The following is a 230686-nucleotide window of genomic DNA, read 5'->3' as shown; positions in this document are numbered from 1 at the left end:
AAGCAAGTATATATACCGGATGCTGGATCTTAGAAGGAGTTGCGTTTCCAGATTCTAAACAGCAGAAACAGCTTCACGCAAAAATTGATGAGCTGAGAAAACTTATTATAGATACTGACAATGAATCTGTTCATCGATTTTTTTTATAAAAAGACCGTCATTAAATACACGGCCAATATCTATCAGGAAGATTCCCAGACATATCCTTCAAGAAAACAAGATACGTCTGAACTCTTTTTTCTTGGAACAGGAATCTGTACAGGAGAAAGGAACTCAGTTTATATTCAAATATGCATTCTAAAGTGGTAATAGTAATCATAAAACATATAACAAAAATCACAAATACGGAGGTTCGATTTTGGACAATACACTTCAGAAATTGTAAAAGAAACAGGTTGCATCTAACAACTCTTGACTATTTGCCAATTCCAAAAATTTTTCGTATCTTGCAATAGGTTATTTGAAATGCGGTATTTGAGCGCAACAAGTTGAAAATAAACCGTTACTTTTTCGTTACCTATTATCCTATACAAAAATGTAACGACCTGATTTATTAGGTCGTTACATCATTTTAATCCCGCTCCGAATCATCGGTCCGCCGCTTTTTTGCGTCAGCCGGGGGGGGCAAGGTTTCACCGCAGGGCCGCAAGTTTGTCCACGACCTGCGGATCGCGGGCGCCGGGCGAATCGAACGCGCAACCCGAAGAGGCAAAACAGGCGGAACAGAAGCGGCCGCGAGAACAGGCTCCGGCAATAGGGAAAGCCCCGAGCAAAGGAGGGGAAACGGCCCCGCAGCAGACAGCGGGCCGGCAGTCAGGGGAACATCCGGCATCTTCCGCCGGAACGCTGTGTTAAATTAATGTTAACAATCCATGTCATAACCATTTCATCGGAAAAAATGGCGTAAATTTGTTCACAATTTGCACTAAAACCCCAACATGAGCGAAATCTACACCGTCATTGTCGGCATTCTGGGAATCCTCGCTGTTTCAGGTCTTTTCGTCGGCGTCACGAACGACGCAGTCAATTTTCTCAACTCCGCTATCGGCTCCAAAGCCGCCTCGATGAAGATTATCCTCACCGTGGCGTCCGTCGGCATCATCATCGGCGTGGTCACGTCGAGCGGCATGATGGAGGTCGCCCGCAGCGGCATGTTCAACCCCGGACTGTTCACCTTCCACGAAGTGATGATGCTTTACCTGGGCGTCATGTTCGCCAACGTCATCCTGCTGGACCTCTACAATTCGTGGGGACTCCCGACCTCGACCACCGTATCGCTGATCTTCTGCCTGCTGGGCGCAGCAATCGCCGTGTCTATCTACAAAATCTCGAACGACCCGGAACAGAGCGTCTCCTCGCTCGGACACTACATCAACACCTCACGCGCCATGGGTATCGTTTCGGCCATCCTGCTGTCGGTGGTGATCGCCTTCACCTGCGGCACGCTGGTCATGTACGTCTCGCGCATGATCTTTTCGTTCCGCTACACGGCGCTTTTCCGCCGCTACGGATCGCTCTGGTGCGGGGCCTCGCTGACGGCGATCGTCTATTTCGCCGTCTTCAAGGGTCTCAAATCCATACTCGCGGACCATGCCTTCATCCAGCTGATCGACAACCACCTGCCCTCGGCCATCGCCATCTGCTGGGTGGTCTGCTCGCTGCTGCTGTTCTTCATCCAGCGTTTCAAAGTCAACATCCTGCGCATCACGATCCTTTCGGGAACCTTCGCGCTGGCCCTCGCCTTCGCGGGCAACGACCTGGTGAACTTCATCGGCGTGCCCGTGGCCGGGTTCGACGCCTACACCATCGCCCGGGAAGCGGGCGACACGCAGATGCTCATGGGCGCGCTGAACGAGAATGTCCCGGCCAATTTCCTGATCCTGCTGACGGCGGGCATCCTGATGATCCTCACGCTGTGGACTTCGAAGAAGGCCATGCACGTCTCCGAAACCGAGCTTTCGCTCTCGGCGCAGGACGACGCCGGCCAGCAGCAGTACGGCTCGTCGGTCTTCTCGCGGACGATCGTCCGCGCGGCCCTCAACGTCAGCGCAGGCATCGAGCGCGTAGTCCCGAAACACCTCCGGGAGAGCATTTCGCGCCGTTTTGAATACGAGGACGTGGAACACAGCGGCGCGCCCTACGACATGATCCGCGCCACGGTCAACCTGACCACTTCGGCGCTGCTGATCGCCATGGCCACCTCGCTCAAACTCCCGCTGTCGACCACCTACGTCTGCTTCATGGTGGCGATGGGTTCGTCGCTCGCCGACCGCGCGTGGGGACGCGAAAGCGCCGTGTACCGCATTTCGGGCGTTATGACCGTCGTGGCCGGGTGGTTCATCACCGCGCTGGGCGGATTCCTGATCGCCTTCGTGGTGGGACTGGCGCTGATCTACGGCGGAACCCCGGCCTTCATCGTCATCACGCTGTTGTGCGGGTACATGCTCATCCACAGCAACTTCTTGAAAAAGGACAAGGAGAGCGCCATCGTCAAGGAGCATGAAGACACCAACGAGGACATCATCGCCAACCTGCGCGACGAGGTGTGCCGCACGATGGAATGCGCCACGAAGATTTACGACCGCACGCTGATCGCCGTCTTCAAAGAGAACCGCAAGGTGCTGCGCGACATGGTCAAGGAGTCGAACGACCTGTTCTACCAGTCGCGCGAACGGAAATACTCGCTGCTCCCCACGCTCAAGAAGCTCCAGGGCGGCGACGTCAACACTGCCCACTACTACGTGCAGGTGGTCGATTACCTCAACGAAATGACCAAGGCGCTGATGCACATCACCCGCCCGGCGTTCGAACATATCGACAACAACCACGAGGGGCTTTCGAAGGAGCAGGCCCGCGACCTGATGTCGATCAACGACGACGTGGAGTCGATCTACCGCCACATCAACCTGATGCTGCGCGAGGGCGACTTCTCGGAGATCGAAACGGTGCTGACGATGCGCGACCAGCTGTTCGAGTCGATCGCCGAAGCCATCAAATCCGAGCTTACGCGTATCAACGAGGCCCGTTCGAACACCAAGGCGAGCATGCTGTACCTCACGATCCTGACCGAGACCAAGAACATGGTGCTCCAGTCGCGCAACCTCCTCAAATCGCAGCAGTACTTCCTCAAGCACCTCACGGGGCCGAAAACGTGGATTAAATAATGCAAAATTCACAATTCATCATTCACAATTGTTGAGTTTGCGGATGCTGATTATTTCAGCAAAGTAAAATTATGAATGATGAATTGTGAATTATGAATTCTAACTATGGACATCGCAAAAGCAAAACGGCGGGAGAATATCGCCGAATACATTCTCTACCTCTGGCAGCTGGAGGATCTGCTCCGGGCGCTGCAATTCAGCCCCGAGGCCATCTTCTCGACGCTGATCGCCCCGCGCAAGGACATCGGCGAGGAGCAGAAGCACGTCTTCCTGCTCTGGTACATGGATCTGGCGAACCTGCTCCGTCAGGAAGGCAAGGAGGAGAAAGGGCATCTGGAACATACGCTCCACCTGATTCAGGACCTGCACGACCTGCATCTCCAGCTGATGAAACTCCCCGTCGGCGCGCATTACCGCCAGACGTACGCCCGCCTCGAACCCGAGCTGCCGCGCCTGCGGAGCGTTCTGGGCAACCCGGGGATGAACGACACGGAACTCTGCTTCCGCGCGCTCTACGCCGCGATGCTCTACCGCATCAAGGGCGAGGGCGACAAATCGGCCGTGACGGACACGCTGGAATACATATCCCCCGTAATCGCAGAGTTGGCCGACATGCACGGCAAGGTCGAGCGGGGCGAAGTGAACCTGTTCAAGACGGAGGCCGAATAACGCCCCCGAATCGCACCGGAAGATGAAACGCCTGACCCTGCTGTTCGGAGCGCTTCTGGCCGCAGCGCTCTGCACCCTCCCGACGGCGGACGCCGCAGCACAGCCGAAACCGACGAAATACAACCTCTGCCGGAAACACCCGGCCGACGGACCCTATATCGTCTACGACGCGGAAAAGGGCGCCTATGCAGCGACCGCCGACAAGCGGGGGCGCGTCCGCGTGATGCCTTACGGAGGCGGCCCGGTCGAGGTCCGTTCGAGCCGGGGCGCATACCTCTTCAGCGTCACGCCGCACGCCGTCGAGCGAGGTCCCCGGGAACTCCCGCAGGCCCCGAAACTGTTCGTCACGTCCGACCTTCACGGCGATTTCCGAAGTTTTGCGACGCTCCTCCAGGCCCACGGCGTGATCGACGACGACTGCCGGTGGAGCTACGGAAACAACCAGCTGGCGGTGATCGGCGACATTTTCGACCGCGGCTACGACGTGCTGCCGCTGTTGTGGCTGATGTACAAACTCGAACAGGAGGCCGCCGACGCGGGAGGCGCCGCCGTGTTGCTGTTGGGCAATCACGAAGGAATGGTGCTGGCCGGCGACGTGCGCTACACGCGCGGGAAGTACCTCGAAACGGCGCGGCAGCTCGGCATGGAGAATTACCGCCAACTGTTCTCGCCCGACACGGAACTCGGCCGCTGGCTCGCGACCCGCAACACGATGCTGCGCATCGGCCGCAACCTCTTCGTACACGCGGGATTGAGCGCCCGACTGCTCGAACGCGATCTGGAAATGGATACGCTCAACGCCCGGATGAGCGAAGGGCTTTACCGGACCTCGAAGGAGCGCAGGGAGGACCCGACGCTCGAATTCCTGTACCGCTCGGCCGGGCCGGTCTGGTACCGCGGGATGGTCTGCACGGATGAAAAATACGATCCGCTGACGCCGGAACAGACCGACGCGCTGCTGCGCCGTTACGACGCCGACCGGCTCCTGGTCGGACACACGATTTTTCCCGACATTTCGACCTTCCACGACGGCCGCGTGATAGCGGTCAACGTACAGAACGAACTCAACCGGCGGAAAAACCGCGGCCGCGCCGTGCTGATCGAAGGCAGCCGCATATCGGTCGTCGGAAACCGCGGCGTGAAACGGGTGCTGGAGGAATAAGCAGAAAACTGAAAACGGGGTCAGACGATCTCCAACCCCATGATGTAATCATTCATATAATAACCGTCGCCGATCGGGAAATCGCCCTCGCGCAGGCGGCGCATGCCCATCCGTTCGTAGAAATGCAGCGCGCGGTTACGGCGGTTGACGTTGAGTTCCATCATGCAGGGTCCGGAATGCACGCTGCGGATGTATTCCACGGCGCGGCGGAACAGAAACTCCCCGGCGCCGAGACCCTGAAAACGGGGCAGGACGTAGATTTTCTGGAGGAGGAACAGATCCTCGTCCTGCCGCTCGACCGAAACGTAGCCGCACGGCTCGCCGTCGGACGAGGCGATGAACCAGACATGCCCCGCACGGAACTGCCCTTGCAGGCTCTCTTCGGAGTACATCCACTCCATCATGTAATCCAGCTGCGCGGGCGCGAGGATCTCGCGGTAGGTGGCGGGGAAGACCTCCCCGGCCAGACGGCGGATCAGCGCGCAATCGGCTTCGGAAGCCCGGCGGATCGAAAGCATAACGGCACAACAGGCATTAAACGAAAGAAGGCCGGCAAAAAGCCGACCTTAAATCTTTCCTGCAGGAAATTAAGCGTACTTGAACGTCGACTCGTCCGATACGGTCAGTTTCTTGCGGCCCTTTGCGCGGCGCGCAGCCAGCACCTTGCGACCGTTAGCCGTAGCCATACGAGCGCGGAAACCGTGCTTGTTGATACGCTTGCGACGCGAAGGCTGGTATGTTCTCTTCATTGCCATAGCTATATAGTTTTTATTGTTTCAGACATTTTTACGGATTGCAAAAGTACAACAAAAAAGTTATCCGCAAAAGTTTTTCGCGAAAATATTTTCCAAAACCCCGAAAAAAGCCCCGAATCCCACTATCTTTGGCGCCGTTAGGGCACTTTCAGGGGTCGGAAATTTTGTCGGACGGCATGCAATTCAGTTTTGTTTCCGTCCGTTCTTTTTTCTACCTTTGTAAAGTAAAGGAGGCTCCGGAAGCCCGCATGAGCGCCGACCGGTCCGGAGCGGTTTGTTTTTCAGACGGATAACACACGACAGCACATATGGCAGTTTTCAAAGTCGAAGGTGGCCACCGACTGCGGGGCGAAATCACGCCCCAGGGAGCCAAAAACGAAGCGTTGCAGATACTCTGCGCCACGCTGCTGACGCCCCAGCGGGTCGTCGTCAGGAACATCCCCCGGATTCTCGATGTGATGCAGCTCATCGAACTGCTCCGCTGCATGGGCGTGGAGGTGGAGCAGCTCGCGGAGGACGCCTACGCGTTCTGCGCCCGCGACATTGATTTCGAATACCTCAAATCGGACGATTACCGCCAACGCTGCACGCGATTGAGGGGTTCGGTCATGCTGATCGGCCCGATGCTGGCGCGGTTCGGCGTGGGATACATCCCCAAGCCGGGCGGCGACAAGATCGGCCGACGCAGGCTCGACACCCATTTCCTCGGATTCCAGAAACTCGGCGCGAAGTTCAACTTCGACATCGCCGACGAGTTCTTCATGGTCGAAGGCCGGGAGCTGAAGGGGACCTACATGCTGCTGGACGAGGCGTCGGTGACCGGCACGGCCAACATCGTGATGGCCGCCGTGATGGCCAAAGGCCGGACAACGATCTACAACGCGGCCTGCGAACCTTACCTCCAGCAGTTGTGCAAAATGCTCAACAGAATGGGCGCGAAGATTTCGGGCATCGCCTCGAACCTGCTCGAAATCGAAGGCGTCGAAGCGTTGGGCGGCACGGAGCACCGGCTGCTGCCCGACATGATCGAGGTGGGCAGCTTCATCGGCATGGCCGCCATGAACCGTTCGGAGCTGACGATCAAGGATGTGTCGTTCGAGAACCTGGGCATCATCCCCGCGCAGTTCGCCCGCATGGGCATCCGTTTCGAACAGCGGGGCGACGACATCCACATCCCCCAGCAGGACCATTACAGCATCGACACGTTCCTCGACGGCTCGATTATGACCATTGCCGACGCCCCGTGGCCGGGACTGACGCCCGACCTGCTGTCGATCTTTCTGGTGGTGGCCACGCAGGCCAACGGCGCCGTGCTGATCCACCAGAAAATGTTCGAAAGCCGCCTGTTCTTCGTCGACAAACTGATCGACATGGGCGCACAGATCATTCTCTGCGACCCGCACCGCGCCACGGTCATCGGCCACGACCACCGGCTATGCCTGCGCGCGACCCGCATGACCTCGCCCGACATCCGTGCGGGCGTGGCGCTGCTGATCGCGGCCATGTCGGCCGAAGGGGTCTCGACCATCCAGAACATCGACCAGATCGACCGCGGCTACAAGGACATCGACGGCCGTCTGAATGCCCTCGGGGCCAAAATCACCCGCATCGACGACTGCAAGTAAATCCCCGGCTTTCCGGAAAACAACCCCTGCCGCGCAATATTCCATCAGCCGCGCGGCAGGGGTTTTGCGACCATAGGGCAGCAAAACCGCCCGCCGAACCCCGTTTTCCGGGATTTGCGGCCGAAAGGAACAGGGTCAAAAAACGGCCGAAATGTACCATTCGGCCTATTTTTTATATCTTTGTGCGTCGACCCCGCACCCGAACAGGATATCGGCAAAAACAAATCATACGACAAAACGATTTTTTCTTAACATTCTGAAACTTAAACACGTTATATACTTACAAAAATACGTCTATTCACCAATTTTACTTATATGCGTTCACTATCCAAACTCTGCGTCCTGCTCCTGGCGGCAGGCCTACTGATCGCCCCGGCGTCGGGGGCGGCGGCCTCGAAATCCAAAAAGAAAAAATCGAAAACCGAGGAGGTCGCCAAACCCAAAGTCGACAAGTACACCAAAATGTTCGTCAACGACAAATCGTGCCTCACCGCCAAAGGGCCTTTCCTGACGCTCCACAAGCTCAAGGGAAAGCTCTACGTGGAGGTTCCCCTCAAGACGATCGGCCGTGAAATGCTGATCGCCTCCACGATCTCGGAGGCCAGCGACACCAACCTCGGGACCATCGGCTACAAACCCACGGACCCCATCCACGTCAAGTTCACGCGCATCGACACGACGATCTACCTCTCGCAGGCCGTCGTGCCGCCCGTTCACGACACGAACGATCCCCACATGTCCAAGGCCATCGGCCGGAGCACCCTCCCGCCGATCATGCACTCCTACCCGCTGGTCTGCTACAACCGCGACAGCTCGGCAATGGTGATCGAAATGACCAAGTTCTTCTCGGGCGACAACGAACTGCTCGCCCCGATCAAAAGCACCAAGGGCGGCGTGGTGAACATCACGGGCAAGTTCAAGTCCGAAGGTTCGGTGATCGACCAGATCAAGTCCTTCGAGGACAACGTGACCGTCAAATCCTATCTCTCCTACTCGGTGACGGCCGACCTGCTGGGCCTGATGGTCATCAAGAAGGACGAGCCGATGACCGTGAAGGTCACGCGCACGATCCTGCTGCTGCCCGAAGAGGCGATGCGGCCCCGCCTGGCCGATTCGCGCATCGGCATCTTCCTGACCGACATGTCGCGCATCAACGGCAAGAAGGACAAGATCGAGGATTTCTCGGTCATCAACCGCTGGAACATCCAGCCCAAAGACATGGAGGCCTGGAAACGCGGCGAACTCGTGGAGCCGGCCAAGCCGATCGTCTTCTACCTCGACGACGCGTTCCCCGCGCTGTGGCGCGAACCGATCCGCCGCGGCGTGCTGCGCTGGAACAAGGCCTTCGAGAAGATCGGATTCAAAAACGTCATGCACATCGAGGACTTCCCGAAGGACGATCCCGAATTCGATCCCGACAACCTGAAATACTCCTGCATCCGCTACGTCCCGGCCGCCGTGGCCAACGCCATGGGACCCTCGTGGGTCGACCCCCGCTCGGGCGAGATCATCAACGCCTCGGTGCTGATGTACAACGACGTGGTGAAGCTGGCCGCCAACTGGCGTTTCGTGCAGACCGCACAGGTCGACGAGCGCGTGCGCGGCAAGGAGCTGCCCGACGACGTATTCCAGGAGTCGCTGGAGTACATCCTCGCCCACGAGGTGGGACACTGCCTCGGACTGATGCACAACATGGCCGCATCGAGCGCTTTCCCCGTGGATTCGCTCCGCAGCGCATCGTTCACGCAGCAGCACGGCACGACCCCCTCGATCATGGACTACGCGCGTTTCAACTACGTGGCCCAGCCGGGCGACAAGGGCGTGAAACTCACCCCGCCGGACCTCGGACCCTATGACGACTACGTCATCAAATACGCCTACACGCCGCTGCCCGACAAGAAGGACATGTTCGACGAGGAGAAGACCATCCGCGGATGGATCGACGAGAAGGTCGGCGACCCGATCTACCGTTACGGCCGCCAGCAGGTGATCGCCCGCTACGACCCCACCGCCATCGAGGAGGACCTCGGCGACGACCACATCAAGGCCGGCGACTACGGCATCGGCAACCTCAAATACGTCCTCTCGCACATGGAGGAGTGGATCACCGACGAGGAGGACCCCGACCTGAAAATCCGCACGGAGCTTTACGAGGCCGCGGCCGGACAGTTCGCGCGCTACGTGAACGCCGTGATGCTCAACGTGGGCGGCATCTACCTCACGGACGTGAACAGCAACACGGCGGGCGGTCCGCAGGCCGTTTCCGTCCCGAAGGAGTTGCAGCGCGCATCGCTGAAATGGGTGCTTGCGCAGATGAAGGACTCGGCATGGCTCGAACAGCCCGCGCTGACCGAAAAACTGCCGCTGCACGTGGACCTCTCGTTCATCCTGCGCTTCAACTTCTGCCGCGCGTTCTTCACCTATTATAAGAACGTCACGCTCTCGTCGCACATCGCCGACGATCCCTACACGCCGCAGGAGTATATGGACGACCTCTACAACATCGTCTTCGAAAGCACGATCAAGGGACGCCCGGTGTCGCCGTCGGAGCGGCTCATCCAGCGGATGTTCGTCGACGCGGCCGCGGACGTCGCCTCCAGCGAGGCCAAGCGCATGAAGCTGGGCGGCATCGCGGAGGCCTACGCACCCTCGGTGGACGAGATCGCGCTGCTGGGTCTCGACCGGAGCGGCATCGTGGAGCGTTACCTCGGCCCGCTGCGCGAGGCCGAAGAGGAGCATGGCAAGGGATACGTCGCCTCGCAGCTCTGGAACAGCGACGCCCTGTCGTCGGGCTACGGCTGGCAGTACAACGTGCAGCTGCGGTCGATCGACGAGTCGCGCGCGCTGTTCGTCAACGTCAACGACCGAATCCTGAAACTGCTGCGTTCGCGCGTGAAAAGCGCTACGGGAGAGACCCGCGCCCACTACCAGGGCATGATCTACGTACTCGAACGCAGCCTGTTCCCGTCACAGAAGAACTAAAACCCGAGCAGACCGGCCGCCCCGGCCGGTCTGCCTAAAACCCAAACACATGCAAAGAATTCTACAACTTTTCAGCCGTGCGCTGCGGCTGTCGCTGGTCGTGGGCTTGTTATGCTGCACAGCCGCTACGGCCCGGGCGCAGGGGGGGGGTGAGCCGATCAACCTGAACGCGACGCTTACCGTCACGCTGACGGAGAGACCCGCGACGGCGGTGCTCGACGAAATCACCCGGAAGACAGGCATCAAATTCGCCTACGACCCCGAAGACATCCGCCGGCTCCCGGCCGTGAGCGGCGAATTCAAGAAAGTCACCGTACACGAACTGCTCGACAAGTGCATCGCCGGGTCGACGTTCAAATACGCCATCGAGAACAACGTCGTGCTGGTCTACGACTCAACGGTCAAGATGCGCAAGTTCACCGTGAGCGGAACCGTGCGCGACGCCGGCAAGACGGTGCTCCCCGGCGCATCGGTCATTCTGAAAGGCGGCTCGGGACAGGGCATCTCGACCGATGAAAAGGGCCAGTTCACCTTCACCTTCTCGACCAAGACCAGCCCTGCGGTCCTCGAAGTCGGGTTCCTGGGCATGGAGACCCAGCAGGTGATCATCACCGGCTCGGCAAAGGGCCTGAACGTCACCCTCAAGGAGGGCGGCACGCGCATCGACGACGTGGTGGTCAACGGCATGTTCACCCGCAACAAGAGCACCTACACGGGTTCGGTGACCTCGATCAAGGGCGAAGACCTCGTGGCCATCTCGAACACCAACCTGATGTCGGCCCTGAGCGCCGTGACCCCGGGCATGGTGGTCGTACAGAACAACGCCCTCGGCTCGAACCCCAACGCCATTCCCGAAATCCTGATCCGCGGCTCGAACTCCATCGCCACCTCGGCCGAGGAGAAGGCCTACAACAACCCGCTGATCATCCTCGACGGCGCCGAAATCAGCATGGAAGAGCTGTACGACCTCGACATGTACGAAATCGAGCGCATCGACGTCCTGAAGGACGCGCAGGCCTCGATCGTCTACGGCGACCGGGCGGCCAACGGCGTAATCGTCATCGAACGCCAGCAGGTGACCGACAGCAAACCCCGCCTGAGCTACAACTTCGTGCCCGAGCTGAGCATCCCGGACCTGAGTTCGATGAACCTCTGCAACGCGGCGCAGAAACTGGAACTGGAACGCCTGGCCGGGCTTTACGAATCGGACAACGGCGCGATGGACAAGGCTTACGCCTACAAATTGCAGAACGTCCGCCGGGGCGTCAACACCGACTGGATACGCGCCCCGCTGCGCGTACCGTTCAGCCACACCCACTCGCTCTCGTTGAGCGGCCGCGCACAGAAGATCGACTACCGCGCGTCGCTGCGCTTCAGCGACAAGTACGGCGTCATGAAGGGCGACAACCGCCGCAACTACACGCTCAACTTTTCGATAGGCTACCACATGCGCGACAAACTCACGCTCCGTTACACGGCCAACTACACGCTGACCGACGCAACGGATTCGCCCTACGGCAAATTCAGCGCCTACACGAAACTCAACCCCTACGAGTCGCCCTACGACGAGTACGGCGAGCTGGTCAAAGCCTTCTACTTCGACCCCGAGGACACCTCGACGACGAGCGAAGGCTACCAGGCCAACCCGCTCTACAATGCCACGCTGTCGAGTTTCAGCACCTCGCGCAACCAGACCCTCCGCAACACGGTCGACGCCAAATGGTACGTGACCAAGGATTTCTACGTCTCGGGACAGTTCAACATCGACGTCAAGAGCAGCCAGTCGGACAAATACGTTTCGCCCGACGATGCACAGTTCCTCGGCGAGAACGACCCGGCCAAGCGCGGTCTCTACGGACTGGGCACGGGCAAGGCGTTCAACTACGACGGCAAGATCGTGCTCAACTACGGCCGCAACATCGGACAGGAAGGCTCGGGATTCGTGATCAACGCCGGAAGCGACATCCAGCACACCAACGCCACGACCTCCTACATCACGGCGATGGGTTTCCTGAAGGACAACCTCTCGGACATCAAATACGCCCTGGGATACGACTCCTCGAACCTCCCGAGCGGAACCGAGACGCTGCTGGCAAAGGTCGGCTTCTTCGCCAGCGGCAACATCTACTTCCGGAACCGGTACTTCGCCGACGTTTCCTACCGCACGTCGGGATCGTCGGCCTACGGCAAGGAGAACCGGTTCGCCCCGATGTGGTCGTTCGGCCTGGGATGGAACCTCCACAAGGAGAAGTTCCTCGAAAACGTCGAATGGATCGACGTGATCCGCCTCAAATGGTCGTGGGGATACAACGGCCAGACCACCGGCAGCCCCTATCAGGCCATCACGACCTACAAGTACAGCAACAGCAACATCTACTACACCGGCGTGGGAACCGTGCCGATCCGCATGGGCAACCCCGAGCTGAAGTGGCAGCGCGTGCTGAAGAACAACTTCGGCATCAACCTCACGCTCTTCAAGGAACGGCTGGTGATGAGCTTCGACTACTTCCGCAACACCACCAAGGACCAGCTGATGACGATTCCCCTCCCGGCGTCGACCGGTTCAGAGGACATCGTCGTGAACTTCGGCGAGAACCAGAACGTAGGTTACGACTTCTCGGTGGCGGGGCAGGTGATCCGCAACAAGAACTGGGCGTGGACGAGCGTCATCAACGGTTCGCACGTCAAGGACCGCATCAAGCAGATCAGCGACAAGCTGAAGAACACCGCCTATCAGCTCGAAGAGGACAACCCGCTGAAACTGCGCTTCCGGGAAGGCGGCTCGCAGTACGACATCTACGCCGTGCGTTCGGCCGGTATCGACCCCGCCACGGGACAGGAAATCTTCATCAACAAAAACGGCGAATACACCTTCAAGTACGACGCCGAGGACGAGGTGGTCGTGGGCAACACGCAGCCCAAACTGCAAGGCACGTGGCTCAACACGCTGCGTTACAAGGGATGGTCGCTGAACTTCGTCTTCAGCTACACCTTCGGCGGCGACACCTACAACAAGACCCTCTGGGAGAAGGTGGAAGACATCGACCCGCGCTACAACGTCGACGAACGCGCCTTTACGGACCGCTGGAAGAACCCGGGCGACCTGTCGCGCTACCTCGCCATCAAGGAGCGGCGTTCGACGACCCCGCACAACTCGGAGCGTTTCGTGGAGCGGCTCAACGAACTGTGGCTTTCGAGCGCGACGCTCACCTACGAGTTCCAGCCGAAATTCCTCAAACGGCTCGGATTCAAGCGTCTGGCCGTAGGTGTCGGCGTATCGGACATCGTACGCTTCTCGACCGTCAAGTACGAACGCGGTACGAGCTACCCCTACTGCCGCACCATCAACCTGACATTCCGTCCCACGTTCTAATATTGCCGAGACCATGAAACGAATGAAAAAATACAGCTACATCCTGCTGGCCCTGCCGCTGCTGCTGGGCAGCTGCGAGGCGTATCTCGACGTCAATCCCAAATCGGAAGTGACCGACAAGGAGCTTTTCTCGACGGCCGAAGGCTGCGAAGACGCCATCTACGGCATCTATACCGAGATGGGAACCAACAAGAACCTCTTCGCCTACGCGCTTACGTTCGCCTATCCGGAACTGATGACCGGCAACTTCACCATCAGCCAGAGCGACAACCTGGCCTACGTCGTACAGCGCCTGTGGGAGCACGAAAACGCCATCACGGTAGCCGAAAACCTCTGGATCAACGGATACAAGGCCATCGGATACGTCAACAAGGCGCTGATGCACGTCCTGCCCAAATCCGACGACGAATTCCGCCACATCCGGCTCTACAAAGGCGAACTGCTGGCGCTGCGCGCCTACCTCCATTTCGAAATGGCCCGCATCTTCGCCGTGCCGTTCGCATCGGGCGACGCCGCGGCCAAAGCCAAGGCCATTCCCTACGTGACCACGTACGGCATCGAAGTCACCCCGTACAGTTCGCTGGACAAGGTGTTCGAACTGATCGTCGCGGACCTGACCGAGGCGGAGAAATACCTCGCGGCGGACGAGGAACTGGTGACGGCGACCCGCAACAACGCCTCCGACGGCTTCACGAGCTGCCGCATCACGCACCTGAACCTCTACGCGGTACAGGCGCTGCTGGCCCGCGCCTACTGGACGATGGGCAAACTGGACCTGGCCGAGGATTACGCCGAGAAGGTGATCGACAGCGGCAAATTCCCGCTGATGACGACCGCCGAGGCCTGGAACGCCGTGGAGACCGGCACGCTCAACATGCAGGAGACCGTCTTCGGGCTCTACTCGACGCAGTACACCTACAACTTCTACCGGAATCACATCTACCAGGGCGGAACCCTTGCGCTCTCCAGCCAGTATTCCGAAATCTACTCCACCGACCTGGCCGGCACGGACAAGCGTTACTCGACCTGGTTCGACACGGGCAATTCGTGGTGCATCAAGCACTACAACAAGATGTACGCCCAGGGAGAGAGCAACCCCACGTACAGCGGCAAATCAATCCCCGGACCGAGTCTGATCCGAATTCCCGAAATGTACTACATCGTGGCCGAAGCCAACCTCACGAAAGACCCGGACAAGGCGACGGAATACCTCGACTACGTGGTGAAGTCGCGCGACCTGACGCCTTTCGCCGAGCGCGAAACGGGCAAAATCACCGAAAACAACATCATCAACGAACGCCGGAAGGAGTTTTTCGCCGACGGCGAGGATTTCTTCAACATGAAACGATTGCAGCTGGACATCGCGATACCGGGAGGCAATTTCGCGGGAACCGACGACGCGACCTACACGATGCCCATCCCGCAGAGCGTAGAGGACAATTACAGACAATAACGCAAGACTTATGAAAAACCTCATTTTCAAAATAGCCGTCCTGGCCGGAACCGTCGCGGCATTCGCCTCCTGTTCCGACACGTGGCTGATGTACGACACGTCGCAGAAGGACAAACTCTATTTCAAATACGAGAACTATCCGAGTCTGGACCAGTATCTCTCGACCGACTTTTCGTTCGCCCTGCTCGACGAATCGGTGAAAGAGGTCAAGAAGACCGTAACCGTGACCCTGCTGGGAATGCCGGCAGACCGCGACCGGACGTTCGAGGTAAGGGCCATTCACGACACCACCTCGAATTACACCACGGGCGGCGTACAGCGCGAGCTGATCGACGCCGTCGAGAACGAAGACTACACGATCGACAGGCTCATCGTCCCGGCCGGCTCCGTGGAAGGGCAGATCGACGTGACGCTGAAGCGCACGGAGAAGATTATGACGAAAACCGCGTCGCTGGTGCTCCAGATCGCCCAGAACGAAGAGTTCGAAGGCGTGCCCCGGAACGTCTACCGGTTCCTGATCTCGGACGGAACCGCCGCCTGCCCCTACTGGTGGTACTACTCCGCCACCCAGCAGTGGTATCAGTACACGGGCGAATTCCGGCAGGACAAATACCGGAAACTGCTGGAACTCTACCACGGAATCGCGGAGACCAACCCGACGCTCTACGCGTCGATGGTCGAACAGTACGGCGAGAACATCGACAACGATTACTACACGGGACTCAACGGACAGCAGCTGCGCATGAGCATGGGATTCATGGTCAACCGGCAGAACCCCCACAAGATGGCCTGGCTCCGCTACGTGCTCTGCCCGCTGTTCGACTACTATTCGACCAATTACCCCGACCTGGAGTATTATACGACCGGAAGCGTCAACGTAACGACAGGCGGCTGGAGAGACCCGGCAAATAACTATTAACCGAAAGCGCCATGAAACAACTTGCGAAATATCTGTTGCCGCTCTGCTGCGGAATCGCACTGGCCTCCTGCTACGGACTCGACAAAGAGGAGTACCGGGAGCTGGCCCCGATCACGGTGAGCGGTCTGGACCGGACCATCTACGCCAAGGCTACCGAAACGCTCCACCTCGACAAACTCCGCGTGGAGAGCGAAAGCGGGCAGGACCTCGTCTACGAATGGTCCTACGGAAAACCTGCGGGAGACTTCCCCGGCATGGTCGACACGACGTTCATTTCCAGTTCGCCGACGCTCGACTACACCTTCGACAAGGCCGGCAGCTACGTGCTGCGCCTGCGGATCGACAACGGCGAAAGCATAGGATTCCATTACTACGACCTGCGCGTGCAGGCCGGCTTCGACGAAGGTTTCCTGATCCTCTGCAACGACGACGAGGGCGCCGGATCGCTCGCCTTCGTCAAGAAACGCTCTCCGCAGGAGGAGGCCGAAGGCGCCCAGGAGATCTGGGACAATCTGCTGACGATCAACCCGGAATACGACTTCCGAAGCCTGCGCGACGTCTACGTATTCTCCTCGCCGGGATACGCTTCGGGAATTCTGATCTCCTCGGGCGACGACGAAGGCTCGATCTACCGCCTCGACCCCGTGACGCTGAGCGTCACCTATCGCATGAAGGGGATGGACGAATACGGAGTCCGCACCGGAGAGATTCTGGGCGAAAGAACGTCGGGAACCGCTCACTGGGCCTATCTGATCGGCGACGACGAGAGGGCCTACCGCTACGAATTCTCGACCGACATGCTCATCGTGCGGGAAACGCCCTTCCCCGCACGATACGGCCGGCAGGGACTGTTCGCCTCGAAAACCGCCGGAGTGCGCGACATCCTCATGTTCTCCGAGGCCGGAATCACCGGATTCCCCAATTCGAGAATCGCGGGATACGCCGCACCCGACGGGTATGAATTCATCAACATGGCAGCGGGCCGCATCGGGGCGGGACAGTACGACGCTTCCAAATACTACTGCATCGCCCGTACGATCGAAGGGGCGCCGAAAACCGTCAAAATCATCAGCACCAGTTCATCGCTTTCGAGTCCGACCGAAATCAAGACCTACGACGAGGTGCAGCCGATGCTGATGAATGCGAACACCCGGATCGTCACGACGAAGCTCAACGGAAACGCCTACTACGATTACGACAACAAGATCTATCACTGGGCGATGACAGGCGTCGACCCGGTCGTTCCCGCCGAAGGGGCCAAGCCCGACATCACGCTGCCCGACGGCGAACAGATCATGGACATCTGCACGAACGCCGTACCGTCGACCTCTTCCGCGGTGGTCGACGACGACCAGCTGCTGATCGCCACCTACAACCCGACGGCGACCGGCCGCAAGCCCGGCAGCCTCTACGTTTACAGTCTGAAGACGATGGAGAAGGTGAAGGAGTATGTCGGCATCTGCGAAAAACCCGTGGCCGTGGCCTACAAGTTCCCCACATCGAACTGACGATCCGCCCGGCACGGCACGTTCCGCATCCGGCCTTCCCCTCGCGGGAGGGCCGGATCGTTTTTCGGGAACCGCCGGGGCGTCATAGCCCCGGTTTCGCTTTGCAGAAAAGAAAAAACCGGTTATCTTTGTATGCCGGCCCCACAAGACAGCCCTGCGGAGGCTCCCGGACAGGACACCCTCGGGCCAAAGTCACCCCTTTTCAAGGGGAGGAGGGGGAGGCAGGGGAATTATCTGCGCCGAAACATAAGCCGCGGAAACCGACTCCTTCGGAGCTGCGGCGAACCTGATAAACAAAAAAAGAGTTATTTACACTTATGTTTTTAGAAAATGCCAGCCGCAAGGGCTGGATCGAAGTCGTATGCGGTTCGATGTTCTCGGGTAAGACCGAGGAGCTGATCCGCCGCCTGAAACGAGCCAAATTCGCCCACCAGCGGGTCGAGATTTTCAAACCCCGGATCGACGTGCGCTATTCCGAGGAGGAGGTCGTGTCGCACGACGCGAACGCCATCCGCTCCACCCCCGTCGAGTCGCCGCAGAACATCCTGCTGATGACCGCCGACGTCGACGTGGTGGGCATCGACGAGGCGCAGTTCTTCGACGAAAGCATCGTCGACGTGTGCCGCCGGCTGGCCAACAACGGCGTGCGCGTGATCGTCGCGGGTCTGGACATGGACTACACCGGAAAGCCGTTCGGCCCGATGCCCGCGCTGATGGCAACGGCGGAGTACGTCACCAAGGTTCACGCCATCTGCGTCCGCTGCGGCAACCTCGCCCACCATTCGCACCGCCTCACGAGCGACGAAAAGCAGGTGATGCTGGGCGCGCAGGACAGCTACGAACCGATCTGCCGCCATTGCTTCAACAAGCTGATGAACGGAGAGAAAGCGTAGGCCCCCGGCCGCAGGGAGGAGGGTACGACAAAAAACCGCAGTCCGGAAATCCGGGCTGCGGTTCTGTTTTGCGGGACAGGGGCTTCGCCCTCCGGCACGCGGGCGCCCGTCAGCGGGCGGCGCGCAGGGCGTCGATGAAGCCGGGCCAGAGCACCCAGAGATTCTCGGTCTGGAGCCACAGTTCGCGGGCCTGTGCGGCAGGCGAGGGTCGTTCGCTCCCGATGTCGCGCAGATACGCTTCGTCGGCCGGATGCTCGTCGGCGGTAAATTCGGCGAAGAAGGGCGCAAAATGCGTCCGGAATCGCTGCAACTCCCCTTCGGGCAATCGTCCGTCACGGCGGAAAGCCGACCACAGCAGCAGCACCTCACGCCCCGGATGCTTGTCCGACACGTCGTTGATCACCTCGTCGAACAGCTCCTGCTCGTCCAAGGCCAGGTAGTCGAAGGCCAGCAGTTCGCTCCCTTCCAGATGGTCCTCGGGGTCGAGTTCCAGCAGCATTTCCAAGAGCGCCGCCGACATCTCGAAATTGTTGATCAGGAAGTGGTCGATGGCCGAGGCGAAGATCAGTTCGAGCGCCGCGCGCGAATTGCGGTGGCTCCATTCGAGATTGATCTCCTCGTCCTCGGGAATCAGCTCCGCAAGACGCTGGAAGGCCTGAAAACGCTCGTTGCAGGCTCCTTCTATATCGCCGGCGGCCTGCATCTCGCGGGACCGGGCGAGGACTTTCACGAAATTACAGGGTCCTTCGCCGACCACCTCGAAAGTCTGGTCGGGCGTAGGTTCAAGATATGCCTTTTGCATCGTTGTCTTTGAGTTTGAAAATCATGGCGACAAGGACCGCGAGCGTCACGCCCCCGCCCAGCAGGTAAGCCGCCGTACGGTTCTGCATGCCCAGCATCAGCGGCGAAACGAAGATATAGCTGGCGCAGACATACGTCATAACGAGAGCCGGAATCAGCCCCACCCACACGGCGCGCCCCCGGTGGCGGAGGTAGGCGACGATCATCCAGAGCGTCACCGCCGCGAGGGTCTGGTTCATCCACGCGAAATAGCTCCACATGGTCTGAAACGGCAGTCCGAAGATGATCAGAAGTCCCAACGCGAAGAGCGGAATACAGATATAGATGCGTTTGCGCAGCGTGCGCTGCTCGACGCCCATGAAGTCGGCGACGATCAGCCGCGCGGAACGGAAGGCCGTGTCGCCCGAGGTGATGGCGCAGGCCACCACGCCGAAGATCACGAAGACGGCCAGCGCCGGGCCCAGCGTCTTGTTGGCGATCACGTCGATCATCACGGCCGCCTGGCCGCCGTATTCGGCGATGGCGCCGTTCAGCCCCGCGACATCGCCCCAGAAGGCCATGGCAATGGCGGCCCAGACGAGGGCGATGATCGACTCGGAGATCATCGCGCCGTAGAAGACCGAGCGGCTCTCGCGTTCGTTGCGCATGCAGCGGGCCATCAGCGGCGACTGCGTGGCGTGGAAGCCCGAGATGGCGCCGCAGGCAATGGTCGTGAAGAGCATCGGGACGATCGGGAAGGCCTTCGCATCGGCGATGCAGTTTTCGAAGGAGGTGAATTCCGGAATGGTGTATTCGCCGCCGAAAAGCAGCACGACGAGGATGCCGACGGCCATGAACAGCAGCGCGAAGCCGAAGACCGGGTAGATGCGGCCGATGATCTTGTCGACGGGCAGCAGCGTGGCGGCGATGTAGTAGACGAGAATCACGCCCAGCACGATCAGCAGCAGCCACGAGAATCCGCCGAAAGCGATGCCTTCAAGCGACGGGACGTCGAGGCGGGCCGCGACGAGCGATGCGGGCTGCGAGAGGAACACCGCACCGACGAGGATCATCAGCCCGGCGGAAAAGAGCCGCATGACGATCTTCATGCCGCCGCCGAGGTAGACCCCGGCCGTCTCGGGAAGACTCGCGCCGTCGTGGCGCAGCGAGATGACCCCGGCGATGAAGTCATGCGCCGCACCCATGAAGATGCCGCCGAAGGTGATCCACAGAAACGCCACCGGCCCGTAGGCCGCACCGAGCACGGCGCCGAAAATCGGGCCGAGCCCCGCAATGTTGAGCAGTTGGATCAGGAAAATGCGCCACCTCGGCAGGGGCACGTAATCCACGCCGTCGTAAAGGCGGCTGCAGGGCGTCCGGGCCGCCGGGTCGATGCCGACGAGCCGTTCCAGATAGCGTCCATACGTGAAATATGCGGTCACCAGCAACGCCAGGCACACCAGAAAAGTAATCATCGTAAAACAGTTTCGGGTCAGTTTTAGCGCGAATATAGCAAGAAAAGCGAGAATTTTCGCAAAATTGTTGCGAGAAAAAAATATTTTTCAGATATTTGCAGTCCCAAAGGGAACCTCGGTGTTCCCGAAAGGCTGAATTAGCTCAGCGGTAGAGCACTTCACTCGTAATGAAGGGGTCCCGAGTTCAAATCTCGGATTCAGCTCCAGGAGGCGTGAGAGAGAAGGAACGGATTACGTCGTCCACTGCAAAAAGTCTTATGTGTCAACGACATGTAAGACTTTTTCGTTTTCAGGCGTCAGGAGAGAGCAACTGCGCGCAGGCGTCCGCCTCCCGGCCGGCGCAGCTGTTCCGTCCCCGGAAACGACCGGAAATGAACCCCGGGCGGCGGGACCTTCGGCAGGCCGCCGGCATAAAATTCGACCGGCGCGTCTTCTTTTTCATCTTTTTTCCATACCTTTGCTGCGCAACGGTTCGCCGAACGAGGCCCCCGGCCCCGGGCGATTAAAAGGGAATGCCGTGAAAATCGGCAACAGTTCCCTCTGCTGTAAGTTCCTGCCGCCGAAGCGGCACATCAGACCCCGACAATCTCTTGCCACTGGTTTTCACGCGACCGGGAAGGCGTCGGGACCGGAACGAGTCAGAAGACCTGCCGCTGCAATGGTTTTACAATCCAGGGGGAAATGGATCGTGATCGGCAGGAAAAACGGTTTCCGGCATATCCCCGAATGTAAAATCAGGCTACTGCGAAATTCCGGCCGGACGCATGCCGTGCGCACGGCACGAATGCGGATCTCCGGAACATCCGCAAAGATTGGTTGAACGATTTAAACGAAGAGGATATGAGCTGTTTTTTCAGTCATGCCGGACGGACGGCGATACCGGCGCTGCTCTCGGTAGCGCTGGCGGCCGCAGCCTGCAACAAGGACGGAGAGATTACGCTGCCGGACAGCAAACCCCGAATCACCCTCGACAGCGAGACAGGCGTCTACGCGGCCAAGATCGGCCGCGCGGTGACGATCACGCCGACCGTGGAAAACGAGGGAGAGGCCGCTTACAGCTGGACGATCGACGACGAGGTCGTTTCTACGGCGCGCGTGTTCGAATACGTATTCAACGAGGAAGGCCGCGTCTATGTGACCCTGCGGGTCGAAAACCGGGCGGGATACGACGAGAAGGAGGCGCGCATCGACGTGAACCGGCTCGCTCCCCCCGTCATCTCGCTCATCGTGCCGCAGACGGGGCTATACGTGCTCACGGGACGGGAATACACGTTCGCACCGGAGGTGCAGAACGGCGAAAACGCCCGTTACGAATGGTATCTGGACGACTCGTCCGTACCGGTCTCCACCGAAAAGGACTACATCTTCATGCGCACCCAACCGGGAGACTGCTCCCTGCGGCTGACGGTGACCAACGAGGACGGCACGGCCGAGAAAACGGTTGCCGTACACGTCGTGGACGTCATTCCGGTCCGCATCGCGTTCATCCCCTCCTCCTACCTGGCCGACCCGCTGGTGCGGAGCGTATCGCTCGGGCGGACGCTGTTCCTGCGGCCGCAGGTGAGCGACGCCGTCGGGCCGGAATATGCATGGTACGTGAACGGCTCTTTGCAGGAGGACGCAACCCAACGCATGTTCGCCTTCACGCCGGAGAAGGAGGGCGAATACGAAGTCACCTTCCGGGTGACGGACACGGACGAAAGCCCGGCCGCACCCCTCTCGCGCCACATCACGCGCGCATCGTCGAAGCGAATCACCGAAAAAACGCTCCGGGTGACCTGCTACGAACGCGAATCGGAGCGCGTCATCACGACGACGGGACAGCCCGCGTCGAACCGGGTGCTCGAATTCCTGCCCGCGCCCGGACAGTTCGTCAACGAAACGGGCATGGCCGGATACACCGGCCAGAAGAGCTTCGAGGAGGCCCGTCTCTACGCCGAGAACCGGCTGAAAAAGGGTGAGTTCGTCTCGCTCGGCAACTTCGGCGGCTACGTGATCCTCGCCTTCGACCACAGCGTGGAGAACAAGGGCGGATACGACTTTTCGATCCCCGGCAACCAGTTCGAAGGGAGCAACGAACCGGGCGTCGTGTGGGTGATGCAGGATGTCAACGGCAACGGCAAGCCCGACGACGAATGGTACGAACTCCGGGGCAGCGAAACGGGCGGCGAATGGACCGTCCAGGAGTATGCGGTGACCTATTACAGACCCGCCGGGCCTCGCCAGGGGGTGAAATGGACCGACAATCTGGGCCGGAGCGGGCAGGTAGCCTATCTGGGACAGTTCCATGCGCAGGACTACTACTATCCCCTGTGGCTCGAAGAGGAGTCCCATACCTATTACGGCACGGGCCTGCGGCAGAACACCACGCAGACCCCAGGCGGAGACTGGTCGAACAACTCGTTCGAATGGGGGTACGTCGACAACGCGGGCAGCGACAATCTGGAATCTTCGTCCAAAACCGGCAAGACCTGGTTCAAGATCAGCAACGCCATGACGCCCGACGGACAGCCCGCCGGATTGCGCTACATTGATTTCATCAAGGTGCAGAGCGCCATCAACGGCAGCGCCGGAGGACTGGGCGAACTCTCGACCGAAGTCGCCGGAATGGCCGTCGACGAGAACCTCAACCGATAACCCCATTCCCGACCGCAACGCATGAAACGATTCTTACGACAGATTCTGCCCGCGGCTTTATGCCTCTCCGCCCTCGGCGGCTGCATGAAGTGGGACTACGGCCGCACGGAGGATTTCTCGGCGACGGAACGGGGGCTGTTCATCGTCAACGAGGGCATGTTCCAGTACGGAAACGCCACGCTGTCGTATTACGACCCGGAAACGAAAACCGTCGAAAACGAAGTTTTCCACCGGGCCAACGCCTTCAAGCTGGGCGACGTGGCGCAGTCGATGACCCTGCACAACGGCGTGGGATGGATCGCGGTGAACAATTCGCATGTCGTTTTCGCCGTCGACCCCGACACCTTCCGCGAGGTGGGACGCATCACCAACCTCACCTCGCCGCGGTACATCCATTTCGTTTCGGACGAAAAGGCCTACGTCACGCAGATCTGGGACAACCGCATCTTCATCGTCAACCCCAAACGCTACGAAATCACGGGATATATCGAGTGCCCGGACATGACGGCAGAATCCGGCTCCACGGAGCAGATGGTGCAGTACGGCAAATACGTCTTCGTGAACTGCTGGTCCTACCAGAACCGTATCCTCAAAATCGACACCGAGACCGACCGGGTCGTCGGTCAGCTGACCGTCGGCATCCAGCCCGCGTCGCTGGCGATGGACCGGAACAACAAGCTGTGGACCGTCACCGACGGCGGCTACGAGGGCAGCCCCTACGGATATGAAGCCCCGTCGCTGTACCGCATCGACGCCGAAACGTTCTCCGTGGAGAAGCAGTTCCGGTTCCGGAAGGGGGACTCCCCGTCGGAGATGCAGCTCAACGGCACGCGCGACACGCTCTACTGGATCGACCGGGACGTCTGGCGCATGCCCGTCGCCGGGGAGCAGCTTCCGGTGCGCCCGTTCCTCGAATACAGGGAGACCAAATATTACGGACTGACGGTCGATCCGGCCAACGGCGACGTGTACGTTGCCGACGCCGTCGACTACCAGCAGCAGGGAGTCGTCTACCGCTATACGGCCAAGGGCGAGCCTGTCGACGAATTTCACGTGGGCGTCGCGCCCGGAGCGTTTTGCTGGAAATAACCGGAGAGCATGAAAACAACCGCCTTGTTTCTTTGGATGCTGCTGTTTCCGGCGCTGCTGCGGGCGCAGGGCGAGCCGGCGCCGTCCGACGTGCCGGAAACCCCGCAGAACGCCGGCGCGGGGGAGTGGCGCGGGAAAGGCGCCATCGCCATCCGGGAGGTTCCGGTCTGGGGCCGGCGTCCGATGAAAAGCATCGGCGTCGAGGAGACGAAACTCGACTCGGCGATCCTCAAGGAGAACATCGCCCTCTCGATAGCCGACGCGCTGACGTTCAACACACCGGTTTTCGTCAAGCAGTACGGCCGCGCGACCCTCTCCACGGTATCGTTCCGCGGCACGGGTCCGTCGCATACGCAGGTGACGTGGAACGGCATGCGCATCAACAACCCGATGCTGGGCATGACCGACTTTTCGATGATCCCCTCCTATTTCATCGACGACGCCTCGCTGCTCCACGGAACCTCGTCGGTCAGCGAGACGGGCGGCGGACTGGGCGGACTGGTGAAGCTCTCGACTGCGCCGGCGGCGGCCGACGGATTCGGGCTGCAATATATCCAGGGCATCGGCATGTTCCGTACTTTCGACGAATTCCTGCGCCTGACATGGGGCGACGAGCGCTGGCAGGTATCAACCCGCGCCGTCTACCAGTCCTCGGCCAACGACTACAAGTACCGCAACCGCGACAAGAAGGAGAACATCTACGACGACGAGATGAACATCGTCGGGTCGTACTATCCCACCGAACGCAACAAGAGCGGCGCGTTCGACGACGTGCACGTGTTGCAGGAGGTCTACTACAACACCGGGAAAGGCGACCGCTTCGGGCTGAACGCCTGGTACATCAATTCCAACCGGGAACTGCCCCTGCTGACGACCGACTACGCCGACGACACGCAGTTCGAAAACCGCCAGCGCGAACACACCCTGCGCAGCGTCCTCTCGTGGGACCACTACCGCCGGAACTGGAAGGCGGCGGCGAAAGCCGGATACGTGCATTCGTGGACGGCCTACGACTACCGGCGCGACAAGGGCAACGGCATCCTGGAGGCCATGACCCGTTCGCGGAGCAGGATCAACACCCTCTACGGGCAGGCTGACGGAGAGTATTCCGTCGGCGGCAAATGGCTCTTCACGGCCGGGCTGTCGGCACACCAGCACTTCGTCGAAAGCGCCGACAAGAACATCATCCGCCAGCAGGGCGACAAGGCCGTCGTCGGCTATGACAAGGGACGCATCGAACTCGACGGCTCCCTGTCGGCCAAGTGGCGTCCCACGGAGCGGCTGGGCTTGTCGGTCGTCGTGCACGAAGCCATGTACGGAACCTCCTGGTCGCCGGTCATCCCTGCCTTCTTCGCCGACTGCCTGCTTTCCAGGCGCGGCAACGTCGTGGCGAAGGCCTCCGTCTCGCGCAACTACCGCTTCCCGACGCTCAACGACCTCTACTTCCTGCCGGGCGGCAACCCCGGCCTGAACAGCGAAAAGGGCGTCGCTTACGAAGCCGGACTGTCGTTCGCCGTGGGAAAGGAGGGCGCGTACACGCTGTCGGGGTCGGCGTCGTGGTACGACCAGCACATCGACGACTGGATTCTGTGGCTGCCGACGGCAAAGGGATTTTTCTCGCCGGTGAACATCAAAAAGGTCCACGCCTACGGCGTGGAGATCCGGGCCGACCTGGCCGCATCGCTCACCAGGGAACTGAAAATCAACCTGAACGGCACCTTCTCATGGGCGCCGTCGATCAACGAGGGGGGAGCCGATGTCCCCGGCCGACCGGTCGGTCGGCAAACAGCTGCCCTACGAACCGGAATATTCGGCCACGGCGACCGGAAGGCTCTCCTGGCGCAGCTGGGGCCTGCTCTATCAGTTCTGCTATTACAGCGAACGCTACACCATGTCGAGCAACGACATCACGCTCACCGGACGCCTTACGCCCTATCTGATGAGCAACCTCTCGCTCGAAAAGGGTCTCTCGCTCCGGTGGGCGGACCTGACGCTCAAAGGCACGGTCAACAACCTGTTCAACGAGGAGTACCTCTCGGTGCTCTCCCGGCCCATGCCGCGCATGAACGCCGAATTCTTCATCGGCATAAAGCCCAAATGGGGGACGAAAAAGAGGTGATCCGGCGCGAAGGAGCCTTTCTCCGCGTCTTATTTCCCTTCGGGGACCAGCTGGCCGGCATCGTTCACAAAGAGGGACTTGCGCTGTTCAGAGGGTAGAAATCCCCCCCCCCTCGCGGTTCTCTCCACCGGGGTCGATACCGATGGGATGCGCGAAGACGAAACGCGTGCCGCCCGTGTAAGCGGAATCGACCCAGATGCGGCCCCCGACGATCATGGCGATCTGGCGGCAGATGGCAAGGCCCAGCCCCGTGCCCTTCTTCTTGTTGCCGTCGAGCTTCTCGAAGCGGTTGAAAACCAGATCCTGCTTGTCGGGCGGAATGCCCGGTCCGGTGTCGGCCACCGAGAAAAGCACCTCGCCCCGCTCCTCGTCGATCTCCACCCCCAGCGTGATGCTGCCCTCGGAGGTGAACTTGCCGGCGTTGGTCAGCAGGTTGATCAGGATTTGCGAAAGACGGTGGGCGTCGGTGGTGAGCATGAACGATCCGACGGGACACGCGAAACGCCCCTCAACCCCTCTCTGCCGCGTATGGGCCGTGGTCATCATCACGTGCTGACAAATCTGCACGATATCCTCCGAAGCGTAGTTGAACCTGATCTTGCCGCACTCGAGCGACGAAATGTCGAGGATGTCGTTCAGCAGCGTGAGCAGCATCTCGGAGTTGCTGACCACGATGGCGCAGTACTCGGCGCGCTCCTCCTGCGAAAGCTCCTCGCTCTGCATCAGCGAAGAGAAGCCCACGATGGCGTTGAGCGGCGTGCGGATTTCGTGGCTCATGTTGGCCAGGAACGCCGACTTGAGCATGTCCGACTCCTCGGCCTTCTCCCGGGCGACGACCAGCTGGCCCTCGCGCTCCTCAAGCGTGAGCTTGAGCCGCCGCATGCGCAACAGCAGCCACGTCACGAAGAGCAGCAGCACCAGCAGCAGGATGCCCGCCACCAACAGTTCGATGTAGTGGGAGTATTTCGACAGCTTGGCCGCCATCGTATCCTCGATGACGCTGCCCTTGGGCAGGGCGTATTCAGCGATTTTCCACTCCTTGAGCTTGCGCGAATCGAACAGATAGAGACTTTTGCTCGTATGGAAATGAGCGTCTTCGATGTCGTCCGTGTCGTAATATTTCCGGATCTGGTTCGCAATGACCTCCGCGCCGTTCTCGTATTCGGGCACGTAACCGCCGATCGCCGTGTCGCCGATGCCCGTACCGGTCACCGAGAAGACCGGAACGCGGGGGTTGTTCTGCACCAGGTCGTTCAGCGACCGCTGCATGAAGTATTCGCCGTCGCTGCCCACGCGCCACGTGCCGAGCATCACGGCCGAACGGGGCGGCAGCGTCGCATAGGTCCGGAACGCCGTCTCCTCCCCCTCGCGGCTGTCCACCAGCACGAGATTCAGGTCGGGGTAGTTCTCCCACTCCGCGCGCACGAGCGCCTGCAACGAAATGCCGCCGTAGGTATTGTCGGTCACCAGAGCGATGTTCTCCACCTGGGGATAAAGCGAACGGATCAGGTCGATCGCACGGGGTCTCCACGTCTGCAACGAATCGGGCGGCGCGGGCAGCATGACGCCGTTCTCGCTGGCGAAGCAGCTGAAGCACATCACCCCTTCGGGAATGCAGCCCAGCGATACGATCGGCTCCCATCTGTGCGAAAGGCTGCTCGCGGAAGGTAACGACATCATCTGCATCGACAACTATTTCACCGGTCACAAAAGCAACATCCGACACTTGTTGTCGCACCCCAATTTCGAGGTCATCCGCCACGACATCGTCTATCCCTACATGGCCGAGATCGAGGAGATCTACAACCTCGCCTGCCCCGCTTCGCCGATCTACTACCAGCACGACCCGATCAAAACCACCCAGACGTCGGTGATCGGCTCGATCAACATGCTGGGCATGGCCAAATACAACCGGGCGAAAATCCTCCAGGCCTCGACCTCGGAGGTCTACGGCGACCCGCTGATCCACCCCCAGCGCGAGGATTACTGGGGCCACGTCAACCCGCTGGGCATCCGCTCGTGCTACGACGAGGGCAAACGCTGCGCCGAGTCGCTCTTTATGAGCTACTACCGCGAACACGGCATTCCCGTGAAGATCATCCGCATATTCAACACCTACGGTCCGAAAATGGACATCAACGACGGCCGCGTGGTCTCGAATTTCATCGTCCAGGCGCTGCGGGGCGACAATATCACGATCTACGGCGACGGCGGACAGAGCCGTCCGTTCCAGTACATCGACGACCTGATCGAAGTCATGGTGCGCATGATGGACGACACGCCCGACGACTTCACCGGTCCGGTGAACATCGGCAACCCGAACGAATTCACCATCGCCGAACTGGCCCGCGAGGTGATCTCCCTGACGGGTTCGAAATCGAAGATCGTCCACCTGCCCCTGCCCGCCGACGATCCCCAGCAGCGGCAGTCCGACATCTCGCTCGCCCGCAACATGCTCGGCGGCTGGGAGCCGAAAATCCAGCTGCGGGACGGTCTCCTAAAAACCATCGCCTACTTCGAGGAGGTGCTTTCGCGGGGAGGAATCCGGCGGTGAGGCTCGACCGGCACGTGCAAAAACACGGCCACAACCTATAAGGAAAAAGCGGCAGACCGATGATTCGGTGCGGGATTAAAGCAATATAACGACTTGATTTATCGAGTTGTTACATTGCTTTAATGGAGAATAGGTAACGAGAAGGTAACGATTTATTTTCAGTTAATTGCACGAAAATACCACATGTCAAATAACCTCTTGCAAGATATGAAAAATTTTCGGGATGGCAAATTTTATTCGATCGAAGAAAAAATGGCTGAATCAACAAGCTATTGCAATAGTAACTTAGAAATTGAAGGATTTATTTTATTAAGATAAAAGGGTTCCAAACTTTTGCATCCAAAATATAATTAAACATAAATATCCGACAAACAATACAATGAGAAATTTTAGGTAATAATTTGTCAACTCTGAAGGCCATTTTCCTTGTATTTCATTTCAAATTGTCAAAGTTCCCGTTACAAAGACATGAAAGCTACATAATGTAGATAAATATTCTATGGAACAAATATAGCGTTAATTTGTGAATTTCCGCTGCCGGGCCGGGAAAACCCGCCGTTCGGCGGCGGGTTTTCCTGCGGCCTTGTTATTTCGTTTTCGGGGCGGGCAGTTCCTTGATTCGTATGTTTCGGAACTTGATTCCGGCTCCGTGTCCGAGCAGTCCGATGTGTCCCGAGGCGTTGAAGAGTCCGGGATGGTTCTTGTGGTCCACGGTGTAGGGGTTGTTTTTCCCGCCGTCGGGGGCCACGTTGTGGCCTTGGCAGGCCTGCCGGATGTCTCCGTCGAGAATCACCTCGCCGTTTACCGTCACGGTGATGCGGTCTCCCACGGCGCGTATCTCCTCGACGTTCCATGTTCCCAGGGGCGGGAATTTCACGCGTTTGGCCGGGATAATTCCGTAGACCGATCCGTGCTGCTGGTATACGCGCAGGTTCTTGTAGATCGGAGCGTCGTGGTCGAGCACCTGAATCTCCATGCCGTGATAGGCGGCGTCGACGCCCATGGGGGTGCGTATGCCGATGCCGTTGTTGACGCCCTCTCTGTCGAAGGCGAATTCGAATCGCAGGACGAAATCTCCGTACTCCTTCTTGGTGTAGAGGTTGCCCGATCCGCCGTACTGCGCCGTCACGTAGATCGTTCCGTCGACGGGGACGTAGTTGGTGGTGTTCCCGGTCCACTTGTGCATCGACGTACCGTCGAAGAGCACCTCGAAGCCGTCGGCAGCCTCTTCCTCCGAGAGTTCGAAGCGCGGCGTGGCGGGCAGTTCGCGGATGTACATTTCGCGGACGTTGAGGGGCGCATTTCCCGCGATGAGCAGGATCTGTCCCTCTGCGTAGGCGGGAATCTCCCGGTTGCATGCGTTTTCGAGGATTACGTTCTCGGCGGTCGTGACGCCGTTGAGTACGACCGTCACGCGGTCGCTGACCACCTTCACCTGCATCGTGTTCCACTCCTGCGGGCCGTTCGCGGCCGCTTTGGGTGCGGCGTTGTCGTGGAGCATGTTGCCCGTCAAGGCTCCGGAGTTCTTTCCTCCGAGTGCGATCTGCGGGATCGAGCGGATGCCCATCGCGGCCTCGCCTTCGGTCTTCCAGTCGAGGATCAGTTCGAAGTTTTCGTAATTTTTCGCCGATCCGATCGTTCCTCCGTCAGCGGCCCCGGTCAGGACGCCGTTTTCTGCGATCCAGTTCTTCGCCATCGCGGCCCGGGCCTCTGTTTGCGCTTTCGCCAGCGCCTTGGCCTTCATCGCCTTGCGGGTCTCGGGATCGCCGACCACGGCTTCCCATCCGCTCGGTTCGAGCGATACCGGGAGGTATCCCTCTGCGGGGAGTTTGGCCAGGAGTCCCTTGATCTCGTCGACGGCGTAACCTGCGTCGGCGTCGGATTTGGCCAGTCCGGCATATACCTCCTGGGCCTTTTTCAGGGCTGCTGCTACCGTTTCTCCTCCCAGCGCGGGGTTCTTCGCAGCGACGGTCTTCACGACCATTGCGGCGGTTTCGGCCGTCGCGGGTGCGTCCATGTAGTTCATGGCGAGCGTCAGCGCCGGGAATACCGGGGTTTTGGAGAGCGCTTTAAGCAGTTTGTTCTGTACCTTGGGCGAGGGTTTCGCCTCCAGTCCGCGGCGGTATAGCTGGTATTTGCGCATGGGCGTATTGCGCGACTTCGAGACGAAATCCGTGTAGCGCGAAATTGCGGCGTCGGTCCATGCGGGGTTCTGCCGGGCGAGATCATACAACACGTCGACCATCGCGGGGTTTTGAACCGTCAGCAGGGCCGCGAATGCGGCCTGGCGGTCGTCGGCGGCCAGCAGGGCGTCGATCGCCTCTTTGCTGGCGGCCTGCGCCAGCAGGGGATAGTAGCGGGCCTTTTCGGGGGCGGCGGCCATCTGCCCTGCCACCATCTTGTACTGCATGTCGGAGGACTCTTTGGCCAGTGCGTTCTTCAATCCGGCCTGAAGGGCCTTCACGTCGTCCTCCTGCGCCTGGTTCAGCAGGCCGCACAGACGGTTGAAGTCCGCGGGGGTCGTGACGCCTGCCAGCGCGCCGTAGGCTGCCGTGCGCACCTCCCTGTCAGGGGAGTTCAGCAGCGCGAACACCTTGTCGGCTGCGGAGGTGATGCGCCTTTTTGCCACGAGTTTCAGGGCGTTGGCCTGCGTGGCGGGCGTGCCGTCGAGAGCTGCGACGAACGCTGCGTTGGGCTTTCCGTTGAATGCCGCGAGAGCTGCCGAGGCCTCTTTGGCATGTGCGCCTCCGAGCTGTGCGACGAGCGCGTTGAGCGCCTCCTGTCCTCCGATTTTCCCGGCGGCGCGGATGGCGGCCAGGGCCAGTTCCTCGTCGGCCGAGGAAATGGCCGCGATCACGGCGTTGGCCTGCGATGCGGCGTGGCGGGCGCCGAGCCAGCTCACGACGTCGGTTTTCGCGGCGTCGGAGAGCGACGGCATTTTCTTCACGACTGCGGCGTAGAGGGCGTCGTCGGCGAAATCGCCGGCGAAGTCGAGCGCCGCGCAGCGGTATTCGCGGTCGGCGTCTTTCAGCGCGGCGAGCAGTTCCGGCGTCTGTTTTTTGGCGTCCGTGCCGAGGACTATTCCCAGACCTGCGGCCCGGACGTTCTGCGGCATGCCGGTTTTGCGCAGGGCCTTGGCGGCGGCGACGGCCTTGCTGTTTCCTGCTGCCGCGAGCCGTGCGAGCAGGGCGACGTAGGCGCCCGTTGCGTCCGTTTTCGTGAAGGCGTATCCGTCGGCCTTTGCGGCTGCTGCGAGCGGCGCGATCGAGGCGGCTGTGCCGCACTTGGCCAGCGCGTTATAGACAGCCTCTTTCGTCGGCGTGCCGGCCTTGGGGTCTGCGGCCCATTTCAGCAGCGCGGGCTCTGCGGCCGCAAGGCGCTTCTCCGCGGCGGCATAGGCCAGCAGGGCGTCCGGGGCCGGGCTTGCGTCGATCAGTGCGAGGATCTCCCCGTCGGTTCCGGGCGTGGAGATCAGTCCGCGCACGGCGTAGTCGGCGAGGTATTCGTCCGCGGCGTATTTCACGAATACGGGGGCTTCGGCCGCCGTTGCGCATAGTTGCAGCTGCGAGAGCAGGAATGCCTGGTTGGGTTTGTCCGTCGAGGCGGCGACGGCGTCCGTCAGTCCGGCGCGGATCTCCCGCGCCAGCTCTTCGCGGCCTGCGGCGGTCACGTAGCTCACCACCCCGTTGATGGCGTATTCCACGGGGGCGTTCTTGCCTTCCGCTGCGGGCACGAGCATGGCGGCCATCATCCGGATTCCGTCGGCTCCGGTCGCCGCGAGTTCCTGCATCAGGCTGTCGAACGCCTTGGGCGTCTGGGCCGGGAGTTGGGCCAGGGCGTCCGCAACGATCGTCTCGGCGGTGCGCTGGCGCGCGTCCTGCGCACCGGCTGCGAAGGGCATCAGGGCGGCGAGGAGTATGGTGATAAATATCTTTTTCATGTTTTTTTCAGGTTTTGGACGTTATCAGATTTTCCACGGCGTGCGCATCGGCTGGTCGATGAGCCGGTTTGCGGCCTCGTCTCCGACGAAGAGCTGCTTGTCGGGATCGAAATGCAGCGTGCGGTTCAGGCGCAGGGCGCATGCCCCGAGGTTCACGAGCGTGGAGCTGCGGTGTCCCTTGAGCTCGTCGAGGGCGAAAGGCTCGCGGTTGCGCACGCATGCCAGGAAATCGGTGTTCTGCGGTTCGGGGTCGGGCATTTCGGCGATCTTCTCCATGACGTCGGGAATCGTGCACTCGAAACCCTGATACACCTTGCCCAGCGGACCTTCGATGTAGGGGACCTTGCCCTTGCTTTCGTAGCCCTCGCCTTCGAGGACGATCTGACAGCCGTCGTCGTAGGTGTATACGATCTTGCGCCAGATGCCCACGGCGTCGGGATGCTGCTGCGGAGCGTCGACCTCGATCTTCACGGGCGAGGTGTCGTCCTTGCCCAACAGGTACTGCACGGGGTCCATGTAGTGCTGTCCCATATCCGTGAGTCCGCCGCCGTCGTAGTCCCAGTAGCCGCGGAACGTGGCGTGCACGCGGTGTTTGTTGTAGGGTTTGTAGGGCGCCGGGCCGAGCCACATGTCGTAGTCCAGCTCTTCCGGGACGGATTGGGGCTTGAGGTTCTCCTGCCCCACCCAGAAGAATTTCCAGGTGAATCCCGTGGCTCCGGAGATGGTCACCTTGAGGGGCCATCCCAGCAGGCCGCTGTCGACGAGTTTCTTGAGCGGTTCGACCGTCGTGCCCAGTCCGTAGAAGGTGTCCTTGAAGCGGAACCAGGTGTTCAGGCGGAAGATGCGTCCGTTCTGCCGGACGGCCTCCACCACGCGCTTGCCCTCGCCGATGGTGCGCGTCATCGGCTTCTCGCACCAGATGTCCTTGCCGGCCTTGGCCGCCTCGACGGCCATGATGCCGTGCCAGTGGGGCGGGGTGGCGATGTGTACGATGTCGACGTTGGGGTCGGTGATCAGATCCCGGTAGTCGTGATAGCTTTCGAGGGTCTTGTCGAACTTCTTGCGGCCCAGCGCGATGGCGCTTTCGAGGTGTTTGCGGTCGACGTCGCAGACCGCCACCAGGCGGCATGCATCGTTGGAGGTGAAATGATAGCTGCTCTTGCCGATGCCGCCCACGCCGATGATGCCCTTCGTGAGCTGGTCGCTCGGGGCGACGAATTTGGTGCCTCCGAGCACGCTGCGCGGCACGATGGTCAGCAGCGCCAGCCCGCCTGCCTTTTTCAGAAAATCTCTGCGGTTACTCATAGTATTTCAGGTTGTGTTTTTTTTTGGATGCAGTCAATAAAATAGGTAGAGAAAACAGCGGTTCCGTCGGATGGGAACCGCCGTTTGTTTACAGGGTCGTCAGCCGGATGTTGCGCCAGAGGACCTTGATGCCTCCTCCGTCGTGAATCTGCAAGGCGATGCGTCCCTGCGCGGCGCCGATTTTCGCGTCGGTGATGTCCACCATCTCCTCGCCGTTGAGCCACGTCTGCACGCGGTCGCCCTGGACCTTCAGCCGCAGCGTGTTCCAATCCCCCTCCTTGAGAATCGACTCCTTCTCGTCGGGAATCTGCACCAGCCATCCGCGGCCGTAGGACTCGTAGATGCCCGCCGTGTCGTGGTTCTTCGGTGCCACTTCGCACTGCCAGCCGTGGACCTTCACCGGCGGCTCGACGAACGAGCGGAAAAAGACGCCGGAGTTGCCGTTGGCGAGCTGCTTGAACTCCACCGTCAGGTCGAAATCATCGTAGTATTCGCGCGTGGCGAGGTAACCGTATTTTTTGTCGGGACCGCTCTCGCAGACCAGCAGGCCGTCCTTGTCGACATACCATTTCTCGGTTCCGTAGGCTTCCCATCCCGTGAGGTCGCGGCCGTTGAAGAGTTCGACCTCCCGGCCGGCCTTGCGGGGCAGCTCCTTGATTTTCAGGTTGCGGAACGAAGCGGGGTAGCCGTGGTCCTGGAGGCACAGCACGCCGCGGTGCGCCAGTCCGTATTCGGGAGCCGTCTCCCATTTGCCGCTGTTCTTGCGGGCGAACCAGTCGTCGGTCCAGGCTTCGAATTCGAGGATCTTGCGGCCGTTGAGCCAATGCTCCACGTGGCCGTTGTCGCAGACGATGCGCGACGAGTTCCACTCGCCCTGCGGGTTGACCAGCAGCGAATCGGGATTCGGCAGGTGCATGGCGTAGTCCACGCCCAGTTTCTGCCACTCTTCGAGCCGGGTCGGGGCGTTCGTGGCCTCCCAGCCTGCGTTGTCGATCAGCTGGTACTCCGGCCCGGTGACATAGGGAACCTTGAAATAGGGGTTCTCGACCACGTGGTAGAGCATGCCGCTGTTGCCGCCGTAGGAGAGCTTCCAGTCCCAGTCGAGGATGAAGTTCTCATACTGCTTTTTGGTGACGATGTATCCCGACAGGTCGCTGCCGTCGCCCGCGGCCTGGATGCAGCCGTCCACCACGTGCCAGGGCATCGTGAGCGAGTCTCCGTTGAAGTCTTTCCACTGGTCGAGGCTTTTGCCGTCGAAGAGCAGCTGCCAGCCGTCGGCGATTTCGGCCTGGGTGAGGGTGTTGTGTTTGGGGCAGCAGGAGCAGAGGCCGGCTGCGAGGAGGCCTGTCGCGAAGAGCGTGCGGAACAGGGTGCGGCTTGGGTTCGATTTCATTAAGATAGAAATTTAAGTAGTAATTCTTTATCTCGTCTCGCGAAGTAAAAATAGATGAAAAGTTTTCCGCTGTACGATAAAATAGTACATATCGAGGCCAATAATCTGAATGGAAAGGAAAAATCGAATTGTCGCGTCATGAAACGTCGTCTTGCAACACCGAGATGTACGAAATTGGCCTTTTTCTGCATCATATTATCTTTGTAGAAAGTCCTGCATTTATTACATTTGTCAATAATCCAAATTTCTATGAAACGAATTTTCCGCTGTATTGCTGCATTTTTGTTTCTACTCTATATCTTGTTTCTGCCGGGGCGTGCCGAATCGGCGAACGCCTCTGTTTATCATAATCTGCGTAACTATACTGTGGATGACGGCCTGTCATCCAATCACGTCTATGGCATCGTTCAGGACTCGATAGGATTCATCTGGTTCGGAACCGACAACGGATTGTGCCGTTTCGACGGCTGTGAGTTCCGCAGTTACACCCATACCGATGGCGACCGGTCGAGCATTTCGAGCAACAATATCCGCCGGCTGATGCTCGACAGCCACGGGCAGATCTGGCTCGCACTTGATAACGGCGTGGACATTTACACACCCGCGACCGACCGTTTCCGACATTTCGATGTCAGAACTTCCGACGGAGCATGCGTTACGGGACAGACGACCGAAGTCATTGAGGACAGGGAAGGTGAAATTTGGATTGCGACTGTCAATTCGGGGCTTTTTCGCTGGAATCCTGTAACGGAATGCCTTACGGTTTACCGCCATGTTCCCGGTGATGACACCTCCATCGCGCAGGATTATATCTCTACCATTTACGAAAGCAAGGATGGAACCATATGGATTGGAACTTACAGCGAAGGGTTGTGCGCTTTTTCCAAGCAGACAGGATGCTTCACTCATTACCGGAAGGAAACAGACGGACGGAATTGCATTTCGGATAATTCGATCGATGCCATCACAGAAGATTCATACGGCACGTTGTGGCTCGGGACGGTAAGTTCCGGTCTTGATCGCTTCGACCGGAGCACAGGCCGTTTCACCAATTATGACGATAGGAATGGGGAGGGCCGATTGCAACGTATCCACTGCCTGGCAGAGCGGGCGCCGGGCGAATTGCTTGTCTGTGCGAACAGTGGTGCGACACTCTACCGTATTTCTGAATCGGAACTTCGTCCCATAGAGGACACTGAAGTTCCCTTCATGCGTACCAAGTGTTGCAACATCTTCTCTTTTCTATACGACCGCGAAGGAAATTTCTGGTTCGGATCTTGTTATGAGGGTGTAGAATTTCACCCGGCCCGTAACAGCTTCACTTGCTATGCCACACGAAAGAACGATAGTTCCGACCGGGGTAAGGTCGTCAGCGCGGTCTGTGAACTGAAAGACGGGCAGTATCTATTGGGAAACGAAAATGACGGCATCCTGCTCTTCGACAGACATGCCGGCATGGTCGTTCCGTACCGCACGGCTCAAAACGTTGGGACTGCCATTTACAACGTCTTTTCAATGCTTGTCGATGACCAAACGCTCTGGATCGCCGCTTTCCAACGGGGTATCGAAGCCGTGGACTTGAAAAGCCGAACCGTGAAATCCTATCTTGCAGATCCGTCGGATCCCAGTTCTCGTGTCTTCGTCCTATTCCGGAGCAGCAGCGGCCGCATTTGGGCCGGAACTTCCGTGGGGCTTTTTTATTACGACCGGTTTGAAGATCGTTTTGTGACACGCGACCCCAAGGTGCGTATTTCAGACATTACGGAGGATCATGCTGGCCGTCTTTGGATCGCGACGAACGAAGACGGCCTCTACTCCTACGATGCCCGTACCGACCTCCTGCAGCACTACCGGTACGATCCCGACGACCCTGCGACGATCAGCCGCAATGCGGTCAACACGCTTGCCGTCGACCGCACGAACCGGTTGTGGATCGGAACCAACGGTTACGGACTTTGCAGTTATAACGAAAAGGACGGTTTCGTTCGCCATGAAACCTTGCCTCTGCCCAGTAAGATCATTCAGCGGATCATCCCTGAAAACGACAGACTCTGGATCACGACGGACAGGGGGCTGATCGTCTTTTATCCCGCAACTGGACAATTGAAACGTTATTCGCGCGCCGACGGGCTTCACACCGAACAATTTATGTCCAATTCGGGTATCCTCACTTCCGACGGGCGCATCGTGCTGGGTACGACCGATGGTATATGTACGTTCACCCCCCCCCATGACATCATGGGCAACTTGAACCTCTATCCGGTCATAATCACCCGATTTTCGCTTAACGGACTGCCTGTATCCCATGCGGAAGACGGAAGCTCGCCGCTTTCGGTTCCTGTCGAATACACCCGGAAGATCACGCTGTCGCACCGCCAGACCTCGGTGGGATTCCGTTTCGTTTCGCCAACCTACCTCTTTCCGGGAGATTGCCGCTACCGTTACCGACTCGACGGACTCGACGATCATTGGTCCATGACCGATAGCCGGAACGCTTCGGTCAACTACAATAACCTGCGTCCCGGAGAATATTGTTTTCGGGTGCAGGTTGGCAACGGCGACATGCAATGGAATTCTGATGAGACGAAACTCTGGATTCGTATCCAGCCGTCGTTTTTCCGGTCGAAAGGTGCTTTGGCAGGTTACGTGGTACTGACGCTTATCGTAATCGCTGTCGGTCTGTATTACTGGATGCGGCGTACCGAGCAACAGCAGCGAGAGAAGATCGAATCGGTCAAACGCGAGAACGAACGGAATCTCTACGAGCAACGCATCAGTTTCTTTACCAATATCACCCATGAGATCCGAACTCCTTTGAGCCTGATTATTGGGCCGCTGGAACAAGTCATGAAATCGCATCGGATTTCCGAGGAGGACGGAGAGTATCTGGCTGTTATCAAGCAAAATTACCACCGACTTCATTCGCTGGTCAACCAACTGCTCGATTTCCGGAAGATCGATTCGAACAAATACAGACTCCGCTACGATATCTGCGATGTCGGCCAGCTCGTCCGGGAGCAATTGGCTATGTTTGGTCCCACGGCGCAACAGCGGCGCATCCGTTTGATCGAAGAGATCCCTAATCGCCTGATGCAAATCACCGACCGGGAGGCGCTGACCAAAATCATAAGTAACCTGTTGTCCAACGCTCTGCGTTTCGCCGCAGAAGAAATCCACATTTGCATCGATCGCAGAGACGACGGTCTTGTGATGGAAGTGTGGGACGACGGTCCCGGTATCCCGGCTGAAGAGCGGGAAAAGGTTTTCGAAGCTTTTTACCAAACTCGGAACAACGGATTCGCGTCCGGAGTCGGAATTGGCTTGCATCTGTGCCGAATCTTCATCCGCCTGATGGGCGGAACAATTACGGCGACAGAACGTCCGGACGGCAAATCCGGAGCGCTGCTGACGGCATTCATCCCTGAACCTGCGAGCGAAAAGATGGATATTCGTGTGGAGACACGTCTCAATACGGAAACCGTCGGGCAATCGCAGCCGCAGAAAGAACCCGGAACGGACCTGGCGATACAACGGCCCTCCGATATGACGGTCCGCCATACAGTCATGGTTGTAGATGATGACAGCAATATCCTCGATTTTTTGGTCAAGGTGCTCGGAAACGATTATTTTGTTATCTCAACGGATAGCGGGAGCCAGGCGCTCAACCTGCTTCGAAACAACGATCCCGATTTGGTCGTAAGCGACATCATGATGGCCGACATCGATGGAATAGAGCTCTGTCGGCGTATCAAAAACGACATTTCCACAAGCCATATCCCTGTGATCTTACTCACGGCTCGGACTGGCATAAGCTCTAAAATCGAGGGTTTCGAATGCGGCGCTGACGCCTATATCGAGAAACCGTTCTCGCCTGACCAGCTCAAAGCGCAGATTTTCAGCCTGCTTCGTACGCGTGATGAAATCCGGCGCTTCTATGCAGGCAAATTCATGACCGAATTCGATACGGGTTCTCAACAGAACCGGTTGGACGAAGAGTTCATCCTTAAATGCCGCGACGTGATCATCGCCCATATGCGGAATCCGGATTTGTCCGTGGGACTTCTTGCTCGTGAGTTGGCGATGGGCCGCACGCTGATTTTCCGAAAACTGAAAGCCGTTACGGGCTTGACGCCAAACGATTTTATGAAACTCATTCGTTTGAACGAGGCGAAACGGATGATCATTGAAGGCCGATACCGCATTACCGAAATCGGATTTCTTACCGGTTTCAGTTCGTCGTCCTATTTCGCCAAATGTTTTGCCAAGCAGTTCGGGGTTCTTCCGACGGAATTCCTCGAAAAGCAGGACCCCGGAACGCAGTAGCCAGGGGCAGAATGAGCCATTTCTCAACTCCCGGGGCCTCCGAGCCGATTTTATCGTAAAAGTGAACGATATTTTTCAACACGGAATCCCGGATTCAGTAATTTTACATTGAATTCGGCAGGTCGCAGTATCAGCCGGCCAGGATTGACAATGCGGAATCAACCAACCCAAAATTACCCATATGAAACATTACTTACTTTTCTTGCTGGCTTCCTTGGCCTTGTTGACCGGATGCGAGAAGGATGACGATCCTACATCTGTTTCACTCCGAAGTATTACGCGTGAAAAATTCGACTACAAGGGCGGTCTTGCCAGTGCTATTGTAGATGCCGGTGGCCGGGATGTAACGGCGGAGTCGAGCGAATCGTGGTGTCGTACTGCAGTCATCGGCTCGACCGTCAATTTCAACGTTCTTGCGTATACGGGCTCAGAGGAGCGTTCAGCCACGGTCACCGTGAAGGCGGAAGGACTCAAGCCGTTGCTGATCAACGTTGTTCAGGATAAATTCAGGGGGCTTGTCGTTGTACCCTCGACGCTCATCTTCTCCGATACGGACCGCACGCTCTCCGTTGCGGTAACCTGCTCCGGAGTCTACGATGTAAAACTCACAGAGAACCCGAATAACGCGTTCTCGTTCTCGAAGAGCGAAGACGGCGCGAGCGTCAGTTTCACATCGAACAAGGCGTCGAGCCGTGTCGAGGTGAAGGGGCGCGCGGAGTTTACACCTGAAGAAGGCGATCCGGTGATCGTTACGCTTATACAACCTAAAAAGAGCACCTATGATTTCCTGCTCGGCACGTGGAACGTAACCAAAACCGATATTTTTGCCGGGAGCATCCAGAATCTCTCGTCGGTCACATTCTCCGCCAAGGAAAATCAATATTCGTACAAGGTCACCATCAACGATCCCGCACTCAAGGATTATCCCTTTACGGCGGAGTTCGCCGATGGCAAAGTGGTCATTCAGACCGGTCAGGAACTGGGTTTTTCGGGAACAAAGTTCTACACCCTCCATTTCAATGGCCCGAATAACGGGCAAGGCAACTATATCTGGTCACAGGCGGGCGTGGTCGCCTGGGCGGCGGAACCTGTCTTCGATGAAAATGCAGGCACGATCCAGCTCGTGTTCAGCGATAACGGCCAGGGCAATGGCCGGGAGGCCAAGACGCTCTGTTTCTGGGAGAACAACGACCGGTATTGGTCGTTTACCGGGCAGCTCTGTTTAACCAACGCACTGGAACTTTCCAAAAACTACTAACCGACTCCGAATGCAGCGGGCGGGCCGCGACTTTTGCCGACCGCGGCCCTGCCTGCGCCCCGGAACCAAGAATTTCAATGACTGACCAATGAAAAAACTGACCATACTCATTCTGCTCGCCATGGCAGTGGTGTGCCGGGCTTCGGCACAGAACCGCGTGGTAACAGGCACGGTATCCGAAGAGGACGGTACGCCGCTGACGGGCGCCGTCGTCCAGGTCGTCGGCACGAACAATGCCGCCACGGCAGCGATCGACGGGCTTTATACACTCAAAAATGTCCCCTCCGGAGCCGTACTGCGTGTCTCCTTTCTGGGATACGATCCGGTCGAGAAGAAGGTCGATGCCGACCGCATGGATTTCATACTCAAAGCGAGCGCACAAGAAATCGCATCGGTCGTAGTGACCGGTATGCAAAAGATGGACAAGCGTATCTTCACCGGAGCCACGGACCAACTATTGGCCTCGGATGTCAAACTGGACGGCATCAGTGAAATCAGCCGCGGTCTTGAAGGCCGTTCTGCCGGCGTGTCCGTGCAAAACGTTTCCGGAACTTTCGGCGCCGCCCCGAAAATCCGCATTCGCGGCGCTACGTCGATCTTCGGAGACTCCAAGCCGTTGTGGGTGGTGGACGGTGTGATCATGGAGGATGTGATCAACGTCGACGCCAATTCCTTGTCGTCGGGCGACGCCACGACGCTCATCAGTTCGGCCATCGCCGGACTTAACGCCGATGACATCGAGAGTTTCCAGATTCTCAAGGATGGTTCGGCAACCTCGATCTACGGCGCCCGCGCCATGGCCGGAGTCATCGTCATCACCACGAAGAAAGGCACGCCCGGTATTACGAAAGTCAGTTACACCGGCGAATTCACGATGCGTATGGTTCCCAGCTACTCGAACTTCAACATCATGAATTCGCAAGAGCAGATGGCCGTCTACCAGGAGATGTACGACAAGGGATGGCTCAACTATGCCAATACCGTTTACCGCTCGGAAAGCGGCGTCTACGGCAAGTTGTCGCAACTGATCAACACCTACGACCCTGCCACAGGGCAGTTCGCCGTGCTGAACACCCCCGAAGGGCGCAACGCCTACCTGCGACAGGCGGAGTTCCGCAATACCGACTGGTTCAAGGAACTCTTCCGCAACAGCATTCAGCACAGCCACTCGGCCAGCATCTCCTCGGGCAGTGAAAAAGGCTCGTATTACGCTTCCGTCGGTGCGATGGTCGATCCGGGATGGAGCATCCAAAGCAAGGTGAACCGCTACACGCTTCTGGTCAATACCACGCAGCACATTCTCAAGGACAAGCTGACGCTGAACCTCATCGGCAACGCTTCGTACCGCGAACAGCGTGCACCGGGATCGCTCTCGTCGGAGGTAGACCCTGTGTTCGGAACCGTCAAACGCGATTTCGACATCAACCCCTACTCCTATGCATTGCGTTCGTCGCGCACGCTCGACCCTGATGAATTCTACACACGCAATTACACTCCGTTCAACATCAAGGACGAGTTGTCCAAGAACTATATGGACTTGAACGTGAGCGACGTAAAATTCCAGGCTGAACTCAAATGGAAGATTACTCCGAAAGTCGAAGTTTCGGCCCTTGGGGCAATCAAATATCAGGCTTCGAGCACCGAGCATCACATCGAGGACAGTTCGAACCAGGCGCAGGCCTACCGTTCGATGGCCACCTCAATCATTCAGAGCAACAATCCCTACCTTTACGACAATCCCGATGAGCCGAACCGTGACAAATACTCGATCCTTCCCCAGGGTGGTATCTACAAACGGAGCGACTTCCGCGCCAAGAGCCGCGATTTCCGGGCTTCGATCAGCTACAACGACACGTTCAACGACAAGCACATTCTGAATCTGTTCGGCATTGTGGAAGTCAATGCCATCGACCGCCGCGCCACCTCGTTCCAGGGCTGGGGCCTGCAATACGACATGGGCGAAACGCCGTTCTACATCCTGGATCTGTTTAAGAAACAACTGGAGGAAAACACCCAGTATTACAGCCTGTCCAATACACGGGAACGCAACGCCGCCTTCGCCGGCACATTCTCCTATTCCTACGACTACCGCTATACGATCAACGGTACGCTCCGTTACGAGGGTTCCAACCGGTTGGGCCGATCGCGTAAGGCGCGCTGGTTGCCGACCTGGAATATCGCCGGCAAGTGGAGCATCGACCAGGAGTCATTCTTCGAATCGTTGCGTCCGGCCTTCTCCAGCCTTGCGCTGCGACTCTCTTACAGCCTCACTGCCGACCGGGGCCCCACATGGGTCAATAACTCCACGGCTACGATCTATCCGCTGAACCCGTGGCGTGGTGCGACTGAAATCCGGGAACCTGCATTGAGTATTTCAGCTCCTGAGAATTCGGAACTGACCTATGAAAAAAAGCATGAGTTAAATGTCGGCCTCGACATGGGATTCCTCGACGACCGCATCACTCTCTCGATGGACGCCTACCGACGCAATAATTTCGACCTGATCGGCAACGTTGTAACAATGGGTTTGGGCGGTGCCGTGGATAAGCAGGGTAATGTCGCGGAGATGAAATCGCAGGGTGTGGAACTTTCGCTTTTCACCCGCAATATCGAACGTAAAAACTTCAAATGGCAGACCAATTTCATCTTTGCCTGGATGGACAACGAGGTAACCAAACTCAAAACCATGACGCGCATGATCGATTATATCACCGGCACAGGTTACTCGATGGAGGGTACGCCGCGCGGTTCGCTCTTTTCCCTGAAATTCAAGGGACTTAACGAGATGGGCATCCCGACGTTCCTCGCTGCTGACGGCAGCATTACCTCAACGAACATCCAGTTCCAGGAGACTGTGAATATGAGCAACCTCGTCTATGAAGGTCCTGTCGATCCTACCATCACGGGCAGCCTGGGTAATATCTTTAAGTGGAAGGGATTCACGCTCAACCTCTTCATGACCTACTCCTTTGGAAACGTCGTCCGTCTCGATCCGATTTTCTCGAACGGTTATTCCGATCTGACGGCCATGCCTCGGGAATTCGCCAATCGCTACCTCAATCCCGGCGACGAACGACGGACCAATGTCCCGGTTATCGCCAGCACGCGACAGAATAACGATATTTCCAATCTCTACGTCGCGTACAGCGCCTACAATTACTCTGATGTACGGGTCGCCAAAGGCGATTTCATCCGCATGAAAGAGATCTCACTCTCGTACGATTTTCCGCAATCGGTCTCTTCGAAATTGCGCATGAGCGGATTGTCGCTCAAATTCCAGGCAACCAACCCGTTTTTGATCTATTCGGACAAAAAGCTGCAAGGCCAGGATCCCGAGTTTTTCAATACGGGAGGTGTTGCAGTACCGATGCCCAAACAATTCACGCTGACGCTTCGTGTCAGCTTCTAAACCCGCTCCGCCATGAAAATCAAACAACTGATATCACGCATAATGCTTCTCGGCGCCGGTTCGCTCACACTCGCTGCCTGCAACGATTTCCTCGACGAACTGCCCGACAACCGTACTGAGCTCGATACGCCGGACAAAATCAACCGGCTGCTCGTGTCGGCCTATCCTTCACGCAGTTTCACCCGCATGTGCGAAATTGCATCGGACAACTGCGACGACATGGGAGCGAACAATCCTAACACCAGCCTGCTGCTGGAGCACAACAGCTACTGGATGGACATGAACGAGGCCGAGAACGATAGCAACAAAAATACCTGGCAGGCCTACTACTCCGCGATTGCCGCAGCCAACACCGCTCTGGAAGCGATCGAAAAACAGGGTACGCCCAAAGAATTGCTTCCGGCCAAAGCCGAGGCCCTGCTTTGCCGGGCCTATTCGCATTTTTGCCTCACGATGCTCTATTGTCTCCCTTATCATCCTGAAAAAAGTGGCGAATACCTGGGAGTCCCTTACATGGAAGCTCCCGAAACGACGCTCAATCCGGTTTATCACCGGGACAATCTCAAGGAGGTATATGAGAAAATCGACCGGGATATCGAGGAGGCGCTTCCTCTGGTCAGCGATGCCAACTATGCGGTTCCGAAGTACCACTTCAACCGCAGCGCCGCCTATGCCTTTGCCACGCGCTTCAACCTCTATTATCTGAAGTGGGAAAAGGTGGTCGAATACGCCTCCGAGGTCCTCGGCAGTGCCCCTTCGACCGTCATGCGCGACTGGGCGGCAGTCAAGCAGCTGGCCTGGGACGGCTCGGTCCGTACCCTCGACTACATCAGCGTCGGACACTCGTTCAACCTGCTGATGATTCCCATGGTGACCGGTAACGGATCGCTTTTTAACGCCTGGAGCAACTCCGGCGCGCGCTTCACTCACAACTACCGCGTCGCCAAGAGGGAGACCTACCGCGCGAAGCGGCCGATGGGCGGTCCGTGGGACCGGTGGAAGGACAACTGCATCGAAAAGGTCTACCAGCATCCTCCTTTCATTTGGCAGGACAACGATGTCAACAAGATCTACATGCCCAAATGGCCCAACCAGTGGGAGGTAACCGACCCGGTAACCGGCGTAGGAATCGGTCGTTCGACGATGGTGGCGTTCACAACCAATGAAACGGTGTTGAGCCGTGCAGAGGCCTATGTCCATCTCAAGGAGTACGACAAGGCAGTTGCCGACCTCAATGCCTGGATCGGCTCTTTCTATCTGGTCGGACAGAACGGCATCGAATCTCTGACCCGCGAACGCATCGCCGAGGTCTACGGTGATCCGTCATCGGATCGATACATCGCCGAATACACCGCTTTGGAGCCGACATCGCGCAAGCCGCTCCATCCCCACGGCTTTACAGTCGAGGCTGGTGAACAGGAGCACCTTATTCAGACCACGCTCTTTTGCCGCCGCATTGAGACCATCGCCGACGGACTGCGTTGGGGGGACATCAAACGCTACGGCATCGTGATTGATCGTTTCGACGACTCGGCCTACAACGATGACAATACAACCGGATTCACTGTTGCGGCCACGCTCGGCGAGAAAGATCTTCGACGTGCGCTCCAACTGCCTCAAGAGGTTATCACAGCCGGATTGGAGGCGAATCCCCGCAATGAGAATCGTCCTGACCATCCGTTCTGCCAATAACCAATTCGCCAAATATTTATATTGAATTATGCAACCGACAATCATATCCCTGTTCTTGCTTCTGCTTGTCGCAGGCGCAACGACCTCATGCGACAAGGACGAACCGGACGGCAAAAGCATCTTTGTCGATCCCGCCGAGGAAAAGACCGAGTTCGATTTCTGGCTCGACCGGCACTATACGGAACCTTACAACATTCGTTTCGAATACCGCATGCCTGACCGCGAAACCCACTTCAACTACTGGGTCTCGCCGCCGCCCGTGGACAAATCGATCGAGGTGGCCAAACTGATCAAATACTCGACGCTTGACGCCATGGCGGAACTGATGTCCGATCAGAAAGATCCATTGCTCTTCGCAAAGAGTTATTTCCCGCGGGTACTCTATTTGGTGGGCAGTTTTGAGATCAGCAGCACCGGAAACACCGTGCTGGCATCGGCTGAAAATGGCCTTCAAATCAATGTTCTCGGCGTAAAATTTTTCGACCGGGAAAAGGACAGCGAACGAATCGCCGGAACGATGCTTCATGAGTTCATGCATATCCTCGATGGTACATATCCCGTACCGAGCGACTACGATACCATTACGCAAAGCGATTATGTGGGTGACAAGTATGCCCAAAGCGGTAATGACTACATGGAGCTGGGCTTCGTTTCGAAGTATGCACGTTCGAGTCCCGCAGAGGACATCGCCGAAACGGGCGGACGCCTGATCAGCATGAGCGAGGAGGAGTGGGAGGCAATGCTCTCCTCGATCGAAAGCGCGGACGGCCGCGCCAAAATCGAGAAGAAGCGCTCGATTCTCATCGCATGGCTCCGCGACGATTTTGGCGTGGACGTTGCGAAGTGGAGCGACATCTACCTGCGCCGTCTTTCCGAACTCGGAGACATCGACTGGACAAATCTTGAAGATTAAACTGAATGTATGAAAAAGAGAATCAATATATTACTGCTGGCTGGGCTGTTATTCTCAGCCGTTGCATGCGACGATTCGGAAAATAACTTCAGCGAGTCGACCTCGACCCGGATCGAGCAGACGCTTGAACGCTACAAATTCGCATTGCAGGCCGGGAAGACATGGGTGATGGAGTATTTCCCTGACGAGAATCTCGGTTATGGCGGTTGGATTTATATCGTCGAATTCCAGGATGACCGTATGGTTAAGGCCTGGTTCGAGGGGAGCACTTTCGTCGAAGCCGACCCGCTGCGGACGGAATCGGAATATCGGGTCGAATTCTCGACCGGTCCCATGCTGAAATTTGCGACCCATAACGATTACCTGCATTTCTTCTCGTTTCCCGGAGACAACGGCGCCGGCTACCAAGGATGGAAAGGAGATTACGAATTCACGTTCATGTCGCTCTCTCCGGCTTTCGATGAAATCATTCTGCGGGGCATTAAAACCGGCAACCGGATTCGCATGACGCCGCTTTCGGGACAATACACGCCGGAGAGTTACCTCGAAACCATCCGCAGCAGCCAATTGGCGATCACCGAGACCGAATTCAAGGTAATGGCCAATGGCGAACAAATCGGGACACTCACGCGGCCCAACGCGACGCTGACGACCAATTTCCGGCAATATGCCGCCAGCAAAGTTTGGTCGTTCCGCTACAGTTATCGCCAACAAGCCTTCGACGATTATGGACGGCCGAAGGTGGACGAACATGGGAAACCGGTCTACGAAACGGTCGAAGCCAATGATCCCGTCAGCGTCATCTACCTGCCAGACGGCATCATGCAGTTTTATGCCCCCTACACGTTTCGGGGTGAATTGTTCGGACTTCCGAACCAGACGGTGCAAACCTTCAAATGGCAATTGGGACCTACCTCGGCATCGGATTGTTACGTTTGCACCGACTCGTTTCTCGACATCAAATTGGTTCCGTGATCCTTAAGAAATGTTTATTCGGTCCGGATGCCGTCTGCCGGCTCCGGACCTTTTTCCTTTAAAACCGATGAAACACTTCTCTTTCTTTCTGACGCTCCTCCTGCTGACGGCCTGTACCAGAGACCCGGAATCCGGCCCGGCTCCCGGCGTCGGACAAACCCCGATGCAGGAGTTTTACATACCCGGCGTATTCCGTATTAAGCTGCGCGAAACGGCAGCCGAACTCGACACCCGTGCCTTTACCCGCAGCGGTTCCGGCTCGGGAATCGCTGCATTCGATGCCGCCGCCACCCGTGCCGGGGCAACTGCCGTACAGCGTGTCTTTTCCGATGGCGACCGTTTCCGCGAACGCCGCCGCAGGGCCGGACTTCATCTGTGGTACGACGTTCATTTCTCCGGGGCGATTTCTGTCGCCGAGGCCATGGAACGCTTCGGCCGGGTGGATGAAGTCGAGTGCATCGAACCTGTTCCGCGTATGGTTCCCGCCGGGGCGACGGTCTCGCAAGCCGATTTCAGCCGCACCTCAGGTTCGGACAATGTCGCAATCCCCGGATTCGATGATCCGCTGCTGGTCAATCAGTGGATTTACCACCGGGTGGGCGCTGCGGTCGGATCGACGGCCGTGGCCGACCTCAACATTTTTCCGGCATGGAGCGTCAGCACCGGACATAAAGACGTCGTCGTCGCCGTGGTGGACGGCGGCATCGACTATACGCATCCCGATCTGGCAGCGAATATCTGGCGCGACGGACAGGGCGCCTGCGGCTACAACTTCTGCCGCCATAATACGGAGATCACCCCCAGCAGCCACGGCACGCATGTCGCAGGTACGATCGGCGCCGTCAACAACAACGGCATCGGCGTCTGCGGCATCGCGGGGGGCGACGGAACGCCCGGAAGCGGTGTGCGGCTGATGAGTTGCCAGATTTTCGACGAGCCGGGACGCGATGCCGCGACGATCGAGGAGATCATGGTCTGGACGGCCGACCATGGGGCCGTCATCAGCCAGAACAGCTGGACTTATGTCCCCGGTCTTCCGGACTTGTCGCAGTCGGGTAAAGCGGCCATCGACTATTTTATCGAGTATGCCGGGTGCGATGAGAACGGCAATCAGACAGGTCCCATGAAAGGCGGCATCGTCATTTTTGCCGCGGGCAACGACGGCATTTCCGACCCGGTGTTCCCGGGAGCCTACGAGAAAGTGGTGGCCGTAGCGTCGCTGGGCATCGACGGTCGTAAGGTCGCCGGGTCCAACTACGGTCCGTGGATCGACCTCGCGGCTTTGGGCGGCCATGCTACCGGCGACGAACGATTCCGCGTTTTCAGCACCACGACGAACGGCGGTTACGGTTACTCCGCAGGAACCTCGATGGCCGCGCCACAGGTTTCGGGCATTGCGGCCTTGGCTGTCGCCGCATTCGGCGTGCAAGGACCGGGGTTCACCAGCGAGAAATTGCGGGAAATGCTCGTGGGTTCGGGCCGAAAGCAGTTTACGGAAACGATCAATCCCGAGTATGCCGGAATGCTCGGTAACGGACTGGTCGATGCCGAATACGTTCTTTTCTATGATACCCGGCCGGATCCGGTCGACGAACGTACGATTGCGGTTTCGGGATACCGCACCCATGCGGAACTGTCGTGGCGTGTTCCGCGATGCTATCTGGAGCGTCCGGTCTCATCATTCGACGTTTACATCGACACCCGGACATTTTCGGCCGCTACGGTCGACGACATTCCTGCTACGGCCGTCAGACACACTTTTGCTTCCGATGCGGGTCTCGGTGAGACCTTCGCCTGTCGGATCGAGGGGCTGGAGCCGCGGCAAATCTATTGCTTGGCAATCGTCGGCCGAAGTCCGTCGGGCGTTCCGTCCCGCCCGGCCGTCATCTCCGTCCGGACCGGGGAAAATACCCCGCCCGAGGCAACCGTTCCCATTCCGAACCTCTTTCTGCAAAGTGACGACAAAGCGGGCAGGAGCATCGATCTTCAACTTTATTTTACCGATGCCGATGCTCCGGGCGATCGGCTCTCCTACTTTGTTTCGCCTTCCGCGGAAAAGGTCGTGGAGTGCCGCGTACAGGATTCGGAACTGCTCGTACGGCCCTGCGCTGCGGGCCGCACGACGCTGACCGTAACGGCAAGAGACCTCGACGGCGCCGCGGCGACTTCGGAATTCCAGGTGATCGTCGACGGTACGGGCGTTGCGATGGAGCTTTTCCCCAACCCATGCCGTGATGTACTCAACGTACGCATTCCGGACGCCGAGGGCGATTTTCCCATCCGGCTCCACAATGCGGCGGGGCAGCAGGTGCTCGCTACGCAGGTTTCGGTCCGTGCCGGCGACAACGGTAACACGGGGCGCATCGACGTATCCGGGCTTTCTCCCGGGACTTACAGCTGCACGGTCGAGTGCCGCGGCCGCAAACTCAACAGCCATATCATCAAACGATAACCGCAAACATCATGTCTATCTGCCAATCAATCAGATACTTTTCCGCGACATTTCTTTTCGCGACAGGCGGTTATGCGGCGCAAGCCCAGACCACTGATGCCGGGATCATGCCGTTCCTCGGCCTGGAAACCAATGCCCGTACAGCCGGTATGGCAGGGGCCGCGACAGCAGTTACGGACAATCCGTTGGCCGTTTACACCAATGCCGCGTTAAGTCTCATCGGCGAACGACATGCCGGAGGCACTCTGTTCTCCGGACCTTGGAATACGGCTTTCGACAGCGCCAATGTGCTTTACGGCGTGGGGGGATTTTATACTCCCGACTCGCGGAACGCCCTGTTGGCCGGAGTGCGTTATTTCCGCGGACCTTCGGTCGGGTTGACCGACGAACAGGGATTTCCCGCCGGAACGGCCCGTCCGCAAGACCTTTCGGCAGAGGTCGGTTACGGCCGTCGGATCGGCCGGAATCTGGCGTTTTCGCTGACGGCCCGTTACGTCCGTTCCGATCAGGGATTCGGGGAGAAACCGATGCAAGGCGTCTCGTTCGATATCGGTGCGGCCTATCGCGGGACGCTCCGCGCTGTGGAGGGTGCCCGCTGGATCGTCGGGCTGCGGCTGGCCGACATCGGCCCCGATGTGAAAGCCTCCGACGGAGAGCGCTGTGGCCTGCCGATACGTGGGTCGCTCGGAGGTTCGCTCCACCTGCCTTTTCGCTCGAACCACGTGCTCGGCATCGCTCTTGATTTGAGCCACCAGTTCCGGGGAGGGATCACCGGTTTGGCCGCAGGAGCCGAATACACCTTTTTTCGGCACGGTGTCGTGCGCGGCGGATACCACTTCGGTCAGAAGAACAAAGGAACAGGCAATTACGCTTCGTTGGGTTGCGGATTCATTGCAGGCCCCGTGCGGTGCGACGCCGCATGGCGCTTGGGCGGCGATAAATTCAATCCGCTCAACGACACGTTTCTCTTTTCGGTCGGATTTCTGTTGTAAACGGCGGTCGGCATCCATACGAAAGCAGCGGCATCTTCCGATGCCGCTGCTTTTTCCGTTGCAGGTCTGCTACTCGTCAATCCGGATGCAGCGAACCGACGCCCCTCGGTCGGAATAGGTATTCTGAGACTGACAGGTGACACTGTCTCCTTCTTTGTAGTTCGGAGCAGCCTTGAAAGCTCCGACCCGCCCCCAGGGGGAATAATCAGGGCCATCCATGTAATAAGCCGTACAAACTTCCACACCGCAACTTCCGGTATAGCCATTGGATCCCCCATCCGAGTTGCGCACATGCTGCGCACCTCCGGTCAGCGGAAAATACCACTTATTGTCCAGCAGGATTCCGCGCATCGTCGTAGCCACTACGGCATCGGGTGTTTCATTGTCTGTCAGCGCTATCCAGGCCTGGCTGCTCATCACTTTCCATCCCGGGGGACACGGGTCGTAAATCGTCTTCACACCGTGCGCGTCCTTCGATGGATTGCCCCATGCAGCCAATCCGGCCTTATCGGTCAGGTAATTTTCATTCTTGTAAAGCCAGAGGTGGGGGTTGGCCCGGCCCAGGTCGAATGCATCCTGCGACACATAACCCGTTCCGAGCGCCGTGTTGATGTCGATGGCGACCGTCGCCTTCGTATTGCCGATAATCTGGTGATGCGCCTCTCGGCCCCATGCTTCAAAAGTACCTCTGTCCAGCGCGGGAATTGGCGTATAGGCAGGAGCGAACCATAATCCGGTCATATAACTGACTTGTACACTCGTATAGTCCGGCAAGCCAGGGAACGGGTCTTTGCGTCCCCATTGGTAACAATTGCCCGTGGTCGAGGCCAAAGCGACATTGTTCAGCTGACCGCCGATATACGCTTGTTCGGGATCAATCAAAGCTCCCAGATCTCGATTCATCCATGTATAGCCGCCTTTCACGATCCAGTTCTCCGCAGCGTCGGGGTCATACCCCTCCGAGAAAACGATATTCCAGCTCCAGAGCACCTCGGCGTTCGTAATGCGCTTGTCCGCATCGGCTTCGATCTGATCATAGCCGAGCTCCTTGTCGATCGCCACGATCACCACATTGCCGTTGACGAAAGTTTCGGGCGTATCGAAATAAATATAGCCATCTTTCTTGAATTTCACGCTGCTGAGCACCACGGGCGACGCCTGTATCCATGGCAAATAGCTCGTCTGCAAACAACTGTACCACAGTACGAGGGCTGCTTTCGGCTCGATCCGGAGGTCCTCCTCCGTGTAGGAGAGGCCGCCGCAGGTCAGCGCCTTGCCGTTGCCCTTCACGTCGGCACGGAAGCGGTAGAATGTATTGGCCGCATCGGCATAATAGGTATTGGCCGTGCCCTCGGCACTCAGATCAATGACGGGAAGCGCATCCTCGGGGTCGAGCGTAGCCTCTCCTTCGACGACCACCGTTTTGCCCGTCGGAATACCGCCGTCGGCCGGAGCCTTCACGGTGGCGAAGATGTACTCTTTGCCATTGACGAGAGCGACGGCTTCGAATGTTTCACCGGCATGTCCGGGTGTTACGACCAAATGCAGCACCAGTGCCTCGGTGTCGGACGTATTGCCTGAACAGTCGAGTCGCACGGCATTGGAAACCACAGCTTCGGAGACGTTCACTTCACCTGTGCGCAGATCGACCGTGGCGTTTTCCATCGACACGGCGGCATTTTCGTTCGAGACGCAACGGAAAATCACGCCCTCGAGTTTCGCCCGCAGGTCGGTCGTCAGCCGGATTTCGAGTGCTGAAAAAAGATGTTTGAATTGCAGGTTGACGGCGTTGTCGCCCTTTTTGATCCCGCACGTAACGGCATAGAGAAAATCATGGGCTGCCAAAGTCGCCAACGGATCGCTTTCCGAACGAGTCTGCACAGCGGGCACCGACACCGGGATGGCCGTTACATCGACTGCGGCTCTGTCCGTATAGGGATAGTAGGCATAGAAATCGTGATCGGACGTTTCATCAGCCCAGCGGATCACATTGAGCCGGGAAGCAGCTGTAAAATCGCTCGTCGCTCCCGACACAGCCGCCTTGTAGGCGAAATTGGCTCCCAGGTTCTTGCCGCCGGACTCGGCGAAAAGGCCGATCAGATCGTTTTTGACCCAGTTCACCCGGAGCGCTGTTTCCGTATCCTCATAGGAGGTCCGGACTTTGGGACCGACAGTTGATCCCGAGAAAAGGATCTCGCCCTCCTGCGGTGTCGGCGACATGGTGTCGCCGTTTCCGGCGCATGCGACCGTCAGCAAGGCGGCCAACAGAATTATATAGTTTCGTTTCATCGTGTTCTAAATATTTTAAGGTTACTCCCAGCCTTCCCATTTGTCGAGGTCATCAATCTGTCCGTCGCCGTCAGTTGCATTTGGATCGAAGAGTGCTTTGTCGACGGCTTTCTTAAGGATTTTCTCCATTACGGCATAACCTGCCGCACTGGGATGCACACGGTCGTCCGGTGTCCAGGAGTATTCGAGTTTCAGTCCGTTCTGATCGTCTTTGAGCGCAGAATGGTAGTCGGCATAAACGAAGCCCCTCTCTTCGGCATACTGTTTCAGCAGCCTGTTTAACTCGACAACGCGCTGTCCAAGATCGGCATGAGCGGCATTCCATTCCTCGCTCTGCCACCAGATCCGGTTGGCCGGGGGCGTCGAGCCAATGACTACCTTGAAACCTCTTGCAGCGCCTGTTTCGGCCATCAGCCGGATGTCTGCGAAAACTCGTTCTATCGAGCAGGGCTGGCCGTCGTTTTCAGCCAGGTCGTTAACCCCGCAGGCGATAACCACGCACGCCGGATCGTTGACAATTACGTCGTTGTAAAAACGCGCGCTGATCTGGAGCGAGGTCTGACCGCTGATGCCCTTGGGCAGGTAGTCGTTGTCGGAAAAGAAGGTCTTGTTGTCGGTACGTCCCTGCCATACTTCCGTAATGGAGTTGCCGATCAGTACGGCTCGCGGACCCTCCAGACGCCCTTTGGGCATTGCCGTCGTCTGCTCGCGAACGCAGCGCAGCTGGTAGCCGGCTCCCGTATACGAGTTGTAGGACGAATATCCGCCCAGGCCACCCTGGACCGGGTAATAGTTGCCGCTGGCGCTGGAACTGGTCAGCACGAGCATCTTGTTGGTGAGCGAACGGATATGGCTGCCGTTGAAGGCTGACTGCCGCTGTCCGGTATAGGGGAAATAGAGATCGTATGCACGGGAGTAACGCCCGAACGGTTTTTCATCGAGTTCCGCAACGTTGCCGAGGGCGAAATCGAGGGCTTCGGGCGGCGCCACTTTCCAGCCCGCGGGACACGGGTCGTAAATGCTCTTCAGATTGTCGCCGACGTATTCGCTTCCCCACAACCAGAACCATCCGGTCTGATTCTCAGCCGAACCTGTATTATTGAACCACGAATAGGAGGGGGTGTGCCAGTTGTCGGCCTGAACGCCGCTGACCTCTTTGGCCATCCAACGGTAGGGATATTTCACAGACAGGGCAACGGCGTCGTCAACAGCCTTGTCACCCACGGCATAGGCGTTATTTGCCCCGATCTTGCCGAACATCATGTTCCGAGCGCCCCAACTCTCGGAGGAATAATCCTGCTGCAATTCTTCAATAGGCGTATAAGTTGGAAGTCCCCAGTACATCTCGCTGCCGAATCCCGTGTCGTCGTACTCCGCAGCTGCCGGGAACGGGTCCTTGCGCCCCCACTGATAATAGTTGCCTAAAGCCCAAGCCGCAACGCGTTTATCCGAGGAGTTCATCGCCTCGCGTCCCGCCATGGCGCCCAGATTACGGTCCATCATCATATAACGGCCGACCTGTCGCGCTTCGGCGTCGCAATCGTAATTCTCGACAGCCCAGATATTCCAGCTCCAAAGGACTTCGCCGCCGGCATCATAAGCTGCAATCAGGGCATTGCCGGGAACGAACTCGGCCGGGGTAGTGAAGTAGACGTTACCTTCCCAGTCGTCATACTCTACGGATTCGATAGTCACGGGGCTTTCGCGTACCCAGCCGTCGGCCGTTTTCGGCGAATTGTACCACACGAGTTTTGCCGCCATAGGCTTGATAGCCAGATCAGTCTCGGAGTAGGATTTGGTTACCGGATGGCCGTCTACCGAGTACGAGTAGGTGCGCGGCACCCCGTTGCCCTTGGTCGTTGCACGGAACTTATAGGTCGTACCGGGTTTGGTTATCAGATAAGTGTTCGCCGTACCGTTAGCGCTCAAGTCCTCCGCGATGCGCTGTGGAAATTCGTAACCCAATGAGAATATGGTCAACCGTCCGGCAGGAATTCCGGTTTCGGGAACGGTCACCGATCCCAGCGACAGATGCTTTTCTCCGTAATCGACCAGCACTTCCAGCGTTTTTCCAGCTTCTACGGGATTCACAGCCAGGAAAAAGCTCGTCGGCGTGCGTGAAATCGTCGCTTGTCCTTCGATTTCATAGTTTATCTCGGCTGCCGTCTGCTCTCCGGGTGTTACCGCCCCGTTCCGCAGATTCAGCGACCCCGTTTCGAAAGCCAATATCCCGCCGTCGATACTGCGCAACGTTATGTTCTTGACATCCGATAATGTCCGGTCGGCGGCAAGTCGGAGTTCGATGACCGCAGCAACGCTTTCGAATGGCAAGGATACGGTTTCGACAGGATCTTTCACACCCTTGCTCACGGCATATAAATTGACCAGTTTTTTCAGATGCTTCGTAGCGCCCGGCGCTCCTTTCTGTTTCGCAGCAATCGCCACCGGAACAGCCGTCAAATCATCGTATGTCGTACGATAAGGATAATAGGCGTAGAAATCGCGTGAGGCAGCACCGGCGCTCCACACGATTCGCCGGTCCTGCGAAGGACAGACGAACTGCGTATTTGCCGCCGATGAAAAGGCCGCATAATAAATATTGGCATGCTCGACGGTCTCGCCGTCGGCTGCAAACAGCCCGATCCGGTCTACATCGGCATTCCAGATCAGATCAAGCCCTTTTTCAGCCGGGTCCACAGTCTTGAATGAAACCGATCCCTGGAATGAGACCACATCCGGATCAGATGATCCATTCTGCGTGGGATCTTTTTGACAGGCCGCGATAACCACCGTCAAAAATAAAAGTGTTAAGAGTCGCAGTTTCTCCATAATTTGAGGTTGAAATTTAAGGTTGGTGTCATTGGAACCCTCTCGACGTTCAAAAATACCAGATACGGCAAGTTCCAAATGATATTTCAAATATACGCAGACCTCATTCCTCACAGGGCGAAAATCGTACATAATAAGGCCAATTTTAGTTGCCAGACTATAGAAGGCACCTTGGCTGCATCCTGATTGCTCTGTTTCATAGTCCTTAATACGGAAAAACTCCGTAAAATAATCCACTCTGAATATTTTGTCTCTGTGCAAAAGATCGAAATCTTAATTAATCAGAGCTGTATTTTTAGAGACCTGATTTGACCCTTTTTTGTTAATAGCAATATGAACAGAACGGAAGACTTTCCCAAACTATGGATCGGCTCTTTCATCAAGACATGCCTGGTTAATTTCCTCATTTTCATTAACTTTCATGCGCTGCTGCCCACGTTCCCCTTTTTTATCTCCTCTCTGGGCGGAGATGCCGTACCATAGATTTGGCAACAGCGTTGTTCAGCATCGCGCCCATCCTGTCGAGACCCTTCGTAGGATGGCTCGTCGACACTCAAGGCCGTCGCCTCGTCCTTATATGCGGACTGGCAGGAGTGGCGTTCGTCCCGATGGGGTATTTCATCTCGGCAGGCATCGCCACAGTCGACACGCCGTTAAAGCTCGGCGAATTGTTCGAACCGATGTCCGTGCCGGCCGCTGTTACACAACTCTTCTTCATGATGGCATACGGAGTAGTCGAGGTATATGTCGCGATCTATGCCGTACTCCACTGTCTGCCCAGCGAAGGTATTTATTTCATCGGCATTGCCGTAGCTGGGACGTGTGGTGGTAAGTCCGGTGAGGCGCGACTGGTGTACACAGGAAATGCAGCTATTATCACCGGGATACTTCTGCTGGTATTCGCGCACAACATACCGTGCTACCTGTTGTTGTGGCAGCACTGCTGGGATACAGTTTCGGAGCTGTGCAGTCTGCCCTGCAGACCATGGCCATGCTTGTCGAAAGACGAGGTGCCGCAAGCTCTACGTTTTTCGTGGCTTTCGATTTCGGGATTGCATTGGGAGGATTTTAGCAGGATTACTCGTGAAATACCGGGGATATGACGACATGTTCCTCGGCATGCTCTTGGTATTGCTTCTTTCTATAGTATTACATTACTTGTTCGGGCGTCGACACCCTTCGTCTTCCCCCCCCCTCCCAAAAAAAAAGAATACGGCATGAACCGGATAACGCGTAAGTCAGACATCTTCGGTCGAATATGTTTCAAACCGACATACCTGTTTTAATTTCAAGGATTTATACGATAAACAATATGTTATTGATGCGGTTTTCGTTTTTTCGCCTCTGTATTATCCTTTGCTGTTCCTCATACGCCTTCGTATCAGCCAAATCCAATAGGGTGTCGGCAGCTTCGGTCAGGGGATTGGTCGTATGACTTTGCGGGTCGAGTTTTCGTTCCGGATATCGCTGTTCTGCAACCTGACATTCCTCTTTCGGTGCCGGATACAAGTCGTTGAAGACATTGGCTGAAAACTCCTTTCCCAGTACCGATCCGTTGGCGACGATACCTGCATTGTGGTCGATAAACGTCACGCCGTAGATTCTGCCAATCGGATTGATGCGGAAGATTGCGTCGATGTTTTCCGTTTTGAGCAGCCGCCGGAACTCTTCCCGCGTGTTATGCGGGCTCATGGCATCTTTGACTGTTTGTCGCCGTTGGTCGAGCGCTCCCGGTTCTTTCAGTTTGTCTTTCGACATCCCGTAATACTTTGAAGGCCTTATAGCCGATATCCTTTCCGATACGACTCGACTTGAACGGCGTTCCGACACCATAGCCGTCATCGGTCAGGGCACTCATGCGCTCCATGTACTCGCAGGCGATTTCCCGGAGCTGTCCGTCTGTCAGTTTGTCCTCCGGTGAGGGGTTCGGCAAAACATGGAAGACCGTATTGGTCATCCGTCGGTTGGCTTCGAGGTACGGCAGGAAACTCTCCATGCAGGCGTCGACATCCATTCGCCTGTGTTTGTCGAACGGCTCCAGCATCTTTTGCCAATAGAGGATTTCAGCTTCATCCCGGTCTACTTTCTCCTTGTTGTAGTACAGAGTCCCGCCGGGTGTTGCCCCCGACCTTATATTCGCAACCATTCCTTAGCTTGTTTTGCGAGGTTCAGAATCTCGATACTAAGGGTCTTCAACTCGCGAGTCCGTTGTTCCAGTGCGGCGATCTGATGCGGAATCGTGACGTTGGAAAAGTGCGAATTGACAGCTTTTACAATCTGATTATAGTTATTTGCGAGTTTCTGAAATTGGGAATAAAAGTCATTCAAACGGGCGACGAACTGCACCTTCGAAGGATCGCGTCTGACGACAACGAACTCCTCGGCGAAGATTCTTTTGACGATAAAACGGCTGCGGTTATGCTCCGATCCGGCTTTGCAGAGCAGTTCGTTGAAGCGGATGTTCTGCTCTTCATTGAGGCGGAAAGAGTATTTATAGCTCAGCGTTCGGGGCTTCTTTCCGGTTATGTCTGTCAGTTTTCGGTTGGTATCCATATATAGCTTAAAAAAGGGTCGCGACTTGGGAGAACGCCCAGCCTCGCAGAGCGAGCACCTTTCGTATGCCGAAAAGTTTTTCGGCATACAAAGGTACAGCTCGCTGTTGTCTGGCGACAACAAAAATCCGCGCCGGAGAATCTCTGACCAAAGTTTCGAAAATCCTCCGTTGCGGCTTCCGGAGCCGGGTCGGTTCCCGGTGCAATATTACAACCGTTTCGGGGTGTCCCGTCCTGAAAAAGGTTTACAGTGATTGATAATTAAAGATAAACATTTTGGTTCAAAAAATATTGTCCTGATATAAGTTTACATATGCCTTCCGAACAACCGTCTTTCGGCCCCAATGATGTTTGAGTTCCCCGGTTCTAAGTTCCGCTTCCAAGGGCGTAAGCCAATCGCAGCTGGCATGAGGTCTGAATGAATTATAAAGGATAACGATCTGGTCGATGCGTTCTTTTGCTGCCTGAAAACTTTCAAAACATTCCTCGTCGATCCATTCGCTCTTCAGAATACCGTTCACCCGTTCGGCAACGGCATTCTCATACGGATCGCCCTTTTCAGTCATGCTGATGCGAATCCCATTATCGGTCAGCAATTTCACATATTCTTTCGAACAATATTGGCATCCTCTGTCCGAATGATGGATTAACCCTTGCCGTTTTTGCTGCGGAGTCTGGTCTATGGCCATCCTCAGTGCACGGAGCGCTCCGTCCCGTTCCAATGTCGTATTCAGATCATAGCCTACGATCCGTTTGGAATAGGCATCCGTTATCAAAGCCAGATATGCAAATCCTTCTTTCAAAGAAATGTACGTAATATCTCCGACCCATAAACGATGCGGCCGCTCGAGGTCGAAACCCCGGATCAGATTCGGATATTTACGCATCCAGTGCCGCGAGCAGGTCGTAACGCTGTATTTCTTCCGACGTTTGACCAGAAGATTGTTTTCCGAAAGCAGCGTAAATAACCGATCCCGGCTGACCGGAAATCCGTCTTGTTGCAGCAAATGCCACAGTTTACGACCGCCGAGCCTGGGCATCAGTTTCCGGTAGTAACCCACCCGCTCCAAAAGAAGGGTGTCGGACAAGGATCCTTCCCTATTACGCCGTAAATGTTTATAATAGGCCTGACGGGTATAGCCGAACAACCCGCACAGAAACGACAGGCTCATTGCTGTGTGTCTTTCTTTGAGACGCTGGACTGTCCGGCTGCGGATTTTTTTAGCAGGTCGATACCGTATTCTTCCTGAAGGATATCTCCCATGATCTCATAGCCTTCCAGACGTAATAAAGCCTCTTCCAAGCGCCGCCGAAGGGCTTTGTTCTCGGATAATAATTCACTGGCTTCTTCACTCGTAACGCGGGACATGATCGGATAAGGATTAGGGGTACTCACAAAGCTACAACTATTTTTCGCTTTCCAGCGCTGACCCATCTTATGAATCGTAGACATGGGAATACCATGTTCTTCGGAGAGTTGGCGAGCCGTCTTGACTCCGCTCAAATACTCCTGTAAAATCAGATGACGCAACTGACGCGGTAAATAATGACGTGATAAGTCTGAATTCGTTGTTTGCTGCATAAGATTTACTCTTTTCTGTAAACCTTTTTCAGGACGGGACAGTCCGTAATTTTTGCCTCGGTGCGGACTGGAGCGGTCTGGAGCGGACATCGGAACCGAGGTATTTCAGTCGGTTGTATCTTGCAGCATGAAAGGTCGGTTTTCTTATTGCGTTCATTATCCCGATATAAACCGCATTAAACGGAAAACGATATTTTGAATGGTTTAAAACATAAAACCGAACACACATGCTTTACGACTGCAAACCGAACATTCAATCTCAAAAACGTTGTACCATGGATTCATTAAAAGAAACTGACAAACCCGCACCCAATCCTTCTAAACATCCCCGTATCGAAGTCGACGAGGAGTTGATGCGTCAGATGATCGCCGGACAGGCCCCTTTGGATTCGAAAGTCGTCCGCAGGATTCCCGAACCGGAAGAGGAAGATACGGACACTCCCGAGGGAAACACATCGGAAACGGTATCCGGAGCATCGGCACCGACTGCTGAGAAAACAGACGTCGACACCCAAACGACTACTGGAAAGGAGTCGGCCGGATTCCGGCGTAAAAAGCTCGCGCTTCCGGATTTCGAACGCATGTTCTTCGCTCCGGTGGATTGCCGTAATCGCTCTGCGATCTATGTCAGTACCCAAACCAAGTGCAAAGTGTCGGCAATCCTCCACCTGCTGGGAGACGATACGACAAGGCTTACGGCATTGGCCGACAATATGCTGCGGTTCGTCATGGACATTTACAGCGACGAGTTGAATTATCTCCACGAGAAGAAGAACAACAGACGGCCGTTTTGAAAAAGCGGGGTATTTCGACGGCAGATAGCAGGACGGAAGGGGCCGTCGAACGGGCAGGCCGCTCGCGGCTGAACATCAGAACCGGATCGTCAGGAGCCGCAGAATGTCGCCTTTTCCGACGGTAGCGACCAGCAAAACGCCGGGGATGGAAATATGCAAGGCTCGCCCCTCGGGCGATTCGCATGGCCTTGCATATTTCCATCTCTGACGATAAATTCCCTGCCGGCGGGAAAACTTACATCGAAAATTACCCTGCTATTGACGAAGTAAGATCGGGAATCGAATTAGCTGTAAGATAGGAGGCCATTACCGTGCGACCTTGAAGACGCTGCTGAGTTTCTCGCTTAATGCCGCCATATCCTGTCCGATTTTATCATTGGTGATCTTAGCATAGATTTGGGTCGTGGTGATCCGCTTATGCCCCAGCATCTTGCTGACCGTTTCCAGAGGTACGCCCTGCGTGAGCGTAACCGTCGTGGCGAAGGTATGCCGCGCGAGGTGGATCGTGGGGTTGAACGACAGACCGGCGTGTCTGGCAACATGCCGCAAGGACATGTTCAGCGTATTATAAGTGCCTTTGAGCGGAAAGACCCGGTCGCCTGAGAGGTGCATATCCTTATAACGCTCGTAGAGCATTCCGGCAACGGGAAGAAGTTTGACACGGAACTGCGTACCTGTTTTCTGACGCCTGTCGATAATCCAGCGCTCCCCGTTATCGTCCGTATGGATGTCCGCGTGGGTGAGTTTCACCACGTCCGCATGGCTCAGGCCCGTGAAAGCACAGAAGACGAAGGCATCCCGGTTGATACCCGTTCGGTAATTGGGGAGCCTGACATCTATCACGGCTTGTAACTCCGAAGCCGAAAGGTAACGGCGTTCTGAGTATTCCGGCCTCACGTAGAAACCTGCGAAAGGATCGGCGGCAATCCAGCCGTTCTTATACGCCGTGTAGGTCATCAGCTTCAATTTCTTGAGCGTAGAATGGATCGTCCCGGAGCGCATCCCTTGTACCGAGGAGAGGTAGACTACAAACTTTTCGATGAAATCCCGCTTCAGCTCTTTGAAAGGAATATCTTTTACACGGTATTCGTATTCGAGGAAAGAGGCAAGCCGGTTACGGCGTTTGCGGTAATTGTCATAGCTCGAATAGGCGCGGTCTTTGCCCACACGTTTGAGGAACCCTGCAAGGTATTCGTCGAAGGTCTGCAACAGCAGGCGGCAGTCGTCGCCCATACCGAGGAAGGCGTTGCGGACTTTTTCGGCCGTAACATACGAATCACGGTCGCAGAGCCGCTGGTACTGCTTGCCGATATTGGTCTTGATATTTTCCAGTTTTTCATTGAGACGCTGAGCTTCGAGGCTCTTACCGGAAGCCTTGTTCGCCTTGGCATCCCAAAGGGTGGAGCGAACGGTGAGTTTGCAGCTGAACTGCGACATCGTACCATTAATCGTGATACGACCCATGACGGGAACCTGACCATGTTTTTCCGACTGTCTTTTCACGTAGAAAAAGACTTTGAAAGTGCTGCGTTGCATGATAACCTGAACTTTGTGGATTTGTTAAACGTTAAGTCAGGTTATTTGTTATGCGGAAATCCAACACAATAAGCTGAAAACAAGCACTTTAGTGTAAATCAAAGCATTTCGGGCAGGTAACGGATAAGTAACACAACTCACCGTTAATCCTGCCCGATTCTGCTATTTTATTGCTCGGAACAGATGCAGAACAGGGAATTAAATACCTGTAAACATGATATTTACTCTTTTCTGCATATTCGTTTACCTACAAATACCGAACCGATGATTCGGTCTGCCGCTTTTCACATTCCTGCGCCCGCAGCGTCAATCCCGGTTGACCGGGCCGTCTTTTCGTCCATACGGTCTCCGGATCACTGCACCAGCATCGCGTGCCGGTAACCGTCGGTCTTGTTCCAGTCGCCGCGCGTGAAGTCGGGAACGGCCACCGGGACGCTGTTGTGTTCGAGCGACATCGCCGTAAGGGCGCCGATGCACGACCATTCGGCCGCATCGTAGACATCCTGATCTAGCGGCAGGCCATGTTGCAGGCAATAGACCAGCCGGTAGTCCATGATGAAGTCCATGCCGCCGTGACCGCCGACCTCGCGGGCCTTGGCCTCGATGTCGAGGACGATCGGGTCTTTGTACCGCGCCATCAGCGCCTCACGCACCTCCTTCGACACGAAACGGTGGGCGTTCAGGTTCTCGTGGTCGGGCACGCCCGAATCCGCAAGCTGGTCGGGGTTGAAGGCATAGCCCTGAACGGGGTATTTGTTGGCGAATCCCTTCGTGCCGGTCAGCTGGTACATGCGGCTGTACGGACGGGGCGTGTAGACATTGTGTTCGAGCAGGATCGTGCGGCCCTTCTCGGTCTTGATCAGCGTCGTCGTATGGTCGGCGTTGGCGAATTCTTCAGCGCCCAGCTTCTCGCGGGCGAGTTTCAGCCCGTTGACCGAGCGGGTGTCCATCGCCACCAGGCAGTTCATCTTGTCGCCGCGGTGGATGTCGAGCAGCTGGCAGGCGGGACCGAGGCCGTGCGTGGCGTAGACGTCGCCGCGGTGATCCCGGTTGAATTTCAGACGCCAGCTGTCCTGATAGTAGTCCCAGAAAGCGTCGAGGTCGTGGATATACGCACCTTCGACATGGAGAATGTCCCCGAACAGTCCCTGCCGGGCCATGTTGAGCGTCGTCAGCTCGAAGAAATCGTAAACGCAGTTTTCGAGCATCATGCAGTGCCGCTGCGTCTTCTCGGCGGTGTTCACCAGTTGCCAGCACTCTTCAAGCGACGTGGCGGCGGGAACTTCGACAGCGACGTGCTTGCCGTGCTCCATGGCGTAAACGGCCATCGGGACGTGCAGCTGCCACGGGGTCACGATGTACACCAGGTCGATGTCGTCACGCTCGCAAAGCTGTTTCCAGCCCTCCTCGCCGCTGTACGGAGCCGCCTCGGGAAATCCGCGACGCACGAGAATCGCCTGCGCGCTGTCCACGCGCTCGGGATAAAGGTCGCACAGGGCTTTGATCTCGACGCCGTCGAGGTGCGTGAAGCGTTCCACGGCCCCGGGACCGCGCATACCCAGCCCGATGAAGCCCACACGGACCGTCTCCATCGGCGCGGTTTTGAGTCCCAGCACCGATTTCTGGCCCGGTTCGCGCGCGGGCGTATCGAAGACGATCACGCCGTCGACCGTCTTCCATCCTTTCGATTCGCAACCGGAAAACAGGAGAATGCCTCCAAGGGCAGCCAGTAAAATGAGCAATTTCTTCATTAGTATGACAGATTGGTTAGTTTCGTTACAAAAGTATGAAATATTTTGAAATCTGCGCCCATTTGACTACTTTTGCCGTCGTAAAAATCTCATTTCATGTTTCGTAGATTCGCGGCGGTAATCCTATCGGCCATCCTGCTCTCGCCGGGGTGGCTCGGCATGACGGGCATGACGCTCCTGATCGGGTTCGTCCCGCTGCTGTGGGTGAGCGCGTCGTACGACGACACGCGCCGCTCGTGGTGGGGCATGTTCGGCTGGGCGACGCTCGCGTTCGTGCTGTGGAACGCCCTGACGATCTGGTGGATCTGGTACGCCACGCCCGTAGGCCCCCCGGCCGCCACGCTCGCTTCGACGACGATGAACATGATCGCCTTCATGCTCTTCCACACCGTTTCGAAAAAAGCCCCCAAAGCGTTGGCCTACGTCACGCTCGTCACGGCGTGGATCACGACGGAATACTGGTACACCGTGGGCGACTTCTCGTGGCCGTGGCTCATCCTGGGCAACGGCTTCTCGCACGAAGTCTGGGCCGTGCAGTGGTACGAATACACGGGCGTTTTCGGCGGCACGCTGTGGGTGTTGCTCTCCAACATACTGATTTTCGAAGCGTTGCAAGCCCGCCGCAGCACACGCCGGTGGGCGGCGGCAGCCTGCTCCGTCGCACTGCCGATGATCGCGTCGCTGTGCATCTGGCAGAGCTGGGAGCAGCCCGACGAGGGGACGGCACGAGTGAGCGTCATCCAGCCCAACGTGGACTGTTACGACAAATTCCACGGCGACACCCAGCGGCAGGAGCGCAACATCGCGGACCTCATGGCGGAGGTCCCCGCCGGCGCGCAGTTCATCCTGCTGCCCGAGACCGCAGTGCCGGGCGACTACCTGGAACCCGGATTGAGCGATTTCTATTCGGTGGGCGAACCGGGCGCATTCTGGCAGGAGCTGACCGACTCGCTCCGCAGCCGGCATCCCGAAGCCCTGCTCATCACCGGAGCCGGCACCATTCGCCGCTACCCGGCCGGGGCGCAGACCGAGACGGCCCGCCCGGAACGCTTCGGCGACGGCTATTACGACCGCTTCAACACGGCCGTGGGGCTGGACTCCGCGGGCCGCATGCAGCTGCACCACAAAGGCCGGCTGGTGATCGGCGTCGAAAACACCCCGACGTGGGTCTTCGACGCGATGAAATTCCTGGTCATCGACCTGGGCGGCACGGTCGGACAGATCGGCAAGGGCCTGCACGGCACGGCTTTCGAGCACAACGGCGTCAAAACCGGACCGGCGATCTGCTACGAAGGGCTTTACGGCGACTTCTACGGCGGATTCGTGCGCCGCGGCGCGCAGTTCATGGCCATCATTTCGAACGACGGCTGGTGGGGCGACACGCCCGGTTACAAACACCTGTTCTCGATCTCGCGCCTGCGGGCCGTCGAACACCGCCGCGCCATCGCCCGCTCGGCCAACACCGGGAAATCGGGCTTCATCTCGGCCCGCGGCGACGTGGGCCAGACGCTCGGCTGGGAGCAGCGCGGCGTGATCACCGCCGAGGTCCCGCTCAACTCGGAACTCACCTTCTACACCCGCTACGGCGACTGCCTGGCCCGCATCTCCGAATACATCCTGCTGCTGTCGGTGCTCTACTACGTGGCCTACCGCTACAAACGCAGGAACCACCTCGTCAAATAAACCCCTTGCTGATATGAATTACACCCAGACACTCGAATTCCTCTTTCAGTCGCTTCCCGTCTTCGAAACCCAGGGCGCGACGGCTTACAAACCGGGATTGGAGCGCATCACCGCATTCTGCCGCCACATCGGAAACCCCCAGCGCAACTTCTTCACGATCCACGTCGCCGGAACCAACGGCAAAGGCTCCGTGGCGCACATCATCGCCTCGGTGCTCCAGCAGGCCGGATACCGCACGGGACTGTTCACCTCGCCCCACTTGCAGGACTTCCGCGAACGCATCCGCGTCGACGGCGAGATGATCCCCAAGCAGAAGGTGGTGAACTTCGTGGACAAGCACCACGACAAGATGGTCGAACTGGAACTGTCGTTCTTCGAGATGACCGCCGCAATGGCCTTCGACTACTTCGCCCAGAGCGACGTCGAGGTGGCGGTGATCGAAACGGGACTCGGGGGACGGCTCGACGCCACGAACATCATCGTGCCGATATTGAGCGTCATCACCAACATCGGACTGGAACACACCTCCCTGCTGGGCGACACGCTGCCGAAGATCGCCGCGGAAAAGGCCGGAATCATCAAAAAAAGCATCCCGGTGATCATCGGCGAGGCCGACGCGCGTTACAACGGGGTTATCGAACAGGCCGCCGCGGCCAACAAGTCGCGGGTGATCTACGCCGAACAGGAATTCTCGTGCGAGGAACACCACATGAAGGGCACGGGCCAGAGTTTCCGCCTCCACCGCTCGCGCGACGGAAGGGCGTTCGACGTGTCGCTCGACCTGCAGGGCAACTACCAGAGCCGCAACATCGTGACCGCCTCGGCGGCGGTCGACTTCCTGCACGAGGAGACGCCGCTCACCATTTCGCGCCGCGCCTATCTCGAAGGCATGCGCTGCGCCGCGGCCAACACGGCCCTGATGGGACGCTGGCAGACGCTGGCTGAATCGCCGCTCACGGTCTGCGACACGGGCCACAACGCCCACGGCATCGCCTACGTCGCCGACCAGCTGAAAGCCACGCCCCACCGGGAACTCTACTGCGTGATCGGCTTCGTACGCGACAAGGATCTGGCGCACATCCTGCCCCTGCTGCCGCGCGACGCCCACTACATCTTCACGCAGGCCCACTCCGAGCGCGCCCTCCCGGCCGCCGAACTGACCGCGAAAGCCGCAATCTACGGACTCCGCGGCGAGGCGGTGGAAGAGGTGACGGCCGCCGTGGCCCGGGCCAAAGAGCTGGCCGCCCCCGAGGACATGATCTTTATCGGCGGCAGCACCTACGTCGTCGCCGAAGCGCTGTAAAGTCCCGTTCATAAAAAAAGCCCGCTGCGTGAGCAGCGGGCTTTTTCGTCATCGGAGCGCCCGGACGGCCACCCGCCCCAGCCGCAGCACGAAGGGCTGGCGGAAATCGGCCGTGACGACCCCGCCGGCCGAGTCGTCGGCCGGATTCTCGGGAATCGTGGCCATGACGGCCGAAGCGGGCGTCAACCGCACGGTGAGCCGTTTGCGCCCGAGCAGCGAAACCGGGAGCGGCACGCTGTACTCGGTGAATCCCAACGCGGCGTCGTACGAAAGGCGGCGCAGGCCGAGGTCTTTGATCACGGCATCGTTGTAAACGACCGGCCGCAGTACGAAAATACGTCCGGCATCTATGAACGGCAGCCCGTCGGCCGAATATTCGACCTTCCACTCCACGGGATAACCCCACGAACGGTTGATGTCGTGGTTGCCCGCAAGGAACGAGAAATCGAACGAGAGGCCGCGCCCCTCGACGCCTTCGGTCGAAGTCTCGACGACGATGGCTTCCGCACCGCTCATGCGGCCGCGGTTGTCGAACCGGAACCAGTCGCGGGTGTCGGAATCGAGCCGCAGGGCGGCGTTGACGCGCATGGCCTTGCCGTCGCCGTCCTGCGCATAGCGCGTGTCGTACTCCGTATCGAGCCGCATCCTGGCCCCGGAGGTCGTCGAGAGAAACCCCTCGCCCGCGTCGGGAAGGACACGGTCGCCCGCGACGCCCGACTTCGGGGAGCGGGGCGTGTAGCCCTGCTTCTCGAAGCGGATGGCGCCGTCGTAATTGCGGTCCCAGTTCCACTCGGCGACCACGACATAGGAGGAGGCCGTATCGCGCGGAATGGCGATGTCGCGCTCGTCGAGCGGACGGATCGCATAACGTCCCATGTCGCCTCCGTAACGACGCATCGGAGTATGGACCAAGACGCCCGAGACGGCTCCGACGCCGTGCGGAACGCCGCGGCCGTCGCGCCGCCACGCGCATTTGGTATTGACGAGCATGTAAATCGAACCGTTGTCGGCATCCTTGAGCAGCGACGCCCACCCGTCGGTGCGGCGCGACGGCTGATCGAAGGCGTTGAGCCGCGACCGCTGGACGCACGATTCGAATACGTTCGCATAGCATCCCTGCTTGCTCAAAAACTCCGTTCCGGCAAGCGTCACATAGGTATAGAGGTCCTCGTCCTTCAGGTCGGCGATGCGCCGCTCCTTCGCGGGCAGTGCGACGCCGCGTTCGAGCACCTCGACGTTCGCGGCGCACAGACCGTCGACCGTGTAGCGTTCGGGGTCCGTCTCCCCGGTCAGCGAACAGCCGCCCAGGTCGAGCCGCACGCGGTCGCCCCGTTCGAGGCGGTTTTCGTAGATGCCGGCGAAACGCAGCCTGAAGCCGTAACGGCCGTCCGGGCTTTCGACATAGGCCGTGCGGAGATTCTCGCCGAGATCCACCTTGTCCCAGGAGACATTGGGGTTGAGCTCCATGTTCTGCGAGCGGTAGTCGCTGACGACAAGGGCTTCGAGCTGCGTACCGGGAGCCAGCCGCACCGTGCGGCCCGCAGCCTCGGCCCGCAGCGCCGCGAAATCGTCGGCCCGCACGCCCGCGACGGCGGCAAGGCAGAGCAGGGCGGCCATTGCCGTTCGGATCGTATGTTTCATAATCGGTAGGTTTTAGTTGTCGAACAAATCGTTGAGGACGCGCGCCAGCCGGTAGGCCCCGCGCAGGGCCTGGTCGACGGGCAGGGCGCCGTGTTCCCGCAGAAAACCCTCGTCGATGTCGTCGCCGGGCTTGGCCCAGTCGTAAACCACGCGGCAGCTGCGGGCGCACTCCAGCGCCCAGTCCGCAGGTGTGCCCTCGCCCACGGCACGCTGCTTTTCGGCGGGCCACTTGTCCAGTTCGCGGCGGAAATCCTCCTCGGTCCAGTCGGGATACTGGCGCGAAACCGAACCGTCCCAAACCCAGTGGTAGGTCACCTCCTTACCCTTGTATTTCAGGAGAAAGAAGTCGTAGTGCCGCGGGGCGTCCATGCCGCCCGGCAGATCGGCGAAATAGATGTGCCCCGGGCAGTGCATCTCGCCCACGAGGTGGATGACGTACTTGAGATTGACGTTGACCGTCGAATCGGAGAGTTCACGGTAGTTGCGCAGCCGTTCGATGGCGCGCGTGAGCTGGCGCACGGCGTCGCCGTCGCCGTTGGGACGCAAAGGTTCGGGCGGCACGCTGCCGTCCTTGTCGATGGTGACCATGTGCCAGTAGGTCGTGATCTCGTAACCGGGGGCCGTGCGGTAGCGGTCCATCCAGGTCGAATACTCGACGATCGACTGATCGAGGTAACGATCGAGCACCTGCCGGGTGCGGGGCGTGAGGTGCGCTTCGGCGATATAGGCGATCAGGCGGTGTTCACGCCCGCCCCACGCGAAGGCCGCCGTGCCCGCACAGAGCATCAGCAGCAGACAAATCAGTTTTTTCATGGCGTTCATTTTCGGTTGGCGTACTCCCGGAAGGCGGGATACAGGTAAGTGTCGTAGTTATGCGCAATGGTCCACGGAGCCGAAACGTTGTCGCTGCGCTCCTCCCCCGCGACCGTGCCGAACGTGCGGGTGGAAATCTCGTAGGTGAAGGGACCCCGGTAGCGGCATTCGGCAAGCAGCGTATGGTAGAACTCGCCCCACAGCCCCGCCCGCCCGATGGCGTCGGCATAGCCCAGCCGCCCGGCGTAGCCCGGCATCAGGTGGTCGTCGTTGATCCGTCCGTTCCAGCCGCGGTTGCCGTGAATGTGCAGCTGGCCGATGCGCGCACCGGCGGTACGGAGCCAGTCGACGACGGTCTTTCCGGGCTGTTCGCGCGTGAGATAGAGGTTGGCGTGGCCCGTGTCGAAAGCGATGCGGACTTCGTACCGGTGGCTGCCCAGCGCATTGGCCTCGTCGACGGCCGCGGCGAGCACCGCGGCATCGGCGCCCACGCCGTAGGACATGTTCTCGACACAGACGTGCGCCCCGATCTCGTCGGCAACCGTCTGCAACTCGTGCAGCGACAGCGCGAGGCTCGCGGCCGAACTGCCGTCGCCGAAGGCGAGGGTCTGGTTGCAGTGGACCAGCACGTTTTTCGGCTTCAGGGGTGCGACGGCGCGGATCGCCCGCGTGAAGAAGGCCACCGAGGCGGCACGGTCGGCGCCCGCGGCGCAGAGGTCGCGGTTGCGCGCGGCGGTCGTCGATCCGTAGGGCAGGTGGATGCACCACACCTTGCAGCCGTTGGCGGCGAGCTGCTTTTCGGCGAAGGCGATGTCCCGCGTCCAGACCGACTCGTCGGACGAGAGGCTGGGGCAGATCCACGTCATGCCGTAACCCGGCGTGACGGTGTAGGTCGTCTCGTTGGCCATCGAGAGCACGGCGCTCGGACGCAGACGCAGGCGCGAGACATCTTCACCCGCGGCGGCGCGTTCGGTCGTGGGTTCGACCGTGACGCAATCGCCCGCATGGGCGTAGCGGCCCGTGCGGCGAACCTCCACGTCGTCGATCCAGAAGCAGTTTTTGACGTCGCGGATCACCGTGGGCATGAAGCGGAACGCACTTCCGGCAGCCACGGCCCCGAACGACATCCGCACCTGGTGCCACACGCCGGACGTCAGCTTCGCGGCGCGCAGCAGGACGGCCGTACGGGTGACGCCCTGCACCGACTGCGAAATGTCGGTCCCCGTCGCGACATCGACATCGACCGGCATGCCGTCGACCTCGCACCCCAGCAGCACGCCCGACTCGGCCATGCAGGCCACATCGCTCTCCATGCCCCGTTCGAGGCAGATGCGGAACGACAGTTCGGCGCAGCACGGTTCGCCGGCGGCGGCCATGCGGGGCGTCACCAGGATGCCCCGGTTGCCGTAACCGCCGACGTCGCCGCCGCACAGGCAGCCGCGATATTCCGCGGCGTAAAAGAGCCGCTGCCAGTCGTAGAGTCCGCGGTTGCGCAGGTAGTCGCGGCGCACGGCGAGCGTCGCGCTTGCGGCAGGCGCGGAATTATAGTCCGAGGTCTCGAAAAGCGCGCTGCCGGGCGTTCCGGCCCCTTTGGCGACATAGGCCGCCTCGGTCCCCGCCGATGTGGCCGGCGACGGCACGGAACTGCCGGCCCCGACACCGTAACCGCCCGTTTCCGCAGCGTAGTCGCACCCCCAGACGCAGTTGTCGAAATGCTCGGCGAAGAGCAGGTCTTCGCCGGGAGCGTAATTCAGCGGCACAAGGGTCTTCACCCCGCCCGCCGCGACGGCGCACGGACCGGGAATCTCCCAGGTCGCCGAGCGGTGGGCGCAGTCGGTGACGCGGACGGAGAGGCCCGACGCGTAATAGCCTGCGGGAACCGCCACGCAGAACTCCGTTCCGGAGGCCGCGGGCCGAACCCCGCCACCCGTCCCGGCACAGTCGAGCACCACCCACGGCAGGTTCCCGGAATTGCCGTTCCGGACAATCTCCGGCGTCGCCGGATCGAACGGAAACAGGCCCGAAACGGCCCCTCCGGAGCGATCCTCGACGCGAACCGAAGCGATGTGCGCATCGCCCGCGAGCGGAATCCGCACGACGCCGCACAGCGGCGAGAGCGTCACGTCGGCCGCATCGCCCGTGGTCCGGACCGTGCCGTACATCGGGCATGCGGCGGCCTGCAGGCTGCCGCCCGAAACCGGAAACTGCGCGGGAGGCAGCACGAAGGCCCGCTTCGCGCGGCTGTAAGCATCGGCCGGGAAATGAACTGTATAAAGACCGTCCGCAGAGACATCGGCCCCCACGACCGGCACGCCGTCGGCGTCGAAGCCCACCGTGCGAGCCACGCCGTTGACCAATGCACGCGGCTCCCCGGACCAGTCCCAACGCATTCCGGACTCCCCGGCAGCCACCTTCAGCCGCAGGATCACCCCGCCGCCCGCAGGCGGACGGGGTTCGTCCCCGTCGTCCGCACCGTCCCCGCCGCAGCCCCCGAGGAGCAGCGGAAGGACGAGCAGGACACATACCGTATGACGGATCGCAAGCATGACGCTACCGGTAACGCAGGGTGATGACGCCCCACCGCAATTGGTTGTCGTAGGTCGTGGCGGCGCTGATCTCGGCGGTTTCCGTGTCGCCGTTCCAGACGAGCGGCAGCACGGTCATCACCTTGTCGTAGGGGCGTATGCGGACCATCACCCGCTCCCGGCCGAAGACCTCCGCGGGGAGGCGGAAGAGATGGTCGGTCAGTCCGATACCCGCCGAGGAACAGGTGTTGTAGCGGTTTCCGGCCAGCGAAGCGTCCCACCACGGCAGCGAACGCAGGTGCACGTAGTCGACGCCCGTGGCGGCGCTCGGGCAGAGCGTATAGCTCTGTCCCCCGTCGACGGAATACTCCACGCACCAGTGCGCCGGATAGGTTTTCGAGGTGGTGGCCGAAATGGTCCCCGCGGCGAACGAGAAGCCGAGGAGCATGTGCGAGCCGTTGAGCGAGGCGGTCGAAAACTCCATGCGCAGGCCGTTGTAACCCACCACTTCGTTCCCTTCCCAGCGATACCAGCCCTTCACGCCGGCCTTGACGAAATAAGCTTTGCAGGTGAGCGACGTTCCGAGCGAGCCGACCTCCGGATTGTTGTAATTGCCCGTTCCTGCAATGGGCCAGGCTTCGGCAGCAGTGGTTTCGACGTGGTTTTCGCAGAACAGTTCGGCATTCGGCACGGTCTTGCCCGACGAGATGTCGTCCGACGGCGTGATCGACTCCAGCCGGTTATAGGCATACCGGCTGTTGAACTTGGCATAGGTCCCGAACGAGTATTTGTGAGGGTTGCCGTCCCATTCGGCAAACTCCGTATAGGCCGACTCCCCGGCCCATTCCATGCCGAAGCCCGACTCGTCGAGCACGCGGATCTGGTAGCGCCCCACGTTGCCGTAGCGCGGCAATTCGTTGTGCACCACGATGCCGTGGGTCGTGCCCGTCCCCTGCGGGACGCCCTGACCCGAACGCCGCCAGAGGCAGAGCATGTTGACCGGTGCGTAGATCGAATTTCCCGCGTCGTCCATCAGCAGCGACGCCCAGCCGTCCATGCGGTTGTTGTTGCCCGTCTGCGAGGCGTTGACATCGGACGAAAGGCTGTAATTTTCGTAAACGTTGGCATAGCTGCCCTCCTTGAACAGAAATTCGGTGTTTTCGAGCGAGACGAAGGTGTAGACGTCGTCGTCGGTCAGTTCCGAAATCCGACGCTGCTTGACGGGAATCGCCTCTCCGGCAGCGCTTTCGACCATGTTTTCGCCGACCAGGCTGCTGATCGTGTAGCGCTCGGGATTCTCCTCGCGCGTGAGGACCGTGCCGCTGAGCGAGAGCGAGAGGCGCGTGCCGCGCGCCAGCACGTTGTCCTCCGGCGTGTCGAAGCGCAGGCGGAAGCCGTAGCGGCCGTCGGGGCTTTCGAGGTAGGCCGTGCAGTCGTTGACCGTCACGTCGACCTTGTCGTACGAAACGCTGGGGTTGGCCTCCATGTTCTTGCTGTGGAAGTCGCTGACGACGATGCCTTCGATCAGAATATCCTCGTCGACGGCCGTGCCTTCGGCCGTCGCCAGCGCCCGCACGTCGGCGAACGACACCTCGCGGCCGAACTCGTCGTCCTTGTCGGCCTGCGTGATGTAGAGGTTGGCCGAGAAGGTCTCCTCCCAGCCGTCGACGTAGCTCAGGTTGACGACCGCCTTGCAGACGTCTTCGCCCGGGTTGGGTTTCGTGTCGACGACCAGCATGCCCTGCTCGGGCTGCACGCTGCGAATCCAGTCTCTGGTCGGACCGACGTAGGCAGTCGCGACAGCGAAGTCCCCGAGCGGGATGTTGGTGTCGATCTCGAACTGGGTGAAGGTCTCGACGCTGCCGCGGATCGCCTTGTAGGGAGCCGGACATTCGAGCGACGGAACCACGCCGTACTGCTTGATGCAGACCGTGTCGGCCCGTGTGCCCCCGTCGAGCACGAAGCGCAGCTTGGCCATGCGGCGGAACGAATCGTTCTCCGTAAAGGTGACCGAAACCATCCGGTCGCCGTCGAATTCCGACCGGTCGACCGAAGCCCAGCCTCCGATGTCGCTGAGCGCCTCGACCCGGACCCGGCCGTTGGAATAAAGCTGTATCTGGGCGGTTCCGCCCGACGCCGGAACGAAAAGTTCGTGCTCGGCGGCCGTGAGTTCGCGTACGCGGATGGTTTCGGCGTCATCGACCGAGCAGCCGACGGCCGCCAGGGCCGCCAGGCCGCACACCGCGCCGTAGCGTAATATCTTGCAGGATTTCATGTTCAGGTTCTGTTTTGGGGTTATTTGTAATCGACCGTGATCGTGCCGAAGCGGATGACGGTGGTTTGTTTGCTGTTTTTACGGACCACCGAGGTCGGGATCAGCACGTCGGCGGAGGGATTGCCGCGAATCTGCGACAACAGGCCCGAGGCGGGCGAGAGGCGCACGACGACCTCGTCACGGCCGAAGGCCTCGGCGGGCAGACGGAAAATGCGCTGCTGGAGACCCATGCCGCAGTCGTAGGGTGTGCGCAGGCGGTCGGCATGGCCCGAGCCGTCGATCACCTTGTCCCACCAGGGCAGCGAACGCAGCACGAAGGTCTCACGGCCCGTGGCGGCGTCACGAAGGGGCTGGAACTCGCCGCCGTCGACCGCATATTCGGCCTTCCACTCCAGCGGGAAATTCCACGAGAAGTTGCCGTCCTGGTTGCCTGCGCCCCACTCGAAGGCGAGTTGCAGGGCCGTGCCGCGGGCTTTTTTGGTCGAGAAGGCGATATAGAAGGCGTTCGAACCGACCATGCGCCCCATGTTGTCCCACTTGTACCAGTCGGGCACGGGAGCCTTGAAGACCACCGCACCGTTGCCGACCCATCCCTTGTTCTGCGTCCCGAGGGCGTTGTAGTCGCCGTCGACGTGCACGAAAGCGCCGCAGTCGGTCCAAAGATAACCGCGCGAACTTCCGGCGTCGTTGAGCACCCGGTCACCCTTCCGGCCTTCGGTTCCGAGGTTTTGGTAGCCGAGCAGTTCGAATTCGAGCGACGCGCCAGCCGAACCGTCGAGCAGCCACCCCGTGAGACGTTTCCACGGGGAGTTGCGCTTGCGGCTGACGCCGATGCCGCCCTCGTCGAGCGGGCGGATCGAGTAGCGCCCCATGTCGCCGCCGTAACGGCGCATCGGCGTATGGACCACCACGCCCGAGAGCGGCCCCATGCCCTGCGGCAGGGGTTTGCCGGCGCGGCGCCATGCACAAAGGGTGTTGACCAGCATGTAGATCGCACCGCCTTCCGAGTCGCGGACGAGCGACGCCCAGCCGTCCATACGGTTGTTGATGTCGTATTTGTAGTGGTGGAGTTCACCGCAGGATTGGGCGTAAGGCTCCCAGATGTTGGTGTAGGAACCCTCCTTGAAGACGAACTCCGCATCGCGCAGCGTCACGAAGGTATAGAGGTCGTCGTCGGTGAGCGTCGCGACGCTCCGCTCCTTCACGGGAAGATCCGCGGCCGTGCCGGGCGCGACCGAGAGGACGTTGAGCGCCTGCACGCCCGTCAGCGTCATGCAGTCGGGCGCGGCCGTGCGCGTGAGACGGCAGCCGTTGAGATCGAGGCGCACGCGGTCGTAACGGGCGAGCCGGTTTTCACTCGCCTCGTCGAAACGCAGGCGGATGCCGCAGCTGCCGTCGGCGGCCTCGACATAGACCGTGCGGTCGTTCTCCTCCAGATCGACCGAATAGTAGTTCAGGTTGGGATTCAGCTCCATGTTGGGGCTGCGGTAATCGCTGACGACGATGCCTTCGACCACCGTCGGGGCGGTCAGCAAGACCGACTTTCCGGGTTCGCACAGCCCGCGGAGCTGTCCGAACGGCCCGGCGGCCGCAGCCTGTCCCCAAAGGAGAAGGGCCGCGGCGGCGAGCAGGTATTTCAGCAGGTGTTTCATGGTTCGGCACTATTTGTATTGGATCGAAAGGTCCTCGACATAGACGCCGTTGGCGATGTCGAACGGATAGGTCCGCGCTATGCGCAGGTTGCGGTGCGTCTGGCCCAGAGCATAGCCGTCGATGCCGGGATTCCACGTCGCGATGACGTCGGACGAAGGGCTGATGCGCACCCGCACCTTCGCCTTGCCGAGCACCTCGGCGGGCAGCACGAAGCGGTAGGGCACCAGACCGAAACCGAAGTCGGACTGGGTGTAGACGCCCGACCGGTTGGCCGTGTCAAAGACCGACGTGCGCGTCGAGCTGTTGTTGATGCACCACGGCAGCGAACGCATCTCGAAACCGCGCTCCCCGGTGGCGGCGTTGACGGCTTCGGTGTAGTCGCTCCACGTCGCCCCGTCGGCCGAGGTGGCGTACTCCACCTTCCAGTAAACGGGGTATGAGCTGGCGTTGGTCCACGAGCAGGCGGCTTCGTTGGTGCTGTGCTTGCCCGCGGCGGTCGAGAAGCTGACCGCAGCGGCCGAGCCGCCGACGCCCGCCGTCGAGAACTCCATCACGATGCCGTTGGTCTTACCGGTCCATGTATCGCCGTTCCACTCGTACCAGCCGGCAACGTTGCCGAGGAAACCCAGCATCGTGTATTTCGACATGCCCATCGTCGTGCCGTCGCCCGGCACGTAGTTCGAGACGTTCAGTCCGCGGTAGCCGTGAACGATGGCGATGGGGTACGAACGGTCGGCGGTAACCGTCTGATTGAGCATGCGGTTCTCGCTGTAAAGCCGCGCCCCGCCGCCCGTGTTGTCGGTCGTGGCGTGCATCCGGTTCTGGACGAGCTGCGTGGCCGAATTGGCCGCCGAGCCGACCGTGTAGGTTCCGTTGTCGTTCCACTTGTAGGCGCCGACCGAAATCACGGCCTTGTCCAGCCGCCACTCGACGAGCGTCGCATAGGCCGACGCCGCGGCGCGCGGGATGTCGATGTCCGCCTCGTCGAAGGGCCGGATCGAATAACGGCCCACGTTGCCGCCCCAGCGTTCCATCGGCGTGTGGACCACGATGCCGCTGACCGTGCCGACGCCCTGCGGCACGCTCCGTCCCGTGCGGCGCCAGCCGCAGTTCATGTTCACGAGCATGTAGATCGCGTCGTTGTCCCCGTCGTAGAGCAGATTGGCCGCGCCGTCCTTGGCCTTCTGGGCCTGCGTGCCGCCGGCGAACGAGAGGTTCGCATTGCAGGGATTGCCGATGGCGTCGTACTCGCGGACATTGGTATAGGCGCCCTCCTTGACGGAGAACTCCAGCCCCGAAAGCGCGCAGTAGGTGTAGATGTCGTCGTCGGTGAGCGTCGCGATGGTCCGCGCCTTGGGCTCCAGGGCGGAGGCTTCGGCCGCCTTTTCGATGTTCCCGGCCTTCAGGCCGCGCAGCGTGTAGCGCATCGGGTCGCTTTCGCGCGAAAGGGTCACGCCGTCGAGCAGAATCTTCACCTGCTCCCCGCGCAGGCAGACGTTGTCGGCCGGGGCGGCGAACTTCAGGCGGAAGCCGTAGCGGCCGTCCAGGCTCTGCACGTAGTTCGTACAGTCGTTCTCGTCGGTGGTGATGCTGTTGGGACCCGTATTGAGGTTCTGATCCATGTTCGGGTTCCCGGCGTCGCCGATGACGCGGCACAGCAGGTAGTCGATATGGTCCTCGTCGCTGGCGTAGGATTTGTCCTCGGCCGTGAAGAGCGCCCGCAGATCGGCGAACGACACTTCGCGCGGCTGGGCCGTCACCCGCTGCGTGATGTTCGAAGAGGCTGAAACCACACCGCCCGCAAGGTCGGCGCAGGAGACCGTGATCGTCGCATAACGCTTCTCCACGCCCTCGTTCGCCGTAATCGCGTAGGTCAGCTCCCCGGCGCCGAGTTCGACATCGGAGATAAAGTCCGCGACAGCCGGATCGGCGTACGTGACTTCGACCTTCATCTCCGCAAGCAGCGCCCCGAGATTGGTCGAGAAGGCCACGGCGCGCCGGCCGCCCTCGATGGGAGCCACGTCGTCGGCGAGCGTGATGCGGGCCTCGTCAGCGCTCTGCGTCACGGTGAACGAGTCGCCGAAAACATTGCCGTCGGCATCCGTCACCGAGAAGCCGACCGTCGCCGTGCGGGGTTCTCCCGTGGCGTTGGCGGCCGTGGCGAAGGTGATCAGCCCCCGGCGGGCCAGCGGAATTTCGGTCTCGCCCGCCTCCTCGTCGTCGGCATGGTAGACGACATCGGAAATCCACGCGTCGCCCTCCGCGGCATAGGTCACCGCGGGCACGACATCGCGGAGAAGCTCGTCGGGCAGGTTGGTTTCGAAAGCCGCCGTGCCCTTGTAGGCGCCGTTGGCGAAGGCGAGGTCCTTCGAAAGGAAGATCAGTTCGGGGGCGGTGATTCCCGCCTTCTGAACCACGGTGACGGTCTTTTCAAGCCCCGAGCCGCGCAGCACGACCCCGACCGAACGGGTCAGTCCGGGGTTGTCGGCGTAATTGAGGCGGATGGTCGTGATGCCGCTGCCGGCCGTGCGGTCGAGCGTCGCCCACGCCGACTCGGCGGTGAGTTGAGCGGTCCACGCCCCCGAGCAATAGACCGTGACGGGGAGTTTGCCGGCCTCGGCCGTGACCGAATACCGGTCCGTATTGACGGCCAGGTCGTAACGCTCCTCGAAGGTGTCGGCGCACGCGACCGCGAAGAGTCCCGCGAGCGCCAGTATCAGGTTGTTGATTCGTTTCATCGGTTCTGGTTTTTATAATCCGTCGGCAAGGTATTCGTCGTTGGTCAGCACGTAGCCCGAAAGGGCGCACTGCGCGTCGGGAATGGGATAGTAGCGGTGGCAGGGGCGCATCTTGCCCTTGAGCGTCGCGTTGTTGGTATAGGCGTAGGTCTGGTCGTACCAGATGCCCCAGCGCACGAGGTCGAACTTGCGCTGGAACTCGCCGCCCAGCTCCCGGGCGCGCTCGCAGCGGACAGCCAGCGTGAGGTCCTCGAAGCCCGTGAAGTTGGTGACGGGATCGACGCCCGCACGCTGGCGGACCATGTTCAGGTAACGCATCGTCTCCTCGGCGTTCTCCAGGTTGCAGTAACATTCGGCCATCATCAGAATGGCGTCGGCATAGCGGAAAATGCGGTAGTTGTTCGAATCGTAGTTCTGCTCGATGTCCGGACACCAGAATTTCGGACCGGGCCAGGGCACTCCGTAGTTGTGCGTGATCTTGAAGGTCTCGCCCGCCTCCAGGTCGCCCAGGCCGAGGAAGTACTGCACGCGGCGGTCGATCTTCTGCCCGCGGATCTCCCCGGCGGCCAGCGCCTCGCGGTCGATCTTCACCGTATAGCGGTTCAGCGTCGCGTCGTAGGTGTCGTAGGTCAGGGGCAGGGGGTTGAACAGCGCGTCGACGTAGGCCGCATTCTCGGTCTGCGTATTGCCCGTCGCGGGGCGGAAGATCGCATAGCGGTTGTTGGCCCGCAGCGACGACCAGCCGGGCATCGACGTGCCGTAACCCTTCAGGGGTACGCCGTCGAAGACCCCGTCTCCGTTGTGCGTGGGCATCATGATCGCCGCCACGTTGCCGTTGTACTGCGTGCCGGTGAGCGACCAGGCGTGCTGGATCTCGAAGATGGACTCCGCAGGGTTCTTGTAGCGCCACTGGGTCTCGGCCAGCGGATAGTTGCCTTCGTTGAAGTCGCCGTAAAGCTCCTCAAGGGCTTGCAGGGGGACCAGCGCCCCGTTCCAGTCCTCGTTCCACATGGCGAACTTTGCCATCAGCATCAGCGCCAGCGCATAGCCCGAACGGTTGTCGACGGCCTCCGAGGCGCGGCACTTGCGCCCGTTCTCGGCGGTGAACCACGGCAGTGCGTTCCGCTCCAGGTCATCGTACAGCTCCTGGCGGATTTCATGGGCCGGGGTTCGGGGCAGGCGGCGGATTTCGGCCAGCCGCTGGTCGGTGTCGACCATCGTGGTGTAGAACGGCACGTCGCCGAACATGCAGGTCAGCACATAGTAGTAAAACGCGCGCATCACGCGGGCTTCAGCCGCCAGAGGCATCTTCACCCCGTCGGCCAGGTCGGCGGACGAGATGCACTCGACGCACTCGTTGCAGTACATGACGCCTTTGTAACCCTGCGTCCAGACGTTCTTGCCGTATTGCGGCTTGGCGGGAGTCACGTCGAGGCAGGCGTCGACGGTCGTCGAGGAGGAGTACCAGATGTCGGTGCAGGCCTCGGTGACCAGCATGAAGTTGGCCGTATAGATCGCATTCGCAGGCATGTAACACGAATTGAGCGCCGCAATGCACTGCGACTCGTTCTTGTAGAACGATTTGCGGTTGACGAACGAGGTCGGCTCCTCCGTCAGCGAACAGGAGGCGAACAGTCCCGCCGCGAGGAGCGTCAGTATGAATTGATTGAAGTTTTTCATCTTCTTCGGAAATTGTCGGGTGGATTTAATAACGCAGCTGGATGCTGAACACGAACATCCGCGAACGGGGATAGGCGCCCATGTCGACGCGGCGCAGGGTCGAACTGGTCCCCTCGCTCGAAACGTCGGGGTCGAAACCGTTGTACTTGGTCCAGAGCCAGAGGTTCTCGCCCGTGACGGCCAGCGTGATGTCGCGCAGCAGGCGGGTTTTCTTCCGCAAGTCGAACGTATAGGAGACCGTGGCGTTCTTCAGACGCAGGTACGAGGCATCGTGCACCTGCAACGAACTGGGAACCAGTCGGTCGTCGGTTCCCGCACGGGGCAGGTCGGAATCCGGGTTGCGCACGGGATGCCACGCGTCGAGCATGTAGCGGTACTGGTTGGTGGCGTAACCGCCGGCCATCGCAAGCTCGGAGTAGTTGTAGATCTTGCCGCCCAGCGAATAGGAGAAGTAGAATCCGATGCGCAGACCGCCGATGTTGAAGGTGTTCTGCAAACCGCCGTAAAGCACGGGGTCGGAGTTGCCCAGATAGATCAGGTCCTCCTCCGACAGAATGCCGTCTCGGTTCTGATCGACGTACTTGGGATACCCCAGCATCAGCTGGGCGTCGCTGCCCGTCGACGAGGATATATAACTCTTGGTAAAGCGATTGCGCTCGAACTGGTCGGTCGTCTTCCAGACCCCGGCGTACTGGAATCCCCAGAGTGCATTGAGCGGATAGCCCGTCTTGTAGCCATACATCATGTAGTTGGTATTGCCGCCGCTTTCGAGACACGAAACGTACTCTTCGTGGCCGATGTCGTCGACCATCTGCTTGTTGTGCGAAAGGGTGAAACTCGTCGTCCAGCCGAATTTCGGCTTCACGATGTTACGGCTCTCGACCGAGACCTCGACGCCGCGGTTCGACGTCTTGCCCAGGTTCGTGAAACGGCTCGTGTAACCCGTCGTATGGATCGTCTGCAAGGAAAGCAGCAGGTCGCGGGTGGTCGAATAGTAGCCGTCGACGGTGATGTTCAGGCGGCCGTCGAAGGCCGAGAAATCGAGACCCGCATTGTAGAGCGTGGTTTTCTCCCACGTCAGGTTGGGATTGGCCACACGCGAAGGGAAGAACGACGCCGACTGCGTGCCGCCGAACAGATAACCGTTGGTGGTCGTGCCGTAGGCTTCGAGCGAACGGTAGGTCGCGATGGCGTCGTTACCCGTGCGTCCGGCGCTCAGGCGCAGCGACAGTTCATCGAGCCAGCGCACCTGCTTGAGGAAATTCTCGTTCTTGGCGTTCCACTTGACGGCCGCCGAAGGGAAGAAACCCCATTTGTTGTTCTCGGCGAAGTTCGACGACCCGTCGTAACGCCCCGTGAAGGTGAAGTAGTAGCGGCTCTTGTAGTTGTAGTTCAGGCGCATGAGCACCGACTCGCGCACGACTTTGTTCGAGCTGGTCGAAGCGTTGTAGTTCTCCTTGCTGCCGATGCTGTTCATGTTGTTCCACTTCAGGTCGTCGGTGAGCAACCCTTCGGCCTTCAGCGAGAAAAAGTTGGCCGTTTCGTGCGTGGCCGAGAAGCCCGCCATCGCATCGAAATAGTGCCCCGAGGCGAATTTCTTCGAATAGGAGACCGTATTTTCCGAAGTCAGGCGGCGTGCGTCGCCCTCGTAACGGTAGGCATCGGCCCCTTCACCCTCGGTGCGCTTCGGCAGATAGCTGGGCCAGAACTGGTAGTCGTGACGCTGGTAGACCATATAGGAGTTCTGACTCTTGATGATCAGCCCGCGCACGGGCTTGATCGTGAACTCCAGCACGTCGGTATTGGTCATGCGCTCGCTCTCGTTCTCGTTGCAGTCGATCTTGGCGCGGGGCGTATCAATGCGCACGCCGTTCTCGTAGAGGGGGTTGATGTAGTCTTTGGGACCCATCGTCGGGGCCAGGTAGACGGCGCCGTCCCAGATGTTCGCGCCGCCGATGGTCGCCCGGTTGGGATTCTCGTCGCGGAAGGTATAGCTGCCCTTGAAACCGACGGTCAGCCACTTGGCGAAGTCGTACGAAAGATTCAGACGGGCCGTGATGCGGCGGAATCCGCTGCCGTCGACGATGCCCTGCGTATCGTTGCCGCCGAGCGCCGCGAAGTAGCTCGACTTCTGACTGCGGCCGCTGACCGAAAGGTTATAGTTCTGATAGAGGGCCGTGCGGGTGATCTCGTCGATCCAGTCGGTCCCGCGCCCGTACTCCGAAGGGTCGAAGCGCGGCGGACGCTGCGGATCGCGCGAGGAGAAATAGTTCCGGTCGTTGAGGTAGCGGACGAACTCCTGCGCGTCCATCAGATCGAGGTCGCGGGCGAGTTTCGAGACGCCGAATTCAGCCTTGGCCGTGACCGACGGCTTCGAGGTGACGCCCTGCCGCGTGGTGACGATAATCACGCCGTTGGCGCCGCGCGAGCCGTAGATGGCCGTCGACGAGGCGTCCTTGAGGACCGAGATCTGCTCGATGTCGGCCGAGTTGATGTCGTTCAGGTCGCTCACGGCGTCGATCACGCCGTCGACGACGATCAGCGGTTCGTTCGACGCCGAGATCGAACGCGTGCCGCGCACGCGGATCGAAGTCGTGGCTCCCGGCGCACCCGAAGTCGACATGATGTCCACACCGGCGATGCGGCCTTGCAGAGCCTGGTCGACCGACGTGTTGGGCACGTCGCGGATGTCGGACATCTTCACGTTGGAGACCGAACCCGTCAGGTCGGATTTCTTCACCGCGCCGTAACCGATGACCACCACCTCGTTGATGGTGTTTTTGGCATCGGGGACCAGGTTGACGTCGACCTCCGTACGGTCGCCGATGACGATCTGCCGGGTGACGTAGCCCAGGTAGGAGACCGAAATCAGAGCGTCGCCGGCGCCGAGCGTCAGCGAATAGCGGCCGTTGCTGTCGGTGACCGTGCCGCGGCGTCCGTCGGGCGTGGCGACGGCGGCGCCCACCATCGGCGCTCCCGTTTCGTCCAGCACCGTGCCTGTCAGGGTCTTACCCGTCCCGGCTGCGGGGGGGGGAGTCGCCGACGCCTTGTAGATCACGATCATCTTGTCCTTGATCGAATACTGGACGGTGCGGTCGAGCACCTCGCGCAGCACCTGCGACACGGGCGTGCGGTCGAACGAAGCCGTGACCGGACGTTCGAGGTTCAGCTCCCGGGTGTCGTACATGATCGACAGCCCGGTCTGGGCCTCCACCTCCTTGAGCACGTTTTTGAGAGGCGTTTTCCGGAAGTTCTTCGTGACGGGCTGCATCTGCCCCCACGCCGGGAGCGTCAGCAACACGAACAGGCACGGCAGAAACGCCCGTTTCAGATTGGAGAATTGCTTCATTTGTTTAAGGTATTGGTTGTTTTAAAGTTGTTTCAGGATGCGGCGTCACTTGGCCGAGAGACGCACCGAAGGGCCTTGCCGGTGGACCGAGACCGGAACGATCAGGTCGAGGGCCTTCAGAACGCTGTCGAGCGACTCCTGGTTGCTCAAGCGGATGGTGATGAAAGTCCCGTCGGCGCGCAGGCGGTCGTCGAGCGTGATTTCAACGCCGTAAAGGCTGCTCAGGCTCTCGCACAACTGCACGATCGTCACGTCGATGAACTCGATGCGCCCTTCGATCCAGGCCAGGTACTGCGCCGTGTTGACGTGCGTGATGGCCGTGGTCTCGGCGAAACGGTCGTAGGTGAGCGACTCGCCCGGGCGGAGCAAGGTCTCCCCGCGCGGCGCGGTGAAACCGACGGCCCCTTCGAGCAGCGTGGTGGTGATGAGCGAGTCGTCGGGATAGGCCGTCACGTCGAATTTCGTACCCTTGACCACCACCGAACAGTTTCCGACCTTCACCTCGAAACGGTGCTTTTCATCGGGCGAAACGTCGAAGTAGGCGGCCCCCGAAAGCTCGACGGAGCGGTTCGTGGCGTTGAAATTGGCCGGATAGGTCAGCGTCGACGACCCGTTGAGCCGCACCTGCGTCCCGTCGGGCAGGCAGACCGTGCTGCGGTCGCCGCTCTTCGTGGTCACGGTGTAGCGCTCCGTGGCGCGCTCCAGCAGCAGGCGGTCGTAGAGCCGCGCGCCGAAGAAGGTCGCGCACACCACCGCCACGGCAGCCGCGGCACGCCATACCGCAGCGAACCGCCCCGGACGGGCGCTCCTCGCGGACCCTTGCAGGCGGATACGCGACCGCAGGCGGCGCCAGTCGCGGTCGGTCGCGGCGTCCGATGCCGGCATCGCCTCCCATTCGAGCCGCCACGCAGCGAACTGCCTGCGGCACGCAGCGTCGGAGGTGACGAAGCGGAACAACTCGCGCTCCTCCTCGGCAGCGATCTCTCCCGCAAAATAGCGTCCGGCCAGACGCCGCATCTCTTCCTGATCGAATTTCATCTCTTCCATTTCCGTTACATATTTTAAAACAACCGAATTTGCCTTTCCCCAACCCTCCCGATCACAAAAAAATCAAAAAAAGTCGCAAAAAGAAAAAAACGACAACAGCGGAGAGAGAAATCTCCGCTGCCGGGTCAATGATCGTCTATCCGATTTTACAGGTAATTCGCCAGCAGGCACGAAAGCACGGCCACCGAAAGTTCGAACGAACAGCTTCGCCGCAAATGCTCGCCCAGCCGGCCGACGGCACGGGCCAGGTGTTTCTCGACGGCCGTCTCGGAGATGCCCAGCCGCGCGGCGATTTCGCGGTTTTTCAGCCCTTCGAAGCGGCTCATCCGGAAAACCTCGCGGCAGCGGTCGGGCAGCGCGTCGACAGCCTTCTGCACCTCGCGCTGCAACTCCTCGTAAAGGCAGGGCTGCTCGGCGTCGCTCAAAAAATCGTAGCTGTAAATCCGCTCCTCACCCCGCATGCGGGCCGTGTACTCCAGTTCGTGACGCGCCACGACACCGTTGTGTTTCAGATAATTGAGACAGGCATTGCGCACCATCGTGAACAGCAGCGAGGCCAGATCCAGCTCGCGCAGTTCACACCGCCGCTCCCACAGGCGTGCAAAACTGTCCTGCACCAGATCGCGCGCCGTTTCATGCCCGGCGACGAACCGGGCGGCATAGTTCACCAATCGGGGATAGTAACGCCGGAAGAAGCATTCGAAATCGGCCTCGTTGCCGAATCGGATGCCTTCGAACAACCGCTGGTCTGACGGCGAGGGTGTGGGCATGGCGGAATCTGGACTTTTGCCACAAAAGTAACGTTTTTTTCCACGCCGCAAAATTTTCGGCCGTGACAAAAACGTGACACGACGCGCCGGGCGCAAAAAAAGGCGCTGCCGTGCAGCGCCGCCGGTTTTCAGGCCTGACCCATCTTGGGACCCGCGTCGGGCGTGGGCTGGGGCGAGGGAATCTCGATCTTGCCCACGTTGCTTTCGTAGCGCACGATGTTCTCCTGCAACGAGCGCAGCAACCGTTTGGCATGCTCGGGCGTAAGAATGATGCGGCTCTTGACGCGCGCCTTCTGCACACCGGGCAGGACCGTCGCGAAGTCGATGATGAACTCCGAAGTGGAGTGCGATATGATCGCCAGGTTCGAATAGTGGCCCTGGGCCACGGCGTCGTCCAGTTCGAGATCGATGCCGAATTGTTTCATCTCTGCCATTGTGGAGTACTGTTTCTGCAAATTTATTCATTTTCAACGAACGATATGCAAGCCCGGGGCCAAAGTTTTCGATATTTTATCAACAGATCCGACCCGCGGGACAACCCGCCGCACCCTTTTTTTACCTTTTCATAGGCGGATGTCGGAGCTTTTTTGTATCTTTGCTTCGCAAATACGGAAAGCCGCCGCAGAGCCGAAGACAACGCCTTTTTCCGGGCCGTCTTCCGCGCAGGGGCGATAGTAAGTAACAGGTGCGTCGCTGACGCGCAGCAAACCGAAAAAATGGCATTTGAAATCGTCGAAACCCTGTTCCGCGGCATCTGCGTAGGCGTCGCCGCTTCGATCACGGTAGGTCCCGTGGCAGTGCTCTGCATCCAGCGCACGCTGTCGAAAAGCCGCCGCTCGGGCATCGTTTCAGGCATCGGCGTCGCCTGCGCCGATACGTTCATGGCCATGGCCGCACTGTTCTTCTACTCGATGCTCCAGACCCAGATCGAACAGTACAACACGCTGCTGCGGGTGATCGGCGGCATCTTCGTGGTGATCGTCGGCGTTTTCATCTTCGCACAGAATCCCGTGCCGCAAATCCGCCGCAACCGCGCGGGCAAAACCTCGCTGTGGCAGGATTTCGCCTCGATCTTCGGGCTTACGATCGCCAATTTCATCATGGTCATCCCCTACATCCTGGCCTTCTTCGCGGTGTTCAAGATTTCGGGCGGCGACATGGCCGACCACACCTTCGGGGGCTTCATGCGCTCACTGTTCGTCATCGCCGGGTTCTTCGGCGGCGCGGTGGCGTGGTGGACCCTGCTGGCCTTCGTCATCAACCTCTTCCGCCGCCGCTTCCGTCCGCGGCACATGCTCACGATCAACCACGTCGCGGGACTCATCATCGGCATATTAGGCATTTACACCATATTATCGACCTTCTTTGATATATTCCCCAATGTCGGACACTAAACACAGGATCATCATTGCCGTCGACGGCTTTTCGTCGTGCGGAAAAAGCACCTTCGCCAAAGCCATCGCGGCCCGCCTGGGCTATATCTTCATCGACACGGGCGCCATGTACCGCGCCGTGACGCTCTACGCCCTCGAGCACGGGGCCATCCGTTCGGGCATCGTCGACGAAGAGGCCGTCGTGAAGCTGCTGGACCGCATTTCGATCACCTTCCGCTTCAACCCCGAGCGCGGGGCCAGCGACATCTACGTCAACGGCGATCTGGTCGAGGGCAAGATCCGCACCATCGAGGTCTCGAACTGCGTGAGCCGCGTGAGCGCCATCCCCGAGGTGCGCCGCAAACTGGTGGCCATGCAGCAGGAGATGGGCCGCCGCCGGGGCGTGGTGATGGACGGCCGGGACATCGGCACGGTGGTGTTCCCCGACGCCGAGCTGAAACTGTTTATGACGGCCGACACCGCCGTGCGCGCCTGCCGCCGCTACAAGGAGCTGACGGGCAAGGGCATGTCGGTGACGATGGAGGAGGTCGAACGCAACATCCGCGAGCGCGACAAGGCCGACATGAGCCGCGCCGTATCGCCGCTGCGCCAGGCCGACGACGCCATCGTGCTCGACAACAGCCACATGAGTGTCGACGAACAGATGGCGTGGTTTATGAACGAGTTCCAATTAAAAATGAAAAATTAAGAATTAAAAATCCGACGGCACAGGTCTCGGCCTGCAAGCCGGAATCGGTTCACAACCAATTTTTAATTTTTCATTCTCAATTTTTAACTACGCAGTTATGCGTGTTGAGATCGACGATAAATCGGGCTTCTGCTTCGGCGTTGTCCGCGCAATCACGGAGGCCGAACGCGCCCTCGCGGAGGGCGGCACGGTCTACTCGCTGGGCGACATCGTCCACAACCGCATCGAGGTCCAGCGCCTCGAACAGCTGGGGCTGCGGACCGTGACCCACGCCGACATGCCGCACCTGGCGGGCTGCCGCCTCTTCATCCGCGCCCACGGAGAACCTCCTACGACCTACGCCGCCGCCCGGGAAATGAACATCGGGATCATCGACGCCACCTGCCCGGTGGTCGCACGGCTGCAACGCCGCGTGAAGGAGGCCCACGAACGGATGCGCCCCACAGGCGGGCAGGTGGTGATCCTCGGCAAACGGGGCCACGCCGAAGTGGTGGGCCTCACGGGACAGGTCGCGGACCCGACGATCGTGATCGAACGGGAGGAGGACCTGGAGCTGATCGACTTCTCGCGTCCGGTCTATTTCCTTTCGCAGACCACGCAGAGCATCGGGCTGTTCGAACGGCTGGGCGCCGAAATGCGCCGCCGGGCCGCCGATGCGGGGCAGGTGTACATCGACGACACGATCTGCCGGCAGGTATCGAACCGCGAACAGCACCTCACGGAGTTTTCCGGACGGTTCGACGCCGTGGTGTTCGTCTGCGGGCGCAAGTCGTCGAACGGCAAGGTCCTCTCCGAGGTGTGCCGCCGGGCCAACCCGCGCACGCACGTCGTCGAGGAGGCTTCGGAAATCGACCCCGCATGGTTCGAAGGGGCCGCGACGGTGGGCATCTGCGGCGCCACGTCGACGCCCAAATGGCTGATGCAGGATGTTGCCGACGCAATCGGCAACCTCAATTCAGAATTCAGAATCCAAAATTCATAATTATCGCCCGCCATGAAAAAGTATATCGTCCGTTCGTTAAAATATTTCTTCGCCCTGTGCGTTCTCTGTATAGCCCTGATGGGGCTGATGCTGATGACCGGGACCTCGGCGCTGTCGCTCGACGACACGCTCTACGTCATGCTGCACACCGACCGCTACCTGATGCTCTTTGCGGCGATCGTGGCGCTGGCGGCAGTCTACCCCAGATTCGGGTTCGTGGTGCGCCGGGTGAAGGGCGACATCGAGGAGAACCGAGAACAGATCCTGAACGCGTTCCGCTCGGCAGGCTTTTCGCTGCGCTCGGACGAGGACGGGGTGATGACCTTCCGCGCCGACAATTTCGGCCAGAAGCTGATGCTGCTGGGCGAAGACGAGATAAAGGTTTCACAGTACGGACAATGGATCGTGCTCGACGGCATCCGCCGCGGCGTCGCCCGGGTGCAGTACCGGCTCGATTCGTATATACACATGACACGCAATGATTAGAAAATACCGTTACCTGCTCACTGCGGCGGCCGCTGTCGGCGCCGCGGGACTTCTGACATTCGCCGCCCGCAACGACTTCGGGCTGGGCCGCAACATGGAGATCGCCGTCAACATGATGCGCGAACTGTCGCTCAACTACGTCGACCCCGTGGACCCCGACCGCCTGATGGAGGGGGCCGCCGCCGGCATGGTCAGCGACCTGGACCCCTACACGGAGTATATCCCCGAGGAGGGGATGCAGGATTTCGAACTGCTCACCACGGGCAAGTACGACGGCATCGGGGCGCTCATCCGCCAGAAGGACGACTACGTCCGCATCGCGCAGCCCTACCAGGGATCGCCCGCCGACAAGGCCGGGCTGAAGATCGGCGACAAAATCCTCTCGATCGACGGCAAGGACGCCAAAGGCTTCACGACCGAGCAGGTCTCCTCGCGTCTCAAGGGCGAGCCGGGCAGCAAGGTCAAAGTGACCGTCGAGCACCTCGACGGCACGCAGCAGACGGCGGCGATCCGCCGCGAACGGATCGCGATCCCGGGCGTGCCCTACGCCGGATGGGTCGCCGACGGCATCGGCTACATCCGCCACAGCGACTTCACCGAAGGATGCTACGAGGAGATGCGCGCAGCCATCGAACGGCTGCGCACCGAAAGGCCGCTGAAAGGGCTTGTGCTCGACTACCGCTCCAACGGCGGCGGCATCATGCAGGAGGCGGTCAAAATCCTGGGAATGTTCGTCCCCAAAGGGACCGAGGTGGTCAGCACCAAGGGGCGTTCGGAAGATTCGAAGCAGGTGTTCCGCACCGACACGGAGCCGATCCTTGCAGACCTGCCGCTGACGGTGCTGATCAACGGCAGTTCGGCGTCGTCGGCGGAGATCGTCGCCGGGGCGTTGCAGGACCTCGACCGCGCGGTGCTGATCGGCCAGCGCAGTTTCGGCAAGGGACTCGTGCAGTCGCCTCGACCGCTGGGCTACAATGCCATGCTCAAACTCACCACGGCCAAATACTACATCCCCTCGGGCCGCTGCATCCAGGCCATCGACTACTCCCATTCGCAGGAAGGTTCGGTGCGCGCGGTGCCCGACTCGCTGATCTCGGAGTTCACGACCCGCGCGGGCCGCAAGGTCTACGACGGCGGCGGCGTGATGCCCGACATCGCGACCGACCCGGAGTACATTTCACGCTTCGCCCTGACGCTCTACGCGCTGGGATTCATCGAGGATTTCGGCGACGAATACACGCGCCGCAACCCCGGCCGGCAGATCGACATCCGCACCTTCTCGATCACGGACAAGGACTACGCCGACTTCGCGGAGTTCATGCAAGACAAGAAGGTCCCCTACGAATCGGACACCCGCCGGGCGCTCAAGGCGCTGAAAAAAGCCGCCGAGGACGACCGTTTCGCCGACTTGAAGAACAAGTTCGAGCAGGTGGAGGCCGAGTTGAAGGACGACACGCAGACCAACCTCGAAACCTACCGCACGCAGGTCGTCGAGACGATCAACAACGACATCGTCATGCGCCACGGCTACCAGGCCGGCGTGATCGAGCACTCGCTGTCGGGCGACAAGGAGGTGAAAAAGGCCGTCGAGGTGCTCGGCGATCCCGCAGAGTACGCCCGAATCACCCGCGAGCAGGACACCAAGCGCAAGTAAAGACATGAAAATCAGGACTGAATTCTTCTCGTTCCGCAACCGGGTGGTGGTGATCGTCGTCGGGGTGACGCTCGGCGCCCTGTCGCTGCTCTACACCAACGACATGGCCCGGCGGCTCAAGGAGAAGGAGCAGCACGACGTAGCGCTGTGGGCCCACGCCATGGAGCGCGTGACGCGCGACGTGCTGGGCGGCTCGATCCAGGACCCGTTCGTGGCCGACATCATGTCCAACGGCAACAACATCCCGTTCATCATCACCAACGAGAACCTCGAAGTCATCAACTCGCACCTCATCCCCGAGAAGATCATCAACCATCCCGGACGGCTCCGGAAACAGATCGACAAATTTTCGGTCGACAACCCGCCGATCCCGGTGAAGTTCGTCTGGTCGTCGCAGCATTACCACATCATCTTCTACGGCAAGTCGGCGCTGCTCAAGTCGCTCTACTACTTCCCCTACGTGCAGCTCCTCGTCATCACAGCCTTCATCGCGCTGGGATTCATCGCCTTCCGCTCGTCGAAGCACGACGAGCAGAACCGCGTCTGGATCGGACTGGCCAAGGAGACCGCCCACCAGCTGGGAACCCCGACCTCGTCGCTGCTGGGATGGATCGAATACCTGCGTTCGCAGGATGTGGACCAGACGGCCGTCGAGGAGATGAACAAGGACCTCACGCACCTGATGAAGATCGTGGACCGTTTTTCGAAAATCGGCTCCGAGACGCCCCTCACCCCGGCGAACATCAACGAAGTGGTGGGCGAATCGGTCATGTATTTCCGCAAGCGCATTCCCCGCAACGTGACGCTCGACTACAACGGACTGGCCATCGCCCCCGTGCAGGCCAACATCAACGCCGCACTGTTCGAATGGGTCGTGGAGAACCTGATGAAAAACTCGCTCGACGCCCTGCAAGGCCACGGAGCCATCGACGTGCGGATTTCGTCGGACGACAGGAGCGTTATGATCGACGTGAAGGACACGGGCAAGGGCATTCCCAAGAGCAACTGGAAACGCATCTTCGAACCGGGATTCACGACCAAGACCCGCGGCTGGGGCCTCGGGCTGTCGCTCTCGCGCCGCATCGTCGAGGAGTACCACCAGGGTAAGATCGCCGTCATCGACTCCGAAATCGGCAAGGGAACCACCATTCGCATCACACTCAAACGCCACTTCGCCTGATGAACTCCTCGCCGGCACATACGCAATCCGCAGTGCCTGCGGCGGACTCGGTGTCCGGAACTCCGGACGCACCGGCCCGGACGGGATATGTCCCCGGTCCGGATACGCTCCGGGCGGAAACGGCCTTTGCGGGAACGAACTTTGCAAATCCGGCCTTTGCAAACCCGGCCTTTGCGGACGGCGGTTCCGCGCCGTTCTCCGTTGCAGCGACCGGTGCAGCCCCTTCCGAATGGCGCGACACGACCTCCGCCGCAATTTTCGGAGCGCAATCGACCCTCGCGGAACCCGCACGCATTCCGCTCGCACCGCCTCCGCCGCTCGCGGAAAACGCCGTTTTCCAGAGTTTCGTGCTGCTGCTCGCCGCCACCTACGCCATGCTGCTCTACCGCAACCTGGGCGACGTGCGCACGCTGCTGGGCCGCATCTCGCGCGACGCGGCCACGGGAAAACGCTTCTCCGAGGACCCGGGCGGAAGCGGCTACTCGCGTTTCCTGAACATCGCCACCGCCATCGGCCTGCTCTTTCTGGGCGTCGCGGCGGTCAAATACAGCGACACGCTGATGCCCGGCCGGCTGGCAGCGTCCATTCCGCAGGGCGCAGCCCTGATTTTCAGCCTGCTGGTTTCGCTCGCCTCGCTGGGCATAGCCGCCTATCAGACAATCGCCGTGCGGCTGGCCGGAGCGCTGACCCTCTCGCAGCCCTTCATCGCACAGCTCATGCTGCTCAAACGCACCTGTTTCGCCCTCGGGATGATCCTCATTTCACCCCCGCTGCTGCTCTTCGCACTCTGCCCGCAGGGCACGGGCGGCGTCTGGTTCTGCATCATCGCCGTCGAATTGGCCGCAGCGGCCGCCTTATACCTCAAGGAGACATTAAACCTGTTTCTTTCCAAAAAAGTTTCGATTTTGCATTGGTTTTTGTACCTTTGCACCGTGGAAGTCTTCCCTGTCAGCCTATTATGGCTGCTTGCAGTAAGATGAAACGGCAAAGACAAACCTAAATCAATTCGCAACATTGAAAGTAAAGAGTGTATTAGTTTCGCAGCCGAGGCCCGCTGTCATCGAAAAGTCCCCGTTCTACGAATTGTCCCAGAAACACCACGTGGAAATCGCCTACCGGCCCTTCATCCGCGTAGAAGGCGTCTCCCTGAAGGAGTTCCGCGCCCAAAGGGTCGAAATACTCACGCACACGGCCGTCATATTCACATCGCGTACGACAGTCGACAGTTTTTTCCATATCTGCGAAGAGGCGCGCATCACCGTGCCCGAAACCATGAAATACATCTGCCAGACGGAGGCCGTAGCGCTCTACCTGCAGAAATACATCGTCTACCGCAAACGCAAGATCTCGTTTGCCGACGGCTCGTTCACGTCGCTCATCGAACTGATCATCAAACACAAGGAGGAGAAATTCCTGCTGGCGTTGAGCGAACCCCACAAACCCGAACTGCCGGAAACGCTCGCCAAGCTCAAACTCTCGTTCGATCCCGTCATCCTGGCCCGCACGGTCGCCGGGGATCTGGACGACGTTAAAATGGCCGACTACGACCTGCTGGCGCTCTATTCGCCCTCGGACGTGAAAACCCTCATCGAGAAGTTCGGAACCGACGGCCTGCCCGCCGTGGCGGTATTCGGCGAAGGCACGCTGCGCGCCGCCCTCGGGGCCGGAATCACCGTGCTGGCCAACGCCCCGACGCCCGAAGCCCCCTCGATGGTCAAGGCCATCGACATCTATCTGCAAAAGGTGCAGAAAGGCGAGGAGATCGAGCCGGTGGAACTGGTTACCGACGCCCGCAAGGAAGAGTTCATCCGCAGCCAGCAGCACAAGCTGGCCAAGAAGGGCCGCACGCGCCGTCCGACCACGGAATCCCGCAAATAAGGGCCGCAAGCCCCCTGCCGCCATGTCCGCACACTCGCTACCCCGCACCGAAAGGCTCCGTTCGCTCGGGGCCGTGCGCCGTCTGTTCGAGAGCGGCGAAAGCGGCTTCATCTTCCCGTTCCGCTACGTGTGGTTCGCGGAGCCTGACACCGAGCAATCGGTCGAGGTGCTCTTTTCCGTCCCCAAAAAGTTCCACAAACGGGCCAACAAACGCAACCTCGTGCGGCGGCGCACGAAGGAGGCCTACCGCCTGCAAAAGCAGATTCTGCACGACGGCCGGCCGGTCAACCTGGACCTGGCGCTGATCTACTCGTCGAAGGAGACGCTGCCTTATAAAACCGTCGCAAATGCAGTCCGCAGGATTCTGGAATCGGTCGTGGAGCATCTTTAAACAGGCCTGCGCCCTGCCGCTGATCGGACTGGTGAAGTTCTACCAGCTCTGCATCTCGCCCTTCACGCCCCCGTCGTGCCGGTTCACCCCCACCTGCTCGCAGTATGCGCTCGAGGCGTTGCGCAAATACGGCCCCCTGAAAGGACTGTGGCTCGCCCTGCGGCGGCTGTCGAAGTGCCATCCGTGGGGCGGCAGCGGCTACGACCCCGTGCCGTAGCGCAAAAACGGCCGGCCGACCGGCCCCCTCCTTCCGAAGAGTCGCGTCACCATTTGCTTTTGAACCCATTTTCCTTCCGGCAATAAAGATCATATCCTTTTCGGAGAAAAACAATCCCGACCCTGACGATCAGGGTCGGGATTCCGCCTTTAAACAGAACGATTCGGCCCGGACGGACAGATCAATCGTGCAGGTCGTCGCACCGCTCGGCCGCGGACTCGAATTCGAGCGTCGCATGGGAGATTCCGGCATGGTTCAGGAGGTCTTTCAGATCGTGTTTCACCTCCTCCATACGGGACAGGCTTTCGAGCATGACATGGGCCGTCAGGGCGTTTTCCGTCGTACTGATAGCCCAGACATGGATGTGGTGGACGGCCTTCACGCCCGGAACGTCCGTCATCTTCCGCCCGATCGCGGCCACGTCGATCTCCCCGGGAACGCCGTCGAGCGACAGACGCAGGCTGTCGCGCGTCAGCGACCAGACCGACGCCACGATCACCGCGGCGACGACCAGTCCCACGACAGGGTCGACGATCGTCCAGCCCGTCCACGAGATCACGAGTCCCGAAACGAGCACCCCGACCGACACCAGCGCATCGGCGGCCATGTGCAGATATGCGCCCTTGACATTCAGATCACGGTCCTTGTCCTTCAGAAACAGCCACGCCGTGAAGCCGTTGATCGCCACCCCGACGCCCGCCGTCCAGGCGATGGCGCCGCCTTCGACCGGCGCGGGATGCAGCATGCGGCCGATGCTCTCGGCGACGATAACCCCCACGGCGATCAGCAGGATCACCGAGTTCAACAGTGAGATCAGCACCGTGCTTTTCTTGTAGCCGTAGGTGTAGCGGGGCGTAGCCTGCGCCTGCGCCAGCCGGAAGGCCAGCATGGCCAGCAGCAGGCTGGCGACGTCGGAAAGGTTGTGCCCGGCATCGGACAGCAGGCCCATCGAGCCGTAGGAGAGGCCGACGGCGAATTCGACGACGACGAAAGCCACGTTGAGCGCAATGCCCAGAATGAAGGCCTTGTTGAGCGACGTAACCGTGCGCTCGTGGTGATGGTGTTCGTGTGTCATGGCTGCGGATCGGTTATGGTGTCCTTGATTTCGGAGAGTTCGACCAGTTTGTTGACGATGGCGTAGATCGTAAGTCCCGCCGCGGAGTGAATTTGCAGTTTCGCGGCAATGTTGCGGCGGTGGGTGATCACGGTATGGGCCGAGATGCAGAGCGCATCGGCGATCTGTTTGTTGGTCATGCCCTTCACCACGCAGACGATGATCTCCTTTTCACGGGCGCTCAACGGCTCGGGTTTCACCGTGCGGGGGCCCGCCGCCGCCAGCCGCTCGACGGCCGGGATGAAGAGTTCGTCCTCCACGGCGTTGTGCGAGGCGAGTTCGTGCTCGCAGTTGAAGATGTCGAACAGCACGCCGTTGAGTTCGTTCGAGCTGCCCGAAGGGTAGTATTTGATGATGATATTCTTCAGCTCGCGCAGCTTGATATCAATCTGGTCGTGCTGGCGGCGGAAGATGTCGATCGAATAGGCCGTGTTCTTCTCGCCCGAGAGCAGCGACTCGACATACGGAAAAACGGTCTGCTCCTCGTAGGACATGTGGCGCTGCACTTCGGCGGCATACTCGTCGAAAAAGCGCATGATGGCGAACGAAACGTCGCTTAGGGCGCAGTCGACCGCCTCGATCAGTTTCCGCCGGATGGCCGGAAGCCGGAAGTCCAGGAAATAGCCGTGGGAGTTGTGCAGATAGTCGGTCAGCGAACGGACCGAGACCTCGCCGGCCAGCTCCGCGCCGTTGCCGAAGTTCATCAGCATGTTCACCACGGCGAGGAACGTCGCGGCGTCCACCCTGCTCTCGGCGCACACCTCGGCGATGGTCTTGTCGCCGAATCCCAGCGCAATGCCGAAACGGCTCATCACCTGCAACACGGCATAGCGGTCGCAGACCAGATCGCACATCCGGTCGTCACCCGCATATCCACCATTTTTATACATAGACAACGTGAATCCGGTGCATCGGATTGAATTTTTTTCGCCCGGATTTCAAACATGGAATGCACCGGATTCCCGTTACAGCGCCTACCGCGCCGGTTCCATATTGACAATCCTCCCCAATCCCCCTTTGCCAAGGGGGACTTATACCTGCCATCAGGTATTCATTTCGACGCCACAAAGATATGCGGACAAGCGCCGTGCCGCAATACCTAAAAAAGGGTATTTTCAGCGGCGTCCGATATCCACGTAGGTCGTCTGCAACATCGTGCGCCCCACGTCGAGCAGTTCGGGATTCGTCTCCGTCACGGCACGGCCGCCCGTCGCGTCCCACACCGCCTCGCCCGAGGCGTCGACCACGCCGAAACCGTCGTTGAAGGCGTAGTAGGCGAACTTACGGGGGGGGGTCGGTGCGAAAATGTCCTTGCTGTAATCGAAATCGTCGTGCGGAACGCCCAGTTGGGCGAGCAGCGTCGCGGCAATGTCGATCTGCGAGGCGTAGTCCTCCACCACACGCGGCCGGGCGACGGCCCCGCCCGTCCAGATCATCGGAATGCGGTGGCGCAGCGGTTCGTTGTAGGCCAGCGTCCGCGGGTAGGGATAGCCGTGGTCGGCGACCAGCACGACGAGCAGGTTTTCCCACGCGGGCGAAGCCTTCAGACGGTCGATCATCTTCCCCACGCAGTCGTCCGAAAAGGCCATTGCGTTCAGCACCCGGTCATCGAACTTCGCATAGGGGACGTCGAAGGGCGTATGGCTGCTCAACGTCAGCAGTCCCGCGAGAAACGGCTCGCGGGATTCGCTCAACGCGATCACGCGGTCGGCGAACCAGTCGCACATCAGCCGATCGTCGTAGCCCCAGTCCGAAGCCGGGGCGTCGAAGCGCAGGTCCTTCTGCCAGATCAGCTCCTGCCATCCCGTGGCGTACATGTAGGAGGCCTGGTTGGTGAAATTGAGGTCGCCGCCGTAGGCGAAACTCGTCTTATACCCCTCTCCCGCGAGCGAACGCGCCACCGAGGGCAGGTTGCGGCTCTTGGCCGGGAGTTTCATAATCGACATGCGCGTCTGCGCCGGGAATCCGCTCAAAATCGCCACCTCGCCGCGGTCGGTGCGGAACGAATTGGCGAAGAAATTCTCGAACCAGACGCCCTCGCGTTTCAGCCGTTGCATGTTGGGCATGACGGGTTCTCCGTCGACCTCGGCGTCCATCACCGTCCGGGCGAAGCTCTCCAGAATGACGATCACCACATTGGGCCGCAGCGTGTCGAGCACCCGCTCCGTGGGTCCCGCAGCCGGACCGTTGCCCCGCAGGGCGTCGAACTTCGCGGCCCGCGTCTCTTCGTCGAAGAAGGGGTATTCGCCGGCATAGTCGGCACGGTCGCCGAGACTGGACAGGAACGAGAAAACGGGGTTCGTGGCCGCATGGTTCAGAAACGGCACGGGGCTGAAATAGACCTTCGAAACATTGGCCACCGAGGCCCCCAGCCCGCCGCGGATCGCCAGGAAGTCGAATCCTGCGAGCACGACGACGACGAGACTTCCGGGCAGGGCCAGCCGCCAGCCGACGGGACGTCCGTCGAAAATGCGCAGGATGCGACAGTAGGCCCAGAGCATCGGCGCGGCATACGCGGCGGCCAGCAGCGTCTGCCGCACGCCGAGCCAGAAATCGACGCTCGCCATCGCCTCCTCGGGATCGGAGAGGTAGATCAGCACCGTCGCATCAATGCGGAACCCCCAATGCTCGTACAGCGCGACGTCGACGGCGAAGATCACGGCCGTCACCACGGCGATCAGCGCAAAATAGGCTGTCAGCACGCCCCGCCACACCCGTTCCGGGATACGCACCCACAGCGAGAGAAGCACGGCCAGGAGAGGCAGCGCGGTGACATAACCCGCGACGGTCATGTCGAGCGTCAGCCCGTGCCACAGCACCTCCATCCAGCCCCCGAAACCCGCCCCGGCCGCCTCTGCGGCATACCACGCCATAAAGACGGGTTTCTGCACGGCCATCGCGAGGACGGTCGCACAGAACACGGTAACGAGGAAAGCGAATTTTCGGCGCATTACTTATTCCTATTTTTTGATTTCAGACAGGGTGGTTTCGGGCATCGCGCCGCACGGGACGGATGGGCAGCGCCAAAGTACGCCCCAATCGTCACGCGCAAGGGATGTGCGGAAATAGCCGCATAAAACCGAAAAACTATATTTTTTCGCCGTAGGCCAGGTCTCCCGCATCTCCGATGCCGGGAACAATGTAGGAGCGCGAAGTCAGCTCCTCGTCGACGACGGCCGTCCAGATCGTGGTGGTCTGCCGCGGCATGTTCTTCATGGCATAGTCAAGCCCCTGCTCACTGGCGACGACCGCGGCGACATGGGTATGGGCCGGCGTACCGCCCTTCTCGCACAAGGCGTTGTAGGTCAGCACGAGCGACGATCCGGTGGCCAGCATCGGATCGACCAGCAGCAATGTCTTGCCTTCGAGGCTTCCGCACGAGATGTACTCGACCTTCACGGTGAACTTGCCGTCCTTGGTGCTCTTGCGATAGGCCGAGACGAAGGCGTTCTGGGCGTCGTCGAAGTAGTTGAGAAACCCCTGATGATAGGGAAGTCCCGCACGGAGAATCGTCGCCACCACGATCTGCTCGTCGATCATCTCGACGGTGGCTTCACCCAGCGGCGTCTCGACAACGCACGGTTTGTAGCTGAACGCTTTCGATATTTCGTAGGCCGTGATCTCGCCGATGCGCTCCATGTTGCGGCGGAAACGCATCGAATCCCGCTGAATCCGCTTGTCGCGGATTTCTGCGATGAATTTGTTGAGAACGGTGTTCTGCTGGGAGAGGATATGCAACGTCATGGTTGAGTGGGTTTGGTTGGTTGTCAGTAGAGGAAATTGTTGAACGGATAACGCCCGGCGTGAATCTCGCGCACCATGCCGTACAGATCCGAGCGGAATTTTTCCAGATTGGTCTTCGCCAGCGCCGAGAGGAAGATGCAGGGCGTGTTGGCCCGTGCGATCCAACTCTTTTTAAGCTCCTCCAGCGAGAGGTTCTCGCGCGTGGCAGGCGTCAGGTCGTCCTCCTCCTTCTCGATATAAGTATAGGCGTCGACCTTGTTGAAAACCAGATAGACGGGTTTGTCGCCCGCGCCGATCTCCTGCAGGGTCTGCTTCACCACGGCGATCTGCTCCTCGAACTGCGGGTGCGAAATGTCCACCACATGAACCAGCAGGTCGGCTTCGCGAACCTCGTCCAGCGTCGATTTGAACGACTCGATCAGTTCCGTGGGCAGTTTGCGGATAAAGCCCACCGTGTCCGAAAGCAGGAAGGGCAGATTGTCGAAAACCACCTTGCGGACCGTGGTGTCGAGCGTGGCGAAGAGCTTGTTCTCGGCGAAAACCTCGCTTTTCGAAATCAGGTTCATCAGCGTCGATTTGCCCACGTTGGTATAGCCGACCAACGCCACGCGGACCATTGCGCCGCGGTTCGAACGCTGCACGGCCATCTGGCGGTCGATCTTCTTGAGGTCCTCCTTCAGTTTGGCGATGCGGTTGCGGATGATGCGGCGGTCGGTCTCGATTTCGCGCTCTCCGGCGCCGCCGCGGGTTCCCGTACCGCCCCTCTGGCGTTCGAGGTGGGTCCATAGACCCGACAGCCGGGGCAGCATGTATTCGTAATTGGCCAGCTGCACCTGCGTCTTGGCGTAAGCCGTCCGGGCACGCGACATGAAGATGTCGAGGATCAGACGCGTGCGGTCCAGCAGACGGCAGGGCATCTCCTTTTCGATGTTGCGCGTCTGCGAGGGAGTCAGTTCGTCGTCGAAGATCACCACGTCGATTTCATGCTCCCGGCAATACGCGGCGATCTCCTCCAGTTTGCCGGGACCGACGTAGATGCGCGACGAAGGCTGCGGCAGCCGCTGGGTGAAACGTTTCACCGAACAGATGTCGGCCGTCTCGGCCAGAAACTCCAGTTCATCGAGAAACTCCTCGGTCTGGCGCGGGTCCTGGTTGTCGCGGATGACGGCGACCAGCACGGCGCGTTCGCGGCAATCGGCCGCGGCGACAGGCTGGGGATTCAATTTATTATCTTCCAAAACAATTCTATTTTATTTCCGGTTTCAACTCCGGCTTCCGCCGGGTCGGACAACGTGCTGCAAACACGATGCTACAAATAAGGGTATCCGCCCGAAAGCAGGATACCCTCAAAAAGTTCAGCCGTAACGCCTTAATTTGCATGCGGAACTCGACCGGCAGGGCGTATCTGACATGCACCGTCTGATTCCGCCGTTTCCCGGGGCTCCATTCGGCGATTCGTTCGACACACGGCCCTTTCATCCGCCGGCGAACGGCCGGGCGGATATTCCCGTCCCGGACTTTAGTTATGTACGCGGAAGTCTACCGGCAGGGTATACTTCACGCGAACCACCTGGTTACGCTGTTTGCCGGGGCTCCACTTCGGAGACTTGTTCAGTACGCGGATGGCCTCCTCGGAGAGCGAACGGTCGGGCGTCTGAAGCACCTGAATATTGGTCAGACGGCCGTCCTTCTCGATCACGAACGAGAGAACCACACGACCCTGGATACCGTTTTCGAGGGCGATCTGCGGGAACTTCACGTTCTGCTGCACCCAGTTGCGGAAGGTATTGAGGTCTCCGCCCTGGAACGAAGGCATGGTCTCGGCGATCAGGAACGGCTGGTCGTCCTCGATGGTCTCTTCGGCCACCTCGACCTGCTGGATCACCTCGGTATTCTCGTCGAACTCGGCGAAGTCCACTTCGGTGGTGATCTTCGTGTCGTTGGTAACGACCTGCAACAGGTCGGCGATAACCTTCACCTCTACACGCTTGGGAGGCTCGGGAGGCTTCTGGTCCTGGCGGGTGATCTCGACGATCTCCTCCTCGACGATGGCAGCCTGCAAATCCATCTTTTCAATCGTGCGCTCCTTCGGGGTGTAGGCGAAAGCCCCGATCACGAGGCAAAGCGAAATGACCAGACCGATTTCGAGCAAAAGACCCCGCTTGTTCCGGAGGTCCGCTTTGGGTGATTTCTTAATTTCCATTTATCTCAAATAATTTTAATGTTCGGGCAAAAAACGGGCATAGGGGCGCTATGCACCACAAATATATGGATAAAAATTCAAAAATGAACATACAGACGCAAAAATCTTCATTTTTTACCTACTTTTGTCGCAGGAAACAGCCCCCGGAATCGCAGGAATGACACATCAGGAATCGTTATACGGCAAAACGCCCGACCAGCTCGCAGCCCTTTGCGGCGAGCTGGGAATGCCGCGCTTCGCCGCGCGGCAGATCGCCCGCTGGCTCTACGTCCGCCACACGGAAGACCCGCTGCGGATGACCGACATCGCCGCCGCGCACCGCCAGCGGCTCGCCGAATGGTTCTCGCCGGCGTTGAGCGCCCCGGAGCGCGTCACCGAGTCGGCCGACGGCACGAAGAAATACCTGTTCCGCACGCTCGAAGGGCATTACGTCGAGTCGGCCTACATCCCCGACGGGGAGCGGGCCACGCTCTGCGTCTCGTCGCAGGCCGGATGCCGCATGGGCTGCCGCTTCTGCGCCACGGGGCGGCAGGGGCTTCAGCAGTCGCTCACGGCGGCCGAAATCCTCAACCAGGCGGTTTCGCTGCCCGAGCGCGACAAACTCACGAACCTCGTGTTCATGGGCATGGGCGAACCGCTCGACAACACGGACGAGGTGCTGCGGGCGCTCGAGATAATCACCGCCGAGTGGGGTTTCGGCTGGTCGCCGACACGCATCACGCTCTCCACGGCGGGCGTCGTGCCCGAATTGCGGCGTTTTCTCGACGCGACGAAGGTTCACCTGGCCGTCAGCCTCCACAACCCCTTCCACGAAGAGCGTATGGAGATCATGCCCGTCGAACGGGCGTGGCCGATCGCCGAAGTCGCCGCGATCCTGCGCGAATACGACTTCACCCACCAGCGGCGGGTGTCGTTCGAATACATCGTGATGAGCGGGCTGAACGACTCCCCGCGCCACATCCGCGAACTGACGCGCCTGCTGAACGGCATCAAATGCCGCATCAACCTGATCCGCTTCCACCGGATTCCCGACTCGCCCTACTTCTCGCCCGGCGACGAGGCGATGGTCCGCTTCCGCGACGCGCTGACCGCCCGCGGCATTCAGACCACGATCCGCGCCTCGCGGGGCGAGGACATCCAGGCCGCATGCGGGTTATTGAGCACCCGCCTAAAAGGCGGGATTTAGGGGGGGGGCCTTATCGCGCTGTCGGGCCAATTCTGCGCCGCTACCCTTAAAAGCCGTTTTTCAAACGGCCGGTTCGGTTTTTGCACCCATCACCGGAAAACTCGATTCGTATGAAAAAGCTACTTTTTTTGCTGATGTTCGCACTCGGAACGGGCGCGGCGCAGGCGCAGGTGAAGTTCGAGACCAAATCGACGGACGCCGTGCGCGAAATGGCGATCAAGCAGGGCAAGCTGGTCTTCATCGACCTCTATGCCAGCTGGTGTCCCCCGTGCCGGATGATGGAGAGGCAGGTCTTTTCGCGCAAGGACGTCGGGGAGTTCATGGACCAGCGGTTCGTGGCGGCCAAATACGACACGGACAAGACCACGGGCCGCGAACTGATGAAGAGATACGGCCGCGACGCCATTCCGCTCTACCTCGTGTTCGACACCCGGGGCGAACTGCTGGGACGCATCCAGGGCGCGGCCGACGCCGAGACCTTCATGGACAACCTCCGCACGATCATCGCCCGGCAGAAGCCGCACAAGCAGCAGCCTTAAAGGCTTCGGAACGAAGGCCCTCCCGACGCTTGTCCGCACAATCACGGCCGCCGGCAGCAGCTTCCGCCCCGCACGAAAGAGATCCGGAACACAGGCTGCGAATCAAGCCCTACCTCGGGGTATAGACCACCTTCTTGGTTTCGAAGAACTCCTCGCCGAAGAAGCGCGGAATGTCATAGATATGCCACCGTTTGCCGGTTAGGGCCAGTTCTTCAGCCAGGTCGCCGCCCTTGAGGTAGAGAATGCCGTTGGGCAGCGACCCTTTCTGTCCCTTTTCGAGCCGGTTCCAGATCCAGCCGACAAATTCGGGCATGGCCGTCACGGCGCGCGAAACGACGTAGTCGAATCGCTCCGTCAGGGTCTCGACCCGCACGCAGCGGGGCGTGAGGTTCGTAAGCCCGAGGCCCGCCGCAACCCCTTCGACCACGGTTATCTTCTTGCGGATGGAGTCCGCAGCCGTGAAACAGGCCTCCGGAAAGAGGATCGCCAGCGGCACCGAAGGGAATCCGCCGCCGCACCCCACGTCGAGAATCCGCGCTCCGTCGCCGAACGTGCAGACCTTGGCGATGGCCAGCGAATGCAGCACGTGACGCAGGTAGAGCTGGTCGAAATCCTTGCGCGAAACGACGTTGATCTTCGCGTTCCAGTCGGCATAGAGGTCGTACAACGCCGCGAACTGCTCCTTCTGACGCCCGGTCAAGTCCGGGAAATATTTAATTATCAGCTCCAATTGTGAATTATGAATTGTGAATCGTGAATCGTTCATCGCTCGTCGCCCTGGGCGATGAGCCGGCACATCTGTTCGCGGGCGCGGTGTATCTGGGTTTTCACGGTCCCGAGCGGCAGCGAGAGCTTCGCCGCGATCTCCTCGTAGGAGTACTCCTCGAAAAAGCGCATCAGGATCAGCTGCCGGTAACGGGGCGCGAGGTGTTCGAGATAGTGCTCGATCTGCGACCGCTGCTGGAGGTTGATGACGCTCTCCTCGGGAGTCGGGGCGTTCGACGCCGGGGCGGCGAAACGCTCGTCGATCGGCAGGTCGTCCTGGCGGCGGCGCACGAAGTCGATGAACGTGTTGCGCGCAATGGTGTAGACCCACTGCCCGAAGGTGTAGTCCGCACTGTACCGGTGGAGGTTGATGTAGACTTTGATAAAGGTCTCCTGCAACAGGTCGTCGGCATCGTTCACACCGCCGAGCCGCTGCACGAACAACCGGTGGATGGCGTCGCGGTAGCGGTTGAAAAGGTACTCGAAGGCGTCGTTGTCCCCCTTGAGCACCCGGTCGACCAGCTCACGGTCTTCGGCTACGATATAGTCGGCTATCTCCATACGCGGTTGTCACGGCGGAGCAGCATCGCCCCCAGCGCCGCGGCCCACAGCGGGCCGAGCAGGTCGTAGATGAAGTAACGCCCTGCAATGCCGCCCTCGCCCAGCCGCCGCGCGATGCGGCGCACTTCGAACGCCACGACGACATAACGGATGACGGCGAGCAGCAGCGCGGCGAGCTTGTACTCGGGAGGCATGACCGCAAGGGCGCAGACCACCGTGGCGAAAAAGAGCACGCGCGAACCGATCTCCCAGCGGACGAAGGTCTTCACCGCGCGGGGATAGAAGCGGAAGGCCGAGCCGAAATAACGCAGCTGGCTCATCCACCAGCCCATGCCGCCCCACATTTTTTCGCGCAGCGAGGCGCGGGGCGAGAGGATCACGCTCACGTTGTCGCGCGTCATGACCCGCTGCATGAACAGGTCGTCCTCGCCGATGTTCATATTGAGGTGGCTGAAGCCGTTGGCCCCGAAATAGAGGCTCTTGGTGAAGCCGTAGTTGTGGAGCGTCCCGCGGTAGGCGCGGCGCTGCACGGCCCGGGCGATCCAGTCGGCCGAGTGCATCATCCGCCAGGCGCGCATCATGTAGTTCGAAAAGCCCTTTCCGCGCTCCACGCCGCAGTAGCCCACAACGATTTCGCCGCGCATGAACCCCTTGGCCATCAGCGACAGCCAGCGGTCGGTCTGCGGCACGGCATCGGTCGAGGTGAAGACCATGCACTCGTAGTGGGCCGACTTGATGCCCACGTTGAGCGCCATCTTACGCGAAATCGGGAAACGGGGGTCGAGGTGGATCTTGGTGGTCGTGATCTGCGGAAACGACTGTTTCAGCCGCACGAGGTCCTCGTAAAAATCGGAGTCGTGGCCCACGTAGACGATCACCACCTCGAAATCGGGGTAGTTCTGGGCCAGGATCAGCGGCAGGCGCTCCTCGACGAACGAATAGTCCTCCGAAAAGAGGGGTACCACCACCGACACGGGCGGCTCGCGGTCCATCGTCTGCGGACGGCGGTTGTTCTTGTAGCCGGGAATGCGGCCGTAGACGAAAATATAGTAGTACAACTGCACGCCGAGCATCAGGAGCGTCGCCCCCGCGAGGGCCGCACCCTCCCAGCCGTAGCATGACAGAATTTGTTCGAAGAGTTGCATATTGACGAAATATGCGCAAAGATAGAAATATTTTGTGTATTTTTGCCGAATATATGAGTATGAAATTCACCCTGCAACATAAAGACCCTTCGTCGCACGCCCGCGCGGGCGAACTGCATACGGATCACGGCGTCATCCGCACCCCGATCTTCATGCCCGTGGGCACGGCCGCGACGGTGAAGGGCATTTTCCACCGCGACGTGCGCGACGAAGCCCGCGCGCAGATCATCCTGGCAAACACCTATCACCTCTACCTGCGCCCCGGCATGGAGATCCTCGAACGCGCCGGCGGCGTGCACCGCTTCTCGACCTGGGAAGGCCCGATGCTCACCGACAGCGGCGGCTTTCAGGTCTTTTCGCTGGCCGCGTGCCGCAAGCTGAAAGAGGAGGGATGCCATTTCCGGTCGCACATCGACGGCTCGAAGCACCTCTTCACGCCCGAAAGCGTCATCGACACCGAGCGCACGATCGGAGCCGACATTATGATGGCCTTCGACGAATGCCCCCCGGGCGACGCCCCGCGCGAATACGCCGCCAAGTCGCTCGGCCTCACGGAGCGGTGGCTCGACCGGTGTTTCAACCAGTATCACCGGACCAGTCCCAAATACGGCCATTACCAGGCGCTGTTCCCCATCGTGCAGGGATGCACCTACCCGGACCTGCGCGCCCGGGCCGCGGAGAACGTGAAGCAGTACGACGCCGACGGTTACGCCATCGGCGGACTGGCCGTGGGCGAACCGACGGAGGTCATGTACGAGATGATCGAAGTGGTCAACGCCATACTGCCGGAGGACCGTCCGCGTTATCTGATGGGCGTAGGCACGCCGGTGAACATCCTCGAAGGCATCGAGCGCGGGGTGGACATGTTCGACTGCGTGATGCCGACGCGCAACGGCCGCAACGGGCAGCTCTTCACGGCCGAGGGCGTCATCAACATCCGCAACAAGAAGTGGGAGGACGACTTCTCGCCCGTCGACCCCGCGGGCACGGCCTTCGTCGACCGGCTCTACTCGAAGGCCTACCTGCACCACCTCTGCGTCTGCGGCGAGATGCTCGCTGCCGAGATCGCCTCGCTGCACAACATCGCCTTCTACCTGCGGCTCGTGGGGGCGGCGCGCGAGCACATCCTCGCCGGGGACTTCAGGGCGTGGAAGGAGGGAATGGTCGAAAAACTGACACGAAGACTGTAAAGGGACTTTTCCGGACAACCTAATGTAAAGAAAATTATGAAACGAACGATCCAAGTCATCCTGTTCGGGCTGTGGGCCCTGGCGGCCAGCGTCTCCTGTTCGGGGAACAGACCGGCGGCGGCACCTTCGGCGGTCGGCGTTTGGGCCGACAGGGACTGCGAACTGCTCCGCACGGAACGCTTCGCGCTGCTGTTCGAGAGCAACGGCGACACGACGACCTCCCTCCTGCAACGCATGGATGCCACGGACACCGTATTGTTGGGCAAAACCGTATTCACGCCCGACTCGGTGCTCATGCAGTATGTCCACAGGCCCGGAGAAGCGCGGCAGTACGCCGACCCGGGGGCCGTACAGCCCGACGGACGGCTGCGCATCGTGGTAGAGGGCCGGGAACGGATGCTCGAAAAGATAGAAAGCTTCGCGGTCTCCGCTCCCTACGAGATGCTGAAAGCCTCGCCGCTGGAGATCGGCTCCTGCATCCAACAGTGGAGTCTGGGCACGAGATGCCGCTGCGAAAACGGGAGCATCAGTTTCGAAGCGGGTACCAACCGGCACAGTTATACGTTCAACATCGAGCCGGGATTCGTCTATTGCCGGGCCGCCCGCCTACGGTTCAACGAACGCGGCGGACTCTTCGCGCAGAACATCCGCATGATGGCCAACGCGCGGGAACACACCGCCTACATGGCCCCCGACAACCGCGCCGAGAGCGCCGAACCGCTGAAAATCGACGACTCGAAATTCAGCCCCGACCAGTGCGTCTTCGATGAGGACGGCATCTACTGGTCATTCATTCGCTTCGAAGGCGATACAGCTGTCATCCACGGCTGCGGAGAGTTGTACCGATTCGCACGACCTGCGATCGACGATCCGGACCAAACCGAATGGATCGCATTCGAAAAATATTGACAACCGAAGAGATGAAAATGCGTTTTCCGGGGTTCAAGATTCTGGACCGTTACATACTGGGCAAGTTCCTGTCGACCTATTTCTTCGCCATCGCCATGATCATCGTGATCGTGGTGGTCTTCGACTACGTGGAGAAGATCGACGACTTCACGGAGCTGCACGCACCCCTGAAATCGGTCATCCTCGACTACTACCTCAACTTCATCCCCTACTTCATCAACCAGTTCAGCGGCCTGTTCACCTTCATCGCCTGCATCTTCTTCACCTCGAAGATGGCCTACCAGACCGAGATCGTGGCCATGCTCTCGGGCGGCATGTCGTTCCGCCGGCTGATGTGGCCCTACTTCCTCGGGGCGCTGATCATCGCCTCGCTGTCGCTGACGCTCAACCTCTGGCTGATCCCCATTTCGCAGCGGCACATCGTCGCCTTCGAGCAGCAATACATCAAACGCAAGCAGAACACCAAATACGACCGACACATCTACCGCCAGATCGAGCCGGGCATCTTCGCCTACATCCGCGGCTACAACGACGGCGCCCGCCAGGCCTCGTTCTTCGTGCTGGAACGCTACGAAAGCGGCACGATGACCCACTCGCTCGAAGCCTCGGACGCCAAGTTCAACCCCGAGACCAAACGCTGGACCGCCCCGCGCTACACCAAACGGGAGTTCGACTCCGCGGGCACGGAGACCTTCGAGCAGTTCCGCAACCTCGACACGCTGATCAACCTCGAAGCCACCGAGCTGGGCGAGATCAACGACCTGATCCAGACCATGAACATCTCGGAGCTGAACGCCTTCCTGGACCAGCAGCGGGCCAAAGGCTCCGACTCGATCAACCTCATCGAGGTCGAGAAGCACGCGCGCTACGCCTATCCGCTTTCGACGTTCATCCTGACGCTGATCGGCGTGTCGTTGTCCTCGCGCAAGGTCCGCGGCGGCACCGGCCTGCACATCGGCATCGGCACGGGACTCTGCTTCTCATACATCCTTTTCAACCGCTTCTTCGAGGAGTTCGCCAAAAGCGGAACCCTCCCGCCCGGGCTGGCCGTGTGGCTGCCCAATATCATTTACCTCGGCATCGCCGTCTACCTTTACCGGAAGGCCCCGAAATAACCTGCGATCTATGGAGAAACCCCAGAATTACCTGTCCCGGCTCCGGCGGCATCCGCTGCTGTGGAACCTCGCGCTGATCGCGGCGATCATCCTCGCGATGGCCGTCGCCGCGCACATCCTCATGCAACTGGGCACACGCCACGGCGCGCGGCGCACCGTGCCCGACCTCTCGGGCGTTCAGCTCGACCAAGCTCAACGCATCGCCCGCAAGCACGACCTGCAACTGCACATCAACGACTCGCTGTTCGTCCCCGCCTACGAAGGGGGCATCGTCCTCGACCAGCTGCCCGAAGGGGGCGTCGAGGTGAAACCCGGACGCACGGTCTACATCACGATCAACTCCTTCCGTCAGAAGATGGTCCCCGTGCCCTACGTGGCCGGGCGTTCGCTGCGGCAGGCCAAGAACATGCTCGAAATCGCCGGACTGGAGATCGCCGAGCTGGTCTACCGCGCCGACATGGCCACGAACTACGTGCTGGAGGAGTACTGCGAAGGCAAACCCGTGACCCCCACGACCCGCATGGAGGCCGAAATGGGTTCCGGCGTGACGCTCTACGTGGGCGTCGAAGAGGGCTACGGCACGACGATCGTGCCGCGGCTGGTGGGGCTGCCGCTGGCGCAGGCCAAGGGCCGCCTCTGGGAACTGGGCCTCAACGTCGGGCGCGTGGACTTCGACGAAGGGGTCAACCTGCTCAACCAGAAGGACACGCGCGTCTACATCCAGACGCCGGGCGCCGAGCGCAGCGCAGCGCTGGGGTCGAAGGTCGACCTGCGGCTGACGCTCGACGAGAAGAAACTCGCCCGCTACCGGGCCGAGGCCGAGAAGCAGGCGGCCGTCGCCGCCGAGGAACGCCGGGCCGAGGAGCAGCAGCGGGCCGACTCGCTCGCCCGGACGGTCCTGGAGGAGGCTTCGGCGGAACCCGCCGAGGAGCGGCCCGCAAACAATAACGAGGGATTTTTCGACTGATGACCGACAGACACCCCACCGACGATCCGGAGCTGGACGCCGTTCCGGCAGATGCGGAGGACGAAGAAGAAGCGGGCCTCTACGAACACTTTGCGGTGACGGCCGACAAGGGCCAGACCCCCATGCGACTGGACAAGTTCCTGACCGTGAGGATGGAGCACTGCTCGCGCAACCGCATTCAGGCGGCGGCCGACAGCGGGAACATCCTCGTCAACGGCAAGGCGGCCAAGTCGAGCTACAAGGTCAAGCCGCTCGACCGCATCCAGATCGTGATGCCCTACCCGCGGCGCGAGGTGGAGCTCGTCGCCGAGGACATTCCGCTCGACATCCCCTACGAGGACCAATGGCTGCTGCTCGTGGACAAACCGGCCGGACTGGTCGTGCACCCGGGGGTGGGCAATTACAGCGGCACGCTGGTCAATGCGCTGATGCACCACCTCAACAAGCAGGGAATCCCGGCCGAAGAACAGAACCGCGCGGGACTGGTGCACCGCATCGACAAGAACACCTCGGGGCTGCTGGTGATCGCCAAGGACGAGCAGACCCACGCGCGGCTGGCCAAACAGTTCTTCGACCACACGATCCAGCGCCGCTACGTGGCTCTGGTGTGGGGCAATTTCGACGAGGACGAGGGGACCATCACGGGCAACATCGGCCGCAGTCCCAAGGATCGGCAGAAGATGTTCGTCTTCGCCGACGGGTCCGACGGCAAGCACGCCGTGACGCACTGGAAGGTGCTGAAACGCTATGGTTACGTAACCCTCGTGGAGTGCCGTCTCGAAACGGGGCGCACCCACCAGATCCGCGTCCACATGGCGTGGATCGGGCACCCGCTGTTCAACGACGAACGCTACGGCGGCGACCGCATCCTCAAGGGCACGACCTTCGCCAAATACCGGCAGTTCATCGAAAACTGCTTCGCGGTGATGCCGCGCCACGCGCTGCACGCCCGCCTGCTGGGCTTCGAACACCCCGCAACGCACGAAAACGTGCTGTTCGAAAGCCCGCTTCCGGCCGATTTCCAGTCCCTGCTGACAAAATGGAATATTTACACTTCAGCGGCAAAAGAAACCAAAGAAAATTAATCGCCGCATTCCGGTCGCGATGCGACAAGCCCCTCCCGAGGGAGGGGTTTGGGGTGGGGTCAGACTTGCAAACGCGGCAGAGCCGCGAACAACACCGGTTGCAAGAAATGCAACCGAAACAAAACAAATAACGCACGATCTTGTTTTTACCTACGACCATCAAGGAGGTCCGCGAACGCGGATGGGATCAGTTGGACGTGATCCTCTTCTCGGGCGACGCCTACATCGACCACCCGGCTTTCGGGGCGGCCGTCGTGGGACGCCTGCTCGAAGCCGAGGGCTACCGCGTGGCGATCGTTCCCCAGCCCAACTGGCGCGACGACCTGCGCGACTTCCGCAAACTGGGCGCTCCGCGCCTGTTTTTCGGCATTTCGGGCGGCTCGATGGACTCGATGGTCAACCATTACACCGCCAACCTCCGCCTGCGCCACGACGACGCCTACACGCCCGGCGGCAAGGCGGGATTCCGCCCCGATCGTGCCGTGACGGTCTATTCGCAGATCCTCAAGCGCCTCTACCCCCACGTTCCGGTGGTCATCGGGGGCATCGAAGCCTCGCTGCGCCGCCTGACCCACTACGACTACTGGAGCGACGCGCTGAAACCCTCCATCCTGGCCGAATCGGGCGCCGACCTGCTGATCTACGGCATGGGCGAACGGGTCGTGCAGCAGGTGGCCCGGGCGATGCGCAACGGCTATAACGCCAAACTGCTGCGCAAAATCCGGCAGGTGGCGTTCCTCTCCGACGAAAGCTACGTCGCGCGGCTCGACCCCGCCGCGACGATCCGCCTCCGCAGCTACGAGGAGTGTCTGGCCGACAAGACCGCCTTCGGCGAGAACTTCACCGTCATCGAGACCCAGAGCAACCTGATGGAACCCACTGCGACACTCGTGGAGGCTGTCGGCGACCGGTGCGTGGTCGTGACGCCCGCCAACACGACGCTCACGACCGAGGAACTCGACCACTCGTTCGATCTCCCCTACGAGCGCGCCCCGCATCCGCGTTACGCGGGCAAGGGCGACATTCCGGCCTGGGAGATGATCCGCCATTCGGTCAACATCCACCGCGGCTGCTTCGGCGGCTGCTCGTTCTGCACCATTTCGGCGCATCAGGGCAAGTTCATCAATTCGCGCAGCGAGCGGTCGATCCTCGCCGAAGTGGAGCATGTGGTGAAATCGCCCGGTTTCAAGGGCTATCTCTCGGATGTCGGCGCACCCTCGGCCAACATGTACCGCATGGGCGGCCGCGACAGGGAGCTGTGCCGCAAGTGCCGCCGGGCGTCGTGCCTCCACCCGAAGATGTGCCCCAATCTCGACAACGACCACCGGCCGCTGTTGGCCCTGTATGAAAAAATCCGGGCCGTCAAGGGCGTCAAGAAGGCCTTTATCGGCAGCGGCATCCGCTACGACCTGTTCGACCGCTCGCCCTATCTGGAGACTGTGCTGAAGCATCACACCTCGGGACGGCTTAAAGTGGCGCCCGAACACACCGAGGACAACGTGCTGCACCTGATGCGCAAACCGCCGTTCGCGCTCTTCGAGCGGCTGACCGCCGACTTCCATCGCATTTGCAGTCAGGAACATCTGCCCTATCAGCTGATCCCTTACTTCATCTCCTCGCACCCGGGATGCACCGAGCGGGACATGCAGTCGCTGGCCGGAAAGGTGTTGGGAAAGCTGCATTTCAATCTGGAGCAGGTGCAGGACCTCACGCCCACGCCGATGACCCTCTCGTCGGTGATGTTCTACACGGGAGAAAACCCCTACACGCACGAGAAAGTCTATGTCGCCCGCTCGCAGGACGAGAAGCGGCGGCAAAAGGCGTATTTCTTCGGCGAAAAGCCGGCCATGGGGCAACCGGGCGCAGGCCATCCCGCACGCGGGAAAGAGACCCGCGGAAAGAGCGGCCCGGGATTCCGGCCGGGACGGAAATTCACGAAAAAAGGCTGACGGTTTCGTCAGCCTTTTTTCGTGACCGGACCGGGAGCCGTGCAGAGCCGGACCGGGAAAGGGCCGCCCTGCCACCGCCCCTGAAAGCGCGTCCTTAAAGCGCCGGCTTTAGCAGGCCGAAGAGCAGGCAAGCGATCACGAACGTCACGACGATATTGAATGTCTGCGCCACGAGAAACGACCGCAGGACGTTGCGGTTCTCCTTCGAGACGATGTCCTTGAGACGCGTGTCGAGACCGATGCAGACGAAGGCCAGCGAGAAAAAGACCGTCGAGAACATCTTCGCCACGCCCGGTTCGAGCAGTTTGCCCTTGGCGCCCAACGTAAAGAGACCGTTCGACTGGCAGAGGCTGAAGACGAGCGACGCGGCGACGAACCCGAGGATGAACTTGGGGAACTTCTCCCACACGATGCCCAGCGAGGGAGCCTGCCCGCCCTTCTCGCCGCGGGTCGAGAGGTAAAGCGCAATGAAGAACGCCACCACGCCGATCAGCACGTTCTGCGCCGCCTTGATGATCACGGCGTGCTGGTTGGCGACCTCGCCGACGATCATGCTCGACGCGGCGACGCCCGACGTGGTGTCGATCGTGCCGCCGATCCACGCCCCGGCGACCTCCTCGGCCACTTCGGGAGCGAACAGGTGCGGCAGGATCAGGTTCGCCAGCCACGGCATGAGGTAGATCATCGGCACGACGACGATCAGCACCAGCGAAACGATATACGAAAGTTTCCGGTCGTCGCCGCCGACCACGCGCGCCGCGGTGATCGAAGCCGAGACGCCGCAGATCGAGAGCCCGCTCGCAAGAATCATCGCCGAACGCTCGTCGACCTTCATGCGGCGCGAGAAGCGGAAGGCGAAAAACCACACGACGGCCACCACGAGGCAGGCCTGCACGAGTCCGAAGACCCCCGATTTCATCACGTCGCTGAAAAGGATCGTGGCGCCGAGGCACACCACGCCGATCTTGATGAAGAACTCGCCCTGAATGGCGGGCTTCATCCACGCGGGGACGCGCCACACGTTGCGGATCACCAGGCCGAACAGCACCGAGAAGAAGACCGACTCGAAGCCGTAGTAGGAGACGGCCGGGATTTTGGCCACGACCTGCGCCAGCAGCGAAACGGCGAAGACCACGACCAGCGACGGCAGCAACCCCTTGAGGGGACGCCGCAGCAGCAGGCAGCCGACGTAGAGCACCACCAGCACGATGGCGAACAGCAGGCCGATGTTATACCACGCCACTTCGCCCACGAGGGTCGCGGGCACGCTCGGCAGGTCGGCGGGGATGAGCGCCGCAAGCAGCAGCAGCGGGATCGAGACCCAGACCACCACCCAGTCCTCGACGCGGAGTTTTTCGAAAAAGTTTTTCATGGCAATTCAATTAAAAAATTCCGGAGAGCATCAGCGACACCACATTGCGGTTGGCGGCGGCGCGGGACGCATAATCTTCGTAGGTGTAGTTGAGCTGGCAGCGCAGGTATTTCACGGGCTGCCACACGACGCCCGCCGTGTAGTTGGTCTGGCGCGAGGCGCTCTCCGAGGAGTTTTCGAGGAACGTATCGTAGCGCACCACGGACATCAGCGACGGCGTCACGCGCCACCCGCCGACGGCGTACCAGCCGTCGCTGTCGAGTTCGCCGCCCGCGGGAAGCCCCGTCGTGCCGCAAATCCACTCGGCGCGCACGACCAACGGTCCCTCGTCGTAGCAGGCGCCCGCACCGTAGCGGACGCGCTTGAGGTAGTCGGAGCCATACTCGCCCCAATAGTAGGAACCGGCGATCTGCAATCCCCGGACGGGACGCAGCGTCAGCCGCGCCACAAGGTCCTTCGATTTGTTCTTGTCCTTGACGTTCAGCCCTTCGCCGTTGAACACGCCGAAGTTGTAGCCCAGAACACTGTACCCTTTGCGATTGAAGAACCCGCCGTAGAGCATGGCGCCCATGTCGCGGCCCGTGGCCGAGAGTCCGCACACGTCGTTGAAGCCCATCAGCCGGCGCAGCGACAGCGGGTATTCGATGAACTCGTACTTGAGGGGCACGTAGTCGGTATTCTCGATCGAAAAGGGCAGTTTGTACTCTCCCAGCTGGAAATTCAGCTGTTCGAAAGGCCGGTAGCGGATGTAGGCGTCGACGATTTTCGGGCCGCAGAACTCGATCTGCACCCGGTAGTCGAGTTTTTCGGCGATGTCGCCCGCAAGGTTCAGGCGCACGCGCTTGATGAAGAAGGTCGAGGAGGTTTCCGACCACTCGTAGCCGGTCTGCACGTAGCCCGAGATCCGGGGCAGGCGGGCTGCAATCTTATCCCAGGTCGAAGTCCTGGCTTTGAGCGCTTCGAGCTGGGCCGAAAGCTCGGCGACGGTGGGTTCGCCCGCCGCGGACGCGGGAGCCGGTTCCCCGGCGAATGCCCCGAACGGGAGCAGCGACAACAACAGTATAATAATCGGTTTCATTGGCAGTGATTCTTTCCGGATGCAAAATTCGGAATTTCATCGCTGCGGATCAATACGCGTAAATACCTAAAAAGCCGGACGAATCCGGCCTTTTTCCGTCAACACGCCCTGCGACGGCGTTACCGCGGCATGGGGAACGAAAGCGTACGTGCGTCGAGGAATGCGTCGGGGAAAGGACTCCAGTTCCAGGCCTGACCGTTCGAGAGGTTGAAATGCTGACCCAGACGCAGCGTATTGTTGTCGATGACGGTGATGCGCGAGGGGAGGTTCTCCTTCTGGATCACCACCACCGAAGTCATCGACACCGTGGGTTTGGTCCTGACCGGGGCCATCGTCTTGTAGTCGGGTTTCCACGGCGACATGTGCGCCAGCGAATCGGGAAGCGTGAAGCCCGAAGTACGGGTCGAGTCGCGCCTGAAATCGAATTTCGGCTCCTGGGCCGAGGCGGCGAGCGCTACGGCGAGCGCTGCGGCCGCAAGCAACATCTTTCTCATAATCTTCTTCCCTTGTATCTTTAGAATTTAACGTTAAAACACCTCTTTTAGTATGCGCACCGACTGCACGGCGCTGATGGCGTCGAGGTGGTAGCCGAAATAGGCCAGCATGGCGTTGAGGAACTCCGACCGCCGGTCGCGGTTCAGCCCCACGTCGCCCAGACGCCGCACGTCGCAGGAGAGCATCCGGTCGAGCAACGAGGCGCACTCCTGCGTCATCACTCCCGGGTGCGCAGGCCGCACGACGCTGTACAGTCCCTCGCGGATGTCGAACCACGCCCCCGGCGTATAGTCGTTGCCGGGACGGAAACCCAGCAGACGGCTCAGGTTGGCCAGGAACCAGAGGTGGAAATTCGGCACCCCTTCGTCCATGGCGTCCAACGCCTCGGCCGAACCCCACACGAAATCGAAAAGCGGCCGGTTCGGCTCGCTCTCCCGGACGAGGCGGTACAAAACCTCGGCCATAAACAGCGCCATGGTCGATTTCCGGACATCGAACGGAAGGCTTTGCAGCACGAACCCCGCGCGCACCTCCTTGAAGCGGTCCATCTGCTGCCGCGGGGATTCCAGCCCCTCGAACTCGACGGGGAACATCGGCTGGAACAGCGCCAGCTTCGAACCCCGGCCGCTGCGGCTGCGGACCCCCTGCACCATGTAGCTGCGGCGGCCTCCGACATCGGTCAGCAGGTAGGCGACCATCGACGTGTCGCCGTATTTGAGCGTATGCAGCACGATGCCGCGGCCCTTGTAGGTTTTCAAATCACAGAATTAATCTCTTTTCCTGAACGCTTTCCGGATCGGACCGCTGTTCCCGCGGCGGAACGCCGCGTTTACAAGTCTGACCCACCCCTAAATCCCCGCCTCGGCGGGGACTTATCGCATGCGACCGGGATTACTTCTTCTTTTTAACACGTATCATCATCCAGCCCTCGCGGGTTTCGGCCGCGACGGTCTCCATGCCCTGTTCCGCAGCGGCTTGGGTGACGGCCGCAGTGTCCGCTTCGAGGAATCCGCTCATCACCAGGTCGCCGCCCGGGACCAGCGCCGCGGCATAGGCCGGCATGTCGGCCACGAGAACGTTGCGGTTGATATTGGCCAGAATGAAGTCGTAGCGCCGCCCGGCAATCCGCCCTACGTCGCCCAGCATCGGTTCGACCCGGTCCGCGACACCGTTCGCGGCGACATTTTCACGGCAGTTTTCGTCCGCCCAGTCGTCGATGTCCACAGCGTCGACGTGCGCCGCGCCGCATTTGGCGGCGACGATCGCCAGCACGCCCGTGCCGCTGCCCATGTCGAGTCCCGTGCGGCCCGCAACTCCGAGGCCGAGCACCGCGCGCGACATGAGCCACGTGGTGGCGTGATGACCCGTACCGAACGACATCCGGGGCAGCACGACCGCTTCCATCTCCCCCGCAGGAGCCGGATCGTGGAACGGGGCGCGGATGCGCAGGCGGCCTTCGACGTCGACCGGCGGGAAATCGCTCTCCCAGGAGGCGTTCCAGTTTTGGGTCGGGATGACGGCATAACGCCCTTCGACCCCGCGGCGCGCCAGCAGGGCGTCGACATCGGTCTTGCAGCCGGAGAGCCGCACGGCCGGAATATAGGCTTTCAGCAGACCGCCTTCGGTTTCGAAACTCTCGAACGGAAAATCGGCCAGTTCGGCGGTCAGGATTTCAGCCTGTTCGTCGTCGGAGACCGCGATATGGAGAACCGTATAATCCATATTATGTAAAATTTTCGTACCTTCGTTCGGACAAAGTTACAATAATCCCGGATTCAGCGGACCAAAAGATGGCAGAAAATACAAAAAAGTGGGACGAAACCGGCCGCCGTTACCGTAGCTATATAAAACTGGAGAAACGGCTCTCGGAAAACACCGTCGAATCGTACATGCGCGACTACATGCAGTTCGCGCACTTCATCCTGCGCCAGTGGGACGTCGCGCCCCACAAGGTCGAACCGCAGATGGTCGAACGCTACATGGCGTGGCTCTACGAGCGGGGACGCGAGAAGACCTCGCAGGCCCGGGCGTTGAGCGGCATCAAGAGTTTCTTCAACTTCCTGATGATCTCGGACAAGATCGAATCGTCGCCCGCGGAGTTCGTCCTGACGCCCAAATTCGGCCGCCAGCTGCCCGACGTGCTGACCACCGCCGAGATCGACCGCATCATCGCCGCCGTGGACACCTCGACCGTGAAGGGGCTGCGCGACTGCGCCATGCTCGAAGTGCTCTATTCGTGCGGACTGCGGGTCTCGGAACTCACGTCGCTGCGCATGCAGGACCTCTTTTTCGGCGAAGGGTACATCCGCGTGATCGGCAAAGGCGACAAACAGCGGATCGTGCCGGTCAGTTCAACGGCCCGCGACCGCATCCAGCGCTACCTCGAAGAGCGGCGGAGCGTCCGGACGGGTGAGGAGATCGTCTTCCTGAACAACCGCGGGGGACAGCTTACGCGGGTGATGGTCTTCACGGTCCTCAAGCAGGCCGCCCGTCGGGCCGGGATCGAAAAGCGCATCAGCCCCCACACCTTCCGCCACTCGTTCGCGACGCACCTGCTGGAAGGCGGCGCCTCGATCCGTCAGGTGCAGGAGATGCTGGGGCACGAAAGCATCCTCACGACCGAAATCTACACCCACCTCGATCGCGAGCACCTGCGGCGCACGGTCGAGGAGCATTTACCGATATAACCCCGGAAGTCGAAAAATCGGACCGCCGGCCGCCGCTCCCACGGCCTCCGGCCCTGTTCGCCCATCCGAACCCGCCCCGTTTCTCCTTCAGGGAGGAGGACGGCGTACGTTCGGCCCGGATACGGCAGCCTCACAACTTCCGGATCTGCGACTGCGGCGTGAGCCGCAGCGAGTCGTAGTCGAGTCCCGAGATGACGACCAGCGCCCCGCCGGGCGTCACGATTCGCGGCAGCAGTTCGGAAAGCGGCAATGCGGCGGCGCGCATGCCGTCGAACGCGGCGCGGTAGTCGGCCGGGAAATCCGGGACCAGCAGCCCCGCATAGAACTCCGTGGCGGCGAGACGGTCCGGATCGGGACAACACTCCGCAGAGAGCACGCGGCCGTCCGCCCCGAGTGTCAGGAGCGGATGCCGGACGAGGCCCTGCGGCGTCCACAGCAGGTTAGAGGCTATCCTTCGGGATGGCCGCGGCGCGGAGGAAGTCATCGGCGAAAATCCGGATGTCGAGCTGCTGTTCGTAGAGTTTTTCGACGGCCGTGCGGGTCGGGGGAATGTACTCCACCTTGAGGTCGGTGACCGTCACCGAAGGCCGTTCGGGCCTGGCGTTGAAGGTCAGGAAGTCGATGCGCAGGCGGCGGTGCGTCGTGTCGGTCGTAAACCGGCGCGAGAAGCTCTCCTCGCGGTTGCGCCGCAGGGTCGTGGTGTAGACGTTGGTGCGCGAGCTGTCGCGCCGTTCGAGCCACACGGAGCCTTTCAGCCCCCGCTGGTTGCGGTCCAGCGAATCGACGAGGTATTTGAGCGAAAGGCTGTATTCGCCCGGCTCGACGTCGAGCGTAAAGCTCAGACGGGCCGTGTCGCGCAGCGACCCGACGCGGATGAGCGAATCGGCGAGCACCGTGCGCGTGAAGGTGCGGCGGGCGACGTTGTCGATCGTGTCGAGCACGGCGACCTCCTGGTTATAGATCTTACCCTCCCGTTCGAGCATCTCGATGGCCCGCTCGACCACGTCGCCCAGACGGGCGCTCTTGCGCTTCGAGAAGTTGCCGATGGTGTAGTGCACGTCGTCGGTCGTATAGCCGTAGCGGGCGAAGATCGGCTCGTAGATGCGCAGCGAGTCGGTCTTCACGCCCTCGCTGCCGATGTAGGCGTTGGTGAGGAACGCATCGTGGAAAATCTGCGCCAGCGTGTCGTCGGGGATGATCTTGTGGCGGGCGCAGGCGGACAGCAGCAGCACGAAGGCCGCGGAAGCCGCCATGCGGAGGAATCGTTTCATAATCGGTCGGTTTTAATCATACTGCGGACGGTGATGTTCGAAAGGAGGGCGGCCACGGCGGCGAACGACGCGGCGACGACCGCCAGATCGGTCGGTCGGAATTCGACGGGATAGCTCTTCGTGAGGAAGGTCTCGGCCGGAATCTCGATCAGCCCGAAATATTGCTGCGCGAGAGTCGCGGCAACACCCAGCGTCATGCCGGCGACAGCGCCCAGACCGCATATCAGAAACCCTTCGGTGCGGAACACGGCGCGGACGAGGCCCGTGTCGGCCCCCAGGGCGCGGAGCGTGGAGATGTCGTCCCGTTTTTCGACGATCAGCATGGCCAATGCCCCCACCACCGAGAACGAAGCGATGATGAGCACCAGCAGGGCGATGAAGAAGATGCCCCACTTCTCGTAGGTCATAATGCGGTAGAACGAAGCGCGCAGTTCGTCGCGCGTGCGGACGCGGAATCCGTCGCCCGCAGCCTCCGCAACGGCCTTGCGGACCGCCGCGGCATCGGCCCCGGGAGCGAGGCGCACGACGAGCGCCGAGGCGCGGCCCGGATAGCCGAACAGCTCCTGCGCCAGCCGCAGCGAGGCGAGCACGTAGGTGCGTTCGGTTTCGAGGTCGAGGGTATAGACGCCGCCCACGGGTTCCGTGCGGCGCGTGTAGTTTTCGAGCGGCAGCAGCGAGGAGAACGATCCCCGCCGCACGGCGTAGAGCGTGACGTCGGCATCGGCCAGCGAGCGGATGCCCAGCATCCACGCCATCGACTGTCCGACGACCAGCCGTTCCAGATCGCCCAGCCGCACGCGCCACTCCCCGGCGGAAACGGCATCGCCAAGCTGAAAGACAGCCCCGTAGGCGTCGTCGACGCCCCGGATCGTGGCGGTGGCCTGACGCCCTCCGTGTTCGAGCAGGGCGCTCTGCTCCAGGGTGAACGACAGCGCGCCGACCCCCGGGATGCGTGCGAGGGCCGCGGTGTCGAGATCCCGCTGCGCAAAGGTCTGCCCCTGCCGCGGGGAGACGGTAAGATCGGCGTCGAAAGCCGAATACATCGACTTGACGAGCGATTCGAAGCCGTTGAAGACCGACAGCAGGATGATCATGGCCGCAACGGGCATCGCCACGGCCGCGACGCTCAATCCCGAGATCAGGTTGACCACCGACCGGGACTGGGACGAAAAGAGGTAGCGACGGGCGAAGAGCTGCGGCAGCATGGCGGGCGACGGATTAGAGCGTAAATCCCGAAGCCCCCGCCTCGGCAGAGGTTCGGGGGCGGATCGGACTTGCAAATGCCGCCGCAGGCAGCGGGAACAACCGGCAGAAGCGCATAACTGTCAATCTTCTTTCAACGCCTGCTCTATATGCTCGATGTATTCGAGCGAATCGTCGAGCAGGAACTGAATTTCGGGGACGTTCTTCAGCTGGTTGCGGAGCCGCTGGCCCAGGGCGCGGCGGATGAACCAGTTCTGGTGTTCGAGCCGCTTCATCACCTCGCCGCTCTGCTCAAAGGGGAAGATGCTGACGTAGATTTTGGCGTAGCTGAAATCGGGGGATATGCGTACGGCGGTGACCGTTACGAGCGAGCCGCGCACGATCGGGGCGCCCTCCTTCTGGAAGATTTCGGCAACGTCCTTCTGGATCTGCTTGGCGATTTTCTGCTGACGGGTAGTTTCCATAATTTGTGTTTTTTACAGCCCGAATTTGAAGACCTCGCGGTTCTTCTCCTTCTTGGATCTTGGTTTCCAGGCCTCGAAGCCCTGTTTGTTGAAGCGGTAGTTCAACCCCACGGAGATCATAAGGTTGTCGAGCGGCGAACGCAGCGGAGTGGCCCAGAAGGGATTTTCCGCGCCGTCGCTGTTGTTGTCGTAGTATTTGTTGCGGTTGCGGACGATGTCCGAATAACCGAACGAGTAGCGCACCCGGAAATTCAGCTCGAAACGGCGGATCAGGAAAGCGATGCCGCCGCCGCCCGCCAGTCCGTAGCCCCAGCGGTTGTCGCGCGCGAGCTTGAAGGGATAGTCGCCTTTCCAGCCGGCGGAGCCGTTGGCCCGGGCCTGCTCGTTCTCGTAGGTGGACGAGATGTTGTAGGAGAAGGTCGCGGCCGCTTCGAGGTAGATGCGGACGTGGTTGCGCAGCATGTAGAAGTGCGGCTGCCAGACGATCGGCAGCACGACGGAATTGACATGCCGCGTATAGTAGAGATAATCCTTCTTCTCCTCGACCTGCGAAGCGTTGGTCGCAAACGAAAAGCCCTGCTGCTGGAACTCCAGATCAATGCCGAAGCCCCCCACGAAGCGTTGCTTGCCGTAGTAGCGCCACGAAAGGCCCCCGCTGTAAAGTCCCCAGATCGCCCGCATCTCCTGCTGGGGCTGGAAGCGGCCGTTGCCCATGCCGTAGCCCACCGTGAAGCCGAGCGTATGCTGCGCCGAAGCCCCCTGCCATGCGGCGAGGGCCGCAAGGGCGAAGAGCGCCGTCCGGATATGTCGTTGCATCGTCATCTTATCTGAAATTATTGAACATCCCGCCCGCAGCGTTGAAGTTGCTGTTATTGTCGTTCTGCTGCCGGTTGCGGTCCTGATCGCGCTTCGGACCCTCCTTGGCCCGTTTCTCCGCCTCGCGGCGCAGACGCTGCGACTCGCGTTCGTCCAGCAGGCGCGAGAGCGACTGCATCGTGACCGGCGCGAAGATCCGGTTCATGTCCATCGAGAATTCGATCTCCCAGTTGGTCTTCGTGGCGAAGGTGTCCTCGCCCTGGTCGTTGGCGTAGATCTCGGCCCGCTCGGGCTGGAGACGTTCGACCACATTGCCCGAATCCCACTTGCCGTTGCCGTTGCGGTCCTCGATGACGCGGAACTTGATCTCGCCGGCGGGAACGTAATTGAACCGGATGTCGCCGGTCGTCACGTCCCGCTTCTCCTGCTTGAGCGCGTTGCTGCCGTCGAGCAGCTGGACGATATACTTCGTGCCGTCGTCGCGGCCCCTGACGTGGATGAGCACCGTGGCGAATTTCTCGGGGTCGAGAACCGTGTACTTCCTGATGATCGAGTCGTTGGAGAGGCCCGCAACATCGGTAATGGCGCCCTCGGGGATGGTCAGCGTATACTGTCCGCCCAGCTTCCACGGGGCGCGGACCTGCCAGCGGCGCAGCATCCCCGTATCGCGCACCATGCGCACCGGAATATCCTCGATCGAGTTATCCTCGAGCACGCGCGTCAGCAGCAGTTCGGCCGAATCGAGCTTCACGAGCGGATAGTCGAAATCGACCGTCAGGTGGTTCTCGGGGTTGATCTCGCCCGAAGTGGGCATCTTGAAGGCGAAGGGGTTCTCCTTCTTGGGTTCCACCCACTCCTCGCCCGCGGCCTCGGCCTTGCGGCGTTCGCGTTCGAGTTTCTCGCGTTCGCGCTCCTGCTCCTTGGTCTCGATCAGACGCCAGGCGAGCTTCAGCGGCTCGGTGACCTCCTGCAACTGGTTGACGGTGTCGTGTTTGAAATAGGTGATCTCGCCCTTGATCGTATCGGGAAGCGACGACGAGGGGACGTTGAACCACAGGGCGATCGTATCTCGGCCCACGGTCTGCGGATCGACGATCACCCGGTCGGCCGGAATGCTGTCGAAACGGAGCCGGGTGATCTTCGGACGCGCCGCGGCGAAGTAGAGCATCGCCTTGTGCTGCAACGGCCGCTCGGTCTGCGAAAGCACCTGGCGGCGGAACGCCTTGTCGGTGAACATGCGGAAATAGAGCTGCGGCTCGGCGGTCACGTACCGGCGGATCGAGTCGTACCACATGCCGAAATCGGGCATCTCGGCAGGGTTGTAGGTCCCTTCGAGGAAACCCACCTGGTCGCTGCCCGGCTCGTACATCTGATTGTCGTTCTTATCCTGAACGGCATAGACGCGGTAGGGGATCGGCTTGAGGTTCTGGGCGATGAAGATGCCGTTGTTCTCGGCACGGGCGATGGCCGCGGGTTTGTACTTGAAGATCGTGGAGTCGTATCCGGCGACCTGCTCGACCGAGTCGGCCGGGAAGAACCAGATGAAGCTCTTCGACACGGAGTCGGCCTTGTAACTGTCGGCCGTATAGCCCGAAAGGACCATCGAGTCGATCTCGGGACCCGTCGAGAAGACGTAGCGCATCGAATAGAGCGGGTTGCCCTCGTTGTTGTCGCGGATGGCGCTGCCGAAATTGAGCGCATAGGTCGTATTCGGGGCCAGCGTGTCGCGCAGCTGCACGACGATGCCCCGGCCGCGCAGGGTGATGAGCGGCTTTTTCTTCATCGCCGGCGAGGTGAAGAACTCCTTCTGCTGGTCCTTGAGCTGCACGAACTCATCGAACTCGATGTAGATCTTCCCGTGGCCGACCGTCGGCCGGCCGGTCGCGAAGTTGTCGGGCGTCATGTTCACGATGACGGGGGGCAGCGAGTCGCGGGGACCTCCCGTGGGGGTCATCATGCTCGCACAGCGGCTCATAAGGGCCGAAGCGAAGAGCAGCGCCACCGCAAGGCGCAGCACGTTAAGCATATGTCGCGGAGTGTTCATCGGCGTCGGGATTGTGTTTGGGGTTTCGTTTCAGGCGCGCGCGACGCATCGACGAAGCGCCAGCCGTCCTCGACGTAAATCCACGTCGCACGCCACGGACGGAAGACCACCGGCAGGGTCACGGTCTCGCCTTCGAGGTCGACCACCTGTTTCGAGTAGGCGTAGAGGCGGTTGGTGCGGTCGACCACGACCACCATCAGGGTCGAGGAGCTGACCTCCATCTTGTAAAGCCCGGTCTCCTTGTCCTCGTAGGCCGAGAACGGCGTGGCGGGCGGGGTGACGCCGGCGGTTTTCGCCGTGAGCTTGCCCGACACGGCATCGTCGTACGAGGCGATGTAGAACGCCGTGGTGTCGGCGGCATAGGCATACGCCTTCACGTTGGCGATCTCCGAGGTCTCGCCGCCCTCGGCAAGCTGGACCGAGGGGTCGATCAGGCAGTCGAGGTAGACGGGAGGCGCATAGAACTCGTTGTAGAAACTCCAGTTGCCCTCCTTGTAGGAAAAACCCTTCCAGGGTTTGAAAATCAGCGACACGTAGAGGTTGGGAAGGTTCACGTCCAATTCCTGCTGCGTATAGGCATAGACCCTGTTTACCGGGTCGACAGCCACGACCATCTGCGTCTCGGCCGAAAGCGGCATCTGCACCCAGCCCACGGTCCCCTCCCGCACGCAGGGTTCAGCCGCGGCGACCGGGGAGGCGATCCGGTCCGAAAGGTCGTCCTTCCGCGCAATGACGCCGTTGAGCGCATCCTCGTAGGAAGCCACGGTGTAAAAGGCCGTATCGGCGTCGAAAGCATAAGCCTTCAGCCCCTCGAACGGCTCGACAGGATCGACCGTCTGCGCCTGCGCAAGGGGTTTGAGGACGTAGTTCGTCTTGTACGACACGTCCTTGAAACACCCCGCGAGCAGCGCGGCGGCAGCCAGAAGCGGTAATATTCGTTTTGCCTTCATACCCGTTCTATTTGTTTCGGAGCGCGTCGAGCATCTCGCCGACGGTAGCTCCCGTCACGGGATGCCGCCGCTGGCGCATGATCTCGCAAAGCGGCACCAGCGCGAATTCCCGCTCGGCGAGCAGCGGATGGGGAACCGTGAGGCGTTCGTCGCCGATCACTTCGTCGTCGTAGAAAATGATGTCGATGTCGATCGGCCGCGAGCAGTAGACGGCTCCGGAAGAGGCCTTCTCGACCGCCTCGGCGGCGCGGTTGCGGCCCAGTTCCCGCTCGATCCGCTGGCAGGCGTCGAGCACCTCGTGCGGCGTGAGGTCGGTGGAGACCTCCAGCGCCTGGTTCGAAAAACGCTCCGCGGCCGGGAATCCCCACGGCTCGCTTTCATAACGGTGAGAGCAGCGCAGCACGGCCCCCACACGGGAGTTGACAAGCTGCTGCGCCGTTTGCAGGGTCCGTTTCACATCGCCCTGATTACCGCCTAAAAGAAGTGCCACACGTGCCATAAATCACAAATGTTTTATCATCTTGCTCACCGAGAGGGCAAAATGGGTGAATACGATCGTCGGATTGCCGTTCTGCGCAATCTGCGCGGCGGCGCTCTCGATCTCGGCGATCAGCGGCTCGATATTCCGCGGGCCGACGAAAGGGGCGAATTTCGAACAGAAAGCCAGCTCCTCGCCCCAGAGATAGCTGACCTCGCGGATACCGGCATGGAGCATGAAGCTCTCGCGCAAAAGCCGCGCCGCATCGCGCAGAAACGCCCGCTGCTGCTCGCGGGTGAGCTGCGCGGCATCTTCGGCCCAGGCGACCAGTTCGAGGTGCCGGTCATTGTAGCTCAAACGCATGAGGCTGCAAAAAAGGTCGAAATGCTCCTTGCGCATCGCATCGCTCTCGCCCGCCACCAGATGGCCCAGTTCCAGCAAATCGCCGCCTGCCAGGCGCGCCATGTTGCGGGCTTGCAGCGGATCGGCCACGCCCCGCTGCTGCGCCACCCGCTCCAGCACGTCGGGCGCGATGCGCGGCACGCAGACCTCCTGCGTACGCGAAACGATCGTCGGCAGCAGGCGGTCGGGATGTTCGCAGACCAGGATGAAAAGCGTGCGGTCCCACGGCTCCTCCAGAATCTTGAGGATCTTGTTCGCGGCCTCCTCGTTCATCGCCTCCGGAAGCCAGATCAGCATGGTCTTATAGTCGGCCTCGAAACTCTTGAACGACAGTTTGCGGATGATCTCGTCGGCCTCGCGGGCCGCGATCATGCCTTTGAGCGTCTTGCCCAGGTCGAGGCGGTCATACCAGTCCTGCGGCGAGAAGTAGCCCCCGCGCTCGGCGAACAGCGCGCGGAACTGCGGCAGGAACTCGTCGCTGCGCATCACCTCTCCCGACTTCTTGCCCTGTTTGTTGACCGGGAAAACCAGATGCAGGTCGGGGTGCGCCAGCGCCGCGATCTGTCGGCAGTCGGGACATTCGCCGCACGAGTCGCCGCCCGAGCGGTGGCGGCAGCAGAGATACTGGACATAGGCCACGGCCACGGCCAGCGCCCCGGAACCCGCCGTACCCGTGAAGAGCTGGGCATGGCTCACGCGACCGGCATCGACCGACAGCGTCAGATGCCGTTTCAAATCCTCCTGTCCTGTAATGTCCGCAAAACGCATTTTACTCCTTATTTTTCATACGCCGGAAGGTCTGCACCCCGGCAATCGTCAGCAAACCCGCGAAAACCACCGCGAGGATCACGGTCCGCGCCGTGCCGCGCTCCAGCTGGAGCGCCCCGGCCCCGCAGAGGAAAAGCGCGAAACTGGCGCCCATCACGGCGATTTTTCCGGTCGTCTTCTTCATGTTCAGTCTATTTTCGAACCGCTTCGGCCCGGATGATCCGCACGTCCTCCAGCGGCCGGCCGACCGAATCGGTCGCCACGCCCTGAATGGCCTCCACGATCTCAAGCCCCTCGGTCACACGGCCGAAAACGGTGTACTGTCCGTCGAGGAACGGCGTGCCGCCGGTGGTTTCATAGATCGTCCGCAGGGAATCGGGGATCACGATCTCCCCGTTCGTCGCAGCGGTCACGCTCTGCTGAATCCGGTCGAGCGTCGCTCCGTCGAAGGGCTTGCCCCAGACGATGTAGAACTGGCTGCCGGAGGATTTCCGTTCGGGGTTCACCTCGTCGGAAGTCCGGGCCGCGGCCAGCGCGCCGCGCGTATGCGCCAGCGCCGGATAGACGATCTCGGCGGGAATCAGGTAGCCCGCATCGGACTCGCCCAGCATCGTGCCCGCCGGGGCGCGGCGCGAGGCGGGATCGCCCGCCTGGATCATAAAATCGGCGATCACACGGTGGAACAGCACCGAATCGAAAAACCCTTCGCGGGTCAGTTTCAGGAAATTGTCCCGGTGAAGGGGCGTCCGCCCGTCGAGTTCGATGCGAATGTCGCCCGCCGTGGTATGCAGCAACACCTCGGCCGGGCCTTCCGGACGGGACTGGCCGCAGGCGGCGAGGAGCAGGAGGGCCGAAGCCGCGGCTGCGATTCTGGGGAAAAGTCGTTTCTGCATACTCCGATTCACTTTTTACCTGTGCAGGAATGCGCGCAGCATCGCCCCCAGGTCGATCCGCTCGCGGCGGACGAGGTAGGCGGCATACAACGCAAAGAGCACTATATTAAACGCATAGCTTACAAACATATTGTCCGCAGAGGCGGTCAAAGCCTCGCAAACGGCGAAAACCGCGAGCGCCGCGGCGACGTATTCGCCGATGCGCCGCCAGTCGTAGGGCGTCGGGTAATAGCGGCGGTTGAGCCACCAGCTGACGGCGACCATCACCGTTTCGCTCGCCAGGCGCGCCCACGCGGCCCCGTAGTAGCCCCACAGCGGGATGAGCCAGAACCCGAAAGCGACGATGGCGACCAGTCCCGCACCCGTGACGACGATGGCCAGCGAAGTGCGCTCCTCGCGCTTGTACCAGAACGAGAGGTTGAGCCACACGCCCGTCAGCACGTTGGCCCCGAGCACCACTGGAAGAATGAAGATACCCTCGCGGAAACTGCGCCCCACGATCAGCGCAAACACGTCGCGGAACAGCGCGATGCCGAGGAAAATCAGCATCGAGGCCATGACGTAGTATTTCAGCGCCGCGGCGTTCATCGCCACGAAGTCCGATTTCCTGAAGTTCGAGAGGAAGAACGGCTCGGCGGCCAGGCGGTACATCTGGTAGAAGAGCATCATCACCACGGCGATCTTCGTGATGGCCCCGTAGATGCCCAGCTGGGCCATGGCCCCCTCGGGAACGAGGTACTTGATCAGCTGCCGGTCGATGAACTCGTTGGCCGTACCGGCAAGCCCGCCCACCAGCAGCGGCAGCGAGTAGGCGAAGATCGCGGCGAGCAGCGCCCAGTTGATCTTCGGAACGGTGCGGTCGGCGGTCCCGAGGATCGCCAGCCACGTCACGACGCTGGCGATCAGGTTGGCGACGAAGACCCATCCCACGCCGAAGTCGGAGGCAAACAGCCCGGCGGCGCCGAACCCGAAGGCCAGCGCCACGTTCAGAACGACGTTCATGGCTTTCAGCCCCACGAACGTCATGGCCCGGCCCTGTTCGCGCAGCCGCGAGAAGGGGATGCAGGCCCAGACGTCGAAAAGGATGATCAGGCCGACCCAGACGACGTATTCGGGATGCGCGACATACGCCTCGCCCATCATGCGGGCGATGCCGTCGCGGAAAAAGGCCGTCGCCAGGAAGAACACCGCCGCGGCGAGCGACGTGACGCCCCACGTCGTGGCGAAAAGCCGCCGCTTGGCCGCCTTCACATCGCCGCCCGCCTCCTCGGCCTTGGCCGAAAAGCGGAAATAGCTCGACTCCATGCCCATCGTCAGCAGCGTGAGCGCCAGCGGAATAAGGGCGTAAATGTCGGTGACGACGCCGTAGGTCTCCTGCCCGAACACACGGGTGTAGTAAGGCGTGAGCAGGTAGCTCAGGAACCTTACGACGATGGTGCTGATGCCGTAGACGGCAGTTTGTTTGGCCAGTTTTTCGAGCATGACGGAGGCTTATAGCCCGGCAAAGATACAAATTTTAGCCGGAAACCCCGCATTGTTTCCCCTTCTTTCAGAGAAAGAAGGGAAAGGCGGCCGCGCCTTTTCGTCGGCCGGGAAGGGAACCGCGTCTCTTCCGGAACGCCTTACCGCGACGCCGCGAACGACGAGGGCGTGACACCCTGCGAGTCGCGCGCCCAGTCGCCGCGGGCGCGGAGCACCTGCTCGACGATGTCGCGCACGGCCCCTTCGCCGCCCCGGAACTCCGAGACGTAACGCGACGCCTCGATCACCTCCGCCGCCGCGTCCGCCGGGCAGACCGGAAGGCCCACTTCGCGCATGCAATCCAGATCGGGGATGTCGTCGCCCATGTAGATCACGTTGGCCGGATCGAGCCCCTGGCCCGCCATGTATTCGCGGATGGCCGTGATCTTGTCCATGCAGTCGACGTAGAAATGGTCGATACCGAGCATCCGGAGGCGGTTTTCGAGCGTCCGGCCCCGGCCGCCGGTGATGATGCAGACCTTGTAGCCGATCTTGATCGCGTAGGCCAGCGCATAGCCGTCCTTGGCGTTGTAGCGGCGGATGAAGTCGCCGTCGGGCGTGGGGATGATGCCACCGTCGGTCATCACGCCGTCGACGTCGAAGACGAAGGCTTCGCAGCGCGCTATATCTTCTTTGAAGTTTCCCATATGCTTTGACTTATCGTTGAGTAGATGTTTTTCAGTCGGAGGTCGAAGGCCAGCAGGTCGCCGTGGCGGGCCTTCGTGGCGAAATCGTTGCGCACGGCGGGTCCCGTCTGCACGTCGAGCGGCGAACGGGCGTCGCAGGCCTTGGCCGCGGTTTCGGCGATCAGCGGTTTCAGCACGTCGAAATCCAGCCCCGCACCGCGGACGATACGTTCGCCCACGGCATACATGTGATTGGCGAAGTTGCAGGCGAAAACCGCCGCGAGATGCACCTTGCAGCGCTGTGCCGAGTCGGCCCAGATGACCGTCCCGGAGAGTTTCCGGGCGAACGCCTCCAGCTCCGGACGCAGTTCGGGCGACGACGCTTCGAGAAACACGGGGATCACGGAAAAGTCCGCTTCGCGCCCTCTGGTGAAGGTCTGCATCGGATAGAAAACGGCACGCCGGGCGAATCGTTCGGGGATGGCCGTGACCGGCACGCTTCCGGCCGTGTGGGCCACCGCAGCCTCTTCGGGAATCGGGAGCGTTGCGGCCACCTCCGCCACGGCGCGATCGCTGACGGCGATCAGGTAGATGTCGGCATCCTTGCGGAGCATTTCGGGGCGCGTCTCCCAGCCGGTCGCGGCCAGCTCCGCAACGACGCGCGCCCGCTCGGCGTTGCGGGCGAAAATCTGCACGAGTTCCAGTTCGCTCTTGGCGACGGCGCGGGCCAGCGCTTCCGCGAGGTTCCCGCTGCCGATGATGACGGTTTTTTTCAATTCAGAATTCATAATTACAGCAGGTCGGTCAGCCGCACGTTGTCCTGCGACCGGCGGGCCGACTCTTTGAGCGTCTCCAGTTCGCGGTCGATGCGCGCCAGTTCGGGCGTCTGCCCGAGGTCGAAAGTGGTCTGCCCCGACCGTTCGACCGCCTCCAGCACGCCGTAGACGGTCATCGACGCGATGTCGTGCGCCGGAGTGAAGGCCGTTTCCCGCTCGCCGTCGCCGCTGCGCACGGCGATCAGCTGCCCGGCCTGCACGAGCTGGAACAGCACGTCGTTGACGATGCGCGTGGGCAGGTCGAGGCGTTCGCGGATCTCGTCCGCAGGCAGCGCCCCGCCCCGGTCGCGGAAATTCCGCACGACGGTGAGCATCACCGCGAGCAGCACCTTGCGCCGCTGGTCGTAGCTGATCAGGAGCGATTCGCGCTCCTCGCCGAAACGCGCGATATTCTGATAGGCGAACGACAGCTCGCCGCCGAAAAGGAGTATCTCCCACGAGGTCTGCATCCAGATCAGCAGCAGCGGCAGGGCCGCGAAACTGCCGTAGATGGCGTTGTACGAGGTCATCCACCGCTGCACGTAGACGTAGCCCCACTGGAAGAGCAGGAAAATCGTCCCGGCGACGATGCCGGCCATCAGGGCGCTGCCGAAACGCACTCTGGCGTTGGGTATGACGATGTAGAGGAAGGTGAACATCACCCAGATGACGATCATCGAGGCAAGGTGCGACAGCAGGTTGAAATACCAGCTGTCGTCGAATCCGAGCAGCTGCTCGGCATAGTTGCCCACGGCGTTGGCCACGATCCAGAGGATCGGCACGATCATCACCACGGCGATGTAGTCGGTCCACTGGCGGGTGATGCTGCGCTCGACCTTGACCTCCCAGATGTTGTTGAAGGCGCTTTCGATCGACCCGAAGACCCGGATCACGGCCCAGAAAAGCATGACCAGCGCCACGGCGGCCACCACGCCGCCCTGCGTACGTGCCAGGGCGTTTTCGGCGAAGTTGACGATGTAGTCGACAATGTCGGGGTTTCGGGGGAAGAGACCGTAGAGGTTTTCGATCAGTCCGTCGGCCAGCCCGAATCCTTTCACCACGGCGAATACCACCGCGAGAATCGGCACCAGCGACATCAGCGTGTAGAACGTGAGCGCCGCCGAACGGACGATGGTTCCGTGTTCGAGCAGGCCGCGGGCCGTGTAGAACAGCAGGCGGTATTGCTGCACGAGCCACCGCACGACGGGGTTGCGCCATTCGGTGACGTCGCGCCGGAAAATCGTGTCGGTGAAGTATGTCAGAAAATCGCTGAATTTCATAAGTCGCAGCCTGGCAATCAGGCAAATGTAGCTATTTTAAACGGATAACCCAAAAATCGTTCCCGATTTTCGTGAAGGCCAGCCGCAGGCCGGCCCCGGCATGCAGCCCCAGGCGGCGCATCAACTCCTCGGCGGCGAGCGGGAAATCACGCTTGAGCACCTCCGCCTCGCGGCCTTTCAGTTCGCGCTTGAGCCGTTTGGGATCGTAGGGTTCGATGCTTTCGACGGCGAAGGTCCGTCCCAGCACGCCTTCCGGCTCCTCCACGGCGAAGCCGTAGCCGTTGTCGCTCCAGATGTTGGCTTTTCCCGCAAGGTGAATCCGCGCGAGACGGGCCTTCTGCAACGACACGTCGGGGATCACCAGATAGCCGTAACGCTCCGGGTCGAAACGGCCCGGAGGGGGTGCGGTCTCGCCCGGAGCGGCCGAAAAACTCCCGCGCCCGAGAGCCGTGGCGGTGACGAGCGGTCCCGTGCCGTCGTCATAGACCACGACCTCCTTGCATTCGTCGCCGAGCGAGAGCACCTCCACGCGGCTGTCGGGAAAGAGCCGGAGGGCCTCGCCGACGTCGAACAGCGGGGAGTTCTTGACGCACAGACGCCCCGAAACCTGCTTCAGACGCGGCTTCAGGGCGACGATGTCGGGCGAACAATCCTCCAGCCGCACCAGTTTGCGGCCCTTGTCCGAGCGGCGGTCGGGATCGGCGTAAATCCAGTCGAAACGCAGGCCGTCGCGTCGGAGATACTCCTCGGCGGAGGCATTCACTACGTCGACATTCGCGACGCCCATTCTGGAAAAATTCTCCGCGGCCACGCGGGCCAGCATTTCATTGCGTTCGAGCGTCACCACACGGCGGAAGCGGCGGCTCAAAAAAAGGGCGTCGGCACCCAGCCCGCAGGTGAGGTCCAGCACCGTGTCGCCTTCGAGGAGTTTGTGGGCGGCGCACGCCTCGCTCGACGCCTGCTCGAAGGCCAGCGGCGGCAGGATGCACTGCGCCGCGGCGTACGAAGGGAGTTTCTGCGCAGCCCGCGCGAGGTACTTGACCTGCGTGGCCACGAGCCGGGCGTGGGGGACGGTGCGGTCCAGAGCCACCTCCAGCGGGTCGCGGCCCCGTGCGGCGGCGACGGCGCGCCGCACTTCGTCCGTGAGCAGAAGGGAGTATTCTTCGGGGGTAATCACGTCCGCAAAGGTACGTTTCTTTTCGGTTCGCCGCTCCACGCCGCAAGGGTCGCAAGCGCAAAAACGGCGTAGACCGCCGCCGTCGGCCATCCGCCGAGGGTGTAATCGGCCGTACCTCCGGGCAGCGAGGCGGTCAGCCGGGCCAGCGCGCTGATCCCTTCGGCGGCGCTCCCCGTGACGAACCCGAACGCCGGGGCGAGGAATCCGACGGGTGCGAGCATCCACAATGCGCCGCCGAACACCACGACCCCGGCCAGCGCGATGGCCAGCGGATTGACCGCCAGTCCGGCCAGCGGCACGACGCCGAACGTGTGCGAAACGAGCGGCGCAGTGGCGGCAGTCGCCACGAACCCGATCAGATAGGCGTCGACGACGACGTTCACGCCCTTCCACCGGGTCCGGCAGCGGCGGCAGAGCGGCACGCCCCAGGCGAGGATGGCCGCCACGGCGACGAACGACAGCTGAAAACTGATGTCGCCCAGCCAGTTGGGATTCCAGACCAGCATCCCGAATCCCGCCGCGGCCAGGGCGTTCAGCCCAACGTATTCCGACGCCGAGGCCAGCGCCGCCTGCAGGACCGTGCACATCGCCGCGGCCCGGACGGCGCTGGGCGGAAACCCCGCCGCCGCGACGAAAAGCCACACGGCAACGGCCGCCAGCAGGTTTTTCAGCAGGTGTCCCCGCCTGAAAAGCGGCAGCCACCACAGCGCGAGATTGACCAGCGCGAAAACGATCCCCGTGTGGAGTCCCGATACGGCCAGCAGGTGCGACAACCCGCTCCGGGAGTACGCCGTGCGGAGTTCGGGCGTGACGCCGCGCCGCTCGCCCGCCGCCATGGCCTCGACGACGGCCGCAGCCCCGGCGCTCATCGGCAGCCGGGAGAGCCTTTCGACCGCCCTGCGGTGCAGGCCCGCATGCCGGTCCGGAAGCCGTTCGAGAAGCGTCCGCTCCGCAATCCACAGGGTTCCGGCGTAGCCCCGCCGCGCCATCAGGCGGCGATAGCTTTCCGCACCGCCGCGAAACGGCCGCACCGCGCCCCGGCAGCGGATGCGCTCCCCGGCATGCAACCCCGCAAGCGAATCGGCGTATAGCCGGATACGGGCGTCCGAAGCGTGCCAGCGTCCGTCGACCGGATCGCGCCATGCCGCCACCGACGCATCGGCGACGGCATAACGGCCCCGGTCGGCCGGAAACCCCTCGACCGTAACCTCATAGACCGTGTGCACGCCCCGCGGCACGGTGGCCCGGGGCGCACGGAACTGCGCCGCGGCGAACCCCGCCGTGAGGATCATTGCGGCCGTGGCGGCCGACGAGCGCAGCGACAGGGCCAGCACGCCCGTCACGACGAAAGCCCCTGCGAGAAACCACAGGGGCAGTTCGTAGCGGCCCGCCAGCGCGATTCCCGCGGCGAAAAACACGAGAATCTTGAGCATCGGCATACGGTCGAGCCGGTCGGGCAGGCGGAAAATCTTCATCCGGACAGTCTATTGAGCCGTAAAGATAGCAAAATCAATCGGAAAACAGCGCCCAGCCGCGCTCGATTTCGCCGCGGTCCGCCGCCGTGCCGTTTTCCACGCGCGAGATGGCGGCGGCCAGGGGGATCATCGTCGCCGGGTCGAGCGTGTCGAGCGGCTCGTCGGGGTCGATGCCCGTGTCGGCGGCCACGGCGCGAATGTAGGCTTCGGTGTGATTCTCCACGGGCGGCGCCCAGCGGGAGATCATCCCGCGGACGGTCCGCAGGCCGTGGCGGACCCGGTAAGTATGCAACAGCACGAAGACGGCCCGGTAGCCCCAGGCCAGCGACTCGAACTGCTTGAAGGCCGGGTCCCGGGAGGGCTGCACTTCGCCCTTGTAACGCACCTTCGACTGCCGGATGTTCCCCGGATTGCAATTCGACAAACCCCTACTCATCGCCTGCCTCCTTCCGGATGCGGCGGTGCACGTAGCGGCGCAGCCAGCGGAACAGCGGAGCGTCGGAGAGCTGCGCGGCGTTTTCGAGAAACGACCACAGCTCCACGCCGCAGGTGAACCCCGTAAGAAGCCGCGCGAGGTTCAGCCGCATGAAATCCAGCACGCAGCTGTCGATCAGCCACGCCATCGAGATCGCCGTGAGCGCGAGGGCGAGCTTGAGCACCGTGCGCCACGCCTTGCAGCTCTCGAAATACCATGCGCGCCCTTCGCGGAGGGCCGCAGCGCGGTCGGCCGCCACTCCCGAGAGGAAATCGACGCCGATGAAGACGACGGTCGTGGCCGCCAGCGGCCCGATCGGTGCGAACAGCGCGGCGATCCCCGCCGCCACGCCGCTAACGAATCTGAACAAAGCCTCCATCGGTCGTACAGCGGTTGAAGATGTCGTTCTCGGGATCGTATTCCGGGAATTCATTCCGGTGTGCGCGAAGGTGCTCCGCGGCGCGGTGCAGCAGCGTGCGGGCCTGGGCCAGCAGGGCGCGCCGCAGGTGTCGGCGGGCCGTGTCCCCGGCCGGCTGGGCATAGGCGGATTTCGGAGCCGTCGTGCCGCACTGCCCGGTGCGGACGTCGAGCCGCGGCTGGAGGACGGCGCGCGTGAAGAGGGCTGCCGGGGAGGCGAGGTATTCGGTCCGGAAGTCGGGATAGGAGCCTGCGAGGAGCTTTTCGTAGAGCGCCCGCCCCACGACGGGGACGATGTGGCGCTGTTCGGCTCCGGCAATGTCGGCTTCGGCAATGATCTCCGGCGGCAGGTATTCCCCTTCGCCGAAGGCGAGTTTCAGCACCTGGAGGGGTGTGACTAACGTATTCATAAGGTGGAAGGTTAAAAGTGAAAAGTTGAAAGTTTGCCGATGTCACGTGATGAGAATCCCGCTCGGCAAAAAGCGTAAAGCGGTTTGAAACCGCTTTCAGGGGCGACGGCAGGATACTGCGATCCCGTTCTGTGCAAGCACCCATAAAACAGGCGTCTCACGCCTGCGCCGCCTTTGGCGGCGAAAGATCCCGGCCCGATGCCGGAGCCGTGAAACGAAGCCCCGGCTAAAAGTGGCAAGAAACGGGGCCGGTTTGCTTGCAAACCCGCGAATAGGCGCCCGTTTCGAACGTTAGACGGGACGGAGTAGGCGCAGGCATCTGCCGGGGATTTTTGGGTACCTTTTTGCGGAAAAAAGGTACAAAACGCCCGCGACATCGTCGCGGATTTCTCTGTACTTTTGATGTCAACCGACGCACGCAGCACGAGCAGAGACCGCTTGCGGGCTATGCCGTGCCAGAAGGAGGAAAACGAGCGTAGCGAAGTTAAAAGCGCCAAAACCATCCGCATGTCGCTTTTCGCGGCAAAAGCGGCAGAATGCCCCGCGGAAGCTATGCATTTTATTCGATACTTCTAATATTATACTTCGTAATCTCGGATAAAAACGCCTGCTGGCGTTCATCCTCCGGGTCGTAGTCGAGTCCGTCGGCCTTGCGGGCCTCCCAGACCTTCATGTAGATGGGTTTCGAGCGGGTCGGCGGACGGTTGACGATTTGCAGCGACGTCGTGTCCAGCCCCAGCACCGAGGCGATGACGGCGCGGATCGGCTCCGTCAGCTCGTCCTGCTCGGCGAGGATCACCGTGTTGAGCGCCACCTCGTATTCGTGCAGAATGCGTTCGGCGCTGAATCCCGCAGCGTAGTCCAGTCCGCTCAGCGTCCGGAACCACGAGTGGGCCACGACGATGTCGCCGACGGCCTGTTCGTGCAGCGCCTGCCAGTCGCCCTCGTTCTGCGCGGCAATGGGGATGAAGCGCGAATTGTCGTCCTCGCCGCCGTCGCGGATGACGAACATCACCTGCCCGGGGTTCCCGGCGAACTTCTGTTCGGCGAGCCGCACGATGCGTTCGGCCTCGGCCTCGTTGTCCACCGACGAGTCGAGCATCATCACGCCCGACAGCTGGAACGAATTGTCGAGGCGCGAGATGTTCCAGCGGTCGGTCTTCCAGGCGATCGCCGAGACGCTGAACCCCGCGATGTAGGGCGGCACGCCGTAGTGTTCGAACATCGGTTCGTAATCCTTGTAATGGACGATCGAGCGCAGCGTGCCGTCCTCCTGCGCTTCGAAGTCGGGGTAGAGCGGCAGCGAGCGCGCCTCGGCGGGCTTGAACGCCGCCCAGTCGTGGTGCAGCAGGACGTGCTTCGAGTCGCGGGCCACGCGGCAGCGCGAGGCGTCCTGGTGGTAGAGCGACAGAAAGGTGTGCCCGGGGTCGGTGACCGCTTCGAGGAACGCGTTGCCGAACAGCGATTTGTCGAAGGCCAGCTTGCCCAGCACCTGGCGAAGGCTCTCGCCCCGGCCGTTGACGCACCGGACGAAGGCCGCCAGCTGCGGCTGCTGCGCCTCGTCGCACGTGAATCCCTTGCCGGAGATGTAGTCGGCCTTGTCGTTGATGATGCGCCGGTGGGTCGTCGAACGCCGGGCCATCAGCGCCAGCGCCGCCGGGAAGAGGTTGTCGTCGCCCCAGCGCCAGAATTTGTCGCTCTCGACCCGCGACGGCCCCAGCGCATAATAGGGGTCCGTGCGGTCGGCAACCCCCACGGCCGTCTTGATTTTTTTCGTTTTGCTCATGGCGTTTTTCGGATTTCAGGGACGCGGCATCCGCGGGGAAAGCCCCTGCGGATGCGCGTTCCCGGGTTTTTACTGCTTGTATGCAAAGGAGATCAGCGCCTCGTCGAGGATCTGGGTTCCGGCCATGAAGACCGCACGCTGGCGGTTCTCCATCTCGTCGGGGTTGTACCACATGCGCACCTCGTTGCCGGGCATGTCGGCCGTGTTGACGGCCAGCACGAGGTTGCGGCGGTCGGTGAGCATGACGAACGACTGGCGGAAGGAGGTGGCGCCGAGGTAGCTGCCCAGCCTTACGTCCACGACCGGAATTCCGTGGTAGGCCAGCGTCCGGCGGCCGTTCATCGCATCGGCGTAGGCCGCGTCGGCGCCCTTTGCATCGAGGTACTTCTCGTAGAGGCGGTAGATGTCCGACGAGACGAAGTAGGCCAGCCGGTCGTCGGCCTTGAGGCCCGGGATGCGGGGATCGGCCCCGGCCCACAGCTTGTCGAACAGCTCGACCGCATAGGCCGGGTCTTCGAGCGCGGCCGCCTGGTAGGAAAAGTTATAGACGCCGTCGTCGTCGACCAGACCGTTGATGCGCTTCAGCAGTCCGTCGAAGGTGTTGTAACCCGACGCCGCGGAGGTGTCGCCGATCCACATCGTGACGCGGATATTCTCGGCGAGGGCCTGTTTGAAAAGCGCCGTTTCGGCCTGTTCGAGCTCCGTGCCCGAGAGGTCGTCCATGTGGGTGTTGACCAGCGACGAGACCTTCTCGTAGACCATCGAGAAGTAGTTGGCGGCCGAGAATCCCAGTTCGGCCTTCACCCGGTTAAGATTGACCGTCTTCTCGTACTTGGTCGCCGCTTTGCCCCCGGCCCAGCCTGCGGAGGTGAATTTCTGGAGGATGTTGCGCTGGCCGTCCCAGAGCTGGACGTGCGTAGGCTGGGGCATGTTGTAGAGTACGCGCACGCCGAGGTCCTGCGCCGACTCCCCGGTGAGCATCGGGCGGAAGAAGATGTTTTCGAGGTCGGAACCGGTGTACTGTTTCGAATTTTCGAGGTAAGTCATGGTTGTTTTTGGTTTTAAATGGTTGATGAATTTGGTTGTTTGTTTTGCCTCCGCAGGGCGGGTATCGCCGGACTTCCATTTTAGGCCGAAACCTCCTTTTGTTCCTGACCGGCAGATTTTCGATTCGCCTCCGGTGAATCGGCAGCCCGAAGCCCCCCGCTTGGCAATTTTCAATTCTTAATTTTTAATTGCGCATGCGCCTGGCGTCTTCGGCATAGGCGCGTTCGTTGGCCGAGCGGACCGTGTCGCCGCAGGAAGGGTCCTCGCGCGGCTGCGTGGAGGTCGGCGCGGCCTGCCGGCGGGCTTCGTCGGCCGCAACAGCCGAACGGCTGCGCAGAGCCTGCACCTCCCCGTCGAAATGGAGAACGTTGCGGTCGGCGGGAAGCGCCGGGCCGGGCCGCAGACCGATATTGGCCAGCAAACGCTCCCAGCCCCGGGCGATATTCCGCGCCAGCGAGGACGCCGGCTGCTCCGCAGCTTCGACCACTTTGTCGGCCAGTCCCGCCGCAACGGCCTCCTCGGGTGCGAGCCAGCGGCCGTTGCCGTTGTTCTCGGCCATCAGGGCCTCGAACTCCGCGGCCGGACGCCCCGAACGGGATGCATAGACCGCGGCGATACGCGCATCGGTCTGGTGCAGCAGGTCGATCTTCCCGGCGATCTCCGCGGCATTTCCCTCGGTCGAACAGATGGCCGTGTGGATCAGATAGAGGGCATTGGCCGACAGGAGACGGCACCCCTCCGACGCCGCCTGGGCGATGATCGTCGCAGCCGAGGCCGTATAGCCGTAACAGCGGGTCGTGACCCGCGCCGGGAGCTGCCGGAGCGCGTCGTGGATCAGCAGCGCGTCGTTCACGTCGCCGCCCGTCGAGCGGATGTTGACCACCACCTCCGGGGCCTCGATCTCCGCAATGCGCCGCAGGGTGTCGCGGAAACGCTCGTAGGTCGCCACCCGGGCGTCAGGCTCTTCGAACTGCCACTCCTCGGGTACGCCGATGGTCCCTTCGATGTCGATCTGGCAGACCCCGGCCGTGTTGTTGATTTGAATTTCCGATTCCATGATTAATGTTTGTAAGTGTTGTAAAATGCGTTGCGCACCTTCTCGTAAGAGCAGCAGAGTTTCCCGGCTGTGACCTCGAAGGCTTCGCAACGGGACATGCCCTCCTTTTCGAGCCGCCCGATTTCGTCACGGATCGCGCACTGTTCACACCCCCGGCGGCTGACCAGCCCCAGTTCGAACAACCGCAATACCGCCTGCCGGGTCGTAAGCCCCCGGACCTCCCGAAGCACCGCTTCGGCCAACAGTTCGTCGTGCCGCGTCATCAGTCTTCCATGAGGCGGTTGAACGTGCAGCGCACCGAGGCTTTCGCCGGGTCGTAGTCGCCGACGGCGTGCAGCGCGGCCCGCACCACGCCTGCTCCGGTGTCGATGCGGAAGACCGAACGGATGTCCGGCGCTCCCGTTCCGGGCGTCAGAAGGGCTTCGAATTCGTGAGGCGCGAGCCGCAGCGAGAGGATGATCCGCTCACGGGAGGCCTCCCGGCGCACCTGCCCGTCGTAGAAGCGGTGCAGCCCCTGTTGTCCGTCGCGGTCCTCGAAACAGAGCGTGAACCCCTCCGCAGCGTCGTCCCCCGCGAAATGGAACGCCGCGAGCGGATACTCCGAACGCCCCGAAGGATACCCCCACCGCTCGTCGCCGGGCAGCGGATGCATCCCGGCGTAGCGGACGATGCGGAGTGTGAAGTTGGTTCCGTCCTCCTCCGCGTCGTCGCGGTCGCCGACCTCGGGAATCAGCGCCGACGGCGCATTGAGGTAATGCCCCGCGGCATTCAGCGAGGGACTGAACAGCGGATTGCGCAGCACCTTTTCGCCCTGCATCGCGGCGTAGGAATCCGCCGCAAAACTCCACGCCCCGAGCGGAGCCTCCTCCCCGGCGTCGAAGCGCGCCACCGCGCCGTCGCCGTCCCGGTACCGCCACGTCCGCACCTCGTGAATCTCCGGGGCGACCGGCCGCCGCTCGACAGGCTGCGAAAAGTCCGTCCTGCCGCTCCAGTCCGTCTCCGGCCCCGCACCGAAAAACTCCCCTTCCGGCTCGATCCAGACCCTCCGCGTCGCCTCCTCGGTGTAGAACCGCAGGTTGAACAGATGCGCAAGGGCATCGAGCAGTTCCGACTGCCGGATGCGGTGCTGCGCCACATCGGCGAATGCGATCCGCGACCCGAATCCCGGAGCCGAGAGGAAGCGCGGCCGCAGCGAGCACTCCTTGTGCAGGGTCAGCGCCATCCCGGGCTCCGCCCCCGCGAAGTAGATCAGATTGAAATACTTGGGCGATGCGGGCGAAACGCTCTCGGCGGCCGTGCGGAGCCGCACCTCGACCATCGTCTGCCCCGTCTCGCCGACGTAGCCGTTGTAGAGCGCCCAGTCGCCGCGGTAGGCGACCCACTGCGAACCGCTGCGGACCAGCAGCACGGGATCGGCGACGGTCCCCGAGGCCGGGGTGGTGACCTGCGCCGAACGGGCCGCAAAGTCGGTCCACACCGTGCCGGGCACGCCGTTGCGGGTGTAGGTCAGGCGGTACTGCGCCCCGGCGAGGTGATCGAAAACCAGCGCGCGGTAGGTGAAATTCGGCGCAACGGCCTCGCGGAGGTCCCTGTACCGGTTGGCCAGCTCGAACCGGAACTCGGCCCCGGGACCGAGATACACCGTATCGAAGCCCTTGAGCCGCGTCCGCGAGACGATGCGGTGGGCGGTGGTGTATTTCAGGCGGTATTCGAACCCGACGCTGATCTCCGTCGGCGGCGTGAAGACGATCTTGCCGTTGTCCGTCGAGAAACAGTTGCCGTTGTTGAAAAGCCCGTCGATCGCCTCGCCGTCGGCGTCGACGCTCTGGGGCGTGGCCGTGTCGACGATGTTGCCCACGGTGTTGGCGACGGCCTTGGGGTTGGCCGAAACCCGCCCCAGTTCGTTCGCCGCAGCCGTCGCTGGAGCCAGCCGCCGCGCCGAGAAGCCCATGCGGCCGGCCGCCGCCGTGGTGTCGCGCGAGGAGTAGGCCCCGCTCATGTAGAGCGACCGGAAAAACGCCGATTCGAAAAAGCGGCTCTTCACCTCGTAATCCGCCTCCCGAAAAATCTGCCCGACGAGCGTGGCGACGTGCAGGAACGGGTGGTAGTCCTCCACCGAGAGCAGGCGTTCCGCCGGAAGCAGGTCCGAGGAGCTGTTCTGCCGACGGTATTCGTCGCGGTGGATGGGGAAGAACTTCACCGGGGAGTCGTCCGTCCAGCTCTCGACGATCGCCGTCGGGGTCACGACATTGTCCCACGCCACCCCCAATCGGGAAAACATGCGGCGGGCGGCATTTTCGGCCCATCCGGCCCCTCCGTCGCGGATTTCGAGCGTGTACCCCTCTCCCGACGCGGCCAGCAGGCGCACCGTTCCGCCGATCAGCGCCGAACCTTCGGCCGACAGCTCCGCCGTGTGGAGCGCGTCGTTGAACCCGCCGGCGGCGTGCGGATCGCAGGCAAACCCCACGAGCGCATCGTTGCGCGGCGTCGCGGGAATCGGGATTTTCAGCGACCGCCCTTCGCGGCAAGCCTCCGGATCGGCGAGCCGTGCGGCATCGTAGCCGGGAACGGCAATGCTCCCCGCCTTCAGGTCGCAAATCTGTCCGTCGATTTTCAGTTCCATGCTGCGTGTTTTTTACGTTTGGGGCGAATGGCGATCTCCAGACAGCTCAACGTGCCGCGCCGCTGTACGACGGCCTCTTCGGTGGCGATGTCTACGGGTATATAACGCTTTTCGGTGACGATCCATGCCGCTGCCGTCGCTGTCAGTTCGGCCAGCGGCTCCAGCATGCTCCGGGTCTCGTAGGCCGATACGAGCACTATTTCGCGGTCTGTTTCCGCCGCCGCGACCACACGTCCCTGCGGACCCTCCGCCTCGCGCCTTTCGGTGCGCACGGTTGTCGTCCGCACGATGGGAAAGGTGTAGTGCTCGACCGATCCGGCGCTGCTCCGCCAAGCCAGCCGCACCTGTCCCTGAACGGCCGGAGTCACGGAATAGACGACCGTGCCGCACGTCCCGGCATCGACCGTCACACGCTCCGCGCCCGGGAAATCGCGCATGTCGAGACGAAACAGGTGCAGCCCCGCCTCGCTCGCGCGGTAACTTTCGGCCGTCGCGGTGTCCCCGGCCTCGGCCGTCACCGTCACGATGCAGGGTCCGTCGGTCAGCAGCGTCAGTTCGTCGCATGCGTCCTCCGGGATCAGACGCACGAGCGGCATCGAGGTCCGCAGGCCGGGCGTTCCGGGGGCGTCGCCGGGCAGAAACGTGCGCGCCGGAGCGACCGCCGCGGCCGCTTCCCCATCCGTCCCGGCAGCCTCGACGACGGCCGTGACGGTCCGTCCTTCGGCGGGGTAAAATCCGGTCCGCCCCGTTGCGGGCGTGAAATGCAGCCGTCGCCGGAGGTAGGGCGCCGCATCGAACGCGGCCTCGGCGACGGCCGCAAAACGTTTTGCACCCAGCAGCGCACTGCCGTCGCCGACCGGTCCGCGCGTGCCGGCTCTGTCTGCACCGCCGGGCGAGACCGCCGCGCCGATTCCGGCTGCGGACCCGGCCGCCGCATCGACGATGCGGATGTCGATGTTTCCGGCCGTCTCCTGACTGACGGCGTAGCGGAGTTCCCCGCCGAGCGGGGCGTACTGTTGCGGAATTCGAGTAAATAGCATAATGGATTTTTAAGAGAGATGACTGTATTCATTCGCCGCAGGACACGGCGCAATGCGGCATGCGGATGCTTTTGACACTTCCGGCATCACAGGCACAGAGGCGACCGGATTGTTGACAACGGGTTTAAAACTTGTCGATAAATGGAGATAACAATTCACAAAATGCGGAAACAGAAGCGTTTCCCGATGTTGATAACTTTGCCGTCCCTGCCGGCCGGCTGTGAATCGTACGGCAAATATACGACACCGGACACCCCCTTGTCAAGACCCCGATGCACTTTTTCCACATTTTATAGAAAAACTTCGGGATTTTGTCGTACCTTTGTTTCGCAAACCAACAGTTTTACACCTTATGGATGATGGTCATAGTTCCACGTATAGCCGTCGTGTCGTGCTTCAGCACGACGCCATTCATCTATGGTATCCAGCACGAAGATAACCTCCGCGCCGGATTGCTGTTGTCCGACCCCGCCGAAACAATCCAAGCCTTTTCCGAGCACAAAGCCGACATCGCCCTGATTCCGGCCGCCGCCATGCCGTCGCTGACAGACGCGCGCATCGTCACCGAATACTGCGTCGGAGGCGTTCCCGCATCGAAGGAGGCCCTGCTCGCCAGCGACGACGCGCTGGTCGGGGCGTGGAAACCGTTCGGAAAACTTCCCTGCGCCTTCGCCGTCTGGGCGGCGCACGCCGACACGGACCCCGACGCCGTCGAGACCTTGCAGCATGCCCTGACCTACGGACTCGAACACGGCTACGAGGCGATTCTCGAATCGGCTTTCGCGGCCGATCCCGGGCGCGCCTACGCGGAACTCGCACATTTCGACTACATCTTCGACAATCAGAAAGACAAAGCGCTGAAAAAGTTCTGGAACTCGGGCCTCAAGGCGGTTCCGAGAGCCAATCCCGGCTGAAGAGCTTAGCGGACCGGAGATCCGCCTCTCTGCACGTAAACGGATTCACGAACTTTAAGAGAGCGTCTTATGATTACAATTTACCTCAAGCAATACAACAAGATCATCCGCAATGCCGACACCAAGCTCTTCGATGAACTGGGCTACGACGACATCCTGTGGATCGACATGTTGCTGCCCACGATCAAGGAGCAGAAGGCCGTCGAGAACTTCATGGAGATCAGCCTCCAGACCAAACAGCAGGTCGAGGAGATCGAGTCGACGTCGAAATACTCCGAGAACGAGAACTCCATCATCTCCAACTCCAACTTCTTCGTCCCCACGGGCGACTCGTTCATCGTCGAACCGGTGTCGTTCATCATCTCGAACGAGGGTGTGCTGGTCTCGGTGCGCAGCGCCGAGTTCCGGACCTTCCGCGAGACGGAAAAACGGCTCCAGATGAACTACCGCAGCTATTCGACGGGCTACCACCTCTTCATTTCGCTGCTGGAGGTGCGCATCGACTTCGACGCCGACCTCGTGGAGCTGATCGCCAAGCAGGTCGCGGCGCTCTCGAAGGACATCAACTCCGAGAATTCGATCGACAAGGAGGTGCTGCACCGCATCAGCGCGTTGCAGGAATCGACCATGTCGCTGCGCGAGAATATCTTCGACCGCCAGCGCGTGCTGTCGGGCATCCTGCGTTCCGAACGTTTCCCCAACGACATCTATCCGCGCCTGCAGCTGATGATCAAGGACGTCAACTCGCTGATCAACCACGCCGATTTCAGTTTCCAGCGACTGGACTACATCCAGGACGCGGCGCTGGGTCTGATCAACATCGAACAGAACGAGATCGTCAAGATCTTCTCCGTGGCGGCGGTGATCTTCATGCCCGCGACGCTCATCGCTTCGATCTACGGCATGAACTTCAAGTTCATGCCCGAACTGGACTGGACGCTGACGCTCGGCAACGGCTGGAACATCCCCCTGGGCTACATCTTCGCCATCGGGCTGATGATCTTCTGCTCGGCCCTGACGATCTGGTACTTCAAGTACAAAAAATGGCTCTGACACTTCAAGTTCCGGCAGGACGCGGATTGCACCGAAACGCACAAGGGGGCTGTATTGCATACAGCCCCCTTGTGTGTCGTCAGTACGGAGATACCTCCGGCAATCTGCAACCTATTCGTCGATAAAGTCGATATTCACCTCGCGCTGGAACACCTCCTGCAACGAAATGTTCGTCTCGGTGGTGGCGATGCCCTGAATGCGCAGAATGCCGTCGAAAATCGTACGCATGAGGTGTTCGTTGTCCACGCAGTAGAGTTTGACGAGGATGTTGCCCTTGCCGGTGATGAAATGCGCCTCGACGATCTCGGGAATTTTCCGCAGTTCCTCGACGGTCTGTTTCAGCAGCTGCGGGTCCTTGAGCGTGATGCTGATGTGGGCGCAGACGTCGAAGCCCATCATCTTGGGGTCGACGATCAGGCGGCTCCCGAGAATCACGCCCGACTCGTCGAGCTTGCGGATGCGCTGGTGAATGGCGGCGCCGGAGATGCCGCATTCGCGGGCGATCTCCAGAAAAGGCATGCGCGCATTCTTGATGAGGTATTTGAGGATCTTGCGGTCGATCGCGTCCAATGCGGTTTTAGCCATGGCAGTAAGTTATTTGATGACATTCAGTTCTTTGCCGACCTTCGTGAAGGCGGCGATACAGCGGTCGAGCTGTTCGATGGTGTGGCCTGCGGAGACCTGCACGCGAATGCGCGCCTGACCCTTGGGAACCACCGGGTAGTAGAATCCCGTGACGAAAACGCCCTCGTCCTGCAATTTCGCGGCGAATTCCTGCGACAGTTTGGCGTCGTAGAGCATCACGGCGCAGATGGCCGACTGGGTGGGTTTGATGTCGAAACCCGCCGCCATCATTCCGGCACGAAAATGTTCGACGTTGGCCACCAGCCGGTCGTGCAGTTCGTGGCTCTCCGCGAGCATCTTAAAGGTCTCGATCCCGGCGCCGACCACGGCAGGGGGCAGCGAGTTCGAGAAAAGGTAGGGACGCGAACGCTGGCGCAGCATGTCGATGATCTCCCTGCGGCCGGTGGTGAATCCGCCTACGGCGCCTCCGAATGCCTTGCCGAGCGTACCCGTGAGGATGTCCACCTGCCCGCGCAGGTCGTAAAGTTCGGTGATGCCGCGGCCCGTTTCGCCCAGCACGCCCGCCGAATGGCACTCGTCGACCATCACCAGCGCGTCGTACTTTTCCGCCAGAGCGCAGATCCGATCGAGCGGTGCGGCGTTGCCGTCCATCGAGAATACGCCGTCGGTGACGATGATGCGGAACCGCTGGACCTGCGCCTTCTTCAGGCACTCCTCCAGTTCGCCCATGTCGGCATTGGCGTAGCGGTAACGCACGGCCTTGCACAGACGCACGCCGTCGATGATCGAAGCATGGTTCAGCGAATCGGAGATGATGGCGTCCTCCTCCGAAAAGAGCGGTTCGAACACGCCGCCGTTGGCGTCGAAGCAGGCGGCGTAGAGAATCGTGTCCTCCGTACCGAAATAGTCGGCGATAACCTTCTCCAGCTCCTTGTGGATGTCCTGGCAGCCGCAGATGAAGCGCACCGACGACATGCCGTAGCCGCGGGCATCCATTGCTTTCTTCGCCGCCTCGATCAGCCGCGGATTGTCCGACAGTCCGAGGTAATTGTTGGCACAGAAGTTGAGCACCTTCCGACCTGCAACCTCGATCTCGGCCCGCTGGGGCGAAGCGATGATCCGTTCCCGTTTGTAAAGCCCTGCGGCCTCGATTTCGGCGAGTTCATGTTGCAGGTGCTCCTTGATTTTCCCGTACATATCCGTTAATTTTTTGATGAAATTCCGAGTGCAAAGTGTCGATCTGTTACAAATGTACGATAAATTTCCGAAAACAGACACTCTCCGAACGCTTTTTTCTCACGCCGGGTTACAATTTGTTATTCGCCACGCCTCCAAGGCTTCCGGGAGGTTTTTTCGGCGGCGTTTTTTTGCCGCCGCATAATTTTTTAATACCTTTGTTGCTCAAATAACAACCAGCTACCTATGAAAAAATCGTGTGTATTGGTCAGCGGCGGTGCAGGCTACATCGGCTCGCACACCTCCGTGGAACTCATCAACGCCGGCTACGACGTGGTGATCGTCGACAACCTTTCGAACAGCGACCTCAACGCCGTCGAAGGCGTGCGCAAGATCACCGGCGTGGACATCCCCTTCGTCGAGGTCGACTGCTGCGACCGGGCGGCTTTCCGCAAGGTCTTCGAACAGTACGAATTCGACTCGGTGATCCACTTCGCAGCGTCGAAAGCCGTGGGCGAGTCGGTGCAGAAGCCGCTCGAATACTACGGCAACAACCTCACCTCGTTTATGAACGTCATCGGCCTGATGCGTGAATTCGGCCGCCGGAACATCGTCTTCTCGTCGTCGTGCACCGTTTACGGCGAGCCGGAGAAGCAGCCCGTGACGGAGCAGACGCCCCGCAAGCCGGCCACTTCGCCCTACGGCAACACCAAGCAGATGTGCGAGGACATTCTGCGCGACTCGCTCGCCGCCTACCCCGGCATGAAAGGCATCGCGCTGCGCTATTTCAACCCCATCGGCGCACATCCTTCGGCGCTGATCGGCGAACTGCCGCGCGGCGTGCCGCAGAACCTCGTGCCCTTCATCACGCAGACCGCCGCCGGACTGCGCGAGTGCCTCTCGGTCTTCGGCGACGACTACCCGACGCCCGACGGGTCGTGCATCCGCGACTACATCGACGTCGTGGACCTCGCCAAAGCCCACGTGGCGGCGATCAACCGCATGGCCGGCGACAAGAACAAGCAGGCCTACGAGATTTTCAACGTCGGCACGGGCCGCGGCGTCTCGGTGCTGGAACTGGTGCACAAGTTCGAGGAGGTCAACCACCTGAAGCTCAACTACAAGATCGCACCGCGCCGTGCGGGCGACATCATCGCCATCTGGGCCGATCCCACGCTGGCGAACACCGAACTGGGCTGGACTGCCGAGCGCACGCTCGACCAGACGCTCGCCGCCGCCTGGGCCTGGGAGAAGCACATTCGGGGAATTAAAAATTAAAAATGAAAAATTAAAAATTGGGCGAGTCCCGACTCTGATAAAGTCGAGGCTCGCTTTTACAACTCACCGCAGACGTCCAAACGTTTTGGACAATTGCGGGTTGTGAAACAATTTTTAATCCCTAATTTTTAATTCTTAATTATTTACCTTATCTTTGCGCTCCCAAAGCAGGCGGAAATGGGATGCGGTCCGCAGAGTCCGCATTGAGAACCGCCGAAGGCAACACACATTAAAAAACAAATTTTCATTATGAAAACCATTTCAGTCAAGGCCGTAAAACGCGCCGATTTCGGCAAGAAGGCCGCCAAGGCGATTCGCCGCGAGGGCATGGTCCCCTGCGTACTGTGCGGCAACGGCGAAACCGAGACCTTCTCGGTAGACCCCCGCGAGATCAAACCCCTGATCTACACCCCGAACTCCTACATCGTAGAGTTCGACATCGAGGGCAAGAAAGAGCAGGCCGTGCTGCGTGAGGCACAGTTCCACCCCGTACGCGAGGAGATCCTCCACCTGGATTTCTACCGCATCGCCGAGGGCAAACCCGTATCAATCGCCATTCCGGTACGCCTGACCGGCAACGCCGAGGGCGTGAAGGTCGGCGGTAAGCTGGCCCTGTCGGCCCGCAAACTGGTCGTCAGCGCACTGGTCGAGAACCTTCCCGACGAAATCGTCGTGGACGTTACGGAACTGGGCGTAGGCAAGACCATCTTCGTCGGCGACCTCGAGTTCGAGAACCTGAAGTTCATCACCCCCGCTACGACCGCCGTCTGCGCCGTTCGCGTAACCCGTGCGTCGCGCGGAGCTGCCGAGGCTGCGAAATAAGCCGGGAATATGAAATACCTCATTGTTGGGCTGGGGAATATCGGCGCCGAATACGCCGAAACCCGTCACAACATCGGTTTCAACGTGTTGGACGCCCTTGCAGAGGCGTCCAACACTGTTTTTACCACCCAACGTTACGGCGACGTGGCCGAAGCGAAGTACAAGGGCCGGACACTGGTGTTGCTGAAACCCTCGACTTACATGAATCTCTCGGGCAAGGCCGTCCGCTACTGGATGGACGCCGGGAAGATTCCGCCGGAGAATCTGCTCGTCGTTTCGGACGACATCGCGCTGCCTTTCGGCACGCTGCGCCTGCGCCCGAAGGGGAGCGCCGGAGGGCACAACGGACTGAAAAACATCTCCGAACTGCTCGGAACGGAGGAGTATGCCCGCATGCGCTTCGGCGTGGGCGGCGATTTCCCGAAGGGGCACCAGGTGGAATACGTACTGGGCGAATGGACCGACGAGGAACGGAAGGCCCTTCCCGAGCGGCTGAAGGTCTTTGTCGACGCCATCCGGTCGTTCGCGACCGTGGGAACCCAATTGACCATGACCAATTTCAACAAGAAATAGGAAAAGCGGCTTTCGGGCCGCTTTTTTGCATTTCCGCTTTTTTTCGTTACCTTTGAGGTTGTACGGCCCTTTTAAGGGTCCGGAGGTTTTGCCGAACCGCAGGACGGTTCGGTTTTGGATACGTTCCGGCTTTTTAGTACCTTTGTAAGGAGAATTCCGACTTTATTGCGTTCTTGACATAGTACGTTGTATCGAAGCATCTGAAATTTTGGCGAATTTTATGCACAACAGATACAGCACCCCCGGAAGGGTGTGTGCTGTTTTCTGGTTGTGCAGGGCCCGCCAAAAGCCTCAGATGCCAGGATCGGCGCCGCCCTTTCGTTTTGCGCGGACCTGCCGGATTCCGCTAAAAAAAGAACCCGGCAGGATGCCTTCTTCTTCTCTTCAAATTCTTCAGGAAAAAGACGGGATTGCGCTCCTGCCGGGACTCTTCTTTTATTCCTCCTCGTCGTAATAGATCTCCTCCATCAGCCCGTCCAGTTCGCGCCGCTCCTTCTTGGTCGGACGGCCCGTACCGCGGTCGCGGACGATGAAGATCGTCTCGCGCGGAACGTTGAGTTTGTCCAGCTCCTCCTGCGGAGTAACGTTGAGACAGTAAAGAGGCACGTTTTTCGCCGGCTGACGGCTCGACACCAGATCGAGCACCTTGTAGGAATAGGTCACCTGCATTTTGCGCACGGCGATCACATCGCCGATTTTCACCTCGCGCGAAGGCTTGGCATAAGCGCCGTTTACCGTCACCTTGTTCGTGCGCACGGCATCTGCGGCATCACTGCGGGTCTTGAACACCCGCACTGCCCAAAGATACTTGTCCAAACGAATATCGTCCATATCACTTGATGTTTTGCTCCATTTTTTCCAGCAGGCTCCCCTTGCCGTAACCCTGCCATACATCCTGAATCCGGACGTCGGGAGCGATCAACACGAAATGCGGAATTTCCTTTACCCCATAACGCATCCCAAGCCCGGTATCTCCGTCTACAAGTTCGTTCCATTGGTTTCCGACCAACTGTTTTTCGGCAATAAACTCCTTCCACACCGGCTTCGGGTCTTGGCTGATGCTCACAACCGCAACCCTGCCGGCATACTTTCGTGCGATCTCTTGCAGTTCGGGAATCGCCTGTACGCACGGACCGCAGCCCGCACTCCAGAAATCGAGCAAAATATATTTCCCGATGAATTCCGCCAGGCGATGCAGATTCCCATCCGCATCGTACAGATCGCCGTCCACCAGCCGGTCTCCGGCTCCGACCGCCGGAGCCGGATTGAGATAAGCGTCAATCCGCCGGCCCATCGGAGACTGCCGCTGTTCTTCCGTCATCCGGTCGTAAAGCGCAAGCATTTCGCCCTTGTGAGCTGTACCTATTCCGAACTGCAAAAGACGGGCGCATTCGGCCAGTTTGTTCAACCAGACCCGCGTCACGGGAGCCGTCTGCATACGACGGACGGTTTTCTCCGACACTTGCCCGAACAGCTCCATATAACGGGCAAAATCCTGCTGTGTATTCAGCATGTCCTGAAACCAATTCAACTCACAGATTTGAGGTTCGACCAGAGCACAGTACATGTCTTCGTCCGCCTGCTCCGCAATGTCCGAAGCGGCCTCCCAAAGCCAAGCCTGCTTATCCTCACCACGGACCTCGATACGTTTGCCGGGGGCAACCCAAACATCGAGCGTACCGCCCCGGTAATCCCCAACCGTCACACTGATCTGAACAACTTTCGGGAAAACGACCGTATCCCGGAAGGAAAACCGACCGCCTGCCAGCGTATCCACGCCTATTCCCCGCAACATTTGCCCCTGCGGTTCATACAGACGCACTACCGCGCCGTCGGGCACGTTCTCGATTTTTCCGACAATCCGGAATTCGCCGGCGGGAACGGCGGGAGCGCAAGCCGTTGCGGCCACCGCGGCAACAAGCAGGGAGAGCGGTTGTTTCATCGGTTTTCTCCTATTTTTCGTACAACGTTTCGCTTTTCGGCCGGTCGTGCGACTGTTCGTCGTTCTGGCGGCTGACGCTCAGGATCATCCCGAAGGCGATCATCGTGAAGAGCATCGACGAGCCGCCGCGCGAAATCAGCGGCAGGGTCTGCCCCGTCTCGGGGATCAGGTTCACCGTCACCATGATATGCAGCAGCGCCTGACACGTGATCAGCAACGCAAGCCCCAGCACCAGCAATCCCGGAAAGGCGGTTCCGCACCGCCGGAATATCTCGATTCCCCGGAAGAAGACCCACAGGTAGAGCATCAGCAGCAGCACGGCCAGGATGAAGCCGTACTCCTCGACGAAAAAGGCATAGGCATAGTCGCTCTCGGGGTGGATCATCTCCACGCGCATGGCGCTCTGCCCGGCGCCTTCGCCCAGGATGCCGCCGTTGTAAATGGCGATCATCGAACGCTCCGTGTCGGAGAGGTGTTCGATGGGTTTCTCGGTCTGCGACTTGGTCCAGAGGTGAATCCACGTCGAAACGCGCCCTTCGGCGGTCTCGCTGCGCCCGAGGTTCAGCGTCATAATAACGACGATGGCCGCAACGCCCCATCCCACGAGTTTCATCAGCTCCCCGAAACGGACGCGTCCGATGAGCATCATCACCCACGACGCCAGGCACACCAGCACGGCCGACGAAGTGTGCGCCGGAAAGATCACCATTGCCGAAACGACGACCGGCAGCAGAATGGGGCGCGTACCCTCGCGCCAGATTTTTCGCTGCACGGGCGACGAACGCCACGTCCAGAACTTCCACGTCGGCACGATGCGTATCTTGTCGATCTTCGACTGCCGTCCGGCGAGCTGCCGGGCGAGGAACAGCACCGTGGCGACCTTCAGCGCCTCGGAGGGCTGGAACTGGAAGGGGCCGAGCGGAATCCAGCGGGCTGCGCCGTTGGTCGTCGCTCCGATGAAATAGACGGCGACGGTCAGCGCCACCGAAAGAAAATAGGCCGGCCGGGCCAGAAGATTGTAAATGCGGCAGTTGATCTTCTGCACGGCGACCATGATCAGCAGGCTGCCGACCAGCAGCAACAACTGCTGACGCAGGAAATGCGCCGTCGTACGGGCCGTATGGGCGTCGTAGGCCATCTTGGCCGTCGAGGAGTAGACCACCAACACCGAGATCACCGCCAGCGCGGCGACGATGATCCACAGCACGCGGTCGCCCGTAAAGAGGCGGAACCCCGATTTCCCGGCCGTCTCCGTCCCGCAGGCGCACTCCTCGCCGGAGGCCGCGTCACCGCTCCCCGAAGTCCGCCTGCCGCCGCGCGGCGCAGCGTCGCGCGCCGCCTCCGCCGTCGCCCGGTCGTCGTATCTGCTCTCGTCCCGCACCATCGGCTATGCTTTTTCTTCGACCCAGTTCTTGAACAGTTCGCCGCGGTTCTCGTAATTCCGGAAAAGATCGAAACTCGCGCAGGCAGGCGACAGCAGCACCGCATCGCCGGGACGCGCCGCGGCCTTCGAGGCCGTCATGGCCGCTTCGAGCGAATCGGTCGAGACCACCTCCGGGACCACGCCCGTGAACTCCCGGACCAGTTTGGCGTTATCGAGACCCATGCACACCAGCGTGTGCACCTTCGCCCGGGCGAAGGCCTTCAGCGGCTCGTAATCGTTGCCCTTGTCGGTCCCGCCGGCGATCCACACCACGGGGCGCGTCATGCTCTCCAGCGCATAGTAAACCGAATCGACGTTGGTGGCCTTCGAGTCGTTGATCCACAGCACGCCGTCCTTTTCCGCCACGGGTTCGAGCCGGTGTTCGACGGGCGCGAAGGCGTAGAGCGATTTGCGGATCTTCGCCGGGGCGACGCCCGCCGCAAGGGTCGCGAGGGCCGCGGCCATGGCGTTGTAGGCGTTGTGAAGCCCCTTGATCTGCAACTTTGCGGTGTCGATCTCCACCGACGCCTTGCCGGCCGTTGCGGTGAATTTCCCGTCGCAGAGAAACGCGTCGCCCGCACCGCTCGCCACGGCGTTTTTAGCGGCGAAGGGCAGCTGGCGCATCCTCAAATCGTACTTCGGAATCTCGTTCCAGATCACCTCGTCATCGCCCGAGTAGACGAACCAGTCGCGCGAGGTCATATTCTGCACGATTCTCATTTTCGAGTCGGCATAGTTCTGAAAACAATGGTCGTAGCGGTCGAGGTGATCGGGCGTAATGTTCATCAGCACCCCGACATGCGCCCGGAACCGATACATTCCGTCCAACTGGAAAGAACTCAATTCCAGTACATACCAATCGTAGTCGCCCGTAGCGACCGACCAGGCGAAACTCTCGCCGATGTTGCCGCCGAGGGCGACGTTCATCCCCGCGTCGCGCATGATCTTGTAGATAAGCGACGTGGTGGTGGTCTTCCCGTTCGATCCGGTGATGCAGATACATTTGGCCTTGCCCATATAGCGGCCCGCGAACTCCATTTCGGAGATCACCGGAATGCCCGCCTCGCGGATCTTGCGCACCATCGGGGCCGTATCGGGAATGCCGGGCGACTTGACGACCTCCGTGGCCGCGAGGATGCGCTCCTCGGTGTGGCCGCCCTCCTCGTAGGGGACCTCCCATTCGTCCAGCTTGGCCTTGTAACGGTCGGCAATGCGCCCCGCATCGGAGAGGAAGACCCCGAACCCCTTCTTTTTGGCGAGGATCGCGGAACCGTAGCCGCTGATTCCCCCGCCCAGAACGACGATCTGTTTCATATTATCTTATTTTCAGCGTTACCAGCGTAATGGCCGCCAACAGCAGCGAGATGATCCAGAAACGGAGAACGATCTTGGTCTCGAAGATGCCCTTTTTCTGGTAGTGGTGGTGGACCGGAGACATCAACAGGATGCGACGCCCTTCGCCGTAGCGGCGTTTGGTGTACTTGAACCAGCCGACCTGCATCATCACCGAGAAGCTCTCCACGAGGAAGACGCCGCACAGCAGCGGCAGCAGCAGCTCCTTGCGGATGCAGAGCGCGAAAACGGCGATCACGCCGCCGATGGCCAGCGAACCCGTGTCGCCCATGAAGATCTGGGCCGGGAAGGAGTTGTACCACAGGAAACCCACCAGCGCCCCCACCAGCGCCGCGGCGAAGACCACCATCTCGCCGCTGCCCGGGATGTACATGATATTGAGGTAGTCGGCATAGACGATGTGGCCCGAAAGATAGGCCAGCACCCCCAGCACGGCGACGATCGGGACCGAAACTCCCGTCGCCAGACCGTCCAGGCCGTCGGTGAGGTTGGCGCCGTTCGACACGGCCGTCACCACGAAAATCGCGACCAGCACGTAGAGAATCCATGTGGCAACGGAGTTTCCGCCCGTCAGCCATCCGTAGTCGAACTCGTTGTTTTTGACGAAGGGGATGGTCGTCTGCGTGGTCTTGAGGCTCTCGGAGCTGACGACCACGTGGCGCTGAACCGTTTCGAGCACCGTGCCGTCCTCGTTCAGATAGACCGTCTGCACGGGCTGCGTGACCTTCTCGCGCACGACGATGTCGGGCGAGAGCCACATGGTCGTTCCGACGATGACGCCGAGGCCCACCTGCCCCACGATCTTGAAACGGCCCTTCAACCCCTCCTTCCTGTGGCGGAAAACCTTGATGTAGTCGTCCAGACCGCCGATCAGGCCGAGCCAGACCGTCGACACGAGCAGCAGCTGGATGTAGACGTTGTCCAGCTTGCCGAAGAGCAGCATCGGGACCAGGATGGCGACGAGAATGATCACGCCGCCCATCGTGGGCGTGCCTTTCTTCTGCAACTGGCCCTGAAGCCCGAGGTCGCGGATCTCCTCGCCGATCTGCTTGCGGCGCAGGAAGTCGATGATCGAACGTCCGAAGATAATGACGATCAGCAGCGAGAGGATGATGGCTGCCGCGGCGCGGAAGGAGATGTACTGGAACATTCCCGAGCCGGGGAGGTCGTAGGCCTCGTCCAGGTACCTGAATAGATGGTAAAGCATGGTTTCAATTAAAAATTAAGAATGAAAAATTAAAAATTACCATACGGTGGCATTACGACAAGCGAACAAATGAAAAACAATTCTTAATTTTTCATTTTTAATTGAGAAGCGCAAAGCGCTTCTTTATCTCTTCCCGGTCGTCGAAAGGATGTTTCACGTCGCCGACAATCTGATAGGTTTCGTGCCCCTTGCCCGCCACGAGGATGATGTCGCCCGGACGCGAGAGCATCACGGCCGTGCGGATCGCCTCGGCGCGGTCGGCGATGCGCAGGTAGCGCGCACCGGGCTCCAGCCCCGCGACCATGTCGTCGAGAATCGCCTCGGGCGACTCGTGGCGCGGATTGTCGGAGGTGAAAACCGCCGTCGTGGCATACTTCACGGCAATGGCCGCCATCTCGGGACGCTTGGTCCGGTCGCGGTCGCCGCCGCAGCCGCACACCACGATCAGCTGCTGGCCGGGGGTGCGGATCTCCTCGATGGTCTGAATCACGTTCTCCAGCGCATCGGGCGTATGGGCATAGTCGACGATGGCCGTCGTGCCGTTCGCCGCGCGGATCTTCTCGAAGCGGCCGCTCACGGCGTGCAGCATGCTCAACACGCGCAGCACCTCGCCCCGGTTGAGTCCCAGCAGCGCCGCAGCGCCGTAGACCGCCAGCAGGTTGTAGGCGTTGAACCGCCCCAGCAGCCCCACCCACAACTCCTGCCCGTCGATGCGCAGAAGCATGCCGTCGAGGTGCATCTCGACGATCTTGCAGCGGAAATCGGCCATCGCGCGCAGCGAATAGGCGCTCACCGCCGCCGCGGTGTTCTGCACCATCACGCGTCCGTTCCGGTCGTCGGCGTTCGTCAGAGCGAAAGCCCCCTTGGGCAGCCCGTCGAAAAAGAGCTTCTTGGCCCGGATGTACTCGGCGAAGGTCTTGTGGTAGTCGAGGTGGTCGTGCGTGATGTTCGAAAAGATGCCGCCCGCGAAATCGAGGCCCCGCGTGCGTTCCTGCACGATGGCGTGCGACGAACACTCCATGAAACAGTATGCGCACCCGGCGTCGGCCATTTCACGCATCATAGCGTTCAGGCGGATCGAATCGGGCGTGGTGTGGGTGGCTTCGACCTCGCGGCCGTCGATCTTGTAGACCACCGTCGAGATCAGCCCGGCCTTGTAGCCCATGGCCCGCACCAGATCGTAGAGCAGCGTCGCGGTCGTGGTCTTGCCGTTGGTCCCGGTGATGCCCACGAGTTTCAGCTCGCGGCTCGGGTAGTCGTAGAACGCCGCGGCCATATCGGCCATGGCCCCCGCCGAGTCCCCGACGAGAACATAAGCGACGCCCTCCGCCGCATCCGCCGGCATCCGTTCGCAGACGATTGCCGCCGCGCCTTTTTCAACCGCTATGGGGATATAGTCGTGTCCGTCGCTCTGCGTGCCCGGAACGGCGAAGAAGCAGTCGCCCGGTTTCACGGCGCGCGAATCGTAGACCAGCCCGCCAATGGCGGCGGCAGTATCGCCGCACACCTCCCGGACGGGGGTATTTTTCAGAATATCGGTTAATTTTTTCATCCTATTTCAACGTTATGACGACCGCCGTGCCCGGTGCTATGCGCGCTCCGGCGGTGATACTTTGCTGCGTTACGGCTCCCCGTCCCGAGAAGCGGACCTTCAGTCCGCGGCTTTCGAGCACGAACAGCGCGTCTTTCAACCCCATGCCGCGCACGTCGGGCATCACGCCCCGGTCGCCGGGCAGGCTCGTGATGACGACGTTCGAGAGGCTGTCCACCGCGACGCGCCCCCAGCCCGTGCGGCTTTCGAACGAGGCGCGGGGCGACAGGCGGTCGGCCACGCGGCGGACCTGCGCGATGTCGCCGCCCTTCATCCGGTCGGGATAGCGGCGCGGACCGCCGTCGTCGACACGGCCGTACCAGTCGCGGCCGCGGTTGAAGATGTAGTCGACCATGCGCTTCACGACGGGACCCGCCAGCGGTCCCCCGTAGTAGGCTTTCCCGGCCTGGGCGCGGGTTTCGATGGTCGTGAGCACCGTGTAGCGGGGCGCGTCGGCCGGGAAGTAGGCCACCATCGAACCCAGGTAGTAACGTCCCTCGCGGCTGCGGGCATCGGTGATCTGCGCCGTACCGGTCTTGGCCGCCACCCGCAGGCGCGTCGTGTCGCGGAAAAAAGCGCTGGCCGTACCCTCGGTGCAGACCGCCTGCAAACACTGCTGCACCTCGCGCAACGCCGCCCGCGAGGCGATCGACGAGGCGATGGTACGGCTTTCGAAACGCTCCTCGACCCGATCGCCGCGGCGCAGTTCACGCACCAGCACGGGCGAAATCATCTTCCCGCCGTTGGCAATGGCGTTGTAGAAGGTTATCATCTGGATCGGGGCCAGCCGCACACGATAACCGTAGGACATCTTCACCAGCATCACGCCCGGGTCGGGAACCTTCCAGTCCGTGGTGACGGAGGGCTTCCGCTCGCCGAGCCGCTCCAGCCCCACGGTCTGGCCCAGATGCAGCTCCTTATGGAGAAAATCGCTGTATTCCTGCTTTCTGCCCGTACTTCCGTAACGGTCCCAGATCGCCTTGGCGAAGTAGACGTTCGACGACGAAGCCACGGCGCGCCGGAAGTCGATTTCACGGTCGCCGCGGTGCGAATCGCGGATGTTCCTGGCCGGGCCTACCGTCACCGGATCGCCGTTGTGGGTGTCGTAAACCGTCGAGACGGGCATCCGGGCGTCGTCGAGCAGCGTGAGCATCGTCGCCAGCTTGAACGTCGAACCCGGCTCCATGCTGCGGCCCAGGGCGTAGTTCTCCCGCTCGGCGAAACTCCCGTCGGCATTGCGGCCGAGGTTGACCATCGCCAGGATTTCGCCCGTATGGACCTCCATCACGATCGTCGTGCCCCACAAAGCATTCTGGGCTTCCAGCTGTCGCCTCAACGCCTTGTCGGCCACATCCTGCAAGTCGAGGTCGAGCGTCGTGACGATGTCGAAGCCGTCCACCGGGTCCTCGTGGTCCCCGCCCGCCACCCGGCCGTAAAAGCCGCGCGCGATGCGCTGGCGCAGGGCTTTGCCGTCGCGGCCCGCCAACTCCTCGCGGTAGGCCTCCTCGATGCCGTAATTGCCCTTGTCGCCCGTCAGTCCGATCGTACGGCGCGCCAGTTCGCCCTGGGGATAGATGCGTTCGTCGCGCTCGATCAGCCGGTAGACCATGCCCATGTTCCAGTTCAGCAGCGGATAACGCCGCAGGGTCTCCCACTCGGCGAAATCCACCTCGCGGGGAAAGATATTCACGGGCGTATGGTCGCGGATCGTGTCGTAGATGCGGCGTTTGACATATTCCTCGCCCCGCATGCGGTCCATCATGCGCGAAATCCACCCCTCGGAACGCAGGTAGGAGGTGTCGCGCGGATTGACCAGCCGGTAACGGCGGGCGTGCTCCTCGCGGAAACGTTTGGCATAGGCCGAGGCGGGCTTGTCCCGGAAGAAGGCAGCCAGCAGTTTCGCGAGCGAGTCGGCCTGTTCGCGGAAGGTCTTGAGCGAATCCAGCCCCGGCGACGCGAAGTCGAAGGCGGCCTGATAGCGGAAGATCGAGGTGGCGAGGGGTTCGCCGTCGCGCGAAAGGATGCTCCCTCGCTGCGCCGGGATGACCTCCTCGGTGAAGATGCGGCTGGCGAGGCGGTCGGCATTGTAGGCCACCTCCGCACTGAACAGCTGCACCCAGACGAGCCGTGCGAGCACGATGGCCCCGGCGAGGATGAAGAGCACGTACAGAAGCCTCACCCGCAGCAGAATATCGCTTTTGACCTTCGAACGTTCCTGCTTCATCGCCGTTTAGTTTTCGATGATCTCGCCCGGCGCCTGCGGGTCGTAAAGCTCGATGCCCCGCGCCCGGAGCTGTTCGACGATGGCCGAATGGGTCGTGCGCTGGTAACGCTGCTCCTGGAGGCGGATCGAGCGTTCGCGGAGTTTCTGCACGTCGCGCTCGAGACGCGTGTAACGCATGTCGAGGTGCAGCGACCAGAACATCACCATGATGCTCAAAAAAAACATCCCGGCGATGGTCAGCATATAGGGATAGTATTTCGAGACGCCCTCGCGCACGAGGATCGTACCCGAGAACAGCTGCCAGAAGGTGCTGGACCTGCGGCGTCGCTCGCGGCGTTCGCGTTCTTCGGCTTCGGCCCGCTCTTCGGCCTCGCGCTCCTCGTCGGCGCGGATGTCCTCTTCGGCTTCGCCCCGCTCCATGCGCCGCACCTCGCGGCGCACACGGCGCGCGAACTCCTCCTCCTGCTCGCGGCGGGCCTGCTCCTCGGGGGTCACCGGGTCGAATTCGTGGTCTCGGTACATCGTATCAGCGTTTTACGGCCGCCCGGAGTTTCGCCGAACGGGAACGGGGATTGCGGTCGAGTTCTTCGGCCGAAGGGGTCACGGCCTTGCGCGTCACGAGGTCGAACGGGGCCTGCGAACGACCGAAAAAGTCCTTTTCGACCTGCCCCGAGAAGTTGCCGCTGCGCATGAAATTCTTCACCAGCCTGTCTTCGAGCGAATGGTAGGAGATAACGACCAGCCGGCCGCCGGGCTTCAGCACCCGCAGGCTCTGCTCCAGCGCCATTTTCAACGCCTCCATCTCGCCGTTGACCTCGATGCGCAGGGCCTGGAAAAGTTTGGTCAGGAATTTCGCCTCGTCCTTTTTGGGCGTGCAGGGCTTCACGGCTCCGACCAGCTGCGCCGTGGTCGTCACGGGCGCCGCCGCACGGGCCTTGACCAGACAGTTGGCAACCTTCCACGGTGTTTCTACCTCGCCCCAGTCGCCCAGAATGCGGGTCAGGTCCTCCGCGGTGTAGTCGTTCACCACGTCGGCCGCCGTGAGCCGCCCCCTCTGGTTCATGCGCATGTCGAGCGGAGCCTCTCCGCGGAACGAGAATCCGCGCTCCACGGCGTCGAAATGGTGCGACGAAACCCCCAGGTCGGCCAGAATGCCGTCGACCTCCGTCACGCCGCGCAGCCGCAGCGCCCCCCGCAGGAAGCGGAAATTGCTCTCCACGTAGTGAAAACGCGCATCGTCGGGACGGTTCTCCAGCGTGTCGCGGTCCTGGTCGAAGCCGTACAGACGGCCTTCCGGCCCCAGGTCGGAGAGGATGCGGCGCGAATGGCCGCCTCCGCCGAAAGTGAGGTCGGCGTAAGTGCCCGCAGGTTCGACAGCGAGCAGTCCCACAGACTCTTCCAGCAGTACGGGAGTATGGTATTGCGACATAATAGTTATTTGCAAAGGTCTATTTGGGTGTAAAGTTAGGGATTTTTCAAAAAAGAATGCCTATATTTGTGGATATAATTTTCCGAACATTCCATGCCCAAAATCGACATCGGCGCCGTACTCAGGCAGAAAGCCCCGCGGCTGGCTCGCTGGATTCCCCGTCCGGTCGTGAACTGGCTGCGCCGCACGATCCACGAGTCGGAAATCAACCATATCCTCGAACACTACTGGTCGCTGCCTCCGCAGGAGTTCATCCGCGCCTGTTTCCGCGAATGGCAGGTCACCTATTCGATCGAAGGACTCGACAAGCTCGCCCCCGGAGGCCGTTACCTCTTCGCCTCGAACCATCCGTTCGGGGGCATGGACGGCATGATGCTCGCCGACAAGCTGATCGACCGTTTCGGCGACGCGCGGGTGGTGGTCAACGACCTGCTGATGTACCTCGAACCGCTGCGCCCGCTGTGGATTCCGGTGAACAAGCACGGCGCGCAGAGCGCCTCCTACGCCCGGAAGTTCGACGAAGAGTTCTTCGGCGATCTGCCGGTCCTGACCTTTCCCGCGGGTCTCTGCTCGCGCCCCAACGGCGGCGAGGTGACCGACCCCGAGTGGAAAATCAGCTTCCTGAAAAAGGCCTACGCCTCGCAGCGGCAGATCGTTCCGGTCTTCGTCGAAGGGCGTCTGTCGAAGTTCTTCTACCGCGTCTACCGGATCCGCAAGGCGCTGGGCGTCAAGTTTAACATCGAGATGCTGTGGCTGCCCGACGAAATGTTTTCGCAGAAGGGCCGCCATTTCCGCATCGTCGTCGGCGACCCGATTCCCGTGGCCGAACTCCAGCGTTTCGGGTCGCTGCACGAACAGGCGCTGGAAGTACGTAAAAAAGCGTATTTTTTGGAAAAAACGCTCGCCGGCCCGAATCAAAACCGCTAATTTTGGTATTTTTGCCCTGTCATGCAACAGAAAGAGAATACAGTACCCATCATCGAACCGGTCGCCCGGGAACTGCTGCTCGCAGAACTGACGCCCGCCCGCAAGATGCGCAACACCCACCGGGCAGGCAATGAAATCTACATCTTTTCGGCCGCCGAATGCCCCTCGCTCATGCGCGAGGTGGGCCGCCTGCGCGAAGCGGCCTTCCGCGGCGCCGGCGGCGGCACGGGGCAGGAGGTGGACATCGACGAGGAAGACCTCGCGGGCGACGGCTACTACCAGCTGATCGTCTGGGACCCCTCGGCGCAGGAGATCGTCGGCGGTTACCGCTTCATCGTCTGCACCACGCCCAACCCCCGCCATCTCTCGACCGAACACTATTTCCGTTTCAGCGAGCGTTTCCGCCGGAAGTTCCTGCCCCGGACCATCGAACTGGGGCGTTCGTTCGTGCAGCCCGCCTACCAGGCCCGCGGCAACGCCAAGAGCATCTATGCGCTGGACAACCTCTGGGACGGACTGGGCGCGCTGATCGTATTGAACCCCAAGGCCAAATACCTTTTCGGCAAAGTCACCATGTACACGACCTACAAGGCCGTGGCCCGCAACGCGCTGATCTGGTTCCTGCGCCGCTATTTCCCCGACCGCGACCAGCTGGTGGAGGGCATCCATCCCATACGGCTCGACCTGGACGACCCTTATTACGAGGAACTGTTCTGCGGCGCGACCTACATGGAGAACTACCGCATCCTGATCCAGCAGATCCGCAAGTTCAACGAGAACATCCCGCCGCTGATCAACGCCTACATGAACCTTTCGCCCACGATGCGGGTTTTCGACACGGTGTCGAACCCCGATTTCGGCGGTGTGGAGGAGACGGGCATCCTGGTGACGATCCGCGACATCTATCCCGAAAAACGCCTGCGCTACACCCGCTGGCTGGGGTGGCGGGCCAATCTGAAACACCGCCGCGAGGAGTTCAGCGAACGCCTGCGCGAACATTTCGAACGCATCAAGAAAAAGCGGAACGCCTGAAAACGCCCTGTTTCCCTCACGGCCGTCCGGACAATCGGGCGGCCTGAATTTTGCATGCCGTGCAGTAAACCGCACATTTCCGCATTTAACGATACGAACGACTCAACTAAAAAACACCTCGCATGAAACGATTATTTCGTCTTCTTCTGATCCTGGGCCTCGCGGCCGGAACCTGGTCCTGTGCGGACGACGGAACTCCGTCGGTCAGCATCAACGGCGGAACCGATTTTCTGTCGCTCGACCACCTCGCCCGCAGCGGCAAGATCACCGTCAATGCTCCGGCGCCCTGGAGCGTGACGCTGGCGCCGGAAAACTACGGTCAGGACGAAAAACCCGACTGGCTGACCCTCTCCGCAGAAGAAGGACCGGCAGGGTACTCCGAGATCGACGTGACCTTTGCCGAGAATCCGGGTCCTGCCCGCAGTGCGTCGCTTCTTTTCTCCTGCGACGGAAAGACCTTGGCTTTCACCGTCTCGCAAAGTGCGGGCGGCACGGGATTCGACGCCCCGGACTACTATTTCTACATTTCGGTCGGAACCATGCCGACCCTCTATTCGGGCCTGCACCTGCTTTCGCACGACAAACCGAGCTACGTCTCCTACGAACGCGCAAGCACCTTCGACGCCGCCGAATTTCCCGACCGGGCCTTCGTGTACCCCGTCGCCGACCCCACGGGCCATGCCACCAACGAGGAATTACGGGCCATGAGCGAAGCGATGAAACGCCGCATCCTGGAGATCAACGCCGAGGACCCCACAGCGGTCTTCGGGCTATGGGTCGACGACCTGCGGTGCCGCCTGGGCTACGACTGGTTCGTGGCGCAGGGCATCGACTCGGCACGCGTGAAGGTGACGATGCTCTCCGACGGCACGGCGACCTACAACAATTTCCACAACTACTTCGGCGATGCCGCCACGGCCGAGCAGAACTGGAACGACTACGCCGCCGAAGTCGAAGCCCTCGACTGGAACCACGGCGGCCGTTATCCCGAGACCCGCGCGCCGGAGGAGTTCGCCTCCTACACCTGGCCCTACTACCTCTCGACGCGCCCCGATTACCGGCTGATGCTGCAAAACAGCAGCCTGATGGAGTCCTCCTGCCCGTTCATCGCCGACCGGCTGGCTGCAATGAAGATGGAGAGCGTCCAGCCCTACGAACTGCTGACAGCCCTTCCCGAGGCTTCGAAACAACAGTTCTACCGCATGGCCAAATTCGACTACGCCCGCTTCGCGGGGCTGTTCGACCTGTCGCCGAAGAAAAACCTCATCATCATCGGCACGAGCCACAGTTCCGCCGCGAGCGAACAGCAGCAGGCGGCCTATGTGGAACGGATCATACAGCAGTACGGCAGCGATTACGACATCTTCTTCAAGCCCCATCCCGCCGACAGCTCGTCGGCCGGTTACCCCGACCGGTTCGAGGGGCTGACGCTGCTGCCGGGCCAGATGCCGTTCGAAATCTTCGTCTGGGCGCTGCTCGACAAAATCGACATGATCGGCGGCTACCCCTCGACGACCTTTATCTCCGTACCGCTCGACAAGGTGGGCTTCCTCTTTGCCGCCGATGCCGACGGACTCGTCCGGCCGTTGAACATCCTTTTCCGCGACGCCGCGAACGTGGAATGGATTCAGTAAATGCCCCCGGCACCGAAAAACGCCACCCGGCTCGGGCGGCGTTTTTTTCGCGCAAAAAAATCCCCCGCCGAAGCAGGGGACCAGGCAAACAATTGTTTAACTAAATGATTTCGGGCGGAAGATTACCGGACGACCTCTCCCGACTGATTCTCCAGGCTTGCATTCTTCTCCGTCTTCACCGGCTCCGATTTTTGCTCGGCGGGCTCCGATTCCGGCTCTGCGGGAGTCTGTTCCGGCTTCACGGGGTCGGGTTTCTCTTCCGGAGCGGTAGGCTCCTGCTTCTGCTCGGGAGCGGTGGGATTCTCCTTCTGGGGCGTGTCTTGCTTTTCGGGCTGCTGGGCATAAACCATTCCTCCGGCCGTCAGCATCAGCGCCGCCATCATCACAATCGTCTTTTTCATAGCTTTAAAATTTAAATGGTTGAACTTCATTCTTTCGTTAGCGGGTCGTCTTACTCGCGTTCTGACTTCTGAAAGTTCAAGCGAAGTGCCACAACGGCGCAAAACACGCAACAAACAGATTTCCAACGCAAACGCCATTGCGCTAAAAATCGGAGAAGGTGTGGAAAAATGTGGAGACGGGACAGAAAGTGTGGAAAAATTCCACAGCCGGAGTGTGGAACGGCCGTCCGGAAACCGGAACGGGACAGGCGGGAAGCCTCCTATTCGATACCGTAAAGATGGAGTTTGTTGTAGAGCGTTTTGCGGTCGATGCCGAGCAGTTTGGCGGCCTGCGACTTGTTGCCGCCCGCCGTTGCGAGGGCGCGGCGGATCTGCTCCTCCTCGGAAGCGGGATCGCGCAGCGAAAGAGGCGCCTCCGCAGGTTCCGCCGGACCTCCGGTGACTTCGGCCGGCAGGTCGCGGCAGGTGATGTACTCGCCCGCGGCGAGCAGCGTCGCCGACATCACCGCGTTTTTCAGCTGCCGCAGGTTCCCCGGCCAGTCATAGGCGGCAAGGGCCGCGGCGACCGCGGCGTCGAACCCGACGATCCGCTTGTCCAGCTCCCGGTTGGCCTGGTCGAGAAAGAAGTCGGCGAAGAGCGGAATATCCCCGCGCATCTGCCGCAGGCAGGGCATACGCAGCGTGAAGGAGTTGATGCGGTGGTACAGGTCGGCGCGGAACGTCCCGCGCGCGATGGCCGCTTCGAGGTCCTCGTTGGTCGCGGCCACGAGACGGATGTCGACGGGAATCTCGCGGTTACTGCCGACGGGACGGATACGCCGCTCCTGCAGGGCGCGCAGCAGCTGTACCTGCGTTTCGTAACCCAGGTTCCCTACTTCGTCGAGAAACAGCGTGCCTCCGTCGGCCGCCTCGAAAGCGCCCGTCTTGTCGGCCAAAGCCCCCGTGAAGGCCCCCTTGACATGACCGAAAAACTCCGAAGCCGCCAGATCGCGGGGAATGGCCCCGCAGTCGACCGCCACGAAGGGCTTTCCGGCCCGCTTGCTTTCCCGGTGGATCAACTGCGCCACATGCTCCTTGCCCGTGCCGCTCGCACCGTTGACCAGCACCGACATATTGGTCGGGGCCACCAGCCGGATGTGTTCGTACAACTGCCGGGCGGCGTCGCTGCGGCCCTCGATGTAGTTGAGCGGCTGCTCCGAAAAGCTCCCGGCCGCACGCGGCGCGGGCTTCGAAGCGGATTTCGCGGCCGGCGCCGCCGGAACATCCAACGCTTCACGGATCTTTTTCAGCAGTTCGTCGGGATTCACCGGTTTGGCCACATAGTCGCGTGCGCCGAGCTTCATGCACCGCACGGCGTTCTGGATTTCGGCGTAACTCGTCATCACGATCACCGGCGCCGCGACACCCGCTCCCGCCATCCATTGCAGCAGGGCGATGCCGTCCTCGTCCGGCAGGCGCATGTCGCTCAGCACGAGCGAGAAGCCTCCCGCCTCAAGAGCCGTGCGCGCCGCCGCCACCGACGAGGCGGTCCCGACTCCGAAACCGCGTTTCGAGAGCCACGTGCGCAGCATCAGGGCAAAAGTAATATCGTCGTCGACAATCAGAATCCGCTCTTCCATAGGCTTCACAAAGATAGCGTTTTTTCAGCTTCCGCGACAATCGCGCGGATTTTTCCCGCCGCCGCACGCAGTTCGCCGCAAAGGGCCTCCGGCAACGGCCCTTCGCACGTCTCGCCCCGGCGCAGCGTCTCGGCGACCTCCGCCGCCCCGAGCATCGTGAAGATCGGCAGCATCTTGTGCGCCAGCGTCTTCACCGTCGCGACATCCCCCTCGCCGAGCGCCCTTTCAAGCTCCGCGCAATTTCCCGCCGTCTGTTCGGCAAACGAGCGCAGGATGCTTCGCGCCGCCTCGGGATCGTCCCCGGCATAAGCCGTCAGGGCCGTAAAATCGGCCCCGTCCGCCGACGGGATCTCCGGGTCCCCGCCCTGCGGGACGATCTCCCCGCTGCCGCAGGCCGCCCGTATCGCCGCCACCAGTTCGCTGTAAGTGAACGGCTTGCGGAGGCACCCCGCAAACCCCCGGGCCGCGAAATCCGCAGCGCCCAGGTCCCCGCGCGCCGACACGGCGACCACTTTCAGCCCGGGATCGACCCCGCGCACCGCCTCCAGCACGCCGAACCCGTCGGCCGACGGCATCTGCAAATCGGTCAGCACCAAATCGAAACGGCTCTCGCCGACGAGTTTGGCGACATACTCGGGATATTGGCAGCTCTCGCATCCGACCCCGGCACGGCGGCACATCGCGGCGGTCATTTCGAGTTGCAGGGGATCGTCATCGACCAGCAGCACGCGCAGTCCCGCCTGGGGCGCAGACTCTTCGGCTCCGGCAGCCGCACTCTCGGCCGCCGCTTCGCCGACGGGGACCGACACGATGAATTTGCTCCCCTCTCCGAGACGGCTTTCGAGCGAAATCGTACCGTCCAACAACTTCACGAGACGGTCGACGATCGACAGCCCCAACCCGAATCCGTCGACTCCCTGCGCCGAACTCAAACGCACGAACTCGGCGAAGATGCGTTCCCTCTCCTCGCGGCCGATGCCGCGGCCCGTGTCGCGCACCGAGAAGACCAGCCGCCCCCGCACCACGTCCACGCGGAGCGTCACCGACCCCTCGTCGGTGAATTTCAAGGCGTTGGAAATCAAGTTGTCGGCGATCTGACGGATGTGGAGCGCATCGCCCGACACCTCTCCCGCGGCGGCCGGTTCGGCCTCCAGACGCAGTTCCAACCCCTTTGCGGCGGCCGCGGCGGCAAATCCCGCACGGATGTTTTCGAACAGCTGCGCGGGACTGAACGCCACGCAGCAAACCTCGATCTTGTTAATATCCAGCCGGTAGAAATCCAGCAGACTGTTGACCAGCGCCAGCAGGTGTTCCGACGACCCTTTCATGTTGCGCAGGTAGAGTTCCTGCCGCTTGTCGCCCGTCAGCCGCGCAAGCAGGTCGATATAGCCCATCACCGATCCCAGCGGGGCCTTGATGTCGTGCGTGATGGCCAGCATCAGCTTCTCGCGCGCCTCCAGCAGCGACTCCTTGTCGCGGTTGGCGCGCTCCAGCTCGCGGCGGTAGCGGTTGCTGCGATTGATGTCGCGCCAAAGCATCCCGACGAACAGGAGCATCAGCACCACGGCCCCGATGGCCACGCCGCCCAGGATGCGCGACGACCGCCTGCGGAAAGCCTCGTTGCGCTCGATACGCTGCATCAGGTAGGCCGTGTCCTCGGCCTCGAAGTCCATGATCAGGCGGTATATCTTCGTATTGACCAGTTCGTTGCTGTAACTCAACCGCAGCCCCTCCTGCCACGCATGGTCGTAGATGCCCTGCCGGTTGCTCGTGACGCTGTCCTGCAAGGCTTGCAGCACCAGCACGATGGTGTCCTTCACCGCGTCGACGGGGATGACCGGGGCGATGGTCTCGCGGCGCGAGATCACGAGGCTCGAATCGGCCTCCGGGGGACTGAACAGATCGCCCAGCCGCTGGAAAAAGCGGCGTTTGGCACGCGGCACGGCCGTCGTGTCCTGCCGCACGATGCTGCGGAACGGGATCGTATCGGCCACGACGGCCTCCCGGGGACCGATCAGACTGCGGATGTTCTTGTCCAGCAGGCCCGCCGTGGCCCCGGCGCGGATCGAACGGCGCAGGCTCACCGTGCGGCGCTCCTTGTCGGCGATCAGCCGCGTGATGCTGTCCAGACGCATCGTCTGCAACGAATCCCCGCCGACGGTCAGCGCCCGGAGCGAGTCGATCGAGGCCCGCACGGTACGCAGTTCCCGTCTGTAACGCGCCTCGTAAGAGGCGTATCCGGCGATCATCAGCTGCCCGTAGCTTTCGGCCTGGTAGAGGTGGTAGAGGGTCCGGTTGACGGCGCTGCGCTTGGTATGCAGCAGGGCGTAACTGCGGTCGGGCGCCGAAAAACGGACCGCCACCCGGTAGACGTAGCCCACCGAGAGAATACAGACCGCAATCAGCAGGAGATAGCCCGCCACGATCTTCGTTTTGACGAATTTCGACTCCTTCACAGGCCCAAATATACGAAAAAGCCCGGAAACCCGCGTGCGGAAAATGCACGGCGGCACGATTTAATGCTTATCTTTGCGACGAGGGCACGGACAAAACCGGCGCACGAAAACCATGAGAAAGCATTGGGTACTGATTACGATAACGATTGCCGCCGTGCTGGCGGCGGCTGCCTACTTCCGGTTCTTCTTCGTCTTCGGCGAGGGCGTCAAGAGCGGAGAACTGAACTACGTCGTCTACAAGGGCGTGCTTTTCAAGACCTACGAAGGCAAACTGATCCAGACCGGCATCCGCTCGAAAGCCGCCGGGTCGATCCAGTCCTACGAGTTCGAGTTCTCGGTCGAGAACGAAGCGCTGGCGCGCGAGCTGATGCTGCAAGGGGGAAAGACGCTCGAACTGCACTATAAGGAGTATTTCGGGGCGCTGCCCTGGCGGGGCTTCACGAAGTTCGTCGTCGACAGCATCATCACCGTCCGGCCTGCGGAGCAGGGAAAACAGGGCGTCGACCGATAAAGCGGTCCGCTCCGCACAAACGAAAAAACGTTGCAGGCAAAGGCCCTGCAACGTTTTTTTCGAATCTGTTCCGGGTTTTCTAAAACTCCTTGACCTTGCCGCGGTTCAACAGCGGCAGCAGGAACGAGATGACCGCCGCCGCAAGCCAGAAGATCGCCACAGGGCCGAAATCGTAGTGTTTCACCCCGTCGGCGGCAACGGTGATGTTGGAGTCGATCAGCCAGCCGCTCGCCACGTCCTGAATGCCCGCAGCGATATAGGAAGTCATCCCCACGACGCCCAGCGCGGCGCCCGTAGCCTTCCGCGGCACGATGTCGACGGCCATCAGACCCCCCAGGAAGCAGATCAGCACGCCGATGGCGATGCCGAACAGCACCATCGACAGCACGTTGACCCACATGGCGTTGCCTCCGTAGAAGAACAGCGCCAGCGCCGCGGCGTTCAGCACGCCGAAAATCAGCGCCGGAACCTTCCGGTCGCCCTTGAAAAGCTTGTCCGAGAACCACCCCGAGAGCACCGTGCCGAGAATGCCCAGCAGCGCGTTGATCGAGACCACCGAGATCGCCTCGACGTCCGAAAAACCCTTCGCCTCCTGCAGGAACAGCACGCCCCAGCCGTTGATCGCGTAGCGCGAGATATACATGAAGGCGCTCGCAGCGGCAAGAATCCATACCGCGGGGGTGCGCAGCACCTGCTTCTGAATCTCCTTCACCGACTTGTCGGCCGAGGCCGCCGGTTTCTCGTGCGCCAGCGCCTCCACCGGAGGCAGACCCTTCGATTCCGGGGTGTCGTGCAGCATCAGCAGGATCACGACCACGCCGATGGCCCCGGCTATCGCCGAGCCGAAGAAGCCCGCCTGCCAGCCTGCGAAGGTCACGATCGAACCCACGAACAGGAACGAGAAGAACTCCCCGAGGTTGTGGCTCGCCGAGAAGAAACCGTAGTAGGTCCCCCGCTCTTTCAGCGGATACCAGCGCGAGAGCGAGATGATCGCCGGGGCGGCGCCCATCGACTGCGACCAGCCGTTCAGGCCCCACATCACGGCGAACGCGATGAAGATCACGGCCGTGGGGATGACCGAGTGCATCAGCCCCAGCACGCCCATCAGCATGTTGGCCGCCGCAGAGACGATCAGGCCGGTGGCCATGAAGCGTTTGATGTTGCAGTAGTCGGCGATGAATCCGTTGACGAATTTGCCGATGGCATAGGCGAACAGCAGCGCCGAGCCGATAACGCCCAGCTGCGAGGCGTCCAGCGAGCCGCTGTCGAGAATCGGTTTCTTCATCACGTTGAGGCTCGTCCGGCAGACGTAGTAGAGGCTGTAACCGAGCGTGGCGGCGATGAAGGCCTGCATGCGCAGGCGGCGGTAGTATTTGTCGCGGGCGGCCTCGTCCATCTCCCGGGCGGGAGCGGGGGCGCTGATGCGGTAGAAGCGGGAAATGCGGTTCATTGCAGCTCCTTAATTATGCAGCCCGCGCGAGCGGAGGTAGGATATCAGCAGTTCGGGACGGTCCGTCTGGATCATCGTGGCCCCCATGTCGACCAGCTTCCCGTAGACTTCCGCCGGGTCTCCGCCGAAGGCCGCATCGTCGTCCAGCCCGCCGCAGAGCGAGGCCCAGAGCGAGTTGACCCACAGTTTCGAGCCGCCCGCCACGACCTTGTCCATGCACTCCTTCACCTCGGGGGTGTATTTGTTCCAGCAGACCTCGTAGGCAAGCGGCGCGATGCCCTTTTCCTGATACTCGGCGAAAAGCGCCCTGCCCTGCGGCTTGAGGATGTCGATGATCGGCATGTACATCATGTTGCGCGGATGCTCGGCGAACTTCGCGGCCACGGCATCCGTGCTGCGCTTGCCCTTGATCAGAATCTGGTCCGTGACGCCCAGCTCCTCCGTGACGGCCAGCACCAGGTCGTAGTACTCGTAACCCTGGTCGACATTGACCACGATCCGGTCCTTGCACACCTCCAGCGCCTCGCGGAGCGTCGGCATACGGTGCGTCGTCTTCACGCCGTGGCCCGTCTTCAGCACGCACCGCCGGATCGAGTCGTAGGTGATGTCGCAGACGCGGCCCTTGCCCGAAGTCGTGCGGTCGATCGTCCGGTCGTGGCAAAGCACCAGCACACTGTCCTTCGTGAGTTTCAGGTCCAGCTCCATGATGTCCACGCCCATGCCGATCACCGATTCGATGGCGGCGATCGAGTTCTCGGGGTAGTTGCGCCAGTCGCCCCGGTGCGAAGCCACGACGACGTTTTTGGAGCGGGGGTTGTGGATTTCGGCGACGATCGCCGCAGCGCGGTTTCCGGAAACCGGTTCGGTTTGCGTGCAGGCCCCGAGCAGGGGAAGGCAGGCGAAAAGGATCAGCAGTTTTTTCATTTTTAGAAATTTAAATTGGGTTAAATAAGGTACATAAAACAGCGCTCCGCAAAACCATGCGGAACACCCACCCGGCCCTATTTTCTGCGAACGAAAACCGAAATCGTCCGAAGGCCCGTACAAATGTAACGAATTTTCGCGCAAATGCAACACTCCCGGATAAAAAATCGCAGTGTCCGTTACGTATGCCGGGGTCTTTTTTCGTACTATATACAGGCGAGGTCCCCGATTAACGGGCAAAACCGCCCGCCCGAACAAACCAAACCGACGAAACCCGAAGAACACCCCCCCCGGCCAAAACCGAAACCGATTCTCGACACCGCCCGCATTCCGACACCGGAAATTTCCGCCTCCCGGCAGCTCCCCGGGATGAAATTCGCCATCTCCGAAACCCGCCCGACGCCTCTCCCGCCGATCCGAAAGCCCCGTCCGCCCCGTCGTCCTGCGAACCGGATCATAACCCCTGCATGGGGTCCCGCCCGCCATACGAATGTCCTGCAAAGAGACATTCGAAAAACTTTATCGAAAAACGATAAATATTTTTTGATATTCAAAATTTGTTCCTATATTTGTCGCCGTAACGATCCAAAAACAAAACATCAGCGACTATGGATTTACTCACAGTAGAACACGTCACCAAACGCTACGCTTCGCACACGGCGCTCGACGACGTATCGCTCGCCATCCCCAAAGGTTCGGTCTACGGACTGCTCGGACCCAACGGAGCCGGCAAGACGACCCTGATCCGCATCATCAACCGCATCACGGCGCCCGACGCGGGCCGCGTGCTGTTCGGCGACCGGGAGATCGCTCCCGACGACATCTACCGCATCGGCTATCTGCCCGAGGAACGGGGTCTCTACAAGAAGATGAAGGTCGGCGAACAGGCCGTCTTCTTCGCCCGTCTCAAGGGCCTTTCGCGCCGCGAAGCCGTCGTGCGGCTGAAGCAGTGGTTCGTCCGGTTCGGCATCCAGGAGTGGTGGGACAAGAAAGTGGAGGAACTTTCGAAAGGCATGGCCCAGAAGGTGCAGTTCATCGTCACGATCCTGCACGAACCCGAGCTGCTGATCTTCGACGAGCCGTTCTCGGGCTTCGACCCGATCAACGCCAATCTGCTGAAAGACGAAATCCTGGCGCTGCGCGACAAGGGCGCGACGATCATCTTCTCGACGCACAACATGTCTTCGGTGGAGGAGATCTGCGACCACATCACGCTGATCAACAAATCGCGCAACATCCTCTCGGGCGAGGTCGACGAAATCCGCCGCCGCCACGGCTCCAACATCTTCGAAGTGGCCTACCGCGGCGAGGAGCAGACCCTGCGGCAGGCCGTCGCGGGCCGCTGCGAAATCCTCGACGGCACGCAGGAGGAGTCGGTCTACCGGACGCTCAAGCTCCACGTCGAGAGCGACACCGACGTGCGCGGGGTCATCAGCGCGGTCAACGACGCCGTCGAACTGCGTTCGTTCCGCGAGATCATCCCCTCGATGAACGACATTTTCATCAGAGCCGTGAACGGCTCGTTATGAAAAGCCGTTCCGGCCAGACGACAATCCCCCGTTGAAGAGGGGAGGAGTTTCGAAAACCAACGACAAACGACTTAATCACATCCTGTCATGTCCAACATATCCATCATCATCCAGCGCGAGTTCAACGAGCGCGTACGTAAAAAATCCTTCATCATCACCACTTTGCTGATGCCCGTACTGATGATCGGGCTGATGGCCGCCCCGGCGCTCATCATGCAGTTCTCGCGGGGCGACGAGAAGGTCATCGCCGTCATCGACGACAGCGGGCTGGTGGCCCCGAAACTCGAAAACGACGAGGAGATCCGTTTCGAGACCACGGAACTCCCGACCGAGGAGGCCCGCAAGCAGTTGACCGACAAATTCGGCGTGCTCTACATCGGCGGCGACATCCTGAAAAACCCGAACAACGTCCGGCTCTACGCCAACTCGTCGTCGTCGCTCTCCCTCGAAAGCAACATCACGGGGCAGATCGAGCGCATCCTCGAAGCCGAGAAACTCAAGGCCTACAACATCGAAAACCTCTCGCAGATCCTCGACGAGGTGAAGACCTCGGTCAACATGCAGACCTTCCGCAACGACAAGTCGCAGGAGGAGGACACGCAGGCGCAGTCGTCGGCCGTGGCCACGGGCGTGGGTTACGTCCTGGGATTCATCCTCTACATGTTCCTGCTGATCTACGGCTCGATGGTCATGCAGTCGGTGATCGAGGAGAAGAACAACCGCGTGCTGGAGGTGATGGTCTCGTCGGTGCGCCCCTTCGACCTGATGATGGGCAAAATCCTCGGCGTGGCCTCGGTGGCTATCGTACAGGTGCTGCTCTGGGGCGTGCTGATCGCCGGCGTCGGAGCTTTGGTGATGCCCCATCTGATGCCCGAAGACGTGATGGCGAGCGCCCAGGCCATGCAGCAGGGCATGCCCGACGCGGCTTCGATGTCCGGCATGAACCCCGAGATGCTACAAGCCGTGGCCGCCATGACCGACCTGGGCTATATCGTCAAGATCTTCGTCAGTCTGCTGCTGTTCGTCTTCGGCGGCTACCTGCTCTACTCAGCGATGTTCGCCGCCGTGGGTTCGGCCGTGGACAACGTGCAGGACGCCTCGCAGCTGCAAATGCCCATCACGCTGCCGATCATCCTCGCGCTGTTGATGATGTTCGTCGTCATCAAGGACCCCAACTCGCAACTGGCCTTCTGGTTCTCGATCATTCCGTTCACCTCGCCGATCGTTATGATGGCACGCATCCCCTACGACATTCCGCTGTGGGAGGTCGCTCTCTCGCTCGTGGTGCTCTACGCCTCGTTCGTGGGCATGGTGTGGTTCGCGGCGAAGATCTACCGCGTGGGCATCTTCATGTACGGCAAGAAACCGTCGCTCAAGGAGCTGTTCAAGTGGATACGGTACAAGTACTGACGCCGGGCGTCAATTAAAAATGAAAAATTAAGAATTAAAAATTGGCACCTGTTTTTCTGTTATCAAAATAACAGATTCTTAAAATATTTTCATAAATTTGTCCCGAATTAGGACTTACCGAAAATCATTTCAACAAAATACTTAAAAATCAAATAGCTATGATCTCGATCGACAACTACGATTTCAAAGGCAAGCGCGCGATCATCCGCGTGGATTTCAACGTGCCCCTCAACGAGAAGGGCGAAGTGACGGACGACACGCGCATCCGCGCCGCCATCCCCACCATCAAGAAGGTGCTCGCCGAGGGCGGCTCGGTGATCCTGATGTCGCACATGGGACGTCCCAAGAAGAATCCCGATCCCAAATACTCGCTCGAGCAGATCGTTCCCGCCGTCGAGAAAAACCTCGGCACGAAGGTTGAGTTCGCCGGCGACTGCATCGGTGAGAAGGCCGCCGAAATGGCCAAAAACCTCAAGCCCGGACAGGTTATGCTGCTGGAAAACCTGCGTTTCTACGCCGAGGAGGAGGGCAAGCCCCGCGGCCTGGCCGAAGACGCCTCGAAGGAGGAGAAGGACGCCGCCAAGAAGGCCCTGAAAGAGGGTCCGCAGAAGGAGTTCGTCAAGAAACTCGCTTCGCTGGCCGACTGCTATATCAACGACGCGTTCGGCACGGCCCACCGCAAGCACGCTTCGACCTACCTGATCGCCAAACAGTTCCCCAACGACAAGATGTTCGGCTACCTGATGGAGAAAGAGGTGAAGGCCATCTCCTCGCTGATGGAGGCCCCGGCCCATCCGTTCTGCGCCATCGTGGGCGGATCGAAGGTTTCGTCGAAGATTGGCGTGATCAAGGCGCTGATCGAGAAGGTCGATTCGATCATCATCGGCGGCGGCATGACCTACACCTTCGCGGCTGCGCAGGGCGGTAAGGTCGGCGGCTCGATCTGCGAACCCGACATGTTCCCCGTAGCGCTCGAGATCCTCGAGCTGGCCAAGAAGAAGGGCGTGCAGCTGGTCATGTCGCCCGACGCGCTGATCGCCGACGCATTCTCGGCAGACGCCAACACCAAGGAGGCGCCGGCCAACGACATTCCCGACGGATGGGAGGGTCTGGACATCGGCTCGGAGGGCAAAAAGGTCTTCCGCGAGCACATCCTGGGCTGCAAGACCATCCTCTGGAACGGCCCCGTGGGCGTGTTCGAGATCGACAAGTTCGCAACCGGCTCCAAGGAGGTGGCCCAGGCCATCGCCGAGGCTACGAAGAACGGCGCCTACTCGCTCATCGGCGGCGGCGACTCGGTAGCCTGCATCAACAAGTTCGGCCTGGCCGACCAGGTGTCGTACATCTCGACGGGCGGCGGCGCGCTGCTCGAATACATCGAATTCGGCGACCTGCCGGGCGTTGCGGCCATCCGCGACTAACCGGGCATACCGTAACAATTACAACGGCGGGGATTTCCGGTTTTCACGGAAGTCCCCGTTTTATCAAACCCCGAACGACATGAAAAAAATCATTCTTTTCGCAACAACAATGGCTTGCATGACAGCCTGTCAGAATACCCCCAAGACCCCGGCCCTCGACATGGCGAACTTCGATCTGTCGGTAGCCCCCAACGCCGATTTCTACGAGTACGCCACGGGCGGCTGGCAGAAGAACAACCCCCTGAAGCCCGAATATGCGCGCTACGGCTCGTTCGACATCCTGCGCGACAACAACGAGAAGCGCATCAACGAACTGTTCTCCGGCATGACGCAGCAGAAAGCCGAGCCGGGAAGCGTCGAGCAGAAGATTTCGGACCTCTACAAGATGGGGCTCGACTCGGTGCGCCTGAACGCCGAGGGCGCCGCTCCGATCAAGGCCGCCGTCGACGAAATTCTCGCCATCGGCGACCGCTCGCAGCTGACCGCCGCAGTGGCCAGGCTCCACTCCTCGATCGCCAATCCGTTCTTCGGTGTGGGCGTGCAGTCCGACCTGATGAACAGCGACATCAACGCGCTCTACGCCTCGCAGCCCGACCTGATCATGGGCGACCGCGACTACTACCTCGATCCCGAGAACGAGTCGATCCGCACCGCCTACAAGGAGTATCTGGGCAAAATCTTCCGGCTGTCGGGCGTTCCCGAGGCCGACATCGACAAGGCCGTCGCCGGCGTGCTGTCGATCGAAACGAAGCTGGCCGAGAAAAACTGGTCGAGCGTCGAACTGCGCAACATCCCCGCCATGTACAACCCCACGAAGAAGGCCGATTTCGAGAAGGCCTACGATGCCATCGACTGGGCCGAGTACTATAAGACAATGGGCATCGGCGATTTCGAGCAGATCATCGTGACGACCCCCTCGGCCCTGGCCAACGCCAACGAACTGATGAAAACCGCCCCGCTGGAGGACATCCGCTACTACCTCGCCGCACAGTACATCGGCGCAGCCGCCAGCTACTTGAGCGACGACTTCATCAACGCGTCGTTCGACTTCTTCGGCCGCGTGATGTCGGGCAAGCAGGAGCAGAAACCCCGCTGGAAGCGCGCCATGTCGGTGCCCAACGGAACCCTTTCGGAAGCCGTCGGCGAGATGTACGTGGCCAAGTACTTCCCCGAGAAGGACAAGGTCCGGATGCTCGACATGGTGAAGAACCTGCAAACGGCCCTCGGTCAGCACATCGCCGCCCTCGACTGGATGTCCGACGCCACAAAAGCCAAGGCGCAGGAGAAACTCGCGGCCTTCACCGTGAAGATCGGCTATCCCGACAAGTGGAAGGACTACACGACGCTGAAGATCGACCCTGCGAAGAGCTACTGGGAGAACATCGTCGAGGCCAACGCCTGGTATACGTCCGACAACATTTCGAAACTGGGCAAGCCCGTGGACAAGGACGAGTGGCACATGTCGCCCCAGACGGTGAACGCCTACTACAATCCCACGACCAACGAAATCTGCTTCCCGGCCGCCATTCTCCAGCCGCCGTTCTACAACCCCGACGCCGACGACGCGGTGAACTACGGCGCCATCGGCGTGGTGATCGGCCACGAGATGACCCACGGGTTCGACGACCAGGGCCGCAATTTCGACAAGGACGGCAACATGAACAACTGGTGGACCGACGAGGACGCCGCCGCGTTCAAGGCCAAGACGGACATTCTGGTCAAGCAGTTCGACGCGATCGAGGTTCTGCCCGCCAAGGAGGGACAGCCTGCGATCTTCGCCAACGGCGCATTGTCGCTCGGCGAGAACATCGCCGACCAGGGCGGCCTGCGCGTTGCCCGCACGGCCTACCGCAATTCGCTCGCAGGCAGGGAGGCTCCCGCCCCGATCGACGGATTCACTCCCGAGCAGCGTTTCTACCTGGGCTACGCCACGCTGTGGGCGCAGAACATCCGCGACGAGGAGATCGCCCGTCTCACCAAGCTCGACGTGCATTCGCTGGGCAAATGGCGCGTGAACGCCACGCTGCGCAACCTGCAGGATTTCTACGACGCCTTCTCGATCGCCGACGGACCGATGTTCCTGCCCGAACAGGATCGCGTAATCATCTGGTAACCCGCTTAAAAAGCGGGTTTCAGGGGCGATGCCGGGCCATTCTGGCTTACGATCCCGTTCTGCGCCCGCCCGCTTAAGAAGCAGGCTTCAGGGGGCGACGGCCGGCCGGCAGGATTCCGACCAAGCTCTGCGCCCGTCGGCTTGAGAAGCGGGCTTCAGGGGCGGTAAACGCCCACCGGAATCACGCCCCGGTCCGGAACGCTTCATTCAATAAAAAAGACGGCAGGGAGTTTTCCCTGCCGTCTTTTTCGTCTCCGGGCGGTGCAGCCCGGCTTTCCCCGCCGCGCGCCCGGTCCGGCGGCGGAGAACCGAAAAACCGGGCTTCGAAGCATCCATTTTTCGCTTTTTCTTTTAACTTTGTGCTAAAGAAGAAACGATGACCCGACATAAGGCATATACGAAAATTCCGTTTGCGGCGCTGTTTTTCGCCGCAACGCTGATTTCTCCGGCGCTCCATGCCCTGAACATCCCGGACTACCGCTTCCACACCATGCCCGAGACCTCCTATTACGGAGGCATCCACAGCATCGCCAAGGACAGCGTCGGGCGTATGTGGTTCAGCGGCTACGACGCCCTGTTCATGTACAACGGCACGTCGTTCGTACGGATGACCGACCTGGTCACGAACCTCTTGCCGAATTCCTACTGGTCCTACGGACAGGTGATCACGGACAACCGGAAAGGCCTGTACGTAGGGACTAACCAAGGGCTGCTGCGCTTCAACTACCGGAAGCTGGAGTTCGAATTCGTTCTGGAGGGCAATATCGGCTCGGTCACGGCGAACAACGACGGGACGGTATGGCTGATCCGCAACAACGGCATCGAATCGTTCAGCCCCGAACGGCTGCCCGCCGTGACCCGCTATCCGATGCCTCCGGAGATGTCCGCACCCGGGCGGACGCTGACGCTGGTGTGCACGAAGGAGTACGTTTACGCCGCGTCGGGCGGCGATCTCTACCGCCTGAACCGGGAGACCGGGCAATACGTCCTCTTCGCATCCGTCGGCGGCGGCAGCTGCGTGATCCGCGACGTGGTGGAGTGCAACGGGTCGGTATATGTCCTCACGCTCATGGACGGGCTCTACGAATGCGACGGCAACGGCAGGATCGGACGGTATTTCCGACTGCCGCTCGAATACGAGAAATCCGCCGGCGCCAAGGAGCTTCACCTCGATTCGCAGGGCATCATCTGGGTAGCGACGCAATCGGGACTGCTGCTGCTGGAGCCGCTTACCGCCAGCACGCAGCTGCTGCGTTCCGACCTCCACTATCCCTACTCCCTGCCCAACAATTCGGTATGGTCGATCTTCCCCGATCCCGACGGCGGGATATGGGTCGGCACATACGGCGGCAAACTGGCCTACATGACCTTCGCGGACAACGGCGTGGACTATTTCAAAGCCACGCCGGGCGGGCTGAACCATCCCATCGTCAGCTGTTTCGAAGAGGATTCGGAGGGCAATCTCTGGATCGGAACGGAGGGGGGGGGAATTAACCGCTGGGACCGCCGCGACGGCCGGTTCGTCTATTACACGCAGGAGAGCCGCTGCGGCCTGACGTCGAACATGATCAAAAAGCTGTGGCACGACGGAAACGACAGGCTGCTGGTCTCGGCGTTCAACGGCGGAATGCGGGTCTTCGACGAACGGCAGGGACGTTTCTCCGACCTGTACATGAACCATCCGGCCTCGGGACAGCCTTTGAGCGTCTATGACTTCGCCAAGGAGGGCGACCGGGGCATCTGGCTGACCGACCCGGACGCCGAGCTGATGTACAAGGATGCGAGTACGGGACGCGTGGAGACGGTCCGGCTGACAGACGCACAGGGAAACGCCGTCCGCATCCATATCGAAACGCTGTTCCACGACGAGCGGGGCGACCTGTGGCTCGTCGGGCACGACGGCGCATACGTCGTCGATCCCGCCACACGGCGGATTCTGAAGCGCCATTACATCGCAGAGGCCCCCTATTCGGTCAACAACCTCTGCTCCTACTGCGTCACCTCCGACTCCGACATCTGGTTCGGAACCCGTGGCGGCGGGGTCAACCTGCTGCGCCGCAACGGCAGTTACGTCAATTTCAGGGACCGGAACGGCGAAGGGCTGGAGGGCAAAACAGTCTTCGGCATCCTCGAAGACACCCCCTCGAAAGATGTCTGGTTCAGCACCAACGACGGGCTTTACTATTACGACCATACCGACGGGGTGATCCGCAAATCGCAGATCGACATCCCGAACCGCTGCGGGGCCTACTACGTGCGGGCTTGCTACAAGACCTCGAAAGGCGAAATGCTGTTCGGAGGGACGGACGGCTTCATCCTCTTCACCCCGGGAAAGATCAAATACAACGACCAGAAGCCAAAAGTCTATTTTACGGACCTGCTTATCAACAGCCGGCCGGCCGTGCCCGGCGCCAAGAACTCGCCTCTGGAGAAAGCCATTTCCACGCTCTCCTACCGCGGAGGCGAGGGCGACGTGATCGAACTGTCGCACCGGCAGTCGAATTTCGAAATCCGCTTCTCGGCGAACAGCTACCTGAACGCCGAGAAGAACCAGTATGCCTACCGCCTGCTGGGACACTCCGAAAGATGGTCCCTGCTGCCGCAGGGACAGAAGGTGGTGCAGTTCTTCAACCTGCCCGCCGGAAACTATGTCTTCGAGGTCAAGGCGGCCAACAACGACGGCCTGTGGGGCGACGAGGTTTCGGCGCTCGGCTTCAGGGTGCACCCCTCGCCCTTCCTCTCCCGCTGGGCCTACCTCGTTTATGCGGCGCTGCTCTCGGCGGTGGCCTACTTCATCTGGCGGTATTTCACCAACAAGAAGATTTTCGAACAGCGGCTCGAACTGGAGCGGATCAAGGAACAGAACATGAAGCAGCTGACCCAGGCCCGGATCAACTTCTTCACGAACATCTCCCACGACCTCAAAACTCCGCTCACGCTGGTCGTCGACCCGCTGAAACAGCTCAAGGAACACCTGCCCGCCAATGCGCCTGGCAATGCCTACGTGCACCTGATCGAGAAGAACGTGGGGCGCATCCAGCGCATGATCAGCCAACTGCTTCAGTTCCGCGAAATCGAGAGCCAGAAGATCACCCTGAACCGCCAGCCGGGCGATCTGATCCGCTTCATCGACAGCATCTTCTCGCTGTTCGAGTTCTACGCCAACAAGAAGGGGATCGAAACCGGCTTCAACTCCCAGTATGAAAGTTTCTACACCAAGTTCGACCACGACGTGATCGAAAAAATCTTCACGAACCTCTTCTCCAACGCGATCAAGTACGCCTCGGAAAACGGCTATGTCGGCGTGAGAATCTACCCGGCGCGGCAGGAGCAGCGCCCGGAGTCCGCTCCGCCGGCCGCCGGCACCGAATACATCGCCTTCACGGTCACCAACACCGGGGCGGAAATCCCCGACGACAAGAAGGAGGCCATCTTCGAATCGTTCAACCACCTCTCCGACCGCCGTCCCCAATTCGAGAGCAGCAGCGGCCTGGGACTGGCCATCGTCAAGGAGCTGGTCGGCAACCTCAACGGAACCATCACCCTCCGTTCGGGCAACTCGAAAGTCGCGTTCACGGTGGTCCTGCCCTTCACGCTCAACGCCGAAAAGACCGACAGCGCCGCCGAATCGTACGAATACACGGTCTCCGAAATCGACAACCTGCTGACCGAATCCGACGTCATGGCTCCCAACGACCGGCACGACCGCAAGGCGTGCAACATCGTGGTCATCGAGGACGACCCCAACCTGCGGAGCTACCTCGAACAACGGCTGTCGAAACACTACAACGTATACACCGCGGCAAACGGCAGCGAAGGCATCGCCAAAGCGGAGAGAATCTGCCCCCAGATCGTTATCACCGACCTGATGATGCCCGAAGCCGACGGCTTCGAGGTATGCCGCTCGCTGCGTTCGAACATCAAGACCAGCCATATCCCGGTGATCATGCTTTCGGCTCTGGGCAAAAACACCGAAAACAAGATCAAGGCACTGGAATGCGGAGCCAACGTGTTCATCGACAAGCCCTTCGATATGGATTTCCTGCTCAAACAGGTTGCCAACCTCATCCGCACCCAGCAGGAACTCAAGGAGCGTTACAGCAAGAAGTACATCGCCGAACCGTCGAAGATCACCATTTCGTCGATGGACGAGGAACTGCTGAAAAAGGCGATGAACTACATCGAACGGAACATGGACAACAGCGACTACAACGTGGACTCGTTCGTGTCGGACATGTCGATCGGACGCACGCTCCTCTACCAGAAGATCAACGACATCACGGGCATGTCGATCAAGGAGTTCATCATGGACGTCCGGCTGAAACGGTCGGCCCAGCTGCTCCGGGAGTCGGACCTGACCATCTCCGAGATCTCGGTCCTGACGGGATTCGCCAATCCCAAATATTTCAGCATCTGTTTCAAACGGCATTTCGAACTGACCCCATCCGAATTTAAGAAGAAATCCTGACGCAAACCGCACGAAAGGAGCCCACCGAACCGGCTATGAATATCTCGTGCTTTCGTATCCGCCGGAGCAGCGTCCGCATCTGCCCGCAGAAACCTTCCCGCCGTCGCCCCGCGCGACCGGCAGGGAGGTTTCATTTTGTCCGGGCGGGACTCTTCGCAGGTCTGCGCAGCGCCCGCAGCGCCCGGATATGATCCTTTTTTTTACCCCTCCGTACGAAATGGAACCATTTCCGAATAAACGACGCCCATCCGGTCGCCCCGTTTTATTGACCTTTGCAATACGGGGTCCGAAGTCCCCGGCGTCCGCTTTTCCTTCGAAATACATAAAAAAATTTAAAAAATTAAAACCTGAAACCTATGAAAAGATGATCGGAAAACCACACCAGGCGACGAAGTGTCTCCCGCCCCTCCAGACAATCCCTTTATAACGGAGATACAAGCACTAACCAAAAAGAAACCTTTTATGATAATGAGCATGTACAAAAAGCTTATAGGCAGCCTGACGATTTCCCTCTTATTCCTGCTGTCTGCAACACCGTCGTTCGCCCAGCAGAACGACGTCAAAGTAACCGGTAAAATCACCGACGGAAGCGGCGCCCCGCTGGCGGGAGTCGTTGTCGTGGTAAAGGACGGCAAAAGCAACAACGGAGCCGTATCCAATACGCAAGGTGTTTATGAAATCAAAGTTCCCGCATCCTCGACGCTTCTTTTCACCTGTCTGGGCTATACCGACCAGGAAGTGAAACTCGGCGCATCGAATGTCGTAAACGTGACGATGACCGAAGACGCCCAGTCCCTCGACGAAGTGGTCGTCGTGGGTTACGGTACGCAGAAAAAGAAAGACCTCACGGGAGGTCTCGCCGTCGTCAGCAAACAGACGCTGGAAATGGTCTCGACCAACAACCTGATGGACCGTCTGGTCGGCCAGGTCGCCGGTCTGAACATCACGACCGGCAACGAAGCGCCGGGCAGCAACCAGACCCTGCTGATCCGCGGCCAGAACTCACTGACGGCCAGCAACGACCCGCTGATCATTCTCGACGGCATTCCCTACTCGGGCGGACTGGCCGACCTCGACCCGAACATCATCGAGAACATGTCGGTGCTGAAAGACGCGTCGGCCGTGGCCATCTACGGTTCGCGCGGCTCGAACGGCGTCATCCTGATCCAGACCAAGCGGGGTTCGCAGGGCGATTTCCATGTCACCTACAAAACGAAGCTCGCCATCGCCGAGCCGATGCAGCGCATCGAAACCATGGGTCCCAACGAGTTCATCCGCCTCAAACAGGACATGGGCCGGCTCAAGAACAATTACAGCGGCGAGCAGCTCGATCCGCTGGTAGGTTCGATTATCAGCGCCAGCGAGAAGGTAAACTACGCCAAGGGCATCACCAACGACTGGCAGGACTACGTCTTCCGCACGGTCTTCACGATGGACCACCAGCTGAGCTTCCAGGGCGGCAACGAGAAGACCACCTATATGGCCTCGGTTTCCTACCTGGACAACCCCGGCGTGGTTTACAATTCGAATTACCAGCGCACGAACGTCTATGCCAGCATCAACCAGAAAATGAACGACTGGCTGTCCGTAGGTCTCACCACGCAGTTCGTGAACCGTGAGACCGGCGGTGCGACGCCGAACCTCGAACATGCCATCAAGCAAAGCCCCTACGGCATCTACAAGGACGAGACCGGCGCCTACTACGAAGAGCCGATGGACTACTCGAACCTGCCCAACCCGATGAAGGACGTCAACGCCGACCAGAAACGCACGGGCCGCAACTTCATGGCCAACGGATTCCTCGATCTCAAACTTCCGGTCAAAGGGCTCTCTTTCCGGTCGCAGTTCGGCTACAACTACCGCAGCCAGATGAACGGAACCTACTACGGCCGCAACACCGTAACGGGTAAGAAAGTCGACGGCCGCGCCGAGCTGGCCAACAACCACACGACGGACTGGACGTGGGAGAACGTGCTTAAATTCGACCGGAATTTCGGCAAACATCACATCGACTTCACAGGTCTCTTCTCCATGCAGGAGGCCCAGTATACAGCCGCTTCGCAAAGCGGCGAAGGCTTCGTGAACGACGACTCGAGCTTCTACCGGATGGACGGCGCCGAGAACAAGATCGCCATCAGTTCGTCTTTCTGGAAGGAGAACACGGTTTCAGGCATGTTCCGTGTGAATTACGGGTTCAACAGCAAATACCTTCTGACACTCACCGGACGCGCCGACTCGTTCTCGGCCTTCGCTGAAAACCACAAATGGGCTTTCTTCCCCTCGGCTGCCGTTGCCTGGCATCTCGGCGAGGAGAGCTTCATCAAGGACAACGCCTCTTGGATCGACATGCTGAAGATCCGCCTCTCATACGGCGCCAACGGGAACAACGCCATTTCACGTTATCAGTCGCTCGACCGTCTCTACTCGACCAATGGTGTCAAATATATTTGGGGCGACAACAGCGACGCCGCCAACTCGGCCTACCTGCCGAGCGACGGTATCGGCAATCCCGACCTGCGTTGGGAGACCACCTATACGGCCAACCTCGGTATCGACTTCCAGTTCTTCAACGGCCGTCTGGGCGGTACGATCGACATGTACCTCTCCAACACGCACGACCTGCTGATGTCGCGTACCGTTCCCATTATGAACGGTTACAGCAAGATTCTCTACAACGTCGGCCAGACCCGCAACAAGGGTATCGAACTGACGCTCCATTCGCAGAATATCCGCAAGAAGGATTTCAGGTGGGAGACCGACTTCACCTTCTCGCTCAACCGCGACCAGATCGTCGCGCTGCGCGGCGACGGCAAAGACGACATCAACAACAAGTGGTTCATCGGCCAGCCGCTGTCGGTCTACTACGACTGGAACATGATCGGCATCTGGCAGGAAGGCGACGAGTTCACGTTCATCGACAAGGACGGCAAGGAGGTGGCCCACCAGACCGGAGCCACGCCCGGAGCCGCCAAACTGGAGGATGTCGACGGCAACGGCGTCATCGACTCCAAAGACCGCAAGGTGATCGGCAGCAAACAGCCGAGCTTCACGATGTCGATGGGCAACCGTTTCTCCTACAAGGACCTCTATTTCTCGTTCCTGTTCAACGGCGTCTTCGGCAAGTGGATGACGGACAACGTGGCCAACATCTCCTCGTATACGTTCGGTTCGGGCAACTACATCCACGGCGTGAAATACTGGACGCCGGAGACCCCCGACGCAGAGGTCGTTTCGCCGGGTTACCAGGCCTCCTTCAGCCACGGCTACTACAAGAAGCTCAACTACGTGCAGCTGCGCAACATCACGCTGGGCTACCGTGTCAATCAGAAATTCGTCCGCCGGATCGGCTTGAGCGCCATCGACGTGAATTTCAGCGTGAACAACGTCTGCGCCTTCTCCAACATGCGCCAGATGCTGAACTACGACAACACCTGGTTCGCATCGTTCCCGACCGCCCGTTCCTACGTACTGGGATTAACCTTAACCTTCTAATCAAGACCTGACTATGAAAACGATGAATTATATCAAGATCGGCATCGCGAGTTCGATCCTCTCGATAGCTGCGGGCTGCACCTCCTTCCAGGAAGAGGATCTGAAAAGTTCGCTGGCCCCCGACAACACTTACACCAGTTCACTGGGCTTCGAGGTGGGAGCCACGGGGCTCTACGCCATCGCCCGCTCGGAATACAACACCTGGGGTGAAAACGGCGCTTTCATGCACAACGGCGCCTGCGCCTACGAGGTGCTCCAGATTTCGACCGACCTCTGCCGCATGGGAACCGTCCGCGACGGTTCGCTGGTTCCGTTCGCCGAAATGACGCTCAACCCGTCGACGCTTTTCGTCGGTTCGTACTGGAACTGGGCCTACAACCTGATCGCTTCGGCCAACGAACTGCTGATCTATTCCGAAAAGAACGACAACTGGGACTATCCCACCGACAAACAGCTTTACCAGGCCGAAGCCCGTTTCTTCCGGGCTTACGCCTACCGCACGCTGGTCTACCTCTACGGCGACGTGCCCTGGGTCGAAACCATCCAGAAGCCCTTCCTGCTCTCGTTCTCGCGCGATCCCAAGATCGAGGTGCTGGGCAACATCATCAAAGACCTGGAATTTGCCAAGACGTACCTTCCCGACAATCCCGACAACGTGAAGGAGGGCAAGCTTACGACGTGGGCCGCACGCCACCTGCTGAGCGAAATGTACCTGCTGCGCGGCGCCGAAGGCGACTATAAGCTGGCCAAGGAGAATGCCCAGGACGTGATCGACTGCCCGTATTACAGTCTGATGAAAAGCCGCTTCGGCAACGCCAAGAACGATCCCGGCGACTATTTCAGCGACATGTTCGTCGAAAACAATCAGAACCGTTCGGCCGGCAACACCGAGGGTATCTGGGTCATGCAGTTCCAGTACAACACGGTCGGCGGCGGCACGAATTCCGACGACTGGACCCGCCGCGCCTGGAATCCCCAGTACCACGCCATCGACGGATTCGCACTGGCCGACTCGCTCGGCGGCCGCGGCCTGGCGCAGATCTATCCGCTGAAGTGGTGGATCGGCGTCAAGGGGACCAACGCCACGACAGCCGGAGAAAAGGAGGGGTTCCCCGATATTCAGGAAAAAGGCATCTTCGAAGACGGCGACATCCGCAACTCGGAGTACAACATCAAGCGCAACTGGTACTACAACAACCCGCTGACGCCCAACAAGCTGGGACAAAAATGCCCCATCGACGACAAATCGTGGTCGCAGGCCCAGCTCTTCCCGGCGCTGAAGAAATTTTTCTTCGGTAAGGAGGAAAACCTCCAGCTTACCGGCGCATACAAGGACCGCATGAAATTCCGCCTGGCCGAGACCTACCTGCTGCTGGCCGAAGCCTACCTGCGTCAGGACATGCCCGATAAGGCCGCCGATGCCGTGAACGAAGTGCGCCGCCGCGCCAAAGTGTCCGACGTTTCCGACGAGGAGATGACGATGGATTTCCTGCTCGACGAGCGCATCCGCGAACTCTACGGCGAAGAGAGCCGCCGCTTCACGCTGATACGCACGGGCAAGCTGCTCGAACGCGTGAGAAAGTACAACCCCGAGGCGCGCGACCTCATCCAGGATTTCCACGTGCTGTGGCCCATTCCGCAGGCTATCCGCGACGCGAATGTCGGCAATTTCCCGCAGAATCCCGGATATGAAGGTTACGAAGGCTAAAAACCTTCGTCCCCGCCTCCGGGCGGATCAGACAAGAATGTGTCCGGCAGATTCCGGACCGTATCAGCAACCACGAAAAAAACAGTTATGAAAAAGATAAAATTTGCATGCAACCTGTCGCTGCTGACCCTTCTCGCACTCGGCCAGTGGGCCTGTGAATGGGACCCGTACGAACACGACAGCGACCCGGTCCGGGAAACTCTGGAGCTGACCGCCTCCGCCTCCCAGATCGCTTTGGACGAAAACGACCTTTCGGCTACGGTACTGACCTTCGACTGGACGCCCGCGCGTCCGATGCCCGACGAGTATCTGGTGTCCTACACGACCAAACTGGACCTGCTGAACAACAACTTCGGTTCGTCCACTGCCATCGTGACGAGCGAAGACGACGGCATCTTCAGCCGGAGCTACACCTCCGAGCAAATCAACAACTGGGCTAACGAGCGCTGGAAGGTGCCCGTAAACAAGACCTTCACACTGGCGTTCCGCGTCATCGCGGAGTATGCGGGCGGCCCCACATACGAAATGCCCGAAGTGCGCACCGTGGAGGTGACCGTAACCCCGATCAAGGTCGATGTCTTCGATGCCGACAAGGTGTCGCTTTCCGGCACGGCCATCAGCAGCGTGACGGAGATCGAAAAGACGGTCGAGAATGCGAACCTCTATGCCTGGTACGGCGAATTGAGCATCGGCGAGTTGCAGATTCCCGTCGAGCTGGAGGGCCAGACCTACTACATCGTTCCGAGCGACGGCAACGGCGCGCTCCGCGACGGGGAGCTTGTCGACGTGAAGATGACGGAAACCCCCGTTTCGTGGAATATCCCGAACGCTGGCAACTACCGCCTGCTGATCGACATGGAGAACAAGCAGGTGCGCATCTACTCGTCGGCGACCGACCTGAAGCCGCTGTCCGTCACATTCCACCCGAGCGGAGCGGAAGCCAATCCCGAGGCAACGATCGAAGTGCTCGATCTCTACGCCTACGGAGCAGGTACGGGCTGGGGCGTGCGCAAACTCAACCTGAAGCAGAGCTTCGCCGACCCGCAGATCCTGATCTATGACGCCGAAGAGCACAACGGCACGAAACTTTCCAGCGGCATGAAGTTCTGCGTAGCCCAGAATTTCTCGGTCGGCGATGCGGATTACAACCAGAACAATGCCTATTGCTTCACCTGTCCGCTGACGGCAGAAGGCAAGAAGCAGAACCTCACGCTGACTCTCGGCAAGGTGGGCGAACTGCACGGAGGCGCCGACGGAGAGACGCGCAACTCGTATTACACGATCCCCGCTTCCGACCTGCTGATCTTCGATCTGCGTCACGGAACGATCCTGGCCCGGAACAAATAACGCCGGACCGCACGACTGAAAAATATTGCCGTATCGGAATGGAGACTGGGTTCCGGCCGACAGGAAGATACGGCAATATTCCATTACAACGACAATCAATCGTAAAAACAGCAACATGATACACATGAGAAATCTGATGACCGGCTGTCTTCTGGCAGCATTTCTTTGCGCCGCTTCCTGCGGTTGCTCGAAGGACAACGGCGGCGGCGAAGAAGGCGGCCAAGTTGCCGGTGTGACCGTAAAGCCCGCCTACAACAAGTCGGAAGTGCTGCACAACCCGCTCAACGGCTGGGTGATGTATGTCAGCGCGGACTACGATCCCTCCTATTTCGACAAGGAGATCTACGTACCGCTGCTCGGAAAGAACGTAAGGGTGGCGGACTACGCTTCGGCCTGCTATATCCGCACGAAATGGTCCGTGCTGAATCCCGCAGACGGGCAGTACGCCTGGAAAGACCCCGATTCGAAGGTTTACAAACTGGTTCAGAAAGCCCGGGAGCTGAAACTCCCCATCGCTTTCCGCGTCGTGGTGGACGGACGTGACCAGGGCGCCAATACGCCCCAGTTCGTCTACGATGCCGGAGCCGAATACGCGATGTCGGAGCCGAAATACCCCGACCGCAAGACCCCGATGCCGCAGGACCCGATCTTCCAGCGCTACTACGAGAAGTTCGTCGCAGCCCTCGCCGAGGAGTTCAACGATCCGGAATACACCTCGTTCATCGACGGCTACGGCCTCGGCAAGTGGGGCGAGGGCCACAGCGTGGCTTACAACAAGGACGACGTATCGGCTGTCGATGAGAATACGGAAACGGTGAAGCGCGAAGTCCTCGACTGGATCACCAAGCTCTACGCCAAACACTTCACGAAGGTTCCCCTGGTGATCAACTACCACCGCGTACTGGGCCATCCCACGAGCCAGGGCACGGCGAACCCGAACAGCGAAAGCCTCGTGGCCCTGGCCATCAGCAACGGCTACTGCATCCGCTCCGACGCCTTCGGCATGAACAACTCCAGCTGGGGTTACAGCACCTGGGAGAAGGCAATCGCCGCACAATGGCGTTACAAGGTCCCCATCATCATGGAGGGCGGATATATCGTCAGCAGCCACAGCTACTGGAACGACCCGGCCGGCTACCGCCAGGGACACCCCGAAGATGTCCGCCAGGGCGAATTCGACTCCTCGGCCGAAGCCCGCGTCAACATGATGGACTTCCGTGTCGGCCAGGAGACCGAGTCGTGGTTCAACGATGCCTTCAGCCTCGTGCAGCGCTTCGTCTCCGAAGGCGGCTACCGTCTCTATCCCGACCAGGTGATCGTTCCCGACCAGGTGAGCGCAGGCAGCCGTGTCAAGGTCGCTTCGCGCTGGCGCAACATGGGCTGGGGCTATTTCCCGAACAACCTGCCGCAGTGGAACTACAAATACAAGGTGGCCTTCGCTTTGATCGACGCTTCGGACAAGGCGCAGAAGGTCTTCGTCGACAAGGACTGCGAGCCTTCGACCTGGGTCGAGAGCAAGCCCTTCTCCTACACCTTCGAAACGCCGGCCGTCGATCTTCCCGCGGGGAAATACACGTGGGGCATCGCCATCGTTGACACGACGAAGGAGAACCGGCCTGCCATCCAGCTCGCCGTGAACAACGAAAAGACGGCCGAAGGCTGGGTGAAACTGCACGAAGTACAGATCAACTAACGCCTGAAAAACCATGAAGAGGGTTGCATTGCTTTCCGCAGCGCTGCTGCTGTCCGTCACCGCCTCCTTCGGGAGCGGCGTCCTGGTCGAGGCCGAGAGTTTCCGCGACAAGGGCGGGTGGGCCGTGGACCAGCAGTTCATGGACCAGATGGGTTCGCCCTACCTCATCGCGCACGGCATGGGCAAACCCGTGGCGGACGCCGTGACAACGGTCGAATTCCCGGAAACGGGAACCTACCGGGTCTACGTCCGGACGTTCAACTGGGTCGCCCCCTGGTACGACGGGGAAGGTCCCGGAAAGTTCGCCCTCCGGGTCGGCAGCCGGAAACTGTCCGCGACGCTCGGCTGCACGGGCAGCGAGTGGATGTGGCAGTGCGCCGGAAAGGTCTCCGTCCGGAAAGGTCCGGTCAGCGTTTCGCTGACCGACCTTTCCGGATTCGACGGCCGCTGCGACGCCGTCTATTTCACCACCGAAGAGGGCGACGTCCCTCCGTCCGGAAGCGCGGAACTCGCTGCGTTCCGCAAACGGATGCTCGGCATCCCCGCAACGCCGCAAACCGCCGAATCGTTCGATTTCGTCGTCGTGGGCGGCGGCATCGCAGGCATGTGCGCCGCGGCCGCGGCGTCCCGGCTGGGGTGCAGCGTCGCTCTGGTCAACGACCGCCCGGTGCTGGGCGGCAACAACAGCTCCGAAGTCCGCGTGCATCTGGGCGGCGTCATCGAGCTTGGCCCCAACGAGGGACTGGGCCGCATGATCCGCGAATTCGGCCACTCGCGCGAAGGCAACGCCCGGCCGGCCGAAAACTACGAGGACGCGAAGAAAAGTGCGTTCATCGCCGGGGAGCAGAACGTGAAGCTGTTCTCCAGCTGCCGCGCCGTAGCGGTGAACAAAGAGGGCGGCCGGATAAAATCCGTAATCGTCCGCCACATCGAAACCGGGGAGGAGACGACGCTCGAAGCGCCGCTTTTCGCCGACTGCACGGGCGACGGAACCGTCGGATTCCTGGCCGGAGCCGACTACCGCATGGGCCGCGAGAGCCGCGACGAATTCGGCGAAACGCTGGCGCCCGAAACCGCCGACCGGATGACGATGGGTTCGTCCGTCCAATGGTATTCGGTCGACACGGGCCGCAAAACCTCGTTCCCGACGTTCAGCTACGGCGTGGAGTTCAACGCCGAAAACTGCGAGCGGGTGACGATGGGCGAATGGAAATGGGAGACGGGCATGAACCTCGACCAGATCCGCGATTTCGAACGCATCCGCGACTACGGCCTGCTGGTGATCTATTCGAACTGGAGCTTTCTCAAGAACGGCCTGAAAGACAATGCCAAGTACCGCAACCGCGAGCTGGGCTGGGTGGCCTATGTGGCCGGCAAACGCGAATCGCGGCGGCTTCTGGGCGACTACGTCCTCAAACAGGACGACATCGACAAGAACGTCTTCCACGAAGACGCCTCGTTCACCGCGACGTGGGACATCGACCTGCATTTTCCCGATTCGCTCAACTCCGTGCGCTTCCCGGACCGGGAGTTCAAGGCCGCGACCAAACACATCCACATCTATCCCCATGCCGTGCCTTACCGGTGTCTCTACTCCCGCAATGTGGACAACCTGTTCATGGCCGGGCGGAACATCAGCGTGACGCACGTGGCCCTCGGAACGGTGCGGGTGATGCGCACGACGGGCATGATGGGCGAGGTGGTCGGCATGGCAGCTTCGCTGTGCCGCAAATACGACGCTTCGCCCCGCCTGATCTACCAGAAACACCTCGGAGAACTCCGCAGGCTGATGCGCGAAGGCGTCGGCAGAAAAGAGAGGATTCCCAATAACCAGAAATTCAACCAGGGGGCTTCGCTGAAAGCCCCGCGCGCACTGCGCAACGACTGAAACCGCAACAATGAAAAAACTACTGACACTGCTGCTTGCGCTGCCCCTGCTGTGGGGGCATGCCGCAGCGCAGGAGAACGCGAAATATACGATCCTCCTCACCGGGGCCTCGTTCGCCTCGCCGCAGAACGGCTGGTTCGAAATCGGATGCCGGCAACTGGACGCCCGGGCTATCAACCGGGCCATCGGCGGCGAGTCGATCGCCGACACGGCCAACCGGATGGCCGAGGGCACGCTCTGGAACGCCGGGGAGCTGGACGAGATGGATGCGCTGGTCATCATGCAGGTCCACAACCGCGACGTCTCGGCCACGGGCGGCCTGAAAGAGAAGTACACCGATTACACGACGCCGTTCGACCGAAGCAACTACGCCGCGGCGTTCGATTACGTCATCAAACGCTACCAAAGCGAGTGTTACGCCCTGAAGGACGACCCGAAATCGAAGTACTACGGCACGAAATCGGGTAAACCCGCCGTCATCGTCCTCTGCACCGACTGGCACGACGCGCGGACGACCTACAACGCCGCCATACGGCGCCTCGCCGCACGGTGGGGCCTGCCGCTCGTGGAGTTCGACAGGAACATCGGCTTCTCGAAAGACACTCCGAACCCGGCCACCGGAACCCAGCAGAGCCTGCTCCACGCCCAGGACACGCAAACCATCGAAGGCGTCGCCTACGGGTGGCATCCCCAGCGGGGCCAAGACAAATACATCCAGCAGCGGATGGCTGCAATCTTTACCGACACGATGCGCAGAATCCTGCCGGCAAAATAGAATCCCGACCATGAAACACACACTCCCGATACTGTTCACGATGCTGCTCTGCGGCACGTCCGCCTTCCCGCAGGAGGGCTGTTACAGCCGTTTGCAGAACGACACCCTGACGATCGGCAACTCCCGGATCGAACGCCGGTTCGTCTGGAACGGCGGCAACCTGATGACGCAGAGCCTGACCGACTTTTCGTCGGGACAGGTGTGGACTTCCCGTTCCCTGACGCCCGATTTCAAGGTCGCGGGCGATACCCGAAGCACCGGCGGACGCTGCTCGACGAAACGGATCGCCGAAACCGACATCCATCCGGCGCGGCTGGAAATCACCGTGGAATTTTCGCTGGGAACGCTCGACGTGCGGCGGGTTTACCGCATCTGCGCCGACACTCCGGCGATCGCCTGCGACACCTACCTCAAAGGCAGCGCCGCACAGCTTCCCGAGAGCCGGGCGGTCAACGCCGCCGACCGCAAGAACATCGAATCGACCGCCGACATGCAGTCGCAGCCGGTCGCCGCGACCCTCGACCGGTTCAACCCCGGCGGGTTCCACTGGCACACGCGGATCGTGGAGTTCCAGGACGTCACGGACTGGAACAACAACCTGGTCTTCGAAACCGACGTCATTCCCTACCGGAAAAACAGCTACCGGGGCAACCTGCTCTTCGCCCGCAACGCCGAGAACGGCCGCGGATTCTTCTTCCTGAAGGAAGCCCCCGGTTCGGGCGTGCAACTGGCCTATGGCGGCGGGGACTTCACGGCGGAGTTCGGCGATTTCACGGTGACGGGACTGGGCGTGACGGAGAAGGACCTCCGCGAAGGGGAGTGGGTGAAAGCCTACGGATGCGTCCTCGGAGTCTGGTCGGGCGGAGAACTCGAACAGTTGACGGCCCTGCGGAGCTACCAGAAAAATTTACGGAAGCTGCTTCCCGGACGCGACGAGATGGTGATGATGAACACATGGGGCGACCGCAGCCAGGACACGAAGGTGAACGAACGGTTCTGCCTGGCCGAGGTCCGCAAGGCCGCGCATCTGGGCATCACGCATTTCCAGATCGACGACGGCTGGCAGGTGGGCAAAAGCCCCAACTCCGCCGTGGCGAAGGGGTCGTTCAAAAACATCTGGGACAATCCCGACTACTGGAAACCCGACCCGGAGAAATACCCCCGGGGATTGCACCCTGTCGTGGAGCTGGGCCGGGAACTGGGCGTGGAGATCTGCCTCTGGTTCAACCCGAGCGTACAGGATGGCTATGCCGACTGGGAGAAGGACGCGCAGGCCCTCGTAGGTCTCTACGACGAGTACGGCATCCGCACGTTCAAGATCGACGGACTGGCAATCCCCGACAAACGCTCCGAAAGCAACCTGCGGCGGCTGTTCGACCGCGTGCTGGAGCGGACGGGCGGCCGAGTGGTCTTCAACCTCGACGCCACGGCCGGACGCCGCGGAGGCTACCACATGTTCAACGAGTACGGCAACATTTTCCTCGAAAACCGTTACACCGACTGGCAGAACTACTACCCCTACTGGACGCTGCGCAACCTGTGGATGCTCTCCAAATACGTCCCCGCGGAGAAGCTCCAGATCGAGTTCCTCAACAAATGGCGCAACACGGAAAAATATGCCGGCGACCCGTTCGCCCCGGCCAATTACAGTTTCGAATACCTCTTCGCAACGACCATGGCCGGACAGCCGCTGGCCTGGATGGAGGCGAGCGGACTGCCCGAAGAGGCGCTGGGCATCGGCGCGCTGATCGAACGCTACAAAGAGGTGCAGCACGATTTCCACCGCGGAGTGATCCTCCCCGTGGGCGACGAACCGTCGGGCCGCTCGTGGACCGGATTCCAGTCGGTCGACGGCGAGCAGGGCTACCTGATCTTCTTCCGCGAGCAGAACCCCGACCGGAAGGCCCGGATCGAAACATGGCTCCCCGAGAACTCGAAAGTGCGCCTCACGCCGGTGCTGGGGAGCGGGAAGGCCGCCGTGCAGAAGACCGGACGCCGCGGAACGCTGGAGGTGGAACTTCCCGCGCCCAACGACTACGCGATGTACCGCTACGAACAGATCCGCTGACGAACCACAAATCCTGATAACAATGAAAACACCGATAAAATTCATCCTGTCATTTGCTCTGCTGCTGCTCGCGGCGGCCGACATCGCAGCCCAGGAGCTGATCACCAACGTTTACGGACGCGACGTGCAGTCGCTCAACGGAAAGTGGGACGCCATCGTCGATCTCTACGATCAGGGCCGCAAAAACAAGATCTACCTCAACCGCAGGCCGGAGGGAAAGACCGATTTCTACGAATATTCGTTCGACAACGGCCTGCGGCTCGACGTTCCCTCGGACTGGAACTGCCAGATGCCCGAGCTGAAATACTACGAAGGCACGGTGTGGTATGCCCGGCGGTTCGACGCCCCCGAGCAGACCGGCCGGCGGCAGTTCCTCTATTTCGGAGCCGTCAGCTACCGCTGCCGGGTCTACCTCAACGGCGAGGAGATCGGCGCCCATGAAGGCGGATTCACACCCTTTGAGATCGAGGTGACGGGCCGCCTCAGGCCCGAAGGCAACTTTCTGGCCGTGGAGGTCAACAACACCCGCACCACAGACGCCATCCCGGCGATGGCCTTCGACTGGTGGAACTACGGCGGCATCACGCGCGACGTGATGCTCGTCAGCGTGCCCGACGCTTTTATCCGGGACTATTTCATCCGCCTCGGCAAGGATTCCGACGACCGGATCGACGCCGATGTGCAGCTGGCGGGCGCCGCTGCCGGAACGGCCGTACGGATCGAGATTCCCGAACTGAACGTAGACCGGACCGTCACTGCCGGAGCGACCGGTACGGCCTCGGCGTCGTTCCGGGTCAGGAGACTGCAACGCTGGTCCCCCGCCGATCCGAAACTTTACCGGGTGATCGTCTCCACGGACCGCGACCGGGTGGAGGAGTCGATCGGGTTCCGCAATATCCGCACCGAGGGCGAAGAGATCGTCCTCAACGGCTCGCCCGTGTTCCTCAAGTCGATCTCGTTCCACGAAGAGATCCCCCAGCGCATGGGCCGGGCACACTCCGAGGCCGACGCCGTGATGCTGCTCAGCGAGGCCAAGGCACTCGGCTGCAACATGATCCGTCTGGCGCACTACCCGCAGAACGAACATATCGTCCGGCTGGCCGAAAAGATGGGCTTCCTGCTCTGGGAGGAGATTCCCATCTGGCAGGGCATCGACTTCGCCAACGACCCAACCCGCGAAAAGGCGGGCCGCATGATCCGCGAGATGGTCACGCGCGACAAGAACCGCTGCGCCCTGACGTTTTGGGGCGTGGCCAACGAGACGCAGCCTTCCGGGCCGCGCAACGCCTTCCTGCGCCACCTGATCGCATGCTGCCGGGAGATCGACGACACGCGCCTGATCGTTGCGGCGTTCGATCTGGTGCGTTTCGACCGCCAGCGGCAGCTGTTCGTCATGGACGACCCGTTCATCGGGGAACTGGATGTCGTGGCCATCAACAAATACATGGGCTGGTATCACCCGTGGCCCCTCACGCCCGACAAGGCGGTGTGGGACGTGGCGCGCGGCAAACCGCTGATCATCTCCGAATTCGGCGGCGAGGCGCTCTACGGCCAGCACGGCCCGGCCGATGTGGCCAGTTCGTGGAGCGAGGAGTATCAGGAGGCCCTCTACCGCGACAACCTGCGCATGTTCGAGAACATCCCCAACCTGCGGGGCGTGTCGCCGTGGATTCTGTTCGACTTCCGCTCGCCGTTCCGCTTCCACCCCGCCAACCAGGAGGGCTGGAACCGCAAGGGGCTGGTTTCCGATCAGGGATACCGCAAGAAAGCGTGGTATCTGATGAAAGCCTATTACGACAAAATTAAAAGAAGATGAAGAAGTTTTTGACATACACGCTTCTCGGCGTCCTGCTCGCAGGTTGCGCCGGAGGCGGGCGGGAACCGCTGGAGACCGTCGTGGACAAGGCGCTGGCCGGCGCCGAGCGGCAGACGCTGCTGATGGCCGAGAAGTACAGTGCGCGCGAAGGCCGCCTGCCGCGCACGTGGGAGAACGGCGAGGACGTCTCGTCGGATTCGCGCTGGTGGTGCAGCGGCTTTTTCCCGGGCGTGCTGTGGTACGTCTACGAGAACGGCCGCAACCCCCGGGTGCTGAAGTACGCCCGGATGTTCACCGCACGCGTCGAGCGGGAAAAACACACCACCGACAACCATGACGTGGGGTTCATGCTCTATTGCAGTTTCGGCAACGGACTGCGCCTCACGGGAGACAAGTCCTACGAGGAGGTGCTGCTCACCGGGGCGCGCTCGCTGGCGACGCGCTTCAAACCCGAAGTAGGGCTGATCCGCTCGTGGGACCACAACCGCGACAAATGGCAGTATCCGGTCATCATCGACAACATGATGAACCTCGAACTGCTGATGTGGGCCGCCGACCGTTCGGGCGACAAGTCGCTGCGCGACATGGCCGTATCGCATGCTGACAAGACGCTGAAACACCATTTCCGCCCCGACTTCAGCTCCTGCCACCTGGTCTCCTACGACACGATCTCGGGACAGCCCCATCTCAAGCAGACCCATCAGGGCCTCTCCGACTCCTCGGCCTGGAGCCGCGGACAGGCATGGGGACTCTACGGCTACACCTGCATGTACCGCCTCACGGGCGACGCCCGCTACCTCGAACAGGCCCGCGGCATCGCCGGATTCCTCATCAACCACAGGAACATGCCCGCCGACGGGATTCCCTACTGGGATTTCGACGCTCCGGCCCTCGCCTCCACGCCGCGCGACGCATCGGCGGCCGCGATCATGGCCTCGGCGCTGGTCGAGCTGAGCGGCTTCGTGCCCGCAGCCGAAGGGGAGCGGTACATGGCTTTCGCCGAAAAGCAGATCCGCACGCTGGCCTCGCCCGAATACACCGCTCCGGCGGGTGAGAACGGAGGCTTCATTCTCCGGCACAGCACGGGAGCCTATCCCTTCTCCTCGGAGGTCGACGTGCCGCTCACCTACGCCGACTACTATTATCTGGAGGCGCTCACGCGCATCAAACGCCGATTGCAGCCATGACCGCCGTGAAAAAATACGCGCTGCTGCCGCTCTGCGGCCTGACCCTGTTCTGCGCCCGGGCGCAGATGCCCGCGACAAACTACGACGAATCGCAGGTTCCGGCCTACACGCTGCCCGACCCGCTGACAACCATCGCCGGCAAAAAGGTGACTGACGCCGAAACGTGGACTTCGGAACGCCGTCCCGAACTGCTGTCGCTGTTCGAAAGCGAGGTCTACGGAAAAGCCCCCGGCCGTCCCGAAGGACTGCATTTCGAGGTCTTGAGCGAGGACCGCTACACGCTGGGCAACATGGCCACCCGCCGGGAGATCGCCGTCTACTTCACCGAGAGCGACGCACATTTCATGACCATCCTGCTCTACATCCCCAACAAACGCACCGACGCCGTTCCGGTCTTTCTGGGGCTGAATTTCAAGGGCAACCACACGATCTGCGACGACCCGCTCGTCACGGAGTCGGTCTCGCGCATGAAGCCGCGCGAAGAGGGCGGCAGCGAAGTCCGCGCAAAAGGGTTCCCGCGCGCCGCGGCGGCATCACGGTGGCCGGTCGAGATGCTGATCGCCAACGGCTACGGCCTCGCCACGATTTACCGCGGCGACATCGACCCCGACTACGACGACGGCTTCCAAAACGGCGTTCACCCGCTCTTTTACCGCGAGGGGCAGACCAAACCGGCCCCCGATGAATGGGGCACGATCGCGGCCTGGGCCTGGGGCTTGAGCCGCGCGATGGACTACCTCGAAACCGACGAGGATGTCGATGCCTCCCGCGTGGCGGTCATCGGGCATTCGCGGCACGGCAAAACGGCCCTTTGGGCCGCAGCCGTCGATCCGCGCTTCGCCATGGCCGTGTCGAACGACTCGGGATGCGGCGGCGCGGCGTTGTCGCGGCGTTGTTACGGCGAAACCGTAGCCAGGATCAACAGCCTTTTCCCGCATTGGTTTTGCGGGAACTTCAACCGGTATTCGGGCAACGAGGCGGCTTTGCCCGTCGACCAGCACGAACTGATTGCGCTGATAGCCCCGCGCCCGGTGTATATCGCCAGCGCCGTCGAGGACCGTTGGGCCGATCCGAAAGGCGAGTTCCTCGCGGGGGTCCACGCCACGCCGGTCTACGAGTTGTTCGGCCTGGTGGGACTTTCGGGAACGGAACTGCCCCAAACCGACGCGCCCGTGCTGTCGGGACACATCGGCCACCACGTCCGTTCGGGCGACCACGACATCACGCTCTACGACTGGCGGCAATTCGTGAAATTCGCGGACAAACACCTGAAACGATAATCTAAAACAACACCATACATGAAAAACCGGTTTATAAAACTGCTTCTCGCGGCCGTGCTGTTGGGCTCCCTCTCCCCGGCGGCCGCCCAGACCCGCGAAATGGACCTCTCGGGAGAGTGGAGGTTCCAGACGGACGTGATGGATTTCCGCAGGGGATCGCTTTCGCCGCGCTACAACCACCAACTCCAGGAGACCATCATGCTCCCCGGCATCACCGACGACTACAAAATCGGCTACAAATCACCCTACCGCCATGTCGACCGCCTGACGCGCGTCTACGAGTACATGGGTCCGGCGTGGTATCAGCGCGACATCGAGTTCCCGGCCGACTGGAAGGGCAAGTGCATCTTCCTCTATTTCGAGCGCACCCACTGGCTCAGCTCGGTATGGGTCGACACCAAGGAGGTGAGCCGACTGGACTACATCAGCGTCCCCCACAACCACGACCTGACGGATTTCGTCACCCCGGGCAAGACGCACCGCATCACGGTGTGCATCGACAACCGGTTCCAGTACAACACCCACAAATGGAACCACGCCCACACGGAGTTCACGCAGATCAACTGGAACGGCATCCTCGGCGAGATGAAACTCGTGGCCGTAGACCCCGTTTACATCGACGACATGCAGCTGTATCCCGACCTCGCGACGAACAGCGTCAGGGTGGAGATGGCGATTGAAAACCACACCAAAAAGCCGTTCGAAGGCCGGGCGCAGTTCACCGTCACGGGCAGCGGGCTTGAGCTTACCCGCGAATTTCCCGTGAGCGGCGACGGGGAGAAGGTCAGCCTGAAGGAGACCCTCCAGCTGGGAAAGGAGGCCAAACTCTGGGACGAATTCAACCCGAACCTCTACACCGTGGAGTGCACGCTGCTGACCGGCACCGGAAAAGAGTCCTTCGAACATAAGAAGTCGGCGACCTTCGGCATGCGCGAAGTGGCGCAGGGCCGCAACCACATCCTGCTCAACGGCCGTCCGCTCCACCTGCGCGGAACCGTCGAGAACGCCGTGTTCCCGAAAACGGGCCACGCCCCGGTCTGCGACGCCGAATGGGAGCGTATCATGCGCATCGTCAAGGACTACGGACTGAACCACATCCGTTTCCACTCGTGGTGCCCTCCCGCCGCGGCGTTCCGCATGGCCGACCGCCACGGCGTCTACCTCGAAGTCGAGATGCCCATGTGGGGCAAGGACGCCGAGCCGGACGAAGCGCGCTACGACTTCTTCCGCCGCGAGATGCGCGCCATCCTCAAGGAGTACGGCAACCACCCCTCGTTCATCCTCTACTGCAACGGCAACGAGATCACCGGCAACTTCGACTTCATCGAGGAGCTGACCGCCGACGGCCGCAAACTCGACACGCGGCATCTGTACAGCGGTTCGACGGCCCGCACGCGCGTCCCGTCCGACCAGTATTACGTCTCGCAGCAGACCAACAAAGGCCCCGTGAAGGTCTACGAGGGACGGCCCTCGACCGACTGGGAACGCAGCAAGGAGTCGGACGTGGACGTTCCGGTAATTTCCCACGAGTCGGGCCAGCGGTGCGTCTATCCCGACTTCCGCGAGATCGGGAAATACACGGGACCGGTCGAGGCCCGAAACTTCGAACTGTGGCGCGAGATGCTCACCGCCAACGGCATGGGCGATCAGGCCCACGACTTCTTCCGGGCCTCGGGCGCGCTGACCGTCGTGGAGTACAAGGCCGTGATCGAGGCGCTGCTCCGCTCGTCCAAATCGGCCGGATTTCAGCTCCTGTCGCTCAACGACTTCCCGGGCCAGGGTTACGCCCCGGTGGGTGTGCTCGATCCGTTCTGGGACTCCAAGGGACTGGTGACGCCCGAGGATTGGCGGGCCTTCTGCGCGCCGACCGTGGCGCTGCTCCGCTACCCGAAAAGCGCCTGGTTCGAAGACGAAACCTTCACGGCAAAGGCCGAGGTCTACAACTTCGGCGCGGCGGCGCTCAAAAATGCGAAAATCCGCTGGTCGATCACCGACGGCAGCGGGAAAGCCATCGCCAAGGGCAGTCTGAAATCGCAGACCGTAGGCACCGACGGCGTGTTCCCCGTCGGGGAGTTCTCCGCTCCGCTCGGCAAGGTGCGAGGCCCGCAGAAGCTGACCGTGCACCTGAACGTCGGTGAAAAGACAAGCAACAGCTGGGACATCTGGGTCTATCCGCGCAACGCACAGCTGATGCAGTCGGATACGGAGGTGCTCTACACGACGGAGTTCGGCGAGCAGGCCAAACAGTACCTCGCCGCAGGGAAGAAGGTCGTCCTGACCCCCGCGCCGAACAAGGTCAAGGGGCGCAAATCGACCTTCCACAACCATTTCTGGAACCCGATCATGTTCGCCTGGGCGCCGATGACCATCGGCTGTCTGATTCACGCCGAGCAACCCGTGTTCGCCGACTTCCCGACCTCATACCACACCGACTGGCAGTGGTGGGACATTCTGGAGAACGCCAAGGTGATCGAGATGCAGCAGACCCCGCGCCAGCTGCGGCCCTTCATCCAGGTGATCGACAGCTTCGACAACAACGAGAAACTCGGCATCGGCTTCGAGGCCCGCGTCGGCGGCGGCAAACTGCTCGTTCTGGCGGTCGACACGAAAAAGAAGATGGACCAGCGCCCCGCCACGCGCCAGCTGCTCGAAAGCATCGACCGCTACGTCCGCAGCGACCGTTTCGCTCCCGAGGTCACACTCGACGAGTCGTTCATCACCTCCTTCATGCGCTAAAACCGCACGATTATGAACAAGATCTGTCTACTGCTCTGCTGCCTGCTGCCCGGCCTGTTCCGGGCAGGGGCGCAGGAGCTGAAAATGACCGAATGCGCCCCTCTGACGCAGATTTACGGCGAGGTCTGCGAGTCCGACGAACTGCTTCCTATGGGCGATGTGGGGGTGGAATTCGGATACGTCCTCTACCAGGCCGCAATCACCGTTCCCGCAGGGGAGGCCGCGCTCGAACTGGAGAACGTGCGGGACTATGCCGCGGTTTACCTCGACGGCGTGTTTCAGGGAACCCTGACCGACAACCGCAAAACGCTGACTCTGAAGGCCGAACCCGGCCGGCACACATTGCAGCTCTACGTCGAAAACATCGGCCGCATCACCTACGGCCCGGAGATTCTCGACAACTCGAAAGGACTCTTCGGCGAAGCCCGCCTCGGCGGCGAAACGATCGCCGGCTGGACGATCACCCCGCTCGAAGTGCGCGACACCGATCCCGAAACCCTCGAGTTCGAAGCCCTCGGCCCGTGCAACACGCCCTGTTTCCGGCGCGGGCAGTTCGACCGTGCGGCGCACGAAGGAGCCGTTTACCTCGACGTGTCGGGATGGGGCATGGGCGAGGTGTGGATCAACGGCCACTACCTCGGCTCGTTCTGGGACGAGGAGAAACAGCAGTCGATCCTCATTCCGGCCGAAATCCTCGCCGAAAAGGGGAACCGCATCGTGGTTTTCGACCTCAAAAACAACGACCCCGGCGCAACGATGCGCCTCTCGGACAAACCCGTGTTCAAATAACAAGCACAACCTATGAAAAAAATAACCGTTATCGCTCTGCTGCTGGCCGCCGCCCTCGGGGCGCAGGCCCGGAACGGGAGCGGAAAGCCCGCCTACAAGGACGCCGGACGCCCCGTCGAAGAGCGCGTCAGCGACCTGCTGTCGCGGATGACCCTCGAAGAGAAGGTCATGCAGCTCAACCAATACACGCTCGGCCGCAACGACAACGCCAACAACGTGGCCGATCCGGTGGACAAGATTCCCTCCGAAATCGGCTCGCTCATCTACTTCGACACCTCGCCCGAGCTGCGCAACCGGCTTCAGAAAAAAGCCATCGAGCAGTCGCGGCTCGGAATCCCCGTGCTGTTCGGCTACGACGTGATCCACGGCTTCCGCACCACTTACCCCATTTCGCTGGCCCAGGCCTGCTCGTGGAATCCCGCACTGGTGAAGCAGGCCGCCGAAGTGGCCGCACAGGAGGCGCGGATGTCGGGCGTCGAGTGGACCTTCTCGCCGATGATCGACGTGGCGCGCGACGGCCGCTGGGGCCGCGTCTCGGAGGGCTACGGCGAGGACCCCTACGCCAACGCCGTCTACGGAGTGGCGGCGGTCGAAGGCTACCAGGGCGACAACCTCGCCGACTCCCGCCGCGTGGCCGCCTGCCTCAAGCATTTCGTCGGCTACGGCGCCTCGGAGGCCGGCCGCGACTACGTCTACACCGAAATCTCGCGTCAGACGCTCTGGGACACCTACATGCCGCCCTACCAGGCGGGCATCGAGGCCGGAGCCGCTACGGTGATGAGCTGCTTCAACGACATCAGCGGAACGCCCGGCACGGCCAATCCCTACATCCTGACCGAGGTGCTCAAGGAGCGCTGGGCGCACGACGGATTCGTCGTCTCGGACTGGGCCGCCATCGAGCAGCTGCGCTCGCAGGGCGTGGCCGCCGACCGGAAGGAGGCCGCCGAAAAGGCCTTCAACGCGGGTGTCGAAATGGACATGATGAACCGCTGTTACGACGCCCATCTGGCCGCCCTGGTCCGCGAAGGCAAGGTCTCGCAGGAGAAACTCGACGAGGCCGTGCGGCGCGTTCTGCGGCTGAAATTCCGGCTCGGGCTGTTCGAACGCCCCTACACCCCGGAGTCGGAGGAGACGGACCGGTTCCTGCTTCCCGCGAGCCTCGCCGTCGCCGAGCGGCTCGCCGAGGAGTCGATGGTGCTGCTGAAAAACGAGAACAACACGCTGCCGCTGAAAGCCGCCCGCCGCATCGCGGTCATCGGCCCGATGGCGCAGAACCGGCTGCACCTGCTCGGCGCGTGGTCGGCACACGGCCGCGAAGAGGACGCGGTGAGCCTCTTCGCCGGGCTGGAAAACGAATACCGGGGCCGCGCCGAACTGCTCTACGCCCGGGGCTGCGACTTCGACGGCGAGGACCGCTCCGGATTCCGTGAGGCTGTCGCCGCGGCCGCGGCTGCCGACGTGGTGGTCCTCTGCCTCGGGGAGAAAAAGCAGTGGAGCGGCGAGAACGCCTCGCGCTCGACGATCGCGCTTCCCGAAATCCAGGAGCAGCTGGCCGCCGAACTGGCCCAGACCGGAAAACCGCTGGTCTTGGTTCTGTCCAGCGGCCGGCCGCTGGAGCTGTGCCGCCTCGAACCCCTCTGCGGGGCCATGGTGCAGATGTGGCAGCCCGGCATCCGGGGCGGAAACCCCCTGGCGGGAATTCTGTCGGGGAGGATCAACCCCTCGGGACGCCTCGCCATGACGTTCCCCCGCTCAACGGGCCAGATTCCGATCTACTACAACCGCCGCCAGAGCGGCCGCACCCATCAGGGCAAATATCAGGACATCCCCAGCACGCCGCTCTATGAATTCGGACACGGCCTGAGCTATACGACGTTCGAATACGGCGACCTGCGCCCGTCGGCAACCACGCTGCGCCGCGGGGAAAAGGTGACGGTCGAGGTCTCCGTGACCAACACGGGCGGCATGGACGGCGCCGAGACGGTTCACTGGTTCATATCGGACCCCGTGTGCCGCATCTCACGCCCCGTCAGGGAGTTGAAACACTTCGAGAAACAGCCGATCCGCCGCGGCGAGACCCGCACGTTCCGGTTCGAGATCGACCCCGAAAAGGATTTGAGTTTCACGGACGGCGACGGCAACCGGTTCCTCGAACCGGGCGACTACTTCATCCTCGTAAAGGACAAAAAGGTGAAACTGACGCTGACGGACTGATCCCCGCTCCCATTAAAGGACAGAGCTGTAACCTGAAAAGTTACAGCTCTGTCCGTATCAGGCCGCAGTCACCCGGAGAACGGGACGCCCCGCCGATTCGCAGGAAAGCCGCCCCCTCACAGGCCCTTTGTCCACACGGGTACGGGCTGGGGCGAGGTGGTCGGGCCGAAGACCTTCAGACGACCGTCTTCGGTCACCTCCATCGGGTCGATGAAGACCATGCGCGCATCGCCCGTCGGGGCCGTCCGGCCGTGGTAGACGCAGTACATCCCGCCGCCGGGAAGCTTCAGAACCATATTGTGCCCCGTTCCCGTGACCTCGCCGCCCTTGTCCGCATTCTTCTCGAGGACCGGATTGTCCGACGATTTCACGAAGGGACCCAGCGGCGAACCGGCCGTAGCATAGCCCACCGCATAATGCTGCCCGCCGTAGAAATTGGCGGAATACATCATGTAATAGGTCCCGTTTTCCTTGAAGGCGTACGACCCCTCGGTCCAGCGCCGGTTGACCTCTCCGGCGGTGACCGAACGGCTCTCCCACCCGGTTTGCGGGTCGGAGGCAGACTGCGGGGGCGTCAGCAGAGCGACCGGCTCGCCGATGACGCCGCTGAAATCGGGCTTCATCTCCACACCGTACACCCAACTCTCCTCGATCTCGTCGAAAAGCCCCTTGTCGCGCGCCCACACCGAAAGCTCGCTTTCGACGGGATGCTTGTAACAGCAGCGCGAATAATAGAGATACACCCGGCCGTCATCGTCCCACAATACGTTGGCGTCGATCACCGGATAGCCGGGATCGAACACCGGACGGTCATACAGGTCGGAAAAGGGACCCGACGGCGAATCGGCAACCGCCACCCCGATACGGAACGTTTCGAGGTCGCCGTTCGGGTTATGCCGCCAGTTGGCACTGAAAAACAGGTAATAGCGGCCGTCGCGTTCATACACTTCGGGCGCCCAGAAGCAGTCGGTTCCCCATGCCGAGGCATTGCCGTCGTAGACGACATCGCCCTTCTGCCAGGTAACGAGGTCGTCCGAGACGCAGACGCGAAAACCCCGGATGTCGCCGCTCGTTCCGTACATATAGAATTTTCCGTCAGCGGCGTGGAGGATGAACGGGTCGCCGAACGCAACGTCGAGCGGATTACGATATGCAGGCGAGTCGCATCCGAGCAGGATCGCCGGCAGGAAGAAGATGAGCAGTTTTTTCATACAGGTTATTTGAATGGTTTGAATCCGTCGTAAAATGCCATTTGGCGCGTACTCCGACAAAATTATTCGTTTTAGTTTTTTTTCAGCCATGCCGCCACCCGATGGGCCGCAATTGATCAAAGAGTTATACATTATGGAAATATTTTTCCATTTTGCGCCGGGCCGGACACCTATCTTTGCAGGGTCCGGAGACTCCGAAGCCCGTTCGTCCGCGGCCCTCATCCCCGGTCCCAACCTTAAATCTTACGACCTATGAAACGATTGCTTCCATTAATCGCGACGTTGTTCGCCATCGCCTGCTGTGCGGCGCAAAACCTCCGGAAAGTGCCCCTGGCCGATCCTTTCATCCTGCTTTACGACGGGGTGTATTACGCCTATGGCACAGGCGCCGGAAGCGGCATCGAGGTGTGGACATCCCGCGACCTCTCCACGTGGGAGAGGGCCAAAGGCAACGCCCGCGACGGACTGGCCCTGCACCGCACGGATGTCTGGGGCGAAAAATGGTTCTGGGCGCCCGAGGTCTATCGGCTGAATGACAAATTCTACATGTATTTCACGGCCGAAGAGCACATCTGCGTCGCCACCTCCGACTCGCCGCTGGGTCCTTTCGTACAGGAGAAGCGGCAACCGATGATCGCCGATGAAAAGTGCATCGACAACACGCTGTTCATCGACGACGACGGCCGGGCGTACATGTATTTCGACCGGTTCAACGACGGGCTGAATATCTGGGTCGTCGAGCTGGAAGACGACTGCACGACGCTGAAAAAAGAGACGATGCGCCCCTGCATCCATGTTTCGCAGGAGTGGGAAAAGGTCTGGCCCCGCGTCAACGAAGGCTGCTTCGTGATCCGGCGGAACGGCACTTACTACATGACCTATTCGGCCAACAGCTACGAAAGTCCCTTCTACGGCATCGGCTGCGCCACGGCCGACTCGCCGCTGGGCCCCTGGACCAAATACGACCGCAATCCGCTGTTGCAGAATCCCGGCGAACTGGTCGGCGTCGGGCACAGCGCCCTGTTCCGGGACAAGGCGGGCAACCTGAAGATCGTTTTCCATGCCCACAAAAGCAAAGGCGCGATCCATCCGCGGGAAATGTATATCACCGACGTGCGTTTCCGCCCCGTCGAGGGCGGCTGCCGGATGGAGATCGACCCCGGATACTCGCCGGCCCTGATCGCTGAATGAACGATGCCCGGATGCAGCGTGTGCATCCGGGCATCGTTTTTACAGGAGGATGGGATCGGCCTCGCGATCAATAGAACGTCCCTTTCGGGGCGAAAATCGCATACCCGAAATTGAAGGTCAGGTACATGTTGCGCCAGTTTTTCAGGTCGTATTTCGTCAGCGCGAGGCTCACGGGACCGATCGGCGTGTGGTAGACCAGCGACGCCTCGGCGATATAATGCCAGCGCTCGTCGGGATTCTTCAGGGGGTTGAAGTCCCGTTTTTCACGGAACATGGTGTAGAACCCCGTCCGGAAGAAGCAGTTGGGCAGCAGGTCGAAGGTCGGCATCAGGCCCCACGCCGCAAAGCGTTTGCCCCGGAAATCGGGCATGTAGATCATCCGGGCATGCGGCACGGGCGCATAGTCGGGCATCGACATCAGGGTCGCGGATTCGGTCCGGAACCGCGGGTGGTTGGTCCACACGGCATCGACGTTCAAACCGAACGAGAACCAGCTGACGCCCGGCACATCGAAGAACTTGTCCCACGAAAAACGCCCTCCGATCCACTGTCGGGTTTCGCGCGAAATGAAGTCTTTCGCATCGTAGGGCTGGTATTTGTCGCGTCCGGCGACATAGATGGCCGAGAGATGCAGTTCGGAACCGCGGCGGGGATAGAGGAACTTGTCGAGCGTATTGCGGGCGACCCCGGCCCGCAGGCCGAAGAACGAGAAGCGCGAATGGTCGGTGTCGTCGGCGAACAGCACGTCCGAATCGTAGCGGTAGTTGATGTGTCCGGCGTTGGCGCGCAGCGTCAGGAGGCTGCGGTGGGTCAGCGGCATCCCCACGCCCGTCGAAAAGAAGCTCTCGCTGTTCTTGACCTGCTGGGCGTTGCGGACCTTGGTGACGTTGCCGAAATAGCCGTGGCGGAAATTCCGGACCGCGAAATTGTAGGAATAGTCGAGGAATATCGGCTTCCACGCGTAGAAATCCGTCCGGCCCCCGATCGCTCCCCAGGTGTAGATCGGCCCCAGGTAGAGGTCTGCGCCCAACTGCTGCGCGACGCGGCCGATGTTCTTGTAATTGATGCCGATATAGGCCTGGTTGAAGGCCGTCGAGGAGATGTTTCCCCCGAGGATGATCTTGAAATTGGGCCGCGTGCCGAACTTGGCCTCGAACGAATAACGTTCCCGGACGGAGTCGTAGCGCACGGTGGGGAAGTCCATCGTGAAATCGCCGCCGGCAAGCACCTCGAAGAGATTGTCTTTCAGCTCCTCGAAGCCCATCGGCCGCTGAATGCCCGGCGTGCGGCGGTCCACCTGCACGAAATCGCGGATATACTCCCGCTGGGCGCGCTTCAGCCCTTCGAGTTTGTAGTCGTCGAAGACCAGCGGCGGACACTTGGCACGGAACGCCTCGCGACGCCCGGCGTAGTAGGCCGAGTCGCGGCGTTCGGCGACTTTCTCCAACAGCTGCGGCATGGCCGCCACGGCGTCCTCATAACCTGCGTTCATAATCGCCTCGGCCTGGTCGAAATCGAGCATGTTGACCCCCACGGCGCGGCGGATCGTGACGCTGCGCTCCTCGGGCAGCGTGTAGTCGGTATCGTGCATGGCCAGCATGAAAGCCTGGTCCATGATGTTGCTCTCCTCGCTGGGCGGGGTGTTGCCCTCGGTGCAGATCGAGCCGACGATCAGATCGGGCCGGAAATCTTCGTCGAGGGGTTTCCACGGGAAGTTGTCGTAGATGCCGCCGTCGTAGAGCAGCATCGAGTCTTTCACCATCGGCTTGAACACCAGCGGAATGGACATCGACGAGCGGACCGCCTCGCTCAAATCCCCCTCGCGCAGGACCACCGGCCCGCGGTGGTTCAGGTCGCTGGCCACGCAGAGGAACGGAACCATCAGGCGGTCGAAATCACCGTCCGCAGCGGCCGTCGCCGGAGCGAACAGCTCCGTGAGGGCCATGTCGATCTGCGTCGAGGAGATCAGGTTCCGGGGTACGCGCAGCCGCTTCCCGGAGGGACTCTCGACGTCGATGCGCAGGCTCAAAAACGCGGGATTGCTCCCCACCTGCCGGTAATAGGCCATGTATTTGTTGGGGTCGATGCGCCCCGAGACCCACTCCTTGACCACCCCCGAGTTGACGATCGCACGCATTTCGGCCGGGGAATATCCTGCGGCGTACATCGCGGCGATGATCGAACCCATCGAGGTCCCGGCCACATAGTCGATCGGCACGCCGTTCTCTTCGAGCGCCTCCAGGACGCCGATGTGGTAAAGCCCCTTCGCGCCGCCGCCGCTCATCACGACCCCTACCTTCTGGGCCGCAGCAGGGAGCGCCGCCAGCAGCAGCATCCCGACAAATGAGCCGATTTTACGCAACATATCTCAATTTTTTTATAACTTTGCACGTTACTACGATGTCGTTCAAAAGTAGACAAAAAAGAAACACGATCAAAATATGACTGACAAAATCAATGAACTCCTGCGACGTGTCGAGGAGTTTAAGCCGAAAGCCGCCGCCGAAATCGAGGAGTTCCGCATCCGGATTCTCGGCAAGAAAGGCGAGTTGACCGCCCTGATGGAGGAGTTCAAGACGGTAGCCCCCGAACTGAAACGCGAACTGGGCCAGCAGTTGAACCGTCTCAAAAACGAGGCCACGGAGCGCATCAACGCGCTGCGCGAGCAGTTGCAGAACGCCGCGGCCGACGAGGCCTCGTCGTCGGGCGACCTGACGCGCCCCGGCACGGCCGAGCACCTCGGTTCGCGCCACCCGATCTCGCTGGTGAAAAACCAGATCGTCGAGGTCTTTTCGCGGCTGGGCTACACCGTGGCCGACGGACCCGAGATCGAGGACGACTGGCACGTCTTCTCGGCCCTGAACTTCCCGCCCGAGCACCCGGCACGCGACATGCAGGACACGTTCTTCATCGAGAAGGACCCCGACATCCTGCTGCGCACGCACACCTCGTCGATCCAGGTCCGCACGATGGAGCGTCAGAAACCGCCCATCCGCGTCATCTGCCCGGGCCGTGTGTTCCGCAACGAGGCCATTTCGTACCGCGCGCACTGCATCTTCCATCAGATCGAAGGACTTTACATCGACGAGGGCGTCTCGTTCGCCGACATGAAGCAGTCGTTGCTCTACTTCGCCAAGGAGGTCTTCGGCGAGCAGGCCGTGATCCGCATGCGCCCGTCGTACTTTCCCTTCACCGAACCGTCGGCCGAGGTCGACGTGTCGTGCAACCTCTGCGGCGGCAAGGGCTGCAACGTCTGCAAGGGCACGGGATGGCTCGAAATCATGGGTTGCGGCATGGTGGACCCGAACGTATTGAAAGCCAATAATATCGACCCCGAGAAATATTCCGGATTCGCCTTCGGCATGGGTATTGAACGCATCGCCATGCTCAAGTACGGCGTGAAGGACCTGCGTCTCTATTTCGAAAACGACGTGCGGTTCCTCCACCAGTTCGACGAAGCGCTCTAAACCCCCTGACGCCCATGAAACGCCTCACAGCGACAACGGTCCTCTGCCTTCTGCTCTTCTCCGCGGCGTTCGTCACGGGAAAGGGTCCCTCGGCGGCGCCCGAATACCCCGATTCGCTGCGCAGCGTATGGCTCTACACCGAAGGCGTCAAGCAGAATGCCATCGCCGGAGACTCGGTGCGCGCCCGGGAGCTGTTCCTCGAGGCGATCCGCAACGACTCGACCTACGCCCCGGCCTACTACGAACTCGCGGCGAACGGCATGTACGCCATGCCCGACGAGGCCGTGGAACTGGCCCGGAAGGCTTTCCGGCTCGACACGACGAACAAGTGGTATCACCAGTTCTACGGACAGGCGCTCATCTACGCCGGGCGTTACGACGAGGCGCTGAAGGTCTACCGCCGCCTGCAAACGGAAAACCCGAAAGACCCCGACAACTACCGCATTCTGGCGGCCCTCTACGAGCAGAAGCAAAGTCCCGTCATGGCCCTCGTGACACTCGATTCGGCCGAACTGCGCTTCGGACGCATTCCCGTGTTGAGCGCCATGAAACGGCGTCTGCTGGTGGCGACGAACCAGATCGACAAAGCCGTGGTCGAAGCCCGGGCGATGGTCGAAGCCGCCCCCTATGAGGCGCAGCACCACGTGATCCTCGGCGACCTCTACGCCATCGCCAAGAAGGATTCGCTGGCCCGCGCCGAATACGACCGCGCGTTGCAGATCGACTCCACGAACGTACAGACGCTGATGGCGCTGGCCGATTTTCACGCCGGACAGCAGGATTACCGGGCGCTGCTGGCCGTCACGCGGCAGTTGTTCCAATCCGACGAACTGCCGCTCGAAACCAAGATCAAACGCTTCGGGCAGTTCACCTCCGACACGCGCTTCTACCGCGAATATTACTTCCAGCTGAACGACCTGGCCTCGACGCTGGCCATCCGCTATCCCGACGACAAGCGCGTCGTGGAGCTTTACGCCGGCCACCTGATCGCTTCGGGCGAACTGGAGCAGGCCCTCGCGCTCTACAAGAGCCACCTCGCCGACCAGCCTCCCGCGGAGGAGTATTTCCGGGCGGTGATCGACATCGAAAGCTACCTCCAGCACCCCGACTCGGTCGACAAATACGTCACCCGCGCCCTGGAGCTGTTCCCCGCGAAGGTCGATTTCCACCTCTCCAAAGGGCATGTGATGAGCAACTCGAAGCAGTACGTCAAAGCCATCGGCGCCTACAAGGGGGCGTTGCGCCATGCCGACACGGATTCGCTGCGCAGCGTGATCTGGGGCATGATCGGCGACGCCTGGCATCAGAAGGCCGAGGCCGGAGAACCGAACCTGGAGGAACGCCTGCCCCTGCAAATGGGTCTGCTCGGCAAAAAGGGCATTGCCCGCAAAGCCATGAAAGAGTGCTACAAGGCCTATGAGCGAAGTCTGCGCTACTGGCCCGACAACACAATGGTGCTCAACAACTACGCCTATTTTCTCTCGCTCGAGGAGCGCGATCTGGAACGGGCGCTCACCATGTCGAGCCGCGTCGTGGCGCTCACCGACAACAACCCCACCTACCTCGACACACACGGCTGGGTGCTCTTCAAGCTGGGACGCACGGACGAAGCCAGGAAGATTCTGCAAAAAGCCGTGGCGCTCGACGGACAGAAAAGCCCCGAACTGATGGTTCACTACGGTGACATCCTGCACCTCCTGGGCGAGCAGTTCATGGCTGAAATCTACTGGCGGAGGGCGCTTGAAAAGGGTTACGACGCCCGGCAGATCGAACAGCGGCTGAAACAACCCGCCGTCAAAAAGCCCGAACCCAAAGAATAGCCCTGCCATGAGACCGCTCCGCATCCTGACCCTTGCGTTCCTGCTCTTCACCCTCACCGCCGCCGCACAGACCGACCGCCGCATCGAGGAGCAGAAACGGGTCATCGCGGCCCTCGAAAAGCGGATCGCCACCGAAGAGCAGGAGATTTCGAAGATCCAGAAGGGCCGCACGGCCACCGAGGAACGGGTGCGCCGCCTGGCGCGCCAGATTGATTCGCGCAACCAGCTGCTCGACGAGACCGAAAAGCAGGCGCGCCTCCTGCGCGGAGAGATCGCCCGCACGGACAGCGTGGCCGGGAACCTTTCGGCAAAGCTCGAACGCGACCGCGCGCAGTACGGCGAAATGGTACGCGAAGCCTACCGCAACTACAAGCACAACAACTACCTGACCTATATCTTCTCCTCGCGCGACTTCACGGACGTGGCGCGCAAGATCACCGCCCTGCGCGAGGTCGCCTCGCTGCGCGAACGCAAACTGCGCGACATCGAGGCGCTGACCGCCGAGGTCCGCACCGAAAAGGAGACGCTCGACCGCCGCAAGCGGTCGCTCGACTCGGTGACGCGCAGCCTCTCGGCGCAGCGCGAGAAACTCCAGCGCGACGCCCGCAACGCCAAGGCCAGCATCCGGTCGATGTCGCAGAAGGAAAAGACGGCCCTGCAACGCAAAATCGCACAGGAGCAGCAGCTCGACGTGGCCATCGGCGAACTGCGCAAGCTGACCAAGGGCAACACCGAGGGCGCCTCGTTCTCGGCGAAAACCTCCGGGCTGCGTCTCCCGGTGACTGCCGGACGCGTGAAGCGCTACAAGGAGAACATGGCCGAGATCACCGGTCCGAAGGGAGCGCACGTCATCTCGATCTACGACGGCAAGGTCGTCGACGTGAAGCGCAACCGCATCACCAATAAATACGACGTTTACGTCGCTCACGGCGAATACATAACCTCCTATGCCAACATGGGGACGATCTGCGTCGAAAAGGGCCAGAAAGTGGCAAGAAACGCACAGATAGGGACCATCGGCTCGGCGGTCAACGTGATGACGATGGAAACCGAATACAAACTCGTCTTCGGCATCTACCCGCCCAACCCCGGACAGAAGATGCGGGCGGAGGAGTGTTTCCGAAAATAAAACCGCCGTTTCATGCGGTTCCGTGCGGTGGCCGGCACGCCGTCCGCCCCGGGACGGACAACGACATAACAACAACGAAAAAAAATGGCTGTCAGATACTTTACCGACGACTGCACCTACCGACTCCCGCAAAAGCGCCTCACGGCACGATGGCTGCACGAAGTGGCCGCAGGGGAGGGCTACGCGCTGGGCGACGTCACCTATATTTTCTGCTCGGCGCAGCGGCTGCTGGAGATGAACCGCCAATACCTCGGGCACGATTACTTCACCGACGTCATCACGTTCGATTACAGCGACCGCAAAGGCGCACGGATCGTCTCGGGCGACATCTTCATCGACGTCGAGACCGTTGCCGACAACGCCCGCCAGTACGGCGCGACGACCTTGCAGGAGATGCGCAGGGTAGTGGTCCACGGGATACTGCACCTCTGCGGGCAGGGCGACAAAACGCCCCGCACCAATGCACAGATGCACCGAAAGGAGGACAAATACCTGAAATTCTGGGAGGACCCCCGGCAGTGACCGCGATGAAACACGCCCGATTTATCGCAGCGACCGTCCTCGCGGCTCTCCTGCTGGCCGGATGTACGGGCCGCCGCACGGCCGGAGACGCCGCAGACAAGGCTTCCGCCGGCGACGGCACGTCCGAAACCGCAGTTTCCACGCCGGAGCTGACAGGAAAGGAGACGCCGGCAGGGGAGAGGTCTTCGCTCGCCGCATCCCGTACCTGGACCGGCCGCGACGGCAGCAGCAAACGGTGGGGACCCTTCGCGGAGAACGACACGACATTTCTCTTCGTCCACGAGTACCTTATCGGCAGCGATACGAACCGCTATAAGGTCTTTATCCGAAAAGGTCCGCAGCCGAACGACATTCCCAATTTTGCAAGCCTTTCACCGCAGAACGAGTCGGCATGGAAGGATTTCACCGACCTGCTGCACACGCTCAAGAAACGCCGTCCCGGGCCGCTTGCACACCATGCGGCGCTGGCCGGACTTCCGCACAGCTGGACGCCGGTCCGCTCTTTCCGGGGGAGCTACTACGTAAACTGTTTCAATCCCTATCCGGTGTGGATTTCGGATTCGCTTTTCGTCCGTCAGACAATGGACGGCCCGCGGCCCTCACGCATCAGCGCGGCGGAACGCATCGCCCCGACGCATTACCGCCTCCGGACAACGGCCGGAGACGCCGGCATCGACCGGGTGGACATATACCTTGTGGACACCGTGTGCAGGATGGCTGTGTTCGCCTTCAGCAATGACCGGAAAACAGAACGGTTTCAGTCGCTTTATGTTCCCTTTGAAACAGGACTTGAGATGGATATGATCGACTTTCACTCGCTGGAACTGCCCGACGAGAGCGAGGTGGAGTGGAACGAAACCGACTTCGAAGCGTTGATTTCCGGAGCCGTACCACTCCGGGAGACAGATCCGAAAACAGACAAAACGAATAACGAATGACACTCGATTACGACATTATCGTCATCGGCGGAGGACACGCCGGATGCGAAGCCGCCTCGGCCGCCGCACGGCTCGGCTCGCGCACGCTGCTGCTCACGATGGACATGGCCAAACTGGCTGCCATGTCGTGCAACCCGGCAGTCGGAGGAGTAGCCAAAGGTCAGATTGTCAGAGAGATAGACGCATTAGGCGGCCAAATGGGCCGTATCACCGACCTCACGACCATTCAGTTCCGGATGCTCAACCGGTCGAAGGGTGCGGCAATGTGGAGTCCCCGGGCGCAATGCGACAAAACCCGTTTTTCGGAGGAGTGGCGTCGCACGCTCGAAAACACCTGGAACCTCTATATCTGGCAGGACGCCGCGACCGAACTGCTGTTCGCCCCGGCTCCGGAAACAAACGCGGCGCCGTCGGACAATCTGCCCGACGAAACCACAACGTCGTTCAATTCCGCGCCCGGCACGATTTCTTCGGCAGCCGAATCGGATGCAGATTCAGATCCGACACTCCGAAATGCACCGTCGGCCGCCGGAAAACTCGCCATCCGGGGCGTTCGGACCCGCATGGGCGTCGAATTTTCCTGCCGGAAAGTCATACTCACCTCCGGCACATTCCTCAGAGGAGTGATGCACTGCGGAGCCTCGCACGCCGAGGGCGGCAGGGCGGGGGACGCCGCTTCGCACGGCATTACGGAGAGTCTCCGGGCCATCGGTTTCGAGACCGGACGCATGAAGACCGGAACCCCGGCGCGCCTCGACGCCCGGACCATCGATTTCGAAATCCTCGAACCACAATACGGCGACGAAAACCCCGCCAAATTCTCCTTTTCACCCGAAACGAAACCGATCAAAGAGCAGCTTCCCTGCTTTCTGGTCTACACTTCGAAAGAGGTTCACGACATCCTCCGCACCGGATTCGACAGGTCGCCGCTGTTCAACGGTACGATCTGCGGCATCGGTCCGCGCTACTGCCCGTCGATCGAGGACAAACTCCGCACCTTTGCCGACAAAGACCAGCACCAGCTCTTCCTGGAACCCGAAGGCAGTTCGACCAATGAATATTACCTGAACGGCTTTTCGTCGTCTCTGCCCTGGGAAGTTCAATGGAAAGCCCTGCACAAAATCCGCGGATTCGAGGATCTGCACATTTTCCGGCCCGGATACGCCATCGAATACGACTATTTTCCGCCTACACAGTTGCACCATTCACTCGAAACGAAACTGGTTTCGGGTCTTTACTTCGCCGGGCAGGTCAACGGTACGACAGGATATGAGGAAGCGGCGGCGCAGGGCCTGATAGCGGGCATCAATGCCCACCGAGCAATGAAAGGGGAGAGTCCGGTCGTTCTGAAACGCGACGAAGCCTATATCGGCGTACTGATCGACGACCTGGTGACCAAAGGCGTCGACGAACCCTATCGCATGTTCACCTCCCGGGCCGAATATCGCATTCTGCTCCGACAGGACAACGCCGACATCCGTTTGACTCCGCTGGGATACAAAATAGGTCTGATTTCGCAAAAACAATACGATCATTTCACCAAAAAAAACACACTCGTAGAATCGCTTATTTCATTCGCCCGCGAACAGAGTGTCAAAGCAGCCGAAATTAACGACTATTTAAAATCGGTCGATTCAGAGCCTTTATCGCAGGGAAGAAAGCTTTACGACATTCTGATGCGCAATAACGTCACATTCGATTCGCTGCAAAACGCACTGCCCAAACTGCGGAAATTCATCGCGGCAAACGAAATAACTCCCGAAGCGATCGAAGAGACGGAAATCCAAATCAAGTATAAAGGATATATCGAACGCGAAAAATTCATCGCAGAGAAATTGCGACGCCTCGAAAACATCCGAATTCCGGAAAATTTCGATTTTCATTCAATGAATGCTCTGACCATCGAGGCCCGGCAGAAACTCTCGCGCATCCGACCCGAAACGATTGGTCAGGCATCACGGATTCCCGGAGTTTCACCTGCCGACGTCAATGTATTGCTTGTAAAATTCGGGCGATAGGGTATAATGTTCCACGTGGAACAAGCGCAAGAAAAACACACCGGATACCCACACAAAACAACCAATATTAAAAAGCCACTCCTTCGGGAGTGGCTTTTTAATATCAATATTTCGCTATTTTACAGCACAACCGTACACCAGTCGTATTTATCCTCCGCACGACCATACTGAATATCCTGCAAGCGCGTATAGAGTTCCATGCAGTTCTTTCCTACCTCGTCGCCGTAATCATACGATTTTTCGGTCTGCATATCGTAAATATATCCGATAGGGGAGATAACCGCTGCCGTTCCGCAGGCGCCGCACTCCTCGAAAGATTCCAACTCCTCGACCGGAATATGACGCTCCTCGACAACTAAACCCATATCGCGTGCAATCTGACGAAGGCTCATATTGGTAATCGACGGCAAAACCGAAGGCGACTTCGGCGTGATATACTTGCCATCCTTGATACCGAAGAAATTGGCAGCTCCGCACTCTTCAATGTATTTATGCTCGGCAGCATCGAGGTACATGATATTCGAATAACCCATTTCATGTCCCTTTTCGCCCGACAACAGGCTGGCCGCATAGTTGCCTCCGACCTTCACATCGCCTGTTCCACGTGGAGCAGCGCGGTCCTGCTCCCGGTCGATAGCAACCCGAATCGGTTTGATTCCCGATTTAAAATAGGCTCCGACGGGCGAACAGTAGACGATCAGCAGGGCTTCCCTGGCCGGTTTCACGCCCAATCCGACCGTCGTTCCGAACATCACCGGACGCAGATAGAGCGAAGCTCCCGTACCGTAGGGAGGAACGAAACGCTCGTTGCGCTTGACGACCTCGATGCAGGCATCGACGATCATTTCAATCGAAGGAACCGGCAAGCACAAGCGTTTCGCCGAGGACTGGAGACGCCGCGCATTGTCGGCAACGCGGAAAAGACGCACTTTTCCGTCTACACCGCGGAAGGCCTTGAGACCCTCGAAAAGTTCGATGCCGTAGTGCAGGCATGAAGCCGACATGTGCATCTGGATATATTCGTCATCGGTAACCACCATATCGCTCCATTTCCCGTCGGCAAAGGAGTAGCGAACATTGTAATCGGTTTTGCGATAGTCGAAGCCCAAAGCGCTCCAATCTGTATTTTCCATATCCTATGTTTTTAAAAGATTTATCGAAAATTAGCTATATCAACGATCAACCCACAACAGCCCCGTTGTGGGTCGCCTCGCCGGGTTGCAGCAGGCGCAGTTTTCCGGAAGCGTCCTCCGCCATCAGAATCATACCGTTCGAAAGAATACCTTTCAGTTCGCGCGGAGCGAGATTCACCAGGACGAGCACCTGCTGTCCGACTAACTCTTCGGGCGTGAAATGTTCGGCGATTCCCGAAACTATCTCGCGTTTGTCGATACCCGTATCAATCGTCAGTTTCAGCAATTTCTTCGTTTTGGCGACTTTTTCGGCCGCCAGAATCGTCGAAACGCGAATATCCATTTTCTGAAAATCGTCGAATTGAATCGTATCTTTTTGAGGTTCAATATTTTGAGCAACTTCAGCGGCTTCATTGGCTGCTTTGGTCGCCGCAAGTTTATCCAGCTGACGCTGAATCACGTCGTCCTCGATCTTTTCGAACAGCAGAGCAGGTTCCCCGATGGCGTGTCCCGCCGGAATCAGGTCCATTGCACCGAGGCGTTCCCAGCCGAATTTACCGACAGCCAGCATCCGGAGGATCTTCTCCGCGGAGAAGGGCATGAACGGCTCGATGGCGATGGCCGTGTTGGCCGTGATCTGCAAAGCGATGTTGAGAATCGTCTCCACACGCGCCGAATCGGTCTTCACGACCTTCCACGGTTCGGTGTCGGCCAGGTATTTGTTGCCGATGCGCGCGATGTTCATGGCATCCTTCAGCGCCTCGCGGAAACGGTAATTTTCGATATTTCCTTCGAGCGAAGCCTTTACGGCGGCAACCTCCGCGATCGACTGACGATCGTAATCGGTCAGTTCACCGCAGGCCGGAACCTTGCCGCCGTAGTATTTCTGGGTCAGCACCAAGGCCCGGTTGACGAAATTTCCCAGCACAGCCACCAGTTCGTTGTTGTTGCGGGCCTGGAAATCCTTCCACGTGAAGTCATTGTCCTTTGTCTCCGGAGCATTGGCGCAGAGCACATAGCGCAGGACATCCTCCTTGCCGGGGAACTCCTCGAGGTACTCGTGCAGCCATACAGCCCAGTTGCGCGAGGTCGAAATCTTGTCACCTTCGAGGTTCAGGAACTCGTTGGCCGGCACGTTTTCGGGCAGGATATAGTCGCCGTGGGCCTTGAGCATCGACGGGAAGACAATGCAGTGGAAGACGATGTTATCCTTGCCGATAAAGTGGACCATCTTGGTGTCCTCCGACTTCCAATAACGTTCCCAATCGGGCGTAAGGTCCTTTGTAGCAGATATATAACCGATAGGAGCGTCGAACCACACATAGAGCACCTTGCCCTCGGCCCCCTCGACGGGAACCGGGATGCCCCAGTCGAGGTCGCGGCTCACGGCACGCGGCTGAAGACCTCCGTCGAGCCAGCTCTTGCACTGCCCGTAGACGTTCGTTTTCCACTCCTTGTGCCCGTCCAGAATCCATTCGCGGAGGAATTCCTCGTAACGGTCCAGCGGCAGGTACCAGTGTTTCGTCTCCCGCTTCACGGGTACGGAACCCGACACGGCGCTGTGCGGGTCGATCAGTTCGTCGGGCGAAAGGGTAGAGCCGCACTTCTCGCACTGGTCGCCGTAAGCGCGGTCGTTGCCGCACTTGGGACAGGTCCCCACGATATACCGGTCGGCCAGGAAGGTCTGCGCCTCCTCGTCGTAATACTGCATTGATGTCTTTTCGATGAACTTGCCTTCGTCGTAAAGTTTCCGGAAAAAGGCCGACGCCGTCTCGGCGTGGGTCTTGGACGAGGTCCTCGAATAGATGTCGAACGACATGCCCAGCCCCTCGAACGATTTTTTGATCAGCGCGTGGTAACGGTCCACGATCTGCTGGGGCGTCACGCCCTCCTTGCGGGCCTTGATCGTGATGGGTACGCCGTGTTCGTCCGATCCGCAGACCGAAATCACGTCGCGCCCCCGAAGCCGCAGGTAACGCGTATAAATGTCCGAAGGTATGTAAACTCCAGCCAGATGGCCGATATGTACCGGACCGTTCGCATAAGGGAGCGCCGATGTCACGAGGTAGCGTTTGAACTCTTTTGCCATAAATGTAAAATAGATACAGTATTACTAATTTCTGTCAAAATTACTAATTTTTAAGAGAATCGGGAACGAAAAGCACATATTTTGTGAAAGGTTTAAAGAAAAGAAGGCGCACCCACCGGGCACGCCTTCTCGATCTCACCGGAAAATCCGGCCTTTATTCGAACTGCAATTCGTCGAGCAGCCATCCGGCTCCGGCGAATTTGTCGATGACAAACAGCACGTAACGCACGTCCACGGCAATCGTCCGCTGCAATTCGGGTTCGAACGCCACATCGCCCGACATGGCCTCCCAGTTACCGTCGAAGGCCAGTCCCAACAGCGCTCCTTTGGCATTCAGCACCGGGGAACCGGAGTTGCCGCCCGTGATGTCGCAGTCGGCCAGGAACGCCACGGGAAGCTCTCCCCGTTCGTTGGCGTAACGGCCGAAATCCTTCGCCGCATACAACTCCTTGAGGCGGGCGGGAACGGTGAATTCGGTGGGATTCTGCGGATTCTCCTTCTCCATCACGCCCTTGAGCGTCGTATAGTAGTTATAGTGAATGCCGTCCGCCGGATCGTAGGGCAGCACGCGCCCATAGGTCAGACGGAGCGTGAAATTGGCGTCCGAAGCCCAGGCCTTGTTCGGCTGCATGCGCATCAGCCCCGCAATGTAGAGCCGCTGTCCGTCGGCGAACTTCCACTTCCCAGCCAGCTGCGCCGCCGCCAGTTCCCGCATTTTCGCCGTATAGGATTTGTTCAGCAGCACGGCGGGATCGTTCGAAACGTCCGTTCCGGCGGCGGCCGCAGCCAGCGCCTTCCGCTCGTCGGCGAACACCGAATTGTCGTAGAGATAATCCACATAGGCGTCCGTATCGCCGCCGAACCGCTTGCCGATCACCTCGGCGAACACCGAAGGCAGCTCCTTGCAGTTCTCCCCGACGATCCGGAACATCCGCTTCGCCACGCGCCGGTCGGTCGGCATGTTGTAGTCCTTGTAGAACGCTTTCAGCGCCTCGGTCAGCTCCCCGCCCTTCTTCGAAACGGCCAGGCGCGCCGGTGCGAGAATCTCCACCGAACGGCCTATCGCCTCGCTCAAGTACTGGCTCGAAGCGAAATAGGGGGCCGTCTCCTCCACCGATTCGCGGATCAGGTTCAGAGCGTTCGAATAACCTTCCGTAGGCAGCGTGTTCTTCGCCGCCCAGGCGGTGAAAGCCGCCTCCTGCTCCTGCTTGCGGCCCTTCACGTCGAGCCGGCGGATACCGCGCGACTTGCCGATCGAGTTCTTCCAGTAGTTCGACGACTGGGCGTACTTCGAAGCGTACTGAATGCGGACCTTGGCGCTGGCGGCCATGTCCTCCTTCAGAATGGCCTGCCGCTCGCCGCGGATGAAGATGCGCTGCGGGTTTTCCACTTCGAGCAGACGGTCGATCTCGTAGGAGGTCATGTAACGCTGCGTCGACCCCGGGAAACCCATGATCATCGCGAAATCCCCCTCGTCGTAACCGCCGAGCGAAATCTTCAGGAACTTTTCAGCCTTGTAAGGGCGGTTTTCGGGCGAATAATCCGCCGGCCTGTTGTCCGGTCCGGCATAGACGCGAAAGACCGAGAAATCGCCCGTATGACGCGGCCACATCCAATTGTCGGTGTCGCCGCCGAACTTGCCGATCGACGTGGGAGGCGCACCGACCAGGCGGACGTCCCTGAAGACCTCGATCACGAAGGCGAAATACTGGTTGCCCCCGAAAAAGGACTTGATCTCGACATCCATACCGGGGTTCTCCCCGGCGAGGCGTTCCGAAACGGCCTTCACCTGTCCGGCGACCAGCTCTTCCCGCTCCCCGCCGCCGGCGATGTCGGGCACGGCGCCCAGCACGTCCGGCGTCACATCGACGATCCGGCGGATAAAGCGCACCTTGAGTCCCGGAGCCGGCAGCTCTTCGGCGCGCGACATGGCCCAGAAACCGTTTTTGAGGTAGTCGTGCTCCACGGACGAAAGCGACTGGATCGACCCGTAACCGCAGTGGTGATTGGTGAACAGCAGTCCGTCGGGCGAAACGATCTCACCCGTGCATCCGCCGCCGAAAATGACGATGGCGTCCTTGAGCGAAGAGTTGTTCATGCTGTAAATCTCCTCGGCCGAGAGTTTGCATCCGCGGGCCTTCATGTCCTTGCTGTTCATTTTCTGGAGATAGGGCAGCATCCACATGCCCTCGTCCGCCGCCGCCGAGAGCGTGACGCACGCTGCGGCGAGCAGTAAAAAGATTTTCTTCATAAAGTGCATTAAAGATTAATCGTATGTAATCGCTTCAGATTATTTGACATTGATCATATTCAGAATGGACCGCTCCGCCGCCCGGCGCACCTCGTCGTCGAGCACGATCTCGGGCGATTCGTTCTCAAGGCACGCGCAGATGTTCTCCAGCGTCACCATCTTCATATACTTGCAGTCGTTGCATCCGCACGTCTCGTCGTCGGGAGGCGCCGGGATGAACTCTTTTTCCGGATAACGCCTCTTCATCTCGGCGAGGATTCCCGCCTCGGTCACCACGATGAACTCCTGCGCGTCGCTCCGGCCGCAATATTCGAGTATCCCCGCCGTGGAACCCACATAGTCGGCCACTTCGACGATATAGGCCCGGCACTCGGGGTGCACGACGACCTTCGCCGCCGGATGCTCCCGTTTGAGCGTCAGCAGTTTTTCGAGCGAAAACTCCTCGTGGACGTGGCACGCTCCGTCCCACAGCACCATGTTCCGACGCCCGGTGAGCTTCTGGATATAGGAACCCAGATTACGGTCGGGAGCGAAAATCACGGGCTGGTCGGCGGGAATCGACTCCACTACCTTCAGCGCGTTGGACGACGTGCAACAGATGTCGGTCAGCGCCTTCACGCCGACCGTGGTGTTCACATAGGAGACGACCGTGTGACCGGGGTATTTTGCCTTGAAAGCCGCGAATTCCCCGGCGTCGCACGACTCGGCCAGCGAGCACCCCGCCTCGGGACAGGGGATCAGCACCTTCTTTTCGGGGCAGAGGACCTTGGCGGTCTCGGCCATGAAGTGCACTCCGGCGAAGAGGATGATGTCGGCGTCGACCGACTGCGCCCGGACGGAGAGGGCGAGCGAGTCGCCCAGAAAATCGGCGACGGCCTGCACCTCGGGCGTCGTATAGTAGTGCGCCAGGATCACGGCGTTTTTCTCGCGCTTGAGATCCCCGATGCGGCGGCTGAGCTCGGAGGAGTTTTCCACGTTCATTTTTTATTTTTATTCCTTTAATTAATTTAAATAATAAAAAGAAGAATAGATATAATAGCTGTTGATACTGTTGACAAGTGGAAGTGTTATTTTCCAATCAACACTTTTTATTTTTATTGTTTCTTATTTTAAATTTTAATTGATTCAAAATCAAAAGAATATAAAAACAATCGACAATTGTTGAAACAGTTTGTCGACATATCGATAGCCTTTTGTTTTAAACATTCTCTTCCGGTTTCATCCCTTTTCCGGGTATGACAACTTCTTAAAACTATTTTTGGTTTCGGCGAAAAGATTTTTATACCCGTTCTCTTTTTCGAAAAGCAAATTTTTCAGCGTCGACTTTTCATTCTTTTTCATCGGTTATCAACGCGGTTTTCGACAAGTTGTCAACCGTTTTTCATCACTTTGCCGACAATCTTTTCGGCGATCCCGCGGTAGTGTTCCTCGACGCGGAAATCAATTCCCGCCGCCGGCGTCCCTGCGTCTGCTCCGTCCATAATCGACTGGATGATAGGTATTTCTCCCAGGAACTCCACCCCGTTTTTTTCGGCGTATGCGCGTGCCCCGCCGCGGCCGAAGATGTAGTAGCGGTTTTCGGGCAGTTCGGCGGGCGTGAACCACGCCATGTTCTCGACGATGCCCGCCACGGGGATGTTGACGTTTTCGTTGCGGAACATCTCCACGCCGCGCACGACGTCGGCCACGGCGATCTGCTGCGGCGTCGAGACAATCACCGCGGCGTCGATTTTCAGTTCGCCAATGATCGACAGATGCACGTCGCCCGTGCCGGGAGGGAGGTCCGTGAGCAGGAAGTCCAGCGTCCCCCACCGGGTCTGGTGGATCATCTGTTTGAGGGCGCTGACAGCCATTGCGCCGCGCCACAGCAGCGCATCGGTGGGTTTGATGAAGAAGCCGATCGACATGAGCTTTACGTCCATTGATTCGGCCGGGACGATGTGGTCCACCCCGTCCTCGGCGACGGCTTCGGGCACGTACCCTTCCACGCCGAACATTTTGGGCTGCGACGGTCCGTAGATGTCCGCATCGAGGACGCCGACGCGGAAACCCATGTTCCGCAGGGCGATGGCCAGGTTGGCCGTGACGGTGGACTTGCCTACCCCACCCTTGCCCGAGGCGACGGCGATTACCCTGGCGATGCCGCCCGTGGTGGTCTTCAATTTGGGTTCGGGACGCGGAGCCGCCCCGCCCTCCTTGATCACGACGAGCACCTCCGCGCCCGGAAACGCCTCGCGCAAAAGCGATTCGGCCTGGTTCTTGATCTTCACGGCGAACGGGTCGCGGGCCTTGGCGAAGCGCAGCACGACGGTGACTTTGCCTTCGGCGGACGCTGTATGTTCGATAAATCCGCTCGAAACGATGTCCTGTCCGGTTTCCGGGTGGACGACCGATGCGAGCAGGCGTTTGATTTTTTCTTCCATTGTCGTATTCAGTTTCTTTTCGGCAAAAATATGAAAAAGCGGAACGGGCTTAAAACCGAATCGCATGGGGTTCGGTAAAACGCTCCGGCAGATAAAAGTGTCGTTACGCCACCAAAGATAACGTATATTTTGGAGAATATATATAGTATGTCTAATTATTTTATCGAAAAACGATAAATTTTATTTGTTTTTCGTATAAAATCGCTATATTTGCGACAACATACGGAAGAAGACAACAATAAAATAGAGCGAACTATGAATTTTATCAAGACTTTTCTGGCAGGGCTTCTCGCGGTCGTCGTGGGGACGTTCCTGGTGTTTTTCCTTTGGATTTTCATTTTGCTGGGCATTGCCGGCTCGATGGAGAAAAGTGTGGCGGTGCATCCCGAGTCGATCCTGAAGATCGACTTCTCGGAGGTGCTGACCGACGCCCCGTCGTCCGATCCGCTGGCGGGTCTCGACCTGATGACGCTCCAGACCCAGCGGCAGCTTCCGCTCCTGAAGGCGCTCCGCGCCCTCGAAGCCGCGCGTGACGACGACCGCATCAAGGGCATCTACCTGCGGATGAACGGCACGGGGGGCGTAACCGGTTCGGCGATCCTGGAGGAGCTGCGCGAGGCGCTCGTGGAGTTCAAGCAGAGCGGCAAATTCATCGTCGCCTACAACGAAACCTATTCGCAGGGCGGCTATTACCTGGCTTCGGTCGCCGACAAGATCTACATGCAGCCCGAGGGCATGATGGAGTGGGCCGGACTGTCGATGAACCTGATGTTCTACAAGGGGCTGCTGGACAAACTCGACCTCAAGGCCGAAGTGTTCCGCCCCACGGCCTGCAAATACAAGAGCGCCGTCGAACCTTATATCTATGACAAGATGTCCGACGCCAACCGCGAACAGATGCAGCAGCTCGTCAGCTCGATGTGGGGCGTCATCGCCGAAAGCGTCGCCGAGGCGCGCGGCATCGAACTGAAGACGCTGAACGAAATGGCCGACAGACTGGAGGTGGCGCTTCCCGACGAGGCGCTTGAAAAAGGGCTTGTCGACAGTCTGATCTACGAGGACCAGATGGAGGATGTCTTTGCCGAACTGGGCGTTTCCGACGATTACGACTTCGTCACGCTGGGCGACTACGCCGCGCAGGTGGGCGCCGACCTGAAAAACATCTCCGCCGACCAGGTGGCCGTCGTCTATGCCGACGGTCAGATCGTCGACGGCGAGGGGTACGGCAAGGAGATTTACGGCAATACGCTGGCTGCGAAGATCGCCGGCGTGCGCGACAACGAGAAGGTGAAGGCCGTCGTGCTGCGCGTCAACTCCCCCGGTGGAAGCGCGCTGGCATCGGACGTCATCTGGCGCGAGATCGAACTGCTGCGTGCCGAGAAACCCGTCATCGTGTCGATGGGCTCCTATGCAGCCAGCGGCGGTTATTACATCTCCTGCCCTGCCGATGCGATCGTGGCCGACAAGATGACCCTCACGGGTTCGATCGGCGTGTTCGGCATGTTCCTCGATACGCGCGACGCCCTGAAAAACAAACTGGGCATCACCGTCGACGGCGTGAAGAGCAACGCTTCGGCCGATTTCGCGGCCACGTCGCCGCTGACGCCCTTGCAGCGGGCGATGATCATGCGCGGTGTCGACCGGGTTTACACCACCTTCACCAACCATGTGGCCGAGGGGCGCAATCTTCCGATCGGGAAGGTGCTCGACATCGCCGGCGGCCGTGTCTGGTTGGGTAAGGATGCGCTGGAAGTCGGCCTGATCGACACCTACGGCGGATTGAAAACGGCCATTGCGCTGGCCGTAGACAAGGCGGAACTGGGCGACGGCTACCGGGTCGTCGAAGTGAAGGAGGAGCCGACGGGTTTCGCTGCGATCATCGCGTCGCTGAACGTGAGCGTCCGCGAGGCTTTCGCCCGTTCGGAACTGGGACTGATGATGAAAGAGTACAACACCGTGCGCGAGGCCCTGAACCAGCAGGGCGTCCTGATGTACTCGCCCTGGAAGGTCGAAGTGCGTTGATCCGCACGTATCGTGAAAAAGAGGCGTCTCCGGATGAAGGGGGCGCCTCTTTTCAGTTCGTCGTATCCGGCGTGAGCGGCGAGGTTTTGAACCGGCTGCGGTAGTCGCTGGGCGTGGTTCCGAGGTGGGCGCGGAACAGATGGTTGAAATTCGAGACGTTGGTGAATCCGCAGCGGGGGCCTATTTCCGAAATGGGGAGCTGCGTCTCGACGGTGAGCTGCGCGGCCCGGTTGATGCGGAAGCTGTTGATGTATTCCCACAGGTTCTGGTGCGTGCGGCGTTTGAAGTAGCGGCACACCGACGACGGGGACATGTCCACCGAACGGCCGATCTCCTCCAGCGAGAGTTTGCGGGAATAGTTCTCCTCCACGAACCGGACGATTCGGCGCACCCGGTCGTCCTGGTAGGAACCGTCGTGACGCGAACCGATCTGCTGCACCTCGTCGGGCGGCGCTGTGGCAAGGTCGTTGAGGATGCTGAAAAAGAGCGAGACGGCTTCGAAGCCGTCGAGTTTGGGCAGCGATATCATCCGTTCGAGCACGGTGTCGATCGTTTTCGGGGCGAATCGCAGTCCGGCCGCAGGGCGGAGCAGCATTTCGCGGATGGGACGCATGTGTTCGAGCGAGAGGAACTTCCAGTCGGGCATCTCGCGGCTGAACATGACCGTGGCGGTTTCGCACTTGGCGTCGGCATACGCCGCGTCGCGCTTGAAACGGTGCGGGGTTCCGGGATTGATGAGCACGAGGTCCTTTTCGGTGAAATCTTCGACCGCGTCGTCCATGATGCGCTGGCCGCGCACGTGGAGCGTCAGGCAGAGCATGTAATCTTCGTGGTAATGGAGCGGAGGATCGGTCTGCTTGTCGGGCCAGTAGTGGGTCACGAATAAATTGTTGCTGCCCACAGGAGTAATATCGGCGAGAATCTGCTTCATAGTCGGGCAAATATAACTAATTTTAAAGAGAAACGTCCGATCGGGGTGAATATTTTGCGCTTTACATTATCTTTGCAATATGGCAGTTATCAGATTGACTAAAGAATTTTCGTTCGAGGCGGCTCATGCGCTCGACGGATACGACGGTCCGTGCCGCGAGATTCACGGGCACTCCTACCGTCTGTTTGTAACGGTTAAGGGTACTCCGGCCGAAGATGCGTCCAACCCGAAATGCGGCATGGTGCTGGATTTCGGCGTACTGAAACGGATCGTCAGCGAGGAGATCGTCTCGCGTTTCGACCATGCGCTGGTGCTGCGCGCCTCGGAATCCGGGGAGGAATTTTTCCGCGTGCTCGCCGAACGCTTCGGCAATGTGGTTACGGTGGGCTACCAGCCGACGTGCGAGAACATGCTCGGCGATTTCGCCGCCCGCATCGCCGCGCGCCTTCCCG

The 230686-nt window shown here is 60.5% G+C and carries 172 protein-coding genes, 1 tRNA gene, 1 pseudogene and 1 riboswitch (1 of these 175 cut by a window edge); of the genes and pseudogenes, 82 read left to right on the top strand and 92 right to left on the bottom strand.

From position 1 onward, the window contains the following. The first annotated feature begins 938 nt into the window (after positions 1–938). The 3 genes from NQ492_RS08395 to NQ492_RS08385 all read left to right on the top strand — a co-directional run bounded on the left by NQ492_RS08395 (position 939) and on the right by NQ492_RS08385 (position 4995). Positions 939–3164 carry an inorganic phosphate transporter gene (locus NQ492_RS08395; protein ID WP_015547693.1) on the top strand — a complete coding sequence of 742 codons (2226 nt, stop codon included), beginning with the start codon at positions 939–941 and terminating at the stop codon, positions 3162–3164. A 105-nt stretch (positions 3165–3269) separates the two neighbouring features. Further along, entirely contained in the window at positions 3270–3833 is a 564-nt protein-coding gene (locus NQ492_RS08390) for a DUF4924 family protein (RefSeq protein WP_015547694.1), read from the top strand. A 22-nt stretch (positions 3834–3855) separates the two neighbouring features. Further along, a complete protein-coding gene (locus NQ492_RS08385) occupies positions 3856–4995 on the top strand; it encodes a metallophosphoesterase (protein ID WP_015547695.1) in 1140 nt (379 codons plus the stop codon). Positions 4996–5015: 20 nt separating this feature from the next. Here NQ492_RS08385 and NQ492_RS08380 read toward each other — a convergent pair whose 3' ends face one another. Continuing rightward, complete coding sequence (locus NQ492_RS08380) at positions 5016–5513, bottom strand: GNAT family N-acetyltransferase (protein WP_015547696.1); 498 nt, start codon at positions 5511–5513, stop codon at positions 5016–5018. A 69-nt stretch (positions 5514–5582) separates the two neighbouring features. Next, the gene (gene rpmH / locus NQ492_RS08375) at positions 5583–5744 is read right to left on the bottom strand and encodes a 50S ribosomal protein L34 (RefSeq protein ID WP_010261331.1); all 162 of its coding nucleotides are present in this window, start codon (positions 5742–5744) and stop codon (positions 5583–5585) included. A gap of 314 nt (positions 5745–6058) precedes the next feature. Between rpmH and murA the strand changes: the two genes are divergently transcribed. The 7 genes from murA (at position 6059) to NQ492_RS08340 (ending at position 18503) form a co-directional block, all read left to right on the top strand. After that, a complete protein-coding gene (gene murA, locus NQ492_RS08370) occupies positions 6059–7375 on the top strand; it encodes a UDP-N-acetylglucosamine 1-carboxyvinyltransferase (RefSeq protein ID WP_015547698.1) in 1317 nt (438 codons plus the stop codon). A 315-nt stretch (positions 7376–7690) separates the two neighbouring features. Then, positions 7691–10357 carry a zinc-dependent metalloprotease gene (locus NQ492_RS08365; RefSeq protein ID WP_259872885.1) on the top strand — a complete coding sequence of 889 codons (2667 nt, stop codon included), beginning with the start codon at positions 7691–7693 and terminating at the stop codon, positions 10355–10357. Positions 10358–10406: 49 nt separating this feature from the next. After that, the gene (locus NQ492_RS08360) at positions 10407–13730 is read left to right on the top strand and encodes a SusC/RagA family TonB-linked outer membrane protein (protein WP_083810249.1); all 3324 of its coding nucleotides are present in this window, start codon (positions 10407–10409) and stop codon (positions 13728–13730) included. Positions 13731–13743: 13 nt separating this feature from the next. After that, a complete protein-coding gene (locus NQ492_RS08355) occupies positions 13744–15183 on the top strand; it encodes a RagB/SusD family nutrient uptake outer membrane protein (RefSeq protein ID WP_044054551.1) in 1440 nt (479 codons plus the stop codon). A gap of 10 nt (positions 15184–15193) precedes the next feature. Further along, entirely contained in the window at positions 15194–16102 is a 909-nt protein-coding gene (locus tag NQ492_RS08350; RefSeq protein ID WP_015547700.1) for a DUF4843 domain-containing protein, read from the top strand. Between the two features lie 11 nt (positions 16103–16113). After that, positions 16114–17610, top strand: a complete 1497-nt coding sequence (locus tag NQ492_RS08345; protein WP_015547701.1) for a hypothetical protein — start codon at positions 16114–16116, stop codon at positions 17608–17610. 317 nt (positions 17611–17927) lie between these two features. Continuing rightward, the gene (locus NQ492_RS08340) at positions 17928–18503 is read left to right on the top strand and encodes a thymidine kinase (protein ID WP_015547702.1); all 576 of its coding nucleotides are present in this window, start codon (positions 17928–17930) and stop codon (positions 18501–18503) included. A gap of 109 nt (positions 18504–18612) precedes the next feature. Here the strand turns inward: NQ492_RS08340 and NQ492_RS08335 are convergent, their stop codons facing one another. Beyond that, entirely contained in the window at positions 18613–19305 is a 693-nt protein-coding gene (locus NQ492_RS08335) for a hypothetical protein (RefSeq protein ID WP_015547703.1), read from the bottom strand. Next, a complete protein-coding gene (locus NQ492_RS08330; protein WP_015547704.1) occupies positions 19286–20758 on the bottom strand; it encodes a carbon starvation CstA family protein in 1473 nt (490 codons plus the stop codon). The genes NQ492_RS08335 and NQ492_RS08330 overlap by 20 nt, the downstream gene beginning before the upstream one ends. 131 nt (positions 20759–20889) lie before the next feature. On the opposite strand from NQ492_RS08330, the gene NQ492_RS08325 reads away from it, so the two are divergent. The 4 genes and pseudogenes from NQ492_RS08325 to NQ492_RS08310 all read left to right on the top strand — a co-directional run bounded on the left by NQ492_RS08325 (position 20890) and on the right by NQ492_RS08310 (position 26603). Then, positions 20890–20964, top strand: a tRNA-Thr gene (locus tag NQ492_RS08325). 245 nt (positions 20965–21209) lie between these two features. Then, positions 21210–21427: riboswitch (cobalamin riboswitch) on the top strand. 171 nt (positions 21428–21598) lie between these two features. Beyond that, on the top strand, positions 21599–23395 hold the full coding sequence (locus tag NQ492_RS08320; protein ID WP_015547705.1) for a PKD-like domain-containing protein: 1797 nt from the start codon (positions 21599–21601) through the stop codon (positions 23393–23395). Positions 23396–23416: 21 nt separating this feature from the next. Beyond that, a complete protein-coding gene (locus NQ492_RS08315) occupies positions 23417–24484 on the top strand; it encodes a glutaminyl-peptide cyclotransferase (protein ID WP_149886921.1) in 1068 nt (355 codons plus the stop codon). Positions 24485–24520: 36 nt separating this feature from the next. Further along, a pseudogene (locus tag NQ492_RS08310) lies at positions 24521–26603 on the top strand (TonB-dependent receptor). An 87-nt stretch (positions 26604–26690) separates the two neighbouring features. Here the strand turns inward: NQ492_RS08310 and NQ492_RS08305 are convergent. Beyond that, complete coding sequence (locus NQ492_RS08305) at positions 26691–28202, bottom strand: sensor histidine kinase (protein WP_259872884.1); 1512 nt, start codon at positions 28200–28202, stop codon at positions 26691–26693. A 13-nt stretch (positions 28203–28215) separates the two neighbouring features. Between NQ492_RS08305 and NQ492_RS08300 the strand changes: the two genes are divergently transcribed. Continuing rightward, on the top strand, positions 28216–29157 hold the full coding sequence (locus NQ492_RS08300; RefSeq protein ID WP_149886923.1) for a UDP-glucuronic acid decarboxylase family protein: 942 nt from the start codon (positions 28216–28218) through the stop codon (positions 29155–29157). 586 nt (positions 29158–29743) lie between these two features. Here NQ492_RS08300 and NQ492_RS08295 read toward each other — a convergent pair. The 3 genes from NQ492_RS08295 to NQ492_RS08285 all read right to left on the bottom strand — a co-directional run bounded on the left by NQ492_RS08295 (position 29744) and on the right by NQ492_RS08285 (position 35795). After that, on the bottom strand, positions 29744–33097 hold the full coding sequence (locus tag NQ492_RS08295) for a DUF1080 domain-containing protein (protein ID WP_259872883.1): 3354 nt from the start codon (positions 33095–33097) through the stop codon (positions 29744–29746). A gap of 24 nt (positions 33098–33121) precedes the next feature. Further along, the gene (locus NQ492_RS08290; protein WP_015547244.1) at positions 33122–34402 is read right to left on the bottom strand and encodes a Gfo/Idh/MocA family oxidoreductase; all 1281 of its coding nucleotides are present in this window, start codon (positions 34400–34402) and stop codon (positions 33122–33124) included. 88 nt (positions 34403–34490) lie between these two features. Beyond that, the gene (locus NQ492_RS08285; protein WP_259872882.1) at positions 34491–35795 is read right to left on the bottom strand and encodes a 3-keto-disaccharide hydrolase; all 1305 of its coding nucleotides are present in this window, start codon (positions 35793–35795) and stop codon (positions 34491–34493) included. Positions 35796–36044: 249 nt separating this feature from the next. On the opposite strand from NQ492_RS08285, the gene NQ492_RS08280 reads away from it, so the two are divergent. The 8 genes from NQ492_RS08280 to NQ492_RS08245 all read left to right on the top strand — a co-directional run bounded on the left by NQ492_RS08280 (position 36045) and on the right by NQ492_RS08245 (position 51809). Further along, positions 36045–40118 carry a hybrid sensor histidine kinase/response regulator transcription factor gene (locus tag NQ492_RS08280; protein WP_015548105.1) on the top strand — a complete coding sequence of 1358 codons (4074 nt, stop codon included), beginning with the start codon at positions 36045–36047 and terminating at the stop codon, positions 40116–40118. Positions 40119–40299: 181 nt separating this feature from the next. Further along, positions 40300–41376 (top strand): BACON domain-containing protein, encoded by a 1077-nt coding sequence (locus NQ492_RS08275; RefSeq protein ID WP_015548104.1) that lies wholly within the window; start codon positions 40300–40302, stop codon positions 41374–41376. An 88-nt stretch (positions 41377–41464) separates the two neighbouring features. Further along, complete coding sequence (locus NQ492_RS08270; protein ID WP_015548103.1) at positions 41465–44785, top strand: SusC/RagA family TonB-linked outer membrane protein; 3321 nt, start codon at positions 41465–41467, stop codon at positions 44783–44785. Positions 44786–44797: 12 nt separating this feature from the next. Next, positions 44798–46477, top strand: a complete 1680-nt coding sequence (locus NQ492_RS08265; protein ID WP_015548102.1) for a RagB/SusD family nutrient uptake outer membrane protein — start codon at positions 44798–44800, stop codon at positions 46475–46477. A gap of 28 nt (positions 46478–46505) precedes the next feature. Then, the gene (locus tag NQ492_RS08260; protein WP_015548101.1) at positions 46506–47390 is read left to right on the top strand and encodes a putative zinc-binding metallopeptidase; all 885 of its coding nucleotides are present in this window, start codon (positions 46506–46508) and stop codon (positions 47388–47390) included. A gap of 9 nt (positions 47391–47399) precedes the next feature. Continuing rightward, the gene (locus NQ492_RS08255) at positions 47400–48365 is read left to right on the top strand and encodes a DUF4302 domain-containing protein (protein WP_015548100.1); all 966 of its coding nucleotides are present in this window, start codon (positions 47400–47402) and stop codon (positions 48363–48365) included. Between the two features lie 67 nt (positions 48366–48432). Continuing rightward, a complete protein-coding gene (locus NQ492_RS08250; protein ID WP_015548099.1) occupies positions 48433–50817 on the top strand; it encodes a S8 family serine peptidase in 2385 nt (794 codons plus the stop codon). Positions 50818–50828: 11 nt separating this feature from the next. Beyond that, positions 50829–51809 carry a PorV/PorQ family protein gene (locus NQ492_RS08245; protein WP_015548098.1) on the top strand — a complete coding sequence of 327 codons (981 nt, stop codon included), beginning with the start codon at positions 50829–50831 and terminating at the stop codon, positions 51807–51809. A gap of 69 nt (positions 51810–51878) precedes the next feature. Here NQ492_RS08245 and NQ492_RS08240 read toward each other — a convergent pair whose 3' ends face one another. Both NQ492_RS08240 and NQ492_RS08235 read right to left on the bottom strand, forming a co-directional pair. Then, a complete protein-coding gene (locus tag NQ492_RS08240; protein ID WP_015548097.1) occupies positions 51879–54098 on the bottom strand; it encodes a fimbrillin family protein in 2220 nt (739 codons plus the stop codon). Between the two features lie 21 nt (positions 54099–54119). Next, positions 54120–56795, bottom strand: coding sequence for a GDSL-type esterase/lipase family protein (locus NQ492_RS08235; protein WP_195285834.1), 2676 nt, complete (start codon positions 56793–56795; stop codon positions 54120–54122). 617 nt (positions 56796–57412) lie between these two features. Between NQ492_RS08235 and NQ492_RS08230 the strand changes: the two genes are divergently transcribed. Next, entirely contained in the window at positions 57413–58030 is a 618-nt protein-coding gene (locus tag NQ492_RS08230) for an MFS transporter (RefSeq protein ID WP_147344333.1), read from the top strand. A 193-nt stretch (positions 58031–58223) separates the two neighbouring features. Here the strand turns inward: NQ492_RS08230 and NQ492_RS08225 are convergent, their stop codons facing one another. From NQ492_RS08225 to NQ492_RS08205, 5 genes are all read right to left on the bottom strand, one after another. Further along, positions 58224–58619 (bottom strand): hypothetical protein, encoded by a 396-nt coding sequence (locus NQ492_RS08225; RefSeq protein WP_015548095.1) that lies wholly within the window; start codon positions 58617–58619, stop codon positions 58224–58226. Continuing rightward, the gene (locus NQ492_RS08220) at positions 58606–59073 is read right to left on the bottom strand and encodes a relaxase/mobilization nuclease domain-containing protein (protein WP_015548094.1); all 468 of its coding nucleotides are present in this window, start codon (positions 59071–59073) and stop codon (positions 58606–58608) included. The genes NQ492_RS08225 and NQ492_RS08220 overlap by 14 nt, the downstream gene beginning before the upstream one ends. Further along, entirely contained in the window at positions 59058–59480 is a 423-nt protein-coding gene (locus NQ492_RS08215) for a plasmid mobilization protein (protein WP_083810267.1), read from the bottom strand. Before NQ492_RS08215 ends, NQ492_RS08220 begins: the two co-directional genes overlap by 16 nt. Before the next feature lie 280 nt (positions 59481–59760). Next, a complete protein-coding gene (locus NQ492_RS08210) occupies positions 59761–60651 on the bottom strand; it encodes an IS3 family transposase (RefSeq protein ID WP_259874101.1) in 891 nt (296 codons plus the stop codon). Continuing rightward, positions 60648–61061 (bottom strand): hypothetical protein, encoded by a 414-nt coding sequence (locus NQ492_RS08205; protein ID WP_014775546.1) that lies wholly within the window; start codon positions 61059–61061, stop codon positions 60648–60650. The genes NQ492_RS08210 and NQ492_RS08205 overlap by 4 nt, the downstream gene beginning before the upstream one ends. Before the next feature lie 275 nt (positions 61062–61336). Here NQ492_RS08205 and NQ492_RS08200 point away from each other — a divergent pair, with 275 nt between their 5' ends. Continuing rightward, the gene (locus NQ492_RS08200) at positions 61337–61855 is read left to right on the top strand and encodes a DUF3408 domain-containing protein (protein WP_149886948.1); all 519 of its coding nucleotides are present in this window, start codon (positions 61337–61339) and stop codon (positions 61853–61855) included. A gap of 306 nt (positions 61856–62161) precedes the next feature. Here the strand turns inward: NQ492_RS08200 and NQ492_RS08195 are convergent, their stop codons facing one another. After that, the gene (locus NQ492_RS08195) at positions 62162–63391 is read right to left on the bottom strand and encodes a site-specific integrase (protein ID WP_259872889.1); all 1230 of its coding nucleotides are present in this window, start codon (positions 63389–63391) and stop codon (positions 62162–62164) included. A gap of 353 nt (positions 63392–63744) precedes the next feature. Continuing rightward, positions 63745–65142: a Gfo/Idh/MocA family protein gene (locus NQ492_RS08190; RefSeq protein ID WP_015546798.1), complete on the bottom strand. Its 1398-nt coding sequence runs from the start codon at positions 65140–65142 to the stop codon at positions 63745–63747. A gap of 96 nt (positions 65143–65238) precedes the next feature. Here NQ492_RS08190 and lnt point away from each other — a divergent pair, with 96 nt between their 5' ends. Together lnt and NQ492_RS08180 are read left to right on the top strand one after the other, a co-directional pair. Continuing rightward, entirely contained in the window at positions 65239–66825 is a 1587-nt protein-coding gene (gene lnt / locus NQ492_RS08185; protein ID WP_044054211.1) for an apolipoprotein N-acyltransferase, read from the top strand. 13 nt (positions 66826–66838) lie between these two features. Further along, on the top strand, positions 66839–68128 hold the full coding sequence (locus NQ492_RS08180) for a bifunctional folylpolyglutamate synthase/dihydrofolate synthase (RefSeq protein ID WP_015546800.1): 1290 nt from the start codon (positions 66839–66841) through the stop codon (positions 68126–68128). A 48-nt stretch (positions 68129–68176) separates the two neighbouring features. On the opposite strand, the gene NQ492_RS08175 is transcribed toward NQ492_RS08180, so the two are convergent. From NQ492_RS08175 to NQ492_RS08125, 11 genes are all read right to left on the bottom strand, one after another. Further along, positions 68177–69769 carry a hypothetical protein gene (locus tag NQ492_RS08175; protein ID WP_015546801.1) on the bottom strand — a complete coding sequence of 531 codons (1593 nt, stop codon included), beginning with the start codon at positions 69767–69769 and terminating at the stop codon, positions 68177–68179. A 12-nt stretch (positions 69770–69781) separates the two neighbouring features. Beyond that, the gene (locus NQ492_RS08170; protein ID WP_044054214.1) at positions 69782–70582 is read right to left on the bottom strand and encodes a S1/P1 nuclease; all 801 of its coding nucleotides are present in this window, start codon (positions 70580–70582) and stop codon (positions 69782–69784) included. Positions 70583–70587: 5 nt separating this feature from the next. Beyond that, positions 70588–73128 carry a sugar phosphate isomerase/epimerase family protein gene (locus NQ492_RS08165; protein WP_015546803.1) on the bottom strand — a complete coding sequence of 847 codons (2541 nt, stop codon included), beginning with the start codon at positions 73126–73128 and terminating at the stop codon, positions 70588–70590. Between the two features lie 4 nt (positions 73129–73132). Beyond that, positions 73133–75382 carry a DUF5689 domain-containing protein gene (locus NQ492_RS08160; protein WP_015546804.1) on the bottom strand — a complete coding sequence of 750 codons (2250 nt, stop codon included), beginning with the start codon at positions 75380–75382 and terminating at the stop codon, positions 73133–73135. Between the two features lie 20 nt (positions 75383–75402). Continuing rightward, positions 75403–77034 (bottom strand): hypothetical protein, encoded by a 1632-nt coding sequence (locus NQ492_RS08155; RefSeq protein ID WP_015546805.1) that lies wholly within the window; start codon positions 77032–77034, stop codon positions 75403–75405. Between the two features lie 9 nt (positions 77035–77043). After that, the gene (locus NQ492_RS08150; RefSeq protein WP_015546806.1) at positions 77044–79773 is read right to left on the bottom strand and encodes a BACON domain-containing protein; all 2730 of its coding nucleotides are present in this window, start codon (positions 79771–79773) and stop codon (positions 77044–77046) included. A 12-nt stretch (positions 79774–79785) separates the two neighbouring features. Next, positions 79786–81453 (bottom strand): RagB/SusD family nutrient uptake outer membrane protein, encoded by a 1668-nt coding sequence (locus NQ492_RS08145; protein WP_015546807.1) that lies wholly within the window; start codon positions 81451–81453, stop codon positions 79786–79788. A gap of 25 nt (positions 81454–81478) precedes the next feature. After that, positions 81479–84802: a SusC/RagA family TonB-linked outer membrane protein gene (locus NQ492_RS08140; protein WP_229028826.1), complete on the bottom strand. Its 3324-nt coding sequence runs from the start codon at positions 84800–84802 to the stop codon at positions 81479–81481. Positions 84803–84847: 45 nt separating this feature from the next. Continuing rightward, the gene (locus NQ492_RS08135) at positions 84848–85849 is read right to left on the bottom strand and encodes a FecR domain-containing protein (RefSeq protein WP_015546809.1); all 1002 of its coding nucleotides are present in this window, start codon (positions 85847–85849) and stop codon (positions 84848–84850) included. Between the two features lie 146 nt (positions 85850–85995). Then, a complete protein-coding gene (locus NQ492_RS08130) occupies positions 85996–86619 on the bottom strand; it encodes an RNA polymerase sigma-70 factor (RefSeq protein ID WP_044054217.1) in 624 nt (207 codons plus the stop codon). Positions 86620–86747: 128 nt separating this feature from the next. Next, positions 86748–87053, bottom strand: coding sequence for a DUF3467 domain-containing protein (locus NQ492_RS08125; RefSeq protein WP_015546810.1), 306 nt, complete (start codon positions 87051–87053; stop codon positions 86748–86750). A 282-nt stretch (positions 87054–87335) separates the two neighbouring features. On the opposite strand from NQ492_RS08125, the gene NQ492_RS08120 reads away from it, so the two are divergent. From NQ492_RS08120 to yidD, 10 genes are all read left to right on the top strand, one after another. Then, positions 87336–88013 (top strand): LysE family translocator, encoded by a 678-nt coding sequence (locus NQ492_RS08120; protein ID WP_015546811.1) that lies wholly within the window; start codon positions 87336–87338, stop codon positions 88011–88013. Further along, positions 88000–88701, top strand: a complete 702-nt coding sequence (gene cmk / locus NQ492_RS08115; RefSeq protein WP_015546812.1) for a (d)CMP kinase — start codon at positions 88000–88002, stop codon at positions 88699–88701. Before NQ492_RS08120 ends, cmk begins: the two co-directional genes overlap by 14 nt. A 97-nt stretch (positions 88702–88798) precedes the next feature. Beyond that, entirely contained in the window at positions 88799–89683 is an 885-nt protein-coding gene (locus tag NQ492_RS08110) for a 4-hydroxy-3-methylbut-2-enyl diphosphate reductase (protein ID WP_015546813.1), read from the top strand. 12 nt (positions 89684–89695) lie between these two features. Further along, positions 89696–90169, top strand: coding sequence for a hypothetical protein (locus tag NQ492_RS08105; protein WP_015546814.1), 474 nt, complete (start codon positions 89696–89698; stop codon positions 90167–90169). Continuing rightward, positions 90162–91823 (top strand): S41 family peptidase, encoded by a 1662-nt coding sequence (locus NQ492_RS08100; protein WP_015546815.1) that lies wholly within the window; start codon positions 90162–90164, stop codon positions 91821–91823. The genes NQ492_RS08105 and NQ492_RS08100 overlap by 8 nt, the downstream gene beginning before the upstream one ends. Before the next feature lie 4 nt (positions 91824–91827). After that, positions 91828–93003 carry a sensor histidine kinase gene (locus NQ492_RS08095; RefSeq protein ID WP_015546816.1) on the top strand — a complete coding sequence of 392 codons (1176 nt, stop codon included), beginning with the start codon at positions 91828–91830 and terminating at the stop codon, positions 93001–93003. After that, a complete protein-coding gene (locus tag NQ492_RS08090; protein ID WP_015546817.1) occupies positions 93003–93983 on the top strand; it encodes a DUF4271 domain-containing protein in 981 nt (326 codons plus the stop codon). Before NQ492_RS08095 ends, NQ492_RS08090 begins: the two co-directional genes overlap by 1 nt. A gap of 103 nt (positions 93984–94086) precedes the next feature. Further along, entirely contained in the window at positions 94087–94881 is a 795-nt protein-coding gene (locus NQ492_RS08085; RefSeq protein ID WP_083810199.1) for a uroporphyrinogen-III synthase, read from the top strand. Between the two features lie 22 nt (positions 94882–94903). After that, complete coding sequence (locus NQ492_RS08080) at positions 94904–95272, top strand: ribonuclease P protein component (RefSeq protein WP_015546818.1); 369 nt, start codon at positions 94904–94906, stop codon at positions 95270–95272. Beyond that, positions 95229–95489, top strand: a complete 261-nt coding sequence (yidD, locus tag NQ492_RS08075; protein ID WP_022061435.1) for a membrane protein insertion efficiency factor YidD — start codon at positions 95229–95231, stop codon at positions 95487–95489. The genes NQ492_RS08080 and yidD overlap by 44 nt, the downstream gene beginning before the upstream one ends. 181 nt (positions 95490–95670) lie before the next feature. Here yidD and NQ492_RS08070 read toward each other — a convergent pair whose 3' ends face one another. The 6 genes from NQ492_RS08070 to NQ492_RS08045 form a co-directional block, all read right to left on the bottom strand. Next, a complete protein-coding gene (locus tag NQ492_RS08070; RefSeq protein ID WP_015546819.1) occupies positions 95671–96564 on the bottom strand; it encodes a cation diffusion facilitator family transporter in 894 nt (297 codons plus the stop codon). Beyond that, positions 96561–97493 (bottom strand): helix-turn-helix transcriptional regulator, encoded by a 933-nt coding sequence (locus tag NQ492_RS08065; protein ID WP_022061437.1) that lies wholly within the window; start codon positions 97491–97493, stop codon positions 96561–96563. The genes NQ492_RS08070 and NQ492_RS08065 overlap by 4 nt, the downstream gene beginning before the upstream one ends. 225 nt (positions 97494–97718) lie before the next feature. After that, positions 97719–99554: an LTA synthase family protein gene (locus NQ492_RS08060; protein ID WP_015546821.1), complete on the bottom strand. Its 1836-nt coding sequence runs from the start codon at positions 99552–99554 to the stop codon at positions 97719–97721. A gap of 136 nt (positions 99555–99690) precedes the next feature. Continuing rightward, complete coding sequence (gene upp, locus NQ492_RS08055; protein WP_015546822.1) at positions 99691–100347, bottom strand: uracil phosphoribosyltransferase; 657 nt, start codon at positions 100345–100347, stop codon at positions 99691–99693. A gap of 23 nt (positions 100348–100370) precedes the next feature. Further along, entirely contained in the window at positions 100371–101585 is a 1215-nt protein-coding gene (gene hflX / locus NQ492_RS08050) for a GTPase HflX (protein WP_044054220.1), read from the bottom strand. Positions 101586–101866: 281 nt separating this feature from the next. Beyond that, entirely contained in the window at positions 101867–102550 is a 684-nt protein-coding gene (locus NQ492_RS08045) for an energy transducer TonB (protein ID WP_015546823.1), read from the bottom strand. Between the two features lie 157 nt (positions 102551–102707). Between NQ492_RS08045 and rlmN the strand changes: the two genes are divergently transcribed. After that, entirely contained in the window at positions 102708–103736 is a 1029-nt protein-coding gene (gene rlmN / locus NQ492_RS08040; RefSeq protein ID WP_015546824.1) for a 23S rRNA (adenine(2503)-C(2))-methyltransferase RlmN, read from the top strand. Positions 103737–103846: 110 nt separating this feature from the next. After that, positions 103847–104275 carry a thioredoxin family protein gene (locus NQ492_RS08035; protein ID WP_015546825.1) on the top strand — a complete coding sequence of 143 codons (429 nt, stop codon included), beginning with the start codon at positions 103847–103849 and terminating at the stop codon, positions 104273–104275. A gap of 109 nt (positions 104276–104384) precedes the next feature. Here the strand turns inward: NQ492_RS08035 and rsmG are convergent, their stop codons facing one another. From rsmG to NQ492_RS08020, 3 genes are read right to left on the bottom strand one after another with little or no spacing between them, the layout of a single operon-like run. Beyond that, a complete protein-coding gene (rsmG, locus tag NQ492_RS08030) occupies positions 104385–105005 on the bottom strand; it encodes a 16S rRNA (guanine(527)-N(7))-methyltransferase RsmG (protein WP_044054221.1) in 621 nt (206 codons plus the stop codon). A gap of 32 nt (positions 105006–105037) precedes the next feature. Next, positions 105038–105601 (bottom strand): RNA polymerase sigma factor, encoded by a 564-nt coding sequence (locus tag NQ492_RS08025; RefSeq protein WP_015546826.1) that lies wholly within the window; start codon positions 105599–105601, stop codon positions 105038–105040. After that, on the bottom strand, positions 105592–106746 hold the full coding sequence (locus tag NQ492_RS08020) for a glycosyltransferase family 2 protein (protein WP_015546827.1): 1155 nt from the start codon (positions 106744–106746) through the stop codon (positions 105592–105594). The genes NQ492_RS08025 and NQ492_RS08020 overlap by 10 nt, the downstream gene beginning before the upstream one ends. Positions 106747–106805: 59 nt before the next feature. Between NQ492_RS08020 and tgt the strand changes: the two genes are divergently transcribed. From tgt to NQ492_RS07990, 6 genes are all read left to right on the top strand, one after another. Then, the gene (gene tgt / locus NQ492_RS08015) at positions 106806–107936 is read left to right on the top strand and encodes a tRNA guanosine(34) transglycosylase Tgt (RefSeq protein ID WP_015546828.1); all 1131 of its coding nucleotides are present in this window, start codon (positions 106806–106808) and stop codon (positions 107934–107936) included. 36 nt (positions 107937–107972) lie between these two features. Further along, positions 107973–108845: a hypothetical protein gene (locus NQ492_RS08010; RefSeq protein ID WP_015546829.1), complete on the top strand. Its 873-nt coding sequence runs from the start codon at positions 107973–107975 to the stop codon at positions 108843–108845. A gap of 11 nt (positions 108846–108856) precedes the next feature. Continuing rightward, positions 108857–109960: an LptF/LptG family permease gene (locus tag NQ492_RS08005; RefSeq protein ID WP_015546830.1), complete on the top strand. Its 1104-nt coding sequence runs from the start codon at positions 108857–108859 to the stop codon at positions 109958–109960. A gap of 10 nt (positions 109961–109970) precedes the next feature. Beyond that, positions 109971–110927, top strand: coding sequence for a PASTA domain-containing protein (locus NQ492_RS08000; RefSeq protein WP_015546831.1), 957 nt, complete (start codon positions 109971–109973; stop codon positions 110925–110927). Continuing rightward, the gene (locus tag NQ492_RS07995; RefSeq protein ID WP_015546832.1) at positions 110927–112012 is read left to right on the top strand and encodes an RluA family pseudouridine synthase; all 1086 of its coding nucleotides are present in this window, start codon (positions 110927–110929) and stop codon (positions 112010–112012) included. The genes NQ492_RS08000 and NQ492_RS07995 overlap by 1 nt, the downstream gene beginning before the upstream one ends. Before the next feature lie 140 nt (positions 112013–112152). After that, positions 112153–113961, top strand: coding sequence for a YgiQ family radical SAM protein (locus NQ492_RS07990; RefSeq protein WP_044054223.1), 1809 nt, complete (start codon positions 112153–112155; stop codon positions 113959–113961). Between the two features lie 94 nt (positions 113962–114055). Here the strand turns inward: NQ492_RS07990 and NQ492_RS07985 are convergent, their stop codons facing one another. From NQ492_RS07985 to prmA, 5 genes are all read right to left on the bottom strand, one after another. Then, the gene (locus NQ492_RS07985) at positions 114056–115333 is read right to left on the bottom strand and encodes a YeiH family protein (RefSeq protein WP_015546833.1); all 1278 of its coding nucleotides are present in this window, start codon (positions 115331–115333) and stop codon (positions 114056–114058) included. A gap of 10 nt (positions 115334–115343) precedes the next feature. After that, positions 115344–116411 (bottom strand): porin, encoded by a 1068-nt coding sequence (locus tag NQ492_RS07980; RefSeq protein ID WP_022061078.1) that lies wholly within the window; start codon positions 116409–116411, stop codon positions 115344–115346. A 119-nt stretch (positions 116412–116530) separates the two neighbouring features. Beyond that, positions 116531–116905, bottom strand: coding sequence for a hypothetical protein (locus NQ492_RS07975; protein WP_022061079.1), 375 nt, complete (start codon positions 116903–116905; stop codon positions 116531–116533). A gap of 33 nt (positions 116906–116938) precedes the next feature. Next, entirely contained in the window at positions 116939–117664 is a 726-nt protein-coding gene (gene recO, locus NQ492_RS07970) for a DNA repair protein RecO (RefSeq protein ID WP_022061080.1), read from the bottom strand. Between the two features lie 133 nt (positions 117665–117797). Continuing rightward, positions 117798–118628: a 50S ribosomal protein L11 methyltransferase gene (prmA, locus tag NQ492_RS07965; protein WP_149886966.1), complete on the bottom strand. Its 831-nt coding sequence runs from the start codon at positions 118626–118628 to the stop codon at positions 117798–117800. A gap of 68 nt (positions 118629–118696) precedes the next feature. Between prmA and xerD the strand changes: the two genes are divergently transcribed. Then, complete coding sequence (gene xerD / locus NQ492_RS07960) at positions 118697–119593, top strand: site-specific tyrosine recombinase XerD (protein ID WP_022061082.1); 897 nt, start codon at positions 118697–118699, stop codon at positions 119591–119593. Between the two features lie 130 nt (positions 119594–119723). Here xerD and NQ492_RS07955 read toward each other — a convergent pair whose 3' ends face one another. The 26 genes from NQ492_RS07955 to NQ492_RS07830 all read right to left on the bottom strand — a co-directional run bounded on the left by NQ492_RS07955 (position 119724) and on the right by NQ492_RS07830 (position 144631). Then, complete coding sequence (locus NQ492_RS07955; protein WP_044054227.1) at positions 119724–120077, bottom strand: hypothetical protein; 354 nt, start codon at positions 120075–120077, stop codon at positions 119724–119726. Beyond that, positions 120034–120864, bottom strand: a complete 831-nt coding sequence (locus tag NQ492_RS07950; protein ID WP_015546835.1) for a DUF4296 domain-containing protein — start codon at positions 120862–120864, stop codon at positions 120034–120036. The genes NQ492_RS07955 and NQ492_RS07950 overlap by 44 nt, the downstream gene beginning before the upstream one ends. After that, entirely contained in the window at positions 120861–122069 is a 1209-nt protein-coding gene (locus NQ492_RS07945) for an ABC transporter permease (RefSeq protein WP_168949254.1), read from the bottom strand. The genes NQ492_RS07950 and NQ492_RS07945 overlap by 4 nt, the downstream gene beginning before the upstream one ends. A gap of 120 nt (positions 122070–122189) precedes the next feature. Then, positions 122190–122531 carry a 30S ribosome-binding factor RbfA gene (rbfA, locus tag NQ492_RS07940; protein ID WP_015546836.1) on the bottom strand — a complete coding sequence of 114 codons (342 nt, stop codon included), beginning with the start codon at positions 122529–122531 and terminating at the stop codon, positions 122190–122192. A 12-nt stretch (positions 122532–122543) separates the two neighbouring features. Beyond that, positions 122544–123353: an outer membrane beta-barrel protein gene (locus NQ492_RS07935; protein WP_015546837.1), complete on the bottom strand. Its 810-nt coding sequence runs from the start codon at positions 123351–123353 to the stop codon at positions 122544–122546. A 1-nt stretch (position 123354) separates the two neighbouring features. Further along, positions 123355–125391 (bottom strand): Ig-like domain-containing domain, encoded by a 2037-nt coding sequence (locus NQ492_RS07930; protein ID WP_044054232.1) that lies wholly within the window; start codon positions 125389–125391, stop codon positions 123355–123357. Beyond that, positions 125388–126341, bottom strand: coding sequence for a hypothetical protein (locus tag NQ492_RS07925; protein WP_015546839.1), 954 nt, complete (start codon positions 126339–126341; stop codon positions 125388–125390). Before NQ492_RS07925 ends, NQ492_RS07930 begins: the two co-directional genes overlap by 4 nt. A 7-nt stretch (positions 126342–126348) precedes the next feature. Beyond that, the gene (gene folK / locus NQ492_RS07920) at positions 126349–126840 is read right to left on the bottom strand and encodes a 2-amino-4-hydroxy-6-hydroxymethyldihydropteridine diphosphokinase (RefSeq protein ID WP_022061088.1); all 492 of its coding nucleotides are present in this window, start codon (positions 126838–126840) and stop codon (positions 126349–126351) included. A gap of 3 nt (positions 126841–126843) precedes the next feature. Further along, on the bottom strand, positions 126844–127989 hold the full coding sequence (locus NQ492_RS07915; RefSeq protein WP_015546840.1) for a DNA polymerase III subunit: 1146 nt from the start codon (positions 127987–127989) through the stop codon (positions 126844–126846). Between the two features lies 1 nt (position 127990). After that, positions 127991–128173, bottom strand: coding sequence for a hypothetical protein (locus NQ492_RS07910; protein ID WP_015546841.1), 183 nt, complete (start codon positions 128171–128173; stop codon positions 127991–127993). Positions 128174–128180: 7 nt separating this feature from the next. Continuing rightward, the gene (locus tag NQ492_RS07905; RefSeq protein WP_015546842.1) at positions 128181–128882 is read right to left on the bottom strand and encodes a peptidylprolyl isomerase; all 702 of its coding nucleotides are present in this window, start codon (positions 128880–128882) and stop codon (positions 128181–128183) included. Positions 128883–128897: 15 nt separating this feature from the next. Further along, positions 128898–130364, bottom strand: a complete 1467-nt coding sequence (locus tag NQ492_RS07900; protein ID WP_015546843.1) for a lipopolysaccharide biosynthesis protein — start codon at positions 130362–130364, stop codon at positions 128898–128900. Between the two features lie 140 nt (positions 130365–130504). Next, on the bottom strand, positions 130505–131050 hold the full coding sequence (locus NQ492_RS07895) for a KdsC family phosphatase (RefSeq protein WP_015546844.1): 546 nt from the start codon (positions 131048–131050) through the stop codon (positions 130505–130507). After that, the gene (locus NQ492_RS07890) at positions 131026–131805 is read right to left on the bottom strand and encodes a Rossmann-like and DUF2520 domain-containing protein (protein WP_044054233.1); all 780 of its coding nucleotides are present in this window, start codon (positions 131803–131805) and stop codon (positions 131026–131028) included. The genes NQ492_RS07895 and NQ492_RS07890 overlap by 25 nt, the downstream gene beginning before the upstream one ends. A 14-nt stretch (positions 131806–131819) precedes the next feature. Further along, positions 131820–133124: a YhjD/YihY/BrkB family envelope integrity protein gene (locus NQ492_RS07885; RefSeq protein ID WP_022061093.1), complete on the bottom strand. Its 1305-nt coding sequence runs from the start codon at positions 133122–133124 to the stop codon at positions 131820–131822. Positions 133125–133155: 31 nt separating this feature from the next. Beyond that, the gene (locus tag NQ492_RS07880) at positions 133156–134301 is read right to left on the bottom strand and encodes a THUMP-like domain-containing protein (RefSeq protein WP_044054235.1); all 1146 of its coding nucleotides are present in this window, start codon (positions 134299–134301) and stop codon (positions 133156–133158) included. After that, positions 134298–135776 (bottom strand): ComEC/Rec2 family competence protein, encoded by a 1479-nt coding sequence (locus tag NQ492_RS07875; RefSeq protein ID WP_259874072.1) that lies wholly within the window; start codon positions 135774–135776, stop codon positions 134298–134300. Before NQ492_RS07875 ends, NQ492_RS07880 begins: the two co-directional genes overlap by 4 nt. Before the next feature lie 34 nt (positions 135777–135810). Further along, the gene (locus NQ492_RS07870; RefSeq protein WP_022061220.1) at positions 135811–136212 is read right to left on the bottom strand and encodes a hypothetical protein; all 402 of its coding nucleotides are present in this window, start codon (positions 136210–136212) and stop codon (positions 135811–135813) included. Then, positions 136205–136630: a phage holin family protein gene (locus NQ492_RS07865; RefSeq protein WP_015546846.1), complete on the bottom strand. Its 426-nt coding sequence runs from the start codon at positions 136628–136630 to the stop codon at positions 136205–136207. Before NQ492_RS07865 ends, NQ492_RS07870 begins: the two co-directional genes overlap by 8 nt. Beyond that, positions 136605–137078, bottom strand: coding sequence for a DUF6712 family protein (locus NQ492_RS07860; RefSeq protein ID WP_259874070.1), 474 nt, complete (start codon positions 137076–137078; stop codon positions 136605–136607). The genes NQ492_RS07865 and NQ492_RS07860 overlap by 26 nt, the downstream gene beginning before the upstream one ends. A gap of 559 nt (positions 137079–137637) precedes the next feature. Further along, on the bottom strand, positions 137638–138864 hold the full coding sequence (locus NQ492_RS07855) for a phage portal family protein (protein WP_015546847.1): 1227 nt from the start codon (positions 138862–138864) through the stop codon (positions 137638–137640). A gap of 69 nt (positions 138865–138933) precedes the next feature. Continuing rightward, complete coding sequence (locus NQ492_RS07850) at positions 138934–139911, bottom strand: hypothetical protein (protein ID WP_015546848.1); 978 nt, start codon at positions 139909–139911, stop codon at positions 138934–138936. Between the two features lie 184 nt (positions 139912–140095). Further along, positions 140096–140968, bottom strand: a complete 873-nt coding sequence (locus NQ492_RS07845; protein WP_015546849.1) for a Clp protease ClpP — start codon at positions 140966–140968, stop codon at positions 140096–140098. A 2-nt stretch (positions 140969–140970) separates the two neighbouring features. Then, a complete protein-coding gene (locus NQ492_RS07840) occupies positions 140971–141231 on the bottom strand; it encodes a hypothetical protein (protein ID WP_015546850.1) in 261 nt (86 codons plus the stop codon). Next, positions 141231–143591 (bottom strand): hypothetical protein, encoded by a 2361-nt coding sequence (locus NQ492_RS07835; RefSeq protein WP_015546851.1) that lies wholly within the window; start codon positions 143589–143591, stop codon positions 141231–141233. Before NQ492_RS07835 ends, NQ492_RS07840 begins: the two co-directional genes overlap by 1 nt. After that, the gene (locus NQ492_RS07830; RefSeq protein ID WP_015546852.1) at positions 143582–144631 is read right to left on the bottom strand and encodes a hypothetical protein; all 1050 of its coding nucleotides are present in this window, start codon (positions 144629–144631) and stop codon (positions 143582–143584) included. Before NQ492_RS07830 ends, NQ492_RS07835 begins: the two co-directional genes overlap by 10 nt. 356 nt (positions 144632–144987) lie before the next feature. On the opposite strand from NQ492_RS07830, the gene NQ492_RS07825 reads away from it, so the two are divergent. Continuing rightward, a complete protein-coding gene (locus tag NQ492_RS07825) occupies positions 144988–145545 on the top strand; it encodes a type 2 periplasmic-binding domain-containing protein (RefSeq protein ID WP_118406358.1) in 558 nt (185 codons plus the stop codon). Between the two features lie 69 nt (positions 145546–145614). Then, positions 145615–146598: a magnesium transporter CorA family protein gene (locus tag NQ492_RS07820; protein ID WP_015546853.1), complete on the top strand. Its 984-nt coding sequence runs from the start codon at positions 145615–145617 to the stop codon at positions 146596–146598. Between the two features lie 111 nt (positions 146599–146709). On the opposite strand, the gene NQ492_RS07815 is transcribed toward NQ492_RS07820, so the two are convergent. Both NQ492_RS07815 and kbl read right to left on the bottom strand, forming a co-directional pair. Next, positions 146710–147183 (bottom strand): Lrp/AsnC family transcriptional regulator, encoded by a 474-nt coding sequence (locus tag NQ492_RS07815; RefSeq protein WP_022061173.1) that lies wholly within the window; start codon positions 147181–147183, stop codon positions 146710–146712. A gap of 9 nt (positions 147184–147192) precedes the next feature. Then, positions 147193–148380, bottom strand: a complete 1188-nt coding sequence (gene kbl / locus NQ492_RS07810; RefSeq protein WP_015546854.1) for a glycine C-acetyltransferase — start codon at positions 148378–148380, stop codon at positions 147193–147195. A gap of 225 nt (positions 148381–148605) precedes the next feature. On the opposite strand from kbl, the gene galE reads away from it, so the two are divergent. From galE to pth, 3 genes are all read left to right on the top strand, one after another. Next, positions 148606–149637: a UDP-glucose 4-epimerase GalE gene (galE, locus tag NQ492_RS07805; RefSeq protein WP_149886975.1), complete on the top strand. Its 1032-nt coding sequence runs from the start codon at positions 148606–148608 to the stop codon at positions 149635–149637. A gap of 249 nt (positions 149638–149886) precedes the next feature. Then, positions 149887–150459, top strand: coding sequence for a 50S ribosomal protein L25/general stress protein Ctc (locus NQ492_RS07800; protein WP_015546855.1), 573 nt, complete (start codon positions 149887–149889; stop codon positions 150457–150459). A gap of 9 nt (positions 150460–150468) precedes the next feature. Continuing rightward, positions 150469–151032 (top strand): aminoacyl-tRNA hydrolase, encoded by a 564-nt coding sequence (gene pth, locus NQ492_RS07795; RefSeq protein ID WP_015546856.1) that lies wholly within the window; start codon positions 150469–150471, stop codon positions 151030–151032. Between the two features lie 435 nt (positions 151033–151467). Here the strand turns inward: pth and NQ492_RS07790 are convergent, their stop codons facing one another. The 9 genes from NQ492_RS07790 to rsmH form a co-directional block, all read right to left on the bottom strand. Then, positions 151468–151863, bottom strand: coding sequence for an RNA-binding S4 domain-containing protein (locus NQ492_RS07790; protein WP_015546857.1), 396 nt, complete (start codon positions 151861–151863; stop codon positions 151468–151470). 1 nt (position 151864) lies between these two features. Beyond that, positions 151865–152974: a TlpA disulfide reductase family protein gene (locus NQ492_RS07785; RefSeq protein WP_015546858.1), complete on the bottom strand. Its 1110-nt coding sequence runs from the start codon at positions 152972–152974 to the stop codon at positions 151865–151867. A gap of 10 nt (positions 152975–152984) precedes the next feature. Continuing rightward, complete coding sequence (locus NQ492_RS07780; protein ID WP_138265709.1) at positions 152985–154358, bottom strand: FtsW/RodA/SpoVE family cell cycle protein; 1374 nt, start codon at positions 154356–154358, stop codon at positions 152985–152987. Positions 154359–154361: 3 nt separating this feature from the next. After that, positions 154362–155711: a UDP-N-acetylmuramoyl-L-alanine--D-glutamate ligase gene (gene murD / locus NQ492_RS07775; RefSeq protein WP_022062120.1), complete on the bottom strand. Its 1350-nt coding sequence runs from the start codon at positions 155709–155711 to the stop codon at positions 154362–154364. 1 nt (position 155712) lies between these two features. Then, positions 155713–156957, bottom strand: coding sequence for a phospho-N-acetylmuramoyl-pentapeptide-transferase (gene mraY / locus NQ492_RS07770; protein ID WP_015546861.1), 1245 nt, complete (start codon positions 156955–156957; stop codon positions 155713–155715). A 97-nt stretch (positions 156958–157054) separates the two neighbouring features. Beyond that, complete coding sequence (locus NQ492_RS07765) at positions 157055–158509, bottom strand: UDP-N-acetylmuramoyl-L-alanyl-D-glutamate--2,6-diaminopimelate ligase (RefSeq protein ID WP_015546862.1); 1455 nt, start codon at positions 158507–158509, stop codon at positions 157055–157057. Position 158510: 1 nt separating this feature from the next. Continuing rightward, on the bottom strand, positions 158511–160772 hold the full coding sequence (locus NQ492_RS07760) for a penicillin-binding protein (RefSeq protein ID WP_015546863.1): 2262 nt from the start codon (positions 160770–160772) through the stop codon (positions 158511–158513). Positions 160773–160778: 6 nt separating this feature from the next. After that, positions 160779–161294 carry an FtsL-like putative cell division protein gene (locus NQ492_RS07755; RefSeq protein WP_015546864.1) on the bottom strand — a complete coding sequence of 172 codons (516 nt, stop codon included), beginning with the start codon at positions 161292–161294 and terminating at the stop codon, positions 160779–160781. A gap of 4 nt (positions 161295–161298) precedes the next feature. Beyond that, the gene (gene rsmH, locus NQ492_RS07750; protein WP_015546865.1) at positions 161299–162201 is read right to left on the bottom strand and encodes a 16S rRNA (cytosine(1402)-N(4))-methyltransferase RsmH; all 903 of its coding nucleotides are present in this window, start codon (positions 162199–162201) and stop codon (positions 161299–161301) included. Positions 162202–162294: 93 nt separating this feature from the next. On the opposite strand from rsmH, the gene NQ492_RS07745 reads away from it, so the two are divergent. The 3 genes from NQ492_RS07745 to NQ492_RS07735 all read left to right on the top strand — a co-directional run bounded on the left by NQ492_RS07745 (position 162295) and on the right by NQ492_RS07735 (position 165794). Then, positions 162295–163128, top strand: coding sequence for a hypothetical protein (locus NQ492_RS07745; protein WP_015546866.1), 834 nt, complete (start codon positions 162295–162297; stop codon positions 163126–163128). Positions 163129–163149: 21 nt separating this feature from the next. Further along, complete coding sequence (locus tag NQ492_RS07740) at positions 163150–164160, top strand: GNAT family N-acetyltransferase (protein WP_015546867.1); 1011 nt, start codon at positions 163150–163152, stop codon at positions 164158–164160. Positions 164161–164282: 122 nt separating this feature from the next. Further along, complete coding sequence (locus tag NQ492_RS07735; RefSeq protein ID WP_015546868.1) at positions 164283–165794, top strand: BACON domain-containing protein; 1512 nt, start codon at positions 164283–164285, stop codon at positions 165792–165794. Positions 165795–165916: 122 nt separating this feature from the next. Here NQ492_RS07735 and NQ492_RS07730 read toward each other — a convergent pair whose 3' ends face one another. The 3 genes from NQ492_RS07730 to NQ492_RS07720 form a co-directional block, all read right to left on the bottom strand. Then, the gene (locus NQ492_RS07730; protein ID WP_015546869.1) at positions 165917–166195 is read right to left on the bottom strand and encodes a hypothetical protein; all 279 of its coding nucleotides are present in this window, start codon (positions 166193–166195) and stop codon (positions 165917–165919) included. Positions 166196–166455: 260 nt separating this feature from the next. Next, positions 166456–167814: a sigma-54-dependent transcriptional regulator gene (locus NQ492_RS07725; protein WP_015546870.1), complete on the bottom strand. Its 1359-nt coding sequence runs from the start codon at positions 167812–167814 to the stop codon at positions 166456–166458. 5 nt (positions 167815–167819) lie between these two features. Further along, positions 167820–170270, bottom strand: coding sequence for a sensor histidine kinase (locus tag NQ492_RS07720; RefSeq protein ID WP_044054244.1), 2451 nt, complete (start codon positions 170268–170270; stop codon positions 167820–167822). 112 nt (positions 170271–170382) lie between these two features. On the opposite strand from NQ492_RS07720, the gene NQ492_RS07715 reads away from it, so the two are divergent. Next, positions 170383–170781: a hypothetical protein gene (locus tag NQ492_RS07715; RefSeq protein ID WP_015546871.1), complete on the top strand. Its 399-nt coding sequence runs from the start codon at positions 170383–170385 to the stop codon at positions 170779–170781. Between the two features lie 79 nt (positions 170782–170860). Here the strand turns inward: NQ492_RS07715 and NQ492_RS07710 are convergent, their stop codons facing one another. Together NQ492_RS07710 and NQ492_RS07705 are read right to left on the bottom strand one after the other, a co-directional pair. Beyond that, positions 170861–172231: an MFS transporter gene (locus NQ492_RS07710; protein WP_015546872.1), complete on the bottom strand. Its 1371-nt coding sequence runs from the start codon at positions 172229–172231 to the stop codon at positions 170861–170863. Between the two features lie 9 nt (positions 172232–172240). Beyond that, on the bottom strand, positions 172241–173155 hold the full coding sequence (locus NQ492_RS07705) for a glycerophosphodiester phosphodiesterase family protein (protein ID WP_015546873.1): 915 nt from the start codon (positions 173153–173155) through the stop codon (positions 172241–172243). 608 nt (positions 173156–173763) lie between these two features. Here NQ492_RS07705 and NQ492_RS07700 point away from each other — a divergent pair. The 18 genes from NQ492_RS07700 to NQ492_RS07615 all read left to right on the top strand — a co-directional run bounded on the left by NQ492_RS07700 (position 173764) and on the right by NQ492_RS07615 (position 207089). Continuing rightward, positions 173764–174684 carry an ABC transporter ATP-binding protein gene (locus tag NQ492_RS07700; RefSeq protein WP_015546874.1) on the top strand — a complete coding sequence of 307 codons (921 nt, stop codon included), beginning with the start codon at positions 173764–173766 and terminating at the stop codon, positions 174682–174684. Between the two features lie 87 nt (positions 174685–174771). Further along, positions 174772–176094, top strand: coding sequence for an ABC transporter permease (locus NQ492_RS07695; protein ID WP_015546875.1), 1323 nt, complete (start codon positions 174772–174774; stop codon positions 176092–176094). A 158-nt stretch (positions 176095–176252) separates the two neighbouring features. Further along, a complete protein-coding gene (locus NQ492_RS07690; RefSeq protein ID WP_015546876.1) occupies positions 176253–177515 on the top strand; it encodes a phosphoglycerate kinase in 1263 nt (420 codons plus the stop codon). Positions 177516–177594: 79 nt separating this feature from the next. Continuing rightward, positions 177595–179628, top strand: a complete 2034-nt coding sequence (locus tag NQ492_RS07685; RefSeq protein ID WP_394798011.1) for a M13 family metallopeptidase — start codon at positions 177595–177597, stop codon at positions 179626–179628. A gap of 376 nt (positions 179629–180004) precedes the next feature. Then, positions 180005–184096, top strand: a complete 4092-nt coding sequence (locus NQ492_RS07680) for a hybrid sensor histidine kinase/response regulator transcription factor (RefSeq protein WP_015546878.1) — start codon at positions 180005–180007, stop codon at positions 184094–184096. Positions 184097–184564: 468 nt separating this feature from the next. After that, positions 184565–187588, top strand: coding sequence for a SusC/RagA family TonB-linked outer membrane protein (locus tag NQ492_RS07675; protein WP_259874049.1), 3024 nt, complete (start codon positions 184565–184567; stop codon positions 187586–187588). A gap of 13 nt (positions 187589–187601) precedes the next feature. Beyond that, entirely contained in the window at positions 187602–189296 is a 1695-nt protein-coding gene (locus NQ492_RS07670) for a RagB/SusD family nutrient uptake outer membrane protein (RefSeq protein WP_015546880.1), read from the top strand. A gap of 87 nt (positions 189297–189383) precedes the next feature. After that, complete coding sequence (locus NQ492_RS07665; RefSeq protein ID WP_015546881.1) at positions 189384–190643, top strand: SusE domain-containing protein; 1260 nt, start codon at positions 189384–189386, stop codon at positions 190641–190643. A gap of 115 nt (positions 190644–190758) precedes the next feature. Then, the gene (locus tag NQ492_RS07660) at positions 190759–192336 is read left to right on the top strand and encodes a hypothetical protein (RefSeq protein WP_022062142.1); all 1578 of its coding nucleotides are present in this window, start codon (positions 190759–190761) and stop codon (positions 192334–192336) included. A gap of 13 nt (positions 192337–192349) precedes the next feature. After that, positions 192350–194224, top strand: a complete 1875-nt coding sequence (locus NQ492_RS07655) for an FAD-dependent oxidoreductase (protein WP_149886887.1) — start codon at positions 192350–192352, stop codon at positions 194222–194224. 10 nt (positions 194225–194234) lie between these two features. Then, positions 194235–194999, top strand: coding sequence for a DUF5040 domain-containing protein (locus NQ492_RS07650; RefSeq protein WP_015546883.1), 765 nt, complete (start codon positions 194235–194237; stop codon positions 194997–194999). Positions 195000–195009: 10 nt separating this feature from the next. Further along, a complete protein-coding gene (locus NQ492_RS07645) occupies positions 195010–197067 on the top strand; it encodes an alpha-amylase family protein (protein WP_015546884.1) in 2058 nt (685 codons plus the stop codon). A gap of 22 nt (positions 197068–197089) precedes the next feature. After that, complete coding sequence (locus tag NQ492_RS07640) at positions 197090–198883, top strand: glycoside hydrolase family 2 protein (RefSeq protein WP_015546885.1); 1794 nt, start codon at positions 197090–197092, stop codon at positions 198881–198883. Beyond that, positions 198880–200070 (top strand): glycoside hydrolase family 88 protein, encoded by a 1191-nt coding sequence (locus tag NQ492_RS07635; RefSeq protein WP_015546886.1) that lies wholly within the window; start codon positions 198880–198882, stop codon positions 200068–200070. Before NQ492_RS07640 ends, NQ492_RS07635 begins: the two co-directional genes overlap by 4 nt. Continuing rightward, positions 200067–201350: a glucuronyl esterase domain-containing protein gene (locus NQ492_RS07630; RefSeq protein WP_015546887.1), complete on the top strand. Its 1284-nt coding sequence runs from the start codon at positions 200067–200069 to the stop codon at positions 201348–201350. Before NQ492_RS07635 ends, NQ492_RS07630 begins: the two co-directional genes overlap by 4 nt. Positions 201351–201368: 18 nt before the next feature. Then, the gene (locus NQ492_RS07625; RefSeq protein ID WP_015546888.1) at positions 201369–204086 is read left to right on the top strand and encodes a sugar-binding domain-containing protein; all 2718 of its coding nucleotides are present in this window, start codon (positions 201369–201371) and stop codon (positions 204084–204086) included. Between the two features lie 12 nt (positions 204087–204098). After that, on the top strand, positions 204099–204875 hold the full coding sequence (locus NQ492_RS07620) for a hypothetical protein (protein WP_015546889.1): 777 nt from the start codon (positions 204099–204101) through the stop codon (positions 204873–204875). Positions 204876–204887: 12 nt separating this feature from the next. Continuing rightward, a complete protein-coding gene (locus NQ492_RS07615; RefSeq protein WP_015546890.1) occupies positions 204888–207089 on the top strand; it encodes a glycoside hydrolase family 3 N-terminal domain-containing protein in 2202 nt (733 codons plus the stop codon). Positions 207090–207205: 116 nt separating this feature from the next. Here NQ492_RS07615 and NQ492_RS07610 read toward each other — a convergent pair whose 3' ends face one another. Further along, positions 207206–208300: a glycoside hydrolase family 43 protein gene (locus NQ492_RS07610; protein ID WP_015546891.1), complete on the bottom strand. Its 1095-nt coding sequence runs from the start codon at positions 208298–208300 to the stop codon at positions 207206–207208. 252 nt (positions 208301–208552) lie between these two features. On the opposite strand from NQ492_RS07610, the gene NQ492_RS07605 reads away from it, so the two are divergent. Further along, complete coding sequence (locus NQ492_RS07605) at positions 208553–209491, top strand: glycoside hydrolase family 43 protein (protein ID WP_044054248.1); 939 nt, start codon at positions 208553–208555, stop codon at positions 209489–209491. A 67-nt stretch (positions 209492–209558) separates the two neighbouring features. Here the strand turns inward: NQ492_RS07605 and NQ492_RS07600 are convergent, their stop codons facing one another. Beyond that, entirely contained in the window at positions 209559–211856 is a 2298-nt protein-coding gene (locus tag NQ492_RS07600) for a patatin-like phospholipase family protein (RefSeq protein ID WP_044054250.1), read from the bottom strand. 76 nt (positions 211857–211932) lie between these two features. On the opposite strand from NQ492_RS07600, the gene pheS reads away from it, so the two are divergent. From pheS to mnmG, 6 genes are all read left to right on the top strand, one after another. Further along, positions 211933–212958 carry a phenylalanine--tRNA ligase subunit alpha gene (gene pheS / locus NQ492_RS07595; RefSeq protein ID WP_015546893.1) on the top strand — a complete coding sequence of 342 codons (1026 nt, stop codon included), beginning with the start codon at positions 211933–211935 and terminating at the stop codon, positions 212956–212958. 14 nt (positions 212959–212972) lie between these two features. Next, positions 212973–214778 (top strand): tetratricopeptide repeat protein, encoded by a 1806-nt coding sequence (locus NQ492_RS07590; protein WP_015546894.1) that lies wholly within the window; start codon positions 212973–212975, stop codon positions 214776–214778. 7 nt (positions 214779–214785) lie between these two features. Continuing rightward, complete coding sequence (locus NQ492_RS07585) at positions 214786–215907, top strand: murein hydrolase activator EnvC family protein (RefSeq protein ID WP_015546895.1); 1122 nt, start codon at positions 214786–214788, stop codon at positions 215905–215907. A gap of 84 nt (positions 215908–215991) precedes the next feature. Then, positions 215992–216429 (top strand): rRNA maturation RNase YbeY, encoded by a 438-nt coding sequence (gene ybeY / locus NQ492_RS07580; RefSeq protein WP_015546896.1) that lies wholly within the window; start codon positions 215992–215994, stop codon positions 216427–216429. A gap of 5 nt (positions 216430–216434) precedes the next feature. Continuing rightward, the gene (locus tag NQ492_RS07575) at positions 216435–217367 is read left to right on the top strand and encodes a hypothetical protein (RefSeq protein WP_015546897.1); all 933 of its coding nucleotides are present in this window, start codon (positions 216435–216437) and stop codon (positions 217365–217367) included. Further along, complete coding sequence (gene mnmG / locus NQ492_RS07570) at positions 217364–219385, top strand: tRNA uridine-5-carboxymethylaminomethyl(34) synthesis enzyme MnmG (RefSeq protein ID WP_015546898.1); 2022 nt, start codon at positions 217364–217366, stop codon at positions 219383–219385. Before NQ492_RS07575 ends, mnmG begins: the two co-directional genes overlap by 4 nt. A gap of 119 nt (positions 219386–219504) precedes the next feature. Here the strand turns inward: mnmG and NQ492_RS07565 are convergent, their stop codons facing one another. The 5 genes from NQ492_RS07565 to NQ492_RS07545 all read right to left on the bottom strand — a co-directional run bounded on the left by NQ492_RS07565 (position 219505) and on the right by NQ492_RS07545 (position 227281). Further along, positions 219505–220518: a branched-chain amino acid aminotransferase gene (locus NQ492_RS07565; RefSeq protein ID WP_044054252.1), complete on the bottom strand. Its 1014-nt coding sequence runs from the start codon at positions 220516–220518 to the stop codon at positions 219505–219507. A gap of 46 nt (positions 220519–220564) precedes the next feature. Then, positions 220565–222607, bottom strand: coding sequence for a methionine--tRNA ligase (gene metG, locus NQ492_RS07560; protein ID WP_015546899.1), 2043 nt, complete (start codon positions 222605–222607; stop codon positions 220565–220567). Positions 222608–222761: 154 nt separating this feature from the next. Further along, positions 222762–224858, bottom strand: a complete 2097-nt coding sequence (locus NQ492_RS07555) for a S46 family peptidase (RefSeq protein ID WP_015546900.1) — start codon at positions 224856–224858, stop codon at positions 222762–222764. Between the two features lie 39 nt (positions 224859–224897). Then, complete coding sequence (nadA, locus tag NQ492_RS07550; protein WP_015546901.1) at positions 224898–225839, bottom strand: quinolinate synthase NadA; 942 nt, start codon at positions 225837–225839, stop codon at positions 224898–224900. A 389-nt stretch (positions 225840–226228) separates the two neighbouring features. Beyond that, positions 226229–227281, bottom strand: a complete 1053-nt coding sequence (locus tag NQ492_RS07545; RefSeq protein ID WP_149886873.1) for an Mrp/NBP35 family ATP-binding protein — start codon at positions 227279–227281, stop codon at positions 226229–226231. A gap of 255 nt (positions 227282–227536) precedes the next feature. On the opposite strand from NQ492_RS07545, the gene sppA reads away from it, so the two are divergent. Next, positions 227537–229303 carry a signal peptide peptidase SppA gene (gene sppA, locus NQ492_RS07540; protein WP_015546903.1) on the top strand — a complete coding sequence of 589 codons (1767 nt, stop codon included), beginning with the start codon at positions 227537–227539 and terminating at the stop codon, positions 229301–229303. A gap of 52 nt (positions 229304–229355) precedes the next feature. On the opposite strand, the gene NQ492_RS07535 is transcribed toward sppA, so the two are convergent. Further along, positions 229356–230234 carry an AraC family transcriptional regulator gene (locus NQ492_RS07535; protein ID WP_015546904.1) on the bottom strand — a complete coding sequence of 293 codons (879 nt, stop codon included), beginning with the start codon at positions 230232–230234 and terminating at the stop codon, positions 229356–229358. Between the two features lie 94 nt (positions 230235–230328). On the opposite strand from NQ492_RS07535, the gene NQ492_RS07530 reads away from it, so the two are divergent. Then, on the top strand, positions 230329–230686 hold the 5' portion of the coding sequence (locus tag NQ492_RS07530) for a 6-pyruvoyl trahydropterin synthase family protein (protein ID WP_044054256.1). Its footprint extends 80 nt past the window's final position; the window shows 358 of its 438 coding nt (coding positions 1–358); its start codon is at positions 230329–230331; its stop codon lies off the right edge, out of view.

Source organism: Alistipes shahii WAL 8301 (assembly GCF_025145845.1).
In the GTDB taxonomy this organism is placed as follows: Bacteria; Bacteroidota; Bacteroidia; order Bacteroidales; family Rikenellaceae; genus Alistipes; species Alistipes shahii.
Note: the sequence above shows the minus strand (reverse complement) of the source record. Positions and strands in the feature narration are given on the sequence as shown.

What these genes read in the sequence shown, in the direction of transcription:
- NQ492_RS08395 (WP_015547693.1), top strand. Translation starts at nt 939, where the DNA reads ATGAGCGAAATCTACACCGTCATTGTCGGCATTCTGGGAATCCTCGCT.
- NQ492_RS08390 (WP_015547694.1), top strand. Translation starts at nt 3,270, where the DNA reads ATGGACATCGCAAAAGCAAAACGGCGGGAGAATATCGCCGAATACATT.
- NQ492_RS08385 (WP_015547695.1), top strand. Translation starts at nt 3,856, where the DNA reads ATGAAACGCCTGACCCTGCTGTTCGGAGCGCTTCTGGCCGCAGCGCTC.
- NQ492_RS08380 (WP_015547696.1), bottom strand. Translation starts at nt 5,513, where the DNA reads ATGCTTTCGATCCGCCGGGCTTCCGAAGCCGATTGCGCGCTGATCCGC.
- rpmH (WP_010261331.1), bottom strand. Translation starts at nt 5,744, where the DNA reads ATGAAGAGAACATACCAGCCTTCGCGTCGCAAGCGTATCAACAAGCAC.
- murA (WP_015547698.1), top strand. Translation starts at nt 6,059, where the DNA reads ATGGCAGTTTTCAAAGTCGAAGGTGGCCACCGACTGCGGGGCGAAATC.
- NQ492_RS08365 (WP_259872885.1), top strand. Translation starts at nt 7,691, where the DNA reads ATGCGTTCACTATCCAAACTCTGCGTCCTGCTCCTGGCGGCAGGCCTA.
- NQ492_RS08360 (WP_083810249.1), top strand. Translation starts at nt 10,407, where the DNA reads ATGCAAAGAATTCTACAACTTTTCAGCCGTGCGCTGCGGCTGTCGCTG.
- NQ492_RS08355 (WP_044054551.1), top strand. Translation starts at nt 13,744, where the DNA reads ATGAAACGAATGAAAAAATACAGCTACATCCTGCTGGCCCTGCCGCTG.
- NQ492_RS08350 (WP_015547700.1), top strand. Translation starts at nt 15,194, where the DNA reads ATGAAAAACCTCATTTTCAAAATAGCCGTCCTGGCCGGAACCGTCGCG.
- NQ492_RS08345 (WP_015547701.1), top strand. Translation starts at nt 16,114, where the DNA reads ATGAAACAACTTGCGAAATATCTGTTGCCGCTCTGCTGCGGAATCGCA.
- NQ492_RS08340 (WP_015547702.1), top strand. Translation starts at nt 17,928, where the DNA reads ATGTTTTTAGAAAATGCCAGCCGCAAGGGCTGGATCGAAGTCGTATGC.
- NQ492_RS08335 (WP_015547703.1), bottom strand. Translation starts at nt 19,305, where the DNA reads ATGCAAAAGGCATATCTTGAACCTACGCCCGACCAGACTTTCGAGGTG.
- NQ492_RS08330 (WP_015547704.1), bottom strand. Translation starts at nt 20,758, where the DNA reads ATGATTACTTTTCTGGTGTGCCTGGCGTTGCTGGTGACCGCATATTTC.
- NQ492_RS08320 (WP_015547705.1), top strand. Translation starts at nt 21,599, where the DNA reads ATGAGCTGTTTTTTCAGTCATGCCGGACGGACGGCGATACCGGCGCTG.
- NQ492_RS08315 (WP_149886921.1), top strand. Translation starts at nt 23,417, where the DNA reads ATGAAACGATTCTTACGACAGATTCTGCCCGCGGCTTTATGCCTCTCC.
- NQ492_RS08305 (WP_259872884.1), bottom strand. Translation starts at nt 28,202, where the DNA reads ATGTGCTTCAGCTGCTTCGCCAGCGAGAACGGCGTCATGCTGCCCGCG.
- NQ492_RS08300 (WP_149886923.1), top strand. Translation starts at nt 28,216, where the DNA reads ATGCAGCCCAGCGATACGATCGGCTCCCATCTGTGCGAAAGGCTGCTC.
- NQ492_RS08295 (WP_259872883.1), bottom strand. Translation starts at nt 33,097, where the DNA reads ATGAAAAAGATATTTATCACCATACTCCTCGCCGCCCTGATGCCCTTC.
- NQ492_RS08290 (WP_015547244.1), bottom strand. Translation starts at nt 34,402, where the DNA reads ATGAGTAACCGCAGAGATTTTCTGAAAAAGGCAGGCGGGCTGGCGCTG.
- NQ492_RS08285 (WP_259872882.1), bottom strand. Translation starts at nt 35,795, where the DNA reads ATGAAATCGAACCCAAGCCGCACCCTGTTCCGCACGCTCTTCGCGACA.
- NQ492_RS08280 (WP_015548105.1), top strand. Translation starts at nt 36,045, where the DNA reads ATGAAACGAATTTTCCGCTGTATTGCTGCATTTTTGTTTCTACTCTAT.
- NQ492_RS08275 (WP_015548104.1), top strand. Translation starts at nt 40,300, where the DNA reads ATGAAACATTACTTACTTTTCTTGCTGGCTTCCTTGGCCTTGTTGACC.
- NQ492_RS08270 (WP_015548103.1), top strand. Translation starts at nt 41,465, where the DNA reads ATGAAAAAACTGACCATACTCATTCTGCTCGCCATGGCAGTGGTGTGC.
- NQ492_RS08265 (WP_015548102.1), top strand. Translation starts at nt 44,798, where the DNA reads ATGAAAATCAAACAACTGATATCACGCATAATGCTTCTCGGCGCCGGT.
- NQ492_RS08260 (WP_015548101.1), top strand. Translation starts at nt 46,506, where the DNA reads ATGCAACCGACAATCATATCCCTGTTCTTGCTTCTGCTTGTCGCAGGC.
- NQ492_RS08255 (WP_015548100.1), top strand. Translation starts at nt 47,400, where the DNA reads ATGAAAAAGAGAATCAATATATTACTGCTGGCTGGGCTGTTATTCTCA.
- NQ492_RS08250 (WP_015548099.1), top strand. Translation starts at nt 48,433, where the DNA reads ATGAAACACTTCTCTTTCTTTCTGACGCTCCTCCTGCTGACGGCCTGT.
- NQ492_RS08245 (WP_015548098.1), top strand. Translation starts at nt 50,829, where the DNA reads ATGTCTATCTGCCAATCAATCAGATACTTTTCCGCGACATTTCTTTTC.
- NQ492_RS08240 (WP_015548097.1), bottom strand. Translation starts at nt 54,098, where the DNA reads ATGAAACGAAACTATATAATTCTGTTGGCCGCCTTGCTGACGGTCGCA.
- NQ492_RS08225 (WP_015548095.1), bottom strand. Translation starts at nt 58,619, where the DNA reads ATGAGCCCGCATAACACGCGGGAAGAGTTCCGGCGGCTGCTCAAAACG.
- NQ492_RS08220 (WP_015548094.1), bottom strand. Translation starts at nt 59,073, where the DNA reads ATGGTTGCGAATATAAGGTCGGGGGCAACACCCGGCGGGACTCTGTAC.
- NQ492_RS08215 (WP_083810267.1), bottom strand. Translation starts at nt 59,480, where the DNA reads ATGGATACCAACCGAAAACTGACAGACATAACCGGAAAGAAGCCCCGA.
- NQ492_RS08210 (WP_259874101.1), bottom strand. Translation starts at nt 60,651, where the DNA reads ATGAGCCTGTCGTTTCTGTGCGGGTTGTTCGGCTATACCCGTCAGGCC.
- NQ492_RS08205 (WP_014775546.1), bottom strand. Translation starts at nt 61,061, where the DNA reads ATGCAGCAAACAACGAATTCAGACTTATCACGTCATTATTTACCGCGT.
- NQ492_RS08200 (WP_149886948.1), top strand. Translation starts at nt 61,337, where the DNA reads ATGGATTCATTAAAAGAAACTGACAAACCCGCACCCAATCCTTCTAAA.
- NQ492_RS08195 (WP_259872889.1), bottom strand. Translation starts at nt 63,391, where the DNA reads ATGCAACGCAGCACTTTCAAAGTCTTTTTCTACGTGAAAAGACAGTCG.
- NQ492_RS08190 (WP_015546798.1), bottom strand. Translation starts at nt 65,142, where the DNA reads ATGAAGAAATTGCTCATTTTACTGGCTGCCCTTGGAGGCATTCTCCTG.
- lnt (WP_044054211.1), top strand. Translation starts at nt 65,239, where the DNA reads ATGTTTCGTAGATTCGCGGCGGTAATCCTATCGGCCATCCTGCTCTCG.
- NQ492_RS08180 (WP_015546800.1), top strand. Translation starts at nt 66,839, where the DNA reads ATGAATTACACCCAGACACTCGAATTCCTCTTTCAGTCGCTTCCCGTC.
- NQ492_RS08175 (WP_015546801.1), bottom strand. Translation starts at nt 69,769, where the DNA reads ATGAAACATACGATCCGAACGGCAATGGCCGCCCTGCTCTGCCTTGCC.
- NQ492_RS08170 (WP_044054214.1), bottom strand. Translation starts at nt 70,582, where the DNA reads ATGAAAAAACTGATTTGTCTGCTGCTGATGCTCTGTGCGGGCACGGCG.
- NQ492_RS08165 (WP_015546803.1), bottom strand. Translation starts at nt 73,128, where the DNA reads ATGCTTGCGATCCGTCATACGGTATGTGTCCTGCTCGTCCTTCCGCTG.
- NQ492_RS08160 (WP_015546804.1), bottom strand. Translation starts at nt 75,382, where the DNA reads ATGAAATCCTGCAAGATATTACGCTACGGCGCGGTGTGCGGCCTGGCG.
- NQ492_RS08155 (WP_015546805.1), bottom strand. Translation starts at nt 77,034, where the DNA reads ATGAAACACCTGCTGAAATACCTGCTCGCCGCCGCGGCCCTTCTCCTT.
- NQ492_RS08150 (WP_015546806.1), bottom strand. Translation starts at nt 79,773, where the DNA reads ATGAAACGAATCAACAACCTGATACTGGCGCTCGCGGGACTCTTCGCG.
- NQ492_RS08145 (WP_015546807.1), bottom strand. Translation starts at nt 81,453, where the DNA reads ATGAAAAACTTCAATCAATTCATACTGACGCTCCTCGCGGCGGGACTG.
- NQ492_RS08140 (WP_229028826.1), bottom strand. Translation starts at nt 84,802, where the DNA reads ATGAAGCAATTCTCCAATCTGAAACGGGCGTTTCTGCCGTGCCTGTTC.
- NQ492_RS08135 (WP_015546809.1), bottom strand. Translation starts at nt 85,849, where the DNA reads ATGGAAGAGATGAAATTCGATCAGGAAGAGATGCGGCGTCTGGCCGGA.
- NQ492_RS08130 (WP_044054217.1), bottom strand. Translation starts at nt 86,619, where the DNA reads ATGCCCACACCCTCGCCGTCAGACCAGCGGTTGTTCGAAGGCATCCGA.
- NQ492_RS08125 (WP_015546810.1), bottom strand. Translation starts at nt 87,053, where the DNA reads ATGGCAGAGATGAAACAATTCGGCATCGATCTCGAACTGGACGACGCC.
- NQ492_RS08120 (WP_015546811.1), top strand. Translation starts at nt 87,336, where the DNA reads ATGGCATTTGAAATCGTCGAAACCCTGTTCCGCGGCATCTGCGTAGGC.
- cmk (WP_015546812.1), top strand. Translation starts at nt 88,000, where the DNA reads ATGTCGGACACTAAACACAGGATCATCATTGCCGTCGACGGCTTTTCG.
- NQ492_RS08110 (WP_015546813.1), top strand. Translation starts at nt 88,799, where the DNA reads ATGCGTGTTGAGATCGACGATAAATCGGGCTTCTGCTTCGGCGTTGTC.
- NQ492_RS08105 (WP_015546814.1), top strand. Translation starts at nt 89,696, where the DNA reads ATGAAAAAGTATATCGTCCGTTCGTTAAAATATTTCTTCGCCCTGTGC.
- NQ492_RS08100 (WP_015546815.1), top strand. Translation starts at nt 90,162, where the DNA reads ATGATTAGAAAATACCGTTACCTGCTCACTGCGGCGGCCGCTGTCGGC.
- NQ492_RS08095 (WP_015546816.1), top strand. Translation starts at nt 91,828, where the DNA reads ATGAAAATCAGGACTGAATTCTTCTCGTTCCGCAACCGGGTGGTGGTG.
- NQ492_RS08090 (WP_015546817.1), top strand. Translation starts at nt 93,003, where the DNA reads ATGAACTCCTCGCCGGCACATACGCAATCCGCAGTGCCTGCGGCGGAC.
- NQ492_RS08080 (WP_015546818.1), top strand. Translation starts at nt 94,904, where the DNA reads ATGTCCGCACACTCGCTACCCCGCACCGAAAGGCTCCGTTCGCTCGGG.
- yidD (WP_022061435.1), top strand. Translation starts at nt 95,229, where the DNA reads ATGCAGTCCGCAGGATTCTGGAATCGGTCGTGGAGCATCTTTAAACAG.
- NQ492_RS08070 (WP_015546819.1), bottom strand. Translation starts at nt 96,564, where the DNA reads ATGACACACGAACACCATCACCACGAGCGCACGGTTACGTCGCTCAAC.
- NQ492_RS08065 (WP_022061437.1), bottom strand. Translation starts at nt 97,493, where the DNA reads ATGTATAAAAATGGTGGATATGCGGGTGACGACCGGATGTGCGATCTG.
- NQ492_RS08060 (WP_015546821.1), bottom strand. Translation starts at nt 99,554, where the DNA reads ATGCGCCGAAAATTCGCTTTCCTCGTTACCGTGTTCTGTGCGACCGTC.
- upp (WP_015546822.1), bottom strand. Translation starts at nt 100,347, where the DNA reads ATGACGTTGCATATCCTCTCCCAGCAGAACACCGTTCTCAACAAATTC.
- NQ492_RS08045 (WP_015546823.1), bottom strand. Translation starts at nt 102,550, where the DNA reads ATGGAAATTAAGAAATCACCCAAAGCGGACCTCCGGAACAAGCGGGGT.
- rlmN (WP_015546824.1), top strand. Translation starts at nt 102,708, where the DNA reads ATGACACATCAGGAATCGTTATACGGCAAAACGCCCGACCAGCTCGCA.
- NQ492_RS08035 (WP_015546825.1), top strand. Translation starts at nt 103,847, where the DNA reads ATGAAAAAGCTACTTTTTTTGCTGATGTTCGCACTCGGAACGGGCGCG.
- NQ492_RS08025 (WP_015546826.1), bottom strand. Translation starts at nt 105,601, where the DNA reads ATGGAGATAGCCGACTATATCGTAGCCGAAGACCGTGAGCTGGTCGAC.
- NQ492_RS08020 (WP_015546827.1), bottom strand. Translation starts at nt 106,746, where the DNA reads ATGCAACTCTTCGAACAAATTCTGTCATGCTACGGCTGGGAGGGTGCG.
- tgt (WP_015546828.1), top strand. Translation starts at nt 106,806, where the DNA reads ATGAAATTCACCCTGCAACATAAAGACCCTTCGTCGCACGCCCGCGCG.
- NQ492_RS08010 (WP_015546829.1), top strand. Translation starts at nt 107,973, where the DNA reads ATGAAACGAACGATCCAAGTCATCCTGTTCGGGCTGTGGGCCCTGGCG.
- NQ492_RS08005 (WP_015546830.1), top strand. Translation starts at nt 108,857, where the DNA reads ATGAAAATGCGTTTTCCGGGGTTCAAGATTCTGGACCGTTACATACTG.
- NQ492_RS08000 (WP_015546831.1), top strand. Translation starts at nt 109,971, where the DNA reads ATGGAGAAACCCCAGAATTACCTGTCCCGGCTCCGGCGGCATCCGCTG.
- NQ492_RS07995 (WP_015546832.1), top strand. Translation starts at nt 110,927, where the DNA reads ATGACCGACAGACACCCCACCGACGATCCGGAGCTGGACGCCGTTCCG.
- NQ492_RS07985 (WP_015546833.1), bottom strand. Translation starts at nt 115,333, where the DNA reads ATGAAAAACTTTTTCGAAAAACTCCGCGTCGAGGACTGGGTGGTGGTC.
- NQ492_RS07980 (WP_022061078.1), bottom strand. Translation starts at nt 116,411, where the DNA reads ATGAAACCGATTATTATACTGTTGTTGTCGCTGCTCCCGTTCGGGGCA.
- NQ492_RS07975 (WP_022061079.1), bottom strand. Translation starts at nt 116,905, where the DNA reads ATGAGAAAGATGTTGCTTGCGGCCGCAGCGCTCGCCGTAGCGCTCGCC.
- prmA (WP_149886966.1), bottom strand. Translation starts at nt 118,628, where the DNA reads ATGGATTATACGGTTCTCCATATCGCGGTCTCCGACGACGAACAGGCT.
- xerD (WP_022061082.1), top strand. Translation starts at nt 118,697, where the DNA reads ATGGCAGAAAATACAAAAAAGTGGGACGAAACCGGCCGCCGTTACCGT.
- NQ492_RS07955 (WP_044054227.1), bottom strand. Translation starts at nt 120,077, where the DNA reads ATGACTTCCTCCGCGCCGCGGCCATCCCGAAGGATAGCCTCTAACCTG.
- NQ492_RS07950 (WP_015546835.1), bottom strand. Translation starts at nt 120,864, where the DNA reads ATGAAACGATTCCTCCGCATGGCGGCTTCCGCGGCCTTCGTGCTGCTG.
- NQ492_RS07945 (WP_168949254.1), bottom strand. Translation starts at nt 122,069, where the DNA reads ATGCTGCCGCAGCTCTTCGCCCGTCGCTACCTCTTTTCGTCCCAGTCC.
- rbfA (WP_015546836.1), bottom strand. Translation starts at nt 122,531, where the DNA reads ATGGAAACTACCCGTCAGCAGAAAATCGCCAAGCAGATCCAGAAGGAC.
- NQ492_RS07935 (WP_015546837.1), bottom strand. Translation starts at nt 123,353, where the DNA reads ATGACGATGCAACGACATATCCGGACGGCGCTCTTCGCCCTTGCGGCC.
- NQ492_RS07930 (WP_044054232.1), bottom strand. Translation starts at nt 125,391, where the DNA reads ATGAACACTCCGCGACATATGCTTAACGTGCTGCGCCTTGCGGTGGCG.
- NQ492_RS07925 (WP_015546839.1), bottom strand. Translation starts at nt 126,341, where the DNA reads ATGAAGGCAAAACGAATATTACCGCTTCTGGCTGCCGCCGCGCTGCTC.
- folK (WP_022061088.1), bottom strand. Translation starts at nt 126,840, where the DNA reads ATGGCACGTGTGGCACTTCTTTTAGGCGGTAATCAGGGCGATGTGAAA.
- NQ492_RS07915 (WP_015546840.1), bottom strand. Translation starts at nt 127,989, where the DNA reads ATGCGTTTTGCGGACATTACAGGACAGGAGGATTTGAAACGGCATCTG.
- NQ492_RS07910 (WP_015546841.1), bottom strand. Translation starts at nt 128,173, where the DNA reads ATGAAGAAGACGACCGGAAAAATCGCCGTGATGGGCGCCAGTTTCGCG.
- NQ492_RS07905 (WP_015546842.1), bottom strand. Translation starts at nt 128,882, where the DNA reads ATGCAGAAACGACTTTTCCCCAGAATCGCAGCCGCGGCTTCGGCCCTC.
- NQ492_RS07900 (WP_015546843.1), bottom strand. Translation starts at nt 130,364, where the DNA reads ATGCTCGAAAAACTGGCCAAACAAACTGCCGTCTACGGCATCAGCACC.
- NQ492_RS07895 (WP_015546844.1), bottom strand. Translation starts at nt 131,050, where the DNA reads ATGGGAAACTTCAAAGAAGATATAGCGCGCTGCGAAGCCTTCGTCTTC.
- NQ492_RS07885 (WP_022061093.1), bottom strand. Translation starts at nt 133,124, where the DNA reads ATGAAATTCAGCGATTTTCTGACATACTTCACCGACACGATTTTCCGG.
- NQ492_RS07875 (WP_259874072.1), bottom strand. Translation starts at nt 135,776, where the DNA reads ATGAAGATTTTCCGCCTGCCCGACCGGCTCGACCGTATGCCGATGCTC.
- NQ492_RS07870 (WP_022061220.1), bottom strand. Translation starts at nt 136,212, where the DNA reads ATGAGTAGGGGTTTGTCGAATTGCAATCCGGGGAACATCCGGCAGTCG.
- NQ492_RS07865 (WP_015546846.1), bottom strand. Translation starts at nt 136,630, where the DNA reads ATGGAGGCTTTGTTCAGATTCGTTAGCGGCGTGGCGGCGGGGATCGCC.
- NQ492_RS07860 (WP_259874070.1), bottom strand. Translation starts at nt 137,078, where the DNA reads ATGAATACGTTAGTCACACCCCTCCAGGTGCTGAAACTCGCCTTCGGC.
- NQ492_RS07855 (WP_015546847.1), bottom strand. Translation starts at nt 138,864, where the DNA reads ATGAGCAAAACGAAAAAAATCAAGACGGCCGTGGGGGTTGCCGACCGC.
- NQ492_RS07850 (WP_015546848.1), bottom strand. Translation starts at nt 139,911, where the DNA reads ATGACTTACCTCGAAAATTCGAAACAGTACACCGGTTCCGACCTCGAA.
- NQ492_RS07845 (WP_015546849.1), bottom strand. Translation starts at nt 140,968, where the DNA reads ATGGAATCGGAAATTCAAATCAACAACACGGCCGGGGTCTGCCAGATC.
- NQ492_RS07840 (WP_015546850.1), bottom strand. Translation starts at nt 141,231, where the DNA reads ATGACGCGGCACGACGAACTGTTGGCCGAAGCGGTGCTTCGGGAGGTC.
- NQ492_RS07835 (WP_015546851.1), bottom strand. Translation starts at nt 143,591, where the DNA reads ATGGAACTGAAAATCGACGGACAGATTTGCGACCTGAAGGCGGGGAGC.
- NQ492_RS07830 (WP_015546852.1), bottom strand. Translation starts at nt 144,631, where the DNA reads ATGCTATTTACTCGAATTCCGCAACAGTACGCCCCGCTCGGCGGGGAA.
- NQ492_RS07825 (WP_118406358.1), top strand. Translation starts at nt 144,988, where the DNA reads ATGATGGTCATAGTTCCACGTATAGCCGTCGTGTCGTGCTTCAGCACG.
- NQ492_RS07820 (WP_015546853.1), top strand. Translation starts at nt 145,615, where the DNA reads ATGATTACAATTTACCTCAAGCAATACAACAAGATCATCCGCAATGCC.
- NQ492_RS07815 (WP_022061173.1), bottom strand. Translation starts at nt 147,183, where the DNA reads ATGGCTAAAACCGCATTGGACGCGATCGACCGCAAGATCCTCAAATAC.
- kbl (WP_015546854.1), bottom strand. Translation starts at nt 148,380, where the DNA reads ATGTACGGGAAAATCAAGGAGCACCTGCAACATGAACTCGCCGAAATC.
- galE (WP_149886975.1), top strand. Translation starts at nt 148,606, where the DNA reads ATGAAAAAATCGTGTGTATTGGTCAGCGGCGGTGCAGGCTACATCGGC.
- NQ492_RS07800 (WP_015546855.1), top strand. Translation starts at nt 149,887, where the DNA reads ATGAAAACCATTTCAGTCAAGGCCGTAAAACGCGCCGATTTCGGCAAG.
- pth (WP_015546856.1), top strand. Translation starts at nt 150,469, where the DNA reads ATGAAATACCTCATTGTTGGGCTGGGGAATATCGGCGCCGAATACGCC.
- NQ492_RS07790 (WP_015546857.1), bottom strand. Translation starts at nt 151,863, where the DNA reads ATGGACGATATTCGTTTGGACAAGTATCTTTGGGCAGTGCGGGTGTTC.
- NQ492_RS07785 (WP_015546858.1), bottom strand. Translation starts at nt 152,974, where the DNA reads ATGAAACAACCGCTCTCCCTGCTTGTTGCCGCGGTGGCCGCAACGGCT.
- NQ492_RS07780 (WP_138265709.1), bottom strand. Translation starts at nt 154,358, where the DNA reads ATGGTGCGGGACGAGAGCAGATACGACGACCGGGCGACGGCGGAGGCG.
- murD (WP_022062120.1), bottom strand. Translation starts at nt 155,711, where the DNA reads ATGAAACAGATCGTCGTTCTGGGCGGGGGAATCAGCGGCTACGGTTCC.
- mraY (WP_015546861.1), bottom strand. Translation starts at nt 156,957, where the DNA reads ATGCTTTACCATCTATTCAGGTACCTGGACGAGGCCTACGACCTCCCC.
- NQ492_RS07765 (WP_015546862.1), bottom strand. Translation starts at nt 158,509, where the DNA reads ATGAAAAAATTAACCGATATTCTGAAAAATACCCCCGTCCGGGAGGTG.
- NQ492_RS07760 (WP_015546863.1), bottom strand. Translation starts at nt 160,772, where the DNA reads ATGAAGCAGGAACGTTCGAAGGTCAAAAGCGATATTCTGCTGCGGGTG.
- NQ492_RS07755 (WP_015546864.1), bottom strand. Translation starts at nt 161,294, where the DNA reads ATGTACCGAGACCACGAATTCGACCCGGTGACCCCCGAGGAGCAGGCC.
- rsmH (WP_015546865.1), bottom strand. Translation starts at nt 162,201, where the DNA reads ATGTCGCAATACCATACTCCCGTACTGCTGGAAGAGTCTGTGGGACTG.
- NQ492_RS07745 (WP_015546866.1), top strand. Translation starts at nt 162,295, where the DNA reads ATGCCCAAAATCGACATCGGCGCCGTACTCAGGCAGAAAGCCCCGCGG.
- NQ492_RS07740 (WP_015546867.1), top strand. Translation starts at nt 163,150, where the DNA reads ATGCAACAGAAAGAGAATACAGTACCCATCATCGAACCGGTCGCCCGG.
- NQ492_RS07735 (WP_015546868.1), top strand. Translation starts at nt 164,283, where the DNA reads ATGAAACGATTATTTCGTCTTCTTCTGATCCTGGGCCTCGCGGCCGGA.
- NQ492_RS07730 (WP_015546869.1), bottom strand. Translation starts at nt 166,195, where the DNA reads ATGAAAAAGACGATTGTGATGATGGCGGCGCTGATGCTGACGGCCGGA.
- NQ492_RS07725 (WP_015546870.1), bottom strand. Translation starts at nt 167,814, where the DNA reads ATGGAAGAGCGGATTCTGATTGTCGACGACGATATTACTTTTGCCCTG.
- NQ492_RS07715 (WP_015546871.1), top strand. Translation starts at nt 170,383, where the DNA reads ATGAGAAAGCATTGGGTACTGATTACGATAACGATTGCCGCCGTGCTG.
- NQ492_RS07710 (WP_015546872.1), bottom strand. Translation starts at nt 172,231, where the DNA reads ATGAACCGCATTTCCCGCTTCTACCGCATCAGCGCCCCCGCTCCCGCC.
- NQ492_RS07705 (WP_015546873.1), bottom strand. Translation starts at nt 173,155, where the DNA reads ATGAAAAAACTGCTGATCCTTTTCGCCTGCCTTCCCCTGCTCGGGGCC.
- NQ492_RS07700 (WP_015546874.1), top strand. Translation starts at nt 173,764, where the DNA reads ATGGATTTACTCACAGTAGAACACGTCACCAAACGCTACGCTTCGCAC.
- NQ492_RS07695 (WP_015546875.1), top strand. Translation starts at nt 174,772, where the DNA reads ATGTCCAACATATCCATCATCATCCAGCGCGAGTTCAACGAGCGCGTA.
- NQ492_RS07690 (WP_015546876.1), top strand. Translation starts at nt 176,253, where the DNA reads ATGATCTCGATCGACAACTACGATTTCAAAGGCAAGCGCGCGATCATC.
- NQ492_RS07685 (WP_394798011.1), top strand. Translation starts at nt 177,595, where the DNA reads ATGAAAAAAATCATTCTTTTCGCAACAACAATGGCTTGCATGACAGCC.
- NQ492_RS07680 (WP_015546878.1), top strand. Translation starts at nt 180,005, where the DNA reads ATGACCCGACATAAGGCATATACGAAAATTCCGTTTGCGGCGCTGTTT.
- NQ492_RS07675 (WP_259874049.1), top strand. Translation starts at nt 184,565, where the DNA reads ATGAGCATGTACAAAAAGCTTATAGGCAGCCTGACGATTTCCCTCTTA.
- NQ492_RS07670 (WP_015546880.1), top strand. Translation starts at nt 187,602, where the DNA reads ATGAAAACGATGAATTATATCAAGATCGGCATCGCGAGTTCGATCCTC.
- NQ492_RS07665 (WP_015546881.1), top strand. Translation starts at nt 189,384, where the DNA reads ATGAAAAAGATAAAATTTGCATGCAACCTGTCGCTGCTGACCCTTCTC.
- NQ492_RS07660 (WP_022062142.1), top strand. Translation starts at nt 190,759, where the DNA reads ATGATACACATGAGAAATCTGATGACCGGCTGTCTTCTGGCAGCATTT.
- NQ492_RS07655 (WP_149886887.1), top strand. Translation starts at nt 192,350, where the DNA reads ATGAAGAGGGTTGCATTGCTTTCCGCAGCGCTGCTGCTGTCCGTCACC.
- NQ492_RS07650 (WP_015546883.1), top strand. Translation starts at nt 194,235, where the DNA reads ATGAAAAAACTACTGACACTGCTGCTTGCGCTGCCCCTGCTGTGGGGG.
- NQ492_RS07645 (WP_015546884.1), top strand. Translation starts at nt 195,010, where the DNA reads ATGAAACACACACTCCCGATACTGTTCACGATGCTGCTCTGCGGCACG.
- NQ492_RS07640 (WP_015546885.1), top strand. Translation starts at nt 197,090, where the DNA reads ATGAAAACACCGATAAAATTCATCCTGTCATTTGCTCTGCTGCTGCTC.
- NQ492_RS07635 (WP_015546886.1), top strand. Translation starts at nt 198,880, where the DNA reads ATGAAGAAGTTTTTGACATACACGCTTCTCGGCGTCCTGCTCGCAGGT.
- NQ492_RS07630 (WP_015546887.1), top strand. Translation starts at nt 200,067, where the DNA reads ATGACCGCCGTGAAAAAATACGCGCTGCTGCCGCTCTGCGGCCTGACC.
- NQ492_RS07625 (WP_015546888.1), top strand. Translation starts at nt 201,369, where the DNA reads ATGAAAAACCGGTTTATAAAACTGCTTCTCGCGGCCGTGCTGTTGGGC.
- NQ492_RS07620 (WP_015546889.1), top strand. Translation starts at nt 204,099, where the DNA reads ATGAACAAGATCTGTCTACTGCTCTGCTGCCTGCTGCCCGGCCTGTTC.
- NQ492_RS07615 (WP_015546890.1), top strand. Translation starts at nt 204,888, where the DNA reads ATGAAAAAAATAACCGTTATCGCTCTGCTGCTGGCCGCCGCCCTCGGG.
- NQ492_RS07610 (WP_015546891.1), bottom strand. Translation starts at nt 208,300, where the DNA reads ATGAAAAAACTGCTCATCTTCTTCCTGCCGGCGATCCTGCTCGGATGC.
- NQ492_RS07605 (WP_044054248.1), top strand. Translation starts at nt 208,553, where the DNA reads ATGAAACGATTGCTTCCATTAATCGCGACGTTGTTCGCCATCGCCTGC.
- NQ492_RS07600 (WP_044054250.1), bottom strand. Translation starts at nt 211,856, where the DNA reads ATGTTGCGTAAAATCGGCTCATTTGTCGGGATGCTGCTGCTGGCGGCG.
- pheS (WP_015546893.1), top strand. Translation starts at nt 211,933, where the DNA reads ATGACTGACAAAATCAATGAACTCCTGCGACGTGTCGAGGAGTTTAAG.
- NQ492_RS07590 (WP_015546894.1), top strand. Translation starts at nt 212,973, where the DNA reads ATGAAACGCCTCACAGCGACAACGGTCCTCTGCCTTCTGCTCTTCTCC.
- NQ492_RS07585 (WP_015546895.1), top strand. Translation starts at nt 214,786, where the DNA reads ATGAGACCGCTCCGCATCCTGACCCTTGCGTTCCTGCTCTTCACCCTC.
- ybeY (WP_015546896.1), top strand. Translation starts at nt 215,992, where the DNA reads ATGGCTGTCAGATACTTTACCGACGACTGCACCTACCGACTCCCGCAA.
- NQ492_RS07575 (WP_015546897.1), top strand. Translation starts at nt 216,435, where the DNA reads ATGAAACACGCCCGATTTATCGCAGCGACCGTCCTCGCGGCTCTCCTG.
- mnmG (WP_015546898.1), top strand. Translation starts at nt 217,364, where the DNA reads ATGACACTCGATTACGACATTATCGTCATCGGCGGAGGACACGCCGGA.
- NQ492_RS07565 (WP_044054252.1), bottom strand. Translation starts at nt 220,518, where the DNA reads ATGGAAAATACAGATTGGAGCGCTTTGGGCTTCGACTATCGCAAAACC.
- metG (WP_015546899.1), bottom strand. Translation starts at nt 222,607, where the DNA reads ATGGCAAAAGAGTTCAAACGCTACCTCGTGACATCGGCGCTCCCTTAT.
- NQ492_RS07555 (WP_015546900.1), bottom strand. Translation starts at nt 224,858, where the DNA reads ATGAAGAAAATCTTTTTACTGCTCGCCGCAGCGTGCGTCACGCTCTCG.
- nadA (WP_015546901.1), bottom strand. Translation starts at nt 225,839, where the DNA reads ATGAACGTGGAAAACTCCTCCGAGCTCAGCCGCCGCATCGGGGATCTC.
- NQ492_RS07545 (WP_149886873.1), bottom strand. Translation starts at nt 227,281, where the DNA reads ATGGAAGAAAAAATCAAACGCCTGCTCGCATCGGTCGTCCACCCGGAA.
- sppA (WP_015546903.1), top strand. Translation starts at nt 227,537, where the DNA reads ATGAATTTTATCAAGACTTTTCTGGCAGGGCTTCTCGCGGTCGTCGTG.
- NQ492_RS07535 (WP_015546904.1), bottom strand. Translation starts at nt 230,234, where the DNA reads ATGAAGCAGATTCTCGCCGATATTACTCCTGTGGGCAGCAACAATTTA.